Raw genomic sequence first — 230,686 nt, 5'->3', positions numbered from 1 at the left:
ATGGTACAAAGGTGCCTATGTTCCTAACCTACAAGAAAGGGATGGAGCGCAACGGCAAGAACCCTGTCTACCTCTACGGTTACGGAGGCTTCAATGTGTCCCTCACTCCTGGATTCTCAGCCAACAGGATGCTGATGCTTGAGAATGGTGTTATGTATGCCCAGACCAATCTCCGTGGTGGTTCGGAGTATGGTGAGGCATGGCATGAAGCCGGCACCAAGATGAAGAAACAGAATGTGTTTGACGACTTCATCTCAGCAGCTGAATATCTCGTGAATGAAGGCTGGACCTCTTCGGACTATCTCACCATCGAGGGTGGCAGCAACGGAGGTCTCCTTGTGGGAGCTACAGTCAATCAGCGTCCCGACCTCTTTAAAGTGGCATTCCCCCGAGTGGGAGTGATGGATATGATGCGTTATCATCTGTTCACTATCGGTTGGAACTGGGCTTCCGACTACGGTACATCAGCCGACTCTCCTGAGATGGCAAAATACCTGCTCGGCTACTCGCCTCTTCATACAGTGCGTAATGATGGCACTCCCTATCCTGCCATTATGGTTACCACTGCCGATCATGACGACCGCGTGGTGCCCGCCCACTCGTTCAAGTATGCCGCAGCTCTTCAGGCTGCCGATACCGGTGATGCTCCCAAGCTCATCCGTATAGATTCCAAGGCTGGTCATGGCGCAGGCAAGCCCATGGCTAAGGTGATAGAGGAGTACGCTGATATCTACTCCTTTATGTTCTACAATCTCGGCATAACCCCCGGGAGTGTGACTGGCGATTCTAAAAAGTGAACACAACCTTACTGAGAATATTTTCGCTGCTGATGCTCGCGCCGTTGTTGCAGGGCTGCTTCTTCACAGGTGTGGAGTCGACCCCGCGCATCACCGGTCGCGACGTCAGACGCGAAGCGGTGGTCCCTGCTCCCGAGGATTCTTATCTTGCCAAGGTGGGCGATCTTCCTTTCTCACGCTGGACTCCCGGGAAGGAGTTCATGGTGACTGACTCGCGCATATCGCGTATATTCGGAGCCTCGGCTGTAGATGCCTCACCTGTGCCCGGTGACATGCTGCGTTATCGGTCGGCAGAGGAGTCCGCATCAGTGACCGGTGGCACTGTCACCGACATATCATTTCTAACATCCGGAGGTGATGTATTGTCGTATCGCGTCAACAAGCCCCTTTCGCGGCTTATGGCTGACAGTGTGACCGAAGTCCCTTTCACCATACAGATGTCGGTGATAGAGGACGCACGCAGGCTTATGGAAGGGAAGGAGTTCTATATTCTCACATCGTCATGGCGCGATGATGCCGACACTCCGGTGTCGGGACGCAAGTTCATTCCTGTGCACATCGATTCGGTGGCACCGGGCAACCTGCTTTTCCCAATAAAGGTGGCTTTCACTGACAAGGATGGCAACTCGGCCCGCATATTCATCCATCCGGGAGGGAAATGGGAGGCTCCGCGCACATTCTCGCGTGTGTTCTCGTTTACAGATCCTTATCTGCGCTACCGGCATATCCCACCCGAGCATTGGAAGCTTATCATTGACGGACGTGTCGCTGACGGGATGACAATCGAGGAGTGCAGGCTCTCGCTCGGCTCACCCAAGGAGGTGGACCGAGGGGCAAGCAACAGCTTTGTCCGGGAGGCGTGGCTGTACGAGAACGGTGTATTCCTTCTCTTTGAGGATGGGCTTCTAAAGCGTTACCGCCATTGAACACATAACGATAACCCTCGCGGACAGATAAACCCGCGGGGGCTATCGCTTGTTAATAAATAAATCGACTATTTATCTATGGAACATATCAATGTAAAAGTCATCAACGATTCCCCTTACGGACTTCCTGCCTATGAGACACCATCGTCGGCAGGTATGGATGTGAGGGCAAATATATCTGAGCCTGTGACTCTCGGGCCACTTGAGCGTCGTCTGATACCCACCGGTCTGCGCATACAGCTCCCGCAGGGGTATGAATGCCAGATACGTCCGCGTTCGGGGCTCGCTCTCAAGCATGGGATATCTTTGGTCAACACCCCTGGCACTGTTGATGCCGACTATCGTGGTGACATCGGTATAATAGTGATCAACCTTTCCAATGAGCCTTATACCATAGCTCCCGGTGAACGCATTGCACAGATGGTGATCAAGCAGTATGTGCATGTCACATGGGAGCCTGTAAGACGCATTGACGAGACTGTTCGCGGTGACGGAGGTTTCGGTCACACAGGCACAGACTGATTCAGGCTGCGGTGTCTACTGTTGAAAAGATTAAATGTTATTCGTTCATCCCTGGCGGTTTAATCGTGTTTGCGGGATTTAAATTATTACAATGAAGCGACTTCCAGTTATATTGATCCCTTTGGTGATTCTGGCGATGGCACTTACAGCCACCGGCAGAGGGCGTAAGCCGGCGGTCCCCTCCATCGAGGATGCCGCCAAGGCTGACTATTTGTATCTCGAAGCCCTGCGTGCGAAATCGCAAGGGAACTTCGATGCAGCCTTTTCGCTCCTGTCACGGGCTAAGGAACTCAACCCCACTGATATGGAGACAGGGCTTGAGCTTTCCAACTTCCTGCTCATCATGTCGTCGGAACCGACTGACACTGCCGATATGTCAAGGGGTGTGGAGATGCTTAGGGCATATTGGGATGCCAATCCTTCCGATTATTATACCGGGGTGAAGTATGGTCTGATGTGCCAGCGACGCCTTGAGCGCGACGAGGCAATACGTGTGTGGGGCACACTCCACCGCTTGTATCCCGAGAAAGTTGAGATAGCGTTTCAGCTTGCCGAGGTTCTTGCTCAGGGTGGACCTGCCGCCGACCGTGACCGGGCAATAGCAATCTACGACTCAATCGAGGCTCTTGAGGGTCCGAATCTCACCCTTTCGGGTAATAAGATTCAGTTGTATTTCAATGAAAACGATACTGCATCCATTCTCGCTGAGGCTGACCGCTTGAGGGAATCATCACCCTCTAACGTGGAGTTCATGGTGTTTTCAGGTAAGGTCTATTCGATGTTCGGAAAAAGGGAGGAGGCTCTCAAGTTTTTCGACCGGGCGTGTGAGCTTGATCCTTCAAGCGGACTCGCATACTATTCCAAGGCGGAGTTCTATAATTCGGTAAATGACTCTGTGGGATATGACCGCGAGGTGTTCAACGCCTTAAAGCAGAACAGCCTTGACGTCAACACCAAGCTTTCCATACTGCGTGGCTATATTCAGCAGATGTATACCGACTCGCTCCAGCGTCCGCGTATCATACAGCTTTTCGATACTCTGATCGTGCAGCATCCTCTTGAACATGACATTCATGACTCGTATGCCAGATATCTTATCATAGCCAGGGATTATGCAGCTGCCGCCGAGCAGGAAGAGCAGACCCTTGGGCTTGATCCTGCCGATCCTGAGGGGTGGGAGATGCTCTCATCGCTTTATCTTCAGATCGACAGTCTGGATAAAGCCGAGGATGCAATAGTCCGTTCACTGTATTATTATCCCGACAATGCACGTCAGCATGTGGTGCTCGGGTCCATCTACACCCAGCGCAAGGAGACTGCCAAGGGTATGGAGGAGTTCAGGAAGGCTCTCAGCCTTGCTGACAAGGCTGATGCCGAGTTGCTGTCAAGCATATATACTTCGATAGGCGACAACATGTATCAGCAGCAGTTGTCTGACAGTTCGTACGTGTACTACCGCAAGGCATTGCAGTATAATCCGGGCAATATGCTTGCTCTCAACAACTGCGCCTATCATATGGCTGTTGAAGGGAAGGATCTTGATGAGGCTCTGCACATGATAGAGAAGGTAATGAATGAGGAGAAGGACAATCCTACCTCGCTCGATACATATGCCTGGGTGCTATTCAAGCGCAAGGACTATGCCAAGGCTCGTGAGATGATCGACCGCACTATCGAACTCACTGACGAGTCTGATATGAGTGCCGATGTCCTTGAGCATGCCGGTGACATTTACTTTATGGACGGGGAGCCTGACATGGCTGTCGACTTTTGGAAGCGCGCAATGAAGTATGATCCCGACAATGAGCTCTTGCAGCGCAAGGTGCGTCACAAGACATATTTCTTTAAATAGAGACTATTACATTATGTCATATTTACGGTTATTATTCATCACATCTATAATCCTGCTCCTCGGTGCGTGTGGATCTTCGCGTAAGGCGTCGCAGACCGGAGGAGCGGGTACTTATGTGCCTGCGGGCGACAATGACAGCGGCTATATGCGTTGGGACGATATCCGTATCCCTGTGAATGTCAATATCGAAAAGCCCAAGTCATTGCGTGTAAGCGGCACTATGACCATGGTCAGGGACAAGAGCATACATCTTTCGCTACGTTTCTTCGGCATGGAGGTGGCAGCGGCTTATGTCACAGGTGACTCGGTGTTTGCCTATGCCAAGATGCAGCGTGTCTACGTTGCCGAAAGTATCCGTGACGCGCTTGGCGGAGTAAATGCGACAGTCGGGGATGTGCAGTCGCTCCTTCTCGGCAGTCCGGTGTCTCTGCCCGAAGCTGTGGGTGGGGCCGGCATAGATGTGACCGCACTCGAATCAACAGGTCAGCCTCTCTCAGTAAGCGTCAGCCTTCCTTCAGGACGCACAGCCTCGGTGGAGTATACTCCTCTTGAATCCCTTCCTCTTGCCAGTGACCTTCGTGTATCAGCTTCATCGGGCAAGCATGAGCTTGCCGCCTCGATAGAATATGACTGGCGAAAGGCAGAGGTTGACAAAGGCAACATCCGAACTTTTTCAATACCACGCAACTATCAGCGCATCAAGGGCTCGTCACTTCTGCGCTCATTAACCCGACTGTAATGCCATTCGCGCTAAGACCAACATTACGCCTATTTGCCGCCATAGCCGTCACTGTAGGGATAGCTATGGGGGTGACTGCCGACATGTCGGCTGCATCCCCTAAACGAAAGCGATCCTCCCGCCAGCCGGCTCGCTCCATGGAGACCATCCAGAAAGAGCAGGACCGTACGCAGCGCAAGATATCCGAGACATCGACACGGCTCAACACTACCGGCAAGGAGCTCAAACGCCAGCTCAACTCACTCAACTCGCTGAATGCCGACATCCGTCAACAGGATGCCACAGTGCGTCAGCTCCGGTCGCGTATCGATTCCATAGGAGCGCAGATCACCACTACCTCCGATTCGATAGCTGTGCTTGAGCATGATCTCGATGGGCTTCGGGCTGCATATGCCAAGGCTCTCAGGGGGCTTCAGCCTTCTGCCGGTGACATGAATGCCCTTTCATTCATATTCTCTTCCGGAAGTTTCAGGGAAGCTTACAGCCGCATGCGCTATCTCAGCCGATTCAGCGAGTGGCGAAAGCGCAAGGTAGCCGACATCGACGAGTCCATAGGCAGGATATCCGAACGACGTCAGCATCTCACAGGGTTGCGTCACAGCCAGGATCAGGCGTTCCGCCAGGCAGAGGATGCTCGCCGTACCCTTGCCCAGAAACAGTCAGAGAGCGAAAAACTTGTGACCTCACTGCGCCGTCAGGATTCTCAGCTAAGGGCGGAACTCGCCAAGCAGAAACGTCAGGCACGTGAGCTCGACCGGGAGCTTGACCGTATCATCGCTGCCGAGCAGGCACGTATAGCGCGCGAGGAAGCTGCCGCCCGAAAACGTGAGCAGGCTGCGAACAAAGCAAAGTCCAAAGGGTCGAAGGGCTCATCAGGCAAGAATGATGAGCCATCGGCACGCGATATAGCCTCTGCGCGGGCTCGCACACAGTCTGCCGCATCCACTTCTGCATCACAGCTGTCAGGCTCATTCACATCCAATAAGGGACGGTTGCTGTTCCCTGTAGGTGGACGCTATAAGATAGTCAGGCAGTTCGGGCGTCAGCCCCATCCCACACAGCGGCATGTGACGATCGACAATTCTGGTATCGACATAGAGGTGTCGCGTGGCTCTACGGCGAGAGCAGTCTTTGAGGGGACTGTGTCAGCGATCTTCCGACAGGACGGTTTTCATACCATTGTGATGCTCCGCCATGGCAAATACCTTACGATATACGCCGGCCTTGCTTCTACATCGGTGCGCCAGGGAGAGAAAGTCAAGACAGGTCAGACTCTCGGCACCATATATTCCGATCCTGCCGATTCCGACCGTACCCTCCTTCATTTCGAGGTCCGCGACGAGAGGCGCAAGCTGAATCCATCAGCCTGGGTGAGATAGCATATGTTGCATATGTTCTGTCTCCAGTGTAAATATCGTGCATCTATAAACGTATAACCAGTATATATCCTTAAAAAATATTAAATCATTAACACTCCTTACATCGCATCCGGTCAGGATCTTGCATAAATCAAAAAATCCCTATACCTTTGCAATGCAAAATCCAAAAGGGGTATTAGCTCATCTGGCTAGAGCGCGACACTGGCAGTGTCGAGGTGAGCGGTTCGAGTCCGCTATACTCCACCGAGCAAAGTTGCAGGCTTCATAAGTCAGCAACTTTATTTTTTCTCAAAAATACATTATGCCATTGTGTGTTTTGAGAAATTGTTATATATTTGTAGAATATGATTTTAACCGATGAGTACTTAACGTAAAGTACATTGTGAATTTTTTAATATTTAACCTGTATTCTACAATATGAAATGTAAACAACTGATAGGTGCGTTAGTGGTTAGTGCCGTTTGCTGTGCATGCAACAGTAAAGGCTCTGCCGGAGAAGCTTCAATTGAAATACCTGAAGCGGGTATCGATACGTCCGAAGACAATGGCACTCCCGACCCTGAATCGGAGAGGAGGACGAGGGATCATCTGACACTCGTAAAATATCTTAAACTTGTGGATGAGCAATATGTGCTTGACATATCGGAGGAGGATGCTGTGAAATTGGGTGTGAGCAAGGAATCATATAAAGCGGCATGTGAAGATATTGTCCGTGAGAATGCCAATATACGGAAAGCCAAGGAGGAGGGCAGAAGCTATTCTCTGGAGGATCCTCAGGAACATCTGGCGGATTATGAAAAGGCTGAGGCCGAATATATGAGAAGATCACATGACAACTTATGACGTTGTGTATCAGCAATGCGATTGAGAGGGCTGAATTTTTTTATGAAAAAATTTCATTACTGATGCAAGGTTTTCATTAATGGCGGATTTAATTGGATAGAACAACATAATAAATCCATTAATCCGAAAGTAATATGAAAAAGTTCAATTTTCTTTTTGCAGCTGTCATGATGTTTGGGTCTGCTGCATTGTTTCAGTCGTGTGATGATGACGACGATGTGGATCTCAGACTCCCGACTGCTATTGTCACAGTATGCCCTGAAGAGGATGGGTCTTTCGTGATGAATCTCGACAACGAGACTGTGCTCCAGCCCACTAATATGAACAAATCTCCGTTTGGTAAAAAGGAGGTCCGCGCACTGGTTAACTATACTGAGACTGTGGCGTCAGAGGGTAAGAGTGTGTTGCGTAATGTTCAGATCAACTGGATTGACAGTATCCGCACCAAAGCTCCTGTCATGACTACTGAAAACAATGATGAGGCTTTCGGCAAAGACCCCATCGATATTATAGCCGACTGGGTGACCGTAGCCGAGGATGGTTACATCACTTTGCGTGTCCGCACTATATGGGGTAACAATCGAGTGCCTCATGTTATCAATCTTGTGACCGGTGTAAATCCCTCGGACCCCTATGAAATGGAGCTGCGTCACGATGCCAAGGGTGATGTCAATGGTTATATGGGTGATGCGCTTATAGCTTTCAATCTAAATGCACTGCCTGACTTCAAGGACACAGTGAAAATAAAACTTAAATGGCAGTCATTCTCCGGAGAACAATCGACCGAATTCGACCTTAAGATGCGAGGGAATGCTCCTTCTGAAGCGATGCTGGATAATTCCCTATGCAGAAGGTTGGTGGAATAAGCGTATTAAATACAGGATTTCATTGAACTGACACAAGAAATCCGGAATATTCTCCGTTTCAATACAATACAAAAGCTTCAATGCAATGCGCCTCGGGCGTAACGACAAGTGGGTTCCGGGTTATCCGGAATTCCACTCGTTGTTGTTCTTGGCTGGAATATGCTGGAATTGCTGTTATGGCAGTCGATATCACTGACAAAGAGGATATTTTGGTGGAAAGGGCACGGACCGGAGACAGGTCCGCACAGAAGACCCTTTACAGGTTGCACATCCGTTATCTTACGGCTGTGTGCACTCGTTATATCATTAATCCTGAGGATGTCAAGGATGTGTTGCAGGAGAGTTTTATGAGGATATTCTCGTCTCTCGGGGCTTTTGAATACCGCGGTCCGGGTTCGCTGAAAGGATGGATGAGCAGGATAGTGGTGAACCAGTCGATGAAATTCCTGGAAAGGAGCGGAAGAATGGTGTTCACCGAGCTGACATCTGACACAGAGAGCTCCGCCGGATATCACGAACCTGATCTCGATGAGGTGCCGGCATCAGTGATTCATGGTCTTATCCGTGAGCTCCCCGACGGTTACAGGACCATATTCAACCTTTATGTGATAGAGGAAAAGAGTCATAAGGAGATTGCCGGAATGCTCAACATAAAGGAAAGCACTTCTGCCTCTCAGCTGCATCGGGCAAAGTCAATGCTTGCCGCAAAGATCAAAGATTACCAGACAACAAATGAACGCGTAACGATATGAAAGACCAATGGCTAAAAGATATCCACGACAGGATGGCAGATATGGAGGCCGATGAGCCGTCCGGCCTGTGGGATGATATAGAGAATGCTTTGGAGCTACAGGGGCCGGATTCGGCTTGCAGGGAGCCCCGAGGTGACCGGAGTGCGCGTATGCTTTGGTTCAAACGTGTTTCAGGCATTGCTGCTATGGTGGCGGTGATTGTTGTTGCGTATCTGCTTTTTATTCCGGATGTGTCGATGAATGTGCCGTTGGCAGACGTTACAGATGTCATGGAGCATGATCCGGACAATGTTGAATTGCCGTCGGTTGCCTCTCAGGAGCCTTTGAGTGATAGCGGTTCGCTACTGGCTGACACCGGTAGTGGTGGTGGTCAGAAAACCATTGCTTCGGTTAAAGCTGCAAGTGAAGGAGAGGTGGGAGAAGAAGTAGTGACAGGTATGCAAGAGGAATCTGTATCTCAACTTCCGGCTGTCACTGACAATAAAGAGACTACATCCTCGGACACAGTGAGGACCGCATCCGGAGATGTCGCGGAAAAGAAACGTATTGTAAATCGGGACCGTTATATAGCTTACTCCTTGCCGTCATCCCGGGTGAAGAGCCGATTTTCGGTAAGCGCGTTCACATCGGGTGCGCTCAATTCAAATGTGAGCATTCCGGCATCCACTTCCGGCAGCAGCCATGTCAGTGCGCTCGGGCAGGATGGAAAGAAATGGGAGGACAGCCCTGTGCTTGGCATATTGTTGTTCAATCAGGGCAAGGATATGGAGCGTGAGATAAAGCACCATCTTCCGGTGCGCACCGGGCTTGCATTCTCTTACCGTGTCAACGAGCGTCTGTCGCTCGAATCGGGCATGACTTACACTAATCTTACCTCCGATATCAGATATGGAAGCGATGAGCACTATTTTTCAGGCAAACAGATGCTTCACTATGTAGGTATACCCTTGAATCTCAGATACAAATTGCTGTCATGGAAAAGGCTCGACCTCTATGCTTCTGCCGGAGTGCTTGGCGAAAAGTGTGTGTCAGGTAAGATTGAGAGAGATTATGTGCTTGACAATCACTCGGCAGAGACTGAGAAAGAGGATGTCAGGGAGAAGCCGCTCCAATGGTCGGTCAACGCTTCTGCCGGATTACAGCTCAACGTCTCTTCTGCGATAGGGCTTTATGCCGAGCCCGGAGTGAGCTATTATATCGACAATGGCTCATCGGTCGAGAACATCTACAAGGACAAGCCCTGCAATTTTAATCTGAATGTGGGTGTCCGTTTCACATTCGGTAAAAAGTGACGGTACATACCTTATATAATGCTGGCAAGTGCGGTCACTCGTTCCGGAGTGTCGGTTATGAACCTGACAGCGTACCGGATGCCGCGTGCCGAGGCGTAGTCCATTGTTGCCGATACTTCTATCTCGGATATCACCAGGTCACTAACCGAAGCGCATTTGAACACAGCCTCCTTGGCGGTCCACATTTTCAGCAGTTCCGACATTGTATGGGGTCCGCGTGCTATTTCATTAGGGGTAAGAAACCTGTTGGCAATTCGAGCAAGCTGTGTGCGGGCAGTCTCCGAATCGATTCCTATAGGAGTGTCGCTGACAGCAAGCAAGCATTGGTCTATGCTGTGGCTTATGGATATGTGCACTTCGGGTCTGCCGTTGATATAAGGTTTGCCGTCAGCGTTGTGGCATAGTTCGGCTTCCGTGCCGAATGCCTGGATTACGAGCCGGTTCACAGCCTCCCTTTCACAGGAGTGCCTGTCTGACCTTGACTGGCATTGTATGTCGGAAGTATAGATTTTCATTGCAGACCTTTTATCATTACTGTCATATCGCGCGTCACAGCATCAATTATAGGGGCTGTGGCTATAGGATCATAGGCGAGAGAATCGGGGATGTCAAGCATAAGTGCTCCGCTTATCATATGCCGTGAGTCATAGGCAAGTATCTGTACCGGAGTTGTAGGTATCCCTCGGGCTACAGCCATCTCACAGGTCCATCCTGACGGAGTGGTGAGTTCCGTGAGTTCATAGCTCACACCTCCGAGGTTCAGCCTCATACGCTCCCTGCGGTTATCTATGAAGCCTTTTGCGTCGCCAGGGTTATATTCAGTCACCGTGATGTGTACGGTCGGCGAGGCGAATCCTCCGTACGATACGTCTATCCACGTGTTTCTGCTTCCTCGGTGCGATATGCTGACACCTGTAAGTTCATTCACGAGAAGCCTCACGCCTGACGCCTCTACTGTGGTGTACACACTGTCGGGCATATCCAGCCTGGGATATGCCATGGGTTTCGGCACAGTGTCGGAGGGGCTGGTATGCAACCCGCATGAGGGAGTCATTGCGCATATAGCAGTGAGCCATGCGAGCAGTGGGGCTTTCATTGCTTCATCTGGTCGGGCTGGACCTCGCTCATCACTTTTACACGTACATTCGCTATGCGGTGCTGATGTATCGACAGCACGAGAAACCGGCATCTGCCGTATACTATCGATTCTTTCTCTTTAGGGAAGTCCCCCTTGATACTCAGTAGCATTCCGCCGAGAGTCTCGCAGTCCTCTGTGACTTTTGAGTACTCCTCTTCATCAAGCCCGGTGACGCGGAAAAAGTCGTTTAGCAGAGTCTTGCCGTCAAATATATATGTGTCGTCAGGTAGTTTGCGGTAAGTCTGCTCCACTTCGTCGTACTCGTCGTCAATATCGCCGACTATCTCTTCCAGGACATCTTCGAGAGTGACTATGCCCTGTGTGCCGCCGAATTCATCGATCACTATGGCGAGATGCACGCGCCTTGTGCGGAAATCCTCAAGAAGATCGTCGATCATGCGTGATTCGGGCACATAGTATGGCTCACGCATTAGCGACTGCCAGTTGAAGTCCGCGCTTTCGGTCTTTCCAACGTATGGCAGGAGGTCGCGCGAGTAGAGCACTCCGCGTATGTTATCCATAGTCTCCTCATATACCGGAAGTCTTGCAAAGCCGCTGTCGATCACGACTTTCATCACCTCAGCGAAAGAGAGTTCTATATCCAGTCCGGTCACATCCACGCGCGGAGTCATCACCTCCGAGGCGGTGGTGTCGCCGAATTTCAGTATCCCTTCGAGTATGTCCTTGTCCTGCGAGGAGTCCACTTCGGCTATCTCAAGGGCTTGTGAGAGGTCGTCGGCGGTCACGGCTTCACTTTTCTTGGTCACCACCTTATTGACTATCACCGAACTCTTCACGAGCACCGATGAGAGGGGATAGAATATTTTCACCATAAGCCCTAAGGGTCCCGATGCCATGCGTGCCCATCCGAGATTATTGGAATTGGCATACAGCTTGGGGAGAATCTCGCCGAACAGAAGTATGAGGAATGTAAGCAGTACGGACTGAAGTATGAAGCTCCACAGTTCGCTCATGCCGTCGAATATCGGGCCGAGGGCAAAGTTGCATAGCACTACGATGGTGACATTTACCAGATTGTTGGCAATGAGGATGGTGGCGAGTAGGCGTTCGGGGATTGTGAGAAGCGACAGCACACGTCTGCCGCCATGACCCTCTTCCTCAAGTTCGTCACACTGTGTGGGGCTCAATGAGAAAAATGCTATTTCGCTCCCGGAGACGAAACCGGAGATGAACAATGCCACAACAGCGAGCGCAAGTGCTGCTATCTGACCGGCTCCCATTGCAGGAATGGCGAGCAGCGGTAGGTCAATTATGCCGGGAATAAAGTTTAAGGCCGCCTCGATGGCAGGTAAAGGATCTGTATCCAAGTCTAAGGGTATGAGTGAAACAATGAGCCGTAAGTCGTGGGAGCCTGTATGTCAGGCATTGCACGATCACTAAGGCACCGCAAAGGTAACACTTTTTTCTTAATATTCCGAAATCCTTATGTTTTATCCCGGATTTTATGTTTTACCGTCCAGGTGTTATAGTATTTTGTTAATTTGGTGTTGGATTGCACATTTTGACACGAAATTTTAGTTAAATAATTTGTCGGATACTTTATAAACGTGTAAATTTGCGCATCTGATTAGATTGTTTTAACCACAGGCAAAAATTGTTATATAGTCAGCCTTATTATTGCTATGAGAGCGTTTGTTGTATGCATTATATTTTGTATTTCTTGCTGTCTGCCATATGCGGCACGTGGCGAGGACGCTATTGTCGATTCCGTGTCGGTGCGGCTCTCATTCCTTAGAGGCGTTTCTGAACTCGACAGTGCTTTGTGTGGCAATAACAACACTTTACGCAGACTGAATGATGTGTTTGCTGACTCTGCCTATGTTATAAATTCAGTGTCGGTGCGCGGAAGCGCGTCACCTGAGGGAGTTTTCGGCGAAAACAATACTCTTGCCTCGTTGCGTTCCGCCACATTGGCTCAGGTAGTTGGGGATATCAGTTGCGGGATTGCTGATGTCGATACGTTAAGATCAGGTATTGACTGGGATATGTTATCCGGCAAGCTTGAGTCTTGTCAGGAGAAATGGGCTCCCAAGGCTATCGAAATCATTGACAACACTCCGATATGGGTAATCCGCGAGAACCGCGTAGTCGACAGTCGTATACGTCGCCTCAAACGCCTGGAGCGCGGGAAAGCATGGGAGTATATGGACACAATCTTTTTCCCGGGGATGCGCTATGCAGATTGCTGTATCACACGCAGTAAGAAAATGCAAGATCAGATTCCACTGTCGGCAGCTGATGCTTCCGTGGTCGAGTCGGAGGAGCCGGTAGAAATTACCCCCCCATTTATGTAGCTGAATCACAGGATTATACTTCGGTAGTTCCGAGCCCTGGACCGAAAGTGAAGTTTGCTGTAAAGAGCAATCTTCTCTACGATGCGGCACTGACCCCTAATCTCGGCATAGAAGCTGAGTTCGGTGACTGCTGGTCGGTGTCAGCCGACTGGATGTGTGCATGGTGGGGTAAAAGGAACGTTCACAGGTTCTGGCGGGTATATGGCGGAGAACTTGAGCTACGCCGTTGGTGGCACTCTCAGGCAGGAGAGATGTCGTTGACCGGGCATCATGCTGGTGTGTACTGCCAGATGCTTACATATGACCTCGGCTTCGGCAGCAGGGGTTATCAGGGTGACCGTTGGAGTCACGCTGTAGGTTTGTCCTATGGTTATTCCCTCCCATTGGGCAGATATTTCAATATAGACTTTTCCATAGGTATAGGTTGCCTGTGGGGTGAATATAAGAAGTATCATATCGAGGACAACTGCTACGTGTGGCGTAGCACCAACAATCGCCGTTGGTTCGGTCCGACCAAAGCCGAAGTGTCGATAGTATATGTCATCGGTGGCAAAGCCGACAAGAAAGGAGTGGTGTTATGATGAATAAGATGATTTCCCGTCTTGCGGCTATATACGCAATTATGATTGCAGCCGTATTTATGCCAGGATGTGAGCATAACGAGCTGTGTTACGACCATACACATGTGACCGAACTTAATGTAGAGTTTGACTGGAGTCAGGCACCGGATGCCGATCCGAGCACTATGGTGGTGCACTTTTTCCGTCCTGACGGATCATTGTACAGGCGTGTTGAATTCACCCAGCGTACAGGTGGTAAGGTGCGCCTTGAGGCGGGCGAATACAGCATTCTTTTCCACAACGGCAATATGGAGACTGTCTATGAGCTCGGCAACAGTCATTCCGATTATGCTCTTTCCGGAGTGTCGCGCTCTATTCTTGAGCCTATGGGGCGTGAAGGTGATGCCCCGCGTCCTCCCGAGTCGGCCGACCAACTTATTTTTTCAGCTCCCGATCAGGTGTGGGCAGGCAGCCATTCCGCTATAGAGATATTGCCTGGTGTGGCAGGACAGACAGTAAAGCTCACTCCGGTTGAGGCTACAATGGAGTATACGGTCGAGATAACCGGCGTGGAGAACCTTCGTGACGATATAGATGTAAGTGCGGCTATTACAGGAATGTCACCTCTCTACAGGCTTGCCGAAGGTTGTCATGGAGGTGAGGCAGCCACGCTTCCGATATCAGTTGAGAGGGTAGGCGATAACACACTTGTGGCGCATTTCCGTACTTTCGGGCATTGTCCGCAGACGGAACTGGCGCATACATTCTCGGTATATACGTCCAATAAGTTTTTTGTAAACTACGACATTACCGAGAAGATGCACAATGCTCCCGACCCGCGTCATGTTGTCATCGAGATACATGGTCTCAGACTACCCGATGCCGGCATGGGCACAGAAATCTCAGGATGGGAGAATGTGGAGGAATATGAAATAGACATGAATTAATAGCAAGTATTGCAAAATAAAAAATAACAGCGAAAATACAATTATGAATAATTCCAGAGTCAAGCTATCGTATGCAGCGAAATGTGCCATGGCTTTTTCCGGACTTATCCTCTCCTCCTGCGCCGCTGACGAGGTTGAGGTTGTCAACCATGGTACAGAGATAACTTTTACCACCAGGGTGAGCCGTGCTACAGAAATCGACATAAAGAACTTCAATGGGTTCTATGTATATGCCGATGCCGCAGGTTATCCGACTATGTTCATTAACGGAGATGAAGCCAAGCCTTTATCTGATCCTGATAGCAACGGTCATAATTCATTCGGTCTTGAAAATAAATATTATTGGCCCTCGGATGTCGAGACTATACGATTCTGGGCTTACGGTCCCTCAGGCAAGCGCGATGAGGGTGGTCTGAATGTCACACCTCAGATCACTGTGAATTCTCAGGCGTTCAGTGATGTGACCCCATTGCAGAGTCTGACCGACGGCGGTAAGGACCAGCGCGACTTTGTTGTGGCATATACTGAAGTGGAGCGCGGAAGCGCAACCGGTATGGCGGTCAATCTTCAGTTCAATCATGCTTTCGCACAGGTGCTTGTCAATGCCAAACTTGGTGAGGAAGGCAACCGTGTTCATGTCAAGGGTGCATGGATAATGAATGTGGCATCCAAGGGTGGACTCACATTCAGTGAAGAAAGTCAGTATGACGATGTCAACCATATGAAATGGGGGCCTTCATACAGCAATCTTACATCCTATGGTTATGTGCTTACGCAACCTGATATACTGAATAAAATAGAATATACCCCTCTTATCGGTGGAAAAGATAATTCAAGCCTGATGCTTGTGCCCCAAAAAAGGGGAAAAGTGACTTTTACAGACAATAAGGCTGATAAAGGTGCATATATAATGGTGCTGTGCCGAGTTGAAGCAGAGCACAAAGGTGCCACCCACGTCGAAGGTGAGGATGAAACTAAAGCCACGACAGGGAATGATGCTATTTTTGTTGAAGATGACAAGCATTACCATCAGCTGTTCCCGGCTCCCGTCAACGGGAAATTTGATAAGGACAAATACGGCTATGTATGTGTGCCTGTTGACATAGAGTGGAAGCCCGGTCACAAGTATGTCTACAATCTTGTGTTCTGCGGCAAGACCAGTGGTGCTGGCATCTATCCTCCCAACCCGGGAGAAGGATTCCCGTCCGACAATGTGATACCTACCCCCGACGGAGATGAAGGCAAGGTGATCCTTAACGACCCCATTTCATTCGATGTCTCTGTTGGCAGCTGGACTGAAATAACTGATACACCGGATGTGCAGTAACACTTCTTTAAGTGATTGATATAATTATAACCCTTTAGAACACTTATTTAATGGTGAATATGCTATTCATACACCATTTTGATGCTGTCATCACCAAAGCGTGCCGCACACTTCTGTTGTGTGCGGCAGGCTTTACCCTGGCAGGCTGTACTGACGACACTTTCGACCAACTTCAGAATAAGCAGGACGGTCCTCTGGCATTCGAAGTGCTTGCCCCGGAGAGCTGGACCGACGGCTCGTCTCGCTCCCGCGGAGTGGATGATGTTGCCATAACCCGCATGGACAGTGGTGCCGACGGACCATTGTATCTTATTGCGGAAATAAGCAATAGTCCCGACACCGTGATGTCGGTGTCTGCATCTCGTGGCACATCCGTGACCACCAATACTTTTTACCCATCATTCGGATTGTCGGCAATCTGTTACGCAGGCTCATGGAGCGATGACGATGCATCGGACTTGACAACAAATTTTGCCCACAATATAAAGATGGTAGCCAAAAACAACGTGTGGCAGGCTGCCGACGAAAGCGAAATTCTCGACTGGACAGGCTCAGGGAATATACGGTTCTTTGCTTATGCTCCTTTTGACGGAGATAAGCTGAATGCCACCGGTGCGTCCATATCCCATAGTGCTCAATCTGTCCCCGGCATACCTGCTGTTGCTTTCAAGCAGACCACAGTTGTAAAGGACCATGTGGACCTTCTCTCCACCAATATTGATTGCGATGCCTCCAAAGGTGGTAAAGTAAGCCTTAAATTCCGGCACTCACTGACCGCTGTGGTCGTAAAAACCGGTGATGATATGCTGCCGGGAAAAGTCACCGAAGTTACACTGTCAGGCATATACGACAGAGGCACACATAGTATAGGTACCGATAAGTGGACCATTGATGAAAAAACAGCGGTTAAAGAGACATTCACTGTCAAGCCTGACAAGACTCTTGATGCCTCAGGATCAGGTTCGAAACCGGGTAACACCAAGCCCGGTGAGGAGATAGTGGGCGGTGATCTTACATTCTTTATGGTACCGCAGACTCTCGGCTCGGATGCGAAACTCACCATCAAGTTCACCGACAAGGCATCGGGTGCCGATCGCACACTCACGGCGTCACTCACAGGTCAGACCTGGAAAGCCGGCACACGAGTGGCATATTCCCTCAACACCACCGGAATCAAAGTGGTGCCCACAGTAAATTTCGATTTTGTGACAGTACGCCCCACCAAGTCCACAAGAGAGGGGGAGACTGAGATAGAAAAAAGTAGAGGTATACCCACAAGCGGTTATATACCTGAATTCCTCGCCACAGCATACGCCAAAGTGTATCAGCTAAATGAAAGCAAGGATGAGGTGAATGCAAAGAAGGTGATGTTGCCGTTCAAGGTGGAATACTCAAAGGATGGAGGTGCAACATGGAAGGATGCCTCCTGGACCTCCCATGCCAAGACCGATGAGAATGGCATGACCAAGGGAAGCATATTGCTGGAGCCCCGAAAGGTGTTCAGTGATATGCGAGGAGCATTATATACTAACGTGCAGATAGGTGATTCCACAAGCTATCACGACCTCTCCGGAGGTGGTGAGACAGCCAACTGCTATATGGTCAATGCCCCCGGCTACTATTCACTTCCTCTCATTTATGGCAATGCCCGCGGTGAGGGTGACGTAGATAATGAGTCTGCATATACAAGCAAGGCTGAATATGTAGGACCATTGTCTGAGAAATTTGTACTTAAGAAATTTGTAGATCATAATGATGCTGCGATCTCAGGTCCGGATATTCCGGGGATTCTCATAGGGGACGCGGTATTGTTATGGCAGGATTCACCAGAACTGGTGCGTGATGTGCACCTCGATGCAGACAGAAAGAAAATAAATTTTCAGATTGATAGAGAAGCTATCAACCAGGGTAATGCTATAATTGCAGTGAGAGCTAACGACCCCAATAAGACCATTCTATGGAGCTGGCATATATGGGTGACACATTACGACTGGAATAATAATCTGATATTGGCGACATCCAAGGGTTATGAGGTTGATAAGGAGTATTGGTTTACTCCATGCAATCTCGGATATTGTGATCCTCATGATGAGGATAAAGCTGCTCAGACGTATTCTATACGTCTTACAGCGACACTGCCGGATGGAACCACCAAGGAATATAAGGTGGATGGCTTGGCGCAGGATGCGGTTGAGGCATCGTTTGCCGGTGATAACACCTATTATCAGTGGGGTCGCAAGGATCCTATGCTTTCCGGAATCTGGAACAATGATACATATGCTATAGTTCCTGCATCGACACAATATGATATGGACAATAAACCGTATTATCCCGGAGTATGCCGTTTCAATAAACGGGAGCACGAAGAGGGTATGAGTATAGGTGAGTCTATCAGGTATGCCAATCAATTCTTTTCCCATGATAATCCTAGCGGTAGCGATAAAACACCTGATAATTTTTGGAGGCGTCATTGGCATAATGGCAGTAGATTTGGTGGACTACGTACTATAATGAATTATTGGGATTCGGAATTGACGGAGGTGTATTTTTCTGACGGTAAATCGGCAACATCTAATTATCAGTATACTCCGTTGGGTCAGCTTCCTACGAAAACGATTTATGATCCATGTCCGGTTGGTTTCTGCGTACCTAATGCAAATGCATTCAGTAATTTTGCAGAACACACACACTCAACATCTTTAAATTATGATACTCCTGGATTGTTTATAAAGCAACGTAAAGGGTATGGTGACAAAGTTATTGGCTGGGATATAAGTAAAATTGCGGAGAGTGGAAACAGTACCATATTTTTACCGGCAACAGGTCTTCGTGATATGGGTGAAGGGTCAAAGGCTCCTCTGCCTGAATATTTTAAAAGCTCGACTAATCCTGCACATTCAAAAGTTACGTTTATAGCAACAACAATATTCAATCGTAATGATACATCGTATGATGAAGAGAATTATTATGAAAAATCCAGTAGTTGTCTGTTGATATATGTTGATGATCGAAATTCTACCATACATATAAATGAACCCACAAATAACGCCTATGGCTTCTCTATACGCCCTATAAAGGATACGAAGTAATAGACACTTTTGTTGACTCTATCATATTAAATGCAGTGTATCTAAAGGTTATTAAACCTTTAGATACACTGCATTTTTATTTATTCTCAGAATCCAACAACTTGTAGGATTCTGGTCCCAAGTGTTTTTTCAATAAGCGATATTGTTTCGATAGTAAAGTTGTGTGTACCTCGCATCCATTTGCTTATTTCAGATTCTTTCTTATTAAGCATAGTGGCGAGATCTTTCTGTTTTAGACCTTGCTCTTCAAGTATGTTATGAATCCTGTCCACTATCCGAAATGACAGGTCGACACGTTGTCTGACTTCCGGCAGAACCTTTGCCCTGCGGGTTTCAATTATGCTATTTCTTTTCATCGCGGGTGAAATTTAGGTTTCCGATTATTTCTTTGTCTACAATATATAATGTCCCATTTGCCAAACGAGAAACAATAAAACGGCTTGTATCCACAAGCGTTTCTACATAGTCGGATAAAGTTTCACTCTCCTGCCATGTTGAAGTGTCTTTTATTCCACCATTTCCAAAAATCAGAATTTTGTCGGAGAGTCTGATACAATAAAGACGTAGGTTACTCGTCTCGATTGGTATTGCACTTACTCCGTCACCGAATTTGCCTTCATGCCTGAAATATCGTTCCAAAGCCCCTCTTTCTCCGATATGGTCGAGCCATGCGATTATCGTGTCAATATCCTCATCGTAAGCGCAACCTTCGGGAACTTCTCAAAAAAACACTCAAGTTCCGAGAGTTCTTTGGTATTGAGATGAATACTGTAGAAATTTACAGCCTCATGCTCTTCAATCAATTCGATGGCATATTTCCGTGTTATGCTTAACTTATAAATTAACTATGCAAAGATAATGACTCTTTTTCGATATAACAAGTCGGTTAACTTAAAAGTTAATAAAATGCATCGATTTTCCTGTTTATTCATCGGCAGGATATCACAAATTCATTGTCAGCATAATAAAAGGTGATTGGGTAGCGTTACTCTTTTAGTAATGAAACTCCGAATCACCATATGCTTATATCGACTTCTTCTCATACTTCCGGCTATTGTCGGGGTAGGGTGTGGAGATGCATCGGCACAGTCACTCAACGATTGTGTGCTCAATCGTCCGTATGCCGATATGCGCCGTTGGCATTTGGGATTCTCTGTCGGAATACACACGCAGGACATCACATTCTCCCACAACGGACTGATCACTGCGGAAGGGGAGGAATGGTATATGGAGCAGCCGGGATTCTCACCGGGTTTCTGTGTAAACGGACTTGTGGATATGAGGCTCAACAGCCTTATGAACCTGCGTTTCACGCCGGGACTGTATTTCGGCAACCGAGACATAACTATGCGAGAGTACAATACCGGGGCGGAGCTGAGGCAGAATGTGAAAACGACCTGCATTGTCCTCCCTGTCGACCTGAAGTTCTCGGGGATGCGTTACCGGCAGTCACGCCCTTACATCACAGCCGGAGTTATGCCCGCATTCAATATCACGCGTTCGCAAGGTGACTATCTGCGCACTGTCCCGGCAGAGCTTTTTCTGACAGCCGGCTTCGGATGCGACTTCTATCTGCCTTATTTCAAGCTTGTTCCCGAGGTGAAATTCTGTTTCGGTATCACGGATGCCATCGAGCATGACCGTACCGACCTTGAGGACGAGCCTGACAAACTCAAGATAACACGTTCGCTCAGGAAAGCTCTGTCACGCATGGTTGTTTTCACATTTTATTTCGAATAGATGCGTTGCCATATTCTCCTAATATCCAGGTTGCATTTGCTGATCGCAGTGATGTGGGCGGTTGCTCCGCAGCTTAAGGCGCAGGGGGATGCAATGCTCACCCACTACTGGGCGGTCCCGACCTATTATAACCCTGCTGCCGCGGGTGACACTGACCATATACGCCTGCGTGGCGGGATGAGGGCGCAATGGGTGGGTATCGACAATGCTCCCCGCACATTTGTCGGGGCTGCCGACTCTCCGTTCAGGTGGCTTGGGAAACGTTGGGGCGCAGGAGTGGTGGTGCAGCAGGAATCCTATGGGCTTTTCCGCAATCTCACAGCCGATGTGCAGTTAGGCTACAAGCACCGTGCATTGAAGGGTGAATTCACCATAGCAGTCCAGGCCGGGCTGTTCAACGAGCAGTTCAAAGGGTCGGAAGTGTATATCCCCGATGACGACGATTATCATCAGAGCACCGACGAGGCAATCCCTGACCGCGATGTGGCAGGCAATGCGCTCGATCTCGGGATAGGACTGCGCTATGTCAGCCCTCGCTTCACTGCCGGAATATCCCTGATGCACGCCAATGCTCCGGAGGTCACTTTCAGTGACGACAGCGGTTCCGACTCATCGGCGGGCAATCTCGCCGGCGAGGCTCAGAAAAAGTTCTTGTTCAAGGCATCAAGAACCCTGTATTTTGATCTCCAGGGCAATATCCCGGTGAAAAACACGTTATTTGAAGTACTACCGTCGGTGCTCCTGAGGAGCGACTTCACATTTACCGACATTGCTGCGACCGTCCGTGCCAGATACAACAGGATGTTCTCTGCCGGGATCGGTTACCGTTACAACGACGCCGTATCGCTGATGCTCGGAGCCGAACTGAAAGGGATATTCATCGGCTACAGTTATGACCATCATCTGAGCGACATTTCCAAAGCTTCGTCCGGGAGCCATGAGATATTTGCCGGATATAACCTTAAACTCGATTTTTCACAGAAAAACCGTAATAAACACAAGAGCATCCGCATAATGTGATTATGAAAAAGATTCTATATACTCTCTTCGCAGCGACCCTCCTTACCGTTACCGCTGTGGGATGCGCCACCGGGAGCCGCAATTCCATGGGTGGCGAGGTCACCGGCGTAGGGGGGTTGTCGTGGGCGGAGCCTACCCCCTACGGAATGGTGCTTGTGGACCGTGGCTCTGTAAATATGGGACCTGCCAAGGATGATTCGCTATGGAACATCAAGGCTGATCCGCGCGGGGTGTCGGTCGACGCGTTCTGGATGGACGAAACCGAAGTCACTAATTCCAAGTACAAGCAGTTTGTGTTCTGGGTGCGTGATTCCATAATCCGCGAGCGTCTTGCCGATCCTGCCTACGGAGGCAATGAGGAGTACAGGATAGAGGAGGACCGGGAGGGGAACCCTGTGACACCTCATCTCAACTGGGCTAAGGCTATTCCCTGGCGTAATGCAAATGAGGATGAACAGAGAGCCATAGAGAGCCTTTACCGCACCAATCCGATAACCGGAGTGAAAGAGCTTGACCCCGAGCAGCTCAACTATCGTTACGAGACTTACAATCACACCGAGGCTGCCAGGCGTCGCAACCGTCTCAACCCTGAGCGGAGGGAGTACAACACCGATAAGCCTGTACCGGTGGAACTGCCTGTGATATCCAAGGACACAGCTTTCATCAATGACGACGGAGAGATAGTGCGTCAGACTGTCACCCGGGCTCTCACAGGACCATACGATTTTGTGAATACTTATATCGTGAATGTTTATCCCGACACCACCGCGTGGATCAACGACTTCGACAACGCCTATAATGAGCCTTATGTGCGCATGTATTTCTCTCATGCCGGATATAATGACTATCCTGTAGTAGGGGTGAGCTGGGAACAGGCTTCGGCATATGCCAACTGGCGTACTGACTTCCTGCGCCGTTCGCTCGGCAGGGAAGGGGTGTATGTGGAGCCTTACCGTCTCCCCACCGAGGCGGAATGGGAGTATGCCGCACGCGCCGGTAAGAGCGGCAACATGTATCCGTGGGACGGCGACTTGCCGCTCACAGAGGAGCAGGGATGTTTTTATGCCAACTTCAAGCCTCAGGAGGGAAACTTCGTCCAGGACGGTCAGCTTATCACTTCGAAGGTCGGGACATATTCGCCCAACGCGTTCGGGCTATATGATATGGCTGGCAATGTGAGCGAATGGACCTCGACCGCCTACTCGGAGAGCATTGACAGGATCACAAGCGATCTCAACCCGGAGTATCGCTATGATGCCGCCCTGGAGGACCCTTACAGGATGAAGCGCAAGATAGTGAGAGGAGGCTCCTGGAAGGATGTGGCTCACAATGTGCGTTCCGATATCCGCATGTGGGAATATCAGAATGAGCAGCGCAGCTATATAGGTTTCCGCTGTGTGCGCTCAAGGATAGGTTTTGCAAAGGGAACCCGAAAATGATATAGAGTATACATTTATCGGCTGTGGCTGATACAGACATTGCACCGTTTATGGATAAAGAAAAGATAAAATCCCGTTACCGCTCCATCATGACGTGGGAGGGGGGACAGCGACTGTTCAACTTTGCTTACAGTATCGGAGCCGCCATCGTGATATTAGGGGCTCTGTTCAAGATAATCCACCTTCCCGGCGGAAACACTCTTCTGTGCATAGGCATGGGCACCGAGGTGCTGATGTTCATTATCACAGCCTTTGACCGTCCCCCTAAGGACTATCGTTGGGAGGAGGTGTTTCCTGAACTTGAAAAGGGTGATGGAGAGGTCCCTCGGGAAGCTGGGCGGTCATATGCGGCAGCTGTGCCCGTGAAAAATGAGAATGTCGCGTCTGTCATGGCTCAGCCGGATGTCACGGTCGTGAACGGGGCATATGTGGAGCAGATGACAGCTATATCGGAGCAGCTTGCACGGTTGCGAGGGATTACGCAGAATCTCAATTCTGTGTCGGAGACGTTGCTTCAGAGCTGTCAGTCGATAGCCGACAACACAGCTTCCGTCACAGCCGGGTCAAAGGAATATGCCGAACAGATGGGTGAGCTCAACCGCGACCTCAAGGATGTGAGGTATATGTATGAGAGAAGTGCGCTTCAGGGAGCCCGCTATTGCGAGGAGTCCGAGAAGATGACCCGTCAGATGCAGGAGCTTAACCGTGTGTACGAAAACATGCTTCGGGCTATGGGCTCCGGGAATTCATGATGGTGCCCTTTGTGTTTTCATCAGTCCGATCATTAACTGATAAGAGATGTCAGAATCAGTAACCAGGCTTTCGCCACGGCAGAGGATGATCAACCTCATGTACATCGTCCTGACTGCTATGCTTGCACTGAATGTGTCAAGCGATGTCCTTGATGGCTTCGTGCAGGTTGAGGATGGCCTGGCACGTACTAATGTCAATGTCATAGAGCGTAACGATGCCTTGTACTCACGGCTTGAAAGGATTGCGGCTGACAATCCCGAGAAAGGTTCCCGCTGGCTTGACAAGGCTTCGGATGTGCGTCGCCGTGCCGGTGAGCTCTACCGTCATGTCGATACTCTGAAACTTGCGATAATAAGGGAGGCCGACGGAGAGGATGGCTCTCCCGATGATATACGGCACCGCGACGACCTTGATGCGGCGTCGGTAGTGATGCTTGGAGCCGGGGTGTCGCGCGGGCAGAAGCTTAGGGCCTCAATCGACACTTACCGTGATTATGTCACATCGCTTGTCACGGATTCTTTGAAGCGTGCTTTTATAGATGAATCGCTGAGCACGCGTCCTTTCCGGCGTCAGGGAATCGCGGCGGATCAGAAGTGGGAGGAGTCTAAGTTTGAGAATCAGCCTGTGGTGGCCGCCGTGACACTTCTCACCAAGCTTCAGAATGACATATGCTATGCCGAGGGTGAGGCTCTTGCAGGACTGCTGGCTGCGGTCGATGCCGGGGATGTGCGTGTAAACGAGCTTAATGCATTTGTAGTGCCTCAGTCACGCATGGTGATGCGGGGTGGCAGGTACTCGGCGGCCATAGTGCTTGCCGCCGTGGATACTACTGCTCGTCCCGATATATTCATTGGCGGGGACAAACTCTCCGGAGGCAAGGGGACATATGAGTTCACGGCTTCCAATGTAGGCACATTCGATTATTCCGGTTATATAGAGGTAGGGCATGGCGACGGTTCGGTAAGCCGTCATCCGTTCAGTTCCTCCTACACTGTTATGGAGCCTACTGCAACGGTTTCTGCCACGATGATGAATGTCCTGTATGCCGGTATAAACAATCCTGTGAGCATCTCAGTGCCGGGTGTTCCGACTAAGGATGTGTCAGCCGTCATGACCAACGGTACACTCTCCCGCCAGGGAAACGGATGGGTGGCGCGTCCTGACAAAGTGGGGGTGGACGCCACAGTGACAGTCTCAGCCGAGATTGACGGTGTGAGGCAGAATGTCGCATCTTCCACATTCAGGGTGCGCAGGCTCCCTGATCCTGCCGCTTACATTACGCTGACAGCTCCCGATGGCACCGGCAACCGTTACCGCGGGGGAAAGCCCATATCCAAGTCCGCGCTTGCATCTGCTCCGGGTATAGGCGCGGCGATTGACGATGACATGCTCGATATTGACTTCCGTGTGCTCGGTTTTGAGACCGTATTCTTTGACCAGATGGGCAATGCCATCCCTGAAGTGTCTCAGGGGGCTGATTTCAGTCCGCGTCAGCGCGACCGGTTGAAGAGGCTTTCACGCGGTAAGCGGTTCTATATCTCACGCATCCGTGCAAAGGGTCCTGACGGTATCGAGCGAGTGTTGTCGCCTATGGAAATAATAGTGAATTGACATGTAATCTTATTAGGTAGGGCGTCATGCCGTAACCCTGTAAATCAAAATATATGAAGAAAATTCTTCTCACAGCCATTGCTCTTCTCGCAGCTATATGTGTGTTTGCGCAGGATGCATCCTCTACTGCTTCAACAGTTGTGCGCCGTAAGGTGTCTGAGAGGAATGCCCGGTCCTCAGCTCCGGGCGTGACACAGCGTATGCAGTCGCATATTGATAATTCTCTCTCCTCGTCCGATGACAGCGAATTGCAGTGGATGCGTGTGATGTACCGCAGTCTTGATCTCACCAAGGATGCCAACGGCGCGTTGTATTATCCTGATGAGGTTGTAGAGGGGCAGGACAATCTGTTTCGCATAATAATGAAGCGTATGGCCGACGGTCAGCTCTCGGCTTACGAGTATCTTGACGGACGTGAGAGGTTTACCGATGAATATAAGGTGAAGATGCGTGATATCCTCGACAGGTTCTATATCCTTCATAAGGATGCCAAAGGATCCACCGAGAAGAATCCAAAATTTTCTATCGATGAGTCAGATATCCCCGCCTCGGAGGTGCTGAGCTACTATATCATTGAGCGATGGGAATTTGACCGCAGGTCCAATCGTGTCAGCACCCGGGTTGAGGCTGTCTGTCCGGTGCTGCATCGTGCCGGAGATTTCGGAGCCGAGGCTGTGAAGTATCCGATGTTTTGGGTAAGGTATGATGACTTGCGGCCATGGATAGCATCCCAGTACATATTCACTGACGACGACAATAATCTTGCACGCCATAGCTACGATGATTATTTTCGCCTGGGGCTTTATGACGGTGACATTTATAAGACTCGCAATCTCAAGAACAAGTCGCTCATGCAGCTGCATCCCGATCCTGACGATCTGGCACGTGCTCGCGACAGTATCCAGAACCGTCTCGACAGCTATGAGAAGAAGCTGTGGGTGCCTTCGCTTGACGAGCTTGCTGCCAGGCGCGAAGCTGCTGACAAGGCAGCAGCGATTGCTGCCGGAACAGAGGATGGCAGTGAAGGGATTTCGGCTGACAGCGGTGACAGCGGGAGGAGCAGTGCAAGGGTGTCACGTTCAAAACGCGGGGTGAAGAGTGCTGCTTCAAAAAGCAAGCCTGCCAAGGTGAAGAAACCCAAGGCTGTAAAGTCACGCTCCACAGCCACACGCTCGGTGAGGAACAACCGCAAGCGTAACTGATAAAAATACTTTTTATGCCAGCTCACGTTTCCATAGTGATTCCGGTGTACAATCGGGCTCACACCCTTGGGCGTACTCTCGCGAGTATTGACGCGCAGACTATGGCTCCGGAGAGGGTGGTGATTGTCGACAATAACTCTACCGATTCGTCGCTTGGGATAGCCTGTGAGTGGGCTAAGGGAAAGAGCCATGTGTCAGTTGTCACGGAGCCGAACCCCGGAGCTTGTGCCGCGCGCAACCGTGGGCTGAAAGAAGTGGATACGGAATGGACCATGTTCTTTGACTCGGACGATGTAATGCTGCGGACGCATATCGCTGATTTCGCCGAGGCTGTTGATGCTTATCCTGAGGCTGCTATAATAGGGCGAGATATAATCACTCGCTTCCTTGACGGTTCAGCTCGCAGGCTATATTTTATGGATGGCGGGGATGTGATGTTCCATCATCTGTTTCGGGGCTCGCTTTCCACTCAGCGTTATATTGCCAGGACAGCCCTGTTCCGAAATGCAGGCGGATGGAATGAGTCTCTGCCTGGATGGAATGATTTCGAGCTCGGAGTGAGGCTCATTCTAAGTGCCGACAGTGCCTCTGTAGTGAAGTTGCACGGCGAACCTTCGGTCATCACATATCAGCAGGAGCAATCCATATCTGGGCTCCGTTTCAGTGATCATCCTGAACGGTGGGAGAGGTCTCTTGATGCCATAAGGTCTTTATTCCTGGTGTTGCCGGATGATGACTCCCGAAGGCGGCAGATGCTTGACTGGCTCGATGCGCGGGCTATGATCCTTGCGGCGCAGTATGCGCGCGAGGCTCGTGTGGCGGAGGATGCTTGCCGTGACAGGTCTCAGCGTCTCGCCTCGGGGGTGTATGATGCAGTGATGTCACGCACACGCCATCCCCGCAGGATGCGTATGATTTACCGGCATAATCTATGGTTCGGACGTCTCACATGGATGCTTGTCCGGATGATGTTTTGACACCTCGAAATCCGGGATGATTCATTTCTTATAGATCTGTTTTATTATATTCTCAATAGTGTCGAGATTTCTTGGGTCGACATTGAGATTTATGATATTACCCTCCTGGTCAATAAGTCTGTAAGTGGGGTATGAATGCACACCTAAGTAGCTTTCAATGGCTTTCTGTTGGTCGTCCGGAAGATTGTAATGCACGATATTGTCCCCTATGAGATCATTTTCCTTTATTATGTTCTTCCAGCCGTCTTCCCGGCTGTTGTTTGCAAGATACAGGTATATTATGTCATACGGTTTCAGACGCTCGAATTCCTCTTTGGAGTTTTTCAGTGCCTGTACGCATGGACCGCACCATATGCCCCATATGTCCGTGAGAATTATTTTACCACGGTAAGGTTCGATAATTTTGCTGAATATCTTCTCTCCGTCACTCATGTTTTCAAAGTCCGATGATGGCTTAATGCTTAGGGAGTTATCGATATTTCTGTTCATCAGGGCTATGCATTTGTCGTTTGCTTCCATCACACGCTTTTTTGCAATCGGGAGCGAGAGTTCATTCATTATGAATTTCAATCTTTCTTCCTGGAATGGGACATAGGTATGCTCCAGTTCGTTAAGGCATATCGATGTAAGGTAGAAATCCCTGACTGTGCGGTCGCAACCTATCGAATCGGCTATTGCCAATGGCTGACGCAGCTTAAGTAAATTAATTGATAATTACACAGTCGGCATTGACAAATAATCAATGCCGACTGTGTAATTGCGATAGCTATGTAATTGATGCTATTGTAGTATTGCAGTCACCCGCTTTAGGGCGTCGAGGAATGCATCGCATTCCTCAAATGTATTGTATACGGCGAATGATGCGCGTGCCACACCCTCCATTCCGAAATGAGTCATAAGCGGTTGTGCGCAGTGGTGTCCTGTGCGTACCGCGACTCCGAGCTTGTCAAGGAGCATTCCCATGTCGTAATGGTGTATGTTGCCTACGAGGAATGATATTATGGCGCATTTGTCGGATGCCTCGCCGAATATCCTTACATCGGGGATTTCATCAAGCATTCGCCTGGTGGTGTATTCGAGAAGCTTGTGCTCGTGTGCGGCGATGTTCTCTATGCCTGTTCTCTGTAGGAAGTCGATGGCTTTGGATAGAGCGGAGATTCCTATGAAGTCGGGGGTGCCTGCCTCGAATTTGTATGGAAGTTCGGCAAAAGTTGTCTTTTCGAACGATACAGATTCGATCATCTCTCCGCCGCCTTGATAGGGAGGCATTTTCTCAAGCCATTTTTCTTTGCCGTAGAGCACGCCCACACCTGTGGGACCGTACATTTTGTGGGCTGAAAATGCATAGAAATCCGCGTCGAGGTCCTGCACGTCAATGCGGAAATGCGGAGTGGCTTGCGCGCCGTCGATCACAACCGGCACACCGTGGCTATGCGCCTCGGCTATCATAGCCTTGACCGGATTGATTGTTCCGAGCACGTTGGATGCGTGGCACACGCTCACAAGCTTTGTGCGCTCGTTGAACATCGAACGATATGCGTCGAGGTCAAGCTCGCCTCTATGGTTGATGGTGACAACCTTGATACTGAATCCTATGCGGTCGCGGAGAAGCTGCCACGGCACGATGTTGGCATGATGCTCCATCACGGTCAGAATAAGCTCGTCGCCCTCATTCAGCATCATGCCGCCGAATGAGGATGCCACAAGGTTGAGTGACTCGGTGGTGCCTCGGGTGAATATCACTTCGCTTGTGCTTCGTGCGTTGATCCACTCTTTGATGCGGACACGCGCTGTCTCCTGAAGATCGGTCGCTTCCTGCGACAGAGTGTGCACACCGCGGTGCACATTGGCCTTTGTCGTGGTGTAGTCCCTGACTATTTCATTGACCACGATGTCGGGGGTCTGTGATGTGGCGGTGTTGTCGAGATAGACCAGCGGACGGTTGTAAAGCTTCCGGGCAAGTATCGGGAATTCCGAACGAATCTTGTCGATATCCATGATCAATTCCGCTAAATGGTACGGCATGTCTCGCAATTGCCGAGCGAGCCTGAGAAACGTCGGTCAACAAGGTGGCGCAGCCTGTCCTGTAGCCCCGGGATGCGCACAGTGTCGATGACATCGATCATGAATGCCTGCATGAGCATGCGTCGACCCTCTTCCTCGGAAATGCCGCGTGAGCGCATGTAGAAGAGTGCGTCCTCGTCGATCTGCCCTGTTGTGGCTCCATGGCTGCATTTCACCTCGTCGTTGTTGATGATGAGCTGTGGTTTGCAGTGCATACGGGCCGATCCGCTTGCCAGAATGTTGCGGTTGCTCTGGTAGGCTTCGGTGTAGGGTGCTGAGGGTGTGACTGTGATGCTACCTTCGAAGGCTCCGTCCGACTCTTCGTCGAGCACATATTTGAACAGCTGGTTGCTCTTGCATCGAGGGGCGCGGTGGAACACTGAAGTGTCATTGTCTATGTGCATGTGTCCGCTTCCGATAGCCATGCCGCTCAGGTGGCATTCGCAGTGCTCTCCGGCAAGCTCTACATCAAAATCGTTGCGTGATGTCCCACAGGTGAGAGTGGTGTTGTTGATGGTGACATTGCTTCCCTGCTCCTGCTTTACAAACATGCGTGAGTAACGTGATGTGAGTTGTGACGATTCCTCTATCATGCACATCTCCAGGCATGCGTTTCGTCCGGCGATAATCTCGATGACCTGTGATGCCAGATAGCTTTGGGTGCGGTCCTGGGTGTGGTCGCACACAAGGAGCTTTAGCTCGGAATCCTCCTCCGCTACAATCAGCACGCGACGGAATGCGGCGAGCGGGGTGGGGGAGGAGAAGATGTTGACAAGCTGTAATGCCTTGTCGGACCGCACACCGCGAGGTATGTGGATGAACACTCCGTCCTGCACCATCATAGTGTTGAGAGCCACTGATTCATCTCCAAGTGTTGCGGCAGAGCCGTAATAGCGTGACACCACATCGGGCATCTCTTTTGAAGCATGTGCGAGTGACATGAATCTGATCCCTGAAGGCAGTTTGTCGTCAAGCCCGGCTGATGGGATGAACTTGTCATTGACCACTGTGGCCTGGAGAGTGGAAAGATTGGGGACATCGCAGCGGAATGTGGCAGCGATGTCGACAGGTATGCCTATGCGGTTGACGTTCACGCCGTAATCCGGCGCAAACATATCCTCTATCGAAGTCTTTTCAAAACCCTCGGTATGTTTTGTCGGGAGTCCGGCTCCATCCATCCCGAGGATTCTGCGGCATCCATCACGCATAGAGTTGAGGGGATCACCTCCTGATGCGTGTATTGCCTGGCGGGCGGAGTCGTAGAGATCGATATATTGTGTGAGTGCGTTCATGTTAATCCTTGTTTTCCTCCTTGATCCAGTCATATCCGCGTTCCTCAAGTTCGAGTGCGAGCTCGGGGCCGCCGGTCTTTACGATGCGTCCTTTGTAGAGGATATGCACGAAGTCGGGTTTGATATAATCGAGAAGTCGCTGGTAGTGTGTGATCACGATTGTAGCGTTCTTGGAGGTCTTTAGTTTGTTGACTCCTCCTGCCACTACTCTCAGGGCGTCGATGTCAAGCCCGGAGTCGGTCTCGTCCAGAATTGCGAGGCGAGGTTCAAGGACCGCCATCTGGAATATCTCGTTACGTTTCTTCTCTCCTCCTGAGAATCCTTCGTTGACCGAGCGGGATGCGAGCTTGTTGTCAAGCTCCACGATCTCGCGTTTCTGGCGCATGAGTTTGAGGAATTCGCTTGCGCTGAGAGGTTCTTGATTGAGGTATTTGCGCTTTGCGTTCACTGCGGCACGCATGAAATTGACCATCGATACTCCGGGTATCTCCACCGGATACTGGAATGACAGGAACAGACCTTCGTGGCTGCGGGTTTCGGGTGGAAGATTCAGCAGTTCCACTCCGTGCAGGCTTGCTTCTCCAGCTGTGACGGTGTAGGCAGGATTGCCTGCGAGAACTCCCGACAGGGTGCTCTTGCCCGAACCGTTGGGGCCCATTATGGCGTGGACCTCACCTTCGCGGATGGTGAGATTGACACCTTTGAGTATCTCTTTCCCTTCCACGGACGCATGAAGGTCGCGCACTTCAAGTAATATATCGCTCATAATTATATTATTTTCCTAATTTGTTGACAAATTTACTAACATTCTTATTTATGCCCAAACATTTCCGCTGCCAGTTTGGTTCTTCAGGCGTTATCATGAGTCTGGAAGGGACAGCAAAAAAGTTTTTGTTGCCCATCATTTAACTTACTTCATAGTTGAGGATCGCCTCTACGATGTAGAGCGCGCGGATATCACGGCGGTCCACATCCATGTCGTCGTAGGCAGGATTGTCGCTATGGAGGATTACCATGTCAGGGTCGTTATGGCGGCGTATATATTTAATAAGCCTGTATTCGTCCAATTGCACTACATATATCTGTCCCCAGAATATGTTGCGCGGATCACGTATGGGACGGATCGCTACATATCCGCCGTTATTGATGCGCGGGCTCATGCTATCGCCTCTCACCTTGACCAGATGCGAGTCGGGCGGGAGTTGAGGAATGTTGACCATTCCTATGGGGTGAGTCTCGCTGAATATCTGTTCAAGATTTCTGCATCCTGCCGTGACATCTATGTCATATACCGGCACTCCTCCCGGTGAGTTGTTGACAGGTTGCATGCTTTCTGCACTCACGGCTATCTCATGGGTCAAGGCTGGTTTGTCATATGGTACGCCTGCCCCGTCGCGGAGCCATGGCTTTGATATCCCCAGGTCGACCACAATACGGTTGATCAGACCTTCGGTAAATGGCAGTTTTCCTGTCATCACTTTGGAGAGGTTGGATGGGTCAAGCCTGAGCATGTGGGCTAATTTGCGCTGAGTCAGGTGCTTTTGCTGCATTATATATCGTAGTCGCTCTGTTATGTCGGATTCGTGACCAGAGTCATGAGCCTTATGGGTATTGTCCGAGCAGTTATTGTGCATATGTTGTTGGTGGGTATGGAATATTGAAACAATAAGAATTTGTTGGTAAATTTACAACATAATTGTTGTTTTGTCAAATATTTCCATTGGAGTTGCTGATTTTTTGAAAAAATCAGCGAGGCTTGCAATCAAAAAATTGCAAGCCTCGCTGATTGTCGGGGTGACAGGATTCGAACCTGCGACCACCTGGTCCCAAACCAGGTGCGCTACCGGACTGCGCTACGCCCCGATGCAATGTGGATTCGGTATGTCCGTGCATTACCGCCGGATGTTTGATCCTGATTGCAGCGCAAAGGTACGGAGTTTTTTTTACTTCCGCAACATATTGCAGGAGATTTTTATTGCTTCAGGTCTTATATTATCTTAGATTATCCCTCTTAGCCGCAGGTAGGTCTTTATCAGCTCCACGATCTTATCAAATGGCATGAGGGATGTGTCGATAGTAAGGTCGTAGCTTGATGAGTCTCCCCATTTCTTGTCGGTGAAGAAGTTATAGTAGTCCGCTCTCCATCGGTTAGTGCGTTTTGCCATCGCCTCAGCCTTTTCGGGGGTGAGAGCGTCGGCACGCGAAGTGATGCGCTTCACACACTCCTCCATCGGCGCGTGGAGGAATATGTTGACAACTCTTGGATGATTGCGCAGGATGTAGTCGGCAGTCCTGCCAACAACCACAAATGACCTCTTTTCCGCTTCGGAAGTGATGAAGTCGCTTACAGCCTTGTATAACGAATCATCGGTGATGGAGCCTCCGCCGGTGTAGTAGCACATAGGTGTCACCCCCATTGTGAAAGAGAAAATACCATGAAGGAATGATGGGAAACGCTCGTCCTTCTGCTCAAAGAATTCAGGTTCTATTCCTGAGAGTTTTGCCGATTCGGCAAGTAGTTCTTTGTCATAGTAGGCTATATCCAGTTCATCAGCAAGGGCGCGTGCAAGTTCACGTCCTCCGCTGCCGAACTGCCTTCCTACAGTGATTACGAACGGAGGGGCCTGAGTGCCGGTCCTGTTGTTGTCACAAGCTTTTATATCAGACATATAGGTAGATGTTGTCGGGATTCGGTCAATATTTTGTCTCACCAAAAATATAAAAAATATTTTACGTTAGCAAGATTTTTCAAAAAACCGACATTTTTTTGTAACTTTGGGGCTGAATTGCAATTTAATAAACCATTTAACAAGATTTCACGTGAAAATCAAGAATATAGTATTAGCGTGTATAGCCTCTGTGATGGGCATAGCGTATGCTGTGGCAGCTATCGACAATTCAGCCGAGGAAGTGGCATGGGTTGTCGGCGACCAGCCGATATGGAAATCGGATATCGAGGAAGCCTACCAGAGTATGCTATATGAAAAGGCCCCTATCAATGGAGATCCGTATTGCGTTATCCCAGAACAGCTTGCCATAGAGAAGCTGTATCTGCATCAGGCTGACCTCGACACTATCGAGGTGTCAGAAGGGATGATAATGCAGCAGGTGGAGCAGACCATAAATAATTATGTGGCTCAGCTTGGCTCACAGGATAAGGTGGAGCAGATGTTCAACAAGCCTATGGCATCGATCCGGGATTTTCTGCGCGAAGCCATCTCCAACCGGTCGCGTGTGCAGCAGGTTCAGGCAAGCCTTGTCAAAGGGATAAAGGCGACACCTTCGGATGTGCGCCGTTATTTCGACAAGCTACCTGAGGATTCGATACCTTTCGTGCCGCGTACGGTCGAGGTTCAGATACTTACCGCCGCTCCTGCCGTCCCGCGCGAGGAGATCGAGAATGTAAAGGCGCGCTTGCGCGACTATGCCGAACGTGTCAACAAGGGTGAGAGCGAATTTTCGACACTTGCCATCCTGTATAGCGAGGACCCTGTGTCGGCGGCGCGTGGCGGAGAACTCGGATTTGCCGGACGTGCGCAGTATGTGCCTGAATTCACTGCTGTGGCATTCAATCTCAATGACCCGAAAAAAGTATCGAAAATCGTAGAGACAGAGTATGGCTACCATATAATACAGCTTATAGAGAAGCGTGGCGACCGTGTGAATGTGCGTCACATCCTTTTGCGTCCGCGTGTCGCAGAGAAGGATCTTGAGGAGGCTGTGGTACGCCTCGACTCTCTCCGTAAGGATATTATTACTAATAATATACCGTTTGAGGAGGCTGTAGCCGCTTTGTCGCATGATAAGGATACCCGCAACAACCGTGGCGTTATGGTCAACACCAACTCTATGTCGAGCAATCACAGCACATCGCGATTCGAGATGTCGGATCTGCCTCAGGAGATAGCCAAGGTGGTCAATGATATGACGCCCGGCGACATCTCGGATGCCTTCATAATGAAGGACCCTAAGACCAATCAGGATATAGTCGCGCTTGTGAAGCTCTCCAACCGCATAGAGGGGCACCGTGCCAACCTTTCGGACGACTTTCAGCTGATCAAGGGTATGTATGAGCAGGCTCAGCAGACAGAAGTACTAAAAAAATGGCTTGAAAAGAAAATTGCCGAGACCTACACCCGGATTGAAGATGGCTGGCGTGACTGCGAATTCACCCATAAAGGCTGGATAAAGGCTTCGAAGTAATTCAGTTCACTGCGCCAAGATGAAATCATCGGCAACAGCAATATTGGCTATCGCGATTGTATCGCTTCCGGCAATGTTTGCCCAGACACCCGGCGACAGGACGGAAAAGGCTCCGGCTGCTTCCGGAAAAGCTGTTTCCGGGCGAGACCGTAAGCCCATAATACGTCCTACCATACCTCAGGCTGACCGTCACGAGCCCGGTAAAGTGTTTATCGAGTATGCCGACCGGCTTGAAAAGCCTGGGGGTTCTGATGCACAGGTGCTGATCGGAAATGTGCAGTTCCGTAAGGGGGATATGTTCATGTACTGCGACTCGGCTCGGTTCTATGAGGAGACTTCCTCGCTTGAGGCATACATGAATGTGAGGATGGAGCAGGGCGACACCTTGTTTGTGTACGGTGACGAACTGTACTATGACGGAGTTGTCGAGATTGCGGAATTGCGTGCATATCCCGGAAAGGATGTGCGTCTCATCAACCGTGACGTGACTCTTACAACACCAGTGTTCTTCTACGATATTCCTCAGGATGTCGGCTACTATATGGTAGGCGGAACTCTTGACGATAAAGTGAACACTTTGCGGTCGGAGCAGGGCTTCTATTATCCTGCCACAAAGGATGCATTTTTCTATATGAATGTCGATCTTACCGGACCAAGGCAGAACGACACTCTGAAGATGTACACCGATTCACTGACTTACAACACCAATACGTCGATCGCCCAATTGATGTGTGAGACTTTGATCGTAAATAAGGATGGCGAGATTACATCGACATCAGGGTTTTACGACACGCGCACAGGTATAGCTGACCTGTATGAACGTTCGCTCATACACACGAAGCGAGGCAACACTCTTACAGGCGATACGCTCTTCTATGACCGCGAGAGCGGATTTGGCGAGGCGTTCGGCAATATGGTGCTCACCGACTCAGCCAACCAGTCGTCCATACTCGGCGATTACGGTTATTATGACGAGCTGAAGGACAGTGCGTTTGTCACAGGCAATGCTCTCGCCATGGAATATTCTGGCAAGGATACATTATATCTGCATGGAGATACCATCACTGCATATATGAATCCCGATTCAACCAAGGTCACCAATGCCTTCCATCGTGTAAGGTTCTTCCGCAATGACATACAGGGCATATGTGACTCTATGAGCATGGTGGAGCAGGACTCCATATTATATATGTATTACAATCCTATTGTGTGGAACGGCGACAAGCAGATAGTAGGCAATGTCATATGGGTGCATATGAATGATTCCACTGTCGACTGGGCTCGTTTGCCGGAAATCGGACTGGTGTCGCAACACATTGCCGAGGATTGCTACAATCAGATGACAGCCAAGGATATGACTGTGTGGATGGCTGATACCACCATACGACGTCTATATGCCGAAGGAAATGTGCAGACTATAATGTTCCCGATGGAGAATGATTCTACCTACAATAAGTTCTCCTTTACCGAAAGTTCTTTCATGGATGCATACTTCGAGAACGGTGACATCAGCCGTCTTATAATGTGGCCTGAGACAACCGGTAAAGTAACTCCATTGTATCTTGCCAGACGTAACAGTTATTTTCTTGAGAAATTCAGGTGGTACTCACCTTTGCGTCCTATGTCGCCGTCGGAGGTGTTTGACTATCCTCCTGAGATGGCAGATCTCGCCAAGCAGAATATACTCGGGCGTATGAGCCCCGAGGCTCTAACGTTGCGAGGCCGGGCTTTGGGCAAGCCTGCCCCGAAGATCGCCGGATTGATTTCCGGTGATGCTCCCGTTCAAGATACAGTGCCGCCATCGGATGTTTCATCAGAATCTTTGCCGACACAGGAGACTCCTGCCGAAGTTCCGGACGGCGATCCGTCGGAGCCTGCTGACGAGCAACCTGCATCCCCCTCTCCCGCCGAAACTCCGGTAATTCCTGAAGAAGAGGAGGAGAAAAAATGAATGACATAATACGACAGCTTCCCGACTCGGTGGCTAACCAGATAGCAGCCGGAGAGGTGATACAGCGTCCGGCATCGGTAATAAAGGAGCTTGTAGAGAACTCGATTGATGCCGGAGCCGACTCTGTTACCATCATACTTAAGGATGCCGGCCGCACGCTCATACAGGTGATCGACAATGGTTCGGGGATGAGCGATACGGATGCTCGTATGGCATTTGAGCGTCATGCTACGAGCAAGATATCCAGGGCTGACGACCTTTTCACACTCAACACCATGGGGTTTCGTGGTGAGGCTCTCGCTTCCATCGCAGCAATCGCTCAGGTAGAGCTTCGCACCATGCGCCGTGGCGAGACTCTCGGCACGCGCATTGTCATAAACGGCTCCAGGGTTGAGAGCCAGGAGCCCGAGGCGGGAGTCCCGGGGTCCAATATGATGGTCAAGAATCTGTTTTTCAACGTTCCGGCACGCCGTAAGTTCTTGAAGAAGGATGCGGTGGAGATGAGTGCGATAATGAGGGAGTTCGAGCGTCTTGCTCTTGTGAATATAGGAGTGGACTTTACCCTTGTGAGCAATGACACCACTGTTCACTCGCTCATGCACGCCCCTTTGAAGAAGAGGATCTGTGACCTGTTCGGCAAGAATCTCGACAAACAGCTGCTCCCTATTGAGACCGATACGTCAATAGTGAGTATCAGCGGATATATAGGGCTTCCTGAGAATGCCCGCAAGCGCAATCCGCTCCAGTTCTTTATGGTGAACGGACGCAATATGCAGCACCCATATTTCCGCAAGGCAGTATTGCAGTGTTATGACCGCCTGATACCGGTAGATACGCAGCCCAATTATTTCATCAATCTGCGTGTCGATCCCGAGACTATCGACGTCAATATACATCCTACCAAGAGCGAGATAAAGTTTGAGAATGAACAGGCTATATGGCAGATACTCACAGCTGCCATACGCGATTCGCTGGGACGTTTCAACGTCGGGCCTTCGCTCGATTTTGACAGGGAGGCCGATGTCCCGGAGATCCCGGTGTTCAATCCCGAGGCAGAGAGGATGCCGGAGATAGATGTCGATCCCGGTTATAATCCGTTTTTGGAGCAGATACCTTCGACTGCTGAGATCTTCGGAGCTGAAATTGCTGATGCTTTTCGTCCGCGGGAGACGGTGCATACCCGGGAGAGTGCAAGCACTCGATCGGCGGCGGGATACTCACGTGATGAGTACAGGCCTCGCCATGAGGGTGGAATGCACAGGTCGGCAGCCACTGACTGGGCAAGACTCTATGATGACTTTATGCGCAAGCGTGACGAGGGTCTCGCATCGCTACCTGATGCTGCACCCGGGGTGGGGGATGATGTTCCGGCTGAGAAGTCCGAACCGTCACTGCTGCCGGGCACTATGGCTTCAACAGGTCATGTGTTCCAGTATCGCGACACTTATATCCTCACCACTTCTCGTGACGGGCTCATGGTGATTGACCAGCACAGGGCGCATATGAGAGTGCTTTATGACGCTTACATGTCGAAGGCTGAGGAGCAGGAGTTTGTAGCTCAGGCCACTATGTTTCCCGATGTGCTTGAACTTTCAGGGGCGCAGAGTGCGGTGCTTGCCGATATTGCCCCCAGCATGGCGCGTCTGGGGTTTGTAATCACTCATCGTGGAGAGAACTCATGGAGCATCGACGGTGTGCCATCCCAGCTTATCGACACTTCTGCACGTGATATGGTGCTCGGCATGATAGAATCTGTGACCGAGACAGGGCTTGACCTTGCCTCCGCTCTTCATGAGCAGGTGGCTCTTACCATGGCTCGCAGCGGGGCGATACGTCGAGGTCAGTCTCTCACTCCTGATGAGATAGAGCGGTTGCTCAGCGATCTGTTCCGTTCTCACTCCCCGGCTCTTACTCCTGATGGGAAGAGCGTGTTTGCCATAATATCCAACGATTATATCACAAGACTGCTCGGATAAAAGATGAAAAGACTATTGTTTCTGTTGTGCTCGCTTGTATCTGTGTTTTCCTCTCATGCCAAGGCTCCCGAGGTATCGGTGCTGATATGTGGTCCGGGCAGCAATATATATGAGCTTGAGGGGCACGCCGGCCTGCTCATCGATCATCCTGAATATGGGAAATTCGTGGTCAATTGGGGGGTGTTCGATTTCAATTCGCCAAATTTTGTTTACCGTTTCGTCAAAGGAGAGACCGATTATATGGCGGCTGCATGTTCTGCCGATGGCTTCATAGATGCATACAAACGTCAGGGACGGTATGTTCTGAAGGCTGATATTGATCTTGATTCGGTTCAGGCTGAAGAGGTTACCAGGTTGGTCATTGAGAACATTAAACCAGAGAACCGTGTTTATCGTTATAACTATGTCTATGACAATTGCGCCACACGCCCTATGGATGTTATAGAACAGGTGATAGGTGACACTCTTAGCCTTGATATGGCAAAGGGTTATGGTGCGGGTCTTGCTACGTTCCGTGATGTAATGAGACTTCATCATGCCTCCTATCCATGGTATCAGTTCGGTATCGACACGGCACTCGGATCTGGGATCGACAAGCCGATCACCATAAGAGAGAAGAGGTTTGCCCCGACGATGCTCGGCGAGATGCTGCCTCTCATAGCTTTTCCTGACGGCTCACCTTTGGTGAAGAGTATCGGATATGCCTTTGGCATGCCTCAGGAAAGTCCTGTGCTCCCGCCTACGCCATGGTATCTCACGCCTCTTTTTGGGGGCTGGATGGTTGCCGGAATGGCTCTGTGGGTAAGTGTAGTGCAATTGGGACGAGAGCCTAAATTCGCAAGATGGTTCGACACAGTCTACTTCACCCTTATGGGTTTGGAGGGTCTGGTTCTGACCTTTCTGATATTCATCTCTTCTCATGAGGCGACGTCCCCCAACTGGCTCTATCTATGGCTTAACCCTCTCTGCTTCATGGGAGCGATAGCTCCGTGGCTAAAAAGGGGCAAACGCTTGGAGATATGCTATCAAAGTGTTAACTTTGCACTTCTAACTGGACTGACTGTCATATTCTTGCTTGGAATCCAGTCACCCAATCCTGCCTTCTGGCCCCTAATTTTGGCATCCGCTCTCCGCGCCTTGACCAACATATATTCATCATGTCGAAAAAACGTAAGGACAGCTCGATAAATGCACGTATAGTCTGCGCTCTTGTAGCCTCGATGGTCTCCATCGGAGTTGTCGCTGCGCCCTCACATGCCAAGGCTCCCGCTCCGCGTCCCACCCTCGTGGTGGGGATTTTTGTGGAGGGTCTTACTGCCGAGTATGTCGACCTGTTGCGTTCCAATTTTGGCGAAGATGGGTTCAACAGGCTTTTGGAGCAGGGCGTAACTGTGCGCAATGTGGACTATGGTCCGGGAATAGATGCCACGGCAGCCACAGCGATGCTTGTGAGTGGAGCGGCTCCGGCAGTCAACGGTGTGCCGTCAGCTTCCGCGTGGGACATGACTACCAAGAGGGAGTATCCTGTGCTCCTTGATCCGTCGCTTGCCGGAAGTTACACCGAACAGCAGCTCACCCCTTCGCCTCTGCTTGTTTCGACCCTCAGTGACGAGGTGCGCATAAGTGACGGCGGTCTCGGTCAGGTCCATGCCATAGCTACTGATCCGCAGCTTGCCATACTTATGGCGGGGCATGCCGGCAACAGTTGTTACTGGATAAGCGATGTGACCGGAAAGTGGACCTCATCACGTCATTTCCGCGAGACTCCTCTGCCAATCTCCCGCCGTAATGTGGGATTGACTCTCAACTCGCGTCTCGACACCATGGCATGGGAGCCTGCTGTTCAGCTTGACAGATATCCCGATCTTCCCGAATACAAGAAACTTTACCCTTTCCGCCATACATTCCCGTCGCGTGACACTAATCGCCTCAAGATGTTCAAGGCTTCCGCAATGGGCAATCGTGAGGTTGCTCAGACTGCTGCCGAGTACATATCGAGCCTTAAGTTGGGGTCAAGGGGTGTCACTGATATGATAAGCGTGGGTGCTGATGTCACTCCTTATCTTTATGGGCGTGAGGCTGACAACCGCATAGAGACAATGGATGCTTACATACGGCTTGACCGTGATATCGCATCCATCGTGAAGGCGGTGGAGAATGGGCCGGGAATGGCAAACACTCTGCTCTTCGTGGCTGGTACGCCTGCACCGTCAGGTGGGAAGCGTGACGAAGAGCGGTGGAACATTCCTACCGGGCAGTTCTCCCCGCGCAAGGCGGTGTCGCTGCTCAACATGTACCTTATGGCTCTGCATGGTAACGGTGAATGGGTGAGCGGTTATCATAACGGGTTCTTCTATCTCAATCGTGCGCTTATCAAGGAGCGCGACATGAGCGATACTGACATAAGGCGCGAAAGTGCGGAATTCCTCGCCCGGATGAGTGGGGTGAGCGATGTCTATACTATTGACGATATACTTGCACGCCGAGCTGGCGATAATCCATCGGCGTTGCAGCGAAACATATCCCCTAATCATGCCGGCGATCTTCTGGTGATGGTGAATCCCGGATGGGAGGTGACCGACGGTGAGGAGTATTCTGTCCAAGGAGAGACTCAGACACAGCTCCCTGTCGTGCGTTGGCAGGCATCCACATCTCCTGTTTACATACTGTCGCCTCAGATTGATGCGACTGAGATTGTGGAGCGCATCGATGCTCGTGCCATAGCTCCTACCGTGGCACGTATATTGCGCATCCGTTCCCCCAATGCGGCATCGCTCCCGGCTGTCAACTTGTGATCAGGGATGGTCTGAGTTGTAATGTACAGCCAAGGTTTCTCTCTTCTCGATGTCACATTTTTCACTATTCACATCTATTTTATTACAATCTAAGGATATGTCTTTTACTTCATTTATCACCAAGCTTTTCGGCAATAAGTCCACACGCGACCTTAAAGAGATCGAGCCGATAGTAAAGCAGATCGAGGCTCTTGAGCCCGAGGTGAAAAAACTCACTATAGATCAGTTGCGCGACAGGATTTCAGATATCCGCGCCGACATAAGGAATGCAGTGGCTCCTCAGAAGGAGGAGAACGATCGCCTTAAGATCGAGGTCGAGGAGCTACCGTTTGACGAGCGTCAGCCTGTCTGGGACAAGATCGACCGTAATGAGAAAATAATGCTTGACACCATTGAGGACAAGCTCAACGGTCACCTTCCAATGGTTTTTGCTGTAGTGCGTGAGACTGCCGCACGATTTGCCGCAAACGAGACCATCGTTGTCAAGGCTACCGAACTTGACCGTGAGCTTGCTGCCCAAGGCAAGGATTTTGTATCAATCGACGGCGAAAACGCCATCTGGAAGAACCATTGGATGGCAGGCGGAAACGAGATCAAATGGGATATGGTCCATTACCGCGTTCAGCTCATAGGTGGTATAGTGCTTCATCAGGGCAAGATTGCCGAGATGGCTACAGGCGAGGGAAAGACCCTTGTGGCTACACTACCTGTGTTCCTGCGCTCACTTTCCGGCCGTGGCGTTCATGTTGTCACTGTCAACGATTACCTGTCCAAACGTGACTCCGAATGGATGGGTCCGCTGTATATGTTCCATGGCTCGACTGTCGACTGCATCGACAAGCACCAGCCTAACACCCCTCAGCGTCGTGCAGCCTATGAGTGTGATATCACATTCGGTACCAATAATGAGTTCGGTTTTGACTATCTCCGCGACAATATGGCGATGACACCTGGCGACATGGTGCAGCGTAAGCATTACTATGCCATTGTCGATGAGGTTGACTCGGTGCTTATCGACGATGCACGTACACCTCTCATCATCTCCGGACCTGTGCCTAAGGGTGACGATCAGCTGTTTGACCAGTATCGTGCAAATGTGGAGAAGGTCTATGAGGCACAGCGTCGTCTCGTCACCAAGATTCTTGCAGAGGCGAAGACCAAGATCGCTTCTGAGGACAAGGAGGTAAGAAAGGAGGGCGCACTGTTGCTGTTCCGTGCATTCAAGGGGCTTCCCAAGAATGGCGCGCTCATCAAGTTCCTTTCCCAGGACGGCATGAAGAACCTGATGCTGGAGACCGAGGCTTATTATCTTCAGGACAATCAGCGTGAGATGCCGGTCGTCACCGATCCTCTCTATTTTGTTATTGATGAGAAGAACCGTAGCGTTGAGCTCACCGACAAAGGTATCGATGAGCTTACCGGCAAGAGCGATGATCCGCAGTTCTTCGTGCTCCCCGACATTGCCGCACTGCTCTCGGAGTCAGAGACTATTGCTGACCAGGTCGAGCGTGCACGCCGCAAGGATGAGCTGATGCAGGATTATGCCGTAAAGGCAGAGCGTGTCCATACTGTCACTCAGCTACTGAAGGCATACACACTCTTTGAGAAAGATGTGGAGTATGTGATCGACGAGGGCAAGATAAAGATTGTGGACGAGCAGACCGGACGTATCATGGAGGGTCGCCGCTATTCCGACGGACTGCATCAGGCTATTGAGGCTAAAGAGCATGTCAAGGTTGAGGCTGCTACCCAGACATTCGCCACAATCACCCTTCAGAACTATTTCCGTATGTATCATAAGCTCGCCGGTATGACCGGTACTGCCGAAACCGAGGCAGGTGAGCTTTGGGATATATACAAGCTCGATGTTGTCACTATTCCCACCAATCGTCCGGTGGCGCGTATCGACATGGACGACCGTGTGTATAAGACCAAGAAGGAGAAGTATGCTGCAGTGATCGACGAAATCCAGGATATGGTATCCAAAGGACGTCCTGTGCTCGTGGGAACCACTTCAGTGGAAATATCCGAACTTTTGAGCCGAATGCTCACAATGCGCCATATACCACATAATGTGCTCAATGCCAAGCTCCATCAGAAGGAGGCTGAGATTGTTGCTCATGCAGGTAAGCAGGGAATGGTCACAATCGCCACCAATATGGCGGGCCGTGGTACCGACATCAAGCTTTCGCCCGAGGTAAAGGCTGCCGGAGGTCTTGCTATTATCGGTACCGAGCGTCATGAGTCACGTCGTGTTGACCGCCAGTTGCGCGGACGTTCAGGCCGTCAGGGCGATCCGGGTTCCTCTGTGTTCTATGTATCATTCGAGGATCAGCTGATGCGCCTCTTCGCCACCGACCGTGTCATGAAGATGCTCGATACACTCGGACTTCAGGAAGGGGAGCGCATAGAGAGCCGTATGGTCACCAACGCTATAGGAAATGCTCAGAAGCGTGTTGAGGAGAATAACTTCGGTATCCGTAAGCGTCTCCTGGAGTACGATGATGTGATGAACAAGCAGCGTACCTACATCTATAACCGCCGTCATCACGCACTCCTTGGCGAGCGCATAGGTATTGATATTGCCAATATGATGTGGGATATCATCGAGAATATGGTCAACAACACCTATCCTGCCGCTTATCAGGATCTGACCATGGATCTTTTCCGCACGCTCACTATCGAAGTGCCCTTCACTCAGGAGGAGTTCAAGAATATGAGCAAGGAGGATGCTGTCGAGAAAATTCATGAAGCCGCCAACGAGGCTTTCAGCCGTAAGCGCGACCGTATCATCGAAGTGGCTATGCCTGTTGTTACCGATTGTGTGGAGAACCGCGGATTTAAGGGGCGCATTGCTGTGCCTATGACCGATGGGAAACGATTCTTCAATCTTGTGGTGGATATCGACGAGGCTTACCGCACAGGCTGCAAGTCGATCGTAAAGGAATGGCATAAGGCTGTGCTTCTCGTGACGATTGATGAGCTTTGGAAAGAGCACCTGCGCGAGCTTGACCAACTCCGCCAGAGCGTGCAGAATGCATCCTACGAGCAGAAAGACCCGCTGGTTATCTATAAGGTAGAATCTTTCCACCTTTTCGAAGCAATGCTCAATCAGCTTAATATTAAAGCGATGTCGACACTCATGCGTGGTCAGATATATGTTCAGCAGGCTCCTCCTCAGGAACCGGCAAGAGCGCAAGTGCCCTCCGGTGAGGAAGAAAATGCTGTAGAGCAGCCTGCTCAGCCACAGCCATCATCCCGCCCTGCTCCCGAGTTGAAACGTGCCGCCCCTGAGCGTCGTGAGGATTACTCGAAATATCAGGCATCGCGTGAGAATCTTCCCGGAGAGGCTGCACAGCGAGCAGCTGCCCAGGGTGCAGGTCGTTCTCAGCAGCCGACTCAGCCGGTAAAGGCCGGTCCGCGTATCAACCGTAACGACCCATGCCCATGCGGCTCTGGTAAGAAATATAAGAACTGCCACGGCAGAGGTCTCTAAGGATTGCCGTTAAGGGTATAAAAACATATTCGGCATCCCGGAGCAATCCGGGATGCCGAATATGTTTTTATATATATAAATTATGTTAAATCGGATACCGATATGGTATCTTTTATCTATTCGTATAGGGTCGTTTAAGATTGTTCCTGTGTCAGATGAAGATTCACTTACAACACGCATATGTCAGGGTGTGCGTGAAGCAAAATTAATAGAAGCAGGTAAGTTACCGGTAAAAACAGCCAAAGATTTCCTCAATGAGCTTTGAGGTTCGGACCACCCCTCATTTTGAACGTGCGACCAAATTATTGATGAAGCGTCATCGTTCATTAAAGACGGATCTTGGGGTGCTTGTTTCTTTATTAGGTGAAAATCCTTTTCAGGGTGATGAGCTAAGCCCCGGTATCCGTAAGATTCGTATGGCTATATCATCAAAAGGGCGTGGTGAGTCAGGTGGTGCACGTGTGATAACGTTTACAATACTTGCGTCCGAGGAGCAAGGGGCCGTTTACTTGATCGATATCTATGACAAGGCGGATTATTCGACAGTGGATGTCTCCGCTATACGGTCAATGGTGCCGGATATTTAAATGTGGTGGTCGGCTGCGATTGACCCGCATGCCTGGGATCGTAATTTTTTTCGTGGTTGACGGCAAAATTTTTTAATGCACCTATCATTGATTTGTAGAGCAAATTTGGCTCAGGTGTGAGGTGAAAATGAATAATAATTATTCTATATATCGTAAAATGCATATTTTTAGTAAAATTCTTTCATAAATATTTGCACAGAATGGGAATCGGTATTAACTTTGCACACGCAAAACGGAACTAACCGATGCACCTCAAAAAACCTTGGTGTGGTAGTTCAGCTGGTTAGAATACCTGCCTGTCACGCAGGGGGTCGCGGGTTCGAGTCCCGTCCATACCGCTGAGGAGAGAGGAGAATGAGTAATTGATAATCTTACGATTTCGTTACTCATTCTTTTTTGTATCCGTATGATTACAATATTCGCGCGCGCAGGCACGTTAATCATTCAGTGAAAAGTATTCTGTGCAATATTGTCTCTCGCCATCCGTCAGGTGTGGCCATCATACTGGCTGTGGCTGTTGCTATGGCAGCAGGGGGGTGTTCCACAAGGAAGAATACTGCAGCCTCACGCAACTATCAGGCTTTCATTACCCGCTATAATGTCTATTTCAACGGTGACCAGCACTACAAAGAGACTCTTAAGGAGATGGAGAGCGTTTATGAGGATGATTATTCCGGACCGTACATTCTGCATCCTGCCGAGGCTTACAATGTGCCTGCTGCTCCTCAGCCTACAGGTTCGTTTACCAGATCAATAGAAAAGGCACAGAAGGCAATTCAGCTTCACAGCATAAAGAAACGTCCGCGTCGCACGCCAGGCAGGCGTAATGACCCGGAGTATCGTAAATGGCTTAAACGAGAGGAATACAATCCATTTCTCCACAATGCATGGATGATGATGGGGCGGTCACAGTACATGAACGGTGACTTTCTCGGAGCCGCTGCGACATTTTATTATGTCAGCCGCCATTTCTCCTGGCTTGATGCTACAGTCACCGAGGCGCGGTTGTGGGAGGCGCGCTGCTATTGCGCTCTTGACTGGCTCTATGAGGCAGAGGTGATAATATCACGCATCAGTGATTCTAAGCTTGAATCAAAACTCCTGAGGGAACTGCATTCCTTTGTGTCTGCCGATTTTTATGTTCGTTCCCATATGTACGACAGAGCTATTCCGCATCTTTCCGAAGCAGCGCGAATGGCTTCTAAGCCACAAAAGACGCGCCTTTATTTCATCCTTGGTCGCGTATGTGCCGAGGCTGGGCGTAAAAAGGAGGCATATCAGGCTTATCGTAAAGCCGGGAGCGGGGTTGGGGCTTCATATAGGGCACGCTTCAATGCCCGCATAAAGCAAAGCGAGGTGTATGATGGTGCCGCCATTGCTTCTGAGGTCAACGCTTTGCGTCGCCTGACACGATATGGGAGCAACCGTGATTATCTTGATCAGATATATTATGCTATCGCTAATCTTTATCTTTCGCGTGGCGATACGGTAAACGCCATAACCAATTATGAGCTTGCCGCCGAAAGGTCAACACGCAACGGTATCGACAAGGCTATCTCCCAGGCAACACTCGGAGGGCTATATTATGATCTCGGACAATACGATAAAGCGCAGTTCTGTTATTCCGAGGCTGTGCCGCAGTTGCCTGACACTTATCCTGAATATGCGGGGATGAAACGCCGGTCGGATCTTCTTGACGAACTTGCTGTATACACCCAGAATGTAACGCTCAACGATTCTCTTCTGAGACTTGCAGAAATGCCCGAATCCGAGCGTTTGACTGTTGTGAATGGAATTATATCCCGACTTGTCAGAAAAGAGCAAGAAGAGGCTGAAAATGCACGCAGGGAAGAATATATTGCCGCCAGAGAAGCGGCAGGGGAGCAGATGGAGATTTCCGGAAGCATGGCTCCTCAGGAATTCTCTCTCAGTACCGACAGGTCATGGTACTTCTACAACGCCTCTGCCCGCAATGCCGGGCGCACCGACTTCCAGCGACGCTGGGGCTCCAGAAAGCTTGAGGACAACTGGCGGAGGCGTAACAAGGTCTCTTTTGCGTTTACAGAGGATGATGATAGTCCCTATGAACAGGAGGATGTCTCCGATGATGTCTCGCTCTCCGAAGGGACATCTCACTCTGCTTCAGGTCGTGGAGCCGATGATCCTCACTCTCCGGAATACTATCTCAGGCAGATACCTCTTTCGGATGTACAGAAAGTGACGGCAAATGATGTGATTCAGGACGGTCTATACAATTCAGGTCTGATCCTAAAGGATAAAATGGAGGATTATCCTGCCGCACATAAGATGTGGGACAGGCTTTTGACGCGATATCCCGATAATGTATACAGGCTTGATGTATACAATAACCTCTATCTCATGTATATGCGTATGGGGCAAGAGGAGATTGCAGAGCAGTTCCGGTTAAAGATCATTTCGGATTTTCCTGATTCTCGATATGCAGAGGCGATGAGCGATCCGGCCTATATTTCCCGAGTGCGTGGCATGGTGGCTGAGCAGGAGTCCATATATGAACAGGCTTATGCCGATTATCTTTCCGATCGCAATCTTTATGTTCATCGTGCATATGAGAAGATGGCTGAGGATTACCCTCTTTCACCCCTGATGCCTAAGTTCATGTTTCTTCATGCTCTTGCCTATGTTACTGAGGACAGGCCCGCAGAGTTCAATGAGGTTCTGAAAACCATTATTGAGCGTTATCCCGATGCTGATATAGCCCCTTTGGCTGCATCATGGCATAAGGGAATGAACGAGGGAAGGAGATTGCGGTCGTCCGGGACCAATGCCCGAGGCATGTTGTGGGAAATCCGGCTTTCCAACGATTCTGTAGCACTTGCCTTGGGGGAATCAGGGAAGATCGAGTTCCGTCTCGACCCTGGCGAACCTCATTATCTGGTGTTGCTCTTTTCGACTGATTCTCTGTCGCCCAATCAACTTTTGTATGATGTGGCACGTCATAACTTCTCAACCTATGTGGTGCGTGATTTCGATCTTGAAGTCATGAACTTCGGTCGTTTGGGAATGTTGATAGTCAAGGGGTTTGTCAATCAGGCAGAGCTTAATCATTATCGTGCGCTCCTGGCGCGTGATGTGGCTTTCTCTATGCCTTCGGAGGTGCGTCCGGTCGAGATTGGCAAGAGCAATTTTGAGCAGCTTCTGAAAGGAGCCGGTTCATTTGATGACTATTTCCGCTTTATAGGTGAAGAGACTGTTCGTGACACCCACGAAACGGTGCTACCTTCCGACATTTATCCATCCTCTTCCGAAATGTATCCTCCCGATACCGTGTTTTCAGATATGGAACCGGACGATGCTGAGGCGGAGCAGTAATAACATCCATAAAACTCTTAGTAAGTGAGTAAGATACTTTGGGCTGACGATGAGATAGATCTCCTCAAGCCTCACATAATGTTTCTTGAAGCAAAAGGTTATGATGTCGTCACCTGTTGCAGCGGAGCCGACGCTCTCGCGCTTGTCGACGAACAGGCGTTCGACCTCATCATACTTGACGAGAATATGCCGGGGCTCACAGGTCTGGAGACACTTCATCGCATAAAGCTTGCCTCCCCTCATATACCGGTGGTCATGATCACGAAGAATGAGGAAGAGGACATAATGGATCAGGCTGTGGGAAGCAACATTGCCGATTACCTGATAAAACCGGTCAATCCTAAGCAGATATTGTCTTCCATCAAGAAGAATCTCCATAGCGAGCGTCTTGTGAATGAAAATACCTCTACAGGTTATCAGAGGGAGTTTTCCCGCATATCTTCGATGATCGGGGATGCTTCGTCGCTACCTGACTGGATGGAGCTTTATAGGTTGCTTGTGCAATGGGAGATGCGGCTGGCTGATGCCGACAGTGCCATGGATGAGCTTCTGAGGATGCAACGCATCGAGGCAGACAGTGCTTTCTCGAAATTCATAAGCCGTAACTATGAGTCATGGGTTGCTGATATGTCAGCTCCAGGCTCCCCTCTTATGTCGCCCGGCGTGTTCAGGTCGCATGTGTTTCCGCTGCTTGATGCCGGTGAGAAAGTGTTTTTCGTTCTTATTGACAATTTTCGACTTGACCAATGGGTTGCGATCAAGCCTATGCTTGCCGAATCGTTCACGTTCAGGGAGGAGCTCTACTGTTCTATCTTGCCTACAGCCACTCAGTATGCACGTAATGCCATATTTTCGGGGCTTATGCCGGCTGACATAGCCCGACAGTTCCCTGAGCTATGGGTAGATGAGGATTCAGAGGAGGGAAAAAATATTAACGAATCCCCCTTGATAGCCACCCAGTTCGATCGACATAGGCGCAAATGCAGGTTTTCCTACACAAAGATCAATGATTCCTCGGCAGGAGAGAAGTTGCTCCGTGAATTATCCAATCTTCTATGCAACGACCTCAATGTAATAGTGTTCAACTTTATTGATATGCTATCACATGCCCGCACGGAGTCCAGGATGATACGCGAGCTTGCCTCCAGCGATGCCGCTTATCGTTCGCTCACCGAATCCTGGTTCCGTCACACCCCAGCCATAGAGATATTCCGGGCAATAGCAGCCAAGGGATACAAGATAGTACTGACCACTGATCACGGCACGGTCCGGGTTGACCGTCCTGTCAAGGTTGTAGGTGACCGTAACACCAACACCAATCTGCGCTATAAGGTAGGCAAGAAGCTCGACTATCCTGGCAGGGATGTCTATGAGATAAAGAATCCCGGGCGGTTTGGTCTGCCGGCTCCAAATGTGTCATCGACATACATATTTGCTACCGGGCGCGATTTTTTCGCCTATCCCAACAACTACAATCATTATGTGCAGTACTACGACGGCACTTTCCAGCACGGTGGCATATCCCTACAGGAAATGCTGATCCCACTTGTCACACTTTCCCCTAAGTGACTCAGTATATCCTGACCAGATTAACTCTATCGTTGGTAATGCCATCAGTCTGATCAGTGATATTTTTGAGCTTTATTGTGTCCTTTGAGATTGACACAATCATTACGAGATATAATATGTTTCTCATAATCGGCTATGAGCTCCACTTGTCATCTCTTTGTGCATCTCGCTACATCCTCCAATGACAGAGAGCCTTCGATGGTGATCACGGTTGTTTCTTCAGGCTCTTTGCATATGACCACATAACGGCTTTTTCCTTTTCCGATATTCTGACGATATATCCTGACATTCTCCTTGTCGTCATTAATCTGCACAAGCACTTCATACTCCTTGTCGGAGGTTATCATGCTGAGGTGTTTGTCGATAAATTCACGGCCTTTGGCATTATCACTGGTTACAATCTGGGTATTGTCAATTTTTTCAGTCAGGAGTGTCTTGTCTTTTAAGCCTATGCCACCAATATTACCTGCCATTTCAAGCATGGCTTTGCTGACATAGACGGTTGTAACACCCTTTACGTTCTCGCATTTCTTGAAGAACGGGCTTTGTGCACCGGCTGCCAGAGCTATAATCATAGCTGTGGCAAAAAGAAATATTTTCCGTTTCATATCTGTATAGTGTTATATATTGTTTTTTGGTGTTGATAATCTTGATAAGGACTCCAATGCTTTGGTGGCAGCATTTCCGGCAGTTGTTTCTGCTTCATACGCTTCCTTGTATCCTCGGTCAAGGGCATTGGCGAAGAGGGTCAATGCATTGTCGACCTGTGCATAGGTCTCTTCCGGAGAAAGTTCGCTGCTGTTTTCCCATGAGCTGCGGTCGGTAAGGAAGAATGTGCATACCATAGCTATAGCGACAGCTATTGAAGCAGCCATGTTCCATATAGACATGAATTTTCTGTGACGGATATTCCCTGCCGGTGAGTCGTCAAGGTGTTCGGCTCCGGCAATAGTATCGATTTTTGCAGCCAGTCTCATCTCGAATCCATCCGGAATAGCAGCAGAACCAATGTGCTCAATCATTTCACGGTCAGCAGCAAACTCCTCAGGCAGCGAACTGTTTTTGAGAAGCAATCGTCGTTCCGCTTCCTCTTCATGAGTGGCGGAGGCGGAGTAATAAAGTTCATTGAGAATCCGAAGCCGGATTATTTCTTCATTTGTCATACCTTTTGGAATTGTTATATATGGAAATGGCTCAATCATTCTTTGGCGAAACAGTCACGTATGAATCGTCGGGCTCTGCTCAGAAGTTGCCTTACATTGTCCGCCGACAGTTCGGTGGCATGTTCGATCTCCTCCTTGGTCCTCCCTTCTATGTCATGCATAGTGATCACGAGGCGTTGGTTGGAGGGTAGGGTCTCTATGATCCTCATGACTTTACTTATGCGGTCGCGGGCTTCGAGTTCGTCGGAATGGGATACCGCTCCATCGGTGTCCGCTTCATTCAGCTCTGCCGATTGCCGGTGGATGGAGCCGGCTATGGTGAGGCATCTGTTTCTAACCATCATCAGCACATATGCATGACGGTTTTTTACATTTTCAAGGTCATTGCGGCGTTCCCAAAGCTTGGTGTAGACATCCTGCACAGCATCCTCGGCATCTGCCGCATTTCCGAGAATACGTATAGCCTCCGCAAACATCTGTCGTCCCATAGGGAGAAACGTATTCTTGAAATTTTCTGCATCGGTATTCATTGGGAATCGTAATGGTCTTCATATGATAGACATCCTTAGGTGTTATTTGTGACAAAAATACAGAGAAAAATTTATGTTGGCAGGCAATTTATGAAATTATTTATCATTATGTGGATTCTTACAGGAGTTGTTTTCATCTTCCGGCAGCGGTGGATTGCTGCATATCATCTTCGGCATTTATAAGTTTTTGTGAGGCACGTTTTTGTTTACCCCAATTGAAATTATATGCAATCTGAACAACAGGCATCCGGTCGAATCCGGAACTGCGGAGCATATTGCGGTTGGTGTTATACCTGTTGAGCGATTCCGACCCCATGCTGTATCGGGTGAAGGGCATGAACAATCCTCCAATGAAGGTGAATCCTTTCCAACGGTAACCTGCCATAATGGTCGACAGCTGTTCGGACCTTGATACAGTCTCGCCCCATAGTGTGGATGGATTGGATTCATAGGATGCGGATAATATGAATCCGCGATAGGTAGCTGTCACGGATGCATCACCGCTTATGCATCGGAATGTGTGGGCATATCCGGTCCCGGTACTCTTTGCCGTGTAGAGTCTTATTGTGCCCTTGGCTGTAATCATTCCCGGGACAATATCGACCTGCGGGGACAGTGCTATCTGCCATGATGTGTGGCCGCGGCTGTTTTCGAACGATGTGACCAATCTGTCGCCCTCCCATGTCATGAATGGAGCTATGGCATGGGGTGCGCGGTTCCATCTGCCATCAAGTTGCCCTGTGATGCGTGGAAATGTGAAATTGTACTGCATTTTGATGCTGTATGTGTTGTAGGCATAAAGATCAGGGTTGCCTATCTGGTACTGGAATCCGTCTATCTGTTGGATGCCGGTATCGGTCTGTGATGGGGTAGGTGTGGATGTGCGGCTTGTTAGGCTCAGGCGGAATTGCGAGCTGTTGTTGAGGCGATAGCTTGCTGCGATCCTGGGACGCAGTGCCCATGAGGATGTTTCGGTGTCATCATTTTCTCCGATGCTTATGTGGGAATACTGCGCCCCTATCCCGGCGGTTAGGCTCACTTTGCCCACACGTTGGAAATATTCGCTGAACATGTATGCGCGTTCTTGCCTCTGACGGCTTAATGATCCGGATTCACGTTCAGCTCTTGACCGTGAGCCTGAATATTGTGCCCCAGCGGTGAGTCTCTTGTCGTTGAACCGTTTTATATAGTTTCCCTCTATGCTTATGTTCTGTTGGCGGTCTTTGATTGAGGTATGTACATCCGTAATCACATCTTCATACGGATTGCTTTCTCTGTAATCATGTACCGACCTTCCGTTGAGTACAGAGGTGTCTATATCCAGTGCGATAGTCTGGGAGTGGGGAAGATTGTGCTCCACATAGGCATTGAATTTTGGGCGTAGTCCCGATCGGGATTCTTTTTCATGCAATATGATATTCCCATCACCGGATGAGAGAGACAACAGTCCGGTATTTGATCTTACCGTAGGCCACTCTTTGTTAAGATTCACTCCTATCCATACCACTGTTTTTTCAGGGTTTATGTAGTTGTATGACATCTTTGGAGTGAGATTGGTCATGGATAGATAGCCACCCAATGGGGTTTCGGTCCTTGTGACAGCAGTATCGTCAGGGCGGGTGAAAGTTTCGGAATATTCCCGGTGGCTGTCTATATGATTGGTGTATCTTCCCACAGCTCCGATAGCCCATTGCGAACGGCCGTGATTGATTTTCAGGTCGGCATAACCGTTGCCCCAAGCTTGGTTAAGGCTCTGCATGCCCTGTGTCATCAACGAGCCTCCGAAGGATGGATTGGTTACGATGATGTTGAGCACTGCCGTGGCATCGCCATAGCGCAAACCGGCATCATCAATCCATTCCACTCGTTTTATTGTGGATGGCTGAATAGTCTGCAACTGGTCAGACGAAGCTTTGCGTCCATTGATGCGTATCTCCACATCCTGCCCTGAAGAGCGTACGGATCCTGTAAGCTCGTTGACTGTCAAGGTTGGTATCATGAGGAATTTGAGCAGTGATATGCCGTTCTGAGAAGATTTGACAGCAGTCTCCGAAGGATACAGCACATCCATGTCGGCCTTATGGAGCACTCTTGGAGCCTTTACTGTGATCTCGCCAAGCATGATGTCAGTCATTGTGGTGTCGGTTGGGATAGGTCCGGATATTTCAGTGATAGAGACCGAGTCTGTGCCGGTTTTGGCAAAAGATGTGGTTGCAAATGCCACAATGATTGACAGAGTGATAGCTTTGTTGTGCATTTTATAGGGAACGAGGTTGTTTTTATATAAAAGACAACCTCGTTCCCTATTTGTGACATTTATCTATAAAAAAAGATTTTATCTTCTTATGGAATGAAATTTGAATTGTTATTGTATAGAACACGTTATGTGGCGTTTAGCTGTTTGGTAGAGCAAGTATTATTTCACTATAATTTCATCTGTGAAAATCCATCCGCCTAAAGTTTTGTCGGCACGGGCTTGAAATCTTATGTATCTTGCAGACGTGTCACCTTCCCATCCGAAATTCCTGAATGTGAAAACTTCCGATGTCGAAGTCTCATGTTCGATGCGCTTCACTTCATTGTAGTCTGTACCGTCAGATGATACGGAAATAATTATCTCTCTCGGCAGAAATACCTCAGGACCTACCACCTGAATGAAATCCGCGCTTATGGATCGGAGCTCTGTTACAGCCTCAAGGTCAATGGTCACGTCAAGGCGGTCACGTGATATAAATCCCTGCCATGCACCGTCGGAGTAGGTCCATCCTCCTCTTTTGCCGTCGGTGAGGGTCTTGTCACCTTGTGCCTGGTAGTTCGGGTTGTATGGGGCATTGTATTTCACCGGTTTGCCGAGTGCAAGGTGGCTGACAGGCTGTGATGCATTGTGGGGGTTGCCAATTTCATCTTTTAAGGGGAATGTATGGTATCCTCTTGATCGCAGCCACTCTATTTCTTTCAGCGCGCGGCTATGGAAATGGGCATACGATTTTCGGTCAGGACGGCTCCAGCCTACTTCTGCCAACGCCATCAGGCGCGGATATAGCATGTGCTCGTAATGCTCGTCGGTCTGAATGTATTCCGCCCAGAGATTGGCTTGTACACCGTAAATGAGTCTGGACTCCTCTTCGGTCAGAGCTTCCGGTGTAGGATTGTAGGAATAGATTTTCGACAGTGGCAGATATCCGCCTATAGCTTCTGGTTGAGAATAGGGTGCGTCCTGATATTGGTCTATGTAGCAGTAGGTTCCTGGGGTCATGATGGCACGGTGTCCGTTTCTTACGGCATTGATGCCACCTTCCTCTCCACGCCATGACATGACGGCTGCATTTGGCGCAAGGCTGTCATTCATGATTTCATCCCATCCAAGCAGTTTCCGGTTGTGTCTGCTCAGAAATGCCTCAATCCGGTTGATGAGATAGCCTTGCAGCGCATCAACATCTTTAAGCTTTTCATCCTGCATACGTTTTGCGCACTTCGGGCAGGTAGCCCATGTGGCTTTGCTCGCCTCATCGCCTCCCACATGGATATATTCCGAGGGGAAGAGTTCCATCACTTCGGTCAACACATCTTCAAGGAATGAGAACGTATCCTCATTGCCCACACAAAAGTCGGCACTCTCGTATGGCTCTCCAGGGCAGGAAAGCTCGGGATATGCAGCGAGGACTTCCTCCGAATGTGCCGGCATCTCTATCTCCGGAATGATTGTGATGTGGCGTTCGGAGGCGTATTCAACCAGTTCGCGTATATCCTCCTGGGTGTAATATCCCCCTTGGGCTTTAGGGTCTGACTCATTGCAGTACTTCCTGCCATTGTCGGCAAACCACCACTTTTTCCAATTGGCTTCAGGTCGCCACGCGGCAAAGTCGGTGAGACGTGGATATTTCTTTATTTCGATTCTCCATCCGGCGGCGTCAGTGAGATGGAGGTGCAGGCGGTTGAGCTTGTAACGCGCCATGGCATCGATCTGCTTCTTCACAAACTCTTTGCTGCGGAAATGTCGGGACACATCAATCATGAGTCCCCGATAGTCAAATCGCGGAGCATCCTCTATTTTCACAGATGCTACTTCCAGGCTTGTGCCATCGGCAGGTTGCGCCAGTTGCATCAATGTCTGCAATCCGTAGAATAGTCCGGTGTCGGTTGTTGAGCGTATGAGGATATGTGCGGGAGTGACCTCCATGCTGTAACCTTCGGGTGCAGAGGCGGCATCCCTGCTCTTCTGTAGTATTATTACATTCTCGCGCGGACTTTTATTTCCTTTAAATTTTTTATCGAAAGGGGCAGGAATGGTTGACAGGTAAGCTGTAAGCCGTTCTTTCTCATGCCCTTTGAGGTTGGTGTATAATTTTGTCTCTTCGGTGATACGGAAAGTACCGGTGCCGGGTGATGAGTTCTGCGGTAGAGGGATAACGGTCTGTGCCATAGAAATGCCTCCTCCATGCCATAGGACTGCGAACAGTGACACAAGGGTTATGAGACTGGTTTTCAATATGCTCATAGTAATCGGCATTTAGTCGATTGTGATTTCGTCAACAAACAGGAATCCCGGGTGCCCTTTTCCGCCATGCCATTCGGGTATGGACTTCTCTGATGCGGCTATAACTCTCACGAAGCGTGTTTTCACAGGATTAAAAGAGTAAGCGTGCTCATACAAGCCGTTACGGTCGGTTTCCTTCATGGCCGGACTGGATTCGGAGACGATCTCAGTGTAATTCTCGCCATCCTCTGAGACTTCGACGGTCACACTGCGTGCGTCAAAAATCCAGTCACCTTTTTCCACACATGTAGTGAAAGTCAGGTTTGAGATTTCGGTCGGTTCAAGCAGGTCGATGGTCACATCCATATCGTTGCGATAAAAACCTATCCAACGCCCTGTCTTGTAATTGCCATTCCCTTTGAGTCCGTCGGTCAATGTGGTGATGCCATTGAATTCATATTGTTTGTTGACAGGCTGATTTGCCGTAATAGGCTTGGAGGTTGATTTGCTGAAGATGATTTTTTCTGTGAGGAGGCGGCTTTTGCCTGTCGGACGAATGGCAAGCGCGTTGAATGTGCAGTTCTCTCTGATAGCGACTATGCTGTCGGCTACAGGCGACTCGGTTGTCGGCACAGAGCCATCCAATGTATAGTGGATAGGTGCGCGGTCAATTGTCTTAGTGACTGCATCGACTGTCCCGGTGGCAGGATTTGGGATAAAATCCGCTTTGACATCAAACACGTGTGTGGCGTAATTATATCCTTCGGCATCATACAATTTCATCATTTGCAGCAGGCGTGAAAGGAAGTCCTCATAATTCTTCTTTTCAGGTTCGGACCATTGGATTTCGGCAAGAGCCGACCAACGTGGCAATGCCATGTATTGCAGATGAGAGAATGTGGGTATGTATTCTGACCAATGGTTGGCTTGCACGCCTACAATATGCTTTTGCTGCTCAGGGGTCAGAATGGATGGCATGGGATCGTAGCCATACACTCGTTCGAGCGGGATGTATCCGCCTATCCCCAGTGGCTCGTTCTCAATATCTTTTGTCTGGTAATAGTCGAAATACAGATAAGTGTTTGGGGTCATGATGACATCATGGTTCTGTCGGGCAGCCTCTATGCCGCCACCTTCGCCACGCCATGACATCACTGTGGCGTTGGGAGCCAGCCCTCCTTCAAGAATCTCGTCCCAACCGATGATCTGACGGCCGTGGTCGTTTAAGAATTTCTCGGCATGATTGATAACGTAGCTTTGCAGATACTCCTCTTTGCTGTGCCGATCGTTGCCCTTGATACCAAGCTCTTTGATCCGGGCCTGGCACTTGGGGCACTCCTCCCATCTGGTTTTAGGACACTCGTCGCCACCTATGTGTATGTACTCTGACGGGAACAGCCCCATCACTTCAGTGAGGATATCATCGATAAAGGTAAGCACACTGTCGTTGCCGGCACAGAGCACATTGTCCGATACGCCCCATTGGGTCCATACCTCATATGGGCCGCCTGTGCAGCCTAAATGGGGATATGCCGCCAAGGCTGCCTGCATGTGGCCCGGAAGGTCTATTTCCGGAATCACGGTGATGTATCTCTCAGCGGCGTATGCTACTACTTCTTTGATGTCTTCCTGTGTGTAGAATCCTCCGTATGGCTTGCCGTCATATTCGCCGGAATTGCGTCCTATCACTGTTTCCTTGCGTGTGGACCCTATCTGGGTAAGCAATGGATGTTTCTTTATTTCCATGCGCCAACCCTGGTCGTCGGTAAGATGCCAGTGCAGGCGGTTCATGTTATGCAGGGTCATCATGTCGATGTAGCTTTTAGCCTCTTCGACAGTGAAAAAATGACGTGAGATATCGAAATGTACGCCACGGTAACCGAATCGTGGATAATCGTTGATTTCAACGGCGGCCAGCACCGGAGTGCTTTTGTGGACCACAGGTATGGATTTGCGCAGAGTCTGGACGCCGTAGAACACACCGGCTTCGCTTGTCCCTGAAATTGTGACACCCTCCTGTGTGACATTCAGCCGGTAAGCCTCAGGATTTTCGGCAGGATGTCCGAGTTGCAGGAGTATATTCCCTTTGCCGTCCGTTCCGGTAGCTATGTCGTAGTCTGTACCGGTAGCTTTCTTGAGGTATTCCGCAAGGAACATGGCATTGCGACGCATTTTTTCATTTCCGTCGGGATAGATGATTTTTGTCCCGCTGTTAAGCACGAATTCCCCCTCTGAGGTGATTTTGATCTCCTGAGGAATAGGGATTGTGTGATAATTAGCAGTAGTTTTCTCTCCCGAACAGGCAGCCAACGCCCCTGTCACTGTAAGTATTCCGGCAAGTCTGAATAATTTTCTCATGGTGATTAGTGGATTGCAGATATTGAAATAACGCCACGAGGCATATTTAATGGCTGGGCCAGTGATGTCTTTTGACGTCCATAGAATAGCCAAGAAAATTCTGTTAAAGTAACAGAATTAAAGCGTCCGTTCAAAGATACTCAAATCCTCATGATTACGCAATAGCCTTGTATTAATTGACTGATAAATAGGATAAATATTGTGTTTATGATATTAAATGATTAGTTTTGTGGCTAATTAACTATAAACCGATTATCAAATGATAAATCCTATCACATATATTCTACGGAAATGGGCATTTGTTCGTATGGGTGTTTATGAATTCCAGTATAAGAGCGAATTTAAAATCTCAGATGGATATAATATGTTTACTTACATCATTGTGTTGGCAATGCTGTCGGTGGAAATAGGAGCAATATTTGCTTATGGTTATTTTGGAGGACGCTTGCATCTGCACCGCGGAGCGTCATTTGCATTTTCCTATGTGGCGTTATCGATTCTGGTCAATTATCTGATAGTCTCGGTGGTGCTGTTTCCATATAGAAAGCGTCATTATATAGAACGGTTATACCGCAGATATTCAACATTGCCTCTTGTCGAGCGAGAAAAACTCTTTTCGTTAAAAAACAGGGTCTCTTTAGTGCTTTATATCGGACTGTTTTTTTGGGGTGGATTGGTCCTTTTCGTCAATCTTATAATGTGGTTATATCCTAAATAACGTCTGTTATTCTAATATGAAGGTATTATGAGCAATCCTTTAAAGTCTGTATTCAGTATGATTGTTTAATATAGCAAAGTCATTAAAGTGATTATTAATCTATATCAACCCATTGCGCGGAAGTGGTCATATATGAGGATGGCTGCTGAAGAATTCTATTTTAAGAAACCATATGAGCCAAATCAGGAATATGCTATAATGAGGAATATAATCACTCTGTCGGTGATTCCAGTTGGACTTGTGTTCCTTTTTGCGTATGCCAGGCTCGTTGCACCTGTGTCACACCTAAACGCTTTGATATGCTTTAGTGCATGTTTAATGATGGGGTATATAATTGCAACATTGATAATCAGGAGTTTAAAGAAAATTGATTTTGTGCATAAATTGCATGAAAATTATATGATAATGCCAATTGCGACTCGTAAGAAGTTCTATTCATTTATAGAAGTTTTCAAGCTTATATTTCTATGTACTGTACTACCATGGGTAATGTGTTTCGTAATCATATTCGTTATATGCATATTGACTCCTAAATTATAAATATTAGTAAAATGGTAAATCCTATCACATATATTTTACGGAAATGGGCATTTGTTCGTATGGGTGTTTATGAATTCCAGTATAAGAGCGAATTTAAAATCAATGATTCGGTAAAAATTACCGAATCATTGTTATTATGGTTGTTCCCGAAATAACGTCTGTTATTCTAAATATGATGTGCATGGGATGAGGGGTGAGGTGCGTATTATTGTGCAGGATAGACCATTGATCGTGGCGATTGTGAATTGGATGGAGGAATTTTTGTAAATAAGGCGGGAGTGATGTAAATTTGTGGTCAGTAATTGACTGTAAAATGAAACAAGAGATAATTATACCTTCCCTCGATGCTTTGGATGCGGCTGCCGAGGAGTTTGTCGCTCTGATGGGCGATGAGACTGTCTATGCGTTCACCGGTGAGATGGGTGCGGGCAAGACCACTTTTATCAATGCGCTATGCCGTGCTCTCGGCGTGGAGGATGATCCTACAGGCTCCCCGACATTCGCTATAGTCAACGAGTACAGATCGGACACTACTGCCGAACTGATATATCATTTCGACCTCTATCGCATTGAGAATCTTGAACAGGCATTTGACATAGGTGTCGAGGACTATCTGGATTCAGGTGCGCTCTGCTTTATAGAATGGCCTGACCGTATTGATGATATACTTCCCGACGACACTGTGCGCGTCAATATCGAAGTGCTCCCTGACGGTGGCCGCCGCCTTACGATAGAGGGGATAAGCGAAGAGTGATGGAGATAATAAAGATCGAAAGCACCGATTCCACAAGCAGCCATCTTGCCGGTATAGCCGAGGGGTGTGCCCACGGAACTGCTGTGATGGCGAGGGTACAGACTGCCGGGCGCGGCCAGCGCGGCAACTCATGGGAGGCGGAGCCGGGAATGAATATCACCCTGTCCCTTCTTCTGCGTCCGGAGGGTCTTGAGCCTGCGCGTCAGTTCATAATCTCGCAGGCTGTGTCACTCGCCATTGTCGAGATGCTTGATAACTTTATCGGGGCTGATGCTGTCAGTATCAAATGGCCCAACGATATATATGTCAATGACTCCAAGATAGCCGGGATTCTGATTGAGAACGTGATTTCCGGTTCTGCCATAAGCAGGTCGATAGTCGGGGTAGGTCTTAACGTGAACCAGACGGAGTTTCTGTCCGACGCCCCCAACCCTGTGTCACTGAAGCAACTGTTGCCAAAGGTGGATTTCAATGTCGATGTTCTTGCCGAAGTTATGGTGTCGGATATTTTGGGCAAGGTGGATCAGGCCCTCTCGTCCGAGTGTGAAGCCGGAGAGATATCCGGAGAATATTTCGCCAGAATGTGGCGTGGCGACGGTTATTATCATCGCTATTATGATCATACGCGTGGATTGTATATGAATGCACGCATAGATTCGGTGGCTGCATCGGGTCACATAACGCTCACAGACCAAGCCGACGGTGTGGCGCGGACATATGCTTTCAAAGAAATCTCAGCAGTATTGTAAATGTCATCATCATCATCAGCCATTACTCTTGAGGAGTTCACCTCGCGCATAGCCGGAGCTGTCAACGGTGCTCCCGGGCTTGCGGGGATATGGGTGGTCGCCGAGACTTCCGATGTGCGCCGCTCCGGTCATTGTTATCTTGAGCTTGTGCAGAAGAATTCTGTGACGGGTGATCCTGTGGCGCGTTTGCGCGGCACCATATGGCGCGGCACATTCGCACAGATAGACATGAAATTCTCCGAAGCCACAGGTCAGCGGCTTGAGAGCGGTATGAAAGTGATGGTGCGTGTCACCGCATCCTTTCATCCCGCCTATGGACTTTCAGCCAATATCACCGACATAGATCCATCCTATACTCTCGGGGATCTTATGCGCAGACGGCTGGAGATCATAAATCGTCTGCGTGCCGAAGGGATCATCAACCTCAACCGAGAGGTGGAATGGGCTGATGTACCATTGCGGGTCGCAGTGGTCTCTGCTCCCGGCGCCGCGGGGTATGGCGACTTCATACATCAGCTGTACACGTCGCCGTCGCGTCTTGATTTCCGTGTCAGGCTCTTTCCGGCACTGATGCAGGGGGCAGGCGCGCCTGACGCCATAATCGCAGCCCTTGAAGCGATAGCATCCGAAGAGGATGAGTGGGATTGTGTGGTGATAATCCGTGGCGGCGGAGCAACGAGCGATCTTGCTGCATTCGACAACTACGACCTTGCATCCAATATAGCGCAATTCCCTCTTCCGGTGATAATAGGCATAGGACATGAGCGTGATGTCACAGTGCTTGACTATGTGGCAAACATGCGTGTCAAGACACCCACAGCTGCTGCCGAATGGCTTATAGCCCGCGGAGAGGAGGCTCTCGGTGAGCTTGACCGCTTGGCTCAGGAGGTGTACCGCATAGCATCCGATGTACTTGCCGGGAGCCGTGAGCAGCTTGCCAGGATTGCGGCTGTGCTTCCGCATCTTCCGGCAACGGCTTTAGGGAATGCCAGGGCGCGCATCGACCGTCTCTCGCTTGCATTGGGCGATACCGTCGCATCCAGGTTGAGGCCTGAGGCATCGCGGCTCGATGTGATTGCCGAACGTCTTGTGTCGGCTCCGTCAGTGGTGATTGAGCGTCAGCGCGCTGTGCTCGACCGTCTCGAAGGGCTTGTCAAGGTGCTGTCACCACAGGCTACTCTCGCACGAGGCTATTCCATAACCCGAGTAGGGGGGCATGCCGTGACTTCTGCCACCAGTCTTACGCCCGGCACCATAGTTGAAACCATCCTCTCCGACGGAGTGGTCCGGTCAACAGTAGGATAGCCGCATTTTAGAAATTAATAAAAGGAAGCCGGTGTCATAAATCGTACAGTATGACACCGGCTTTATCTCAATGTTTCACTTTAAATATTGGCGTGAAGTGATATTCCACGCCAATGTTGTATCATGCCTAAGAAAATTTTTGGTAAATCAGCCTTTATGGTCTATCTTTGCTGCCATATTCGTCAAAAGATAGAATAATGTCAGCATCTCGCGAGGATGAAATAAGGTTTGAACGATTGTTCCGTGACAATTATCAGCGGCTCTATCTCTATGCTCTCGACTGGGTAGAGGATGAGGAGCAGGCCAAAGATATTGTCGGGACACTCATGAGCGACCTGTGGGCGCAGCGTGACAGATGGCATCCCGACAACGAGGTGGCCTACATGTATGGCGCGCTGCGCAACAGATGCATCAGCCATCTGAAGAAAAATGTGCGCTATCGCGAGACGCTCGAAGAGTATCTCGAGGAGAAGCTCCGTCTGATTGACGAGGACATCAATGTCCACGAAGAAAACCTTGCTCGCATGGAGCAGATAATGGAGTCGTTGTCGCCGAGGACGCGTCTTATTGTGGAGAAATGCTATCTTGAAGGTCGCAAATATAAAGAAGTGGCCGAACTCCTGGACACGACTCCCGGCATGATACACAAACATATCAGTAAGGCTCTGGCGATATTCCGTAAAAAATTTCTGCATCGCGGGGGTACCGACTGAGCCGCCCGGTTGTCAACAACAATGAAATAACTATTATGAAAGAGGGCAGTGAACATGACATGGACACCCGCGATGATGACAACTTGCATCATGACGACGGACTGAATGACGATGAGCGTCTCATGCGGCATATGGTCGGGATGTCACATCGCAGAAAGACCTCACGCGTCGACCCTGACGATGCGTGGGAGTCGTTCAGACACGACGTGATCGCACCTGAACGAGAACGTAAGCACCGTTTCGGTGTGCTACATATGACTTTGGCCACACTCTGCGGAGCGGTCGCCATGCTTGTCGTCGTGTTGGCTCTCGGCCTGCTGCCAGGCAAGAGCGACGTGACAGGTCATACTGTCATGGGCGACTATATCGCGCTCAGTCATAAAGAATCGCCACGGCATGTGAGCCTGGAGACCGAAGGTCGTGAGGACGTGCTCGATGCCACCGAGCCGATCTCGTTTGTGCCCGAGCCAGAGGTCGTCGCCACAGCTTACCGCACTGACAAGTATCGTAAAATATCCACACCACGAGGCATGGGCGTGAAAATCATACTGCCCGACAGTTCGGAAGTATGGCTCAATGCTGACAGCTACATCGAATTTCCCGAACGCTTCCGTAAGGGCGTACGCATGGTAGCTGTCAGCGGAGAAGTTTTTTTCAAGATTACACCCGATGCCTCTTCGCCCTTTATTGTGAAATCTCCTCAGATAGACGTGCGCGTGCTCGGGACCGAATTCAACTTCAATAACTACAGCCCCGACAACACTCAGGTGGCACTTGTCAGCGGCAAGGTTGATATACTCTCGCCAGAAGGCTCCGGTCTCGCCACACTCTCGCCGGGGGAGGCGGCTGTGTGTGACGCTGACGGCACCGTAGAAGTGGAAAAGGTCGACACTTACGCACTCACGCAATGGGTCGAGGGTTTTTTCTATTTTGATGATATACCGCTGATAGATGTGCTGCGCGAGCTGGGCAGGTGGTACAACATGGGAGTCGTGTTTCACAACCGCGAAGTGATGAACAAAAAAGTCCACTTCTCGGCCATGCGCACCGAGCCCGTGGAGCTCGCAATCGAGAGCCTTAACCGGCTGAACATTGCCGAAATCAAAGTGGTCGGTCATGACATTATTGTTGACTGAATTGTAGAAAAATTGATATAAATTCAAATATTTTTACACAATAGGGGTACTGATTCTATGAAATGGTTGTCTTTTAAGAAAAATTATACATCAACCATTATCATTTTATCACATGCCAACCAAATCAATCAAAAATCACAGCCTGTTAGGAATGTTAAGGCTGGTGGGACTGTTGATGTGCCTGTTCATGCTAAGCCCTGCGCATGCATCGGCTCAGAAAAATGCCGGCACTCCCATAACCTACAAGTGTGAGAACGAGAAGTTGTCAAAAGCTCTGAGCGAAGTGGAACGTCTCTCGGGCTACTATCGGCTACAGTATCTCAGCGAGGATGTGTCGCCCTATCGGGTGTCGGGATCATTTGATAAGGCTACGGTTGAGACGGTAGTGACATCACTGCTTAAAGCGACACCTCTGCGCTACAGTGTCAACGGACGTTACATAGAGATTTACAATCCTAAGGTAAAGGCGGCGAAGACGTTCAGCATCAGTGGTTCAGTCACCGACGAGGAGGGCGAGCCTCTTGTCGGGGCCATCATAGCCGTCAGCGGCACCGACTATGGCGCGATAGCGGATATGGACGGTAAGTTCTCGCTCAAAGTCAATACCGTCAAACCCGTATTATCGGTAAGTTATGTAGGCATGCTCACCCGTGACATCCCCGTGAGCGAGTCGGATGCCAGCAAGCCACTCAGCGTGGTGCTGCGCCCTGCAGTCGAAATGATGAGCGAAGTCGTAGTCACAGGCTATCAGGAAATCAAGAAAGAAAAAATGACCGGCTCGGTGGCGACTGTCTCGTCGGCCAAACTCGAGGAACGCTACACCCAAAACCTCCTTGCCAATCTCGAAGGCCAGGTGGCCGGTCTCTCCACCTATGGCGGAAAGCCTGTGATACGTGGTGCCGGCACACTCTACGGCTCCACGGCCCCGTTGCTTGTAGTCGACGGTATGCCTATCGAGGGTAACATCGAGGACCTTAATCCCTATGACATCGAGAGTGTCAACGTGCTCAAAGATGCCGCTGCAGCAGCTATCTACGGAGCCCGCGCCGCCAACGGTATCATTGTGATTTCCACCAAGAACGCCAAGAAGCAGGGCAAAATCGACATCGACTTCGCCACCAATATCACCTGGTATGAGAAGCGTAATGTCGATTATGCCGACAACTACTACATGACACCGGCCCAGCAGGTAGCGGTGGAGAGCGACTATTGGGAATATGCCTATATGAGCGGAGAGAAACCCAACAGTGTCAGCAATATGGAGCGGGAATTGTCAAACGGTTATTCCATATCGCCGCTTGAATATGCGTATTATCAGCTGGCCAAGGGTGAAATTAACCGTAATCAACTCGAAGCAACAAAAGCACTGTTGTCAAACAATAATTTTGCCAAAGACCTTGCCGACAATATGCTACACCGTCAAGTAGTGCAGCAATACAACCTCTCTTTGCGACAGTCATCCGACAAAGCCCGCAATAATGTCGTGGTCAACTATAAGCATGACAATGTTGGCAAGTATAATCACCGCAACGACTGGTTTAATGTATATTACAAAGGCAGTTTTGACTTGGCCAAATGGCTCACCGCGACAGTAAGTATCAATGGAGTGTATTCCAATGTTCAGGAATACGGAGGAGATTATTCTACCGAAAACATTTATGATCCTTTCGGCAATTTGCCATATGTTTCGTATAAAAACGCTGACGGATCTACTCGTCCGTTCTATTATGGTGGCTATGGAAATGAACACACACAATACTGGTCATTGCAGGATGGCATAGCCGATATGATAGTCAATCCTCGTCAGGAAGCTCGTGATAATGTCCAGACCACACGTCGTCAGGAGATGCGCTATCATGCCGATCTTCTCTTTAAGATACTCCCCGGTCTTACAGCCAATACACAGTTTATCTATGAGGTTACAGCCAAACGCATGCGCAACTATGCCAACGAGAATAGTTATGCAGCACGTGTAATGAAAAACGGTTTTGCTGATTATCGAAATGGCAAGGTCGTATATCTGACTCCCGAGAACGGAGGCATCCTCAAGACCGAGAATGTTGACGGCAACTATTGGACTTTGCGTGGCCAGCTCAATTATACGCGTAAATTTTTTGATAAGCACGAGATTTCAGCAATAGCAGGTACGGAGTTTCGTCAGACGAGAATGTGGGGAGAGAAGCAGTTGCTCCTCGGTTATGACGACCAGCTTCAGACATCTGCCAACCACACTGTCGATTTCAACGCTCTTAAAAATCTCGGATACTCGGCTCCTTACTGGAAGATAGGCACCTATTCAGGCCGTATCAACACTTATCAGTTTCAGCGCGACCAAGGTATAGTCCCCGAAGTGCGTCACCGTTACGCCTCAGGCTATTTCAATGGCACCTATACCTATGATGACCGTTACAATCTGTTCGGTTCATACCGTAAGGATTATGCGGATGTCTATGGTCTCAATGCCAAGTTTCGAGGCAAACCGCTATGGTCGGTCGGTGCGGGATGGAATATCCATAAAGAGGATTTCATGCATGATTATACTTGGCTTGACTTCCTAAAACTTCGCTATTCATATGGTGTGACCGGTAATATATATCAGGGTGTCACATCTTATATGACAGCTACTACAGGTCTGACCAACCACGATACAAATGTTCCTTATGGCGAAATCGGTTCTCCGGCCAATCCCAATCTCCGTTGGGAGCAGAACCGGACACACAATGTCGGTATAGATTTCAGTCTCTTTGATTATCGTCTGCGAGGCAATGTGGATTACTATCGTAAGGAAGGTCGTGACATATTCGGTAACAAACTGCTTGACACGACCACCGGTTTCAGTGCTATGAATGCGAACGTTGCTTCAATTCTCAATCAGGGTATTGAGCTCTCAGTCGGCTATGACTGGTTTCGTCCATCATATAAAAATGATTTCTCATGGACAACCAATGTGACGTTATCATACAATACCAATAAGGTGACATATGTGGAGAATCCTCAGACCAGTGCGTATGGTCTTATTAACACTCCTTATAAAACAGGTTATCCTGTCAACACGCTGTGGATGTTCCGGTTTGCCGGAATTGACGACACTCCGGGCTCGGAAGGACAGTCGCTTTATTACAACGGCTATGGCGAAAAGGTGCACGAAGTGTATTATTATGGTGATGCCTCCGCGCTTGCTTTTGGCGGACAGTCTGATCCCAAAGTGATTGTTGGCCTTGACAATCAGATGAAGTGGCGTGATTTCTCCATTGGGTTCCTTCTTGCCTATTATGGCGGTCACAAAATGTTCTGTCTTCCGTTCCGAGATAGATTTGAGGGCGATTTTTATGGGCCTGTCGCGTCTTACTATCTTGATAGCTGGACTCCTGATAATCCATCGGATGTTCCTGCAATCGGTCAGTGGGCTCATTCATCGTCAACGGATTCCTCGCCCGATGTCTCCAGCCGTGCACTTCATGATGCGGATTTCATCAAGTTTCGCAATATAATATTCGGATATGATGTACCCGTCAGCGTTCTTCGTCATCTTGGAGTCAACCGCTGCTCGCTACGTTTCCAGATTAATGACCCAAAGGCTGTCTGGACCAAAGACAAGGTGGATTTCGATCCCGAGACAGGTGGACTACGTATTCCTTCAAGCTATGTATTCGGTCTCAATATCAATCTATAAACCATCACAATCATGACGATTAAAACATTTCTAAATATAGCGGCCATTTCGGTGGTTTCAACACTCTCGCTACAGTCGTGCGAAAGTTTCACCGATATTGACCAAAAAGGCACTAATCTTCTATCCAAGACCTCCGATCTCGAACTGTTGCTCAATAGACGGTATAGTCTTGAATATACTGATATGGGTACTGTAAACGGCGATATGATTGATGGCTTTGAATGTGGCTACATACCGTCAGAATTGGAGAAAGTAACCAAGTCAACGCCCATCATTCTGCTTACTCTTGATGAGCAAGCCCATGCTTCAGTGCTTCCTGTCACCAACAGTAATGACGGTTATTATAGCAGTTGTTATCAGGTGATAGGTCGTGTATGCAATCCGATACTTTCGCTTGCTGATGAGGCTGAGGGCCCCCAGGAACATAAAAATCGCTTGAAGGCTGAGGCTTACGCCATGCGGGCGTTCTTCGAGTATGCCGCTGCCCAGAAATATGCCAGGGTGTATAATCCGGCAACGGCCGATGCCGAGATGTGTGTGCCTATTGTACCGGAAAGCTGGGACATTCAGATTCCGACCACACAAAGCACTCAGAAAGAAGTGTATGCTCAGATTCTTTCCGACCTGGATAATGCTATAAGTCTTGACGCACTTCCCGAAGTGGCGATTAACCGCATGCGTTTCTGTGCGGCAATGCCCTATGCGGTCAAGGCTCATGTGCTTATGTCTATCCACGATTATGATGGGGCGGCACTCGCAGCATCCGAGGCTTTGAAGAGAGGCGATGTGATCAATGACTATGCCGATTATCTGGTCGATGATATGTCCACATATGGTTGTCCGATTACAAAGTTTGTCCCAGTTACTCCGTTGAATCTTGAAGAAAACTATTTTGCCTCATCCGCTCAGATAAATTATAACATTATCATGCCGAGCAGTGATAAGATGTTTGAGGATGGTTCTTATATGAAGGATAACCTGATAACAACCCTATTGTCCGGCAGGGGCTCTTACTTTCCGGGGGATCTTGTTAGCGACTCATTGGAGATACTCAAAAGAAATGAGACTAATTATGGAGTTCCTTACAATGTGACCAGTGACTTGGAGTCTACACATAACCAGACAGGCATAAAGACTACTCATATGTATCTGATATTGGCGGAGTGCGCCATTAATAAGGGACGTATTGACGAAGCGATGGGATATCTTGACAAGATACGAGTAAAGCGTATAGCTCCGGCTCATTACCGGCCTCTTCTCGGCAATGTGACCACAAAGACAGATGCAATAGCGGCACTCAAGAAAACTGTCCATGGCGAGTATTGCTACTCGATATGGAATTTCATTACCTGTAAACGATGGACCATACTTGACGACTACAAGGAGACTCGTACAAGAGAACTTTTAGGCAAGACATACACCCTCACGCCTGAGTCGGATATGTGGGTATTTCCATTCCCTGTCACTGTAATATCACAGAACCCAAATATCAAGAATAACTACACAACAAAATAAATATCAGAACATTTCGTGATTAAAAAGCATTATGAAACATTTATTAATTCCTGCCTTTGCTCTTTTGTTGCTCATCGGATGTTCGGCTCCAAAGAGTGACAATACATTTACCATCAACGGCACTGTCAACGGATCTACAGATGGCGAACTGGTCATCGCTTCATTTCATAACAGCATAGACAGTGTGGTCAATGACACGGTTGAAATCCGTGACGGTCACTTTATTTTCACAGGAGAAGTCGCTCCATACGGAGGATTGGCCTATATAACTTATGGCGAGGAGTCCGAGCCATATAAGGGTGACAATCAGACAGGTCTTTATTTTAGTCCGGGTGTGACGGAGATTGCCTTTGAGAAAGGTAATGTAAATCAGGCTATTGTCTCCGGCTCGCGTCAGCAGGAGATAGACGAGTGTCTCAATAAATTCTATGAGGAGTATTGGGCGCGCCAAAAAAAGCTCAGAGCCGATTATGAGCAGGGACTTATATCCAAGGAAGAGTATGATAGACAGGCCGATGCTGCCTTCCGCGAATTTCCCGCCACACAGGCGAAGTATGTAGCCGAGAATCCTGATACATATTGGGCCTACAGGATGTTACTATCATTATCATCCCGTTATGATGCCGAGAAGTGTGATTCGCTCTATACTCTTATTTCACCCGAGTTGAAGGCAGATGACAAAGAGCTTGCAGTTGCTATCGAAGCATGTCTGGCTACACAGCCCGGCAAGCCGGCTCCTGAGCTTAAAGGTCACGACCCTCTGAGAGACATTGATTTCAGCCTTGCGGATCTGAAAGGCAAATATGTAGTGATAGATTTCTGGGCTACATGGTGCAAGGGTTGTGTGATGGGACTGCCACATATCAAAGAACTTTATGACAAGTATCACGACAAAGGGCTCGAAGTACTGGCCATGTCGTCAGACTATGATGTCAATGTCTGGAAGCAGTATATGGAATCGCACGACATGAAGGACTATTATAATATCCTTGTGTTTGAGGATGCATCGACCGACCAATCGGGACGCATATTGAATGATTCCAGAGACAACCGTCAGTCTTGTCGCTATAACGTCACATTCATTCCCCGCACATTTCTCATCGGTCCCGACGGCAATATCATAGGTGATCTCGAAGGTGAGGACCTTGACAAGAAACTTGTCGAGATATTCGGTGAGTAGACCCATAATTACGGAAAGAACAGTCATAGCTTCAAAAACATATATAATTAACGTGAGTTCGATATAAGGAATCAGAACAAAGTAAATTGATTGTCCGACATGAACTCCAGTGAGACAGACGGTTTCTTTGGGAGGAAACAGTATGCGGCAATGGCACTCAAGGCATTGGTTATGAAATTTGAGAGCGACCTATGTCTTGAGTGTTCAATTTGAACTATGTTCTTAAGTCCGTCATTAACAAAGCTCTTTTGCGAAGCATAATATTGTCGGGGACCGACATCAGGGAGTTCCTCATGTTGTTTTTGACTTTGGTAATGAGCTGGATACATCTCCGCAGAGTCTGCCTTTGATATTTTCAATGAAAGATTCTGAGTAGAGAGGCTCGCGGTCATCGACATTTCCGGGAGTGAACATATAGTTCAGGATCTCGCCTTTATCATTTGATTATAAGATGTAGCTTGAAACTGAAGAACCGAACCATCACTAAGAAAATCAGCCACTTAGCTTTATGCTAAATGGCTGATTATTTATTACTGGTTTGTGAGATTCTTATATCGAACTCACGTTATTTTACGGTCTACTGCTGAAGCTGCATACCGTCGAGGCAGAACCATGATGGTGTGCGCATACGTCCCTGCTCGTCTTTGTCGGACGAATCGAGATAGAACACCACCTTATCCACTGCTCCAAGTCCGGCGAGGTCAAATCGGGTCCAGTTGTTCACGATATAATCCCATGCCGGATTGTTGGCGTTATGCCCTTTTTTGCATGAAAGATCGAATGTGAGGCTTCCTGTCTCTCTGCCTTGGTTGAATCCTTTGGCTGTAAGGGTGAAATAGTCGCCTTGTTCAAATTTTTTGACTCCGCCGGGCACATAGGTCTGCCATACTCCTTTGGGCTTGGAAGGCACGTTGGGATTCTCTTTGGGTTCTTCCTCTGTGCCTAAGGCATCGCCATACGACATGGCATTGAAAGCCCATGTCGTATTGCTCACGAGTATATATTCTATGACTCTTGGTTGGCTCATGGTGAAGAACGCATCATCGCCGTTGACGTGACACACCAGATATGTGCCGGTGGTGTTGGGTCGGGTCGAGAAAGTGCTGTAGCGCATTGAGTCTACGGCAGCCTCTGTTCCGGTCCAAGTGAGAGAGCGCATGCTGCGGTTGCTGGCACAGAATCCGCCGGTGAGCTGATTGCCGCTTGAAACGGCGTTGAAGTGTATGCCTTGCACGTCAAATCCGCCTTGGGTGATTACATGGCTGAAACGCTGTGGCGGTGCTACTTCATCGAATGTGATGTTGGTGGCGTGAGGTATCACCAGATCTATGTCATCGCTGCATGAGGTGCTGACCATCGATGTCATCGCCAAAGCTAATATGGTGTATATTCCTGTTCTTTTCATATTGTTGAGGTGTTATTCTAAGCCTGGGTTTTGATCTATCTTATTTGAATGAGCCTTGATTTCATCATCGGGAATAGGCCAGCAGTACTGGTTGGTGCTGAAATTGACATCAGGTTTGAGGGTGTATATCCAGGGGCGTCCCTCGTGTTCGATACGTACGGCAGCGAACCATGGCGACTCGTTCTCCATGATGAGCGTCACCACATACTCCTTGAAAATCTCGTCCATAAGCTGCTCATGGGTCGATACTCCTGTGATAGCAGGCAGAACGGGATCGGTGTAGGTGGCCCTCATCTTGTTGAGTTCCGCCAGTGCGCCGCTGATGTCGGAAGGATTGGTGAGCGCGAGCAGCTCGGCTTTCATGATGTACAGCTCGGCATAACGGAAGTTATAGGATGTGTATTTGTCGTTAAGACCTTCTACGCGGCCTCTGTGATACAATTTGACAGGGATATCGTCCTTGCGTTCTTCCTGCCATGTCTCGGGGGAGCGGGCTTCGCCGAAAGTAACGGCATAGCGCGGGTCCTCTTTGATCCATTCGTGGGTTATTTCGCCGAACTCTTTGTTGTAGTACAATCCGTAGGAATATGTGAACTCAGACCATGAGAAACCTGAGCCGTCGCCGAGATAACGTCCGAAAAGGAGTTCGTTCGAGTCCCAGGCGTTCTCGTAGAGGTCGGCAAGCACCGGTTCCATCTTGAACTTTGCAGGTGCATCCTTGAAGATTGTATTGACTAGGTCGAGTGATTTGGCATAGTCGCCGTCCCATCCGCGGTAGAGATAGAGCTTTGCAAGCATTGCCTGAGCAAACTGTTTTGACACATGGCGAGGATTGTCATAGTCGGCAAGATAGGAAATGGCAAACTCCAGGTCGTCAATGACTTTCTGATAGCTGTCGCCTACAGAGATTCTTTCGACCATAAGGTTGGAAAGCTCTGACGGCATGTCGCGGTACAGTAGTCCGTAGGGTGAATCGGCGGTGCTGAACCAATGGGTGAATCCCCACATCAGGTGGAGATAGGCATATCCGCGGAAGAAACGAGCCTCGGCAAGAAGAGCATTCTTGGCATCAACGCTTGGATAGAAGTTGTCGGCGAGATTGCTGACACCTGTTATGGCGACATTGGAGGCGTTGACCACATCGTACCATGACTTCCATGTCGCGGAGGTGTTATTGTTGGTCTGGGTGTATGCCATATTGAGCATTGTGGAATTGTAGTTCCACAGGCCTGCCATGTCATGCCATTTTCCGTAGATCTCTCCGCCGAGATTGCTGTTGGCTATATAGCGTCCGTAGATACCGTTGACAAGATTTTTGGCTCCGGTGTAGTCTCTTGCGGCATTGTCAATGGTGAGCTGGTGTTCCGGCTGCTCGGTGAGAAAATCCTCACAGGATGTGACGGTTACCGCCAAGCCGAGCAGTAGGGGGAGGATATATGATTTCTTCATGATTTTCTAAAGTTAGTCAATTGTGAGCTTCAGACCGAAATTGAATGTCTTTGCGGCAGGATAGGTGCTGTAGTCAGTGCCTGTGCCGTAGAGCGCGCTTCCGCTTGTGGAGAAGTTGCCCTGAGGGTCCATGCCGGGATATTTGGTGATAGTGAAAAGATTGGTTGCCTGGAATGTGGCTTCAATACCCTTGATGAGATATTTTGAGAACCATTTCTGTGGCAGACGGTAGGATAGATTGAGCGCGCTCAGACGCATATATGATGCATCGTGTAGCCAGCGGTTGGTGAACACGCTGTTCTGTCCCACACCGTAGTGGGTGATGATCGGATATGTGGCACCGGGGCCTTTCATTGTCCAGCTGTCGAGCACGAGGTTGGGAGCGTTGTAGACGTTCACGCCTCCAAACTTTGATGCCTCGCCGTCCCAGAAGCGTTTGCCTCCGAGAGAGTAGGTGAATGTCATGTTGAACATAAGGCCTTTCCATATGAGTGTCGAACCGAAGCCGCCGAACACTTTGGGATTGGCAGATCCGAGTATCTTGCGGTCGCCGTCGGCTGTGATCTTTCCGTCTCCGTCAAGATCGACGATGTATATGTCGCCCGCACCTTCGGTAAAGGAGCTCGCCCTGTAGAAATTGGCGGGACGGCCTGTGGTGGGATCGAAGGGTTTGAGGGCCCATACCTCCTCGTCATTCTCGTAGAAGCGGCCTGCATCCACATATCCGTAGAATGTGCCGAGCTCGCCACCCTCTTCAAGTTTGAATCGGTCGTTGGCTGTGCCTCCGAGGAATTTTGTCACACCGTTGAGCTTTTCAAGTTTGCCTTTGTTGTGGGCTGCGTTGAAGTTGATGTCCCATGTGAGGTCACGGTCTCGGAATATGGAGACGGTCACATCAAATTCCACACCTGTGTTGCTGATGGCTCCCACATTCTGGTTGGTGCTTGAGAATGCTGATGAGGTGGGCACAGGTCGGCTTGTGATGAGGTTGTCCACATACTTGCGGTACCATCCGAATGAACCGCGGATGCGGTCGTCGAGGAATCCGTAGTCCAGTCCTATGTCAGTCTGGTTCTGAGATTCCCATTGCAGGAGATTGTTGCCGAGCGAGGAGGGGTAGGCTCCAGGCTGTCCGTCATAGCTGTTGGATGTGATGTAGCTTGTATAGTCATAGTAGCCGAGGTTCTGTGAGCCTGTCTTGCCATACGATGCGCGTATCTTTGCATAGGACAGGACATTGCGCAGAGGTGACATGAAGTCCTCGTTGGAGATGATCCAGCCGATGGCTCCCGAGGGGAAATAGCCCCAACGCTGGTCCTTACCGAAACGGGAAGAGCCGTCGGCGCGGAATGTGGCTGTGAGTAGGTAGCGGTTAAGCAGCTTGTACTGCACGCGGCCGAAAGCCGATACCATTGATGAGTTGTACTTGTTGCTGTTGATGCTGCTGCGGGTTGCTGCACTGCCGAGGTTGGTGAGGATATCATCATCGGGATAGTTGGAGCCTGCGGCATACAGGAACTGGCTTGACTGGCGTTCGAGCGACTGTCCTATCATGGCAGTGAGGTCATGTATACCCATTGTCTTATAGAATGTGAGAAGGTTGTCCCACATTATCACAGAGTTCTGGGTGTCACGCTGGCTGCCTGAGTTGTTGCCGCCGTCATAGGAGCGGCGAGTGAACAGGTCGGAATTGATATTGGAGTATGTGGCTGTGAGTGTGGACCGGAACTTCAGGAAGGGGAATATGTCGTACTCTATGAAGGCATTTCCGTTGAAGTTCTTGGAATCACTGTCGTTTTTGTCGAGTAGCTCGATCAGCGGGTTCTTGGTGTAGAAGTCGATGGTGTTGATCTCGCCGTCCTCGTTGTACATGGGATAGTCGGGGCGCATGCCTATGATCTTGTTGATCATATTGTCCTTGTTGGTGGCTCGGCGGGTGGATGCGTCCATGTTGAGTCCGAATTTCACCTGTTCGCTTGCTTTTGCCTCAAAGTTGAAGCGTGCTCCGAAGTAGCGTGAGGATGATCCTTTCACGATACCGTCCTGATCCTTGAAATTGACAGAGGCATAATATGAGGTGGTCTTGCTGCCTCCGCGTATCGATACGTTGTAGTCCTGGGCGAGAGCATCCTGGGTCATTGCGTCCCAGTAGTTGTCATGTCCGTCATAGTAAGCGTTTGGAAGCCACATGTCGGCGATATCGCTCATATCCCATTCCGAGGTGTTGAGCAGATTGAAGCGGTCGGCGTCCATGTACTTCTTATTGAAGTATGTGAGACCTCCGTTGCGGAAGGCTTCCACAAGGTTGGCTCGTTTGGAGAATGATATGTACTCCTCGGCATTCATTGATTTGAATGCGTCGGAATCAATCTTCTGCCATCCTACTCTGCCGCTGAATTCTATGGTGGGCTTCATTCCTTCCTGGCCGCTCTTTGTGGTGACGATCACCACGCCGTTGGCAGCACGCGAGCCGTAGATTGCTGTTGCGGAGGCATCCTTGAGAATGTCCACACTTGCTACGTCGTTGAGGTTGAGGTTATAGAGGGCGTTGGATACACTTCCGTCGATGGAGCTGTTGTACTGAGGCACTCCGTCAATCACCCATAGAGGCTGTCCGTCGCCCGAAAGAGAGGACTGTCCGCGTATCACCACCGATACCGGAGATGTGGGCGACGCGCTTGATATCATTACGTTTACACCCGCAGCCTTGCCTTGCAGAAGGCTTGACACGCTTGATGTCATAGGTGCCATTTCCACGTCGCGGGTTGTGAGTCGCGACACAGAGCCTGTGAGGTCCTTTGCCTTGGCTGTGCCGTAGCCGATCACTACAACTTCGTCAAGGTTGCTTGTGTTGGAGACCATGACGATTTCCATGTCCTTTCCTGCTACAGCAGGGATTGTCTGGGTAGCCATGCCCACATAGCTTACCACAAGCTGAGGATTCTTCCTGACGTCAGTGTTATTGGGAAGAGTGAAGCATCCGTTGACATCGGTTACTGTGCCGATCTTTGCATCCTTGAATCTTACGGTGGCTCCCGGCAGAGGTTCGCCGTCAGTGTCCATTACGATGCCCGTGATGGTCTCGATTGACCTTTGGGCGGCTGGTACAGGTGCAGCACTGTTGTTGCCGGCTGAATACGCCTGGATAGCTCCAGGCATTAATCCCATTAGAATGAGGGCTATAGCAATCGCTCTCGGCGAGTTACAAATTTCCCCCCCGGGTTTGTTAAAAAGTGTAAACATTTCTTTGGGGATGAATTGTTAATAATGTGATTTGATGATTGAACGTGAAATGAAAGAAGTGTAAAAATGGATGATTGGTTGCAAATTTATAATAATTTAAGTTCTTTACAAAGGAAAATTGTAAAAAAATTAAGTGTTTTTTATACACTCTTTAATCAGAGGAGGCTAATCTGTAAAGTCACAAGACTTAATCATCTAAAGGTGCGATAATGTCGTTTAGAATTCCTATCTTTGCAACCTGTTATACAGTCTTTAAAAATAAAGAAAGATGAAACATATATTAGCATTCATAATTTTGGGCGTTGTGGCAGTAGTCATGCCAGGGTGCGGCTCGAAGAGCAGCCACAACACCGATCCGGTTGTGGCAGAGAATGTTGAGGTGCAGAACACACAGCTTGCCGAGGCTCTTAACACTGGTGATTTAAGGCATGCTTCGGAAATGGCTGACAGTATGTCGCTTTTTGTTGACGATCTGACCCCTGAGCAGACCGTGCAGGTGTTGATGGCATTTCTATCGGTGCATAACGAGGCTGTAGCCAAGGGTGACCGTCGCCTCGATCTTGAAACCCTCCGTAAATATGTGGATGTCTACGATATAGCAGTCAATGCCAATCCCAAGGATACGCGCGCTGCTTTTGCGAAAGCCAATAAGATCAATCCTGATGTCGATTTTGACGCTGTGGCAAAATCGTTCCGGGAGAAACTATCGCAGTATGATGCCATACAGGATGGCTCGCTTGTGGCTCCGGAGCCTTCCGAAAGTGAGGCTGCCGATACAGTAAAAGAAGAAATTCCACTTGATTTAAGACCGGCAGAATGAATAAGCGCAACATAATCACGTTTCTGATAAGCGTAGTCGCCATTGCGGTGATAGCTTTCGCGTTCTTCTATCCCGATGCGAGCCAGGGCAATGAGCTGAGGCAGCATGACATGCTTCAGGGTATCGCTATAAACCAAGAGGTCAAGACCCATCTTGAGTCCACCGGAGAGACTCCTCGATGGACCAACGCCCTGTTCTCTGGGATGCCGACATTCCAGATCAGCGTTGATTACCCATCCGCCCATCTTTACAGCTGGGTCAACCATGTGATGGGGCTCGGGCTTCCGTCGCCCTCATCGCTCATAGCCATGATGATGATGGGGTTCTTCATAATGCTCATTGCTATGGGGATGCGGTGGTATATAGCCCTCATAGGGGCTGTAGCCTATGGATTCTCCACCTATTTCGTCATTATAATAGGTGCCGGGCATATATGGAAATTCGTCACTCTTGCCTATGTTCCTCCTACTATCGGAGGTGTCATACTGTGCTATCGCGGCAGGTATCTTGCTGGTGCGGCAATGGCGGCATTCTTTGCCATGATGCAGATTGCCAACAATCATGTGCAGATGACCTATTATTTCCTGTTTGTGATACTCGGCGTTGTGATAGCCTTCCTTATATCAGATTATAAGTCCAAGAATCTCAGAGGATGGGGGAAGGCTACAGGATTTCTTGCCGTTGCAGCTGTTCTTGCCGTTGCGGCCAATATGCCTAACCTTTACAACACTTACGAGTACTCCAAGGAGACTATGCGCGGGCGTCACTCAGAGTTGACACAGCCCAATGCCGATGCGGCGCAGTCAACATCGGGTCTTGATAAGGATTATATCACCCAGTACAGCTATCAGCCGTCAGAGACCTTCTCTCTGCTCATCCCGAATATCAAGGGAGGAGCCTCGGCTCGTCCGGAACAGGGCAAGTTCAAGACTATGAGTCTCGGAGAGCTCGACGGAGCCAGGGAGCATGGTCAGATGGAGCAGCAGTATCTATCGTATATGAGCCAGTATTTCGGTGACCCCGAGGGGACTAACGGTCCGGTGTATGTAGGAGCTCTTATATTCGCTCTTTTCCTTTTGGGGTGTATCATAGTGAAAGGTCCGTTGAAATGGGCTCTGGTGGCTCTCACTGTGTTCTCCATCGTGCTCGCATGGGGCAGACATGCCATGACATTCACTGATATCATGCTTTCGGTGGTGCCGATGTACTCCAAGTTCCGTACAGTCGAGAGCATACTTGTTATAGCAGAATTCACCATGCCTCTGCTTGCAGTAATGGCTTTGCAGCAGCTGCTTGTCACTGAAGGAGCTTATGCCAGATACCGCAAGGCTTTCTTCTGGAGTTTCGGAATCACTCTCGGACTTTGTGTGATAGGGTGGCTGGCTCCAGGAATGTTCGGTTCCGCGATTTCCGACAACGACAGGATGATTGACGGATACATCATGTCGTCACTTGTACAGCAGGGCTATGACAATAGCACAGCACGACAGTTCTCCCTCAGCAACCCAGCGATATATTCGGCTGTTGAGTCGCTTCGCTACGGACTTGTGTCGGCTGATGCCTTGAGAAGTCTGCTGATAGCAGGCATAGGAGGGGCGTTCATCATGCTTTTCATGACAGGCAGGATGCGTGCGGTGTGGACTGTTGCGGCTGTCGGTGTGCTTGTGCTTGCCGATCTCTACAGTATCAATAAGCGTTACCTGAGCCATGACAGTTTTGCCCCTAAGCAGCTCACTGTAGGGACCCCCATAGCCAAAACCCCGGCAGACGAGATGATACTCAGGGACACTATGCAGAATTATCGTGTGATGGATATACCGCGCTTCTACAGTGCCGATCCGTCATATTATCATAAGACTATCGGTGGCTATCATGCAGCAAAGCTCACTCGTTACCAGGATCTCATAGACCGTCACCTGTCACACTTCACTCAGGACTCTCAGGCCGATGCCGACTGGAATGTGCTCAATATGCTCAATGCCCGATACATAGTCGGAATGGATGGCAGACCTTTGCTCAATCCTGAGGCTATGGGCAATGCATGGTGGGTGGAAAAGTTAAGCTATGTCGATAATGCCGATGCCGAGATGGCTGGGCTTTCGCGTATCAATCCTGCTGTTGAGGCTGTGGCTGACAGCCGTTTCCGGGCGACTCTCGGAGATGGGGCGGCTGTGGCTCCGGGTGATACCATCTATGAGACCACATATGCACCTGACCGGCTGACCTACAGGGCAAAGAGTGCCAATGGCGGTGTGGCTGTTTTCTCCGAGGTGTATTTCCCTTGGGGATGGGAGGTAACCATCGACGGCAAGCCTGCTGAGATAGGCAGGGTGAATTATGTGCTCCGCGCACTCAGAGTGCCTGCCGGTGAGCATGAGATAGTCATGACGTTCGATCCTAAATCGCTTCGTACCACAACGGCTCTTGCCACGGTATCCATTATTCTCATATATATAGCTGCGGCTGCGGCTTTCTTCTTTGCCGTGCGCCCACGCAAGAGGAAAGAGGATAAGGCTTCCGTATGACGATTCTTCTTGGCAGGCGGGTCAGGCGATGGTGGCGCGGCAAGGGGCATGGTGTGCACTCGCCGTTCGCTTTCAGGTTCATACGCTGCGTGCTGCGTGAGAACGGGGCTTATTATGCTTCCTCGGAACTTGCGCGTATGGATAACTCTGAGTGGCTCGGAGTGCTTTTCCGTCTCGTGTGTGAGTTTGAGCCGGATGAGGTGATATCCACAGGGCTTACAGCCGGTGAGCGTTGCGCTGTGGAGATGGCTGACAGCCGTACCGTGATTGTGTCTTCAGGCGAGCGTGACCGTATAGTGATGAAGTGCAGAGGCTTGTCGGTGACAGTTGTGCGTGATGTGCTGTCGTCGCGAGCCCATTGGGAGGATATGAAGAGCGGGATGAGATGTGGTATGACTTTCACTAACGGCAGGGTAGGGATAGTGGTGCCTCGCGCTGATCTCCCACGCCAGGATTTTGAAATAAACTTTTAGGTGTTTCCGCATACCGTACATCCTTAGTCCATGCGCAATATTTTCGACATAGACCGATTGCTTGACGAGTATACAACCTATCTTCTTCTCGAAAAGGGGCTGTCCGACAACACTCGCGAAGGATACAGGCGGGATGTTGCCAGGATGCTTTCGTGGCTTGCCGGCGAGGCAAAGCCGCTTCGGGAAGTGACTCTCGACACTTTGAGGCTATATCTCGGCGATTTGCATGATGTAGGTATCGCTGTGAGGTCGCAGGCGAGGATTGTCGCGTCGTTAAGATCGTTTTTCGGATTCCTTTCAATGGAGGATTATCTTCCTGCCAATCCGGCGGAGCTGCTTGAGACGCCTCGTCTCGGGCTTCATCTGCCAGAGGTGCTGACTTTAGGGGAGATCGACAGCATGATAGCTTCGATCGATTACTCCAAAGAGGAGTGTCAGCGCGACAGGGCAATGATGGAAGTGCTCTATGGGTGCGGGCTCCGTGTGAGTGAACTGATTGGTCTTGAGATATCGCGGACTTATCTTGACGACGGTTTCCTCATAGTGCGAGGAAAGGGTAACAAGGAGAGGATGGTACCCATGTCGGAGACTTCGATAGAGGAGATAAAGGGCTGGCTCGCCGACCGTGAGCGTATGAAAGTGAAGCCGGGCGACGAGAATATACTGTTTCTTAACCGGCGTGGAGGCAGGCTCACTCGGCAGCGGGCATTTCAGATAGTCAAGGGGCTTGCTGAGGCGGCAGGTGTGCGCAAAACCATCTCGCCTCATACATTGCGCCATTCATTTGCCACTCATCTGCTCGAAGGAGGGGCCAACCTGCGTGCCATACAGCAGATGCTCGGGCATGAGTCGATAGCGACCACCCAGATCTACATCCATCTTGATGCCTCCACTCTCCGTTCGGATATCCTTGCTTACCACCCCCGCAATTCAAAGGGGAATGGTGGATAAGGTTGTCACTTCTCTGCTTGCAGTGCAGGAAAATGCCTGTTTTTAGGTGATGCGGAAATAAAATTCATATGTGTCGCAACATCCGCAACACTCCGTGCTTGGCGAATGGCATCGTGAGGTGCTATATTTGCAGTTCGATCGTTAAAAAACTATATTATTATGAGATTGAATCCCACAAAAGTGATTGCGGCGTTTGCCGTATCACTGTTAGCGGTGCCTGTATGCGCCACGGCCCAGGATGTTGCAGTCAGGTCAGTTGATGCAGTTGAGACAAAAGAATTCACCCCTCATTGGTTCATGCAGATTCAGGCAGGAGGTGCATATACCATCGGCGAGACCAATACATTCAAGGACCTTGTGTCACCTGCGGCTGCTGTGTCGGTAGGGTATAAGTTCAATCCTCTGCTCGGACTAAGGGTAGGGGCAAGCGGATGGCAGGCGCGCGGTATATGGGTGGCTCCACGTGAGGACTACAAGTTCAATTATATGCAGGGCAATGTCGATCTCATGCTGTCGCTCACTAATGCATTCTGTGGCTATAATCCGTCGCGTGTGCTTGATGTGTATATGTTTGCAGGAGCAGGTGGTGCTCTCGGCTTCCGTAATAATGAGGCTGTCGATCTTGCTTCCCGCGGATATGATCTTGAGAAGCTTTGGACCGGCAAGAAATTTTTCCCTGCGGGGCGTGCCGGTATCGGCATGGATATGAACGTCAGCCGTAGGGTGGCTGTCAATCTTGAACTCAATGCCAATATGCTTCCCGATAAGTTCAACTCAAAGAAAGGAAGTGTATTTGACTGGCAGTTCAATGCTCTCGTTGGTGTGACATTTAAGTTCGGACCATCGTCTAAGAAAAAAGAAGTGGTTGTGGTGGAAGAGGTTGTGGAAGTACAGCCCGAACCGGCTCCCGCGCCTGTTGTGGTTCCGGAGCCTGTAGCCCCTGCACCACAGCAGCCTGTGGCAGAGACTAAGCCGGCAGAGATGAAGCAGGATGTGTTCTTCCGTATCAACTCCTCAAGTGTGCGTCCGGCCGAGCAGTCAAAGATAGAGGCTCTTGCCGGATATATGAAGAAGTATCCTGAGGCTAAGGTTACAGTGACAGGATATGCCGACAAGGCAACCGGCTCAGCACGTTACAACATGTCCATCTCGCTTAAGAGAGCTCAGGCTGTGGCTGATGCGTTGGTTGAGGCAGGTGTCGCTTCCGAACGTATCACAGTTGACGCGAAAGGTGACACCGAGCAGCCTTTTGACGGAATCGAGAAGAATCGTGTAGCGATTGCGGTTGCAAATTGAAACGTGTAAAAATAAGTGTGGTGCGGACGGGATCATATTTCTGTCCGCACATTTTTGATAAAAACTGATGAAAAAGGGAGTGGCAGTCGGGAATTAATTCAGTGACAGATTGAAATATTTTGGCGAAATTTTTGAAAATCAAAAGTTTTTCAATAACTTTGCACAGTTTTTTCAACCGATATTGTCGTGGGAAAGTTATCAGCATTCAGCGTCCCGCTCAAGACTATGCCTGAGGGCACGCATGAATTTGCCTATCATCTCGATAAGCAATTCTTTGTCACAATGGAAAGTGCGGACGTCCGTGACGCCAATCTTGATGTCAGACTGACGGTGGTGTATAAGCATGATCTATACAATCTTGCATTCCATATCACCGGTACGGTCACTCTCCTTTGTGACCGCTGTCTGGACGATCTGGTGTTCCCGATCGATACTACCTACGATATCGCTGTGAAGTATGGCGAGGATTATGACGAGACAGATGAGCTCCTGATCATTCCGGAGGCTGACAATACTCTCAATGTCTCATATATGATCTACGATACAGCTTCGCTTGCCATCCCCCTGAAGCATGTCCATCCTATGGGCAAGTGCAACAGGGCTATGAGTGCTCTTCTGCGCAAGCACCGTGCCGTAAAGGACGATGAGGATGCCGCGCTCGCCGAGACTCTCATTGACGAGATGGAGACGATGGATGTCGACAGTGTGGACGAGGCTCCCTCTTCATCCGGTGCTACAGATCCTCGTTGGGACGGATTGAAAAAGCTCTCGGGTATCGATTCCGATTCAGAGTAACGGACAATATAAAATTAAGTAATAGTAACAAAAAAATATAAATAAAATAAGTCATGGCACATCCTAAACGCAAGCAATCAAAGACCCGTACCGCAAAGCGTCGTACTCACGACAAGGCTGTAGTCCCCACCCTGGCACTCTGCCCCAACTGCGGCTCATGGCATCTCTATCACACCGTATGCGGTGAGTGCGGTTACTACCGCGGACGCATCGCCATCGAAAAGACCGCAGCTGTCTAAGACATGCTTAATTCGCTTCAATAGCGGACTAAAAGAAAAGAGCCTGGTGCCTCAAGCGGTATTCAGGCTTAGTTTTATTTAACCACTCTCTCATTCATATACAATTTCTCCAATGGTACACGCACGTATATCCGGCATTGCCTCTTACGCTCCTGACGACATTCTCGACAATGAGATGCTCTCGAAGATGGTTGACACCAACGATGAGTGGATCACCACACGCGTAGGAATCAAAGAACGCCGCATACTCAAAGACCCATCGAAGGGGTCGTCCTTCATGGGCATAAAATGTGTGGAACGATTGCTTGAATCCACCGGCACCAAGCCCGAGGAAGTGGATCTGCTCATCTGCGCCACCACCAATCCTGACTACCGTTTCCCCTCTACAGGCTCGATAATAGCTCACCAGTGCGGGCTTAAGAACGCATATTCATATGATCTTCAGGCAGCCTGTGCCGGCTTCCTTGTGGCTCTTCAGGACGGTTCTGCATATATCCGCTCAGGCCTCCGCAAGAAGGTGATAGTGGTTTCTGCCGAGAAGATGTCGTCAATGACCAACTATACCGACCGTGCCACCTGCCCTCTGTTCGGTGACGGAGCGGGAGCAATGCTCCTTGAGCCTACCGAAGAGAATGTGGGTATCATCGACGGTGTTTTCCACATCGACGGCGAGGGTCTTGAGCATCTGTGGATGCCTGCTGGCGGTTCGGCTCTCCCTGCGTCACACGAGACTGTCGACGCTCAGCAGCATTATGTGATCCAGGATGGCCGCAATGTTTACAAGAATGCCGTGACCGACATGCTTGAGTCATCACAGGAGGTTATGGAGCGCAATAACCTCACATGTGAGAACATCGACTGGTTCTGCTCGCATCAGGCTAACCTCCGCATCATTGAGGCTGTAGGTGCCCGCCTCGGCATTGATCCTGCCAAGGTGCTCGTGAACATCGAGAAGTATGGCAACACATCGGCTGCCTCAATACCCTTGTGTCTTGATGAGTACAAGGACAAGCTTAAGAAGGGTGACAAACTCATTCTCACAGCTTTCGGAGCAGGCTTCACATGGGGTGCGATGTACATAATCTGGGGCTGATAAGCAGCTTTGAAAGACTTGCCGACCGTATGGTCAGAAAATAATTCACGAAAATAGCATCTTTTAGGGTGCTATTTTTGTTTTACATACAGTCATTAATCCAACAATAGTATACAATATGGAACATAAAGCCGGATTTGTCAATATCGTCGGGAATCCTAATGTGGGTAAGTCGACACTGATGAACTTGCTGGTAGGTGAGCGCGTAAGCATAATCACCTCCAAGGCGCAGACTACTCGTCACCGCATCATGGGGATTGTCAACACTCCCGAGTATCAGATAGTATTCTCCGACACTCCCGGTGTGCTGGAGCCGAAATATAAGCTACAGGAGAGCATGCTCAATTTCAGTGAAGGTGCGCTCGTCGATGCTGACATTCTCATCTATGTGACCGATGTGGTGGAAGATCCGTCGAAGAATGCCGATTTCCTTGCCAAAGTCGCCAAGGAGAGTATTCCGGTGCTTGTGGTGATCAACAAGATTGATCTTGTGAAAGAGCAGTCCCAGCTCGAAGAGCTCACGCAGCGTTGGCACACCATGCTCCCCAAGGCAGAGTTGTTCCCTGTGTCGGCAAAGGAGAATTTCAATGTGTCGAATCTCATGAACAGAATTGTGGAGCTTCTTCCGGATTCTCCGCCGTTCTTTGGCAAGGATGCGCTTACTGACAAGCCTGCACGATTCTTTGTCACAGAGATAATCCGAGAGAAGATACTGCTGCTATATGATAAGGAGATCCCTTACTCAGTAGAGGTGATTGTAGAGAAGTTCGAGGAGAAGGAGAATTCCATCCATATTATGGCAGTGATCTATGTGGAGCGTGATTCGCAGAAAGGTATCATCATAGGCCATAAGGGTGCGATGATCAAAAAAGTGGGTATGGAAGCCCGTAAAGATATTGAGAAGTTCTTCGGGAAGAGTGTCTATCTTGAGCTTTTTGTGAAAGTGGAGTCGAATTGGCGAAACCGTGAGAACAAGCTCAAGTCGTTCGGCTATATCGAGTAGTATAAAGACTGGAGACCATTTTACCAAAAGAGGCATAGAGCTTATTCAGTTAGCTCTATGCCTTTTCTTGTAGCCGGATGCATGACTATTGTCTGTGGTCCCCTTTGGGCGGAATATAAAACGACCCGGCTGAGTTTGATTCTCAGTCGGGTCGTTTGTTGTTATGGCTTAAGCCGTTTGTGCGGTGTGGTTAGGCAGCAGTCTTTGATCTGCCTGTATTGCGGCGGGCATCGGTAAGGTAGGCAACAGGAGCAGCCACAAACATTGTGGCGAGTGTGCCGATCACTACACCGAATATCATCGCAAATACAAATGAGCGGATAGAGTCACCACCGAGGATGAAGATGCACAGGAGCACGAGAAGAGTGGAACCTGAGGTCATCACGGTACGTCCGAGGGTGGAGTTGATGGATGAGTTGATGGTGTCGAAGAATGACTGTTTGGGGTAGAGACCTACGTTTTCACGTACACGGTCGAACACTACCACGGTGTCATTGATCTGGTAACCTATCACAGTAAGGATTGCTGCGATAAACGACTGGTCAATCTCCATGGCGAATGGGAACACGCCCCAGAACATCGAGTAGAAACCTACGATAGTGAATGCGGTGAATGCCACAGCAGCAAGTGCGCCTACAGAGAATGCCACGTTGCGGAAACGGAGCAGGATGTAGAAGAACATTGCTATGAGTGCGAGGATCACGGCTATGTAAGCGTCGGTGCGCATGTCGTTAGCCACGGTAGGACCTACCTTCTGTGACGACATTATACCGATGTTCTCATTGGTTGTGGAGAAGTCCTCCATGCTCATGCCGTTGAGCTCGTCCTGAAGACCGTCATAAAGGATCTTGGTGATCTCCTGGTCAACGCCTTCTTCCTCTGAGTCGATCTTGTAGTTGGTGGAGATACGTACCTTGGTGTCATCGTCAATGGTGATAACGCTGAGCTGGGCTCCGCCGAATAGCGGGGTGAGCTTGGCGTCGAGCTCGTGGGTCTTGACAGGATGGTCGAACTGTACTACATAGTTGCGTCCGCCAGAGAAGTCGATACCCTGGTTAAGACCGCGTACGAAGAGGCTGATTACGATAACTGCCACAAAGATGCCTACAGCTATGAAGCTTGTCTTGCGTGCACCGAGGAAGTTGTAACGAGTGCCTGTGAACATCTTGCTGCTGAGCGGTGTGGAGAATGTGAGGTTCTCGAAAGCCTTGCTCTTGGCGCAGAGGATGTAGATGAGGCGGGTCAGATATACGGCAGTGAAGAATGAGCAGATGATACCGATGATGAGGGTGGTGGCGAAGCCCTTGATGGGACCTGTACCGAAGAGAAGGAGGATCACACCGGTGATGATCGAAGTGAGGTTGGAGTCGAAGATGGCTGAGAATGCGTTGGCATAGCCGTCGGCGATGGCGGTGCGTACATTCTTGCCTGCGCGAAGTTCTTCTTTGGCACGCTCGTATATGAGCACGTTGGCGTCAACAGCCATACCGAGTGCGAGCACGATACCGGCGATACCGGAAAGGGTGAGCACTGCCTGGAATGAGGCGAGGATACCGAAAGTGAAGAAGATGTTGAATACAAGTGCGAGGTTGGCGATAAGGCCGGGGATAAGACCGTAGAACAGGCACATGAACACCATGAGGAGCACAAGTGCGATGACAAACGACCAGAGACCGTCCTTGATGGCCTGTTCGCCGAGCGAGGGACCGATTACAGTGTCGGAGATGATGTCGACTTTGGCAGCCATTTTACCTGACTTGAGCACGTTGGAAAGGTCCTTTGCCTCATCGGTGGTGAAGTTGCCGGTGATTGACGAGCGTCCGCCCTCGATCACTGACTTGATGTTTGGTGCCGAGTATACCTGGTCGTCAAGAACTATGGCTACAGGCTTGCCGAGGTTGGCCGCTGTGATGCGTGCCCACTGGCGTGCTGCTTCGGGCTTCATGTCCATTGTGACATAGTTGCCGCCTTGCATCGCATCATAGTCGTTGGATGCTGAGGTTATCACATCGCCAGCAAGTGCCGGGCGGCCATTGGTGGTGCGGAGTGCAACGAGCTGGTAGATGGCGAGGTTGCGCTTGCCACGTATGGAATCGTTGATCTGCATTACCTCGGGCTTGAATTCCCAGGCGAGCTTGAGGTTATTGGGGAGGATGCGCTTGGCTGTGGCTGACGCGAGGATTGTGTTGATGGTGTCGCGTGCAGTCTCGGAAGCAGATCCTACACCTATAGGGTTATAGGGGCTGCCTACCTGAATGAAGTAGTCGAAAAGACCCTTGCCATTACCGGTGGAGTCGGTGCGCAGCGCATTGTCGAGCTGAGAGAGAACACCCTGGATTTCGTTGAATGTGGTGGTCTCATAGAACTCAAGGTTGGCACTTGACTTCAGGAGCTCGCGTACACGGTCGTGCTCTTTCACTCCAGGGAGCTCAAGGAGAATCTGACCGTCCTTTTCAAGTTCCTGAATGTTGGGTGCTACTACGCCGAACTGGTCGATACGTGTGCGGAGCACGTTGGTGGAGCTTGACACACGGTCCTTTACCTCCTGCTTTAGCGCGCTCTTGACTGCATCGAAGTTGTCGCCGCGCTTCACCTGGTCCTTGAACACTACAGAGAGGTCGCCTTGAGGATCGAGCTTACGGTATTCAGCGCAGAAGATGTCGATGTAGTCGGCACTCTTGTTGACGCGTGCCACTGAGTCGGCGTTGGCGATAGCGTTATTGAAGTAGGGGTTCCCTTCGGCATTTGCCATTGAGCGGAGGATGTCAGGAACGGAAACCTGGAGAGTAACGTTCATTCCACCCTTGAGGTCGAGACCGAGCCCTACGGCGAGTTTCTGTACTTCGTTAAAAGTGTAGCCGAGATAAACCTTTTCGTTAGCGATGTTCTTGATGTACTCGCTGTAGGCTTTACGTTTAGTTTCCGGAGAGTTGTTGTCCTTGGCTGCCTCGGTGGCTGCATACTCCTGAGCCTTGTCTTCCCAGTGGTTGGTTACCACGGTGAAAGAAAGGTAGAAGAGGCAGATGATCACCATGAAGATGGCTATGACACCGGCAACAATACTTCCCAAAGATCCTTTGCTTTGCATTGTGTTAAAGTGATGTATTAAAGTGAATTAAGGGGTTTGATTATGCAAATGTGAAATGGCAGGGCACACTGTACCCTACCTGATTTGAGGTGCAAATATACTAAAAATCTTGCAGTCGAGCAATATATTTGCCTATAATGTCAAATTCTATGTTGACTTTTGTTCCCGGAATGATGTTCTTGAAGTTAGTATGCTCAAGTGTGTAGGGTATTATCGCCACACGGAATGATGTAGGAGTGGAGTCGCATACGGTGAGGCTTACGCCGTTGACTGTCACAGAACCTTTTTCAACAGTCATGTATCCTTTACGAGCCATCTCGGGGGATACATCGTAGGTGAATTTGAAGTATTTGCTCCCTTCCACTTCCTCTACCTCTTCGCATACAGCGGTGGTGTCGACGTGGCCCTGGACTATGTGGCCGTCGAGGCGTCCGTTCATTAGCATGGAGCGTTCGAGGTTCACTTCGTCACCGGGGCTCAACAGTCCTAAGTTGCTGCGGTCAAGTGTCTCTCGGATGGCAGTGACAGTGTATGTGCCGTTGCCGGGAAGAGCTACTACAGTTAGGCACACTCCGTTGTGTGCGACGCTCTGGTCGATGCGGAGTTCGGATGCGAACGAGCATTCGACTGTGAGATCTATGTTGCCGTCGCGATTGACAACGTCGACTACGCGGGCGGGTTCTTCAACTATTCCTGAAAACATGGATTAAATAGGGGTTATGTGTTTGTGTGTGGGTTAACGGCAGTCGCTGGACTGTCTTTTTAACCGTTTTTAGTTATCAATTGCTGATATTAAATTTGTTATATGATTACACCGCAAAATTACTAAAAAATGCCGTATATTTGCAATTATGAAGAAAAGTATGATTTACACCCGTACAGGTGACCGCGGGACCACTTCGCTTGTCGGTGGTGAACGTGTCGCCAAGAATTCGCCACGAGTGTCGGCTTACGGCACTGTGGATGAACTTAATGCATACATCGGTCTGCTACAGTCGTATGTGAAGAACGTAAATGGGGCAGAGGTGGATTCAGCATTGCTCCTGAAGGTGAATGGGGTGATGTTCTGCATAGGTGCCTATCTTGCAACTCCTTCTCCTTCAGCCGCTCCTGACGAGCCTGCACCTGAAGGGGCAAGGAGCCCGAAAGTGAGTGACGAGGATATCGAGGAACTTGAAGCCGCTATAGACCGCCTGGATGCCTCGGTGCCCCCACAGAGGACCTTTATACTTCCTGGAGGGTCTGTTGCGGCGAGCCATGCTCATGTGGCTCGGACCGTGTGCCGCCGTGCGGAACGTAGGGTGCTTGACCTCGCTGATACCGGGAGCTATGTGCATCCGGCTGTGACCAGGTATCTCAACCGTCTGAGTGATTACCTTTTTATACTCGCCCGAAGTCTCAATCATCTTGCCGGAATTCAGGATATTCCGTGGGAGGGGCTTTAGATGACGGTATTAATAATTAAAATGAGTCAGCATGATGTGCGTTGGTGCCATGCTGACTCATTTGTTACGTATATCAGGCTGATTTGAGCGAAAGGATGAATGATGTGCCTTTGGTTACCTCGGGGTCGAGTGACAGTGAGCCTCCCATCTTTTCGGCACGCAGTGCGCATATCGGGAGCCCGAGGCGGTCTCCCTCGTTGATGTCGTGAGCTGAGTTGAATGCCTTGAATATACCGTCGCGCTCTCCGGCCGGGATGCCTGGACCGTTGTCAGTGACGACAAACTGATGGCTGTTGGCTCCGCGTTTGCGGTAGGCGAGGGTTATTCTGCCCCCTTCAGGGGTGAAGCGTGCCGCGTTGTCGAGAAGATGGCTCAGGATTCTCTTGACATCTTGGCGGTCCATCCTTATGAAGCCGCGTGTGCCGTCGAGATGCAGGGTGACACCTTTGCGTAGTTTTGGGCGTGTGTCACCGGCAAGTTCGTTGGCGAGTGATTCTATGTTGACCTCTTCAAGCCGTGAGGGATCGACGGCAGGGGAGGAGTCTACAGCCGAGAGCTCCTCTACTTTTCGGACATATCCTTTAAGCGTTTGTACGGCAGGGTCCTCGGGATTGAGCCGGTCGAGAGCTGGTTCCATTGTCGACGACATGTTCTGGAGCATAGCACTCTTGGCTGCGCTGCGCATGTCCGCTTCTTCTTTCATGAGCCGTATGTGGCGGTTTTTGACACGTATCCTTTGGTAGAGGATTGCTCCCAGTGCGAGGGCGGCGACAGCTATGACAAACAGAGTGATGAACACTATCATCAGACTTGTACGCGAATTTATGGTACTCTGTTTCTTTGCCACTTCAGCTTCGCTCTGTGCCATTTCATGTTTCACTTTGCCGAGTTCTGTGTCGGCGTTTATTGCCTCAATGGAATCGCTCCATCGGATGTAGCTTTCATAGGTATGCCCTACGAGTCGTGCATCGTTTGACGACACAGCCCGGCTGATGAGTTTCTGGTAGGCAGTGTCGGCGGCCTTGTAGTCATTGTCAGTCTCATACTGCTTTATCAGGCGGGCTATGCAGCGGTCGCCAAGCTGGGTGCGTCCTGTGGCGTAATAGAATTGCGCTTCCGTAAACAGCATGTCGTTGGTGATGGCAGGTGTGTTGCTTTCCTTTGCATATGTCGACATCTTTTTGAGCCATGCTTCCGCTTGGCTGTTGTTGCCCATACGGCGGTATAGGGAGTAGCGTGTGCGCGCGTTGTAGTAATAAGGTTGAGGGAGCGAGTCAGATGAGACCCCGCGTTCAGTCATAATTTTGTCGAGGCCCGAGATGAGTTTGAAGGCTCCGTCGTAGTTCTTCGCATCGGCACATATCCTTGCAGCCTGGGCCACCGACTTTGCAGCCGGGAGATACTGGCGTGAAGCCACTTGCTGATTGTAGGACTTTATGAATCGGCTGAAGTCGGCTTGCGAGTCAGCCATCGCCATAATCGTGGCGAGGGTCATTGTGATGACCGCGCATATTAGTCGTCTCATAATAGAAATAGGTGTTAAACGTGTATTTTACGGATTAACATCTATGTGCCCCAAAAAGTTAGCTGTAGGATGTGTTAAAATTAAGGAGTGGATTTCATAGGATTGCGTTGAGGAAAGTTAAAGCATGAACCCATTGGACCGGGATGGAGTTTTAAAAGTAAAGTTTCAAATATTTTCATTATGAGAAGGCTCCTGTATATCCTGATTGCATCTCTATTCACTTTCGCGGGGGCGAAGGCTCAGGGGATAGATGTCGACTCGGTCCTCGCCGACTCTGTCGGGGCGGAGATGGAATTGGCAGAACCGTATGCTGAGATGGTATATCCGATTTCGGTTGACTCCATGATGTCGGACAGTATTATAGCCTTGCCGATGAGCCATATCCCTGCTGTATCGGACAGCAGATCGATATACTGTCACCCATACTCTATGACTTTCAATATTCCTGACTGGAAAAGGATGTGGACCAATACCGCAGTTCTTGGCGGGGCTTATGTGGGGACATTGCTTGTGCTTCAGTGCCTGCCTGCCGACGCTACTTCGTGGAACAGGGCGGAGATAACCGAGGTGCCGATGTTCAAGCGTTGGTATCGTAATGTGTTCAAGCTCGGTCCTGACTGGGACCATGACAACCCTATATTCAACTATGTGTTGCATCCATATGCCGGAGCCGTGTACTTTATGTCGGCGAGGTCGTGCGGATTCAATTTCTGGCGATCAATGCTCTATAGCGCATGTGTCTCTACTATTGGATGGGAATTCGGAATTGAGGCGTTTATGGAGCGTCCGTCGATTCAGGATATCTTCATCACTCCGCTTATAGGAAGTGCTATAGGTGAGGTGTTCTATAAGACCAAACGCAGTATAGTTGCCAACGATTACAGTCTTTTGGGCTCACCCATTATAGGGAATGTTGCCGTATTCCTTCTTGACCCTGTAAATGAGGTGATTGATATATTCCGCGGCCGTAACACACGTTGCCCCAAGCTTACCAGGGACGGTGAACTGACCTATGAGACCAAAGAGACTGGTATTGAAAGCTATATTTCACCTATGATTACCGACTCTTATAAGGGGTTCAGCCTGACTGTGAAATTCTGAGGCGTTATTTGCGGATTATCTTGGATACCGGAACAGGTATATTGCGGTCGGACAGGTAGTTGTATGGTGCAGGGTGATAGTGAGCCGAGGCGAGCGATAATGAGTCGATTCTGTGACGAGTGTTTATTCCCGCTATGTGGAGTGTGGTGTGAAACACTGAAAGGGAGGTTATTACCTGTTTCTCGGAATGGCTGAGAAGTTCGCTGTGAATGTCGGGGTAGCGTTCGCGGTACTCGTCGGAAAGCCATATCATCATTGGCACATGCAGCTCGTAGATTGATGGGCGGGGAGAGGCGTGGAGGAACAGTCCGCGCTCGTCATCGAAGATGTTTTCGCCATGGTCGGATGCATAGATAAGTCCTGATTCTGTCCTCGACTCTTTTAGCTCAGTTATGAGAGTGTGCAGGAAACGGTCGGTGTAGAGTATGGAGTTGTCGTAGGCGTTTATGAGGCTGCAACGGTTGTCGGGAGTAGCTTCCGAAGCCTCATCGGGCAGGAATTCAGCAATGTCGTGCGGATAGCGTTCCCGGTACTTGAAGTGGGAGCCGTAGGTGTGGAGCACTATGAATTCGCGCATGTGTCCGCCATCGAGAATCTTTTTCACTAAGCCGGTCATGTCGCCGTCGGGAACGTTGGCACTCTCGGGAAGTTCTTCCTTCAGGAACTCCCAGGAGTCGGCTTCCTTACCGAAAAAGTCTATGAAGGAATGGTTGGGACGCTGATTGGATATGAAAGTGGTATGGAATCCCGCCTCCTTGAATGCTGTTATGATGCCTTTTTCGCGGTATATGCGGTTGTAGTCCTCGGCTGATGCCGCTGACAGGAGCATCGGGACACTCTTATGTGTGGTGTTGGACTGGGTGAAGGCTTTTGGATAGGTGATGAGCCCCTCGGTGGATGATAGAAGGGGGGTGGTGTCGCGACTGTAGCCGAAGAGGCCGAAGTTGTCGGCTCGGGCAGTCTCTCCGATCACGAGTATGTACACTTCGCGACAGCTGTCGGGGTGTGTGGTACGTGCATCATAGATGAATCCGGCTGATGTGTCGGCATATCGTGCAGTGCGGCATGTGCGTTCGACTGCCAGTCCGATATTGTAGCCGACATTGACAGGGTATAGATCATCGGAAGCCCGGTATTCTTCTGAGGAATAGCATCCTGCGAGAGATATAAGCCCGAGAGCCAGACCTGCCGTCCCCCATTGACGGAATCGGACGATGAATCTGTCGGCAAGGCGGTAACTCTTGTCGAATGCACCGCGAGTGGCAAAATAGAGGATAGGGAGGTAGATTACCGCGACCATGGCTACTGCCGGGATGAGGCTGCTGAGGAGTTCGGATACTTCGCCGGTGTTGGTGGTGAGCAGATTGAGGAACATGTCTACGGCGATAATTGATTCGCCGAACAGGTACAGCAACACGAGTTGGAACGCGGCAAGGAAGATGAATATGAACATCGCCCATACCATTTTGCCGGTGTTGCGCAGAAGAGTCATCAACAGGAGATATGCCGAGACAGGAAGTATGATATTGCACAATCTTGCCATCCACGACATCGGTTCGGTCACTGACAGGACTATGTTAGGAAGAGAGAGGGATATTACTGTGATGATGAGTAGGATGTGCGGAGGTATTAATCTCATTTTTAGAAAGCTTCGTTGATATTGAACATAAATCCGTTCTGCCCGCTCTTTCCGAATCCGATGTCAAATCTCACATTGACATCCTTCTTGAATTCCCACCGGAATCCGACCCCGGCGTTTGGGAGCATGCGGCGCATCTGTACCTGACTGAATTTGCTGAACACTGTGGCTGTGCCTCCCCATGCCACAATGCCGATGCGTCTCCACAGATGCTGGCGCAATTCCACCTGTGCCGCCATCATGTTCTTGTCGCGGTAACGCCCCTCATAGTATCCGCGCATGAAGTAGGAGCCTCCGACCTGTGCCATCATGTACCATGAGGGGTTGCCGATGTTGAATGTGGCACGGAGGTCGCCTGCGAGGGTTGCTCCGTTCCATAGCGGCCGGTAGCCGTCGAGCTGTAGCTCGGTGGTGGAGAATGCATACTTGTTGCCCATGAACCTGGGGCGGAATGACTGGCTGACTGATGCGTAGATGCCGCGGTGAGGATTGGTGAGCACGTCGCGCGAGTCGTAGGAAAGGGTGACTCCGATACCGGTGTTCAAGAGTGATGTGCGCATCCCCATAAGTAGGTCGGGACGTTCTATCTTGAATGCATGTATGTAGTCGAACATTACTTTAGGTCCGGCATATATGTTGGAGCCAAGATGAAATAGGAACGCACCGTTGATTTTCACTCCTGTACGCTTCATGTTCGATTCGTTGGCATCATTGTTTGCCATCTCATAGCCTATGCCCCAATAGTCGCTCGGATCTGCCAGGAATTCAGCTATGTATGTGATACGATAGGTATCCTCGGGTGCTATATGGGTGCCTCGGATACCTATGCTTGCGAATCCTTTGGTGCTGATTTTGCCGAAGAGTGATGCATTGGAAGGGGGCAAAATGGAGTCGGTGTCGGCGGTGCGGTACAAGCCCGAGGCCACGAGACCGATGCCGAGTCCCATGTCGGTGTTGTAGTACGGACCTCCGATGATGCTGAAGTCCATACCTTTGGTATCCTTGCCTTTGTTGGCGTTGCCGAAGTAATCGATAAACTTTTTGATGAAGCTTTTCCCTGATTTCCCCTCTGCCGGCGGGCACACGGTATCGGTGCTGACCGTTGCAGCACTGACCGGAACTGAGAGGAGCAGCAGGAGGGACAGGACGAGGCTGTGGTGCAGGCGTGAAATCATGATTTCAATATACGAGTCTTACGTTGTCAATCCACAGGGTGTTGCCAGGTGTGCCGATGAATGCACCGCCATGTGATGAGGAGAACTGTATCATAAGATGAGTGGGAGTCTCGCCCGGAGCTGCCCATCCGGTCTCTTTGACCGGCACGTTCTCGCCTTTACTGTTGCGGGCGTAGTCAATGGAGCGAAGGCCCATCATTGTGGCATCATATTTGGGAGAACCTGTGATGTCGCCATAAAGGATGTCGTAGGTTGCGTTGTCGACCCATGCAGGCGTGGTCTTTGAGTATTTTACCACGAGTGTGCCTACGCGCCGGGCTGTGATGTTGCCGGCAGAGTCCTCGGTGCGCTTTTGGAGTATGAGTAGAGCGACACCGTAGTCAGGACCCGGTACGGAAGTCTTGTGGCTGAATCCTGTCTGTTTGATGCGGTTTGCTGTCCCCGGGGTATAGAATTTGTAGTCGAATCGTAATGCTTTTGGCCGTTGGGTGAACGGTATCCCCCAGTTGAGGCTTCTTGGGCCGTCTTTTGTGCCTGTTATAGGCTCTTTCATGTCGCCGAGGAATATCGATCCGGCGGCGAGGACATTTATGTTGACGAGTCCGAGCACTTTGAGTGACTCGATGTGTGTGGTCATTTTTACGCAACGTCCACCCTTATGATTGTCGGGATACACGCAGCAGTTGGTTTTTACCACACCTGCTACTTTTGCCATTACGTTGGATGTGCCCCATGGTGAGCCTCCGAGATTGTGGTAGGGGTGATTGCCATTGACCACAGAGTCCATTCCTATCTCATAGAGGGTCTTTTCTTTGCCCCCTATGACGGCTGACTCCTTGATGTGACGGATGGTCCAGTGCTCCATGTTGCCGTAGCGAATGGGCACTACTTTTTCGCTTGCTGCTGTGAATGCTATCAGGCTTGCCAGTGAGGAGAGTATGTGTCTTTTTATCTTAAACATTGGTGATGTAAATCCGGAAAACAGCTGCAAAATTAAAGAAAAATATGTTTACTGTGTCTTTGTTATGGCTTGTAAATTGGTGGATTGTTCCACAATGGATACGAATGGAGACATTTTGCCTAATTTATTGGTCAAAAATGGAAAGAATGTGTATGGTAGAGTAGGTCATACACTCATTGTCGGCTGTGATTTTTGTTAACGGTTGAAAAAATGTACCTTTGTGTCAAAAAAAGTAGTGATAATGTGCACTGACGTTCAATATGTGGCTGAGTTTGTATCGCCGTCGCTATGTTTCGGACCGGTGAGGCTGGAAGGAGCCGAGGGGTTGGGTATAGCAGCTGGGCTGACAGCGGTGGTCGGTCCTAATGGAGCAGGAAAGACTACTCTTGGATATGTTATAGAATCTGGTCGGTGGGGCTTCGGCAACCGTATCAGGTTCATGCGTGAAGGCATGGCAGTGAAGGTGATCTCTTTCACGGACATACACTCATTTACAGGTGTGGATGTGCTGAGATATGACCAGCGTTTGGAGTCGAGCGAGAATGATTATGTCCCTTCGGTGGGAGAGATATTCGGCACGGCGATGGAGAGTGGATTGTGGCGGGAGATGTGCGGAAAGTTCTCTCTCAATGATGTCGAATGCAAAAAAATCAATTACCTGTCGAGCGGAGAGTTGAGGAAACTCCTTATTATCAATGCTCTGCTTACAGCTCCTGATATACTTGTGATTGACAATCCTTTTATCGGGCTGGATGCCGGGTCGCGTACGGAGCTCAGGGATGCCTTGATGTCGCTTCGTGACAGAGGCTTGCATATAGTGTTGCTGCTTAGTGATGCCGGGGAGGTGCCTGATGGGGCGGATGCTATGCTGACGTTGGAAGGGTGCCGTTTCACAGGTATGGTGACAGGGAGCACTGATGTCAGACGCCGGGTATGTGAGATCGCTGACGCGGATGAATCGGGGTGCTGTTGCCTGGCTCCGGTGATATTGCCTGATGCTCCCGGTGATGTGCCTGAACATGAGATGGCTTTCAGTATACATGGCGGTAAAGCTGCATATGGTGGTCGTGACGTGTTCTCTGGTATTGACTGGGAGGTGCGTCGCGGGGAGCGGTGGATGCTGACTGGCCCTAACGGATCAGGCAAGTCGCTGCTGCTTAGCATGGTGTGCGGAGATAATCCTCAGGCGTATGCCAATGACATAGTGATATTTGACCATAAGCGAGGGTCGGGTGAGTCGATATGGGATATAAAGAACAATATCGGGTATGTGTGCCCTGAGATGCAGTTGTATTTCCGCAGCAAGCTTGCTGTGAGGGGTATCGTGGCAGAAGGTATGCGCCCTGTGCTTGAGCGTTTCAGAAAATATTCTCCAGAGGAGCTTGCCATGGCGGATGCCTGGCTCGATTGCCTTGGGATATCCGGGTTGGCTGACAGGGATTTCTCTACCTTGTCGTCAGGAGAGCAGAAAGTGGTGCTTCTTGCCCGGGCATTTGCGCGTCAGCCCGCTCTTCTTGTGCTTGACGAGCCGTTCCAGGGACTTGATGTTGTCAATAAGGAACGTATGCGCAGGGTGATTGATGCTCTTGTTGGGAGCAGAGGTGCTTCATTGATATTTGTCACTCATTATCCGGAGGAGCTTCCCTCGTGTGTTAATATGAGCAAGAGATTGTGTTAATAAGCTGATATAAGTGACATATAAGGGTATAAAAATAAGAAGAAACTTATATATTAAGTGGTTAAGTTAGCGAAATTATACGTAACTTTGCATGCGCAAATTCCGCCTGAGCTCTTGTCGAGAAGCAGCGGGGTTGCTCGTATTTGGCGTGTCATGCGCCGGTCATGCACTGTGTGATCTGATGTATGGGCATTGACCACGAACAATTAAACTTCAATAAGCGTACATATATATTATGGCAAAGAAAGCATTGTTAATTATCCTGGATGGATGGGGTATCGGCAATCACTCCAAGAGTGATGCGATCTATTCCACTCCTACTCCCTATTGGGACTATCTGTTGAAAACTTACCCCCACAGCGAATTGCAGGCTTCGGGCGAGAACGTCGGTCTGCCTGACGGCCAGATGGGCAATTCGGAGGTGGGCCACCTCAATATCGGTGCGGGCCGAGTGGTGTATCAGGACCTCGTGAAGATCAATAAGGCTTGTGCCGACGGGTCGATACTTAAGAATCCTGAGGTAGTGAGCGCGTTCTCATATGCGCGTGACCATGATAAGGCTATCCATTTTATGGGTCTCACCAGCGACGGCGGTGTGCACTCTTCGCTCGATCATCTATATGCCCTTTGTGACATAGCCAAGGAGTATGGGCTGAAGAAGGTATATATCCATTGCTTTATGGATGGCCGTGACACTGATCCCCGCAGCGGCAAGGGCTTTATCGAGGCTTTGCAGGCTCATTGTGCAGGTAGCGCAGGTGAGGTTGCTTCGATCATAGGCCGCTATTATGCCATGGACCGCGACAAGCGTTGGGAGCGAGTGAAAGTGGCTTACGATCTTCTCGTCAATGGAGAAGGGAAGCAGGTCACCGATATGGTTCAGGCTGTTCAGGAGAGCTATGATGAGGGAGTCACCGACGAGTTCATCAAGCCTATCTGCAATTCGGCGGTCGACGGCACCATAAAGGAAGGTGACGCTGTGATATTCTTCAACTATCGCAATGACCGCGCAAAGGAACTTACAATCGCTCTGACCCAGCACGATATCCCCGAGGCAGGAATGACTGTAGTACCCGGTCTGCAATACTATTGCATGACCCCCTATGATGCCTCTTTCACAGGTGTGCATATCCTTTTCCCGAAAGAGAATGTCGGAAACACTCTCGGAGAATATATCTCAGCCAATGGGCTCAAGCAGCTTCATATTGCGGAGACAGAGAAGTATGCTCATGTGACATTCTTCTTCAATGGCGGTCGCGAGGCCCCCTATGAGGGTGAGGAGCGTATCCTGGTGGCTTCCCCCAAGGTTGCCACTTACGATCTGAAGCCTGAGATGAGTGCCTATGAGGTGAAGGATAAACTTGTGGAAGCTATCAAGGAAGAGAAGTACGACTTCATAGTAGTGAACTATGCCAACGGTGACATGGTGGGACATACCGGTGTGTACGACGCTATCTGCAAGGCTGTAAAGGCTGTGGATGAGTGTGTGCATGACACTGTTGAGGCTGCGAAGACTGCCGGATATGAGGCTATAATCATTGCTGACCATGGCAATGCCGACAACGCTGTGAATGGTGACGGCACTCCCAACACCGCACATTCCCTTAATCCCGTGCCTTGCGTTTATGTATCGGACGATAAGAATGCCAAGGTCGAGAACGGACGCCTTGCCGATGTGGCTCCGACCATTCTTGAGATCATGGGATTGCCACAGCCTGAGGAGATGACAGGTCATGCTCTTATCAAGGGCTGATGCTCTGATATTTTAGAGATCATAAATAATAAGAACATCGACAACCGTTCGTGTATGAATGGTTGTCGATATTCTTTTATGGTTGATGCTGTGGAAGTGTGGGAGAATGGTGCCTCCGTTATTGTTTTGTCGTCAGGTAACGTGCGAGAGCTTCCGTGGCAGGTAATGTATACGGAGTGCCGTCGGGGTGAGCGTAGACTACGCTTTCACCAAGGGCGGCTTTGCGGCGCAGGGTCTTTTCTACAGAAATCTCAAGAGCCTGCTGTATGTTGTCTATGAATGCTTTATGTTCTTTAGCTGTCATTGGTTCATTATCTTTTCGAGTGAGAGTAGGTCGAATGTTTCCTGATTGGTTGCTATTATACGTTGTTTGATATTACTGTTGTCAATTAATATCCATGTATCCACTATAGGCATGTATATTGAGCGGAGGTTTTCGATGCCGTTGCGGTATCTTCTCCTGATCACATCGGTGGGGATGTGATGTCCGCCCTCGCTGACGCGCTTCGCCACACGCTGTATCGCCTGTTCCGGTGATGACAGCCAGAAGAATATCAGCACTATGCTGTAGCCGAGCTGCCGGGCTTTCTTTATGAGCATAGTGTAGCTCTTTGTGGCGAGAGTGGTCTCCACGGCAAATGTCTCGTTGGCATCCAGCAAGGCTTCTATACGTTGGAGCATCAGTTTGCCTGCGAGGATTGCCATCTGTTCGGGCCGGAAAGGGGACAGTCCCCGGGCTATCTCATCGGCATTGACAAATTCCCGGCATTGGAGTATGTCAGGGAGCATGCTGTACGATGCAGTGGTCTTTCCGGCACCGTTGCATCCTGCTATTATATATAGACGCGGCTGCATGGTCTGTGTATGTTACGGTTGTTAACAACAGCCATAGCTATTTAAATTGCAAAGATAGATATTGCTTTATTATTATACAATATTTATTAGTTAAATGTTCTGTCTTTAGAGTCAACAGCAGGTTTGCAGTTTCAACCGGCAAGTAGTACAAAAATAGCGATTTGAGTAACTTTGTTATTTATTGTGGGTTAAATAAGTGATGGTTTCAATTAAGTCATGTGTAATGTGTGCTTGTATATCCCAATCTCTTGATAAGAGATTGGGATGATGTTGAATTAGTTGGAATACAATTGCTTGAGTCTTTTGTTTGTGTTTTTTTGCCAAACAATTGTGAATTTTAACGTATAATTTGAAAAGCAATTTACCTGTTAAACAAAAATTAAAAATATTTAAAAGTATTTGCTGTTAAGTGGTTTTTTCTATATCTTTGTGCGATTTTAATTCGTCGCATCTCTTATCAAGAGACTTGTAAGTATGCGAGACCACCTTAAACTCTATACCGACTCAAAAAGCTAATCCTGAAAAGGCACAGCACACTTTATATACATCTATTATATAATAATAGTTCGGTAAAATTTGCATATTCAATTGAATATCAATAAGATGCAACAACAATTCAATATCAATGCAAACTATTGTGTATCAGTGCGATACAGCTATGCCTGCTCAAAAATTACCGAACTGTTGATATAATGTAACTAATACATACTCTGTAACTGCTACACTAACTCTCTTCATACACGAGAACATTTTGCATGAAACAATTCTTATTTATCAATTAACCAATTTACATGAAAGACTTAAACTCAGGCTGTAGCCCAAGGCTACGGCAGATTTCCTTTGCTATGCACTGGAAAGCAATGCTCCTTCTGCTGGTGCTCTGCGTCGGTCTGCCCGCACGCGCACAGAACATCACGGTCAACGGCGTTGTCGAGGACAGCGCGGGAGAACCTATGATCGGCGCGACAGTGCTTGTCGACGGTTCAAAGGACGGTGTCGCCACCGACTTCGATGGCAAGTTCACAATCAAATGCTCCCCCAAGGCAAGGCTTCAGGTATCCTACATCGGTTACAAGACCCAGACCATAGATGTCAACGGCCAGACCGAAATCAAGGTGGTGCTTCTTGAGGACTCCGAGGCTCTTGAAGAGGTTGTCGTCATCGGTTACGGAGGCACCCGTGCCCGCCGCGACCTCACCGGTTCTGTGGGCTCTGTGTCAGGCGTCAAGCTTGCCGCTGTGCCGGTGACCTCGGCTGCTGTCGCCCTCCAGGGCAAGGTAGCAGGCGTGCAGGTCACCACGGTTGACGGTCAACCCGGAGCCGACATCAACATCCGTGTGCGTGGAGCTACGTCGGTTACCCAGTCCAACGACCCTCTTTATATCGTCGACGGATTCCAGACCGACAACATAAACGATATCCCTCCCTCTGATATTCAGTCGATTGACATCCTCAAGGATGCCTCCCTGACCGCTATCTACGGAGCCAAGGGCGGCAACGGCGTAGTCATAGTCACCACCAAGAGTGCTGCCGAGGGCAAGACCCAGGTTAACTTCAACGCCCAGGGGTCTATCAGCCATATCTCCAAGAAAATGGATCTGATGGGTGCCTACGATTTCGTGAATTATCAGTGGGACTATGCTACCGGACACTCCACACGTAACTCTCAGACACGCAAGTTCCGTTATAATTTCGGTAACCCTCAGGATATGGACCTCTATCGCCAGGCTCCGAGCCATGACTGGCAGGATGAGGTGATGGGTAATAATCCGTTCTCCTATTCCACCAACCTTTCGATCGGTGGCGGTAACGATAAGACACGTTACAATATCTCTATCACTCAGAGCGATGACCGCGGTGTGATCATGGGATCGGGAGTTCGCCGCACCAATATACATACCAAACTTCAGACCAAGATCCTCCCTAATCTTACTCTCCAGTACAACCCCAAGATGTCATATCGCCGTGACGAAGGTGCCGGTGGTGACAATATCGGTTCTGGAGGTATCATCGACGTGCTCCGCTACCGTCCCACAAACGGTATCCGTGAGTTCGGTGCGTTCTGGGATGAAAACACTGTTGACCCTGACCAGGAGGCTATCTTCCAGTACACCAATCCTGTTGCCGATATTCAGACCAATGTGCGCAAGAAGCATGCCTACACATTTGTCAATCAGGCTGCTTTGGAGTGGAAGCCCATCAGCGGTCTTAATCTCCGCACCGAGGGTGTGTACTCTATACAGTTCAAGGATGACAAGAGATTCTGGGGCCGTCTTACCTCGGAGGGCAAGAAGTATAATTCCAAGCCCGTAGCCCAGATAGAAAAATTGCAGACCAACTCATATACCTGGACCACAACTGCATCCTATGACTGGACCCTTAATGATAAGCACAACTTCTATGCTCTTGCCGGTTTCGAGCTTTATCACAAGCAGACCGAAAAGACCACACAGAAGAACCGTTATTTCCCTGACAATATCACTGCCGACAAGGCCCTTGACAACATGAGTCTCGGTACACCTTACCAGTCATCGTCAGAGAGAGGTACCGCTATCCGCACTACTTCTTACTTCGGACAGCTCAACTATAATTTCGATCACAAGTATCTCCTGTCAGCTACATTCCGTGCCGACGGCTCTTCGATGTTTGCTCATGGTCACCAGTGGGGCTACTTCCCCTCAGTGTCAGCTGCATGGGTGCTCTCGGAGGAGAACTTCCTGAAGGATGCTGAATGGCTCAACGAGCTTAAGTTCCGTGCCGCCATCGGTAAGGCTGGTAACAATAATATCGATGCCGACATGTGGCGTTATCTCTACACCACCAAGACCGAAGGCGGACCTGCATTCGGTGAGGTGACCCCTGACGGTGAACTTTGGTATGGTCCTGCCGATTATCTTCCTAATCCTGAGCTTAAGTGGGAGACAACCCTCACCCGCAACTTCGCGTTCGATATAGCTCTCTTCAACAACCGTCTGCGTATAACTCCCGAGTACTATTGGAACACCACTTCCGACCTTATATATAAAGCCGATATCCTTTCGACAGTAGGTTACCAGTGGCAGTACCGTAATATCGGTCAGGTGACCAACCGCGGCTTTGAGCTTTCTGTCAACGGTGACATCCTCCGTGGCAAGGACTATGTGCTCTCTGCCAACTTCAATCTTGGTGCCAACAAGATGAAGGTCGATAAGCTCAACGGCGATGCCATGTATCTTTACGACACTCACAAACGCTCGAAAGACGGCGGCTATAACTATCGTCTCGAAGTGGGTGGCGAGGTCGGACTCATCTACGGTTTCCAGTATGACGGACTTTATTCGGTAGACGAATTCAACTATAATGTGGCAAACTCGAAATATGAGCCCAAGCTTGATGAGAACGGCAAGCAGATCCCTGTTAATATGGACAATATATTCAAGGATTCACAGTCAGGCAAGGCTACACTTCCAGGCAAGCCCAAGTTCAAGGATCAGAACGGCGACGGTATTATCGACGATGATGACCGCGTAGTGATAGGCCGTACAACCCCCAAGCTACAGGGTGGCTTCGGACTTTCAGGTCAGTACAAGAATTTTGACTTTACTGCCAACTTCACTTACTTCCTTGATTTCGATGTGTACAATGCCACTTCAATGTACCTGTCGTCATCGATTGACAATGAGAACAAGTTCTACAACGTGCTTGGCAAGTACACCGACCGCTGGCGTTATGCCGACGGAGCAGAGTGCTACTACGGCAACTACTGGATACTTGGAGCACATGAGCATTACCTCGCGATGAACGAGGGTCAGACTAACTGGAATCCTATGGACTGGAATAAGGATATCACTGCAAGCTGCTTCGTAGAGGACGGCTCGTTCATGCGCTGCACCGATATCACCTTAGGCTATACCATGCCACAGAATCTGATCAATAAAGCCGGCATGAGCAAATGTCGTTTCTATGCATCGGTGACCAACCCCTTCATCATAACCAATTATTCCGGTTTTGACCCTGAGGTTGACATACAGAGCGGACTCACCCCCTCTTTCGACATGAACCGCTATCCGCGTTCACGCAGCTATGTGCTCGGTATCAATCTCTCTTTCTAACCAACCCTAAATAATACCATATTATTCCCAAACGAATAACAATGAAACTTCACAATATACTTTTAGCCGGTCTCGCGAGTATATCGCTCGCATCCTGCTCCGACTATCTGGATGTAGACGCCCCCTCCAAGCTTCCGCCCGAGTATGTCTACACCGACAAGATGGAGATGAACCGTGCCCTCAACGGTGTTTATGCTGCACTTTTGAGCGGCAATACCTATGGTTCTGCGTTCCTTGAAAAGTTCTGTTATAACACAGATGTCGAGTTTAAGATATATGAAAATGAGTTCGCACTCCCATCGGCATATCAGCGTTTCGAATGTGATGCCGATGCAAGCGATATCAAGAAGGCATGGGATGCCTTGTACCAGGGTGTGGAGCGTGCCAATATGCTCGACTATGGAATACAGCATTCCGATATATATGACGAGAACGATAAGGAACTCATGCAGATGCTTGGTGAGGTGAAGGTGCTCCGTGCCATCTTCTATCATGATCTCATCTGGTACTGGGGTGATGTGCCCTATTCACTCCTGCCATCCTATGTGGTTGACAACCCTGTTTATGATGTGGCAGAGCGTCACAAGATTCTTGATGACCTGATCGAGGATCTCAAGGGTATCGCTCCCAAAATGTCTCTTTCGTCGGACAACTCTTTCAGCGACCGTGCCGAGCGTATCAGCAAGGATATGTGCTGGGCTATGATAGCACGTCTGTCAATGACAGCCGGCGGATGGTACCTGAAGCCTGACGGTAATTCGTATGGCAAAATGGACCGTTTGTCCAACTGGAAGGATTATTACAAGACCGCCGCAGAGTATTGCGACTCGGTAGTTGAGCGCACCAACCACTCTCTATCCAAGGACTACCATCAGGTGTTTGTCGACCAGTGCCAGCTTTCGGCAAGCGCGACCAACGATGATGTGATCTTCGAGATCCCCTTCGGCAAGGAGTCGACAGGCAGCATCGGCTACATACATGGCCCCAAGATGGACAATGCCCAGGGTGCCACACCTCATGCCTGGGGCAAGGCCTCGGGTTCGGCCCAGCTCAACGCTCTCTATCGTCTTTTCTTCAAGGAAGGTGATGTGCGCCGTGACTATGTGAACCAGTGGTTCAGCTACAACCAGCTCGGTGAGGCAAAGTTCAATAACGGCAGAACTTTCTACAACGGCAAGTGGTCGAAACTATGGAATGCATCCGGTCTCGGTGCCACAACCGAGGGCAACACCGGTATCAATTTCCCTTACATGCGTTATGCCGATGTGCTCCTTATGTCAGCCGAGGCTGAGTTGGGGTATACAGGAAATGTTACCGACAAGGCAAAGCAGCGTGTGGAGATGGTGCGTGCACGTGCTTATCGCGGCTCAGATCTGAGTGCTACCGTAACAGAGACCTCTCCCGAGGATTTCCTTAAGGCTGTGCTCGACGAACGTCGTCTGGAGTTTGCCGGAGAGAATATGCGCTGGCGTGACCTTGTGCGCAACAATCTCCTCGGACAGAGCACTTACTGGACATTCCTCCGCTATTTCAATGCTGCCGAGTCCAACGGTCAGTATGCCGACTATGTCGGTACTTATGACTTCAATGATCCGGACGCATATTCCAAGAAACTTGTGTATGCGATATATTATCAGGACAATATCCCCAACCGTGCGCCTGATGCAGCTTTCCCCAACTTCCCTACCGCCAAGGCTTTCCCCAATCAGTCAGGCAATATGAATGTGGTGTATATCGTAAATCCTTATTCTCAGCCTTCAGAGTGGAATAACGGCAAGCCCCAGGACCTGAAGCCAAACAACAAGGACAAGGTGGCACGTGCTGATTTCATGAACTGGTTTGACAGTGATCTCGGATGTCCTACCGTTCACTTCTGCTATTCTCTACGCGGTTACATCTATTATGATCCCCGCACTTCCTCAATCCTCATCAACCGTGACGGAAACTATGAGACAGCTCCTGAGCCCTCATCCTTCCCATCCATCGATGAGCTTCCCCCCGTGCGTTACATTCTGCCTTTCCCGCGTTCGATCATCACCTATTCGCAGGGTAAGTATGTCAACCAGTACGGATACAAGTAAACACCCCATCTAATCAAATTCAGTCAAATCTACAATGAAAAAAATATTTCTATATTCACTGACTGCAATCCTCGCCCTCGGTACCGTTTCCTGTAAGGACGATGAGGTGATGGGTGTGGTCAATCCCGCTGAAGAGTTTGACCGCATGCCCATGACTATGTTCCGCCTTAACGAGAACACTGACAAGGGCGACAACGATCCGTTCGGAATGCGTGTCATCACAGAGGAGAAGAACACAGCCATGCTCGTGTGGTATGGCGTAAAGGGTTGCGCCGGATACGAGATCAAATATGGTCTTTCCTCCGGTCTCACCTCCGGTCTTGCAGAGGACTGGGATAATCCTGACAATCTCACCGACCGTGTTATCATAGAGGATCCCGAGCAGCTCTCGCTGAGGATACCTGACCTTGAGTACGGAGAGGCTTATCGCTTTGCTATCCGAGTGCTCAATCCCGATGGCATCGAAGAGCACCACTCCAAATGGTATGGCTACGGTAATGGACGTGAATGGGCGGAGCAGGCCGGACTGACCATGGAGCCTCGTTATGACACTCCTGAGCTTGTGTCTATCCAGGATGTTGCCGCTGACTGCTCTTATTTCACAGTCAAGGTCAACATCAATGCCGCTGATGCTATCTATGAGGCTGTAAAGGGTGAGAAACCCAGTGATCAGCCTAAGAAGTCAGATGCTTTATGGAATACATATAAAGAGTATTTCGACCGCATACAGGACGGCAATCAGGATGACCGTACAAAGGCTCTTTTCAAGGTGACAAAACTCACTGTGAAGCCAGCCAAGGATAATCCTGAAGCTACTATCGACGGTAAATGGAGCAATTACGCCATCCAGCAGTCGGACTTTACTGACGGTATTGCCACTTACAAGGTGACAGGACTTATGCCTAATGCGAAATATGTGGTAGAGGTGCTTGACGATAATCCCGATAAGGCATATGTGGACCAGCGTTACAATTCGATCCTCAAGCCTGTCTACGGCACTCCCGGTGATCCTATTGTCATCGAGCATAAGGTGATTCCTAACGACCGTATTCCAGGTGCAGTGGAATTCAATGCGTCTCCTCTTGACACCATTATCGGCAACTTCGGTTCTGACACCAATCTTGCAGAGGGACAGGTGTTCTATCTTGAAGGCGGTAAGGCTTATTATTTCTACAGTAATCCGGTTCTTGCCAAGGGCTTCACTCTTGAGACCAAGCCTGAGGATGTGGCGCAGGGCAAGCGTGCCATTGTGTATCTCGGTGGTATGGGTAACAGACTTGATGAGTATGGCAATGAGACAGCCGACCTCGGTACCTGCAACTTTATGTTCGGCCGCCAGAAGGCAGGCGGTGAGCCTGACTGTCTCATAGAGGTAGGAGATCTCATATTCAGGAATATTGACTTCGACTGCCCCAAAGCTCTCAACTATGGCCATCAGCAGGAAGGAGAAGGTTCTGCCACCGGCAACTATTTCGCCAATATGTACAGTAACGGCATGAAGGTGCGTATCAAATCGCTCCAGGTGCTCAACTGTTCGTTCCAGCGCATGGTGCGTGGATTTATCCGTGTTCAGGGAACCAAGCAGAAGGTGTTTGATAAGATGCTTATCAAGGGCAATATGTTCTACAATTGCGGCTACTACGACAATAATGGTCGCGGATATGCCTGGATTGCCGGTGACGGTGCGAGCACTATCTCAAATATCTATACCGATTTTGAGTTCAGCAACAACACTATGTATGACTGTCCTCGTACATGTCTCATCAATGATAATGACAAGAACATTGAGTACACCAATGAGGTGAAGTGGAACATACGTGTCAACAACAACACATTCATCAATTATTCAACCCGCACCAAGGACCGTACCATATTCCAGATACGTTACCTGCCAGGGGATTCTCACCTTGAGTTCTGCAATAATCTTCTTGTTGTCACCAAGGCTGACAATGACAAGCGTGCGGTATATCAGGCCGGTTCTGATATTCGAGAGATAAAGGGCTCAGGCAGCATGACATATCTTGTTAAGGACAATTATATTGCAGGCAGCAAGACCCTTTCAGACGACAAATTCTTCGAGAGCTACCGTTTCTCGTTGAATAAGAATTCGTTCGGTGCTTTCCCGCAGTTCAATCAGGGTACAAAGGATGATCTTGAGGTAAAGACCGGTACTCCTGCTCTCAAGGCAACAGAGCTCTTCAATAGCCCGAATCCTCCTTACACAGAGCATAACACATCCAAGTCTAACCATCGTGACCATGAGGCCCCTGCCGACATCTGGAATGCTCTCAAGTATAAGCAGGACCCAGCTATCCAGGGTCATGATATAGTGACAAAGCGTATCGGGGACCCACGTTGGAACACTGCTGATCCGATGCACTATTACGACAATCTCTAAGCCTTTGCATCCTGTCCGAAGCAGGACAGACATGCACCCATAAATATCGCCTCCCTGCCGAGCCTGCCACGCAGCTCCCGGGGAGGCGATTGCTTTAACTAACTTTCGAGGAATTCAATATGTTATAAAATCAGAAGCCATTAAAATATCGATTGAAAAAATTTGATAATAGAACAAAATATCATAACTTTGCAATCAGACATAAAATATCAGTATGGAAACGACAAACATAATCCACATTAAAAATCCCTCTCCTGAGTTGGTCGCTTTCATCGAAAAGGCTCAGGATCGCAAACGCGCACGTATGCAACAGCTCCGTGAAAAATATAGTAAGGATAGCGGAGCTCGCAGGCTATGAGGAACATCGAAAGACTTATACCCGATAACGAGGGCAATCACTTAGTGGTAGCCCTCGATTTCTATGATGAAGAATACAAAATTAAGACCTTATGTTTGCCGGAAGAGTTTTCTGAAAATCAGGCGCAAGGGCTTTTTATCGGAGTAAACATGCTCCAATGATTCATCTTATTGCAGCCCAGCTAAGAGATAAGTGATATGTTTAGGATGTGTCATAGTGAATATTATCGGTATAGTTGTCATTACTTGTTGGTTAACATAAAATAACTACGTATTTTGTTAAAAATGCGTACCTTTGTAGTCCAAATGCGAAATTCTGACTACAAAATGAAATATACCATGAAGAAAATCTGTATGATGCTTGCGGGGCTTTTCCTGAGTTGGGGGAGTGTGGCCGCCATCACTCCTGACGAGGCTTGGCGTGATGTGTACCCGCAGATTGAGAAGTCCATCAGTCAGCCTGAGTTCCGAGCCAAGGATTATAAGATCTTTGATTACGGAAAGAAGTCCAAGACTAAAGGTTTCCTTTACACCGAGCTTATCAATAAGGTGATTGATGTATGTTCCCGGGAAGGGGGCGGCAGGGTAGTGGTGCCCAAAGGCACATGGCTCACCGGTCCTATTACCATAAAGGACAATGTGAATCTTCATCTTGAGGAGGGTGCCACTCTTCTTTTCACCACCGATACCACTCAGTATCCTGTAGTGAGGACTCGTTGGGAGGGCATGGATTGCTATAATTATCAGCCTTTGATTTATGCGATAGGTGCCAAGAATATAGCCCTGACCGGTAAAGGCACTGTTGACGGAGCTGCCGACAATTCCAACTGGTGGGGTATGAGTTCGAAACGTGGGCATGATTATACAGGTCCCGGCACTGTCGCCACCCAGAAGATAGGCCGACCGCTGCTTCAGGAGTGGAATGAGAACGGAGTCCCTGTCGAGAAGCGTCAGATGGGCCCGGGTTATGGAATGCGTCCACAGCTTGTCAATTTCGTGGAGTGCAAGAACGTGCTTATCGAGGATGTCACGCTGTTGCGTTCTCCGTTCTGGGTGATTCATCCGCTTTTCTGTGAGAATCTCACTGTGCGCGGCGTGCATATACAGAACGAAGGTCCCAATGGCGACGGATGCGATCCTGAGAGCTGTAAGAACGTGCTTATCGAGGACTGTTTCTTCGATACAGGTGACGATTGCATTGCCATAAAGAGCGGTCGTAACCGCGACGGTATAGAGGCGGCTACACCTACCGAGAATGTGATAGTGCGTAATTGCCGTATGAAGAACGGTCACGGTGGCATAGTCGTGGGTTCGGAGATATCGGGTGGATTCTCGAATCTCTTTGCCGAGAACTGTGTGATGGATTCGCCCGATCTCGACAGGGTGGTGCGCATCAAGACCAACTCTTGTCGCGGAGGTGTGATCGAGAACATATTCTGCCGCAACATAGAGGTGGGACAGTGCAACGAAGCTGTGCTTAAGATCAATCTCATCTATGAGCGTAAAGAGGCATGTGACCACAGTTTCCCGCCGGTAGTGCAGGATGTGTATCTGGAGAATATCTCGTGCAAGGAGAGTAAATACGGTATTGTCATCGAGGGCTATGAGGACCTTTGCAACATCCGCAATATAGAGGTCAAGAACTGCAAGTGGGATGGCGTGAAGAATGGCGGAAACTCTATAAACGGTCTCACCAAGAATGTCCGCATCGCCAACACGTATATCAACGGCAAACTTGTCACCGAGAATGAGCCCCTTTCGCAGCGTATGGCTCTCTCGGAGATGAAGCGTTGTCCGGAAAGCTGGATGCTTGATTATCACAGGGGGCCGAAATGGACCTATTCGATAGGCACAGAGCTCGACGCTATACTAAATGTGGCTGACAGATATAAGGATGGCGATATGGCAGCCTATGTGCTCAGTTATGTGGACACTCTCGTTAACAGTGACGGTTCCATAAAGGGATACAAGATGGAGTCGTACAATATCGATAATATCAAGGACGGAACATTGCTGCTACAGGCTTACGACCGCACAGGTGAAGAGCGTTATCTCACAGCCGCTCACACTTTGTGGAAGCAGCTTGCATCCCATCCGCGCACAAGCGAGGGTGGATATTGGCATAAGAAGATCTATCCGCATCAGATGTGGCTCGACGGACTGTTCATGGCAGAGCCGTTCAGTGCGAAATATGTCAACCGATTCCTCTCCGGGAAGGATAAGGATGAGGCATGGGACCATATAGCAGACCAGTTTATCCTCGTTGCCAAGCGCACATATGATCCCAAGACAGGCCTTTACCGCCATGCCTGGGATGAGAGCAAGGAGCAGCGTTGGGCCGACAAGCAGACCGGGCAGGCTCCTCATGCATGGGGACGTGCCATGGGCTGGACATTCATGGCTCTTCTTGATGTTCTTGAAGAGATGCCGGCCGACCATCCCAAACGCCCTGAACTTGTGAGGATATTCAAGTCGTTTGCCGATGGTGCAGTGAAGACTCAGGACACAAGGAGCGGAGTGTGGTATCAGGTGCTTGACCAGCCGGGAAGAGATGGTAATTACCTTGAGGGCACAGCCAGCTCGATGTTTGTCTACGGACTGTTGCGCGGAGTGCGTATGGGTGTGCTCGACAAGAGCTATCTTAATGCCGCGCTCACAGGCTGGAACGGACTTCTAAAGAATCTTGTGCGTTTCGATAAGGATGGCTCGATGTCGCTGACCAACTGTTGTGCCGTAGCCGGGCTTGGAGGAGACAAGAAATATCGTGACGGCTCGTTTGAGTATTATATCTCAGAACCTATACGCGATAATGACGCCAAGGGCGTGGGCCCGTTCATAAATGCTTGCCTTGAGATGGAAAGGCTGTAAGCATTTTGTAATCCTAAAGTACTTGATTGAAATATAAAGCCAGGATAACAGTCCGGTATCTGACACTTGTCGATATGGGCGTTGTCCTGGCTTTTTTTGCTGCTAAATTTTTTTAACTCCGTAAAGGCGGATTTTGTAGAAAAAATTTATTAATTTTGGGCTGAATTTTACACTTTCGTAAGCGGGTGGTCCCGCTTTGTGCTATTTTACCTTAAACGACCAATAATGAAACTACCTTATCGACTTACGCTTTTCAGTCTCGTTGCCACATGTGTAATGTCCGCAATGGCAGATGAATATGTCTCGGAAGTCTGGAGCCCCGATCTCGGCAACGGAAAATACATTAATCCCATCATAGATGCTGACTATTCCGATCCGGATGTCGTACGTGTGGGAGATGACTATTATATGACAGCATCCAGCTTCTCCGATATCCCTGGGCTCCCCGTGCTCCATTCCAAGGATCTTGTCAACTGGACTATCATCGGCCATGCTATCGCCGAGATGCCTGATTATGCCAAGTTCAAGACCCCTAACCACGGCAATGCCGTGTGGGCACCTTCTATACGCTATCATAACGGCGAGTTCTTCATCTACTATGGTGATCCGGATCTGGGTATATTCATGACCAAGACAAAGAATCCTGCCGGACCATGGGAGCCTCTCACATTGGTGCACAAGGCTAAGGGTATTATTGACTGCTGTCCGTTCTGGGATGAGGACGGCAAGGCTTATCTGCCTCACGGTTATGCCGGCAGCCGCGCCGGAGTCAAGAGCATCATAGGCATGATAGAGATGACTCCCGACGGAAAGTCGACCATAGGTCAGGATCGCATAATATATGACGGTCATCTTGACAATGAGACCATCGAGGGTGCAAAGATGTACAAGCGTGGTGACTGGTATTATATATTCTCACCCGCAGGAGGTGTTCCTACCGGATGGCAGGAGGTGTTGCGCTCCAAGAATCCCTGGGGACCGTACGAGACCCGCAATGTGCTTGAGCAGGGCGACACCGACATAAACGGTCCTCATCAGGGAGCCTGGATCGATACCCCTGACGGAAAGGAGGACTGGTTCATACATTTTCAGGACAAGGGTCCTTACGGCCGTGTGGTGAATCTTGAGCCTATGAAGTGGCTTGAGAACGGATGGCCGGTGATAGGTGTTGACCCCGACGGTGATGAGCGCGGCGTGCCGGTGCGCACATACAAGAAACCTAATGTTGGTAAGACATATCCCAGGCAGACCCCACAGGACAGCGATGAGTTCGACTCTATAGAGCTCGGCAAGCAGTGGCAGTGGAAGGACAATCCGAGTGCGTTGTGGTACTATTGCGATGCAGCAGCATCCAAGCTACGCCTTTTCTCCAATGCACTGCCTGAAAATGCCAAGACCATCTATGACCTGCCCAATCTGCTGCTTCAGAAATTTCCTGCACGCAATTTCACAGCCACAGCCAAGGTGCAGTTCTTCCCCGAAAGAAAGATGGCAAGCTCATGGAGGGTGAACGCGCGGGCATCGTGGTGATGGGATATAATTTCGGGACCCTTTCGCTCATGAGCCGCAAGGATGGCATCTATCTTGTGCAGACAGAATGCTACAAAGCCAACAAAGGAGGTGAGGAGTCAGAGGTTGAGGCTGTAAAGGTCGACGACGGCAAAGAGATGTATCTGCGCATGCGACTTGATTACACCGGACCTAAAGTCCCCAAACAGAAGCCCGATTACACTGCCGAGGCCACATTCTACTATAGTTTCGACGGCAAGAAGTACACTAAGATTGGTAATCCTGTCAAGGTGGACGTAGGTCATTGGATAGGGGCGAAGTTCGGAATGTACTGTTCGCGTTCATGGTCCAGCAATGACAGCGGATGGCTCGATATCGACTGGTTCCGTGTTACTAAGAAATAATCTGAGAAGTATAGATTTATGATCATGAAAATAAAATTATTCTCGCTTCTTGCGGTCATACTTGCAGGGTGCTTCACCGCCAACGCGGCAGACGACAAATGGAAGCATGATATATATGTCAATCAGGATGGTACAGGTGACTACACCACCATTACCGATGCGCTCGAAGGGGTGAGGGCATATATGGAATACACTGTCACAGTGCATATAGCCAACGGTGTGTATAAAGAGAAGATTGTAATCCCTTCGTGGCTTAAGAATGTGGTGTTCGAAGGTGAGAGTGCCGACGGTGTGGTGATCACAAATGACCATCACGCTAATATCGACAAGATGGGCACATTCCGTACTTACACTGTCAAGGTGGACGGATCGGACATAACTTTCCGAAATCTTACCATAGAGAACAATGCTCCGCAGCTCGGACAGGCTGTGGCATTGCACACCGAGGGAGACCGTCTGCATTTTGAGAACTGCCGTCTGCTTGGCAATCAGGACACCCTTTTTACCGGAGGCAAAAATGCCCGGCTCTATTTCGGAAATTGCTATATAGAGGGCACAACCGACTTTATTTTCGGTCCGGCCACCGCTTTCTTCAGTAAATGTCAGATACACTCTAAGCGTAACAGCTACATCACTGCGGCATCGACACCCGAGGATGTGGAAGTGGGATATGTGTTTGACAGTTGCAAGCTCACGTCGGAACCTGATGTGACCAAGGTCTATCTCGGTCGTCCATGGCGTCCGTATGCCCACACTGTGTTCATTAATTGCGATATGGGCAAACACATACTCCCGATAGGGTGGCACAACTGGGGCAAGGAGTCAAATGAAAAGACATCACGTTACGGAGAATATGGATCGAAAGGACCCGGCGCACAGGGTGAGCGTGCGGCTTGGGCAAAGAATCCCGATTCTGCGGAGGTAAAGGCTCTGCTTGACCTGAATAAAGTGTTCTCCAATACCACAACCTGGAATCCGTTAGAAAAATAGTAACTTAATCAACAAATATCCATACCTATAAAATGAAAGCTTTAAACAAATTGACCGCCCCAAAGGCAGTCGCTCCCGAGAGAATCATTCAGTTTGGCGAAGGCAACTTCCTGCGTGCATTTGTTGACTGGATTGTGAAAAACATGAACGACAAGACTGACTTCAACTCGTCAGTAGTAATCGTTCAGGGTACTCCCGATGCTTTCGTGATGCAGCTTCTTCAGGGTCAGGACTTCCTCTACCATGTCAATCTCCAGGGTCGTCTCGATGGCGAGGCTGTCAATTCGTTGGACCGTATCGACGTCATCAGCCGTGGTATCAGCCCCTTCACTCAGACTGACGCGTTCCTGGCTCTTGCCGACCAGCCTGAGATGCGCTTTGTGATATCCAATACCACCGAGGCAGGCATCGCTTACGATGACACCTGCAAACTCTCTGACCGTCCCGCATCATCATATCCCGGCAAGCTTACCCAGCTTCTCTATCGCCGTTACAAGACATTCAATGGAGCTGCCGACAAGGGCTTTATAATCATGCCTTGCGAGCTGATATTCGAGAACGGACATCACCTCAAAGATATCATCAACAAGTATATCGAGCTTTGGACGGATGATTTCGGTGCTGACTATGAGGGATTCAAGAACTGGTTCAATACCTACAATTATGTGTGTGCCACACTTGTTGACCGTATCGTTCCCGGATTCCCCCGCAAGGAGATCAACGAGATACAGGAGAAGCTCGGCTACAAGGATAATGTGGTAGTACAGGGTGAGGCATTCCACCTTTGGGTAATAGAGCGAGCCTCCAACATCTCACTCGAACAGCTTCGTGCAGAGTTCCCTGCTGATCGTGCCGGACTCCAGGTGCTCATCACCGATTCAGAGGCTCCTTATCACGAACGTAAGGTGACCCTTCTCAACGGTCCTCACACAGTGCTGTCACCTGTCGCTTACCTTAGCGGTGTAAATATCGTACGTGATGCCTGCAACCATCCTGTGATCGGCAAATACATCCACAAGGTACAGTTTGACGAGCTGATGCAGACCCTTAATCTCCCCATGGACGAACTTCAGAAGTTCGGCAGCGATGTGCTTGAGCGTTTCAACAATCCTTATGTTGACCATCAGGTTACTTCTATCATGCTCAATGCATTCCCCAAGTTCCAGACCCGCGACCTTCCCGGACTGAAGGTTTATCTTGAGCGTAAGGGTGAGCTTCCCAAGGGCATAGTGCTCGGCCTTGCAGCTCTCATTACCTATTATAAGGGTGGCAAGCGTGAGGACGGAGCTGAAATCGCACCTAAGGACGATCAGCGTATCATGGACCTGCTCACCGAGCTTTGGGCTACCGGCGACACCCGCAAGGTTGCCGAGGGAGTGCTTGCAGCCAAGGATCTTATCTGGGGTGAGGAGCATGGCGACCTCAACACAGTGCCCGGTCTCACAGATCTCGTTACAGAGTATCTTGACAAGATTCAGGCTAACGGTATGCTTGAGACCGTCAAGGAAGTCGTTGAAGCATAATTACCTATCCTGAGAGATGAAGGATTTCCTTAAAATAAATTCAGCCGACAACGTAGCAGTGGCAATCAATCCCCTTGCAAAGGGGACGGTTGTCACCGTTGACGGTGCCGGGGATGTCACACTTGTGAGCGATATCCCTGCCGGACATAAGTTCGCCCTTAGGGATATTGCCGAGGGAGAGAACGTGATCAAGTACGGTTTCCCCATCGGTCATGCGCGCCATGCCGTATCAAAGGGGCAATTCCTTGACCATAACGATATAAAGACCAATCTTGAGGGTCAGCTCGATTACTCAGACATATCCATTAAGAATCATGACTGCCCGGCACCGGGCACAGCCCTCAATGGCAAGGAAGCCACATTCCGTGGCTATGTGCGCCCTGACGGTCAGGTGGGTATCCGCAATGAGATTTGGGTGCTTCCCACTGTGGGATGTGTCAATGGCATCATCAAGCAGATTGTTGACCGTGTGAACGCCGAGACCAAGGCTGAGGGTGTGGACGGAATTTTTGCGTTCCCCCATAACTACGGCTGCTCCCAGCTCGGAGATGACCATGAGAATACCAAGAAGATACTTCGCGATATGGTGCATCATCCCAATGCAGGAGGAATCCTTGTGGTGGGTCTCGGATGTGAGAACAACCAGCCCAAGGTATTTGAGGAATTCTGTGGGGAGTATGACCGTGAGCGTGTGAAGTTCATGGTGTGTCAGGATATCGAAGGTGATGAGGTAGAGGCAGGAGTGAAGATGCTTACTGACCTTTACGAGAAAGCCCGCAAGTATGAGCGCACCGAAGTGCCGGCATCCAAGCTGCGTATAGGATTGAAGTGCGGTGGATCTGACGGTTTCTCCGGCATCACAGCCAATCCGTTGCTCGGAGAGTTTTCCGACTGGCTTTGCGATGTAGAAGGCGGCACAACAGTGCTCACCGAGGTCCCGGAGATGTTTGGTGCAGAGACCATTCTTATGGAGCGTTGCGCAAATGATAAACTTCTTGGAGAGACAGTCTCGCTCATCAATAACTTCAAAGAGTATTTCCTGTCACATGGTGAGCCTGTAGGGGAGAACCCGTCGCCGGGCAATAAGGCTGGTGGCATCTCTACCCTTGAGGAGAAAGCCCTTGGCTGCACACAGAAGTCGGGAAAGAGCCCTGTGTTCGGTGTCATGGAGTATGGCGAGCGCATCAGTGAGCATGGTCTGAACCTGCTATCAGCCCCTGGCAATGACCTTGTGGCATCCACTGCGCTTGCAGCTGCCGGTTGTCAGATGGTGTTGTTCACCACCGGTCGAGGAACTCCTTTCGGGACATTTGTCCCAACAATGAAGGTCTCAACCAATTCCGGTCTTGCCAAGCGTAAGCCTACTTGGATTGACTTCAATGCCGGACGTCTTGTCGAGGACCAGACTATGGACCAGGTGCTCAAAGAGTTCATAGACTATGTGCTCAGTGTAGCAAATGGCGAGCTTGTCAATTCCGAAAAGGCAGGAATCCATGAGATTTCAATCTTTAAGAACGGTGTGACCCTATAACTTGGGTGAACACTTATTATTTCACCATTCTAACCTCTAAACCTCATATATTTATGAAACCATTTATGGACGAAAACTTCCTGTTGCAGACCGAGACTGCACAGAAGCTATATCATGAGCATGCAGCAAAAATGCCCATTATCGACTACCATTGCCATCTCATACCGAAGATGGTAGCCGATGACCACCGTTTCAAGTCAATAACAGAGATATGGCTCGGAGGCGACCACTATAAGTGGCGTGCAATGCGCAGCAACGGAGTGGACGAGCGTTTCTGCACAGGTGCTGATACCACTGACTGGGAGAAGTTCCAGAAGTGGGCTGAGACAGTGCCTTACACTTTCCGTAATCCGCTGTACCATTGGACTCACCTTGAACTGAAGACCGCATTCGGTATCGATAAACTTCTCAATCCCGAGACTGCACGTGAGATATTTGACGAGTGTAATGACAAGCTCCTTAACGATCCAGGCATGACAGCTCGCGGGCTTATGCGCCGTTATAATGTGGAGACAGTCTGCACCACCGATGATCCCGTTGATTCACTTGAGTATCATAAGCAGGTGCGCGAAAGCGGTTTCGAGATTAAGATGCTTCCTACCTGGCGTCCCGACAAGGCTATGGCTGTGGAGGTCCCTGCCGAGTTCCGTGCATATGTCGAGAAGCTTGCTGAGGTATCAGGCGTGAACATATCCAAGTTCCAGGATATGATCGATGCCCTTCAGAAGCGTCACGACTTCTTCGAGGAGATGGGTTGCCGTCTTTCTGACCACGGTATAGAGGAATTCTATGCTGCTGATTACACTGATGAAGAGATCAATGCGATTTTCGATAAGGTGTATGGAGGCAAACAGCTCACCGCAGAGGAGATCGACAAGTTCAAGAGCGCGATGATGATTGTGTTTGGCGAGATGGACTACAATTCAGGCTGGACCCAGCAGTTCCACTACGGAGCTATCCGCAACAACAACACCAAGATGTTCAAGCTGCTCGGTCCTGACACCGGTTTTGACTCTATAGGCGAATTCAATACCGCCAAGAGCTGTGCCAGGTATCTCGACAAGCTCAACACCCGAGGCAAGCTCACAAAGACAATTCTTTATAATCTCAATCCCTGTGCCAACGAGGTTATCGCTACTATGCTCGGCAACTTCCAGGACGGCACTGTGGCAGGAAAGATCCAGTTTGGCTCCGGATGGTGGTTCCTTGACCAGAAGGACGGCATGCAGAAGCAGATGAACGCACTATCACTCCTTGGACTGCTCAGCCGCTTTGTGGGTATGCTCACCGATTCACGCTCATTCCTTTCCTATCCCCGCCATGAGTATTTCCGCCGTACCCTCTGTAACCTTGTGGGCACTGATATCGAGAATGGAGAGATACCCTACACCGGTTATGAGGAGAAGCGCGTGAACCAGATGATCGAGGATATCTGCTACAACAACGCAAAAAATTACTTTAAATTCTAATATCTAATGAGTTCTAAAATCTCACCGGCGTCGGAGAGGGCTCAGAAAATGACCAATTTCCGTTGGGTCATATGCGGGCTGCTTTTCCTCGCTACAACGGTCAACTATATGGACCGTCAGGTGCTTTCCCTTACATGGAAGGATTTTATCGCACCTGAATTCCATTGGACCGACAATGACTACGGCACCATCACTGCTGTATTCTCCATAATCTATGCTGTGGCGAATCTCTTTGCCGGTCGTTTCATCGACTGGATGGGTACCAAGAAGGGTTACTTGTGGGCTATCGGAGTATGGTCGGCAGGAGCGTGTGCCCATGCTCTCTGTGGCTGGGCTACCGAGTGTACCTTAGGTCTGCACGGTGCTGCTGAACTGGTGGGTGCCACCGGGGCTGTAGCCTCTACCATAGCCATAACATCCGTGTACTATTTCATCGCAGCACGTATAATACTCGGCATCGGTGAGGCTGGCAATTTCCCTGCCGCTGTAAAGGTGACAGCCGAATATTTCCCCAAGCGTGACCGTGCATACTCGACATCCATATTCAATGCCGGAGCCACTATCGGAGCTCTCCTTGCTCCTGTATCCATTCCTCCTATGGCTCGCTTCTTCCAGGGCATGGGTGTCGGTAACGGATGGGAGATGGCGTTTGTCGTTATCGGCGGACTCGGATTTATATGGATGGGACTCTGGATGTTCCTGTACAAGAAACCGGCAAGCAATCCCAGGGTGAATGCTGCCGAGCTTGAGTATATCGAGCAGGACAGCCAGGATGCCGGTGAGACTCCGCGTCAGGAGGCTGAGAAGGAGGACTCCGGTAAGGATGTCATTCCTTTCGGCAAGTGCTTCAAGTATCCTCAGACATGGGCCGTGATTGCAGGCAAGGGATTGACTGACGGTGTGTGGTGGTTCTTCCTGTTCTGGATTCCCGCATACATCTCCGATGTGTATGGTTTCGCCTCAGATACCTCGACAGCCATGACTCTTATCTTTGTGCTTTATGCCATCACGATGCTGTCGATATATGGAGGCAAGCTCCCGACTATCATTATGGATAAGAATCCTCAGCTCGATCCTTACTCGGCACGTATGCGTGCGATGTTTATCTTTGCATTGTTCCCGCTTCTTGCTCTTCTCGCACAGCCTCTTGGAAACTTCTCCTACTGGTGGCCTACAATCATCATAGGTATTGCCGGAGCTGCGCATCAGTCATGGTCTGCCAACATCTATTCAGTGGTTGGTGACATGTTCCCCAAATCGACCATCGCTACCATCATCGGTATCGGCGGTATGGCAGGTGGTGTAGGCTCATTCCTCATCAACAAAGGATCGGGAATGCTCTTCACTCATGCGGCGGAGACCAACATGCAGTTCATGGGATTCGAGGGCAAGCCGGCAGGCTATTTCATCATCTTCTGTGTTTGCGGCATCGCTTATCTGCTTGCCTGGACCATCATGAAGATACTCGTTCCGAAGCAGAAGCCTGTTCTTCCCTAATTTTTTTGTAAAAAGCAAGCGAAATATCAGGGAAAAGCATTAAATTTGCATCCACATTTCATCAATAACAGAGTTTTATTATCCAATTAAATTAGTAAACAATGGCTTACGTAATCACTGACACCTGCATCTCCTGCGGAGCTTGTGCAGCTGTTTGCCCCACCGAGTCAATCTCAGAGGGTGCTGAGCACTATGAAATCAACCCCGATACCTGTATCGATTGCGGTGCATGCGAGGCTGAGTGCCCCACCGGCTCAATCCACCCCGGAGAATAATCCTTGATCATCCCTTGAAATAAAGGGTGGTTTTAAGAAAGGACAGGTCCTTACAAAAGACACATGTCGGCTTTGCCCCGGCCTGTGTCTTTCTTTATGAATCCAGAAGAGAAAATTTTGTCAATAAAACAGCCTTAAAACTTCCCCTTTTGTATGTAGGGGAAACATAAATTTCACCTGAGGCACATCAATATCGGATTAAAAAGACAATTTGATAAAAACAATAAGTGTATGGTCAGAAACTTATGTTGTTAAACACATTTTTTCTATATACTATATCCGAAAATAAGTCTTACATTTGTATCGGTTAACCAACCAAATAAAACCAAAACACATCCAATTATCTAAAAATCAAAGCTATGGATATTAACAATATTCTTAGTGGTCTTGAAGCCAAGCATCCTGGGGAAAAGGAATATCTTCAGGCTGTCAAGGAAGTGCTCATCTGTGTAGAAGACGTCTACAACCAGCACCCCGAATTCGAAAAAGCTAAAATCATCGAGCGTATGGTCGAGCCTGACCGTATCGTCACTTTCCGCGTCACCTGGATTGACGACAAGGGCGAGGTTCAGAACAATATCGGCTATCGCGTTCAGTTCAATAATGCTATCGGCCCATACAAGGGCGGTATCCGTTTCCACGCTTCAGTTAATCTCTCTATCCTCAAGTTCCTCGGATTCGAGCAGACATTCAAGAATGCTCTTACCACACTCCCGATGGGTGGTGCCAAGGGTGGTAGCGACTTCTCTCCCCGCGGCAAGAGCGAGGCTGAGATCATGCGTTTCTGCCAGGCGTTCATCCTCTGCTTGTGGAAGAACCTCGGTCCTGACCGCGATGTGCCCGCAGGTGACATCGGCGTAGGCGGACGTGAAGTAGGCTACATGTATGGCATGTACAAGAAGCTTGTCAACGAATGCACAGGCACATTCACCGGCAAGGGCATGGAGTTTGGCGGTTCACGCATCCGTCCCGAGGCTACCGGTTTCGGCGCGCTCTATTTCGTTCAGAACATGCTCGCCAAGCGCAATGACTCTATCGAGGGCAAGCGTGTGGCAGTGTCAGGTTTCGGCAATGTGGCATGGGGCGCAACCCTCAAGGCTACCCAGCTCGGAGCAAAGGTTGTCACCATCTCCGGTCCTGACGGCTATATCTATGATCCCGAAGGCATCTCAGGCGAGAAGATCGATTATATGCTCTATCTCCGCGCCACAGGCGAGGATATCGTAGCTCCTTATGCAGAGAAGTATCCTGAGGCTACTTTCTTCCCCGGTCGCAAGCCTTGGGAGCAGAAGGTTGACATTGCTCTTCCTTGCGCTACTCAGAACGAGGTGAACGGCGAGGATGCAAAATTGCTCGTTGAGAACGGCGTAGAGATCGTAGCTGAGGTTTCCAACATGGGCTGTACACCTGAGGCTATCGACACATTCATCTCCAACCGCGTAGTCTATGCTCCCGGCAAGGCTGTTAACGCAGGTGGTGTTGCTACTTCAGGTCTTGAGATGAGCCAGAACGCCGAGCATCTCCAGTGGAGCGCACAGGAGGTTGACGACCGTCTCCACGAGATCATGAGCAATATCCACACTCAGTGTGTAGAGCATGGCACAGAGCCCGACGGCTTCATCAACTATATGAAGGGTGCCAACATCGCCGGCTTCATGAAGGTTGCCAACGCTATGCTCGGTCAGGGTATCATCTAACGGATAGCCTGCCGGTTCAGAAAAAGTAAACAGTTAAATACTTACGTATGGCAGAGTTCTTGAACTCTGCCATACGTTGCTTTTTATAGCACTTGCGGGAATTATTATTCTACTCGGATGAGTGTGAGACCGTCGCGTAGAGGCAGTATCACTGATGCAAGGCGCGGATGGGATGCCACATAGGTATTGAAAGCGTCCAGTCCGAGAGTCTGAGGGTCGCGGTGAGTGGCTGTGTCGAACACTTTGCCGTCCCATAGGGTATTGTCGGCGATAATGAATGAGCCGGGGCGCATGCGGGGCAGCAGTAGATCGATATAGGCGATATAGTCGCGCTTGTTGGCATCTATGTACACGAGGTCCCATTCTTCGTTGATAGCCGGTATAAGCTGCAAGGCGTCCCCTATGTGGAGCTTTACGCGGTCTCCTCCGGGCGAGGTGGAGAAGAGCTCGGTGAGTTCATCCTCCATTTCGTCGTCGATTTCCACAGTATGTATCTCTCCGCCTTCAGGAAGAGTCTCGGCAAGGCAGAGAGCGGAATAGCCTGTGAATGTCCCCAGTTCGAGCACCCGGTGGGGCTTGATCATTGACACGATCATTGCGAGCATGCGTCCCTGTAGATGTCCGGAACACATGCGCGGATAGAGATGGTTGAGATGTGTGCGACGGTAGAGACGGTAGAGGTGATCAGGCTCCGGAGAGATATGGCTGAGTATATAGTCGTTGTCTATTGAGTCCATAGTGCCGGGATGTGAGGATTTATCGGTCAGGGTTCATGATTATAGCCTGGGCAGCCAGGAAGTAGGAGGTCAGACCGAATCCGGCGATGGACCCCAGGCACACAGGAGCTATGAGAGATGTGTGGCGTATGGGTTCTCGTGAAGCTACATTGGAGATGTGTACTTCTATCACAGGTATCTGTATAGCCTTTATGGCATCGGCTATGGCAAGCGATGTGTGGGTGTAGGCTCCGGCATTGAGCACTATGCCGTCGCAGTCGGCGCGATGGAGAGCGTCGATGATGTCGCCCTCGTGGTTGGACTGGAAATACTCAACCTCATCTCCATCAAGCATCTCGCGGAGTTCGCGTAGATATGATTCGAATGTGCGGGAGCCGTAGATGTCAGGCTCGCGTGTGCCGAGCAGATTGAGATTCGGGCCGTTGATTATAAGTATTTTCATCTGATTGCAAAGGTTATAGGTGAGAGTATGTGGTAGGTCAGGCTTCGGTGAGCATGCGTATGGTGATTGTGGTGAGGATCATTAATCCGATCAGCATCCAGCTGACATAGGATCGTCCAGGGTATGCTTTCCATGCGAGCCAGGCTGACAGGAGCATGTAAAAAGGGTAGATCCACACGAGGGTACGAGTCGCTTCAGCTTCCGGAGGGCAGCTGTCAAGCAGAGCCGGAAATGTGAATGCAGGGAGAGAAACGATGATGATGACAATTGTCATCCATAATGGTGTTCTTTGCATACTCAGTGTGCTTGTTTTGAGCCCTTATAGGCTTCGACTGTGAGGCGTATTCCCTCTTCGAGATCTACTTTCGGACTAAATCCGAAATCGGTTATCGCAGGGTTGACATCGCATGACCAGTTGCGTTGCGACATGATCTTGTACTTGTCGGTGTTGAGGGTGACGGCTTTCATCTTGGCTGCACCCCATTTCTCGCTTATCTTGCAAGCTGCCGACAGAGCCCATAGAGGCAGGCGGACCGGGATGACCAGCTTCCTGCCGAGGGCTTTGGATACTATGCGCCTGAATTCTTTCTGGGTGTATGCCCTTGGCTCGGATATGATGTATTTACGGTGGAGCGGAGCCTTTTCGAGAGCGTCGAATATGGCTCGTGCCAGATCCTCGACATATATGAACGTGAGCATCTGCTTGCGCATCCCGACACCGAAGTCGAAATGGGAATCGATGCTTTTTATCATCATCAGGTAGTCCTGTTCGTGTGGACCGTACACCCCTGTAGGGCGCAGTATTATCCAGGGAAATTCCTTTGGGAGAGATTGGAGATAAGTCTCTGCCTTGATTTTTGAGAGTCCGTAACGAGTGTTAGGGCATGGGATGCTGTCGCCGTTGAGCGGAGTGTAGTTCTTTTCGTCGCCGGGACCTATGGCTGAGAGTGACGACATGTAGACCATCCGTTCGGGGAGGGCTCCGACATCGGTGAGAGTATCTACGAAATCGCGCAGATAGCAGTAGTTGATGCGGTTGAAATCCATGAAGTTGACACACTTCGTCGCCCCAAGGTTGTAGACTATGTGGTCCCACTGGTGTCCTTTGAGCTGCTCGGCGAGACGCTCGGGGTTGTCATAGTCGAGAGTGATGAATCGCAGGGCAGGATCGGTGAGGTAACGGCGCGAGGTGGATTCGCGGACTCCGCACCATGTTTCGTATCCGCGGCGGAGAGATTCGGCGGCTATGAAACCTCCTATGAAGCCTCCGGCTCCTACTATAAGTACTTTCTTTGGCATATCTGAGTTATTAGGGTTGCATCACGCCGGCATATGGGAGGATGATATCTCACATCAACGAGTCAAAGAGGTCGATGTATTGCCGGGCTATGATGTCGGGGGAATAGCGTTCTCTGATTGTTTCGTGAAGTCCTTCGCGGGATATGTCAGCCTTCAAAGCCCACAGCACACCTTCTGCAAGATCGTTAGAGTCCTTATAGGCTGCGAGATATCCGTTTTCCCGGTGGCTTATCACTCCTTCGTCGAACTGCTGCCTGAATAGCACCGGGATCGCGCCTCCGGCCATGCTCTCCACAAGAGTGCCGGGCATGTTTCCTAATATGGTGGGCGCGAGGAACACTTTGGCGTAACTGTATAGGTATCGCAGTATCTTTTGGTCGTGGACACGTCCGAGCCATCGGTGGGACATGAGCAGGGAGTCGAGTTTGTCGAGCTTGTGCATGTCGCCGAACAGGTATACAGCCGTCTTGTTGGCTATGTCGGGATGGTCGGTGAATATCCTGTTTAGAGCCTCTATTGCGTAATCGATGCCGTTGTCAGGGTGGTCAAGGTGTGATGCGCCTATCAGAATCAGATTGGGCTTGGTGGTGCTGAGAAGAGATTCAATATATCTTGGAGGGGTGGTATAGTAGGAATCCACATTGAAAGGATTGCAGATAGTCATCACCGGCTTGTCGCGCAGGAGGGCTGACTGCCGGGCTTTGAGCTCAAGGCATTTTGTCTCTGCCACGAATGTGATAGGCACTTCGTCAAAAAGCCTTTTCTTTTTAGCCCAGCATCTTCTTGAGATATCTCCGGGATGTCCGTTCTCAAGATATATGCAGTTGCCGCATCTGTCGGTGTAGTACTCGCAGTCATATGAATGGTGGCATATTCCGGTGAATGTCCACATGTCGTGCATAGTCCATACGATCTTTTTGCCCATATTATGCAGTGAGCGTATGCCGTTGAGGTTCATCAGCCCCTGGTTTATCCAGTTGAGGCATATGATGTCAGCCTCTTTTGCCCATGGATGGTGATGGATGTTTCTGGCAAATGCCCCTGTTGATACCGCGAAGATATTGGCGTAGTTGAATCCGTTGTGCCATAGCACATTGAACCGTTCAAGGCAGAAGCGTATGCCACGCTCAAGCCTTCCGCCTACGAAGTCCACATTGTCCGAATCGGAACGCTTGGTGAAAACAAGCATCCTCACATCCAGACCGCTATGCCTCAAAGCCCTCATCAGCCGGAATGTCACTCCAGAGGCCTCACCTACGGTATCACCGTGGTTCACAAGGAGAATTCTTTTCCCTTTAAGTGAGGCAGGGAGCTCGGGCTTTACAGAAGAGTTAGCGGTGGTGCTTATCATTGGCAGGGTGTGCTTTAGGAGTATGAATCATGCTGTTGCTCACGTTGACTATGGATACTGAGGGCAGACGCAGGCGGGCTTCGAGATATTTTTCAAGTTCTCTTTGCTTTGCGGCAGGAGGCATTGTTGAGTACGACACGAGAGCCACGTTGACGGTGTCGAGTCCTGAAGTCTCTATGTTTCCGAATATGGCACGTGTGATGGCGAGATTCCTTACCTGTGGGAAAAGCACTTTTACCTCAGGAGCTATGCGCCCTGAAATGGTGTCGTTGATGCGGTTCTCATCGATTACCGCCCTCAGAGAGTCGATGGTGACCTGCCTGTCGGCTATGGATGTCTGAGCCATCTCGTAGATATCGCGTACCGAAGAGCTCTGGAGGTCAGAGATGTCGGGGGTATCGCCCTGAATGATGTTGAGCTTGGTGCCTGCCAGTCCGTAGAATTGCAGACGTGACGAGAGAGCGAGGTTCAGCGAATCGGCAGGAAGTATCTTTCCTATAAGAGTGATGGTGAGTGTGCGGGCACCCTTATCGTAGGATGCGTCGGTGCTCAGGACTCTTGTTGACGGGAACCGGCATTCCTCGGCTACAAACTTGTCTGCATTGGCTGTGAATCGGCTTTGCTTAAGCATATTGTAGGTGAGGTAGAGGGAGGGGAGCATTGTGAGGATCGCTACGGTATAGACTATGCGTCTCACTTTGCGGGCGCGCAGCGGAGTGTCGGTCTGCACAGGGTGATAGTGCATGAGCTTCACGCCGATGAATGTGGCGAGAGCTATGTAGATTGAATTGATGAGGAAAAGGTAGAACGCGCCGAAGAAGTAGTTGAGCTGCAAAGTGGCTATGCCGTAGCCTGCTGTACATAACGGCGGCATGAGGGCGGTGGCTATTGCCACGCCGGGGATGACGTTGCCTTTGGATTTTGATCCTATGGCTATGATTCCTGCACCTCCGCCGAAGAGACCTATCAGTACATCATAGATGGTGGGAGAGGTGCGTGCCAGGAGTTCGGAATGACCTTCGCTCACAGGGGATATGAGGAAGTAGAGGGTCGATGTGAGCACACTGAATCCTGTAGCCATGACCAGGTTGCGAAGCGACCGCTTTATCAGTTCGAAGTCCTGGATTCCTACTCCGAGACCTATGCCGATGATTGGGCCCATGAGTGGGGATATGAGCATTGCGCCGATGATTACGGCAGTGGAGTTGGTGTTGAGTCCGAGAGATGCGATGAATATCGCAAGTATAAGGATGAGAATGTTGGTGCCACGGAATGTCACACCTTCGCGTATGGCGTTTTCGGCCTCATCCTGCGAGATGAGGTAGTCATTCAGGCTGAAATATTCAACGAAGTATTTGCGTATGTTGTTTAGGGCTATCATTATTATCCATTATTTTGAGAGCCGGAGCAGATTTTTCACTTCATCCACAACATTTATGATGTAGTCGCCTATCTTTTCGAGTGATCCGATTACATCCATGAAGTATATGCCTGCCTGGTATTCATAATGATGTTCGTTGATGTTTTCGACATTTGCCGAGCGGAACTGGTTGCGCAGATTGTTGATTTCTCGCTCGTAGTTGTAGGAGGTGATGATGTCCTTCTGCTGGGCGTGCTCTACATCACGGAGCAGCAGTATCTGATTGGTCATCGCTGCCTCTACAGCTATGAACATGGAGTCGATGTTATGGTATATCTCTTCGGAGAACTGAGCGTTGCTCTCACGTTTGCGTATGAGTATCTTTCCTATTCCGTAGCAGCAGTCGGCTATGCTCTCTATCTCGCTCACTATGCGGAACATCGCTGCTATGCGGTGTTTTCCTTCATTGGAGAGGCGTCCTTCGGAGCAGCGGTTCAGATAGTCGGCGATCTCGATCTCCATGCGGTCGGATATCTCCTCATATTTCTCAAGGCGGGAGAATTGCTTGGTGAATTCTTCGCTGTTGTCTTTACAGTGTATGATGTTCTGAGCCATCCCTATCATGCGCTGCACGCGCTGGGAGTACACGACAATCTCTTTTTCAGCCTGGGAGATGTTGAGCTCGGAGGAGCTGACCATGCCGATCTGAATGAACTTGAGCTGGAATTCCTCTTCCTGGTTGGGGCGGGATGGCACGAGATGTTCCACGATTTTCACGTACAGACCTGTAAGCCATATCATAATGGACAGGTTGATGAGATTGAACACGGTGTGGAACACCGAAAGTCCTATCGAAACGCTCTGCTGCATCACAGCTATCTGTGCCGACACAGGATGCCCGGCAGGCAGAGTGTTGTCAAACAGATGGTTGTATGTGTCCGGGTCGGTGGCTTCGATATGGTTGACGAATGCCGAGAGGGCTCCCGGGTCGCCCTGTCCGAGCTCTTCCGTGAGCCATTGTGCGAAGTGGCAGAACGGGAAGAATATGGCGAGGGTCCAGGCTGTGCCGAGGAAGTTGAATAGCAGGTGGCCCATGGCGGTGCGCTTGGCTGCGATGTTGCCACCCATGGATGCCATGAGCGGAGTGACGGTGGTGCCTATGTTGGAGCCGAGCACCAATGCGCAGGAGAGATCAAAGTCTATCCATCCCTTGCTGCACATTATGAGGGTGATGGCGAAAGTGGCTGCACTTGACTGTATCACCATAGTGAGTATGAGGCCGACGAATGTGAATATCAGCACCGACCCGAATCCCATGGAGGTGTAACGCTCAAGGAATGCGAACATTTCGGGGTTGCTTTGCAGGTCAGGCACATAGGTGCTGATGAGGTCGAGACCCATGAAGAGGAACGAGAAGCCTATAAAGAATTCCCCTATTGACTTGTTGCGGCTGCTCTTGCTGAAAAGCAGAGGTATGGAGAGTCCTATCACCGGGAGGACAAAGGCGGATATGTTCACCTTAAAGCCGAAAAGAGCGATAATCCATGCGGTGAATGTAGTACCCACATTCGCACCCATGATTACCGCCATGGACTGTCCGAGCGACATCAGACCTGCGTTGACGAAACTTACCACCATCACGGTGGAAGCTGACGAGCTCTGTATGAGAGCTGTGATGAGAATACCGGTGAGCATACCGGTGAACCGGTTGCGCGTCATAGCCGAAAGGATATTCCTGAGGCGATCGCCTGCGGCTTTTTGCAGGCCTTCGCTCATCACTTTCATACCATAAAGAAAAAGGGCTACGGACCCGAGGAGGCAGAGCAGGTCTAAAAAACTATAGCTCATAACATTACATGATGATTACGTGAAAGGATCGGGCATGCATCCATCCGCCTGCCACTTCTCCGCTGCAAAGATATAACATTTTTTATCATTTTCAAGGGTCACTGCCATAAGAAAATCCGTAATTTTGTGAAAATATTTGAGACAATACTACCTGCAGCGGCGGGTGGGTTTTTTGAAAGACGTTAATTCGTTCTTAGTTTCTACACTTGATTCAGAACTTCGCAACTTTTGATCAACACAGGTGGGAAGCGACAGGGAATGCGTCCACTGTGAGGCTATGCCTCCACATCACTGTAGGGTGGTGTGGTCAGCTATATGCTCTCTCGTGGGGTGCTGCAGATGTTGTCGTTCCTCTGTGTTGGGTAATGCGAAGGCCTTGAATCGAGGGAGTGGCAGCTGCGAGTCCATCCCACGTTTTTCGTTAATTTACCAACACAGAGGTGGTACCTGATAACAGATTCAAGGGCTTAGGGGATGGAAGCCGTATACACCTTAATATATTAAGCATATTATGGAATCAATCGGCACTATGATCAAGGAGGAGCTGGAGCGTCAGGAGCGGACTGTGTCGTGGCTCGCCAGAAAGTTGAACTGCGACCGCTCCAATGTGTATCGCCTGTTTCAGAAACATTCTATCGACACTGTGCTGCTCCAGAGGATCTCGGTGATACTCAACCGTGATTTCTTTTCTGAGCTGAGCCGCAATCTGCCTCTCGACGGCGGCAGGGATGATGCGTGAGCATCACTGAGCATGATGGGGAAGAGGATATGTGTGAATTTTGCGACATAAGTGTGACAATCCCGCTACGCTTATATCGGGGCTGTGAAATTTCTTTGGCATAACTTTGTAGAGCGATTCCCATGGTGTGTCGTATCGTACACGGAATGGGGCTTCAAATATTACCTAAACACGTGTGTAGTAATACTATAAGTGTAAGGTGACTATGATGTTGCAAGACAAATATCTTTAACCAAAGTTATAACTTAATCAAATTCACGTATGAACAAAAAATTCATCAATGGGTTTCTGCTCGCCTCTCTTGTTGTAGGTTCGGCCGGTACCCTCTCCTCTTGCAAGGACTATGATGATGACATCAATCAGCTTCGCACTGAGGTGGCTCAGAACAAGTCGGCTATTGATGCGATCAATCAGAAGATTGCTAACGGTGCTATTCTTACCGGAGTGAGCCAGACTGCTGACGGCATCACTGTTACCGTTGAGAAGGATGGCAAGACTCAGAGCTATGACATCAAGAACGGAAAGGATGGAGCCGCAGGTGAATCCAACCTTTGGACCATTGTAGAAGAAGGTGGTGTGGCTTACTGGGCTCTTAACGGTGTTGTGAAGAAGGAATATCCCGCACAGGGACCCAACGGAGAACAGGGCGTTCAGGGCAACTATTGGGCTCCCAATGCTCAGGGTACAGCTCTTGAGTTCTACAAGTACAATGCCGAGACCAAAAAATATGAGCTTGACACCACTGTTGAGCCTGTTAAGATTGCTGTTGAGGGCGAGTCAAACGGACTTACCGCTGTCCTTGATGGTAATTATCTATATATCAACGGCGTAGAGGATGCTGAAGGCGCAGTGATCATTTCACGTAACGGTCTTCTCCAGGGCATCGGATTCGTTCCCCAGCTCTATCTCGACGGTGTTGAGGCTGTGCGTTTCGGCTATGCCAAGCAGGCTGTAAAGACTCCTGCCACCACATCTACCACCGGAGATGTAACTGTTGATGGACAAACAGCTGCATACACCATCGCAAGTGGTTGGGAGTATACAGCACTTACAAGGTTGTTCGAAGGTAGCGAAGTAGCTAATGCCAAATTCAATCTTAATCCTAATAATGCTAATCTTGAGGGTGTAAACTTCGGTTTCCTCCCTATCAGCAATGTTGAGAGCGTTTCACGTGCTGCTGTTGCATCGCTTACAGCTCGTCCTGCTGACAAGAAGGTGGTGGATGGAGTGATGACTCTTCCTTTCACTGTAGCTAATCCTTCAGCTGTTACTACAGAAAATGGCACAGAGTATCCTGTTACTGCCCTTCAGGCAGTTCTTACAGGTGCTGAGGATGTTGAGAAAGCGGTGCTGACTTCCGATTATTTCAGCCTCGTTCCTTCTCTCTATAATTTCACTGCTCTCAGCTATATCCCGAAGACCGGAACTGCCGATGAACATCTTTATGCAACCGGTAAGAATGCTGTTGAGGGTGCTGTCAATTTCAATGTTGTTTATACTCAGGGTACAAAGTTCAATCTTAAGGACCAGATCCGCGTATGCTACACCAAGTCTGACTTTGGCAAGGCAGTCGCTAATCCTGTAGAAGAGCAGATTTCGCTTGCTGATATCGCTGAAAAGTGGGGTCTTAACGTGAAGTTCAATATGATGAACTATATCGTTGGTGAGTCTAAGACAAGCGATTCAGAATTTGCTACAATCGCTGAGGACGGTGAAGTGACTCTCCGTTATCTTGCTAATGAGAATCCCAAAACTTGGGTAGATTGTTCTGATGATAATGCTTCCAGATCAGCTATCGGTCGTCATCCTATCGTATGTGTGACTCTATGCAACGGCAACGATGTGATCCTCGCAGGTTATGTCAAGCTCAATATCGCTGACAAGGATGCAGAGGAGCTTCCCATCTACAACCAGCCTATTATACTTGCTGAGAACGAGAAGCCTTTCGCTTATCTTTGCGAAAATACCGATGCTAAGGTTGTGAGCACATGGCAGTCTATGGCTTCTAAGGTTCTTGCCGAGCTTGGTATGGATGAGAAGACATTCAATGCTACTTTCACAATTGAGGATAATACTGTCTATACATCTACAACATCAGGTACTACTGCTACTTTCACTAATGTATCTGATACCTATGGCGATCTCGTTTACAATAAGGATGCAGGTGTAGGTCTTACCAACGGCTTCCTTACCTGGGCGTATGATCTTGATGCCGTTAAGGAGATCAATAAGCTTACAGGCAAGCAGGTAAGCATCTACCGCAAGTTCGTGCATAATACCAATGATAAGTTCTTCCTCTATCTTGGTGTGACAATCAAGATGGCTGATGCTCCCACTATCATGTTCGGAACGCTTGATGAAGCTTACATTCCTACAGGAAAGACCAATGAAGTAGGTATGCGTGTTCCGCAGGCTAAGAATACTCTTAACAAGGATGTTACAGATTTCGATTATCTGTTCAAGGATTACTATGTGAATAAGACTATAGTACCTGCTTATGTTGGCGTGCAGCCCGAAGGCTATCCTGCAATCGATAAGCTTGGTGTAAATCAGACATACCGTTTCGCTGATAACCAGAAGTCCGGCTTCTCTCTTGATGCTACCAAGACCAAGCTTGCGTACGGAACTCCTTATTCAGATGCAAATATCGTTGCTATGATTGACGCAACTACAGGTAACATAACTTATGGTCCTGCTCTTGCTCCCGCTACCGAGCCTACAGAAGCTGCAAAGACTCAGCTTAACAATGGTACAGCTGATTACAATGTATTTGCAAATGTACAGATCGACGCTACCTATGGTGCTTGCGGTCTTGCTCCCAAGAGCCTAAGCAGCAATGTAGTTAAGGTGGATTTCAAGAAGCCTGTTATCGTTGCCGGTGCTAACGGATATGAGATCTATCCCAACGGTATTGATCCCAGCAAGGAAATCCTTGGTAACTTCTTCTCTATGACAGACTCATATACTAATCCCCTGTTTGGTTTTACCAACGGTTCTTATACAGATGTCAAAGGTATCTTCGCATACTATCAGATCAATAGCGTAGAGATCGAACTCCCCGTTGTAAGTGGTGTTGAGTTCTCTGCAGAGGGTATGACTGAGAAGACAGTAGACGGAAAAACTGTATATGTTGTTGAAGCTGCGGATGCTACCGGATTTGCAACTCCTGCCTTCCTCAACACTTCAAAAGTTGTATGCAACTATACCAATGGTGTTCTCGAAAGGGATCAGAATGCTACTGTTAAGGTAACTGTTAACTACTATTGGGGATCACAGACTGTTAACGCCAATGTAGTTGTCAAGGCTAAGCCTAAAGCTTAATTCTTCATTAGCTTAAAATTCAAGGAGAGCACCGGTATATGCTGCCGGTGCTCTTCTTAAAATTAGAAGATGAAAAAATTATTTATAATTGTCGGAGCCTCCATGCTCATGTGGGCATGTGGAGGAAGCGACGGAAAGAAGGAGCAACCCAAGACTTTTCAGGAGGTCGAAGAGGAATTTGCCTCTACGCTTACAGCTTCTGACACCACTCAGGTGTTCCAGATTGCCACTCAGGTGATGGATAGCCTGAAAAGCGGTAATGTGGAGTGGGCTGTGGGCAACTTCTTTGAGATGTCTGACGAGGGCGTTCCGTCACCCCTTGGTGATGAGGCTCGCGAGAGGATGCTCAACCGTTTCAAGAAATTCCCTGTAGTGGATTACGAGATGGACTATTACAGTTTCTCTACCCCTGAACTGAATGACTTGAAGTATCGTACCTTTTTCCGCGAACGTGACTCATCGGGTAACGCTCCGGCTATATCGCTGATGTTTAATCCTGTAAAAAAGGATGACAAATGGTTTCTTTGTATCAAGGAGGCTTCCCAGCCAGCCAAGGATGCAAAGAATGCAATAGATCCGAGACAGATAGTGGAATAAGAATTGTATGGCAATCTTCCGGTTAATGAAAGTTGCCGAGATTGCTTTTATTTTGCATTACTACATTATGATAATCCGGAATTATTGAATATTACCGCTTCTGATTAATTTTGTGAAAATAGGTAAATCCAATAGTCACATGCCCGTATGTCGTTGTGAAACGCTGTGCGGGCAGATTTTTTTATTCGAAGATATTTTTTGTACTTTTGTGTGTTAATAAATTATGGAAGATATGAAGAGAATAATGTTTATAATTGTGCTCGCGGTGCTGACCTCTGTCGGGTCGTGGGCAAAGGGTGCTGTGGAGTTCTCCAAGCTTGAACATGATTTCGGCACTATCCGTGCGAAAGGTGGAACGGTGACAGCGACGTATGAGTTCACAAACACCGGAGATGAGCCGGTGAGCATTGTCACTGTGACCAATGGGGGATGTGGCTGCACCAAGCCCGATTTCCCTCTTGCACCCATCGCGCCCGGAAAGAAAGGTGTGATAAAGGTTAATTTCAATCCAGCCACATTCAAGGGTGAGTTCCGCCGAAACGTGAAAGTGCAGCTCAGCACCGGAAAGAAACGCACTGTGCTGAAATTCAAAGGGGTTGTGATCCCTAAATAAACATATGCGGTTATGAATGCGATAAAGAGATGCGCGCTTGCCGCGGTGGGGGCCTTAATGTTGCTCCCTGCCTGGGCGGAGAATAAGTGGCTTGGCAAGAAGCATGACTTCGGTGCGTTTGACGAGAATGTCGGTACAGTGTATTGCGAGTTCAGGCTCGTAAATACAGGAACAGAACCTATGGCTATCACAGGTGTGAGAGCCAATTGCGGCTGCACGCGTCCGGAGTATTCCACCAAGCCGGTGGCTCCGGGGGATACAGCGGTGATACGTGTGGGGTTTGATCCCAAGGGGAGGCCGGGGCGATTCTCTAAACGTATCAATGTGGATTGCAGTGCAGCTCCGCGCCGCACGTCGCTCACCATCACAGGGACGGTGATAGGGTCGTCCAACACCCTTAAGAGCCGTTATCCTATAGAAGTGGGACCTGTGAGGCTGCGCTCCAATACAATAGCATACGGCAAGGTGCTCAAAGGGGAGACCATGGGGCAGTATGTGGATGCGTACAATGCATCGGCAGATACTCTGCGCCCGCGTGTGGAGGGTGCCCCGAAGTATATCCATGCCATGTTGCAGCCCAAGGTGGTGCCGCCCGGGGAGCAGTTTATCATCTCCACTGTGCTCCACAGCAACGAGGCGAGCGGCTGGGGCATAGTGACTGACTCGCTCTTGTTCTATCCCGATGCCGGATCGGCACAGGCTAAAAAGATAGAGACAGTGGTGATACTGGAGGAGAATTTCTCCAAACTTACCCCGGAGCAGCGCGCGAAGGCTCCTTTGCTTGAGACATCTGAGACGGCTCTGGACCTGGAGAGGGTGAGCAAAGGGGACAGTCCGGTAGAGAGTTCGTTTGACATCTTCAATCGGGGCAAGAGCCCGCTTGTGATACGTGCTATATCATGTCCTGATCCTGCTGTGAGCATTCGGCTCAAAGACAAGACCATTAAGCCGGGAAAGAGTGCCAAGGTCAATGTGACCGTGACACCTTCGATGATAAAGAGCCCGGAATTGCTTAACGCACGTATAAATATTATTGCCAATGACCCTCAGCATCCGTCCACTATGGTGAGAGTTGTAGCTGAGGTAGTGAAATAATAACCTTAAATCTTCCAAATAAACCGATGGAACATATTGAGAATGATGCCAAGTATAACGGTCTGACCGTGAACCAGGGGGTGAGCCAGCCTCCGGTGGTGAACCCTTATCTGAAGAAGCGGCGTCCGCGCCCCATGCCGTCGGCAGCCGAAATGGTAGAGGGGATACTGAGGGGGGATATGACCATGCTTTCGCGTGCTGTGACCCTTGTGGAGAGCCTTTCGCCTGAGCATGAGGCTCTGGCGCAGGAGGTGATAGAGAAGTGTCTGCCTCATTCCGGGCATTCACGCAGGATCGGCATCACCGGTGTGCCCGGAGCCGGTAAGAGCACGTCGATAGATGTGTTCGGCTTACATGTCCTGAAAAAAGGGGGCAAGCTTGCTGTGCTTGCCATCGACCCTTCGAGCGAACGCACCAAGGGGAGTATACTCGGCGACAAGACGAGAATGGAGAAACTGTCGGTGCATCCGGATGCATTCATACGCCCCAGCCCTTCGGCGGGATCGCTCGGAGGAGTGGCGCGAAAGACTCGCGAGACCATCGTGTTGTGCGAGGCTGCCGGATATGACAATATATTTGTTGAAACTGTAGGTGTGGGGCAGAGCGAGACCGCTGTGCATTCGATGGTGGATTTCTTTCTGCTCATTCAGCTTGCCGGTACCGGTGACGAGTTGCAGGGCATAAAGCGCGGCATCATGGAGATGGCTGACGGCATTGTGATCAATAAGGCTGACGGCGACAATATACAGCGTGCGCAGTTGGCTCAGACACAGTTTCGCAGTGCGCTCCACCTGTTCCCTCTTCCGGCAAGCGGTTGGTCGCCCGAGGTGCTGACCTATTCGGGTTATTTTGAGCTCGGAATCGATGAGGTGTGGGATATGATTGACCGCTATTTTGATTTTGTGAAGGCTAACGGTTATTTTGACCGCAAACGAAGCGAGCAGGCAAGATACTGGATGTATGAGACTATCGATGCTCAGCTCAGGTCGAATTTCTATAATAATCCTGAGATTGAGCGTATGCTTGCGGAGAAGGAGGTGAAGGTGCTAAACAATCAGCTCAGCTCGTTTGTCGCTGCCCGCGATGTTCTCAACCATTATTTCAGACCAGAGAACTATATATAAGACAGGAGAACAGGAAAATTTTTAGACCATAGTACCATAGGGCTATATATAAGACAGGAGAACAGGAAAATTTTTAGACCATAGTACCATAGGGCTATATATAAGACAGGAGAACAGGAAAATTTTTTAGAGGACCGAAAATTATAGATTAAAAAACTATAGATCTCTGGTTCTCTGGTCTAAAAGTTCTCCTGTTCTCCTGTCTTATATATAGCCCTCTGGTCTGAAAGTTATATTCGTTCGAGGACGGTGGCTATGAGGTCGCGGACAGCAGTCTTGTAGTTGGGATTGGCATCGGAGTTCATGCGGTTGGCTATGATTGAGCACACCGTCATTGCACGGTGTCCCATTAGCTTGCCGAGCCCCTGGAGTGGTGCCGACTCCATTTCGTAGTTGGTGACTTTGCGACCGTTGAAACGGAACTCTTCGATCAAGCGGTTGAGCTGTGGATTGGCGAGCGGAAGTCTAAGTTCCCTTCCCTGCGGACCGTAGAAACCGACGGCTGATATGGTGTTTCCTCTCACCATGTCGTCACCGCCTATCTGATTGACAAGCTCTTCATCAGCATTGACCACGTAAGGTTTTGCCCATAGCGGATTCCATCCGACAGCCTCACAGAAAGCGTGCTCGAATTCAAGGTCGGCAACTTCGTTGCGTCCGGCGTAGTAGTTGAGAACACCGTCAAATCCTATGGACTTTTCGGCTATTACAGGGGTGCCGAGCTTGAGTTCGGGCTGTAGAGCTCCCGATGTGCCTATGCGCACCATAGTGAGGCGTCGCAGGTTGTCGCGAACCTCGCGAGTGTTGAAGTCGATGTTGGCGAGAGCGTCAAGCTCGTTGATTACTATGTCGATGTTGTCAGGTCCTATGCCGTGGGACAGGCACATGATGGGCTTGCCTCGGTATGTGCCGCCTATGGTGTGGAATTCGCGTGACTGTACATCATAGTCGATGGTGTCGAAGAATGAAGCCACCATATCCACGCGTGCCGGATCTCCTACAAGGATGATGCGGTCGGTGAGTTGCGATGGGGTGAGGTGGAGATGGAACACCGAGCCGTCAGGATTGATGATCAGTTCGGAGGGTGGAATGATTTTTGCCATAATAGTCTGGGTGGAATTTGTTGTATAGGTGAAACGTCGGATGATGTGGGATGGTTCTTGACCTATCTTATACGGTATCTGCCTCCCGGGATTGCGGCGATTAGAGAGCGGAATTCCATGTCGACGAGCATTCCCATGAGGCGTGGGGTAGGGATGTCGATTGAGGCAGTCAGTTCGTTGATTGTGGCATCGCCACGAGTTGTTATGATGTCGATTATAGCTTGTTCCTCAGGAGAGAGGCCAGGGGGAGTGTCACTGAAGAGCTCACCCTGTTCGCCTTCGGATACGCGTCGTCGCCAGCGCATTGAGTCAATGAGTTCGTCGTATGATGTGAGAAGGCTTGCTATGCACGATGATATGAGATGGTTGCATCCGCGGGAGTAACGGTCGGATGTGCGTCCTGGCAGGGCGAATACATCCCGGGAGTATGCCGAGGCGAGACGAGCTGTAACGAGTGAGCCTCCGTGAGTGTCGGATTCGACTACAACTACACAGTCACATAGTCCTGCTATGATGCGGTTGCGTGCAAGGAAGTTCCCTTTATGTATATTGTCGGATGAACGGTAGTCGGTGAGCAGCATCCCTCCCGAACGAATCATCCTGGCTGCGATGTCGCGATGGGATGCTGGATATATGGTGTTGAGTCCGTGGGCAAGCACGCCTACAGTCGGGAGTCCTGCGCTGATGGCTGCAAGGTGGGCGGCAACATCTATACCGTAGGCGAGTCCGCTTACTATCACTACAGGATCGGCACTCTTCTCGGCAAGCCCTTTAACGAGGTCGTCGACGAATGATGTGCCGTAGGATGTGGCATGGCGTGTGCCTACGATGGAGACTATCCTCGCATCGTTGAGATCACAGTCGCCGAGCGTGTAGATCATCAGCGGGGCGTCGTCGCACTCCAGGAGGCGTGTCGGATAGGTGGGGTCAGTGAAGTAGGATGCCTGGATGTTGCCGCGCTCGATGAATTTTACCTCGTCCTCGGCTTCTCTGAGTGCCTTGTCGCGTAGAGAGCGGTCAAACAGTCGGTTGCGGAATCCGAGTGAGGCAGATATCTGTTCGGCAGTCAGAGAGAAGAACCGTTCTTCTGTCCCTGTCCGGGCCAGTATGGCGCGTGCCAGGGCAGGAGTGAGTCCCCGCATCGAGGCGAAGGCTATCCGGTAGAGGAGGGATGGGTCGATGGTCATAAGGGTGTCCTACAGGTATTGGGCAAATGCTTCAGCAAGGATGTCGCCGCGTGACAGTCTGCCGTTTTCGAGACATACGGTTGTGACAACAGCCCGCACCACCATTGCCCCGGTCGAGGCGTTGAATATATCCTGTCGGAATATGAATCGCGCGCCTTCGCGATGCATCCTTAGCTTGGATATCATGCTGTCACCGAGTGTTAGAGAGGAGATGTATTCTATCTCGATCTTTCTTACCACAGGATCGAGCCCTTGCTCCTGCATGGCGCGGAATGATGTGCCAGCCTGTTCGCAGAAATCGTGGCGTGTTATCTCAAGATAATGCAGGTAGTTGGCATTATTGACTATGCCTTGCGAGTCGGTCTCGTAGTCGCGTACTTTTATGGGTAGCTCGAATTGATAATCCATAACAGATGGGGTGGATTTAAGGAATGGGTGTGGATCAGGCGTTGTAGAGATATCGTTTTATGGAACGTTTTGGTGTCTTCTCGAATTCGTTGGCTATGAGCTGTATCTTGTCTACACGTTCGTAGGGTGCTACCTGGAGGTTCAGGTCGGTCCGCACTTTTTCCATTATCTCCGGAAGTTTCTCGTTGGATATACGGTCGCGGTCCATGGCTTCGTAGTCTGGATAGACAAGTGCCACGAGGTGTTTTCCTCTCTCCACTATGAGGCTTTCAGCTACGTATGGGAGGTTGTTGAGTTTGGCTTCGATCTCTTCAGGATAGATGTTCTGTCCGTTTGCACTCAGGATCATGGTCTTGTACCTGCCGCGTATGAATATCGTGCTGTCGTGTGATATGGTGCCCATGTCGCCTGTATGTAGCCATCCTTCGGCATCGAGCACGGCTTCGGTGGCATCGGGGTTCTTATAATAGCCCACCATCACATTCTCGCCTCTTACGCATATCTCTCCAGGAATGTTGGCAGGGTCTTTGCTGTCGGCAATCTTTGACTCCATGATGAAAGGGAGGGTCCTTCCTGACGATCCGGTTATGAATTTCCGCCATGGGGTGTAGCTTATGAGCGGCCCGCATTCGGTCATGCCGTAACCCACCGTAAATGGGAAGCCTATGCGATGCAGGAACTCTTCGACCTCGTGGTTGAGAGGTGCACCGCCTACAATAACCTCCTCGAATTCACCGCCGAAGGCCTCTATGAGCTGATTGCGTATCTTGCGGTATATGATCTTGTTGACTCCGGGGACTTTAAGCATATTCCTGACCGACGCTTTCTCCAGTATCGGTCGCAGCTTGTTGCGGTAGATCTTTTCGAGAATGAGCGGCACGCATATGATGAGGTGAGGCTTCACCTGTGAGAAAGCCTTGAGGAGCAGTTTTGGAGTAGGCAGTTTGCCGAGAAGGGTGATGTGCGATCCTGTGGCAAGAGGTGTGAGCATGTCGAAAGCGCATCCGTAGGCGTGGGCAAGAGGCAGGAACGACACGTTTCTGGATCCTCGGTAGTGTAGCCTTGACTCGATGCCGAATCTGACGTTGCCGCCAAGGTTTCTCAGAGTGAGCATTACCCCTTTGGAGAATCCTGTGGTGCCGGAGGTGTAGTTGATCTCTGCCAGTGAGCTTTCGTCTAACTCGGGATATTCGACATCCGCGCTTGTGAATCCGTGTGGATATGCCTTGCGCATACGGTCGGGGAGCTTGACAAGGAATTTCTTTACGACATGGTTGTTGGTGGGATGTTCGGCGAGCACTTCCCGCTTGTCGAGCGAGAGCACAGCCTTTATTGCCGGAATTTTTTCAAATTCCATATTGTCGAAAATCGACTCGTTGGTAAACAGCATCACACTTTCGGAGTGATTGATGATGTGCATGGCATCCTGTACGTTGAAGTCGTGCAGCACAGGCACGATGACTGCTCCATAGGTGATGGTGGCCATGTATGTCTCGACCCATGATATGGAGTTCCTGCCCATGAGTGCGATTTTGTCGCCACGCTTCACACCGCACTCTTTAAACAGCAGATGGGTAGCGGCGATGCGTCTCGCCAGATCGGCGTATGTCATCGTGGCTCCAGAGCCGAAGTCGGTGATGGCGGGTAGTTCCCAGTTCTGCCGGAAGCTTGATGCGTATATCTTGAGAAGATTTTCGGTGATCATAGTCAATGTTTTGGAGTAGAGGATTACAGGAATTGACAAGGGCCGGGCTTAGCCCGGCCCTTGCATATTAACCTTATTGAGAGTCAGGAGGGGCGTAAGTGTGTTACGGCTCCTGTAAGTTTAACGATTGCTATAGGATTAGAGTTCGCTGAGCACTTTCTTTACAGGCGCGTAATCGGGATCGATCTCAAGCACTTTCTGGAAATATTCGCGAGCTTTGTCCTTGTCCTCAAGTCCCATATAGTATGATCCCATACGAGTGTAGGCAGTCTTGTAGGCTTCGGCATACTTGTTGATATTCTCGGGGTCCTCATCGTAAGCAGCGATCATAGCCTGATATGTCTCTATGAGCTCAGGGGTGTTGTTTGCTCCGTCGCGCACCATAAGAAGGGTAGCCTTGTTGCGGAAGAGGGGACCTTTGTTGGCGGCTGATTCAAGGGCGAGATTAATGTACTTGATACCGTTGTTGGCAGCCTCTACTCGTTCGGGAGATCCTTCAGGAAGTGTCAGGCCGAGGTTCTTGTAGCGGTTGGAGAGGATGAAATAATCCTGTAGTGTCACGTCGCCAGTGTCAACGTATCTCTGCATGTATTCTACTGACTTGGCATCGTTTTCAAGCTTGTTGTAAAGCTCGGAGATGTCGGCGAGTATCTGCTTGTTCTTTTCGGGGTTCATATTGTAAGCAGTCTCGTAAGCGGCAACGGCTTCCTCAGGCTTTCCGGTATGAATGAGTACATCGGCATATGTTATATAGTCGGTGGCGGTGAATTTTGCACCCTCATGAGAGAAGAGCTTCTTGGCAGCTTCGTCAGCACCGGTGTAATCACCGAGAGCAGTCTTGTTGAGCATTACCATGCGCTGCATGTATTCGTTGTTGGGGTCTTTGGTGAGAATCTGCTGTGCCACTTCGAGTGACTCAGGATATTTTTTGCCGAAATACAGAAGACCTGAGTAACGCTGTTCGTCACCTTGGAAGTGGTTGGGGTTCTTCATGTACTTGCCGTACTGCTCGGCTGCGCGGGTAAGCTGATTGTTGTCGTAGTATTTCTCAGCGAGCTCGCTTTGTGCCAACGCAGAGGTGGGGAGTTTTTCGTTGAGTTCGACAAGCTTTCCGATTGCGAAGTCGGAGTTCACCTTGTTATAGAGGTTGGAGTATTTTACATAGGCTTCGGGATTGACGTTGCCGCTCTCCTCCTCATATATTATGGCTTGCTCGTAGTATCCTGCTGCCAGACCTTTGTCCTCGTTCTTGGCGAGGTCGCCCTGGAGGACGTAGATCTGCGGTTCCTTGTTCTTTGACATCTTCATGCCTTTCTCGATATTCTTCTCAATCTCCTTGGCATACAATACGGGGTCGACATTCGCGTAGGCACGTGCTACAGCAGCTACAAGAGCGGCGTCCTTTTTGTTGGTATTGATGGCGGCTTTGAACTGGCCCTCAGCTTCTTTTTTGTTGCCGTTTTTGAGTGCTATTTCACCGAGTCCTACGTAGTTGTATCCGTAGTCGGAATCAGCGGCGATACCATTGTTGAAATTGGTCTGGGCTCCCTGGATGTTGCCTTCGCGAAGATCGAGTGAGCCGAGATAGAAATATGACACTGCCTTGTTGGTCGATGCGTCGTTGAGTGTCTTTTGAAGGATGGTCCTTGCTTTTTCGAAGCGGTCGGCGTTGTAGTAATCAACACCGTCCTGGTATCCTCCTTGAGCGAGCGCGGTGAGCGCGATACCTCCCAGGCAGAGGGAGAACAATGTGCGTAACTTCATCACTGTTGGTTTACTATTTTTGTTTTTATTGTTTATATATTTTATTGAGATTAATCTGTCAAACGATAATCCGGAATGTTTATTGCGTGAATAAACATTAGTTATATGTAATTAAGGTGTGTTGACAGCGGTTGTCATGTCTCTTATTCCAGTTCCACCATGCGCGGTCGCACTGTGGCAGGCAGGATTCCGGTCATCTGTATGATCTTCTGCCCTTGAAATCCTGTGACGAAACTGTAGAAACGGTGGGTCACCGTGCCGCCGGGGGCTGTGCTGACCATATATACGGAACGGTAGAGCGGATATGAGCCGTCAAAGATGTATGCCTGATAGGGTTTGTAGGCTGTGACTTCATTGTTGCCTCGTATTTTCAGTACCTTGACATCCTGGCTGAATTGGAGTGTTGTGGTGTCGCTCTTCTCTACAGCCTGGGCAAGTTCCTCTACCGACTTCTGACGGCCGGACAGATCACTTGATATCCAGCTGACTCCGATGATGCCGATGGCATTGCGGTTTTCGGCAACAGCCTTGAACACATCAGGATTTGACTTCACTGCCGACACATGCGCTCCTAAAGGTTTGCCTCCCATTATGGAGTCGCGCATATAAGCTACGGTCGATGAGCCTTGATGATCGAATATTACATCGATGTCTCCGAGCTTGCATGGCTCTACCTGATCCCATCGTGTGACATCTCCAGAGAGTATTTCAGCGATATCTTTTTTTGAGAGTATCTCTACCGGGTTTGCCGGATTGACGATAAGGGCAAGTGCATCGATGGCTATTTTTTTCTGGTGTACCAGTTTCTTGTTTGCTCTTAGGTAGTTGACTTCCTTGTCGGTTAGCGGGCGTGTGATCACGGCTCCTTTCACTGATCCCATAGCCATGATTGAGTCGATTGCCTGTTTTTCGGGCAGGTAATATGCGAGCACATCTTCCTTAGGGTAGATGTACTCGTACACATTGATTTCCTGCTCCATTATGTATTCGAATGACTCGTCGCAGGCTATCTTTGCCATAGACGGCTGTTTCTGTTCCTTTTTGCCTGTGCACCCTGCCATAATGATTGCAATGGCTATGGATGTGACGAGCAGGGGTATGTTGCGTGGTGATATACTCATGATGTATGGGCGGAGTAGGGGAGTGTTAGTGCTTTTTGAATGATGTCGGATCGGATGTGTCATCATCGTCCGGTTCGTTGCCGTAGCCGGGGTCAATTCCGGCAAACTGGCGGTATCCCCTCCATATGCCATAAACGATGAATAATGCTCCGCCTACCCAGCGTACCCAGGTCCATGTGGGGAAGAGGATGTTGAAATATCCGCAAAGGAATAGTATGCCTACTGCGAGATAAATGACGATCATGATGATGCCAAATATGTTTCGCATAGTCTTGGGTGTTCCAGAATTACGTTGTGCGCTCATTGTGACAATAGTTTAAAACGGTATTTAGCGGAAGCTTACATAAGCTTCCGGGTATTAAACTAACAACGATAGGTGGCGGAAAGTTTTTGATGCGCATAGCTGCTTTTGCCACTATCGTTTCTTTGCGGTAAAATTAATGAAAAAATCTTAACGTGGAAAGAATTTACACCTAATTAATACCCTTTAACACTGACATGCTTCCGTGTCTCTTTATTGATTTAAACTTTTAAGTTACCTTTGTGGTATGACTACGATACCATTGGCGGAGCGTATGCGTCCGCGTTCGCTTCAGGATTATATAGGTCAGACTCATCTTGTGGGGCCCGAAGGGGTGATGCGCAGGATGATTGAGTCAGGCAAGATCGCTTCGTTCATACTCTGGGGACCTCCCGGAGTAGGGAAGACTACGCTTGCACGGATTATAGCCAACACGGTTAATGTGCCGTTCTATACACTTTCGGCAGTCAATTCGGGGGTCAAGGATGTGCGTGATGTGATTGACAGATGTCGTAGGGACACTGAGAGCATGTTCACACAAGGGCGTCCGATCCTGTTTATTGATGAGATCCACCGTTTCAGCAAGAATCAGCAGGATTCTCTGCTCGGTGCGGTGGAGAGCGGAACAGTGACGCTTATCGGTGCCACTACGGAGAACCCTTCGTTTGAGGTGATCCGTCCGTTGCTGTCGCGTGCTCAGGTGTATACTTTGAGACCTCTTGAGGAGCCTGAGTTGCAGGCTCTCCTTGACAGTGCGCTTGAGAGGGATGCTGTGCTGAAGAGTCATGGTGTGGATGTAAGGGAGACCACTGCTCTGTTTCGTTTTGCCGGTGGGGATGCACGCAAGCTGCTTAATATTCTCGATCTCCTTGAGCAGTCGATACCTCAGGGCGAGAGGATGGTGATTGATGATCGCGTGGTTACTGACCGCTTGCAGGAGAACCCAGCTGTGTATGACAAGGGCGGGGAGATGCACTACGACATCATATCGGCGTTCATCAAGAGTATCCGTGGCAGTGACCCGGATGCCGCGGTGTATTGGCTTGCTCGCATGATAGCAGGAGGGGAGGAACCTGAGTTTATTGCGCGGCGTCTGCTTATTCTTGCTTCTGAGGATATCGGTCTTGCAAATCCCAATGCGCTGCTTCTTGCCAATGCCACATTTGATGCTGTGCATAAGGTGGGATTTCCGGAGGGGAGGATACCATTGGCGCAGTGTGCCATCTATCTTGCTACCTCTCCTAAGAGCAATTCTGCCTATATGGCGGTCAATAAGGCGTTGAAAAGAGTGGAAGAAACCGGGAATCTGCCTGTGCCCCTGCATCTTCGCAATGCTCCAACCTCCTTGATGAAGGATATGGGGTATGGTCGTGACTACAAGTATGCCCATGATTATCCTGGCAATTTTGTGATACAGCAGTTTATGCCTGACGAACTTGGTCACGAGGAGTTCTGGACCCCATGTGGCAATCAGGCGGAGATGCGTGCTGCGTCATTGCAGAACGAGCGGTGGTGCAATCCGTCCAACAGGGTGGCTGATGAAGGGAAAAAAGACTGAAAAAGAGGACTTTTTTTAGGCGTTTTCGGGAATGTCGGAGTATTAAAGAAAAATTTCTGTATTTAATATAGTTTTTGAAAATAATTTGTATAAATTTGCAGTCGTAAGTCTGTCGTAATTTTGCAGGCTTTCCAAAGACAATTATTTCCAACATTTCCAAGTATGAAGAAACATAACTTCTACGCCGGGCCGTCGATCTTGAGTGAGTATACCATCAAGCATACGGCCGATGCAGTGAACAATTTTGCTGAGACAGGACTCTCGCTCCTTGAGGTGTCTCACCGTTCCAAGGAATTCGTCGCAGTCATGGACGAGGCTCAGGCTCTGGTCAAGGAGCTCCTTGATGTGCCCGAAGGGTATCAGGTGCTCTATCTTGGCGGTGGTGCCAGCCTGCAATTCTGTATGGCTCCTATGAACCTTCTCCGCACCAAGGCTGGCTACCTTGACACCGGCACATGGGCAGCCAATGCTATCAAGGAGGCTCGGCTTTTCGGCGATGTAGAGGTGCTTGCTTCTTCCAAGGAGTCCAACTATAACTTCTATCCTCGCGGGTATGAGGTGCCTTCGGATCTTGACTATTTCCACATTACTACTAATAACACTATCTATGGTACAGAGCTCCGCGAGGACCCGGATGTCCCCGTGCGCCTTGTAGCCGATATGTCGAGCGATATTTTCTCTCGTCCGGTTGATGTCGCCAAATATGATCTTATCTATGCCGGAGCGCAGAAGAATCTCGGCCCGGCAGGTGCGACTCTCGTGATCGTTAAGGAGGATGTACTCGGCAAGGTTGATCGTGCTATCCCTACTATGCTTGACTATCGCACTCATATCAAGAAGGGTTCTATGTTCAATACACCTCCTGTGCTTCCCGTTTACTCTTCTCTCATGACTCTTCGTTATTATAAGGAGATGGGTGGCGTTAAGGCGATGGAGAAGATCGACCTTGAGAAAGCTGGGGTTCTCTATGATGCTATTGATAATAGCAAGATGTTTGTAGGAACAGCAGCCGAGGACTCACGTTCTATTATGAATGTGACTTTTGTGATGACACCAGAGTATAAGGAGCTTGAGAAGGACTTCGTGGACTTCTGTGCGGCCCGCGGTATTGTCGGCATCAAGGGTCACCGTTCGGTTGGCGGTTTCCGTGCATCGCTTTATAATGCCCTTCCTCTTGAGAGCGTGAAGGCACTTGTTGATGCCATGGCAGAGTTTGAGAAGCAGCACTGAATTATCAATTATTTTACCGTAGCATATAATGAAAGTACTCATAGCTACCGAAAAACCGTTTGCAGCTGTGGCTGTAGATGGTATGCGTAAGGTGATAGAAGATGCTGGTGCTGAACTGATCCTTTTGGAGAAGTACACCGCAAAGGCTGACCTCCTTGCTGCTGTCGCTGATGTCGACGCGCTCATCATCCGTTCAGATAAAGTCGATGCCGAGGTGCTGGATGCTGCCAAGAATCTTAAGATTGTGGTACGTGCTGGTGCAGGTTATGATAATATAGACCTCGCAGCTGCGACAGCCCATGGTGTAAGTGCGCAGAACACTCCTGGGCAGAATTCCAATGCTGTTGCTGAGCTTGTGTTCGGCCTTGCCGTTATGATGTGTAGAAATATGTATAATGGCACCTCCGGAACAGAGCTTAAGGGCAAGACCCTTGGTATCCAGGCTTTCGGTCAGGTGGGGCGCAATGTGGCGCGTATCGGACGTGGCTTTGACATGAGCATCTCTGCTCTTGATCCGTATTGTCCTGATGCTGCTATGGAAGAGGCGGCTGTCAAGCCTGTCCATTCCGTAGAGGAGCTTTATAGGGAGAATCGCGTAGTGTCAATACATATCCCAGCTACTCCTGAGACTCGTGGCTCGATTGGTTATGATCTCGTGACATCAATGCCAAAGGGTGGACTTCTTATCAATACTGCCCGTAAGGAGGTCATTGATGAGGAGGGTCTGATCCGTGCTCTTGAGGCTCGCCCCGATCTTAAATATGCCGCAGATGTCGCTCCCGACCGTGCAGAGGAAATGAAAGAGAAGTTTGGTGGCCGTGTTTTCTTTACACCTAAGAAAATGGGTGCTCAGACTTCCGAGGCTAATATTAATGCCGGTATTGCGGCTGCCCGCCAGGCAATCGCTTTCCTGACCACTGGAGAGGATCGTTTCCGCGTGAATAAGTAGTTGTCTTTATAAAATATTTCATAGGGCATATCATGTGAAAATATGGTGTGCCCTATGTATTTTAAAGATAATCAGCGTGATACGTGTTGTTTGAATCTGAGTTGAATAACCCTAACTGTTAAATAATTGTTAAACATGGTCTAAAAATTTGGATGGTGAGGGAAGAATGTCTACCTTTGCACTCGCTTTTGGGAATCACCCCTCGCAGCGGCGAGGCGGTCCAGAAGGAGGAACGCTTGAGAGGTCCCCGAAGTTCGGGGAGAGATGTTAAAAGAATGTTAAAAACATCGAAAAGTTTGCAGGAATGAAAATTTCGCAGTAACTTTGCAGAACATTTCGCAAGAGTTCTCCGGTCAGTTTCCGGAAGCGCGAACAGAGTACATTGAAAAGAATTACAATAGACAAGTTAGAAAGTAGTACAAGGGTCATCACGGCCCCGATCCCGGGGAGTGATGATGTTCTCAAGTCAATTCTACAACTATCCATATAAGTCAGCGTCCACAGGGCAGGCGAACCACCGTCGAGCGAAAGCAACAAACAACAAATCGGTTTCTGTTGCTTGATTTCAACTGAAAAGAAGAAAAATAAGACAATAGAAAACAGCGGAGAGTTTGATCCTGGCTCAGGATGAACGCTAGCGACAGGCTTAACACATGCAAGTCGAGGGGCAGCGGGGGAGCAGCAATGCTCCTGCCGGCGACCGGCGCACGGGTGAGTAACACGTATGGAACCTGCCCGCAGCAGGGGGATAAGCGGAAGAAATTCCGTCTAATACCGCGTAACACCGCGGAGGGGCATCCCTCGGCGGTTAAAGATTCATCGGCTGCGGATGGCCATGCGGCGCATTAGCTAGTCGGCGGGGTAACGGCCCACCGAGGCGACGATGCGTAGGGGTTCTGAGAGGAAGGTCCCCCACACTGGTACTGAGACACGGACCAGACTCCTACGGGAGGCAGCAGTGAGGAATATTGGTCAATGGCCGGGAGGCTGAACCAGCCAAGTCGCGTGAGGGAAGACGGCCCTACGGGTTGTAAACCTCTTTTGTCAGGGAGCAAGAGGCGGGTCGGGACCTGCTGTGAGAGTACCTGAAGAAAAAGCATCGGCTAACTCCGTGCCAGCAGCCGCGGTAATACGGAGGATGCGAGCGTTATCCGGATTTATTGGGTTTAAAGGGTGCGCAGGCGGAGGCACAAGTCAGCGGTAAAATCGCGGGGCTCAACCCCGCTCCGCCGTTGAAACTGTGTCCCTTGAGTGCGCGAAGGGTAGGCGGAATGCGTGGTGTAGCGGTGAAATGCATAGATATCACGCAGAACTCCGATCGCGAAGGCAGCCTACCGGCGCGCAACTGACGCTCATGCACGAAAGCGTGGGTATCGAACAGGATTAGATACCCTGGTAGTCCACGCAGTAAACGATGAATGCTATCTGTCCGGCCGGAATGACGGCTGGGTGGCACAGCGAAAGCGTTAAGCATTCCACCTGGGGAGTACGCCGGCAACGGTGAAACTCAAAGGAATTGACGGGGGCCCGCACAAGCGGAGGAACATGTGGTTTAATTCGATGATACGCGAGGAACCTTACCCGGGCTCAAACGACGCAGGGATGTATGTGAAAGCATACAGTCCTTTCAGGACCTGCGTCGAGGTGCTGCATGGTTGTCGTCAGCTCGTGCCGTGAGGTGTCGGCTTAAGTGCCATAACGAGCGCAACCCCCATCTTCAGTTGCCATCAGGTAGAGCTGGGCACTCTGGAGAGACTGCCGGCGCAAGCTGCGAGGAAGGCGGGGATGACGTCAAATCAGCACGGCCCTTACGTCCGGGGCGACACACGTGTTACAATGGCAGGTACAGCGGGAAGCCAGGCGGCGACGCCGAGCGGAACCCGAAAACCTGTCTCAGTTCGGATCGGAGTCTGCAACCCGACTCCGTGAAGCTGGATTCGCTAGTAATCGCGCATCAGCCATGGCGCGGTGAATACGTTCCCGGGCCTTGTACACACCGCCCGTCAAGCCATGGAAGCCGGGGGTGCCTGAAGTGTGCAGCCGCAAGGAGCGCCCTAAGGTAAAACCGGTGACTGGGGCTAAGTCGTAACAAGGTAGCCGTACCGGAAGGTGCGGCTGGAACACCTCCTTTCTGGAGCCGACGGCACAACGGACAGCGGCGCGGCCGCGACAGTCCGGCCATAGCCTCGGACGCCCGACAGGAAGTCTGCAGAAGAGACACAGACGAGGGCATCCTCCGGGTCATACCCGGAGCCCTGTACACTTTCGACGGTCTATTGACCTACAACCGAATCCCGGCAGGTCCACGGCCGCGCGCAATGCGCGGCGGATACGGCAGCGTGGCGGGCGGCACGAGGGGGACTCCCCGCCGCCAGGTCCGCAGCACGCTATCGGCAGCCGGCGACACGGGAGGGGGGATTAGCTCAGCTGGCTAGAGCACCTGCTTTGCAAGCAGGGGGTCAACGGTTCGAATCCGTTATTCTCCACTCAGAAGAGAGGACATTGACATACTGGAAGCGCGCATCAATTAAAAGTTGATGCGAAGCGAATCGAAGAAAACGAGTAACACAAATCAAAGAGCAAGCAACACTGCAACCCTGCTGAGTGAGAATGATGCAGGCGAGGGTGTTCTACTGGAAAAACCGATTGGATTACTTACAGGTCATAAAGAAAGGAGAGAAGGGCACATGAAGGATGCCTGGGCTCTCGGAGGCGACGAAGGACGTGACAAGCTGCGAAAAGCCGCGGGTAGGAGCAAATATCCTGTGATCCGCGGATGTCCGAATGGGGCAACCCGGCGCGGGCGACCGCGTCACCACCCTTGAAGGGTGGAGCGAACCCGGGGAACTGAAACATCTCAGTACCCGGAGGAAAAGAAAATAACCCAATGATTGCGCAAGTAGTGGCGAGCGAACGCGCAGGAGCCCAAACCGGCGGTGTCGAGGCACCGACCGGGGTTGTAGGACCGCCAAAGAATGGACAGGACAAGCGTAGCCGAACCCACTGGAAAGTGGGGCCGCAGCGGGTGACAGCCCCGTAGGCGAAACGCGCGTCGTGACAGAGGCGGCACCTGAGTAAGCCGGGACACGAGGAATCCTGGCCGAATCCGCGGGGACCATCCCGCAAGGCTAAATACTACCGAGAGACCGATAGCGAACCAGTACCGTGAGGGAAAGGTGAAAAGAACCTCGAACAGAGGAGTGAAACAGACCCTGAAATCATGTGCCTACAAGCGGTCGGAGCCCTTTCGTGGGGTGACGGCGTGCCTTTTGCATAATGAACCTACGAGTTGCCGGCGGCGGCGAGGCTAAGGGGCTCAGCCCCGGAGCCGGAGCGAAAGCGAGTCCGAAGAGGGCGTGCACAGTCACCGTCGGCAGACGCGAAACCAAGTGATCTACCCTTGGGCAGGATGAAGGTGAGGTAACACTCACTGGAGGTCCGAACCGGTAAGCGTTGAAAAGCTTTCGGATGACCTGAGGGTAGGAGTGAAAGGCCAATCAAACTTGGAGATAGCTCGTACTCCCCGAAATGCATTTAGGTGCAGCCTCGGGCTCAGTACCGTGGAGGTAGAGCGACTGATAGGATGCGAGGGCTTCACCGCCTATCAAGTCCTGACAAACTCCGAATGCCACGGCACGGTCCCCGGGAGTGAGGGCGCGGGTGCTAAGGTCCGCGTCCGAGAGAGGAACAACTCAGACCACCGTCTAAGGCCCCGAAATCCGGGCTAAGTTGAAGACAATAACGAGGTGGGACCGCAAGGACAGCTAGGATGTTGGCTTGGAAGCAGCCATTCATTTAAAGAGTGCGTAACAGCTCACTAGTCGAGTGGTCCCGCATGGATAATAATCGGGCATAAGCCCGGTGCCGAAGGCGTGGACCTGCCGGTATTCCGGCGGGTGGTAGGGGAGCATTCCGGTAGCCGCGGAAGGTTGGGCGCGAGCCTGGCTGGAGGCCCCGGAAAAGCAAATGTAGGTATAAGTAACGACAAGGGGAGCGAGAAACTCCCCCGCCGTAAGACCAAGGGTTTCTGATCAACGCTAATCGGATCAGAGTCAGTCGGGACCTAAGGCGCAGCCGCAAGGCGTAGCCGATGGAAGAAACGGTCAACATTCCGTTACTCGGTATGAGAGCGATGTGGAGACGGAGAAGTGACACTCCCGCGCGCTGACGGAATAGCGCGTTGAACCGCAAAGGTATACGCCGCCCAGGCAAATCCGGGCGGAGTGCCGAAGCGGGACAGTACGGCGAGCCCCCGGGCGAGCCGACAGCGGAGGTAACCATGCTCCCGAGAAAATCCGCTAAGCATATCCCATGCCGACCCGTACCCTAAACCGACACAGGTGGTCGGGTAGAACATACCAAGGCGCTCGAGAGATTCACGGTTAAGGAACTAGGCAAACTGACCCCGTAACTTCGGGATAAGGGGTCCCCTCCTCCGGGAGGGGCGCAGAGAATAGGTCCAGGCAACTGTTTAACAAAAACACAGGGCTGTGCGAAATTGAAAGATGAAGAATACAGCCTGACACCTGCCCGGTGCCGGAAGGTTAAGAGGAGATGTCACAGCAATGGAAGCATTGAATTGAAGCCCCGGTAAACGGCGGCCGTAACTATAACGGTCCTAAGGTAGCGAAATTCCTTGTCGGGTAAGTTCCGACCTGCACGAATGGTGTAATGATCCGGACACTGTCTCAACCGTGAGCTCGGTGAAATTGTAGTATCGGTGAAGATGCCGATTACCCGCAACGGGACGAAAAGACCCCGTGAACCTTTACTGCAGCTTAGCACTGTGACCGGGCGTGCGATGTGTAGGATAGTCAGGAGGCAGAGAACCGGCGACGCCAGTCGCCGAGGAGCCGACGTTGAAATACTGACCTTCGCACGTTTGGTCTCTAACCCGCGGTGCGGGGACACTGCTTGGTGGGTAGTTTGACTGGGGTGGTCGCCTCCAAAAGAGTAACGGAGGCTTCTAAAGGTGCGCTCAGGCCGATTGGTAACCGGCCGTGGAGTGTAATGGCACAAGCGCGCTTGACTGAGAGACATACAGGTCGAACAGGTAGGAAACTAGAGCATAGTGATCCGGTGGTTCCGCATGGAAGGGCCATCGCTCAAAGGATAAAAGGTACTCCGGGGATAACAGGCTGATCCCTCCCAAGAGCTCATATCGACGGAGTGGTTTGGCACCTCGATGTCGGCTCGTCACATCCCGGGGCTGGAGAAGGTCCCAAGGGTTAGGCTGTTCGCCTATTAAAGTGGCACGCGAGCTGGGTTCAGAACGTCGTGAGACAGTTCGGTCTCTATCTGTTGTGGGCGCGGGAGATTTGCGAGGCCCCGACACTAGTACGAGAGGACCGTGTCGGACCGACCACCGGTGAGCCGGTTGTACCGCCAGGTGCACCGCCGGGTAGCCGCGTCGGGCCAGGATAAGTGCTGAAAGCATCTAAGCACGAAGCCCCCCTCAAGATAAGATCTCCACATAAGGGCCGTCCGAGACGAGGACGTCGATAGGTCGCAGGTGCAAGCGCGGCAACGCGTTCAGCCGAGCGATACTAATCGCCCAAACCCTTTCTCAGGGAGACATCCCTCAAAACATGTAAATAATAGAAAACCGGCCGGGTGGCCCCGCGATGGCATCATCAGCGGAGGCAACAGGACCCGTTTCCGGGAGTGGTCCGACGCCAGAGAGTCCCGCGTGCGATCATCGCGGGTCCGTCAGACACACCTTCCGGTGGTGCTTGCCGGAGTGTTACCGGGGACTAATCACGGCACACGGATGCCGTCAAGAGTCACGGTTCGCAGCTTCCAGCGTGCCTTTCTTCTACCGAACTAAGGCGGCCATAGCGTGAGGGCTCCACCTCTTCCCATTCCGAACAGAGCAGTTAAACCTCACCACGTCGATGATACTGCGAAAGCGGGAAAGTAGATAACCGCCCCTTCCCGAGCCCCGAGGACCAGAGTCCCCGGGGCTCTTCTTTTATGTGCCCCCAAGGGCGGCGGGACCCCCATGACACCGCCGCCCTTCCGGAGCCCATGGGAGCCCTCACAGGCACATTGGCAGGCACAGGCCTGCCCGCATGTCCGCCGCCCGGGGGAGTGCGCCAGTGGAGCGCGGATATGTGTCAGATGGGCCCTCGGACTGTTACCTGTAACAATTTTGTTACAAAAGCATCACATATGCAACTGCCTGTCATACAGGCATGGACCTGCATTGCCGGCATCATGCGGCCGCCGTGGCGCCAAAAACCGTCATTGATATGCGCGGGCACCGGATGGAACTCCGTAACTTTGGATCACCGGAACGGCATGGCACGCCCAGCCTCCGCACAGACCGGACCTAGTTCACACATTCACTAAAGGCGACACCATAATGGCAAACAAGGAATTCGAAAGCAAGCTCATGAGCCTCCAGGGCAACCTGCTGAACTTCGCGTACATGCTCACGTCCGACCGGGACAATGCCTACGACCTCCTGCAGGACACGACCCTGAAGGCCCTCGACAACGAAAGCAAGTACGTCGACAACACCAACTTCAAGGGATGGGTGTTCACCATCATGCGCAACATCTTCATCAACAACTACCGCCGCAGCGTGCGGTCCCAGACCGTCGTAGACCAGACCGAGGACCTCTACCACCTGAACCTCTCGCAGGACTCGGGCCTTGAGAGCCCTGAAGGGTCGTACGGGGCAGGGGAGATCACCGCCGCCATCGACTCCTTCCCCGAGGAGTACAGAGTGCCCTTCTCGATGCACGTCGCCGGCTACAAGTACAACGAGATAGCCGAGCGCATGGGCCTCCCCCTGGGCACCGTCAAGAGCCGCATATTCTTCGCCCGGAAGAAGCTGCAGGCTCAGTTCAAGGACTACAGGTAGGACATCCGATGCTGTAGGTAATAGAATACCCTTGCAACCTCTTTTCTGACCTCAGGACTAAAGCCATTCCTAAATACTGTTTCTTTCCACGTGATACAATAGAGATTATAGGTAAATAAGGTTATATATATTTTTTAGTAGACATTCGTTTATTCAGATTGGTATTGATTTTTGGTTAATTGAATTATAATTCTTACTGTAGTCACGCATCAACGTTAGCTTTTATCCCCGGTCATAAGGTTGCACCTTTATGATCGGTTTTTTAATTATTTGATATTTTAATGAATATTAACATTGGGGGGGTAATTTGTTAACATTTATGTAATTTTGTGGCATGAACCTATAATGTCACATAAGTAATGAATAAGATCTTTGTCTCGATTCTTGCTGTATCTTTGTTGGCTGTTAATGCAGATGCAAAGAAAATTAAGTTTGATTATTCAGTTGTAAATGTTCCTGAGGAGGGTGGAGTCAACTTTGAAAGGATCACTGATGATTCTGATTGCGTACTTTATACCGTAAATAATCGTCAAGGGATATTCGGTAAGAAGAAAGCTTCCGGTGTGGATTGGTGGGTGAATCCTCAGATAGGTATTTCACCGGATGGTCAAAAGATAGCATATCTTAATTACAAAAATGGGACTCAGAACATTATGGTGAAGAGTGCTAAGAAAGGCGGAGCGAGCGTACAGCGAACATTCCGTACAACGGTGGAGGACTTTACCTGGAGCCCGGACGGGACTACTCTATGCTTTACCGAGGTACGTAACGGCCACCATGGCATATATCTGGTGAATGCCGACCAGGGCTCGGTGGTGAAGCAGATATCAGGTGGAACTGACAATGATTTCGGAGGAATAATCTCCGCAGATGGAAACACCATATTTTTCCACAGGGGTGAGGGGCTTTCGTCCTACAGTATATGGAGCTATGACCGTAATACTAACCTGTTTTCAAATTATTCGCGCGGCATGACTCCTGTGATGATACCTGGTAAGCCCAATGAGATCTATTGTGCACGTTTTACAGATCAGAAAGAGAGTGAGATATGGCGTATAAATTTTGAGACCGGAGTCGAGGAGATAATACTTTCACAGCCTGGACGCAGTTTCACGACACCTCAGCTTTCACCGGATGGACAGTGGTTGCTCGTAACCGGATCAAGCATATCGGAAAAGGATAAGAATATCAATACTGATATTTATGTCGTACGTACGGATGGGACCAATCTTACACAGCTCACCTATCATCCGGGAAATGACATGTCGGCAATATGGGCACCCGACGGTCGCAGCATTTTCTTCCTTTCTCAGCGAGGTTCGGCAAAGAGAGTTTTCAATGTGTGGAAGATGTCATTTGAGCTATAAGAATAATTTGTTATCCTAATTTTTTATTCATATATAAATTTTAAGCAATGAAAAAGTTATTTGTAACAGCTGTTGCTGCTGTATGTGCTTTTGGAATGTCAGCCCAGCGTGCTTCCGATTCGTCAGAATTCTCTTTTTGGGATGGAGGTCAGAGTGAACAGAAGATTATTGTCGGTCCACGTGTAGGGCTCAATGTGTCAAGCTTGAGTGTCAGCAATCTTGAGATGGACAATGACAAGTCAAAGATCGGCTTTAATGTCGGTGTAGCTGTAGAGTTCCCCATCGTGCGTTCTTTCTATATAAATTCAGGTCTCTTTTATACCACAAAGGGTATTAAATTTGAGTATTCGGATTTGGATTGGTCAGAAAAGGATACATACAATGCCGGATATCTTGAGCTTCCTTTGTATGCTTCTTACCGTCTTAACTTTGCGGAGGCTTCACAACTCCAGATCAATTTTGGTCCCTACTTCGCTTATGGTGTGAACGGTAAGATTAAATACGAAGAGAACGACGAGGGAGATGTCAGCAAGTATGAGTATGATCTTTTTGGGGTTGCAGATGAGGATTCTGATGAAGAAAAAGGTGGCATCAAGCGTTTTGACTGCGGTCTTGGTGTAGGTCTCGGCTATACATGGAACCGTATTTATCTTGGTTTTAACTATCAGTTCGGTCTTGTCAATATAGCTGATAAGAAAGAGTGGGGTAACGGCAAGATCAAAAACTCCAATTTCAGTATCTCTTTAGGATACAATTTCTAATAAGTCCTGATGCGATATCCTATGAAGGATGTATGAAGCATTTCTCTTGTTAGATGAAATTTAGGAAATCTACAATATTTATTATGCGAAATCAGACTCTATATAAGTGATAGTAGCTACGTTGATCATGTGAAATAGCGGGATGAAGGATTTACGAGCCTCATCCCGCTTGATTGTTTTGCATTGAATGTCATTGCGGTTAAAGAAAAATATCGTACATTTGCAATGAAATTGGGTAATTATACCTCATTCAGAAAAATAATTAGCGACTTTGGTTGCCTGAAAATACCTCCAACACAGATAATGGAACTAACAGCCAGTCAGCTTGCCGCCCTCGTACACGGAGATGTCGAGGGGAACGGTGAAGTGAAAATAGGCACATTTGCCAAAATAGAGGAAGGACATCCCGGTGCCCTTTCGTTTCTTGCGAATCCCAAATATACTCATTTCATATATAGCACCGAATCATCGGCAGTGTTAGTGCGCCGTGATTTTGTGGCAGAACAGCCTGTCAAGGCTACTCTTATAAGGGTTGATGATCCTTACAGCACCATAGCTCAGCTTCTTGAGATGGTGCAGGAGATGACAAAGATTGATAAGCGTGGCATAGAGCAGCCGTCATTTGTCTCCGAGGGTGTTGATATACCCGAAGATGCATATGTGGGTGCTTTTGCGTATGTAGGCAAGGGTGCCAAGATCGGTCGTGGAGCCAAAATATATCCTCAAGTGTATATTGGCGACGGATGCGAGGTGGGAGAGGATGCTATCCTTTATGCCGGCGTGAAAGTTTACGCAGGATGCGTCATCGGCAACCGTTGTATCGTACATTCAGGAGCTGTGATCGGTGCCGACGGTTTCGGATTTGCTCCCTCGGGTGACGGACATTATGAGAAGATACCTCAGACCGGCAATGTGGTGCTTGAGGATGATGTGGAAATCGGAGCCAATACTACAGTAGACCGTGCCATGATGGGCTCTACCCGCATATGCAAGGGGGTTAAGCTCGATAATCTCATTCAGGTGGCCCACAACTGTCATATAGGAGACAATACTGTCATGGCTGCCCAAGTGGGGCTTGCAGGATCGTCGAAGATAGGCAAGCAGTGCATGGTGGGCGGTCAGGTAGGTATAGTAGGTCACATAGCTATTGCCGATGGCACTCAGATCGGAGCACAGAGCGGCGTGAACCGTGCCACTAAGCCCGGAGAACGCATAATGGGTGCTCCGGCAGTGGAAATGGGAGAATATGCCAGAAGCCTGGTGTATGTGAAACGTCTCGGAAAACTTTTCGAGCAGGTAAAGAATCTTGAGAAAGAAATAAAGAAACAGTAAGATATGAATCAGAGAACACTTAACAGCGAGTTTACTCTCACAGGGAAAGGACTCCATACAGGACTCCAGATCACAGCCCGTTTTCTTCCGGCTCCTGAGAACCACGGCTACAAGTTTAAGCGTGTGGATCTTGAAGGAGGACCGGAGATTGAAGCTCTCGCTGAAAATGTGGTAGCCACTAACCGTGGCACCGTCATAGCCAAGGATGATGCCAAGGTTTCGACAATAGAGCATTCCATGTCGGCTCTCTATGCAGCCGGCATAGACAACTGTCTCATTGAGGTGAATGCCCCCGAGATGCCTATCCTTGACGGTAGCGCCCTCCCTTACTGCGAGGCTATCGCTTCAGTAGGCGTGACAGAGCAGAAAGCCGACAAGGATTTCTATTATGTAAGATCGCGTATCGAGGTTTCGGATCCGGAGACAGGATCGTCAATCATTGTGCTCCCTGATGATGATTTCTCAGTGGATGTGAAGATTGATTTCAAGTCGAAGGTGCTCAACAATCAGTTTGCAACTCTTGAGCATATCGACGATTATGCTGCCGAAGTAGCATCAAGCCGAACATTTGTGTTCGTTCGAGAAATAGAGCCCCTTGTGAAGAACAATCTCATAAAGGGAGGAGATCTTGACAACGCCATAGTAATCTATGACACCCCGATGCAGCAGAGCGAGCTTGACCATCTTGCCGACCTTATGGGTGTGGCACGAAAGAATGTGTCGGAACTCGGCTATCTCAATGAGCGACCCATCGCACATGAGAATGAGCCTGCACGCCACAAACTCCTTGACCTTATCGGAGATATCGCCCTCATAGGCCGTCCGCTCAAAGGACGTATCATCGCTACGCGTCCGGGGCACTCTATAAATACTTCCCTCGCCAAGAAGATACGCAAGGAGATCAAGCACCAGGAGGTGCAGGCTCCTATATACAATCCCAACAAGGAGCCGCTGATGGATAACAACTGCATAAGGGAGCTGCTGCCTCACCGTTATCCTTTCCAGCTTGTCGACAAGGTGATCGAAAAGGGTGTGAACTATATCGTAGGTGTGAAGAACATCACCGCCAACGAGCCGTTCTTCCCTGGTCATTTCCCGCAGGAGCCGGTGATGCCCGGTGTGCTTCAGATCGAGGCTATGGCTCAGACCGGCGGTCTTCTCGTGCTTAGCGCAGTTGATGAGCCGGAACGTTACTCGACCTATTTCATGAAGATCGACAATGTTAAGTTCCGTCAGAAGGTAGTACCAGGCGATACACTTCTTTTCCATGTATCGTTCATGACTCCCTTGCGTCGCGGATGCGCAATGATGAAGGGCTATGCTTTCGTAGGCGATAAGATCGTCACCGAATGTGAGTTCATGGCTCAGATTATTAAAAACAAGTAAAAATATTCATTCAGAGATATATGAATCAACCTTTAGCATACGTTCACCCCGAGGCCAAGATACATCCCAGTGTGGTGATAGATCCGTTTGTGACTATACATCGCAATGTGGAGATCGGTGAGGGCACGCATATCTGCTCCAATGTGACTATAATGGAGGGTGCACGCATAGGCAAGAACTGTACGATATATCCGGGAGCTGTGATCTCAGGTGCGCCTCAGGATCTTAAGTTCAAGGGTGAGGATACAGTAGCCATAATCGGAGACAACACTGTGATCCGAGAGTGTGTCACAGTTCACCGCGGGACTGCATCGAAAGGCAAGACCATAGTGGGCAGCAACTGTCTGATCATGGCATACTGCCATGTGGCTCACGACTGTGTAGTGGGCAATAACGTGATCATGTCTAATGCCGTTCAGATTGCCGGAGAGGTTGTGGTTGACGACTTTGCCGTGATAGGTGGCGGTGCGCTTATCCATCAGTTCTGCCATATAGGCTCGCATGTAATGCTTCAGGGTGGCGCGCTTGTCAACAAGGACATACCACCTTATGTGAAGGCGGGTCGCGAGCCCATTGCATATGCCGGTGTGAATTCAATCGGCCTTCGTCGTCGCGGTTATTCCAATGAGACTATCCGTGATATCCAGGAGATATACCGTTACCTGTATCTTTCGGGTCTGAATAATTCGGATGCGATAAGCCGGATAGAGGCTGAGCTTCCTGCTTCAAAGGAGCGTGACGAAATCATACTTTTCGTGCGCAACTCTAACCGCGGTATAATCCGTGGGTACGTGTAATAGCACACGGACTTATCATAAAGACACTCTTCATTCTCACATTTATAACCCTCTCCCCCACCGTGAAACGATTAGTCACGTTGGTAACAGCTTTGGCAGGAATCTTCGCCGCGGTCAGTCCCCGTGCGGAGATGCCTGCCACGGTTGTTTCCGAAGCTCATATCAATAATCTTTCAGGAAAATCAGGTAAAGGTCTTTCTGATGCCATAAGAAAGGAATTCAAGCCGCAGAAGCTAAATGGGACCGACGGTCTGACATGTGATCTACAGGACCATTTTACAGGTAGGACGGTCAGCATCATAAACGGTTGCTTTCCGGCAGGGTATGAGTCGGGAGAGATAGTCCCTCATAAATGGTGGACGTATATTGATGAGGCTGGAGGGGATGATATTAAAAAGGATTTGAATAATCTCATACCAATGACCGCGGATGACATCAGGCGAAAGAGTGATCTGCTTCCGGGGAAGGTTGATATACCTGAATTCAGTTCCGCGTATTGGAGTGTGGGCATCGGTAGCATATACGGAAAGGAGACCGACTTGTATTCTCCTCCTGAACAGCTGCGTGGACGAGTGGCAAGAGCGTTTTTCTATGCGGCAGTCATGTATCCTGCTGACATTTTTACTCCGCGCGGGTATAATATGATGGATACGGATTATCCGTATTTCAGTGTATATGGGAAAGAATTGCTTGTGAGATGGTCCAAGGAGTATCCTGTCACTCCTGAAGAGATGGAATGGGAGGCTCGTGCAGCAGCAATGCAGGGTGGAGGAAATCCGTTTGTGAAGTACGCGGAACTGTCAGAATACATATGGGGTGACAAAGCCGGAGAGGTGTATAGAGTGGGTGATGATCCTGTGCCTCTGCATTCGACTTATCATCTGGAGATTGACCGCGTGTATCTCTCATCACCGCATATACCGGCAGATGCGGTGTGGAAGATTGACGGTACGACTGTTACCTCAAAAGTGCTTGAGGCTTCAGAGATAGGGATCGGATCTCATGATCTTGAGTACAGTTCAGAGAGCACCGGAGAGACCGGACGGATGATGATTAAGATTGTTCCGTAGCTTTAACAAGATACCATTATGAGACTGATGATTATACGTGTATTTATTATTTCGGCTGTTGCAGCCGCATGTTTCTGCTACATGACAGGTTGCAGTCACGATGATCCTATTGACAGGGTATCTGCTATGCGCCCTTCTGGTGATGGGAACGGCGGATCCTCAGGTAACGGAGGTCCGGGTGCAGGACATAAGCCGGACACAGCCGATGATGCATTCCGAAAAGAATTGGATGATGATGTGTTCCGGGTTATCGGTCTGGGTGCTGATATGAGGTATGACCGTGGCGGGATATTGTTCTCCGTGACAAAAGACGGACACAGGATTGTGAGGGATCTTGACGGTGCTGGCGAGATTACAGTCGGATTAGGTCAGGAGAGCAGCGATTCTATAATGTCCGGAGCAACTGTGGTTGTGAACGGTGCAGAATTCCAAGTAAGTGAAATAAAGATGATGCACAGAGGAAATGGCCGCACATGGTATCGTGTGACCGCCAACGATGGTGAATCAGGTGTAATGGTGCTTTAATCTGCCAATCCGGCAGATTATATTTATTTCTGTAGGATTCTCGCCATGTCGCGCTTGTCCTCGCGCTCTTTTATGGACTGTCGCTTGTCATACTCTTTTTTGCCTCGTCCTATGCCGATCACGAGTTTTGCGAGACCGCGCTCGTTTATGAACAGTCTTAGAGGGACAATTGTGAATCCTGCTTCCTTGCCTGACTTTTCAAGTCGGCTTATCTCCTTGCGTGAAAGAAGGAGCTTACGGTCACGGCGTTCGGCATGATTGTTGTATGAGCCATAGAAATATTCGGCGATATACATATTCTTTACCCATACCTCGCCGTGGTCGACATAGCAGAAAGTGTCGACAAGAGATGCTTTGCCTGAGCGTATCGACTTGATTTCGGTGCCTGTAAGCACTATGCCGGCTGTATATGTGTCACCGATGGCATAATCGAATGTGGCTCGTCGGTTCTTTATGTTGATATCTTTGGTCTGCATGTCAGAATAGAATTGAGAAGATGAAGTGGAAGATGTAGGGGGGGCACAGCACTCCCAGCACGGCAAGTATCATGAATAAACCGGTGCTTTCGGTGCGTATGCGCATGTATGAAGTGCCTCTGAACTGTATGAGCACTATGTAGAGAGCAAAGAAGAAGAGCATTATCTTAGGCAACGGAAAGCAGTTGAAGATAATGGTAATGAGAGCGAGCAGTCCGAGGGTGTAAAGTGTGAATGTCTGGCATTTCTCTTCGTCATATTCTCCATCGACCATCGGCTCCATGAATATCGACAGAATGAATGTTCCGAAGAAATATGAGATGAAGTATACCACAAATGTGATAATCATATCGATGAACAGAGTGAGGAACTCCACGTGATGCAGGAACATAGCGCGGACAAATACACTGACCGCGGTAATGGCTATGAGCGGGAGAAATCCGTCGACTGCCAGACGCGACGGTGAGACATCACCTTTTTCGATATCTTCCCATCCGTTGCGTGGTGAGAGAATGAGCTGCAATAAACATTTGAGGTAATCTTTCATCTTGGTCAACAAGTTGTTTATAAGGAGTACAAAGTTACTAAGAATAAATTTCTTAAATACGTGGTAAAGACATCAATGATTGTATATGGCTTGATTGATTAACTAATTTTAACTGAGTGTTAGGGATATTTTGACTACTTTTGTAAGTAATATGCACTTGAATATTGCATATGCTCGAATAATAGAAGGAATAAGAACAATAGATATATAATATGGAAATTACAGGCAAGATCATAGTTGCTTTGCCCGAAGTGGGAGGTACCTCTGCTAAGGGAAATGTATGGAAGAAGCGCGAATATGTGCTTGAAACCCAAGAGACTTATCCCAAGAAAGTTGCATTTAATTTCTTTGGTGACCGTGTCGACCAGTTCCCCCTTCAGGTAGGTCAGGTGGTGAAAATAAGTTTTGACATCGATAGCCGAGAGTTCAACGGGCGTTGGTATGTAGATATCCGTGCCTGGAAAGCGGAGGCTCCCGACCAGCCTGCGGCTGGAGCCCAGCCCGGTATGGCACCTGCGGCTGTGCCATCTTACGGGCCTGCTACTCAGATGCCTGGAGGCTATGCTACCCCTGGAGCTCCTGTGCCTCCTCCTGCTGTGGATCTTGCTCCAAGCCCAACTGACGATCTGCCTTTCTAAGAGAGCAATAATAAAAATAATCAGGGTGACAGGAATCATTTCCTGTCACCCTGATTATTTTTATTATATGTGCTTTTGTTTAAGCCTCGTACTTTTTAATGATTACGGTGGCGTTGTGACCGCCGAATCCGAACGAGTTGGAGAGGGCTGCACGTACCGGACGGTTCTGAGCCTTGTTGAAGGTGAAGTTGAGAGTGTAGTCGATGTTCTCGTCCTCGTCTCCTTCCTCATGGTTGATGGTTGGGGGCACAACGTCGTTCTGGCATGCGAGCACTGAGAACATTGCCTCAAGTGCACCGGTAGCCCCGAGCAGGTGTCCAGTCATTGATTTTGTAGAGCTGATGTTGAGCTTGTGAGCGTGTTCGCCGAAGAGTTCAACGATAGCTTTCACCTCGGAGATGTCACCTACAGGGGTAGATGTGCCGTGAACGTTGATATAGTCGATGTCCTCAGGCTTCATTCCTGCATCCTCAAGAGCGTTGCCCATTGAGAGGATTGCGCCGAGACCTTCGGGATGAGTTGCAGTGAGGTGATATGCGTCGGCACTCATGCCTCCGCCGGCAACCTCTGCGTAGATCTTTGCGCCGCGAGCCTTGGCGTGCTCAAGCTCTTCAAGGATGAGGACTACCGAGCCTTCGCCCATCACGAAGCCGTCGCGTGACTTGCTGAACGGACGTGATGCGGTCTCGGGTGACTCGTTGCGGGTTGAGATTGCATGCATGGAGCTGAAGCCGCCTACACCTGCGGGGAAGATGGCTGCTTCGGCACCTCCGGTAACTATGGCGTCGGCTTTGCCAAGACGGATGAGGTTGAATGCGTCGATGATGGCATTGTTGGATGATGCGCATGCCGATACGACACCGAAGTTGGGACCGTGGAGCTCATACTCCATGGAGATGTGGCCGGAAGCGATGTCGGCAATCATCTTGGGGATGAAGAACGGGTTGTATTTTGGGCCCTGCTCTTCGCCGTGAACAGCATAATAGCCTGCCTCTTCCTCAAAAGTGTGCAGGCCGCCTATGCCGGCAGCGACGATTACGCCGGTACGGTTGCGGTCAAGGTTCTCGGCGTCAAGAAGTTTTGAATCCTCCACGGCCTGGCGGGCTGCTACGATGGCATACTGGGCGTAGAGGTCGAGCTGACGTAATTTTTTGCGGTCAAAGTGGTCGTTTGCGTTGAAGTTCTTGACTTCACAGGCAAACTGGGTCTTGAATTTGGAAGCATCGAAATGGGTGATGGGAGCTGCACCGCTCACTCCTGCCAGGGCATTCGCCCAAGTGGTGGCAACGTCATTGCCTATGGGGGTGATGGCTCCGAGACCTGTGATGACTACTCTTTTAAGTTCCATTATAATTAGGTGTGTTAGAGACTGGGTTAGTAGGTGAGAGATAAGTTAGTCAACCAATCCTGATGCTAACTTGAAAATTGAAATAAGGCTCCACTTTGCCAATAGGCGCAAGTGGAGCCTTTGATGGGTCACGACCGCTTATATCTTCGCGGATGCCGATGTTGGAGGCTCCGTGGTGAAAATGTGGAGCGGACGGAGGTGAGACTTATTACTTCTGGTTAGCCTCGATGTAAGAGATGGCGTCAGCAACGGTCTTGATGCCTTCAGCCTTGTCGTCGGGAATGGTGATGCCGAATTCCTTCTCAAATTCCATGATGAGTTCAACGGTGTCAAGGCTGTCTGCGCCAAGATCTTTGGTGAATTCTGCGGTTTCGGTTACTTCGTTTTCGTCAACACCGAGCTTATCTACGATGATAGCTTTTACTCGAGATGCAATTTCAGACATAGTAGTTAAAAGAGTTTTGATTAGTATTATCGAATTTACGGTGCGGATATGAAATCACATTCGCGGTGCAAAGGTAAGCAAAATTTCTACAATACATGAACTTTTAAACGTATAAAGATGTTAATTAGGCTCCGTTTTCGTGAGAATTGTTCAAAAATACCTGAATTTTGACCTTTATGATGGATTTATTTAACAATGTAGGTGTAAACAAACAGAGTCATGCCGTGTGTTACACATGTATCACCTATCAGATTGTCAATAAATTTATTTGGCAGAGGTGAATTAATTTATCAAATTTGCAGTGAAATTAGAGATAAAATGAAAAGTCTTGTTCTTTTAGCATCGGGAGCCATTCTCGTTGCCGCTGTTGCTACAGGATGTGGTGACGCGAAGAAGAAATCAGTGGGAGATGTGGAGGTTACAAGCTTCCCTGTAAGGGAGGTCATACTGTCGGCCGATAAGAATTTCCGTATTGTGCTTGACGGTGACACCTCATATCTCGACCAGTATGCGTCGATACATTGGCCGGAGGCGTTCGGGGAGTCGGATATAGCTCCGCTGCGTGATTCGTTGATGAGGTATTGTTTCGGCGATTCGGTGTTCTCCTCGCCGGAGGATGCCATCAGGCATTTCGTGAATGATACCACAGTGTTCGGGGAGTCTAACGGCACTGTGAAATTGATGCCTGTGGACTCCCTGCCTGCTCCAAGCGATGGGGTCAGGTGCTATTTTAATAATGTGACGGCGTCTGTGATAGAGTCTGACGAGTCAATGGTGACGTATCAGGTCACGACCTCGGTGTATCTTGGAGGAGCGCACCCTATGACTACTGTCCATCCGTTCACTTACGATCTTGCCGAGGGGCGTGTGCTTGATGTGGGGAATATGTTTACCGCTCAGGGGCGCGATTCTATCATGCCTGTGATAATCAATGCGCTTGCGCGTCAGCTTGATGTCCCGGTGTCAGGGCTTGATCGTGCAGGCATATTCTCGTCACAGCTTACATATCCCGGTCAGCCTTATATTAATAATAATGTGTTGTATTTCCACTACAATCCTTATGACATCGCGCCATATTCTTCAGGAATGATCGATGTGGCTGTGTATCCTTATGAGGTGGAGCGTTTTCTCGCCCCTGGGGTGATAAATCTTTTTGATGTCGGTATATGAAAAGGAAATATTGAGCAAAGAAAATAGATGAAAAAGAATTGGGTAGTAAAAACCTATTTGTTTTTATTTCCCAATTCTTTTTTATGTCTTTAATGGTTGATAGTGCTAATACACTATATATTCACCGGGGTGTGGTACAAACGGTTCCAATTCCCGACCCAGATTATTTCTACGGTAGGTCTTATAGTCTGGCGTAAAATGTAAAACTCTATTGTGGCTATCCGATAAGTATACAGGTTCAAGAGAATCTTCAAACAGGACTACACATAAGATCGAGTTTGGTCTTTTGCGTGTCAACATCTTTCCGTTCGGCATTTTAGTGACAGGGTCGAGAGGCATCAGTTCCATTTCTAAGTAGTCATTTTCGTGTTTCATGAAATGGACTGCAATGGCTTTTTTGTTGATAATAGGATGGTTGTCGGCGATGAAGAAACTGAATATTAACGGCACAAGGGTGTCAATATTTATTTTAGGAGCTATTTCATGTGCCACCTTTTTTGCTGTCTGAATAATTTGAGCCTCTTTTTCGGGCTTAAAATTCATTTTTTTTGACTCTTTATAGGCTGTGTCCTCTCCGTATGTAAAGAATGCAGAGGCCGCGATAGCAAGGATCAGAAAGATATATTTTTTCATGATGACAGGAAAATAATAGGGGTATTAATAAAATTTATATGGGGATCTTTGTCGGGGGCCAAAAACATATGTTGTTGGGAAGTCTGCTTCTGTTTCATAATCATAAGTGCCCCATACGCTGCTATAACTATAGTCAAAAACAAATCCGGGGATATCTAATTTATATGCAAGATTTTCATCCTCCTGTGATGCACCAGTGAGCCGATAGTCCGGTCCGTAATATGGGGGATGACAATGATAAAATGCACATACTTCATATGGGAATAGAGGTTTGCCTAAATTGACATATGCTTCATTCCCAAATGTGAAAGGAACTAAGGGGCCGTAAACCCATTCTCCAATAAAATAAGAATTTGAGCTATGTCTATAATAAATGAAGAAACCGATTTCACGTCGTGAAAAATGAGTCGCATAAGTCAGCATTTCTTTCCATGCATTAAGGGCTTCAAGTATTACTTTCTCAGATTTTAAAATTTCATATATATCCGGATATTCTAAAACCGACATACGTCTACTGGCATCAGTTCTTTCTGAGTTATTTGGATAGAGGTCGTCTTCGGTGCCGTGGCAAGAACTTAATGATAAGAATAGTGCGATTGGTAAGATTTTTGCGGCGTGATATTTAATTTTTTTCATAAAGGCTGGTTGTTTAAGGAGAGATTGATGATGTGTTTTCACGGATAATCAGTCTATATTATAAGATTATGGTTTGGCACTGTTGAGTATTATGAGTGATTGATGTGTTTTGATATGATATTTTTTGATTCTGTTGCAATATAATGGATTATTTTATAAAAAACAAATAAAATGCATATTGTTTAACATTAATTATCAATCTGTATTATTTTTGTGGTGTGATATTAAAATGCGCCCCGGCTCTCTTGGTTGAGGGTCGGGGCGCATGGGGAACTATTGTTCACGAGGAAAGGTTAGGGTAATTCGGGAGCGGCAAATATTACGATACGGTTCCAGTCGTTTGTTGGGTAGATCTGGGTGTCGGAACCGGCGGCTTCGAGGATGAGGCGGCTATCGGAGATTCCATAATCGCCTGTGAGGATGTCGGCGACAGCTTTGGCGCGGCGTTCGGAAAGCTTCATGTTGTAGGCTGCTGAACCGGTGTCCTTGTCGGCGTATCCGCGTACTACTATCTGAGCATTGGGATTTGCTTTCATATATTCGGCAATGTTGTATACATTGACCATCTCCTCGGAGGATACATATGCTGAATTAAGTTTGAAGCGTACAGTGGGGAACAGCGTGGTCGATTCAGCTTCTACGGTCACTGTCTCGGGCACCTCGGGGCATGGCAGCTGTGCTTCTGCTGCGGCAAGGGCTGCTGAGGTGGTGGCGAGTGCCGCACGCAGGTCGTTGACCTGGGCATTAGCCTGAGAGAGAGCGTTCACATAATCGCAAGGATTGTAACGCTGGAATTTAGAGCCGGTGAAGTGGATGATGACGCCACCCACAGCGGCTATATCAAGGTCAAGCGGACGGCCGTAGACGGTGTTGTTGAAGTTGTCGCCATAGAATGTGCTGCGGCCTTCGGCGAAGATGTCGACATAGGGGCTGACGCGGAATCGCAGCTGTATGCCTGCTGATACCGGCATGAGCCACTGGTTGCCCTTGATGTTGCCGTCATTGCTACGGTCGTTGGCAAGGGCATTGTCGCGGTAATGGAACACATATGTGCCGCCAAGGCCGACGAAAGGTACTATGGAGAATGCTCGTGAGGGGTTGTAGCCGGAAATGGAGTTGAGCATGTCCCACATGAAGTCGACATTGAGATTGGCGGTGCGGGCCGATGCCATGGCGTCGCCTCCTTTATAATGCATGGAGCCGTAGAGTGCTGAGAACCGGAATCCGAGATAGGGTGAGATCCAGCGTCCGACACCGAGATTGTAGATGGCTGTTATGTGGCGGTCCTTGGAGCCCCATTCGACTAAGGGCACGCGCATGCCTGCGCCGAGTTGTACATACCAGTTATCGCGCCATGATCCGGGAGTGTAGATGTCTTTGCAGGGAACCTGTTCTACATCGAAAGTGCTCTCTTCGACTACGACAGCTGTCTCCTGAGCGTTTGCGTTGCCGGCAGTCAGTAAGACCCCGCCTAAGGCTGCCAAAAGAAATAGTTGCTTTTTCATTACTCTCATAAAGTTAAATGAAACTTGTGTAGATGTTTTTTAGTCTTTCTAAGTATGATACTTTATGAACTTGTAACGTTAAGCAATCTTTAATTGTTCAAAGGAAAATAAAATTAGGCAGCTGTAGTGTGAGAATTAACAGTGTTGTGTTAAATGTGTTAATTATGAGCTAAAAAAGGTTGCAATAGGGCACAAAAAAAGGGGTAAGCTGACTACATCGCACCGCTACGACCCGATACCGTTGCTTCGATCAAGACCTGGCGGAGTTCTCGGGGAGCTGGTCGTGTAGGACTTACCCGAGTGCAAAGGTACGACTTTTTTCTATTACTGCAAGCATCCTGATCGTCGTTAACATTATTTTGGTTAAAAAGAGGGTTGGCTATATAAAATATGGATGACGCGGTGGGATATATGGAAAGATTTTAGTACTTTTGTGGAAATTTGGAAAAGAATGGCCAGGAACCTTCAACAACGCATTGCCAGACTCCAGTCCAAAGCCTCGTTGCTCACTGACCGCTATAAGGCGGTGAAACGTGCCAAAGAGGAGGTGGAGTCACGAGAAATGCAGCTTCGGGCGGAGGTGGCGCGGCTTCGGCGGGAGATTTCCGTCAAGGATGCCGAGATCGAATGCCTGAAAGTGACATCGGTGCTAACGCCCGATCACAAAGATGTGGAGGTGACAAGGGCATTCCTATCCGAGTTAGTGCGCGAAATCGACAAGTGCATCGCCCAGTTAAGCATCTGATGTCCGAAAAAAAACATAACATATCCATCCATATCGCCGACCTCCCACGCATTCAGCTAAATGTGCCTCTCAGTCAGGAGCCATTGGTGAGAAGAGCCGAAGAAAATATCAACGGATTGTGGAAAAAGTGGAAGGAGAAGGATGAGTTCAGCGACAAGTCATCGGCTGAGATTCTGGCTATGGTGACTTTCAGGTTTGCCCAGTTGTATTATAGCAATCTTGAGGCGGCCGAGAGTCTTGACAGAGTCCTGAACGATCTGGAGCAGGAGTTTGATTACCTGCTTCTTGAAGATGTCGCTCCATAAAGCTGCCCCATGGCTTGGCTTAAAGGCGAAACACACCGGTCCATCACGCACGATTGACTTATTTCTGAAACGAACGCATTCTCTTTGCGGAGATGTCGCTTCCAGGAGGGTCAACACGTGTGTTTTTTATATCTTTATTCATCTTTATTTTACAGTTTAACATTTTTATGATTATTCTACTTTATATCGCCATCGCATTGATCGGAGCCGCTTTGGGTATTGGAATACTCGGAGCCGTGCAGAAGGCTACAGGACGCTCACGTGCAAAGACAATAGTCGAGGACGCTCAGCGCGAGGCGGAAGTCATCATGAAGGACAAGCTTCTTGAGGCTCGCGAGCAGGAGCTGCGTATAAAATCCGATGCCGAGAAGGCTGCCAACCAGCGTCTGTCACGCGTGCAGAGCGAAGAGGCGAAGATTAAGCAGCGTCAGGCTCAGCTCAACCAGCAGCAGAGTGAAAACACCAAAGCCCGCAATGAGATTGACCAGACCCGCCGTGAGCTTGAAGCCCAGGGACAGGCACTCGAAGCAAGAGGTGAAGAGCTGGAGCGTATGCGCAAGTCGGCTCAGGAGACACTTGAACACATCTCGGGACTCTCAAGCGAGGAGGCAAAGGAGAAGCTTATAGAAAGTCTCAAGGATGAGGCAAAGACTGCTGCCGCAGCATATATCCATGACATAATGGACGAGGCGAAGATGACAGCCAACAAGGAGGCTAAGCGTATAGTCGTGCAGTCTATACAGCGTCTTGCCACGGAGACCGCAATAGAGAATTCGGTGACTGTGTTCCATATCGACAGTGATGAGATCAAGGGTCGTATAATCGGTAGAGAGGGTCGTAATATTCGCGCTCTTGAGGCTGCTACCGGCATTGAGATCATCGTGGATGACACCCCCGAGGCGATTGTCCTCTCGGGCTTTGATCCGGTGCGTCGCGAGATAGCGCGCCTCGCCCTTCACCAGCTCGTGGCTGACGGCCGTATTCACCCTGCCCGTATAGAAGAAGTGGTAGGCAAAGTGCGCCGCCAGATTGAGGAGGAGATTGTCGAGACCGGAAAGCGTACAGCCATCGATCTTGGCATCCATGGTCTGCACCCCGATCTGATACGTATGGTGGGCAAGATGAAGTATCGCTCAAGCTATGGTCAGAATCTGTTGCAGCATTCACGTGAGACTGCTAATCTGTGCGCCATCATGGCTTCGGAGCTCGGTCTTAATCCCAAGAAGGCGCGTCGTGCAGGACTTCTGCACGACATAGGCAAGGTGCCTGATGAGGAGCCCGAACTGCCCCATGCACTCCTCGGCATGAAACTCGCCGAGAAATATAAGGAGAAACCTGAAATATGCAATGCCATAGGTGCCCATCATGATGAGATAGAGCAGACATCGCTTCTTGCTCCTATCGTACAGGTGTGTGATGCTATTTCGGGAGCACGTCCCGGAGCGCGTAGAGAGATTGTCGAGGCGTATATCAAACGACTCAATGACCTTGAGCAGCTTGCCCTGTCGTATCCGGGTGTTATAAAGACTTATGCTATCCAGGCTGGTCGTGAACTGCGTGTCATAGTGGGAGCCGACAAGATCGATGATGTAGAGACCGAAAAGCTGTCGGAGGAGATAGCTCGTCGCATCCAGGACGAGATGACCTATCCCGGACAGGTGAAGATCACCGTAATCCGCGAGACTCGTTCGGTAAGTTTTGCAAAATAAGGAGGGTCGGACTGATGGAAGAGAAAGACCGCCGCTGTCCGCGCGGCAAGCTCCATTGTTTCAACTGGCTCGAAGATATCCCGGGAACCTCTACTGAATATGACATTGTCGAGGTCCAGTTCAAGAATACCAGAAAAGGCTATTACCGCAATTCGCTGAACCTTCCTCTTGAGACCGGCGATATGGTTGCGGTGGAGGCTTCTCCGGGTCATGACATAGGCAGTGTAACTCTCACCGGCAAACTTGTGGCACTTCAGATGCGCCGTGCCGGAGTGAAGAATGAGGCGGAGATCAAGAGGGTGTTCCGCAAGGCAAAACCTGCCGACATAGAGAAGTATGAAGAGGCACGCGCTCGTGAGAACGACACTATGATACGTGCCCGCAAGATAGCCGAGTCGCTTAGCCTTAACATGAAGATAGGCGATGTGGAGTATCAGGGCGACGGCAACAAAGCGATATTCTATTATATAGCTGATGAGCGGGTGGATTTCCGTCAGCTCATCAAGGTGCTTGCCGACACGTTCAAGGTGCGTATAGAGATGAAGCAGATAGGCGCGCGTCAGGAGGCGGGGCGTATCGGCGGTATAGGGTCGTGCGGCCGTCCGCTCTGCTGTGCAAGCTGGATGACTAATTTTGTTTCGGTCGGGACCAGTGCGGCACGTTACCAGGACATATCGCTAAATCCTCAGAAGCTTGCCGGGCAGTGTGCAAAGCTCAAATGTTGCCTTAATTTTGAGGTGGACACGTATGTGGAAAGCTCTAGGTTCCTTCCCGAGAAGAATGTACGCCTGGAGACTGCCGATTCCACATACTATCATTTCAAGACCGATATCTTCAAGAAGGAGATAACATATTCTACCGACAAACAGATGGCAGCAAATCTGGTGACCATCGATGCGGAAAGGGCGTTTGAGGTGATAGAGATGAACAAGCGTGGTGAGAAGCCTGTCAAGCTTGAACGTGAAGGCGCGGAGAAGTCCAAGGAGAAAGCCAAGCCGATAGATCTTGCCTCGCAGGATGACTTGACACGCTTTGACAAGAGTAAAAAGAAAAAGAAGAAAAAAAAGTCACAGGGACAGCCCCAGTCTCAGCCACAAAATAATGGCGGGGCGCAGCAGATATCCTCGCAGGGGCAGCAGCCAAAGCAGCAGCCCCAGAAACCGAAACAGCCTCAGTCTGCTCAGTCTCATAAAGATAATCCAGCAGGGCGTCAGCCTCGTCAGGACTTTGTGGATCGAAAGCCGCGTAATGACCGTCAGGGGCAGAAGCCCCAGGCTAAGGAGCGTCAGCAGCCTTCATCTGGGAAACCTAAGGAGCAACAGCCGAAGGATAACCCTGCTCCGAAGCCGAAGGAGCAGGACCAGCCTGCTCAGCGTCCTCAATTGGCAAACCGCGGACCCAAGGCTTTTCGTACACCGGAGCAGCAAGGTGAATGATGTGAACATTTCATTCAAATAATAATTGATAACAGGATCAGTTGCCTTATGAAGAGGCTTATCTATATTATTTCAGCAATCGCCGCCCTCGGAGCGGCGGTTGCTGCGTGTGGGGATGCCGAAAGAGAATATAGCCGTTGGGTTGATATCCCTGCAAAAGGGTGGGCGTATGGCGACACATTGAGGCTTGTGCCTGTTGATACGTCGCTTCACGACAATGACTCGCTTGTGCATCGTGGGCTCCGTCTTGGGCTTACTCACACTAATGATTATCCTTATTCCAATCTTTGGATTGAGGTGACATACCGAGGTGAAAAATTTTCCTATAGAGATACTCTCAACATCACATTGGCGGATGTCTACGGACGATGGATGGGGAGTGGGTTCGGGGCTAATTATCAGCATGAGATAATGCTTAATCCGAGAGCCGATATTGATCTGTCTCGACCGGTATTTGTGCGCCATATAATGCGCGTTGACACTTTGCGCGGTCTTGACCGAGTGGGAGTGTCGGTGCGATGATGTCCGCAGGAAATAGATAAACAGGCACGCCGGGTGAATTTTCACCCGGCGTGCCTATGATTTTTTAATCTCTATTAAAAAATCAGGAGATGAACATCAAATGTTTATCTCCTGATCAGTGCTTGTAGCGAGACCGAGAATTGAACTCGGGACCTCCGGGTTATGAATCCGACGCTCTAACCAACTGAGCTATCTCGCCGTTTTGCGGTGCAAAGTTAGTGATAATATTGAGATTGGCAAAATAATTTCATAAAAAGTTTTCAACATTTTATTTACATTTTGTCAACAAATGCTTTCTGATTAATTGTAGATAAGTGTTGATAACTCTATATGATTTTATTTAATATGCTTGTAAACAGTGTAATATGGTGTTGATAATATCCTAGGGTATTTTTGCAAAAATGTTGATAACTATGTAATGAGTGTTGATGTCTATTTGTGTTGAGGTGGAAATAAAAAGAGCGACATTCTCCCAGGGTTGTCGCAACTTGGGGAATATGTCGCTGTCTTTTACTCAACAATAACATTTTTTTGTCTGCTTACATGTTTGGTTCAATGGGGCAGACCACTATGAGTTTTGTATCCTATGCAAAATTACTATTTAAAATATGAATAGCATATACCTAAAATACATGATTTGTCCGTAAGGTGATGGTGATGTCTAATTGTTATTAGTGATGATCATGCGTTGTCTCTGCTTTTTTTCAATGAGATCTCACTGTATGTTCATACATTTTATATTAATATATGGAGCGACTTTTTTGTGGCAGTATACCCCTTGGAGGGGTCAAAAATAGGTGCAGGAACAGAAAAAATAAAAATATTTGAATTTTTTTGTCAAAATATTTGGAGGATTCAAAAATAGTGCCTACCTTTGCATCGCTTTAAGCAAGAAAGGGCGCTTAGCTCAGCTGGTTCAGAGCATCTGCCTTACAAGCAGAGGGTCGGGGGTTCGAATCCCTCAGCGCCCACCACTCAAAAATCTTTCTTGCTTAGCATGATAAGCCAATCAACTCGGGCGCTTAGCTCAGCTGGTTCAGAGCATCTGCCTTACAAGCAGAGGGTCGGGGGTTCGAATCCCTCAGCGCCCACACCGAGTTCAACGCCGATTCCGTTTAGGGTTTCGGCGTTGATTTTTTTATTAACCAATTCCAACAGATTCATTTATGATTACTCAGGAACAGCTAAAAGAGACTTTTGAACGCAAGCTCGCGTTGAGGAGGTATCTTTGACATCGACAGTAAGAAAATTCAGGTAGAAGAAGAGGAGTTGCGCACCCATGTCCCGGATTTTTGGGAGCATCCCAAAGAAGCTCAGGCGCAGATGAAGAAAATAAAGGACCTTCAAGGGTGGATTGCCGGGTATGAGGCTGTCGACAAGGCTGTCGGTGAGCTTGAGATTGCCTGGGAATTTATCAAGGACGGTCTTATCGAGGAGTCGGAGCTTGATGCGCTGTATGCTCATGCGGTCGCAATCATAGAGGAGCTTGAACTTAAGAACATGCTTCGCCGCGAGGAGGATAAGCTTGGCGTCGTGCTTAAGATAAATTCAGGAGCCGGTGGCACCGAGAGCCAGGATTGGGCACAGATGCTTATGCGTATGTATCTTCGCTGGTGCGAGGATCATCATTACAAGACCTCTATCGCCAATCTGCTTGAGGGGGATGAGGCGGGTATCAAGTCGTGCACCATAAATGTGGAAGGTGATTTCGCTTATGGCTATCTAAAGAGTGAGAACGGCGTGCATCGTCTTGTGCGAGTGTCGCCCTACAATGCGCAGGGCAAGCGTATGACCTCTTTTGCGTCGGTGTTTGTGACGCCTCTTGTCGATGACACCATCGAGGTAAAGGTGGAGCCTGCGCTCCTTTCGTGGGATACGTTCCGCTCTGGAGGCGCAGGAGGGCAGAATGTGAACAAGGTGGAGTCGGGCGTGCGTCTGCGATATCAGTTCACCGACCCTTATACCGGAGAGCATGAGGAGATCTTGATTGAGAATACCGAGACTCGTGACCAGCCCAAGAATAAGGAGAACGCCATGCGTCAGCTTCGGTCGATACTGTATGACAAGGAACTCAAACACAGACTTGAGGAGCAAGCTAAGATAGAAGCTGGCAAGATGAAGATCGAATGGGGCTCGCAGATACGCAGCTACGTGTTTGACGACCGCCGTGTTAAGGATCATCGCACCGGGCATCAGACCGCTGATGTAGGCGGTGTCATGGATGGTGATCTTGATCCGTTCATAAAGGCGTATCTTATGGAGTTTGCCGGCGAGGAGCAATAGCCTCTCCGGAAAGACGATGTGGTCTGATGAAAATTCTATACTTTACTACTACAGGCAATTCCCTTGCCGTGGCGCGAGCTATCGGAGGGGAATTGCTTTCTGTTGTCGGGCTTCTTGTGTCCGGCGTTGGCGGATTGCGCGATGATGATGGTGTGGGGGTGGTGTGTCCGGTGTATTTCGGAGAGCTGCCCTTGCCGGTTTCGGAGCTGCTTTCGAGGATTGTCATTGATGCGCCTTACCGCTTCCTTGTGCTTACCTGCGGCAGCACTCCGGCTATGGCGGTGCGTGCGTCGGGCGGATGGGATTATGTGAGAAGCATACTTATGGTCGACAACTATTTTCCTATGTTTGATGTAGGGGAGCAGATCGCCGGGGTGGGGCGGAAGCGCGTTGATGAACACCTGGCTGAGATCTGTGCGGATATTTCAATGCGGAGGCGTTTTGTTGAATCTCCGACGGTGTTCGGCAGGCTTGCCGGATGGTGGATGCGGTGTTTCCCTTTGCGCTCTGACGCGTATAGGCGATTTTATGTCGAGGATTCCTGTTCGGGGTGCGGCATTTGCGCACGTCTGTGTCCTGTGGGGAATATCGTGCTGCTGAATGGGCGTCCCATGATAGGGGAGGGATGTCTCATCTGTGGGGCATGCTATCATAATTGTCCGTCTGCGGCTGTGCGGTACAATGGCGAAAAGAGCCGGGTGCAGTACCGTCATCCGGGTGTCTCGCTCGTGGATATCATGTCGCAGTCCGGATCGGTCGAAAAAGAGTAAAATATTTTCGGAATTCTTTGGTAATTAGCAAAATAAGTTGTAATTTTGCAACGCCTTTGGAAGAAGTGTGCCGTCGCGACAGCGTTAACTGCTTGACAGTTAGGGGTGTCGAGGCGCAAGGCGCGTGTAAAGGGCAATTGTTAAGAAAATACAGAAATACTAATAACTATAAGTCAAAACAAAAGAAACTAAGATGCCTACTATTCAGCAATTAGTAAGAAAAGGACGTGTGGCTCTTGAGGACAAGAGCAAGTCACCCGCGCTTGATTCATGCCCCCAGCGTCGTGGCGTGTGCGTGCGTGTCTACACTACAACCCCTAAGAAACCTAACTCCGCTATGCGTAAGGTGGCTCGTGTCCGCCTCACCAACGGCAAGGAGGTCAACAGCTACATCCCGGGCGAGGGTCACAACCTCCAGGAGCACTCTATCGTGCTTGTTCGTGGCGGTCGTGTGAAGGACCTTCCCGGTGTGCGTTACCACATCGTTCGCGGCACTCTCGACACATCCGGTGTTAAGGACCGTACACAGCGTCGCTCCAAGTATGGAGCAAAGCGTCCTAAGGCCGCTAAGAAATAATAGCTGACTACTATTATTACAAAAAAAGACGCTCCTTTTCTGAAAATCAACAACATTGAATTAAAAACAGAGTCGTTAACCTCGTTTTTGATTTGATTGGAAGGCTAAATCACAGGTTGAGTAAATGACCAGCTCCCCGGATTGACGGCGGACGGTCGTTGAAGATGAAAGATGCAGCAACCAAGCAACAAAAACAACAATCCAACAACCCAAAATGCGTAAAGCTAAACCTAAGAAGCGGGTGATCCTTCCCGATCCCGTATTCAATGACGTAAGAGTCTCCAAGTTCGTCAACCATCTTATGTACGATGGTAAGAAGAACACCTCATACACCATTTTCTATTCCGCTCTCGAACTCGTGAAGGGCAAGCTCCCCAACGAGGAGAAGACCTCTCTTGAGATATGGAAGAAGGCTCTTGAGAACATCACTCCTACAGTGGAGGTTAAGTCACGCCGTGTAGGTGGCGCAACTTTCCAGGTGCCTACCGAGATCCGTGCTGACCGCAAGGAGTCAATCTCTATGAAGAACCTTATCGCTTATGCACGCAAGCGCGGTGGCAAGACCATGGCTGAGAAGCTGGCTGCCGAAATTGTCGATGCTTTCAATGAGCAGGGCGGCGCATTCAAGCGCAAGGAGGATATGCATAAGATGGCTGAGGCGAACCGTGCCTTCGCTCACTTCCGTTTCTAATACAACCAATTTGACAATTTCGCAAAATGGCTAAAGACGATCAGTTAAAATATACGCGCAATATCGGCATTATGGCTCACATCGATGCCGGCAAGACCACAACTTCCGAGCGTATTCTCTTCTACACAGGTCTTACCCACAAGATCGGTGAGGTTCATGACGGTGCAGCCACCATGGACTGGATGGAGCAGGAGCAGGAGCGCGGTATCACAATTACCTCAGCTGCTACCACTACATTCTGGAAATATGCAGGTGAGCAGTACAAGATCAACCTCATTGACACTCCGGGACACGTTGACTTCACTGTAGAGGTGGAGCGTTCACTCCGTGTGCTCGACGGTGCGGTAGCTGCATTCTGTGCAGTAGGTGGTGTTGAGCCCCAGTCCGAGACCGTATGGCGTCAGGCTGACAAATATAATGTGCCCCGTATCGGTTATGTAAACAAGATGGACCGTTCTGGCGCAAACTTCTTCGAAGTAGTGCGTCAGGTGAAGGAAGTGCTTGGCGCAAATCCTTGCCCCATCGAAATCCCTATCGGTGCAGAAGAGACATTCAAGGGCGTGGTAGACCTTATCAAGATGAAGGCCGTGCTGTGGCACGACGAGACCATGGGTGCTGACTACACTTTTGAGGAGATCCCCGCAGGTCTCGTTGACGAGGCAAACGCATGGCGTGACAAGATGCTTGAGAAGATCGCCGAGTTTGACGATGCCCTTATGGAGAAGTACTTCGACGATCCTTCCACTATCACAGAGGATGAGATTCGCCGTGCTATCCGTAATGCTACTCTCAAGATGGAGATTGTGCCTATGATATGCGGATCTTCATTCAAGAACAAGGGCGTGCAGTATCTTCTTGATTCTGTGTGTGCTTACCTTCCCAGCCCTGTTGATTCAGGTGCGGTTGAGGGCAGCAGCCCCGATGATCCCGACCAGAAGGAGTCCCGTGAGCCTTCAAGCGATGCGCCCATGTGTGCTCTCGCGTTCAAGATCGCTACCGACCCCTATGTAGGTCGTCTCACATTCTTCCGTGTTTACTCCGGCGACGTTGTAGCCGGATCATATGTCCTCAATGCCCGTTCCGGAAAGAAGGAACGTGTGAGCCGTCTGTTCCAGATGCACTCCAACAAGCAGAACGCCAAGGAGCTTATCGGTTGCGGCGATATAGGTGCAGGTGTAGGTTTCAAGGATATCCGTACAGGTGATACCCTTTGCGACGAGAACCATCCCATCGTGCTTGAGGCTATGGAATTCCCCGATCCCGTTATCGGTATCGCTGTAGAGCCTAAGACTCAGAAGGACCTCGACAAACTCGGAGTAGGTCTTCAGAAGCTTGCTGAGGAGGACCCCACCTTCCGCGTAGAGACTAACGAGGAGACCGGTCAGACCGTGATCTCCGGTATGGGTGAGCTTCACCTCGATATCATTATCGACCGTCTCCGTCGCGAGTTCAAGGTAGAGTGCAACCAGGGTCGTCCCCAGGTTACCTATAAGGAATCAATCACCAAGTCAGTTGAGCTTCGTGAGGTATTCAAGAAACAGACCGGTGGTCGCGGTAAGTTTGCCGACATCATCGTGCGTGTTGAGCCTGTTGACGAAGGATTCCAGGGTGGTCTCCAGTTCGTTGACGAGGTAAAGGGTGGTAACATTCCTAAGGAATTCATCCCCTCGATACAGAAGGGCTTCACTGCTGCTATGAAGAACGGTGTTCTTGCCGGATTCCCGGTAGAGCAGCTCAAGGTCACTGTGATCGACGGTTCTTTCCATCCGGTCGACTCCGATCAGCTCTCATTCGAGCTTTGCGCCATCCAGGCATTCAAGAAGGCCTCAGAGAAGGCTGCTCCGGTGCTCCTCGAACCTATCATGAAGATCGAGGTTGTTACCCCCGAGGAATCAATGGGTGACGTTATCTCCGACCTCAACAAGCGTCGTGGCCAGGTAGAAGGCATGGAGAACAGCCGTTCAGGTGCCCGCGTGGTTAAGGCTAAGGCACCTCTCGCCGAGATGTTCGGTTATGTGACAGCCCTCCGTACCATCACTTCAGGTCGTGCTACCTCCACAATGACATTCAGCCACTACGCAGAGGTAAGCAGCTCCATCGCCAAGGCTGTCCTCACCGAATGCCAGGGTCGTGTGGATCTCATAAAGTAACACTTTCATTCAACTAACAATATGGATCAAACAATCAGAATCAAACTTAAGTCCTACGACTACAACCTGGTTGACAAGTCGGCCGAGAAGATTGTGAAGACCGTTAAGGCAACCGGCGCAGTGATCAGCGGGCCTATACCCCTGCCCACACATCGTCGTGTGTTCACCGTCAATCGTTCCACATTCGTCAACAAGAAGTCGCGCGAGCAGTTCCAGCTTTCGAGCTACAAGCGCTTGATTGACATCCACAATTCCACCGGCAAGACAGTCGACGCTCTCATGAAGCTCGAACTTCCCTCAGGTGTGGAAGTGGAAATCAAGGTCTAATATATGAGTAGACCACGGATTTAAGTAAAAACAACAATCACAGTTCACATTTTCTAAATCAAAGAGAAATGCCAGGATTATTAGGAAAGAAAATCGGAATGACATCCGTTTTCAGTGCCGACGGCAAGAACGTGCCGTGCACTGTTATCGAAGTAGGCCCCTGCGTAGTTACTCAAGTGAAAACGGTTGACAAGGACGGCTATGCCGCCGTGCAGCTCGGCTTCGAGGAGAAGAAAGAGAAGCACACAACCAACCCCATGGCCGGTCACTTCAAGAAGGCCGGAGTAGCTCCCCAGCGCCACTTGGCCGAGTTCAAAGGATTTGGCGAAGAAGTAAAGCTCGGTGACACTATCACCGTTGACTTCTTCAGCGAAAACGACTTCGTAGACATCCAGGGAACCTCCAAGGGTAAGGGCTTCCAGGGCGTAGTTAAGCGTCATGGTTTCGGTGGTGTAGGTCAGTCGACCCACGGTCAGCACAACCGCCTCCGTGCCCCCGGTTCTGTAGGTGCCTGCTCATACCCCGCAAAAGTGTTCAAAGGCATGCGCATGGCAGGCCAGATGGGCAATGAGAAGGTTACCGTTCAAAACCTCCGTGTAGTTAAGGTGCTTCCCGAGCACAATGTGCTCCTTATAAAGGGATCTATCCCCGGAAGCAAAGGTTCAATCGTCTTAATTGAGAAATAATGGAAGTCGCAATCTACAATATCAAGGGTGAGGACACCGGTCGCAAGGCTCAGCTCGCCGATGAGGTGTTCGCAATCGATGCCAACGAGCATGCCGTTTATCTCGACGTGAAGCAGTACCTCGCTAACCAGCGTCAGGGTACCCACAAGTCCAAGGAGCGTAGCGAAGTCTCCGGCTCTACCCGTAAGCTCCATAAGCAGAAGGGTGGCGGCGGCAGCCGTATCGGTGACATCAATTCACCCGTACTCGTGGGTGGTGGCCGTGTGTTCGGTCCCCGTCCCCGTGACTATCGTTTCAAGTTGAATAAGAAAGTTAAGTCGCTCGCCCGCAAGAGCGCGCTGACCTACAAAGTACAGGACAACCAGCTTATCGTCATCGAGGACCTCAATTTCGAGGCTCCCAAGACTAAAGATTTTATAAATATTGCTAAAAATCTTAAAGTTGACGGCAAAAAGGTGCTCCTCGTTTTACCTTCTGACAATAAAAACGTAACTTTGTCAGCAAGAAACGTTCCCGACGCCAAGACCATGGTTGCATCGAATCTTAACACCTATGCGATCATGAACTCCAATGCTGTGATCATCACTGAGAGCAGCCTTGATTGTGTGAATAAACTTTAAACCCTCACCAAGAAACTACAGTAAGCAATGGAAATTTCAATCAAACCCATCGTTACCGAGAAGGCGAGCAAGCTCACTGAGAAGCTCAACCGTTATACCTTCATGGTTTCTCCCGAGGCTAACAAGTATCAGATCAAGTCACTCGTCGAGAGCCTTTATGGCGTGAAAGTAACTCGCGTCAACACTATCAATGTCCGTTCCAAGAACAAGTCACGCTGGACCAAGAGCGGTCTCCTTCGCGGTAAGACCGCTGCATGGAAGAAAGCCATCGTAGACCTCGCCGACGGTCAGAACATTGACTTCTACAGCAACATCTAAGAATAACATGGCAGTAAGAAAATTTAAGCCCACTACCCCTGGGCAGCGTCACAAGGTTATCGGTGTTTTCAAAGGTACCATCACTGCTACAACACCGGAAAAATCTCTTACAGTCGGCAAGAAGGCCTCCGGAGGTCGTAACTCCGAAGGTCACCTCACCACCCGCTACCTTGGTGGTGGCCACAAGCGCAAATACCGCTTCATTGACTTTAAGAGAAACAAGGACGGCGTTCCTGCAGTCGTGAAGTCCATCGAGTACGATCCTAACCGTTCGGCTCGTATCGCACTTCTCTACTACAAGGACGGCGCAAAGGCTTATATCATTGCACCCAACGGCTTGAATGTTGGCGACGTGCTCCTGTCAGGTCCCGAGGCCCAGCCCGAGGTAGGCAACTGCCTCCCCTTGGCCAACATCCCTGTAGGCACACTCGTCCACAACATTGAGTTGCGTCCCGGTCAGGGTGCCTTCATGGCACGTTCAGCAGGCACATTCGCTCAGCTGATCTCTCGCGAAGGCACTTATGTAATCGTCAAATTACCTTCAGGCGAGACTCGTAAGATTCTTGCCGAGTGTCGCGCCACCATCGGTGTGGTAGGCAACTCCGAGCATTCGCTCGAACGTTCCGGCAAGGCTGGTCGTTCACGCTGGCTCGGTCGTCGTCCCCGCAACCGCGGCGTAGTCATGAACCCTGTCGATCACCCCATGGGTGGTGGCGAGGGCCGTGCTTCCGGTGGTCATCCCCGCTCACGCAAGGGCCTCTACTCTAAGGGTCTCAAGACTCGTGCACCGAAGAAGCATTCTTCGAAGTACATTATCGAAAGAAGAAAGAAGTAATCTGATTTAAACCAAGCAACATCTCTATGAGTCGTTCATTGAAAAAAGGCCCGTTTATCAGCGTTAAGCTTGAGAAGAAGGTTGCCGCTATGGATGAGACCGGCAAGAAGTCAGTTATCAAGACTTGGAGCCGCGCTTCCATGATCGCCCCCGAATTCGTGGGACACACCTTCGCCGTTCACAACGGAAACAAGTTTATCCCTGTCTACGTTACCGAGAACATGGTTGGCCATAAGCTCGGCGAGTTCGCTCCCACGCGTACTTTCCGTGGTCACTCCGGTAATCGCAAGAAATAATCAAGGGCCCTGATATAAATAATTCATTTGTAAAAAAGAAAAGAATTAAAATAAAATGGGTGTAAGAAAAAGAAATTCAGCCGACCTCAGGAAAGCCGAGCAGAAGAACATCGCGTTCGCAAAGCTGCTCAACATCCCCACTTCTCCCCGCAAGATGCGCCTCGTGGCAGATATGATACGCGGTGTCGAAGTGAACCGCGCTCTCGGCATCCTGAAGTTCTCCAACAAGGAGGCTGCTGCCCGTCTTGAAAAGCTCCTCCGCTCAGCCATCGCAAACTGGGAAGCTAAGAACGAACGTAAAGCCGACGCCGGCGAGCTCTACATCTCTACTATCATGGTAGGATGCGCTCCTATGCTCAAGCGTCTTCGTCCCGCCCCCCAGGGCCGTGGCTACCGCATTCGCAAACGCGCTAATCATGTCACATTGATTGTTGACACAATTGAAAATAAAAACGCTTAACAAATGGGACAGAAAGTAAATCCAATTAGCAATCGCTTGGGAGTTATCCGTGGATGGGACTCTAACTGGTATGGCGGTAAGAAATACGGCGATACTCTGCTCGAGGACTCCAAACTCCGCAAGTATCTTAATGTCCGCCTCGCCAAGTCAAGCGTTTCGCGCATCGTAATCGAGCGCACCATGAAGCTCATCACCATCACAGTATGCACCTCACGTCCGGGTCTTATCATCGGTAAGGGCGGACAGGAAGTCGACAAGCTGAAGGAAGAGCTCAAGAAGATCACTGACAAGGATGTACAGATCAACATCTACGAGGTAAAGCGTCCTGAGCTCGATGCTCAGATCGTCGCTGCCAACATCGCTCGCCAGATCGAGGGCAAGATCGCCTATCGCCGTGCTGTCAAGATGGCTGTCGCCGCTACAATGCGAGCAGGAGCCGAAGGCATCAAGGTTCAGGTGTCAGGCCGTCTCAACGGCGCGGAAATGGCTCGCTCCGAGATGTTCAAGGAAGGTCGTACACCTCTCCACACTCTCCGTGCCGACATTGACTATGCCCTCGTAGAGGCTCATACCAAGGTAGGTGTAGTAGGTGTGAAGGTGTGGATCTGCCGTGGCGAAGTTTACGGCAAGCGTGACCTCGCTCCCCAGTACACCAATCCTCAGAAAGAGTCTCGTGGTGCTCAGGGCTCCGATCGCGCTCCCCGTCGCGGTGGTTTCCGTAAACCCAAAAACAACCGTTAAACCCACCAATTGATTCAACACTACAATGTTACAACCCAAGAAAACCAAATTTCGCCGCGCGCAAAAGGGCCGCATGAAAGGCAATGCGCAGCGTGGCAACCAGTTGGCCTTCGGTTCGTTCGGCATAAAGACCCTCGAATCTAAGTGGATCACCGGTCGTCAGATCGAGGCCGCCCGTATCGCTGTGACACGTTACATGCAGCGTCAAGGTCAGATCTGGATTCGCATATTCCCCGACAAGCCCATCACTAAGAAACCTGCTGAGGTCCGAATGGGTAAGGGTAAAGGTAATCCCGAAGGTTATGTAGCTCCAGTCACCCCCGGACGTGTGATCATCGAAGTCGAGGGTGTATCCTTCGATATCGCCAAGGAAGCTCTCCGCCTTGCAGCACAGAAGCTCCCCGTCACAACCAAGTTCGTCGTTCGTCGCGACTATGACCCAACCCAAAATGTGTAAGCCATCATGAAGACAGAGAAATATACCGAAGTGTCCACCCAGGACCTCCGCGACCGCTTGGCTGAGATGAAGAAGGACTATGCCCAGCTTAAGATCAACCATGCTATCTCGCCCCTCGACAGCCCGGCAAAGATTACACATGCTCGTAAGGCTATCGCCCGCGTTATGACCGAACTGCGCATGCGCGAACTCAATAACAAGTAACTCATCCCTCACCAATGGAAAAGAGAAATTTAAGAAAAGAACGCATTGGGGTTGTTTCCAGCAACAAGGGCGACAAGACCATCACCGTCATGGTGAAATGGAAGGAGAAGCATCCCATCTACGGTAAGTTCGTCAACAAGACTAAGAAATATCATGCCCACGACGAGAAGAACGAATGTTCTATAGGCGATACCGTTCGCCTTATGGAGACTCGCCCCCTCTCCAAGACAAAACGCTGGCGTCTGGTAGAAATCATCGAAAAAGTTAAGTAAGCTATGATACAGTCCGAAAGCCGTTTAACTGTGGCCGACAACAGTGGTGCAAAAGAAGCACTCTGCATCCATGTACTGGGTGGTACCGGCCGTCGCTACGCTTCTGTAGGCGACATCATCGTGGTGTCAGTCAAGAGTGTCATCCCCTCATCAGATGTTAAGAAGGGCACTGTATCAAAGGCAGTCGTTGTACGCACAAAGAAGGAGATCCGTCGTCCCGACGGCTCATACATCCGCTTCGACGATAACGCTTGCGTGCTCCTTAACAATGCCGGTGAGCTCCGTGGAACCCGTATCTTCGGTCCGGTTGCCCGCGAACTTCGCGCCGCCAACCAGATGAAGATCGTGTCACTCGCACCCGAAGTCCTCTAATCATCAATCCCGTCAAATACTTTTAAAGTAATGCATAAGTTACACATCAAAAAAGGCGACGTTGTCTATGTGCTCGCAGGTGAAGACCGCGGCAAAGAGGGCCGTGTGCTTAAGGTCCTCGTGCAGAAGCAGAAGGCAATCGTGGAAGGTGTAAACATGGTTACCAAAGCCACCAAGCCCAACGCTCAGCACCCCCAGGGCGGCCTCGTAAAGAAGGAGGCTCCCATCGCCATCTCCAATATAGCCTTGATCGACCCCAAGTCAGGCAAGCCTACCCGCATAAGCATCCGCCGCGAGAATGGCAAAGTCATCCGCATTTCTAAAAAATCAGGAGAGGAAATTAAGTAATGAGCAACCAGACTGTCAAGAAGGACTATCAGGAACGTATCGTTCCCGCCCTCACAGAGAAGTTTAGCTACACCACACCTATGCAGGTGCCCAGGTTGAAGAAGATCGTCATCAACCAGGGTCTCGGTGCAGCTACCCAGGATAAGAAACTCATCGAGACCGCCATCAACGAGATCACTGCCATCACTGGTCAGAAGGCTGTTGCAACCCTTTCCCGCAAGGACATCTCGAACTTCAAGGTTCGTAAGAAGATGCCGATCGGTGTCATGGTGACTCTCCGTCGCGACAAGATGTACGAGTTCCTTGAAAGACTCGTGCGCGTGGCTCTGCCTCGTATCCGCGACTTCAAGGGTATCGAGAGCAAGCTCGACGGCCGTGGTAACTACACCCTCGGTATCACTGAGCAGATTATCTTCCCCGAGATCAATATCGACAACATCAACAAGCTCATGGGTATGAACATCACTTTCGTGACATCGGCCAACACCGACGAAGAGGGTTATGCTCTGCTCAAAGAATTTGGTCTCCCTTTCAAGAACGCTAAAAACTAAGCATCCCTTATGGCTAAAGAATCAATGAAGGCCCGCGAAGTGAAGCGCGCCCGTCTTGCCGCAAAGTACGCTGCAAAGCGTGCCGAGCTCAAGAAGATTGTTAATTCCGGTGTCGACGAGGAGAACCGTGCTGAAGCCTACGAGGCAGCACAGAAACTTCAGTCGCTCCCCAAGAACAGCAATCCTATCCGCCTCCACAACCGCTGCTCCATCACAGGCCGTCCCAAAGGATATATCCGTCAGTTCGGCATCTCTCGTATTCAGTTCCGTGAGATGGCTTCTGCAGGACTCATCCCTGGCGTCAAGAAAGCATCCTGGTAAAAAGATCCTTCCCTATGAGGCGGCGGCGTGACACTCACTTTCACAGGTGCATGTCCCACCTCCGCTCTTAGGTCCATCAAGCCCGAGAGTCGACGGCCCGAGAGTCGTTACCTCTAAGCAGCAACAGCAGTGAGCATATCGGTCGCCCTGAAAATGGCAGGCCTCCTCACCACTCACAGCAGCTGCGGCCGCTCGACACCCACAGGCTTTAGTGCAAAACAATAATCCGGCAAAGACAGCGTTCTATATCCGGACTCTTCTCCTCCCGCTCTGACAATTCACAGTGAGTATTAAATATTGTTGGGACACTCCCAATCAATTTAAACATTTTTACAAATGACTGATCCTATCGCAGATTATCTGACAAGATTGAGGAACGCAATCAAGGCTAACCACCGTGTGGTCGAGATCCCTGCCTCAAACTTGAAGAAGGAGATCACTAAGATCCTCTTCGACCAAGGCTACATCCTCAACTACAAGTTCGAGGAAGGCGAAAATCCCGCAGGCATCATTAAGATTGCCCTCAAGTACGACCCCATCGACAAGGTCAACGCTATCAAAGACCTCCAGCGCGTGTCGCGTCCGGGTCTCCGCCGTTACACCGGCTATAAGGATATGCCCCGTGTGCTGAACGGACTTGGCATCGCCATCCTTTCAACATCCAAGGGAGTTATGACTAACAAGAAGGCCCGCGACCTTAAGATTGGTGGCGAGGTCCTTTGCTACGTTTACTAATCAAAATAGGAGGAATATAATATGTCACGTATAGGTAAAGCTCCCATTGAGATTCCCGCCGGTGTAACAGTCACCGTCGACAAGGACAACGTAGTAACAGTTAAGGGCCCCAAGGGCACCCTCTCACAGAAGGTGAACCCCGACCTCAAGGTCAGCGTAGAGGATGGTCACGTAGCAGTGACACGCCCCTCTGACGACCGCGAGCACCGCGCCCAGCACGGTCTCTTCCGCGCTCTCATCCACAACATGGTTGTAGGTGTATCCACCGGCTATCGCAAAGAAATGGAACTCGTAGGCGTAGGTTACCGCGCAGCTTCCAACGGCCAGGTGCTTGAGCTCTCGCTCGGCTTCTCCCACGCCATCTATATAAAGCTTCCCCCAGAAATCAAGGTTGAAGCAAAGACCGAGCGCAACAAGAACCCGCTTATCATCCTTGAGAGCGATGACAAGCAGCTCCTCGGTCAAGTGTGCGCCAAGATTCGTTCACTCCGCAAGCCTGAGCCTTACAAGGGCAAAGGTATCAAGTTCGTGGGCGAAGTTATCCGTCGCAAGTCTGGTAAGTCAGCAAGCGCTAAATAATTATAACGTCTACAACTATGGTTACAAAGATACAGCGTAGAAACAAAATCAAGGTCCGCATCCGCGGCAAGATTTCCGGCACCGCAGCACGTCCTCGTATGTCGGTGTTCCGCAGCAACAAGCAGATTTACGTTCAGCTCATCGATGACCTCGCAGGCAAGACCATTTGCGCTACCTCGTCCAAGGGCATTGAAGAGGGCACTAAGTGCGAAATCGCGGCTAAGGTAGGTGAGGATATCGCCAAGAAAGCTGTTGCCGCAGGCATCTCTGAAGTCGTTTTTGACCGCAACGGATACCTCTTCCACGGTCGTGTTAAATCTCTGGCTGACGCCGCTCGCAATGGCGGTCTCAAATTCTAAATCACTATGGCATTAAAGAATAATAAAGTTAAGTCCACAGGCGATCTTGAGCTCCACGACCGTCTCGTTGCCATCAACCGCGTCACCAAGGTTACCAAGGGTGGTCGCACCTTCACTTTCGCAGCCATCGTAGTTGTTGGTAACGAAAATGGCATCGTAGGCTGGGGTCTCGGCAAAGCCAATGAAGTTCAGGCAGCTATCGCCAAGGGCGTAGAGGCAGCCAAGAAGAATCTCATCAAGGTGCCCGTTCACCGCGGCACTATACCTCACGAGCAGGAAGCCAAGTTTGGCGGATCTCTCGTGATCCTCAAGCCCGCAAGCCACGGTACCGGTGTTAAGGCCGGTGGTGCTATGCGTGCCGTTCTTGAGAGCGTGGGTATCACCGACGTGCTTTGCAAGTCAAAGGGTTCTTCCAACCCCCACAATCTCGTGAAGGCAACCATCGCAGCTCTCGGTGAGCTCCGCTCTCCCGCTCAGGTTGCCCAGAATCGCGGCATCTCAGTTGACAAAGTGTTTAACGGCTAATCTTCACCAATCGCAATGGCAAAAATCAAAATCACCCAGATTAAGAGCCGCATCAACGCTCCTGCCGTGCAGAAGCGCACTCTTGATGCCCTCGGTTTGAAGAAAATGCATCACTCGGTGGTCCTTGAGGACACTCCTTCAGTGATGGGTATGGTTAAAGCAGTGCATCACTTGGTTGAAGTGACCAATGCCTAATCTCTAAAACTTTTACACTACTATGGATTTAAGCAATCTGAAACCAGCTGTAGGTTCCGTACATACTAAGACACGCATTGGTCGTGGTCCCGGTTCCGGTAAGGGTGGAACATCTACCCGCGGTCACAAGGGCGCAAAGTCGCGTTCAGGCTACAGCCGCAAGATCGGTTTTGAAGGTGGTCAGATGCCCCTTCAGCGTCGTCTCCCCAAATTCGGCTTCAAGCCCCTTCAGCGCACTGAATACAAGGCTATCAATCTCTCGGATCTTGAGACACTCGCCGCTTCAGCTAATCTTGACAAGATCACTCCCGCAGAGCTCATCGCCGCAGGTATGGTCAACGGCAAGCAGCCGGTCAAGATCCTTGCAAACGGCACACTCACAAAGAAACTTGAGGTTGTTGCCAACGCTTTCTCAGCAACAGCAGAGAAAGCTATCACCGAGCTCGGTGGCACCGTAACTAAAATCTAATAACCTTTCCCCTCGCAATGAGATTTATTCAGACAATCCGTAACATTTGGACCATTGAGGAGCTCAGGAAGCGCATTCTTGTGACCCTTATGCTGGTGCTCGTTTACCGACTCGGCTGTTACGTGGTTCTCCCAGGCATCTCGCCTGAGGACCTCGATGCCCTGTCCAACTTCACCAACAAGAGCGGTCTCATGCAGTTGCTCGACATGTTCTCGGGCGGTGCGTTCTCCCAGGCATCCATCTTTGCCCTCGGTATCATGCCTTACATCACTGCATCCATCGTGATACAGCTTCTTGGCATGGTGCTCCCTTCTTTCCAGAAGATGCAGCGCGAGGGTGAGAGCGGACGTCAGAAGCTCAGCCAGTACACACGTTATTTGACTGTGCTTATTCTGCTTCTCCAGGGTCCCGCATATCTCGTAAATCTCCAGGTCCAGGTGAGTGCCGCCACAGGCGGTGCCCACATGGGCTTTTGGACGATTGCGTTCCTTACGGTCATCCTTGCTGCCGGCTCCATGTTCATCATGTGGCTTGGTGAGAGGATTACCGACCGAGGCATAGGCAATGGTATCTCCTTTATCATCCTGGTAGGTATCATCGCTCGTCTCCCGGGAGCGTTGTTCTACGAGTTTACAAGCCGTCTGCCGGGAGCCACCGGCAGTCAGGGCGGTCTCATCATGTTTGTGGTTGAGATCATCCTCCTTTTCGCAGTTACGGTAGGTGCAGTGCTTCTCGTGCAGGGTACCCGCAAGGTGCCCGTGCAGTATGCCAAGCGCATCGTCGGTAACCGCCAGTACGGAGGTGCCCGCCAGTACATCCCATTGAAGGTCAACGCAGCCGGCGTGATGCCCATCATCTTCGCCCAGGCCATTATGTTCATTCCCATCACTCTTGCCGGATTCGGCGGTTCTGAGGGTACGAGCGGCTTCTATGCAGCGTTCTCCGATATAAACGGATTCTGGTACAACCTTGTTTACTTCATCCTCATTGTTGCGTTCACTTACTTCTATACCGCCATCACAGTGCGTCCCACTCAGATGGCTGAGGACATGAAGCGCAACAACGGATTCATCCCCGGTGTGAAGCCCGGAAAGAAAACCGCAGAGTATCTTGACTCCATCATGTCCCGCATCACTCTTCCCGGTTCACTCTTCCTCGGCATCGTAGCCATCCTCCCCGCCTTTGCGCGTTTCTTCGGCATCAGCCAGAACTTCGCACAGTTCTTCGGAGGAACATCGCTGCTCATTCTTGTCGGCGTAGTGCTCGACACCCTTCAGCAGATCGAGAGCCACCTCATGATGCATCATTACGACGGTCTCATGAAGGACGGCAAGATCAAGGGTCGCACCACCGGTTCAGCTTATTGATCCCTTCTCAATCGGAATCGCAGATATTGATTAATGATTTATCTTAAGACACCCGAAGAAATCGAGAAAATGCAAGCGGCATGCACGCTCGTGAGCCGCACACTTGGCGAGGTAGCCAAGTGTGTGGCTCCCGGCGTGACTACCCGTCATCTTGACAACATTGCGCGTGAATTCATGCGCGACAATGGCGGTAAGCCAGCCTGTCTCGGTTACGGAGGTTTCCCCGGCACACTGTGTATCGAAGTCAATGACACTGTGGTCCACGGATTCCCCTCAGGCTACGAGTTGCGTGAGGGCGATATCATCGGCATAGACACCGTGGTAGAGCTCGACGGCTACAATGGCGATATGTGTTACACATTCCCGGTGGGGGAGGTTGCCCCTGAAGTGATGTCGCTGATGCGCACCACCAAGGAATCTCTCTACAAAGGCATCGAGGCAGCACAGGAAGGACGTCGCATAGGTGATATCGCCAATGCTGTCCAGACTTACTGTGAGAAACGTGGCTATTCCGTGGTCCGCGAGATGTGCGGTCACGGCATAGGACGCAAGATGCATGAGGACCCAGAAGTGCCCAACTATGGACGCCGCGGATGCGGACCAGTCCTGAAGAAAGGCATGTGCATTTGCATTGAGCCCATGATCAATCTCGGGAGCCGTAACATTGTTATATCGCAGGACGGTTGGCAGTGCCGCACCAAGGACCGGAAACCGTCTGCGCATTACGAGCACACGCTCGTGATAGAGCCTGAGGGTCCACGTATCCTTACCACCTTCGATTATGTGCAGGAAGCACTCGGGGAACGATTTATCTGATCATCAATATCTAAATTATTACCATACAAATGGCAAAACAAGCTGCAATCGAATTAGACGGAACCATCGTCGAGGCATTGTCAAACGCAATGTTCCGCGTCGAACTGGAAAACGGGCACGAAATCACTGCCCACATTTCAGGCAAGATGCGCATGCATTACATCAAGATTCTTCCCGGCGACAAGGTCAAGGTGGAGATGTCACCTTACGACCTCTCCAAAGGCCGCATAGCCTTCCGCTACAAATAAGCAATAAACAAAATCAATCACACTCTCAAAGTATATTTCGAAATGAAAGTTAGAGCTTCAGTGAAGAAGCGCACTCCCGAGGATAAGATCGTGCGCCGCAAAGGACGTCTTTACGTTATCAACAAGAAAAATCCTAAAAACAAGCAGCGTCAAGGCTAATTTTGCAATCAACTATTAACGGGTATAAAACGCAGGCTCAAATTAGTTAAATTGTTCTAACGATTTCTAATTTGTGTTGCGTTTGGCTCGTTTAGTCTGAATCTATGCGAAAATAGTTGTAACTTTGCACAAAAAATTTAAGTCAACTTAATTATATGGCAGTTAGAATCGTGGGAGTTGACCTCCCCCAGAACAAAAGAGGTGAAATCGCCCTGACCTATATCTTTGGTATCGGTCGCAGTGCTGCTAAGAACATCCTCGACAAGGCCGGCATTGATGTCAACATCAAGGTCAAGGATTGGAGCGATGATCAGGCAGCCAAGGTGCGTGAAGTAATCGGAGCCGATTACAAGGTAGAGGGTGACCTCCGCAGCGAAATCCAGCTCAACATCAAGCGTCTTATGGACATCGGTTGCTACCGTGGCATCCGTCACCGTAACGGTCTCCCCGTTCGCGGTCAGAGCACCAAGAACAATGCACGTACCCGCAAGGGCCGTAAAAAGACAGTCGCTAACAAGAAGAAAGCTACTAAATAATAACAGAATATGGCAAAGAAGACAGTCGCCGCTAAGAAGAGAAACGTCAAGGTTGACGCTGCTGGTCAGCTGCACGTTCACTCATCTTTCAACAACATCATCGTGTGCTTAGCCAATTCAGAGGGTCAGGTAATCTCCTGGTCATCTGCCGGCAAGATGGGCTTCCGTGGCTCTAAGAAGAACACTCCTTACGCTGCTCAGATGGCAGCTCAGGACTGCGCCAAAGTTGCTTACGACCTGGGTCTCCGCAAGGTGAAGGCTTATGTTAAGGGTCCCGGCAACGGACGTGAATCAGCAATCCGCACCATTCACGGTGCTGGCATCGAAGTTACCGAAATCGTTGACGTAACCCCGCTGCCCCACAACGGTTGCCGTCCTCCCAAGCGTCGTCGCGTATAATCTCTTCAGGGAGTCAATTCATCAGTTAACACTACCACTTCCGCGCCGACCGCACCACCGCCTGCTGGCGGTCAACGGTACACCACTCTCCTCAGCGGCTGCATCCAAGACCATGCCCCGTGAAATAGACCACATCATATCACCTCTCTGTGGTCGCGGCTGTCACTTAGAGGCATAGGTTGGAGCTCCGGGATACACTATCCAGACATCAGCGGTCAGCGCAACACCAAAATTAAACATTCAACAAAAATGGCAAGATACACAGGTCCCCGCACCAAGATCGCCCGTAAGTTCGGCGAACCCATCTTCGGCGAAGACAAGGTACTCGCAAAGAAGAACTATGCCCCGGGACAGCATGGCCTTAACAAGCGTCGCAAGACATCTGAGTATGGTGTCCAGCTCCGCGAGAAGCAGAAGGCTAAGTACACCTATGGCGTGCTTGAGAAGCAGTTCCACAATCTTTTCGTGGCAGCATCACGCGCTAAAGGTATCACCGGTGAGATCCTTCTCCAGCTCCTTGAAGGCCGTCTCGACAATGTAGTGTACCGTCTCGGTATCGCTCCCACACGCGCAGCTGCCCGCCAGCTCGTGCTCCATCGCCACATCGTGGTAAACGGCAAGGTAGTCAACATTGCTTCCTACGCTGTTAAGCCCGGCGACGTTATCGGTGTGCGTGAAAAATCCAAGTCACTTGAAGTAATTTCCGACGCACTCGCCGGATTCAACCACAGCAAATACCCCTGGCTCGAATGGGATGAGAACGTTAAGGCTGGCAAGTTCCTCCACGTTCCTGCCCGCGAGGACATCCCCGAGAACATCAAAGAGCAGCTTATCGTCGAGTTGTATTCTAAATAATCATTAAATTAAGATCCATGGCTATATTAGCATTCCAAAAACCTGACAAAGTCCTAATGTTGGAAGCCGATAACCACTTCGGTAAATTTGAGTTTAAGCCATTGGAGCCGGGTTATGGTATCACCATAGGTAACGCCCTTCGTCGTATCCTCCTCTCCTCTCTCGAAGGCTTCGCTATATCGTCGATCCGCATCGACGGCGTGCGCCACGAGTTTGACACTATCCCCGGTGTCAAGGAAGATGTGACCAACATCATCCTTAACCTCAAAAAAGTCAATCTCAAGCAGACAGTTGAAGAGACCGAGTTTGAGAAAGCATCCATCACTGTGTCAGGTAAGGAAGAGTTCACAGCCGGTGACATCGGCAAAGTCCTCTCAGGATTCGAAATCCTGAACCCCGACCTTGTCATCTGCCATTTGGATCCGAGCGCAAGCTTCACCATCGACCTCACTATCAATAAGGGCCGCGGATGGGTTCCCGCTGAGGAGAACCAGACTCCCAATGATGCCATCGATGTAATCGCCATCGACTCCATCTATACCCCTATCAAGAATGTGAAGTACACCGTGGAGAACTTCCGCGTTGATCAAAAGACTGACTACGACAAGCTCACTCTCGAAATTACAACCGACGGATCCATCCTTCCCAAAGATGCTCTGAAGGAGGCCGCAAAGATCCTTATTTACCATTTCATGCTCTTCTCTGACGAGAAAATCACTCTTGAGACCGATGAGCAGGACGGTGAAGAGGAATTTGATGAAGAAGTGCTCCACATGCGACAGCTTCTCAAATCGAAGCTGGTCGACATGGACCTCTCAGTTCGTGCGCTTAACTGCTTGAAGAGTGCTGAGGTCGAGACCCTTGGCGAACTTGTTGTCTTCAACAAGGTTGACCTCCTCAAGTTCCGCAACTTCGGTAAGAAGTCGCTCACTGAGCTTGACGAACTCCTTGCCAACCTCAACCTCTCCTTCGGGATGGATATCTCCAAATATAAACTTGATAAAGAGTAACTACTACGATGAGACATAATAAGAAATTCAACCATCTCAGCCGCAAGAAGGCTCATCGCGACTCGCTGCTCGCCAATATGACGATCTCGCTGATCATGCACAAGCGCATTTTCACGACTCTCGCCAAGGCTAAAGCCCTGCGCATGTATGCTGAGCCCCTCATCAACCGTGCTAAGCAGGACAGCACTGCCAACCGTCGTGTTGTCTTTGCCGAACTTCAGAACAAGGAGGCAGTGACCGAGCTCTTCCGCGAAATCGCTCAGAAGATCGCTAACCGCCCCGGCGGCTACACACGTATCCTCAAGACTGGCAACCGTCTTGGTGACAACGCCAAGACCTGCTTCATCGAGCTCGTTGACTACAACGAAAACATGCTCAATGACAAGCCTGCCAAAAAGACTGCTCGCACCCGTCGTTCACGTAAGGGTTCAAAGGCAGCTGAGGCTCCCGCAGCGGAAAACACCGCAGCAGAAGCTCCCGCAGCTGAGTAATTCACAGGCTGTAATATCTTACATAAGATATATAACGAAAAGTCCATTCCGGCTCGATGTCCGTAGCCGAAATGGACTTTCTTCGTATATCTGTCTTGGCGGGATTATTAACCATTCAGTATATCATCCGTCCGTATGTCTAATATACCAATCACATCTGGAGAGAAACGTGGTCTCATCGTGCTTATAGCAGTCCTCCTCATCGTCACACTTATTCTTACCTGGCGCAGTTGCATGGTAAGTGGTGACGCTTTCTGCAATACGGATTGTAAAGATAGAGTGAAGCATCACACTTCTGAGGTGTACGACTCTGCAGTGACGGTAAGTCCAGAACTTGTCGATGACCGTTCCAGAGGATCGGGCGGTAACAAGCGCAAGAGGAAAGTGTCTTCATCCGCTTCATCCGCACCTCCTGTGACACGCAGCCCACGTGATGAGCGTGTTAACTGACCATTGAACACACACAGCCCCTGCCGGTTTTATCTCTCCGGCAGGGGCTGTCCTGTATTGTGGAAGTGCTGATTATTTGTTATCAGAGGTCGCGCAGGTCAGGTTCGTTCTCAATAGACACTGGTATGTCTGTATTGACATTCTTTGAGCCTATTACCGCGTAATATAATATGTAGACGAGCATTGCAAGGACAAGCCAGTAGCTGTTCACATATCCTACGTTGCGTCCTATCCAGTCCTGGATAAACGGCATGATGCCGCCGCCTACCACCATCATCATGAATAGACCGGAAGCCTTGGCTGTGTATTTGCCCAGGCCCTCAGTGGCAAGATTGAAGATGCCTCCCCACATTACCGATGTGCAGAGTCCGCAGAGGAATAGGAACAGACACTTCATCGGAACCTCGCCGCTGTAGATGTTGAGCATTTCGATTTCAGGGGATTTGAAGGTGATGCTCTCAGGCAGGAAGATTGCAATAAGCACAAGCACTATGGCTACAGCTGAAACTGTTATAAGCTGGGTGCGGGTGGATATTTTGCCGCTGATTATAGAGCTGAGGAAACGTCCGACGAGCATCATGAGCCAATAGAGAGCAGCGAGCGAGCCAGCTACTGCTGCGGCACCCTCGAAGTTTTCACGGCTTATCCATGCGTTCATCTCACCGGGTATGCCGATCTCGATACCTACATAGAAGAAGATTGCGATAATGCCGAGCATGCAGTGACGGAAGGCGAGGGGGCTGTGCTCATATTTCACATTGCTCAAGTTGGCCTGTGGCTCTTGCAGCTTGACAAATGAAATGACTATGAATGCTGCCACGAATATCACGATGCCTGTCACAACAAGAGGAGCGACTGATGCCATGGTGGTCTCTTTGGTCAGGGTTCCGACAAGCACGCCCACCATCATGGGGGTAAGAGTGCCTGCAAGAGAGTTGAGTGCGCCTCCGGTCTGGATAAGCTGGTTGCCTTTGTTGCCACCACCTCCGAGAAGGTTGAGCATGGGATTTACAACGGTGTTGAGCATACATACACACACACCGCACACGAGCGCGCCCAACAGATAGATAAATAGGTTGAGAGTGGTCGGAGCCTCGCCGCCTATCACGATGATGTTGTCGCCTACAACGCTTGACAGGAGCTGGATGCCGAGACCGATCGCACCGACTGCAAGGGCAATCAGGGTTGTCTTCTTATAGCCGTAACGGATGAGCATGTTTCCTGCCGGAATGCCCATGAATAGATAGGCAGTAAAGTTCATGAGGTTACCTGCCATGCCTGCCCACGCATATCTGAATCCCCAGATATTGCCGAATGGGGCCGCCATGTTGGTAACAAACGAAATCATCGCGAACACGAAAAACATCGTCACGATTGCCACGGTGTTACCGTTCTTTTTAACGGAAGTTTCCATTGCTTGTTGTTTAAGATAAGAATTAGATATTGTATTAGAAATTTGTAACCTGTCTGTGCCGTCGGTTTGGGATATGGATCGTAGGGTTGGTGTGTGCGTGGTGACACGCGACGGTTTGGAAATTTGCTATGTTATATTTCAAGGCAAAGATAGTAAAATTTTTTATCTTGGATGTATCATTCATAGATTAAATGCGCTCAAACTGTGTAAAATGATTAATAAATGTGGGCAAATTAAATTTTTTATTCGTATATTTGCCGTTACCTACTAATCATCATTCTAAGATACCTTGACTATCACATGAGCAGCTTATTGTAGGAAATACACTATTTAAACTCATCATATAATTATTACATGAATCTCACAGCTGTAAATCATGCGGCGGACAATATCCGAGTCCTTGCCGCGTCAATGGTTGAGAAAGCCAAGTCCGGACATCCCGGAGGTGCCATGGGTGGTGCCGACTTTGTCAACGTGCTTTATTCACAGTTCCTCATCACCGATCCGGACGACGGCAAGTGGCTTGGACGTGACCGATTCTTCCTTGATCCCGGTCATATGTCACCTATGCTCTACAGTGTCCTCGCTCTGTTCGGACATTATACTATCGACGAACTTCAGCAGTTCCGTCAGTGGGGCTCTCCGACGCCAGGCCATCCCGAGCTTCACCCCGAGCGTGGAGTGGAGAACACTTCCGGGCCTCTTGGCCAGGGTCATACTATGGCTGTAGGCTGCGCTATCGCTGAGCGTTTCCTTGCAGCCCGTTTCGGCGAGTGGCTGAGCCACAAGACATATGCTTTCATTTCCGATGGCGGTATTCAGGAGGAGATATCCCAGGGCGCAGGCCGTCTGGCCGGACATCTCGGTCTCAGCAACCTTATAATGTTCTATGACAGCAATAAGGTGCAGCTCTCCACTATGGTCAATGAGGTCGACGACGAGGATGTAGCTGCGAAGTATCGTGCATGGGGATGGAATGTGCTTGAGTGTAACGGCAATGATCCGGAAGAGATCGCAAAGGCGATTGCCGAGGCTCAGGGCGAGAAGGAACGTCCCACCATCATCATAGGTCACACTGTGATGGGCAGAGGGTGTGTGAAGGCCGACGGATCTTGCTTCGAGGGACAGTGCTCTACTCACGGCCAGCCCCTCAGCGCATCGGGTGCCGACTATGCTGCCACTATGAGAAATCTTGGTGCCGATCCCGAGAATCCATGGGTTATATTCGAGGATGTGAAGGCTCTTTATGAGGCTCGTCGTGAACAGCTCCGTGAGATTGTAAAGACTCGCCGTGCCGAACAGGCCGCATGGGAAGCTGCCAATCCCGAACTTGCCAAGGAACTTAATGCGTTCCTCAACAATAAGCTTCCCGAAATTGACTGGGCAGCCATTCCGCACAAGCCTAATGTCGCAAGTCGTCAGGCATCGGCCGATGTGCTCGGAGTGCTTGCCGAGAAAGTCAATAATATGATCGTGTCGTCAGCCGACCTTGCCAACTCTGACAAGACCGATGCATTCCTTAAGAAGACCCATCCTTTCGTCAAGGGTGATTTCTCAGGTGCTTTCCTCCATGCAGGTGTCACCGAGCTCACCATGGCATCAGTAATGAACGGTATCGCTCTGCACGGAGGTGTCATCGGAGCATGCGGCACATTCTTTGTGTTCTCCGATTATATGAAGCCCGCTGTACGTATGGCTGCTCTCATGGAGCTCCCTGTGAAATACATCTGGACACATGATGCGTTCCGTGTAGGTGAGGATGGTCCCACTCATGAGCCGGTTGAGCAGGAAGCTCAGATCCGTCTTATGGAGGAGCTCCGCAATCTCAGCGGCAAGCCTTCGATGCTCGTGCTCCGTCCCGCCGATGCGGCCGAGACTTCGGTGGCCTGGGAGATGGCAATGGAGAATTTCGAGACACCATCAGCTCTCGTACTCTCACGTCAGAATCTTCCCGATCTTCCTGCTGCGTCAGGCAACCGTTTTGCCGAGGCTGAGACCGGATGCCGTCGTGGCGGATATGTTGTGGTCGATGAGCAGCAGCCCGATGTGATCCTTGTTGCAAACGGATCGGAGGTTTCACTCCTGTGTGACGTTGCAGCTGGTATTGCAGAGCAGGGTTTGAAGGCACGTGTGGTATCAGTTCCTTCGATCGGTCTGTTCAACAATCAGCCTGTTGAATACCGTCAGGCGGTCCTTACCCCCGGTGTGCCTGCTTTCGGTCTCACTGCCGGCCTTCCATCCACGCTCCGTGGAGTGGTTGGTTCCGATGGAGAGGTGTTCGGTCTCGATCATTTCGGTGCGTCTGCCCCCTACAAGGTGCTTGATGAGAAATTCGGGTTTACAGTAGATGCTGTAAAAGGACGCGTACTTGCATTCCTCGGCAAGTAGTAACGTAAGATATCGCATGATGTGCTGAGCATTGTAGGTTCAGGCATATCATAAAACAGTGGCTCCGAAGGTCGTTTTTGCTTCGGGGTCACTAATTTTTGTCCTCAAATTCGTCCAAAAGGCATATTTTTAGTGCATATTAAAGCTTTTTTTGCTAAATTTTAGATTATTCGGAAAATTTGTTATAACTTTGACCCGAAATTCTGCTTGACAATGTGCAGTCATATCAAATGTCTCAATCTGACTGCTTGAAGATGGTTCAATATTCATAGTTATCAAAATAACATAGACAATAAATTTCAACTATTTTCCAATAATTAATTATTTATGAAAAAGAGTATCCTTCTTGGCTTCGTAGCCGCTCTCTTTATGGGCCAAAGCGCAATGGCTCAGAGTGCACAGGAGATCACTTACGTTGAGGATCCTGCTCAGGGCTATCTTTTCAACAGCTTCTCCAGCAACTGGTTCGTATCTGCTGAAGGTGGTATCAACTACTATTTTAACAGCAACAACACCAAGCGTGATTTCTTTGACCGTTTCTCACCCAACGCCGGACTTTGGGTAGGTAAGTGGTTCTCACCCATCGTAGGTCTTCGTGCCGGTTTCAATTTCACTCAGGTAAAGGGCCTCAGCAATGACGGTGGCGTAGGTTACTATGGCGATTTCCGTGACGGAAATGTTGATTATGCTAAGTACAAGCGTAACGAATTCGGAGCTCACCTTCAGGCAATGTTGAACCTCACCAACTGGTGGTGTGGCTATCGTGCTGACCGTGTATACAACGGCATCATCTATGCAGGTGCAGGCTACAACTGGCAGACTGTTCCCAGCTGGACAGCTAACGGACGTCGTGACGGATGGCACCACGGCAGCGATGACAACCTCACCGCAAGCGCAGGTCTTATCAACAACTTCCGTGTAAGCGACCATGTAGGTCTTTACCTCGACCTCCGTGCCATGCTCCTTACCGATGAGTACAGGTATTCTGCTCCCCGCAAGAGCAACATAGATCTTCAGGCTTATGTAGGTGTTACTTACAACTTCAACAAGTCAACCTGGAGCGCACCTATCGTTCCCGTTATCCCCGAAATTCCCAACTGCGACGAGGTTGAGGCTCGCCTCCAGGCTGCCAACGGCCGCATCGCCGACCTTGAGCGTCAGCTCCGTGACTGCCTCAACCGTCCTGTTCAGCAGGTTGTTGAAGCTGAGGAAGGTCCTCTCTGCACTATCTACTACACTATCGGTAGCTCACGCATCTCTCGTGTAGACAACAAGGTGCTCAACGCAGTTGCCAACGTTATGAAGGCTGACACCAGCAAGAAGTACACCGTATGCGGTTATGCTGACAACTACACCGGCTCTGCCGCTGTCAACGACCGTCTCCGCAAGGCTCGTGCCAACGGTGTAGAGCGTGTTCTCCTCCGCAACGGCGTGAAGGCTGACCAGCTCGACGTTACTACCAACGATGCCAACCTCTTTGGCGAAGGCAAGGAGTACGTTTCTCTTGACCGTGCTGTTACCATCAAGGCTAACAAGTAATCAGGCATCCTGATAAAAGTATTAAACATAGTGGCCCGCGCCCTGAGGTGCGGGTCATTTTTTTGTGTATATCGGTCAATAATAAACAATATGTTATAAAGCATTGGTGAAAAGTTTGCATTTTTCACATCTATTCCCTATCTTCGCTACCGTAATACACACCACCATCATCCGGGCATATGAATAAGATTGAACAATTCCTCAGTCATATCAGCCTTGAGCTGGGATATTCGGCACTGACGGTCGATGCTTACCGCCGTGACCTGCATCAATGGGCGGACTATGCCACAGGAGGCAGTCTGGAAACACTTGTGCCCGAAGATGTAACCTTTTCTGACCTGAGACTATGGGTGGCTCATCTTGCCGGGAGCGGTTCCTCTCCACGCACCATTAAGCGTAAAGTATCGGCTCTCAGGGCATTCTACAGGTATCTGTTGCGTCAGGGTGATATTTCGGTTAATCCTGCATCGCGTCTCGTGCTCCCTAAGCCCTCCAAGACACTTCCGGTGAATGTACGTCCCGAGGAGACCTCGGCTATACTCGACGCTAATATACCGCATGATGATTTTGCAGCAGTGCGCGACCGTCTGATTCTTGATATACTTTACTCCACAGGCATGCGTTGCAGTGAACTGATAGGGCTGAGAGATGCCGATGTCGACACTGTAAAGGGTGAACTAAAGGTGCTGGGTAAGCGTAATAAGGAAAGAGTGATCCCATTTGGTCCGGAGCTTGCAGAGGCAATTGACGCTTACCGCGCCATGCGTGATTCATCCCCTCTCACATCGGTGTGCCGTGCCGACACTTCCGCTCCGCTTATGGTGAGGGACAACGGAGAGCAGCTTTACCGCAAAATGGTCTACAATGTCGTTCACCGGATGCTAAGTAAGGGTGGGGCACATGCCGAGCGTCTGAGCCCCCACGTGATGCGCCATTCAATGGCGACCGACATGCTCAACGGCGGAGCTCCCATTGCTACCGTGCAGCAGCTCTTGGGACATGCATCGCTCACATCAACCCAGGTATATACTCATGTGACATACCGAGACCTCAAACATAATTATCAACTTGCACATCCTCGTGCACAAATTAACAAAGGAGGACACTATGGACATTAACATTAAAGCTATCCATTTTGACATCACCGAGAAGCTTACAGCCTTTATCAACAAAAAGGTCGATCGCATTGTGCGCCGCTTCCCGGCAGTGAGTGCTGTAGACGTATCACTCAAGGTTGTGAAGCCCGAGACAGCTCTCAACAAGCAGGCTATCGTACGCCTGACAGTGCCTCAGCTCGATGAGTTTGTTGCCGACAAGACAGCCGATACCTTCGAGGAGGCTATCGACGTGGCTCTCGACGCTCTCGAAAAACAGCTTGAGAAGGCTAAGAATAAGAAGTAACCCACATGTCAGCATACCGGGTATGTCGGACTTAGGCGTTTGAGCCTATGTCTTTGACCCGGATGAAATATAGAATCCGCAGATTGTGTCCCTGCCTGAGAGACAATCTGCGGATTTTTTACCTGCCCATGGATGATTTAAAGCGCAATGTCCGTGGGCAGACGTTTGAGTATGGTATCAGAGTATATTGGCTGTGGATCAGTCCTTCAACTGTGAAGCGATGAACTCTATCAGCTGTTCTCCTCGCAGGCCTTCCGAGATGATCTTGTTGTTCTCGTCGAGAATGAACATTCGCGGAATGCTGAAGATGTTGTAGACTGATTTGGCAGTGTTGCCTTTATCGAGTTCCGACACATGTTTCCATGTCATCTGATCGGCTTCGATTGCCTTTATCCAGGCATCCTTGTCGGTGTCGAGCGAGAGGCTTATGATCTCAAGCCCTTTGGGGGCATATTCGGCATAGATCTTGCGCAGGGTGGGATTCTCGGCTCGACAGGGACCGCACCATGATGCCCAGAAATCAAGAATCTTGATCTTTGCCTTTACTCCGTGGAGTGAAAGTGTCTCTCCCGACGGCGTTGGCATAGTGAAGTCGGGGGCTGTGCCTCCTACTACGATCTGCGCCATTCTTTCCGCCTCGACTTTCAGTATATTGCCAGGAACAGTGTTGCGAGCGTTGTTACCAAGAAGACGATACTTCTGGTGTACAGTCTTATTGTTTATGAGCTTGCGAACGTCCGATGCCAGCACTGCCGCGCTCACGAGATTATCGTTTGCCATGGCGAAGGAGTCGCGTTTCGCATCAAACGCTTCCCCCTCACGCTGTAGCGCGCCCTTGAGCTGCACTACCCAGAAATAGTCGTTAAGGTCGTAGGTGGAGCGGTAATAATGCTGTATGGAGTCACAGCGGTGGGTGTGTTCCAGCTCGATTTCATGGAAACGGTTGCGTACATTCTGTAGGTCGCCGCCTCCGTCGATGGTCCATTTGTTGGGAGTCGAGGCGTCACCTGTCACCTTGTAGGACTTACCGTCCTCAAGCATGACAGGGACATGCAGATAGGAGCCTGCCGAACGGATCTCGGCTGCCATGGGTGCCGAGATGTTTCCGGTGAATGTGAAGCTGCCGTCGGGTGTGAGCGATGTGGCAATGGTGTCCATTGTGTTCTTGCCGGTCTGTGTGACCAGGAAGATGCGTGAACCTCCGTTGTTGTCAAGTTTGCCGGTCACATTATAGGCGGCGGAGAGAGCCATGCAGCCCGAGAGGGCTGCTATGGCTAATGAAAGAGTCTTTTTGGGGTACATTGTTATTTTTTCAGACGTTCTTTGTATACGATGTCGATGATCTTGCCGAATTCATTATGCTCTTTGTGCAATGAAAGGGGCTGCATTAGGTCGGGTACATTGTAGAAACGGACGTTTCCGCATTCCTCCTGCGGTAGGGCAGTGGCATTTGAGCCGACCACGAGGCGGTAGTTGCGTGAATACTGCCAGTATGAAGCATTGGAGTATTCGGGGAATGGTCCGCGGAATGAATTGAATTTCAGTACGCTGATTTCCTCTCCGCTGAGATTTATGACCTCAGTGGCAGGGGTGTCGGGCATTAGCCAGTTAAATCGGTAGATGGAGCCTCCGACAGCATAGAATATATAGTTGTGCAGCGGATGGAAGGCAAAGAGAGTGGCGTTCTCCACACCGGGTCCGTTGATCTTGCCGTGGCACACCTGTACGTTCCATCCCTCAGAATCGGCATTGCTCTTTCCGTTGCCATGCATCATGAAGCCGTAGAAATAAGTCTCCTTTGTGGATGGATCGCGCAGCACTGCGTAGATAGGACCGTGGCGGCTTGGTGCCATGAACACCATGTCGCGTCCGGTGGGATTCTGAAACAGTTGCTTGTCTCCGCTAAAATCCATCACTGAAGGATAGTACGATCCATGCTTTATCTCCACAAACTGACGGTTGGTTGCGTCATACATTACTGACGGATTGCTGCCCTGGCCCTCCTTGCCTGGGGAGAATGCCTGCTGGTTGATATTGGCTGCAATGAAAGGAGCGGGAGTGAAAGGCTCTGTGCCCTGTAGCTTTGTGATCGGGAATTCAAACATTGAGCCTTGTGTGGTGTTGTTGAGAGTGTATATCTCGTCGTTGTCATCGATGATCACCCACAGGTTGTTGTTGGAGCCGGCATTGGCTGAATTCATGGACGCCTTTATGCGCACCGGGTGGTTAGAGTCGCCGAAATGCCATCTCAGACTGTTCTGTTCGCCGACCTTGAACACATCTCCGTCAAAGCAGTATGTGTCCTTGTCGGTTACCAGCATAGCTCTGGAGTAGCTCTGCTGGTAACGGTCGAACAGAAGTTTCACCGGTCTGCCTATATCCTCGATATCGGTGATGGCATCGTTGTCATATGTGTTGAGGATATCGTGAGAGGCGAATTCCTCCTCCTCATTGCGGTTACATATGAGGTCCAGGCGGGTCTTGCCCTCGTTGTCGCAGAGCACGAGCCATCCCTCTTCGGTCATTGATTTGATCTGTAGTCTGAACTGTGTGGTCCATGTTATTCCGGTCTCTTTGTCCTTCACATTGAAGAAAGCGGAGTATGTTCCGGGCGACAGTGACACAACATCAGTGAGCTTGCGGGTGGTGGCGATCACAATCTTTGACTCGTCGACGCTTTCCCAGATGGCTCCCACAGGGATCACCTTCCACTCATATTCGTAGGCATTCTCGTCGGTTTTGCCGAATGTCGAATTGAGTTGCGGGTCAAAATTGAAGTGATCGAGGTATGCGAATAATTCATAGGTCTTTCCTTCCTCGACGGAGCCTGGGGCATTCGGGTCGACTGACACCTCATTGATGTCCTTGTAGTCATAGTTGCCTATGTCGTCGGAGCAGGAAGAGAGCCATAGTCCGGCGATAACGGCCGGCAGGTATAATAGCTTTTTCATTGTTTTCTAAAAAAGGTGGATTGGTTTAGTTGATAGATACCGGACCCATCACCATAGGTTCGCCGTCCTCATCGAGGATTTTGGGGTCCTGTTCCTGGAGATATCGGTGCATGTACTTTCCGCAGTATTTCAGATAGCCTTCGGTGAGGACATTGACTTCGACCCATTCCTTACGGTTGATGTTCATCACGTCGCATATCAGGGCGGCCTTTGTTGCACTCCAGTCTCCGAAATAAAGCTCACCGTATATCACCCACCACACAGGTATGGGGAAGGTCTCTTCCATGAGTATAACACGCTGGAAGTCGGCGGGACGTACCTGGGTCTCTTCGTTCTCGTCTATGTAAGGGAGTCCGCGGGTGTAGAGGAATTTGAGCTCGTCATTTTCCACGAGGTTGATTCTCACACGGCGGGGTGAGTCCTTGAGATTGGGGCGGCGCAGCACTTCAAATTCTATAGGCACTTCCGCCTTGCCTGCCGGTAGCACATATTCTGTAACCGGCATCACATAGTCCACGCCTTCGGCTGCCGCCAGGTCATCGCCTTCATCGGTCTCTACAGTGATACTGAACTTGCGGTCGACAGGCGCGGTGTTGCCGAAGAGCTTCACTTTGAGGGTGACTTTCTGGCTTGTCACATTCGAGTTCTCAAGTCCCCAGTGCACTTTTATGGTGTCGGACATCATTTCGGCACCGTTGTAGGTTGTGTCGAAGTATATCCCGTTCTCTCCCTCGTAAGTGTCGAGTGTATCCTCATTGCATCCGGTGGTTGAGACCCCGAGCAGCAAGGGGAGTACTATTGCGGGAATAATAGTCTTTATGTTCATTGCAAGATGATTTTTAGGTGGGATTCAAGTTAATTGTACTTCTCTTCACCCTCGGGTATCGGAGGGGTATACCTGCTGGCTGACAACATTCTGAACGGCAGATCGTTGGTCGCGCTGGTGGCTGATCGCATTGACAGGCATTGGTTGCGCTTGTACCAGAAGAAGAGCTGGCCTTCGCCGTAGAACTCTCTGATCCATTCCTTTCCGAGTTCGGTGTATTGAGAGTTGTCGATGTCGTCGAACAGTGTGTTCAGTTCTTCGATATTCTCCACGCCCTGAAGACCGCGGGCGTTGTTGAACTCTGTGAAGCGGCTGAGGCGTTCCTCGTCATCGGGACCTGTCTCGGCAAGGATAAGGAATGATTCGCTTACGCGTATCATAGGTATCATCTGATTGTAGAGGGAGTCGGTGCCTTGGTATTTGTTGAACAGGACATATTTTTTGCCACCCTGTTCCACTGTTCCGCTGAGCGATGATCTCACACGATAATCGGAGCTCGCCATGGTGCCGCCAAATATTTCGGTTGTCACATCTTCGAGAGGGGCAAGCAGAGAGGATGTCTTGAGCGAATTGCCATTGAACAGAGATGTGAAGAGATTGTCACGCTGGAGGTTCTGTAGGGCAAACATTATCTCGGTAGAGAACATATGGTCGATATTCGATCCTGTAAGGCTAAGCAGTTTCACCCAGGGGAAATGACGTTCCTGGATATCGACCACTTTCTTGGCATATGCGTATGCGTTCTCATTGTCGTGGGCATAGTAATAGTAACGTGCGAGAAGTCCGTATACGGCATACAGGTTAAGACGCAGGTTGCGGAACTGTAGGAATATATCCTTTGGGTTGCCGTTGACACCGAATGTTACTATAGGATCGTCCTGTAGCTCTTCCTCTGCTGTCTTAAGGTCTTTAAGGACCAGATCCATGAACTCCTGAGCACTGGGTGTCGGAGCCACATCAAGCTGTAGCTGGGTGTAGTAGGGGATAGCTAAAGTGGAGACTTCAGGATCGTAGACCGATCCGAACAGACGGAAGAGGTCTAAGTGAAGATATGCGCGCAGCGCGTAAGCCTCACCCTTTATGAGATGGTAGTACTCGTCGGGAAGCACTTCGCGGTGCTGCTCGCAGTTCTTGATGATGAGGTTGCAGTTGGCTATGAGGTTGTAGCCTTTTGACCAGATGTTCTGTAGGCGCGACTGTGGGGTGGATGATGAGTAGTTGAGCTGCATTGTCTCCCAGTCGCTTTTGTTGTTCTGCTGGTCTATGGCATAACGCTGAGCCATAATCTCTATGAACTCGCATGTGAGGGCTCGTCCGTAGAGGTCGGAGGAATTGAGTTCGACATATATGCCGTTGATCGCCTGTTTGAATCCGGCGATGTTTGTGAAGTTTGTCTCCTCCGATATTCGGTCGCTCGGCTGCACGTTGAGGAAATCCGAGCAGGATGTGCACAGGATTCCGAGCGCGATTAGTATATATGATATTTTGGTTTTCATATTTGTATGGCAAATGGTTTTAGAAGTTGATGCCTACTGCAAGGCTGACGCTTCGTGCGAACGGGTAGGATGTTCCGCGTTCGTCCTTGATGGTCGACCATCGTGCTATTTCGTTCATGTATGCGCTGAGCGATATGCCCTGGAATCCGATTGTGTCCATCCATCTGGTGGGGAGTTCCCATCCCAGGCGTACGGATTCGATGGTGAAGTAGTCGTTTTTCTGCACGAATCGTGACGACATAGGGGTAACGTCGGTCTCGCGTATACCTCTGAACTGGGCTATGTCGCCCGGCTTCTGCCAGCGGTCATATAGGGCGCGTTTGTCCTGATTGGACTGGAGCGCAGTGGTCGAGATATTCTCCACCTTGTTGTAGAGAGTGGAGTTGAACATATGGCCGCCGAGGCTGTAGCGGCAATAGATGCTTGCCGAGAAGCCTTTCCAGTAGAGCGTGTTTCCGATCACTCCTTCAAGGTCGGGGCGGGTGTCGCCTACCACTACTTCCTGGTCATAGCTGTGCTGGAATGTGTAGGTGTTGTCCTTGGTTATGAACACTTCCTTGCCTGTAGCGGGGTCGATGCCTGCCGAGCGCACAGCCCATATCGCGGTGGGCGATCCGCCGTCGTAGTAGCGTGTGAGGCTCTTGGAGATGTTCTCGTTGTTGAACTGATTGAGTCTGTTGCCTATCTTGCGGTACTCGGAGGTGTTGTGAGCGAATGACAGGCTTATAGTCCAGTTGAGGCTCTTCTTGGGATTGTAGAGAATGGCATATCGCACGGTGCCGCTGTAGCCTTCGTTGATCTGCTGGCCGATGTTGGCGAGTCGCTGGGCTGTGCCTACCGACAGGGGTATGCCTATCTGTGCGAGCAGCGGATCGGTGTTCTTGCGGTAGATGTCGAAGTTGAGGTGGAAACGGTTCCACATGCTCACGTCGATACCTGCGTTGAGGTCGATGGTCTTCTGCCATTCGAGGTTGGGGTCGCCGAAGGCATCGATGAGCACACCGGTGCCGAAGTTGTTGAGCATCCAGTTGTTGTACTTGTAGGTGGTGATGGCGTTGAAAGCGCCGAACGACTGGTTGCCGGGATTACCGATGGAGCCGCGTATCTTGAGCATATTGAATATGCCGGTGTGGTTCCTGATGAAATCCTCATAGGCGAGGTTCCAGCCTACACCGAATGCCCAAGTGGTGGTGAAATGCTTGTTGGAGCCGAACACCGAGGTTCCGTCCATACGTATGTTGGCATCGAGCAGGTATTTGTTCATGAATGCGTAACCTCCGTTGAAATAGAAGTTTGCGCTGCGGCTTGTGTAGTCGCTGTAGCTCGGCTTGCCACCCTCGGGATAACGGTTGGCAAAGCCGGGAGTGGTGAAGTTGCCCTCGGGGAATCCCTGTGCGGTGAATCCTTTGTCTTTGCCTTTGCTTTCGCGGATTGATGCACCGACAACGGCATTCACCTGATGCTTGCGGGCGAAAAGTTTACCGAATGTCACTGACAGGTCTCCGTCGTAATCGAAGCCGTCGGAACGTTGGTTGGAGTATGAGCCTTTCTTCAGCAGTTCTTCTTGATTGAAGCGGGTGTCGGACGGGGATAGGAACTCCTCGGTCTCATTGGTTGATTTCGACACGCTGACACGGCCTCGGATCATGACTTCTTCAATGGGGCGGTATTCAAGGTTGAGACTGTTGCGCACGCTCCATGAGTTACCCTTGTTGTAGCTGTTCTGGGCAGCATTCCAGAGCGGATTGGATACATAGGGCGATGCACTTGTCACGTTTACACCGGTCTTTGGAGCTTCAAGCCACTGGTCGATACTTCCGTCATCATTGCGTTTGGGATAGTAGGGGTTCGCTCCTGCGTAATCGCTGAAGCTCACTACAGGGTTGGTGAGGTCGGTGAAGTCCACAGTCATCTTGTTGGTGAAGCGTAGCTTGCCGGTACGGTATGTGATGTCGAGGTAACCTCCGCCCACATCGCGCTTGGAGTCCTTCATCACACCGTCGATGCGGTTGTAGTTGACACCGATACCGAATCGCAGTTCGTCCGATCCGCCCTGCACATACAGGTTGTGACGCTGGTTGAGACCTTTTTGGAGAGGTTCGGATAGCCAGTAGGTGTCGACTCCGCGCTGCACGTTGCCGAGCAGCATATTGTAGCGGATGCGTGCACGCTCCTCGCCGTCGGCGGTGTAGGACTCGAAGTTGCCTGCGAGACGTTCAAACTCAAGCTTCTCCGAAGCGTTCATGAGGTTGTAGTCGGTGAGGTCAGCCCACGAGTAGTTGAAGGAGCCGTTGTAGGTGAGTTTGAGTTTTCCCATCTCGGGTGCCTTGGTCTCCACAACGATGACACCGTTGGCTGCCTTCGATCCGTAGATCGCTGTAGAAGCGGCGTCCTTGAGGATATTGACCGATGCGATACGGTCCATGCTGAGGTCCATGATGGTCTGTAGAGTGGTCTCGAAGCCGTCGAGGATGAAGAGCGGCTGGTTGGGGTCCTGTCCGAACTGCTCCTTGAGCCCTACTATGGAGCTTTTGCCACGGATCTCAAGGTCGGGGAGGCGGTTGGGGTCGGAACCGAACTGGTTGTTCTCCAGTACGGTGAAAGCCGGGTCGAGAGTCTTGAGGCTCTGGATGAGGTTGGTGTTGCCTGCCATTTTCAGCTCCTCTGCCGAGAATGAGGATGCCGATCCGGTGAAGCTTTCCTTGTTTCGGGAGTATATACCTGTCACCACTACTTCGCTGATGCTCTCAGCATCGTCCTCCATGGTGATTTTCATGCGCCTGCCTGTAGAGGCTTTCACTTGCATAGGCTTCTTTCCTATGTATGATATGGCGAGAGTCTCCCCTTTGGCTCCCGGGATTGAGAACTCTCCGTTGACATTTGTCAGTGCAGTCCTCTTGTTCTTGATGTTTCTGATAGTGACGCCAGGAAGCGGCTCTCCTTCAGCATCACTGATGACTCCTGTGATTATTACTGCCTGGTCCGCCTTTTTGTCATTTCCTGTGTCGGTCTGAGCCATAGCCCATTGTGACGGGAAAAGCAAAAGGAAGAGGAGCAGTAGAATCAAATGCAGTTCTTTCCTTTTCATAAATGATTGGTTTTCTTATCTGATGTGTAATAACTAATGGATTGCGATTTTGGTGGCTTTGGAGCCCTGACGCCGGATGTATATCCCTTTTTCAGTGGGCTTTTCTATGCGTATGCCCTGGAGGTTATAGTATTCGATGGGGGCGTTTTCGTCAGCGTCGTCGGCTGTGAGGCTGTCTATTCCTGATGTGGGACCGTCGGCGGTCATATTGTCGAGATTAACATCTATATGAGTGGGATACACTCGCTCCTTGTCGTAGAAGAGTGCGGTGCTGTTGACCATGTCGGCGAGATTGGGCTGTAGCTTGCCGTTGAACACCTTCTTGCCGTTCACAGTGAGTGTCACAGGCTTGCTAAGGTCAACGAGGTCATTGTTGAGGTACACTTTGAACTCGCCGCTTGTCGCTGTTGCGTAATGACGGTTGAAGTTAAGCACAAGGTCGTCACCGTAAGGATTGTTATGGTCGTTGGTGGTTTCGTAGTATAGTCCGCGCACCTGCATATTGATGTTGTTGCCATCGATATCCATCTGATAGTATGTGCGGTTGCAGTTGATAGGAAAGCTGCGGCGGGTCACTTCTATATTATAGAATCCTTTTCGCCAGTTGCCGTCCATAGTATAGTCCTCCCAGTTGATGTGCTTTGGGTTGGTGGTACGGGTCTGTTGCACGAGCCAGGGGAACGCCTCTCCGTATTTTGGCAGTGTGTGGTCGGCTCCGGCTACAGTTTTTACATCATGCACGTATCCGTCGGGATATTGTTGTTGCAGGAGGTCGAGGGAATCTCCGCAAGCCTGAGTGAGTGTGGAGCGGTAGAATCCATTGTCGTTGGAGCCCGTGCGGAAGTGGACAGCCACATGGCGTAGGTTTTCGCATGGAGCATTGTTGAGGGGCTCGCCTCCCGCCATGGGTGCTATGCCTGCAAGGTAGTCGGCATAGTATGTGCCGAGACGCTGGCTTCCGTAAGCACCTTCGGAGATCCCTATGAAATATACTTTATTGATGTCGATCTCGTCACGGAGATTGACCTGACGGATTATCTTTTCCCATACCCATTGCTTCCCTTTCTGCCACCATCTGCGGTAGTTGACCCCATTGAGTTCTTCGTTGGGGAACTGAGGTATGAAGTATATGGCGGGCTTTGAGTCGAACGACGGAGCAAGTTTCTTTGCCAATTCCCATTCAGTCTCTTTTGCTCCGGAGCCATGGAGGAATATAATGAGGGGGCATGCATCGGAAGAGGAATCGAGACGTCCCCATGCATACTTGAGTGATGCCTGAGGTTCTAAGTCAGCTGGGATTTCCCAGACGGCAGGTATTCTGAGCTGTCCGTCATATCTTGTTTGGAGTGGGGGCAGTTTGATTTCGCTATATCCGTCGTTGGCGTCTTTCCATTGGTCCCATACAGAACTTCTGTAGGTTGCTATATCGGAATAAGGGATCTTGATATCCGACACATATTTCTCATTCTTTCCTTCAAGAACTGATGAGAAATGGTTTTTTATGGCAGTGGCTGTGCTGCTGTCAAGCCCTTGAGCCGATGCTGAAAGCACTGCGCTTCCCAATGCTATGAATGTTAATAAAGTATTTTTCATTTTTGGCATTATTATGACCACAGCAATGAAACTGTAGGATTCAATGCTGTGGCCATTGTGTTGGTCATTTTATTAAGTTGAGGGGAGGTAATTCCTTGGATGGAATTTACTTAATGGCCACTTTTGTCACTTTGTTGCCTTGACGACGGATGTATAGACCGTTGGTGGGGTTGTCTACCTTAATTCCTTGGAGGTTGAAATATTCTACAGGAGCGTTTTCCGATTCGATGTCGATATCTTCAATACCGGTTGTGACACCTGGCTTAAAGCCGTTTTTGTCAAATGAGAAATTTAGATAAAAAGGCAATGCTGATGACAGATTGCTCCAGTCGTCTGCTCCATCCATCTTATTCATGTGGTGGGCAGAGTTACCTTCGATTTGGCAGTTGTAAGTGTTGCCTGACAGTGTGGCATATGTGCGTGTTCTGGCTATTGCAGCAGTTTTACCAGACCAAAAATCCGGAGCGAGAAGTATATTTGACTCATCTGGTCCTACAAATGGACTGGATTGCAATACTTTTGCATATGAGTCGGGAGCACCTGTGTTTTCATCTATCCCTTCTGCCAATGGAAGTGATACTTTTGAGAATGCGTCAAAAGGCCAATTGAAATAAAACAGGTCGGCATTGTAGTATGCGGCATCGTTGTATCCCTCATCTCCATATACTCGTGCCTGATTATCCTTATACCAGTTGTTGTTTGTTCCGTCCGATTTGAATTCGGTTCGTGGATCGATAAACATTAGTCCGAGGTTGCCATTGTCGGCAGTCACTTCTCCTATTGTGAACATCATAGTGACAGGTTGGCCGTCTCTGTCGACAAAGCCGAGAAAATTGGGCAGAGTGTATGTCTTTGAGCCGTCGTAGGTTATTTTTCCGGTCATTGTGCCTAATTCACTCTTGTCATCCTTATAGAGAAGTTTGATTGTTATGTCCTGTTCTCCGGATGTGTCTGCGAGGAGGGAGGGTGCGATGTAGAGTGTCATCGCGATAAGGAGTAGAAGTTTCTTCATAAAGTCAGTGATTAAATGATTGATGTAAATGGATTGGTATTAGTTTGTATTTATTAAGGGAGAGTGCACTATATTTCCTTTTTTCGCAAATGTACGACCAAAATTACCCCCCCCAAATTTTTAACACACATTAACTCAATTGAGGCAAATAATTCTCTATAACTCTTAAAAAGCCAATGGATTTTAAGTTAAAATCGTGATTTGCTTCAAAAATCAGATATTTTTTCTTGAATAACCTTAAGTTGTAAAGCATATTAAAAAGCGAAAAAGTGTAAAAACCACACTAATTCTGCCGTAGGTTTTTGCAGAGGCAGGATTAGTATCTAAATGTTAAATGTAAATAGTGTTTAAATACAATATTTTGCATAAATTTACATATTGGACGTATTGTAAAATTGGGTTTTGATTTTTTAGGTTATTTTTGCATCTATGTTTAATTGTCGATAGATTAGTGTGTTATGTCTGCGCGTTTTATTGATGTTTATAAAGCATGGGATATTATGCCGAATATGATTTGTGTAATATGCTCAAAATGACTAAATTTGAAATCGTAAGAAATTAAAATCTAAACGAACGTTAAACCATCATAATTCAACGATGCAACAGACTCTGATCATCTTCAAGCCCTCTGCAGTGGAACGCGGATTGGTAGGCACTGTGCTTGCCCGCTTTGAAGCCAAAGGGCTTGCCATCACAGGCATGAAGATGATGCAACTCTCTCCCGAGATTCTGCGCGAGCATTACGCTCATCTCGTTGACCGTCCGTTCTTCCCTTCGATAGTCGCATCCATGACAGCCTCTCCGGTGATAGTGATGTGTCTTAAAGGAGTGGATGCTATCAGGGTGGTCCGCTCAATGACCGGAGACACCAACGGCAGGACAGCGGCTCCGGGCTCGATACGCGGCGATTTCTCTATGTCAAATCAGGAGAACATCATCCATGCATCATCCTCAGTCGAGGATGCCGAGGTGGAGATAAAAAGATTCTTCAGCCCCGACGAGCTGTTTGACTATACCCCCGACGCTATCAGATTCATCAACGCCGACTCCGAACTCAAGGACTGACACCGCAGAAATAATAGACTATAAGGAATACCCGATAAAACAGAAAACAAGATATTAACTCAATCCTCATCATTAATCTCATCCTCTTTAAGCAGTATGACCTTCAATCTAAAGATATTACTTTCCACAGCACTTATAGCGATGACCGGAATGGTGGCACAGGCGCAGCGCAGGCTCCCTGAATCACATGCCACCCAGCACAATGCCCTGATAGCGCGTCAGAATCCTACAGTCAATCCCTTCAAGATCGAGAACAATGACATTCTTCTCAATCATGTGAAGGAGCGTGAGGAGATGGATATGGAGAGCGAAATATTCGGCGAATTCTGGAACTCCGATAACGTGAATGCCTATGGCAATGCCATGGTGCCCGACCATAAGATTATCGATGTGTCGGAGTATTGTGCTCCTATCATGGGGCGTGTGACATCCAATTATGGCTATCGGCGTCGTTTCCGCCGTATGCACAAGGGTATTGACCTCGGGCTGCATGTGGGCGACACTGTGCGCGCCGCTTTCTCCGGAAAGGTTCGCATGACCAAATATGAGAGAAAAGGTTACGGATATTATGTGGTGATGCGTCACCCTAATGGTCTGGAGACAGTGTATGGTCACCTGAGCCGTTTCCTTGTGAAGCCCGACCAGGTGGTGAAAGCCGGCGATCCTATAGCTCTCGGAGGCAATACCGGACGCAGCACAGGTCCACATCTTCATTTCGAGACCCGCTTCATGGGTATAGCCATCAATCCTGCTGCGATAATCGACTTTGAAAACGGTGTGCCTCACAAGGATGAGTTCGCCTTTGACAAAAAGACTTACAACAAGTCGCAGACATATGCTCCGGCAAAGAAGAAAACTACCACAAAGAAACGTTACGCATCCACAAAGAAGCGTAAAAAATAATATTGCATAGTCCTTGCTGGGATTATGCAGATAAGGGTCCGCGCCATCAGGAGCGGACCCTTATCTGTTTTTTTGTGTCTCACCGGTTCGTGCCATCGGCGGGGATACGTCCCGCCCTACAAAAAAATCCACTAACATCCTTCGGGAAGGGGTTAGTGGATTATGTGTTATTGGCGGGATGGATTTAATGATTTAAATCCATGCATGCTGTGGTGTTATTCCACAGTCCATGTCTCGCCGGCGAGTACCATGTCGCGGAGTGTGGCGAAGCCTTTATTTGCGCGTACTGTCTCGACCTGCTTGTCGATCTCATCGTTGTAGGTGAGGCCTTCGACGTCGCGGATGATGCCGATAGCGAGAGGGAGCTCGTGACCGTCCATCATTGCGAGCTGCTGATGGAGGAAGTTGCTCTTGGTGTGGGCATCGTGAACGAGCACGTCATCAATGGTGTATCCGTCCTTGCCGATCTCGACAGCTTTGAGCAGGAATCCGTCGCGCACCAGACCTTTGTTCTTCTCCTTGCCGAAGAGCATCTTCTCGTCATGCACGAGGTGGATGGTGCGTTCGGCACGGTTTTCACGGTCGGTGATGAAGTCGTGTATGCCGTGGTTCCATATCACGCAGTTGCAGAGCATCTCGACTACCGATGTGCCCTTGTGCTGCTGGGCTGCTGTGAGGACTTCCTGGTTGACCTGAAGCTCCACATCGATTGAGCGGGCAAAGAAGTTGCCGCGTGCTCCGAACACGAGTTCTGCCGGGATGAACGGATCCTCGGTAGTGCCGTAGGGTGATGACTTCGACACGAAGCCACGGTCGCTTGTCGGGGAGTACTGCCCCTTGGTCAGACCATAGATCTTGTTGTTGAAAAGAAGGATATTGATGTCGATGTTGCGTCGTACGGCATGGATGAAATGGTTGCCGCCGATGGCGAGACCGTCACCGTCGCCCGAGATCTGCCATACGGTCATCTCGGGATTAGCCACCTTGAAGCCTGTGGCGATGGCTGCCGCACGTCCGTGGATGGTGTGGAAGCCATAGGTGTTCATATAGTAGGGGAGTCGTGACGAGCATCCGATACCGGATATTACAGCCATCTTGTGGGGCGGCACTCCTATGCTTGCCATAGCTTTATGAAGCGTGTTGAGGATGGCGTGGTCGCCACATCCGGGACACCAGCGTACAGCCTGGTCACTCTTATAGTTTGCGGGGGTGAATTTGATGTCTTCCATGATTGTTAGCCCTCCATGATTTTGTTTACACCGTCAACGATTTCCTGAGCGAGGAAAGGCTGACCCTGTATCTTGTTGATGCGTCGGATATCGAGGTTGGGGAATTTGGATTGGAGATAGTCGGCGAACATGCCTGTGTTGAGTTCTGCCACGATGATTGTCTTGTAGCGGCTCAGGATTTCGGCAGTGTTCTTGGGAAGCGGATTGATGTAGCGGAACTGGGTGAATGCCACATGCTTGCCTGTCGCGTTGAGCTCTTCGGCTGCCGAGTAGATGTGTCCGTAGGTGCCGCCCCATCCGATGAGGAGTGTGTCGGCATCAACGTCGCACAGCACTTCCTGCTCGGGGATATCGTTGGCTATGCGTGCTATCTTCTCTTGGCGCAGCTCCACCATCTTCTCGTGGTTGACGGGATCGGTGGATATTGCTCCTGTCTCGGAATCCTTTTCGAGACCTCCGAGGCGGTGTTGCAGCCCTTCGGTGCCGGGGATTGCCCAGTAGCGGCTGAGTGTCTCGGGATCGCGGTGGTAGGGACGCCATGCGGCCTTCTTGTCCTCAGGCACGTAGGGGACACGGATTTCTGGATAGTCCTCGGTCTCGGGGATTCGCCATGCAGAAGAGCCGTTACCGATGAAAGCGTCGGTGAGCAGAATCACAGGGGTCATATGCTCGATGGCTATGCGTGATGACTCGAATGCCATTGTGAAGCAGTCGGTGGGCGATACCGGAGCTACCACTACGAGCGGCGATTCGCCGTTGCGTCCGTAGAGTGCCTGCATGAGATCGGTCTGCTCTGTCTTGGTGGGGAGTCCGGTGGAGGGTCCGCCGCGCTGAACGTCGACGATTACCAAGGGGAGTTCTGCCATTACGGCAAGTCCGATACCCTCGCTCTTGAGTGCGAGTCCGGGACCGGATGTGGAGGTCACTGCAAGATTGCCTGCGAAGGATGCGCCTATGGCTGAGCATACGCCTGCGATTTCATCTTCCATCTGGCATGCTTTGACTCCGAGGTCTTTGCGCTTTGCCAGTTCGTGGAGGATGTCGGTGGCAGGTGTGATGGGGTAGGAGCCGAGGAAGAGTGGGCGTCCTGCCTTCTCGGAAGCCAGGATGAAGCCCCATGCTGTGGCGGTGTTGCCGTTGATGTCGGTGTAGACACCCGGACGGATGTCCTCGGTCTCGATACGGAATGTCGATACCGAAGCGTGTATGTTGTGACCGTAGTCGTATCCGGCCTGTATCACCTTGGAGTTGGCCTCGTATACAGCCGGTTTCTTGGCAAACTTATTCTTAAGCAGTTTGAGCGCGCCTTCGAGGGGACGGTCGAAGAGCCAGCATACGAGTCCGAGGGCGAAGATGTTGCGGCATTTGAGTACCGATTTCACATCCATTTCGCTGTCGGCGAGTGCGGCTTTTGTCATTGATGTGACAGGAGCCTCGATCACCTGTGCGTTTATGCCGAGCTCTTTGAAGGGGTCCTCAGTATCGAACTGCGCTTTCTTAAGTCCTGATTCGTTGAAGGAGTCGATGTCAACGATGATCACGCCTCCGGGCTTAAGGATTTTGTATCCGCGTTTGAGGGCGGCGGGGTTCATTGCGACAAGCACATCGCACTGGTCGCCGGGGGTGTGCACACCTTTGCCTACGCTTGCCTGGAATGCGGACACGCCGCTGAGCGATCCCTGGGGCGGACGCATGTCGGCAGGATAGTCGGGGAAGGTGGAAACAGAGTTGCCCAGACCGGCTGAAACATTGGTGAAGATATTGCCAGCAAGCTGCATACCGTCACCCGAGTCACCCGAGAAACGCACTACGACCTTGTCGAGGGTCTTTACGTTTGTTTTTTCTAACATAACCGGAGTATTACTTGATTGGATTGTGATTACGATATTAGATTCTTTGTAAGCTAAATGATGAATTGGATAAATTCTTGTTGTTTAGAAGGTTGTTTGATAGTTAATGTTGTTTCAGATATTTAGTTGGTTGAATTGGCATTGAATGAGAGCGGGGCAGCTCCGGTGTCGCCGTTGACTACCGTGCGCTTTACCGCCCAGGTGAGAGTGTGTCCGTCAAGCGGAGTCCATCCGCAGCGGCTTACGACATCAGCGTCCGTCACACGTCGGCCCGGCAATGGGATGCGGGCTACAATTGCGAGGTCGGCATAATAGCCTTCGCGCAGGTAGCCTCGCCGGTCTATGCCGAGTATGTCAGCCGGATTGTGGCACATCAGTCTGACCACCTGACCGATATCCAGACCTTCAGCTTCGGGATCGGATGATATGAGGTCGAGCATGGCGGGAAGAGAGAATTGCACCATAGGCATGCCGGAGGCTGCTGTGAGGGCGTTCCCCTCTTTTTGTGCAAGCAGGTGGGGAGCATGGTCGGTGGCTATGGTGTCGATCACGCCTCCAGGGCGCAGTTCGCGTAGCAGGGCTATCCTGTCGGAAGGCTCCTTGATTGCAGGGTTGCACTTTATGCGTGCTCCGAGTGCCGGAAAGTCGTTGCGGTCAAAAAGCAGGTATTGCGGGCATGTCTCGGCTGTCACCTTCACCCCGCGTGCTTTGGCATCAGCTATTAGCCGGAGTTCATCGGCAGTGGATATATGGCATATGTGCACACGTGAGCCGTGACGCTCGGCGAGAGCTATGGCATGGCGTGTGGCGGCGATGCATGCTTCACGCGGACGCACATCGGGATGCATCTCTACAGGTATCCCATCGGGATATTCCTCTTCAAGGCGTGTGCGCGCTGCGCGTATCATGGCTTCGTCCTCGGCATGCACGGCTATGAGCGCGCGCGGCCGGGAGAAGATTGCATCAAGGGTGGTGTCGTCGTCGACGAGCATGTTGCCGGTCGACGAGCCGAGGAAGAGTTTTATTCCCGCTGTGCCGGTATAGTCGGCGTTGAGAAGTTCGGGGAGATTGCTGTTGGTGGCTCCGAGGAAAAATCCGTAGTTGGCTACTGACACCTGCGAGGCGCGGACGATTTTGCCGCGCAGGGCGTCGGCAGTGACCGTAGCCGGATTGGTGTTGGGCATATCGATAAACGATGTGACCCCGCCTGCGACTGCGGCACGGCTCTCGGTGGCGATATCGGCTTTCTCTGTAAGCCCCGGGTCACGGAAATGCACATGGGTGTCGATGACTCCGGGGATGATGTAGGCACCCTCACAGTCAGTGATGGTGTCGGCTTTGCCCTGGAGGTCGGCGGGAGTGTCGCCGTGACCTATTCGGGCTATCTTGTCTCCTTCTACAAGAATCCATCCGCGGACAGATTCTCCTTCGTTGACCAGAATGGCGTTGTGAAACAGAGTGGTGCTCATTGCCTGCTGTAATCAGGGTATTTGGTGAAGATGCTGCTGAGTTTCAGTCGCATTACTCCGAAGAATCCCTCGCTGAATATGCCGGAACTCATCTTGGATGTGCCGAGTACACGATTGACGAACACTATGGGGACCTCGGCTATCCTGAAGCCGTACTTGTATGCCAGATATTTCATCTCGATCTGGAATGCGTAACCTTTGAAACGTATCTTGTCGAGAGGGAGCGCGCGGAGCACTCTGCTGCGGTAACACACGAATCCTGCCGTGGAGTCATGCACCGGCATTCCGGTGACTATGCGTACGTAGACCGATGCATAGTAGGACATGAGCACTCTGCCCATGGGCCAGTTGACAACGTTGACTCCGGTGAGGTAGCGTGAGCCTATGGCGACATCGGCTCCGTCGACACATGCCTGACGCAACTTCGGAAGGTCGGTCGGGGCGTGTGAGAAGTCGGCGTCCATCTCGCAGATGTATTCGTAGCCATGCTCGATAGCCCACTTGAAACCTGTTATGTAAGCCGTGCCGAGACCAAGCTTGCCTTTGCGTTCGATCATGTGGAGCCGTCCCTGATATTTAGTCATCATGTCCCTGACAATCCCGGCTGTACCGTCGGGAGAATTGTCGTCAATGATGAGTATATCAAAGATTTGAGGCAAATCGAATACGGCTGCAATTATCGCCTCGATATTCTCCTTCTCATTGTAAGTGGGGATGATAACGAGGCTGTCGGCTGAATGCCCGATGATTGCTGGACTCGTGTCCGTCATAACGTGTGGTGATTTATGAGTGTATGTTACAATCGCAAAATTAGCAAATAAACGGGAAAAACAATAATTAAAACAGAAAAATCGCCTCAATTTCTAAAAATGAGGCGATTTTAAGAAAAAATTTTTCTATTTCGTGAAGTTATAGCAATTCTTGTCCGAGAGCGGCTCTTGTAGAGTAGGAAACAGGAACAAGCGGCAATCGGAGCACCTCGTTGTAGTGTGGGAACATATGGTGGAGCAGTGATTTTATGCCCGCAGGATTTCCGTCCTTGAACAGAAGGGAGTAGAACGCTGAAAAACTCTGATGAAGAGGGGTTGCCTCGTCGTGACGTTCGGGGTCAAGGCTCAGATGTATCATGGAGGTGAACTGGCGCGGATAAGCGTTGCCGAGCACCGAAATCACTCCGTCGCCACCTTTGCCGATCATGGTGTGGGCGAGAGAATCGTCGCCGGATAGCACGAGGAATCCTTCAGGGCGGCGTGTGATGATGAGCGATGCCTGTTCCATATTGCCTGATGCCTCCTTGATGCCGATTATCTTGCCTGGATTCTCGCGGGCGAGACGTATGATGGTGTCGACATCCATATTCACCCCGGAGCGTCCGGGTATATTATATAGTATAATAGGTATCGGGCTTGCCTTTGCTATCGCAGAGAAATGGCGGTACATCCCTTCCTGGGTGGGCTTGTTGTAGTAGGGCACCACTGAGAGGATGGCGGCGAATTCGTTCAGGCGTTCGGTGTGGGAGAGCTCGTCGACGATGGCTCGGGTGTTGTTGCCTCCGATGCCTACCACTACAGGTACGCGTCCTGCCACACGATCGAGAATGCGTTTCTCAAGCTCGGTTTTTTCTTCGCGGCTCAGAGTCGGAGTCTCGGCTGTAGTGCCGAGAGCCACTATGTAGTCGGCTCCCTCGTTTATGAGGTAGTCGATGTGGAAATCAAGAGTGTCATAGTCGATTGATTCGTCAGTATTGAATGGTGTGGTCATAGCCACGCCCATTCCGCGTAATCGGTCGTAGTCCATAAAAAGAGTGGTTTCGGGATGGCAAAATTACACAAATTTTGCCGTTTTGCAAACAAAATCACTAAAGATGCTCCGGTATAGGGTGTAATTTGGCAAATTTTGTTTATCCGGCATTTTTACCTACCTTTACCGGACATACCAAACATTAATTTGAGATGATAAATCACAGGCATTCAATTAGCATTGTCCTATTCTTCATAGGTCTATATGCATCGGCATTCAAGTATACTGTGTCAGGAGACGTGCACACTACCGAGCTTGACGGACAAAAGGCTTATCTGATGCTGAATGACACCAACCAGCTGATTGATTCCGCAGAAATAACTGACGGACGGTTCACAATGAGCGGGAATGCTCCAAGTGAAGGGTGGGCCAGGATAGATGCCGGCAGGGAATCTGCTTTGATGATATTGTCACCCTCGGTAATAGAGATTGATTTCACCAATCATGCCCCTCTCAGTGGCGACAGTGTGAATATGGCGTATCGCAGACACAGGATGAATCAGAATGCCCTTGAAAATGTAGGCCGGGAACTTCGGAGATATTATCTCGTCGAGGAGGGTGAAAGTAAAGTTCGGGAGAAGATGGAGCCTATCTTGAGCTCATATCGTGATTATATGAAGATGACTATCCAAGCCAATCCTGATAATGCGATCGCAGAGTCGGCTTTGAGGGCGTACGCCATGGCATCATCTCCTGAGCAATGGAAGGAGCTTTATTCCGAATTGCCACCAAAGCTCCTCGGATTGCAGTTTACGCGCAAATGGGATGAGAAGATGTCCACCGCGCTAAGGATGCGTCCGGGATGCATTTTTGCCGACGTTGAAGGAAAGAGTGTCGACGGTGCCGTGTCGCGGCTATCCGACTATGTGGGGCGCGGCCGCTATGTCCTTGTGGATTTCTGGGCAAGCTGGTGTATGCCGTGCCGTGCTGAGGGGAGGGAGACTCTTGTCCCTTTATATGAGAAATACGGAGGGGATGAACGCTTTGAAATCCTTGGAGTGGCTACGTGTGATGATCCTGCCCGCACACTGAAAGCCATTGCTTCTGAAGGGTACAAATGGCCTCAGATTATTGATGCCGGTATGACTCCCATGGATGCATATGGATTCGATGGTATACCTATGATAATGCTTTTCGCTCCCGACGGCACTATGGTGGCTCGTGAAATAAGGGGCGAGGGAATATGGGAAGCCGTAGAGAATGCTCTTAAGTAAGTTGTGGTGCCGAGATATTGCGGTTAGCTCTTTATTGATGTGCACTTAAGCATGATCGCTACATTCTTATAACATCCTCGTGTGTTGACGGCATGGAATTTTAGCATTTTTTAGGGGATGAGTTATGGGAATAATGTGTAACTTTGAGTCGGTATTTTGCCTTAACCATTTTGAGACATCTATTCCCATGACTCCATTCGTACATCTGCATGTTCACAGCCAGTATTCATTGCTTGACGGTCAGGCTTCCGTGACGGGGCTTGTCGATAAGGCGATGGAACTTGGCATGCCGGGCTTTGCGTTGACTGATCATGGCAATATGTTCGGAATCAAGGAGCTTGCCAATTATGTAAACAAGCTCAAGAAGAAATATAAAGGCAAGATCGAGGAGGCACGCAAGCGGCTTGAGGATGCAGCCACCGACGAGGAGCGCGAGGCTATGCGCCCTGAGGTGGAGGCTGAGATAGCAAAGCTTGAGAAGAAAGTGAAGTTCAAGCCGATATTCGGATGCGAGATGTATGTCGCAAAGGGTGATCTTACCGACCGTAGCGACAAGACCGACAAGGGACGGCATCTTATAGTGCTCGCCAAGAATATCACCGGCTACAAGAATCTTATAAAGATAGTGTCGCAGGCTCACACCGAAGGATTCTATCACCATCCCCGCACTGACAAGAAGGCTCTTGCCGCTCATAAGGAGGGGCTGATTGTGTGCTCTGCCTGTCTCGGCGGTGAGATACCGAAATATATAATGTCCGGAAATATCGCAGAGGCCGACCGCCAGGTGAAATGGTTCAAGGATACTTTCGGAGAAGATTACTATATAGAGCTCCAGCGTCACAAGACAGATATCCCAGGGGCAAACCGTGACACATATATAGAACAGGAGCGTGTGAACCCTGTTCTAATAGAGCTTGCACGCAAGCATGATATCAAGATAATAGCTACAAACGACTCTCATTTCATCAATGCGGAGGATGCCGAGTCGCACGACCGTCTGATATGCATCTCTACAAATAACTACCTGACTGAACCCAACCGAATGCGCTACACCAAGCAGGAGTGGTTCAAGAGTCAGGAAGAGATGGCTGCTATATTCCCCGACCTGCCCGAAGCGTTGAGCAACACTATGGAGATTCTCGACAAGGTGGAGACCTATTCCATAGATCATTCTCCCATCATGCCATTCTTCGAGATACCGAAGGAGTTTGGCACGGAGGAGGAGTACAGGGCGAGAATCACAGAGAAAGAGCTTTTTGATGAGTTCACTCAGGATGAGAACGGCAATGTGGTGCTCAGCCCTGAAAAGGCTCAGGCAAAGATCGACAAGCTCGGCGGATATGACAAGCTTTACAGGATAAAGTTTGAGGCAGACTATCTTTCGAAACTTGCTTACGAGGGTGCCGACCGACGTTACGGCTCGCCCCTGACCGCCGAACTTGAGGAACGCATAAAGTTCGAGCTGTACATAATGAAGACCATGGGCTTTCCAGGTTACTTCCTTATTGTGCAGGACTTCATAAATGTAGCACGCAGCAAACTCGGAGTGTCGGTAGGTCCCGGACGAGGATCGGCAGCCGGAAGTGTCGTGGCATACTGTCTTGGCATCACGCAGGTCGATCCTATCAAGTATGACCTGCTGTTCGAACGATTCCTCAATCCTGACCGTATATCGCTCCCTGATATTGATGTGGACTTTGATGATGACGGTCGCGGAGAGGTGCTTCATTATGTGACAGAGAAGTATGGGGCGGAGAAGGTGGCGCATATCATCACGTTCGGCACCATGGCTGCGAAGTCTGCCATAAAGGATGTGGCAAGAGTAGAGCAGCTCCCTCTCCCGGAGAGCAACCGTCTTGCCAATCTTGTGCCAAAGCGTATGCCTGACGGTCCTGACGGAAAGACACTAAAGACAAATCTTAACAACTGCTATAAGTTTGTGCCGGATTTCGGTCCGGAATTGTCGTCACGCAACCCTCTGATCACCGAGACGCTTGAGTATGCCCGCCGCCTGGAAGGGAATGTGCGTAACACCGGTGTTCATGCCTGCGGTGTGATCATATGCCGTGACCCCATCACCGACTGGGTGCCTGTGGCGACTGCTGTCGACAAGAATCCTGGATCGTCGGGCAATGACAAGATGATCGTGACCCAGTACGAGGGTTCGATCATCGAGGATACAGGACTCATAAAAATGGACTTCCTCGGGCTAAAGACCCTTTCGATCATAAAGGAAGCCGTTCACAATATAAAGGAGACCCGAGGTATAGACATCGATATCGACAGCATTGATATCAATGACCCCAAGACCTACGAACTGTACTGCCAGGGTAACACCACCGGCACATTCCAGTTTGAGTCGGCAGGTATGCAGAAGTATCTGCGGGAGCTTCAGCCGTCGACATTCGAGGACCTTATAGCCATGAATGCCCTGTATCGACCGGGGCCTATGGACTATATTCCGGATTTTATTGCGCGTAAACACGGTCGCAGTCCCATCACATATGATATACCTATCATGGAGAAGTATCTAAAGGATACTTATGGTGTGACTGTGTATCAGGAGCAGGTCATGCTCCTGTCGCGACTGCTTGCCAACTTCACCAGAGGACAGAGCGACTCTCTGCGCAAGGCAATGGGAAAGAAGCTCATAGATAAGATGAACGAGCTTGAGGCATTGTTTATGGAGGGAGGGCAGTCCAACGGTCATGACCCGAAGGTGTTGACAAAGATATGGAACGACTGGAAGAAGTTCGCATCCTATGCCTTCAACAAGAGTCACGCCACATGCTACTCCTGGGTAGCATTCCAGACTGCCTGGCTTAAGGCCAACTATCCGTCGGAATACATGGCGGCAATCTTGACACGCAACCGTTCTGATATCAATAAGCTCACAGGCTTTATGGACGAATGTAAGCGTATGCACATCAAGGTGCTCGGTCCGGATGTCAATGAGAGCTTCATGGAGTTCGGTGTGAACTCTCAGGGTGATGTCCGTTTCGGTCTCGCAGCCATAAAGGGTGTTGGAGAGGGTGTAGTCAAGGCTATTATTGAAGAACGTGATGCCAACGGTCCATATGAGTCGCCCTACGATTTTGTGGAGCGCGTGCCTTCGGGAGCTATCAACCGTCGAATTTTCGAAAATCTTGTCAATGCCGGAGCCTTTGACAGCTTCACAGAGATGAAGCGGGAGGATTATTTCGGAGAGAATGCCAAGGGTGAAGCTTTCAGTGAAGTGCTTGTGCGTTACGGACAGGCTTTCCATAATGATAAACTATCATCGGCAATGTCGCTGTTCGGTGATGATGCCGATATGGCTACTGCCGGACGTCCGCCATTTGTGCCGGCTCCTGAAATGCCTATGGCGACAAAGCTTGAGAAGGAGCGTGAGCTTGTGGGCATGTATCTCTCCGCACATCCACTTGATCCGTATTATATGGAACTTAATCATGGCACAGGCTGCACTATCAAGGAATTCTCTGACAGGACTCCGGTGGAAGGTGCTGATGTAAAGCTCGGC

General features: G+C 49.9%; 194 protein-coding genes, 7 tRNA genes, 3 rRNA genes, 1 other RNA gene and 2 pseudogenes (2 of these 207 running past the window's edge). 142 read left to right on the top strand and 65 right to left on the bottom strand.

The features are described from left to right. The 11 genes from EZ315_RS04440 to EZ315_RS04390 form a co-directional block, all read left to right on the top strand. A protein-coding gene (locus EZ315_RS04440; protein ID WP_135470959.1) for a prolyl oligopeptidase family serine peptidase crosses the window boundary here: on the top strand, positions 1–797 show its end. The gene continues 1,345 nt to the left of window position 1, outside the view; only the last 797 of its 2,142 coding nucleotides appear in the window; the start codon falls outside the window, past its left edge; it ends in the stop codon at positions 795–797. Beyond that, positions 794–1,723: a hypothetical protein gene (locus EZ315_RS04435; RefSeq protein ID WP_135470957.1), complete on the top strand. Its 930-nt coding sequence runs from the start codon at positions 794–796 to the stop codon at positions 1,721–1,723. The genes EZ315_RS04440 and EZ315_RS04435 overlap by 4 nt, the downstream gene beginning before the upstream one ends. Positions 1,724–1,810: 87 nt before the next feature. Then, complete coding sequence (dut, locus tag EZ315_RS04430; RefSeq protein WP_135471907.1) at positions 1,811–2,245, top strand: dUTP diphosphatase; 435 nt, start codon at positions 1,811–1,813, stop codon at positions 2,243–2,245. Between the two features lie 91 nt (positions 2,246–2,336). Next, positions 2,337–4,097, top strand: a complete 1,761-nt coding sequence (locus EZ315_RS04425) for a tetratricopeptide repeat protein (RefSeq protein ID WP_135470956.1) — start codon at positions 2,337–2,339, stop codon at positions 4,095–4,097. A 13-nt stretch (positions 4,098–4,110) separates the two neighbouring features. Beyond that, complete coding sequence (locus EZ315_RS04420) at positions 4,111–4,836, top strand: DUF4292 domain-containing protein (protein ID WP_170957458.1); 726 nt, start codon at positions 4,111–4,113, stop codon at positions 4,834–4,836. After that, entirely contained in the window at positions 4,836–6,215 is a 1,380-nt protein-coding gene (locus tag EZ315_RS04415; protein WP_135470952.1) for a murein hydrolase activator EnvC family protein, read from the top strand. The genes EZ315_RS04420 and EZ315_RS04415 overlap by 1 nt, the downstream gene beginning before the upstream one ends. Before the next feature lie 169 nt (positions 6,216–6,384). Next, positions 6,385–6,458 (top strand) — tRNA-Ala (locus EZ315_RS04410). Positions 6,459–6,632: 174 nt separating this feature from the next. Continuing rightward, positions 6,633–7,058 (top strand): hypothetical protein, encoded by a 426-nt coding sequence (locus EZ315_RS04405; RefSeq protein WP_135470950.1) that lies wholly within the window; start codon positions 6,633–6,635, stop codon positions 7,056–7,058. Between the two features lie 134 nt (positions 7,059–7,192). Further along, entirely contained in the window at positions 7,193–7,924 is a 732-nt protein-coding gene (locus EZ315_RS04400) for a NigD1/NigD2 family lipoprotein (RefSeq protein WP_135470948.1), read from the top strand. Between the two features lie 176 nt (positions 7,925–8,100). Beyond that, positions 8,101–8,676 (top strand): RNA polymerase sigma factor, encoded by a 576-nt coding sequence (locus EZ315_RS04395; protein ID WP_135470946.1) that lies wholly within the window; start codon positions 8,101–8,103, stop codon positions 8,674–8,676. Next, the gene (locus EZ315_RS04390) at positions 8,673–9,968 is read left to right on the top strand and encodes an outer membrane beta-barrel protein (RefSeq protein ID WP_135470944.1); all 1,296 of its coding nucleotides are present in this window, start codon (positions 8,673–8,675) and stop codon (positions 9,966–9,968) included. Before EZ315_RS04395 ends, EZ315_RS04390 begins: the two co-directional genes overlap by 4 nt. 11 nt (positions 9,969–9,979) lie before the next feature. Here EZ315_RS04390 and EZ315_RS04385 read toward each other — a convergent pair whose 3' ends face one another. Genes EZ315_RS04385 through gldE form a run of 3 tightly spaced genes read right to left on the bottom strand, consistent with a single transcriptional unit; the run spans position 9,980 to position 12,434 of the window. Further along, a complete protein-coding gene (locus tag EZ315_RS04385; RefSeq protein ID WP_135470942.1) occupies positions 9,980–10,483 on the bottom strand; it encodes a 4'-phosphopantetheinyl transferase family protein in 504 nt (167 codons plus the stop codon). Then, a complete protein-coding gene (locus EZ315_RS04380) occupies positions 10,480–11,064 on the bottom strand; it encodes a hypothetical protein (protein WP_135470941.1) in 585 nt (194 codons plus the stop codon). Before EZ315_RS04380 ends, EZ315_RS04385 begins: the two co-directional genes overlap by 4 nt. Further along, positions 11,061–12,434, bottom strand: a complete 1,374-nt coding sequence (gene gldE, locus EZ315_RS04375) for a gliding motility-associated protein GldE (RefSeq protein WP_242452497.1) — start codon at positions 12,432–12,434, stop codon at positions 11,061–11,063. The genes EZ315_RS04380 and gldE overlap by 4 nt, the downstream gene beginning before the upstream one ends. Positions 12,435–12,749: 315 nt before the next feature. Here gldE and EZ315_RS04370 point away from each other — a divergent pair, with 315 nt between their 5' ends. The 5 genes from EZ315_RS04370 to EZ315_RS04350 are packed head-to-tail and all read left to right on the top strand — an operon-like array spanning position 12,750 to position 19,344. Then, positions 12,750–13,421, top strand: coding sequence for a hypothetical protein (locus EZ315_RS04370; RefSeq protein WP_135470939.1), 672 nt, complete (start codon positions 12,750–12,752; stop codon positions 13,419–13,421). Positions 13,422–13,468: 47 nt separating this feature from the next. Further along, positions 13,469–14,002, top strand: coding sequence for a DUF3575 domain-containing protein (locus EZ315_RS04365; RefSeq protein WP_170957457.1), 534 nt, complete (start codon positions 13,469–13,471; stop codon positions 14,000–14,002). 41 nt (positions 14,003–14,043) lie between these two features. After that, positions 14,044–14,928, top strand: a complete 885-nt coding sequence (locus tag EZ315_RS04360) for a DUF5119 domain-containing protein (RefSeq protein ID WP_135470935.1) — start codon at positions 14,044–14,046, stop codon at positions 14,926–14,928. Between the two features lie 43 nt (positions 14,929–14,971). After that, a complete protein-coding gene (locus tag EZ315_RS04355) occupies positions 14,972–16,255 on the top strand; it encodes a fimbrillin family protein (RefSeq protein ID WP_135470933.1) in 1,284 nt (427 codons plus the stop codon). 59 nt (positions 16,256–16,314) lie between these two features. Continuing rightward, positions 16,315–19,344: a fimbrillin family protein gene (locus tag EZ315_RS04350; RefSeq protein WP_170957456.1), complete on the top strand. Its 3,030-nt coding sequence runs from the start codon at positions 16,315–16,317 to the stop codon at positions 19,342–19,344. Between the two features lie 86 nt (positions 19,345–19,430). Here the strand turns inward: EZ315_RS04350 and EZ315_RS04345 are convergent, their stop codons facing one another. Then, positions 19,431–19,700, bottom strand: coding sequence for a helix-turn-helix domain-containing protein (locus EZ315_RS04345; RefSeq protein ID WP_135470930.1), 270 nt, complete (start codon positions 19,698–19,700; stop codon positions 19,431–19,433). 643 nt (positions 19,701–20,343) lie between these two features. On the opposite strand from EZ315_RS04345, the gene porT reads away from it, so the two are divergent. From porT to EZ315_RS04310, 7 genes are read left to right on the top strand one after another with little or no spacing between them, the layout of a single operon-like run. After that, a complete protein-coding gene (porT, locus tag EZ315_RS04340) occupies positions 20,344–21,084 on the top strand; it encodes a type IX secretion/gliding motility protein PorT/SprT (protein ID WP_135470928.1) in 741 nt (246 codons plus the stop codon). After that, positions 21,085–22,104, top strand: a complete 1,020-nt coding sequence (locus EZ315_RS04335; protein ID WP_135470926.1) for a PorP/SprF family type IX secretion system membrane protein — start codon at positions 21,085–21,087, stop codon at positions 22,102–22,104. A gap of 2 nt (positions 22,105–22,106) precedes the next feature. After that, positions 22,107–23,543 (top strand): T9SS ring complex lipoprotein PorK/GldK, encoded by a 1,437-nt coding sequence (gene porK / locus EZ315_RS04330; RefSeq protein ID WP_135470924.1) that lies wholly within the window; start codon positions 22,107–22,109, stop codon positions 23,541–23,543. Between the two features lie 23 nt (positions 23,544–23,566). Then, entirely contained in the window at positions 23,567–24,295 is a 729-nt protein-coding gene (gene porL / locus EZ315_RS04325) for a type IX secretion system motor protein PorL/GldL (protein WP_135470922.1), read from the top strand. Positions 24,296–24,341: 46 nt separating this feature from the next. Beyond that, a complete protein-coding gene (gene porM / locus EZ315_RS04320; protein WP_135470920.1) occupies positions 24,342–25,907 on the top strand; it encodes a type IX secretion system motor protein PorM/GldM in 1,566 nt (521 codons plus the stop codon). 53 nt (positions 25,908–25,960) lie between these two features. Next, entirely contained in the window at positions 25,961–27,109 is a 1,149-nt protein-coding gene (porN, locus tag EZ315_RS04315) for a type IX secretion system ring subunit PorN/GldN (protein ID WP_135470919.1), read from the top strand. A 14-nt stretch (positions 27,110–27,123) separates the two neighbouring features. Beyond that, entirely contained in the window at positions 27,124–28,086 is a 963-nt protein-coding gene (locus EZ315_RS04310) for a glycosyltransferase family A protein (RefSeq protein WP_135470917.1), read from the top strand. 21 nt (positions 28,087–28,107) lie between these two features. Here EZ315_RS04310 and EZ315_RS04305 read toward each other — a convergent pair whose 3' ends face one another. The 7 genes from EZ315_RS04305 to EZ315_RS04275 all read right to left on the bottom strand — a co-directional run bounded on the left by EZ315_RS04305 (position 28,108) and on the right by EZ315_RS04275 (position 34,111). Further along, a complete protein-coding gene (locus EZ315_RS04305) occupies positions 28,108–28,767 on the bottom strand; it encodes a TlpA family protein disulfide reductase (protein WP_135470915.1) in 660 nt (219 codons plus the stop codon). A gap of 99 nt (positions 28,768–28,866) precedes the next feature. Continuing rightward, positions 28,867–30,084 carry an aminotransferase class V-fold PLP-dependent enzyme gene (locus EZ315_RS04300; RefSeq protein ID WP_135470913.1) on the bottom strand — a complete coding sequence of 406 codons (1,218 nt, stop codon included), beginning with the start codon at positions 30,082–30,084 and terminating at the stop codon, positions 28,867–28,869. A gap of 11 nt (positions 30,085–30,095) precedes the next feature. Next, positions 30,096–31,442: a Fe-S cluster assembly protein SufD gene (sufD, locus tag EZ315_RS04295; RefSeq protein ID WP_170957454.1), complete on the bottom strand. Its 1,347-nt coding sequence runs from the start codon at positions 31,440–31,442 to the stop codon at positions 30,096–30,098. A gap of 1 nt (position 31,443) precedes the next feature. Then, positions 31,444–32,208: a Fe-S cluster assembly ATPase SufC gene (gene sufC / locus EZ315_RS04290; RefSeq protein ID WP_135470910.1), complete on the bottom strand. Its 765-nt coding sequence runs from the start codon at positions 32,206–32,208 to the stop codon at positions 31,444–31,446. A 139-nt stretch (positions 32,209–32,347) separates the two neighbouring features. Continuing rightward, entirely contained in the window at positions 32,348–33,076 is a 729-nt protein-coding gene (locus EZ315_RS04285; RefSeq protein ID WP_135470908.1) for an XRE family transcriptional regulator, read from the bottom strand. A 155-nt stretch (positions 33,077–33,231) separates the two neighbouring features. Then, a tRNA-Pro gene (locus tag EZ315_RS04280) sits at positions 33,232–33,305 on the bottom strand. Positions 33,306–33,439: 134 nt separating this feature from the next. After that, positions 33,440–34,111, bottom strand: a complete 672-nt coding sequence (locus tag EZ315_RS04275) for a cytidylate kinase-like family protein (RefSeq protein WP_135470906.1) — start codon at positions 34,109–34,111, stop codon at positions 33,440–33,442. Positions 34,112–34,304: 193 nt separating this feature from the next. Between EZ315_RS04275 and EZ315_RS04270 the strand changes: the two genes are divergently transcribed. The 10 genes from EZ315_RS04270 (at position 34,305) to porX (ending at position 51,370) form a co-directional block, all read left to right on the top strand. After that, positions 34,305–35,645, top strand: coding sequence for a peptidylprolyl isomerase (locus tag EZ315_RS04270; protein ID WP_135471905.1), 1,341 nt, complete (start codon positions 34,305–34,307; stop codon positions 35,643–35,645). A 19-nt stretch (positions 35,646–35,664) separates the two neighbouring features. Then, positions 35,665–37,596, top strand: a complete 1,932-nt coding sequence (locus tag EZ315_RS04265) for an OstA-like protein (RefSeq protein WP_135470904.1) — start codon at positions 35,665–35,667, stop codon at positions 37,594–37,596. Continuing rightward, positions 37,593–39,572 carry a DNA mismatch repair endonuclease MutL gene (gene mutL, locus EZ315_RS04260; RefSeq protein WP_135470902.1) on the top strand — a complete coding sequence of 660 codons (1,980 nt, stop codon included), beginning with the start codon at positions 37,593–37,595 and terminating at the stop codon, positions 39,570–39,572. Before EZ315_RS04265 ends, mutL begins: the two co-directional genes overlap by 4 nt. A gap of 3 nt (positions 39,573–39,575) precedes the next feature. Continuing rightward, a complete protein-coding gene (locus EZ315_RS04255) occupies positions 39,576–40,760 on the top strand; it encodes a lipoprotein N-acyltransferase Lnb domain-containing protein (RefSeq protein ID WP_135470900.1) in 1,185 nt (394 codons plus the stop codon). Beyond that, the gene (locus EZ315_RS04250) at positions 40,730–42,367 is read left to right on the top strand and encodes an alkaline phosphatase family protein (RefSeq protein WP_135470898.1); all 1,638 of its coding nucleotides are present in this window, start codon (positions 40,730–40,732) and stop codon (positions 42,365–42,367) included. Before EZ315_RS04255 ends, EZ315_RS04250 begins: the two co-directional genes overlap by 31 nt. A gap of 97 nt (positions 42,368–42,464) precedes the next feature. After that, positions 42,465–45,863, top strand: a complete 3,399-nt coding sequence (gene secA, locus EZ315_RS04245) for a preprotein translocase subunit SecA (RefSeq protein ID WP_135470896.1) — start codon at positions 42,465–42,467, stop codon at positions 45,861–45,863. Positions 45,864–46,171: 308 nt separating this feature from the next. Further along, the gene (locus EZ315_RS04240) at positions 46,172–46,450 is read left to right on the top strand and encodes an addiction module toxin RelE (protein ID WP_242452495.1); all 279 of its coding nucleotides are present in this window, start codon (positions 46,172–46,174) and stop codon (positions 46,448–46,450) included. Positions 46,451–46,714: 264 nt separating this feature from the next. After that, positions 46,715–46,788 (top strand) — tRNA-Asp (locus tag EZ315_RS04235). A gap of 109 nt (positions 46,789–46,897) precedes the next feature. Then, positions 46,898–49,801 carry a type IX secretion system periplasmic lipoprotein PorW/SprE gene (gene porW / locus EZ315_RS04230; protein ID WP_242452493.1) on the top strand — a complete coding sequence of 968 codons (2,904 nt, stop codon included), beginning with the start codon at positions 46,898–46,900 and terminating at the stop codon, positions 49,799–49,801. A 24-nt stretch (positions 49,802–49,825) separates the two neighbouring features. After that, the gene (gene porX, locus EZ315_RS04225; protein ID WP_262709751.1) at positions 49,826–51,370 is read left to right on the top strand and encodes a T9SS response regulator signal transducer PorX; all 1,545 of its coding nucleotides are present in this window, start codon (positions 49,826–49,828) and stop codon (positions 51,368–51,370) included. A 149-nt stretch (positions 51,371–51,519) separates the two neighbouring features. On the opposite strand, the gene EZ315_RS04220 is transcribed toward porX, so the two are convergent. From EZ315_RS04220 to EZ315_RS04195, 6 genes are all read right to left on the bottom strand, one after another. Further along, the gene (locus tag EZ315_RS04220) at positions 51,520–51,978 is read right to left on the bottom strand and encodes a DUF4252 domain-containing protein (protein WP_135470892.1); all 459 of its coding nucleotides are present in this window, start codon (positions 51,976–51,978) and stop codon (positions 51,520–51,522) included. 12 nt (positions 51,979–51,990) lie between these two features. Continuing rightward, entirely contained in the window at positions 51,991–52,533 is a 543-nt protein-coding gene (locus tag EZ315_RS04215; protein ID WP_135470890.1) for a GrpB family protein, read from the bottom strand. Between the two features lie 35 nt (positions 52,534–52,568). After that, on the bottom strand, positions 52,569–53,063 hold the full coding sequence (locus EZ315_RS04210; protein WP_135470888.1) for an RNA polymerase sigma factor: 495 nt from the start codon (positions 53,061–53,063) through the stop codon (positions 52,569–52,571). A 133-nt stretch (positions 53,064–53,196) separates the two neighbouring features. Continuing rightward, a complete protein-coding gene (locus EZ315_RS04205; protein ID WP_135470886.1) occupies positions 53,197–55,320 on the bottom strand; it encodes a TonB-dependent receptor in 2,124 nt (707 codons plus the stop codon). Between the two features lie 159 nt (positions 55,321–55,479). Further along, positions 55,480–57,486, bottom strand: a complete 2,007-nt coding sequence (locus EZ315_RS04200; RefSeq protein ID WP_242452565.1) for a glycoside hydrolase family 20 protein — start codon at positions 57,484–57,486, stop codon at positions 55,480–55,482. An 87-nt stretch (positions 57,487–57,573) separates the two neighbouring features. Continuing rightward, positions 57,574–59,898, bottom strand: a complete 2,325-nt coding sequence (locus EZ315_RS04195) for a glycoside hydrolase family 20 protein (protein WP_135470883.1) — start codon at positions 59,896–59,898, stop codon at positions 57,574–57,576. A gap of 259 nt (positions 59,899–60,157) precedes the next feature. On the opposite strand from EZ315_RS04195, the gene EZ315_RS04190 reads away from it, so the two are divergent. From EZ315_RS04190 to EZ315_RS04150, 9 genes are all read left to right on the top strand, one after another. Continuing rightward, entirely contained in the window at positions 60,158–60,616 is a 459-nt protein-coding gene (locus EZ315_RS04190; RefSeq protein WP_135470881.1) for a hypothetical protein, read from the top strand. A gap of 853 nt (positions 60,617–61,469) precedes the next feature. Next, positions 61,470–61,910 (top strand): tRNA (adenosine(37)-N6)-threonylcarbamoyltransferase complex ATPase subunit type 1 TsaE, encoded by a 441-nt coding sequence (gene tsaE / locus EZ315_RS04185; RefSeq protein WP_135470879.1) that lies wholly within the window; start codon positions 61,470–61,472, stop codon positions 61,908–61,910. Then, the gene (locus EZ315_RS04180) at positions 61,910–62,659 is read left to right on the top strand and encodes a biotin--[acetyl-CoA-carboxylase] ligase (protein ID WP_135470877.1); all 750 of its coding nucleotides are present in this window, start codon (positions 61,910–61,912) and stop codon (positions 62,657–62,659) included. The genes tsaE and EZ315_RS04180 overlap by 1 nt, the downstream gene beginning before the upstream one ends. Further along, positions 62,660–63,964, top strand: coding sequence for an exodeoxyribonuclease VII large subunit (gene xseA, locus EZ315_RS04175; protein ID WP_135470875.1), 1,305 nt, complete (start codon positions 62,660–62,662; stop codon positions 63,962–63,964). It abuts the gene before it with no gap. 197 nt (positions 63,965–64,161) lie between these two features. Next, positions 64,162–64,677 carry a sigma-70 family RNA polymerase sigma factor gene (locus tag EZ315_RS04170; RefSeq protein WP_135470873.1) on the top strand — a complete coding sequence of 172 codons (516 nt, stop codon included), beginning with the start codon at positions 64,162–64,164 and terminating at the stop codon, positions 64,675–64,677. Between the two features lie 35 nt (positions 64,678–64,712). Continuing rightward, positions 64,713–65,813: a FecR family protein gene (locus EZ315_RS04165; protein WP_135470871.1), complete on the top strand. Its 1,101-nt coding sequence runs from the start codon at positions 64,713–64,715 to the stop codon at positions 65,811–65,813. Positions 65,814–65,925: 112 nt separating this feature from the next. Then, on the top strand, positions 65,926–69,486 hold the full coding sequence (locus tag EZ315_RS04160) for a SusC/RagA family TonB-linked outer membrane protein (protein ID WP_135470869.1): 3,561 nt from the start codon (positions 65,926–65,928) through the stop codon (positions 69,484–69,486). 12 nt (positions 69,487–69,498) lie between these two features. Next, positions 69,499–71,001 (top strand): RagB/SusD family nutrient uptake outer membrane protein, encoded by a 1,503-nt coding sequence (locus tag EZ315_RS04155; protein ID WP_135470867.1) that lies wholly within the window; start codon positions 69,499–69,501, stop codon positions 70,999–71,001. A gap of 31 nt (positions 71,002–71,032) precedes the next feature. Next, complete coding sequence (locus tag EZ315_RS04150; RefSeq protein WP_135470865.1) at positions 71,033–72,181, top strand: TlpA disulfide reductase family protein; 1,149 nt, start codon at positions 71,033–71,035, stop codon at positions 72,179–72,181. Positions 72,182–72,395: 214 nt separating this feature from the next. Here the strand turns inward: EZ315_RS04150 and EZ315_RS16970 are convergent. The 4 genes and pseudogenes from EZ315_RS16970 to EZ315_RS04130 all read right to left on the bottom strand — a co-directional run bounded on the left by EZ315_RS16970 (position 72,396) and on the right by EZ315_RS04130 (position 78,194). Further along, positions 72,396–72,595, bottom strand: a pseudogene (locus EZ315_RS16970) (transposase). A 163-nt stretch (positions 72,596–72,758) separates the two neighbouring features. Then, positions 72,759–73,586 (bottom strand): DUF4465 domain-containing protein, encoded by an 828-nt coding sequence (locus tag EZ315_RS04140; protein ID WP_135470863.1) that lies wholly within the window; start codon positions 73,584–73,586, stop codon positions 72,759–72,761. A 12-nt stretch (positions 73,587–73,598) separates the two neighbouring features. Then, on the bottom strand, positions 73,599–75,035 hold the full coding sequence (locus EZ315_RS04135) for a RagB/SusD family nutrient uptake outer membrane protein (protein WP_135470862.1): 1,437 nt from the start codon (positions 75,033–75,035) through the stop codon (positions 73,599–73,601). A 12-nt stretch (positions 75,036–75,047) separates the two neighbouring features. Beyond that, positions 75,048–78,194 (bottom strand): SusC/RagA family TonB-linked outer membrane protein, encoded by a 3,147-nt coding sequence (locus EZ315_RS04130; protein WP_242452491.1) that lies wholly within the window; start codon positions 78,192–78,194, stop codon positions 75,048–75,050. Between the two features lie 352 nt (positions 78,195–78,546). Here EZ315_RS04130 and EZ315_RS04125 point away from each other — a divergent pair, with 352 nt between their 5' ends. From EZ315_RS04125 to era, 9 genes are all read left to right on the top strand, one after another. Next, positions 78,547–79,098: a hypothetical protein gene (locus tag EZ315_RS04125; protein WP_135470858.1), complete on the top strand. Its 552-nt coding sequence runs from the start codon at positions 78,547–78,549 to the stop codon at positions 79,096–79,098. Further along, entirely contained in the window at positions 79,095–81,623 is a 2,529-nt protein-coding gene (locus EZ315_RS04120) for a glycosyltransferase family protein (protein WP_135470856.1), read from the top strand. Before EZ315_RS04125 ends, EZ315_RS04120 begins: the two co-directional genes overlap by 4 nt. Then, a complete protein-coding gene (locus EZ315_RS04115; protein ID WP_135470854.1) occupies positions 81,620–82,096 on the top strand; it encodes a hypothetical protein in 477 nt (158 codons plus the stop codon). Before EZ315_RS04120 ends, EZ315_RS04115 begins: the two co-directional genes overlap by 4 nt. 30 nt (positions 82,097–82,126) lie before the next feature. Then, positions 82,127–83,047 (top strand): site-specific tyrosine recombinase, encoded by a 921-nt coding sequence (locus EZ315_RS04110; RefSeq protein ID WP_135470852.1) that lies wholly within the window; start codon positions 82,127–82,129, stop codon positions 83,045–83,047. A gap of 159 nt (positions 83,048–83,206) precedes the next feature. Then, positions 83,207–84,343 carry an OmpA family protein gene (locus tag EZ315_RS04105; protein ID WP_135470850.1) on the top strand — a complete coding sequence of 379 codons (1,137 nt, stop codon included), beginning with the start codon at positions 83,207–83,209 and terminating at the stop codon, positions 84,341–84,343. A gap of 186 nt (positions 84,344–84,529) precedes the next feature. Next, on the top strand, positions 84,530–85,138 hold the full coding sequence (locus EZ315_RS04100; RefSeq protein WP_135470848.1) for a YceD family protein: 609 nt from the start codon (positions 84,530–84,532) through the stop codon (positions 85,136–85,138). Positions 85,139–85,191: 53 nt separating this feature from the next. After that, complete coding sequence (gene rpmF, locus EZ315_RS04095) at positions 85,192–85,377, top strand: 50S ribosomal protein L32 (RefSeq protein WP_107032267.1); 186 nt, start codon at positions 85,192–85,194, stop codon at positions 85,375–85,377. A 112-nt stretch (positions 85,378–85,489) separates the two neighbouring features. Then, positions 85,490–86,470: a beta-ketoacyl-ACP synthase III gene (locus EZ315_RS04090; protein WP_135470847.1), complete on the top strand. Its 981-nt coding sequence runs from the start codon at positions 85,490–85,492 to the stop codon at positions 86,468–86,470. 118 nt (positions 86,471–86,588) lie between these two features. Then, entirely contained in the window at positions 86,589–87,473 is an 885-nt protein-coding gene (gene era / locus EZ315_RS04085; RefSeq protein WP_135470845.1) for a GTPase Era, read from the top strand. 190 nt (positions 87,474–87,663) lie between these two features. Here the strand turns inward: era and secD are convergent, their stop codons facing one another. Next, positions 87,664–90,561 carry a protein translocase subunit SecD gene (secD, locus tag EZ315_RS04080; protein WP_135470844.1) on the bottom strand — a complete coding sequence of 966 codons (2,898 nt, stop codon included), beginning with the start codon at positions 90,559–90,561 and terminating at the stop codon, positions 87,664–87,666. A gap of 100 nt (positions 90,562–90,661) precedes the next feature. Beyond that, complete coding sequence (locus EZ315_RS04075; RefSeq protein WP_135470842.1) at positions 90,662–91,264, bottom strand: riboflavin synthase; 603 nt, start codon at positions 91,262–91,264, stop codon at positions 90,662–90,664. Positions 91,265–91,412: 148 nt separating this feature from the next. On the opposite strand from EZ315_RS04075, the gene EZ315_RS04070 reads away from it, so the two are divergent. After that, complete coding sequence (locus EZ315_RS04070) at positions 91,413–92,006, top strand: cob(I)yrinic acid a,c-diamide adenosyltransferase (RefSeq protein WP_135470840.1); 594 nt, start codon at positions 91,413–91,415, stop codon at positions 92,004–92,006. A 73-nt stretch (positions 92,007–92,079) separates the two neighbouring features. Here EZ315_RS04070 and EZ315_RS04065 read toward each other — a convergent pair whose 3' ends face one another. Next, entirely contained in the window at positions 92,080–93,531 is a 1,452-nt protein-coding gene (locus tag EZ315_RS04065; RefSeq protein WP_135470838.1) for a sensor histidine kinase, read from the bottom strand. Positions 93,532–93,711: 180 nt separating this feature from the next. Here EZ315_RS04065 and EZ315_RS04060 point away from each other — a divergent pair, with 180 nt between their 5' ends. After that, a complete protein-coding gene (locus EZ315_RS04060) occupies positions 93,712–94,632 on the top strand; it encodes a DUF3943 domain-containing protein (RefSeq protein WP_135470836.1) in 921 nt (306 codons plus the stop codon). A 4-nt stretch (positions 94,633–94,636) separates the two neighbouring features. Here the strand turns inward: EZ315_RS04060 and EZ315_RS04055 are convergent, their stop codons facing one another. Genes EZ315_RS04055 through EZ315_RS04045 form a run of 3 tightly spaced genes read right to left on the bottom strand, consistent with a single transcriptional unit; the run spans position 94,637 to position 98,407 of the window. Continuing rightward, positions 94,637–96,271: a phosphoethanolamine transferase gene (locus tag EZ315_RS04055; protein WP_135470834.1), complete on the bottom strand. Its 1,635-nt coding sequence runs from the start codon at positions 96,269–96,271 to the stop codon at positions 94,637–94,639. Positions 96,272–96,273: 2 nt separating this feature from the next. Next, positions 96,274–97,446, bottom strand: coding sequence for a BamA/TamA family outer membrane protein (locus EZ315_RS04050; protein ID WP_135470832.1), 1,173 nt, complete (start codon positions 97,444–97,446; stop codon positions 96,274–96,276). Between the two features lie 4 nt (positions 97,447–97,450). Beyond that, complete coding sequence (locus EZ315_RS04045) at positions 97,451–98,407, bottom strand: PCMD domain-containing protein (protein ID WP_170957453.1); 957 nt, start codon at positions 98,405–98,407, stop codon at positions 97,451–97,453. Positions 98,408–98,627: 220 nt separating this feature from the next. On the opposite strand from EZ315_RS04045, the gene EZ315_RS04040 reads away from it, so the two are divergent. Both EZ315_RS04040 and gpmI read left to right on the top strand, forming a co-directional pair. Further along, positions 98,628–100,085: an ATP-binding cassette domain-containing protein gene (locus EZ315_RS04040; protein ID WP_135470830.1), complete on the top strand. Its 1,458-nt coding sequence runs from the start codon at positions 98,628–98,630 to the stop codon at positions 100,083–100,085. 235 nt (positions 100,086–100,320) lie between these two features. After that, on the top strand, positions 100,321–101,838 hold the full coding sequence (gene gpmI / locus EZ315_RS04035) for a 2,3-bisphosphoglycerate-independent phosphoglycerate mutase (RefSeq protein ID WP_135470828.1): 1,518 nt from the start codon (positions 100,321–100,323) through the stop codon (positions 101,836–101,838). 118 nt (positions 101,839–101,956) lie between these two features. Here gpmI and EZ315_RS04030 read toward each other — a convergent pair whose 3' ends face one another. Further along, complete coding sequence (locus EZ315_RS04030) at positions 101,957–102,142, bottom strand: hypothetical protein (RefSeq protein WP_135470826.1); 186 nt, start codon at positions 102,140–102,142, stop codon at positions 101,957–101,959. Next, complete coding sequence (locus EZ315_RS04025) at positions 102,139–102,693, bottom strand: zeta toxin family protein (RefSeq protein WP_135470824.1); 555 nt, start codon at positions 102,691–102,693, stop codon at positions 102,139–102,141. Before EZ315_RS04025 ends, EZ315_RS04030 begins: the two co-directional genes overlap by 4 nt. 845 nt (positions 102,694–103,538) lie before the next feature. On the opposite strand from EZ315_RS04025, the gene EZ315_RS04020 reads away from it, so the two are divergent. From EZ315_RS04020 to gdhA, 13 genes and pseudogenes are all read left to right on the top strand, one after another. Next, positions 103,539–106,784, top strand: a complete 3,246-nt coding sequence (locus EZ315_RS04020) for a SusC/RagA family TonB-linked outer membrane protein (RefSeq protein WP_135471901.1) — start codon at positions 103,539–103,541, stop codon at positions 106,782–106,784. A 41-nt stretch (positions 106,785–106,825) separates the two neighbouring features. Further along, on the top strand, positions 106,826–108,865 hold the full coding sequence (locus EZ315_RS04015; protein WP_135470822.1) for a RagB/SusD family nutrient uptake outer membrane protein: 2,040 nt from the start codon (positions 106,826–106,828) through the stop codon (positions 108,863–108,865). A gap of 34 nt (positions 108,866–108,899) precedes the next feature. Continuing rightward, positions 108,900–111,263 (top strand): hypothetical protein, encoded by a 2,364-nt coding sequence (locus EZ315_RS04010; RefSeq protein WP_135470820.1) that lies wholly within the window; start codon positions 108,900–108,902, stop codon positions 111,261–111,263. Positions 111,264–111,477: 214 nt separating this feature from the next. Beyond that, positions 111,478–111,621 (top strand): hypothetical protein, encoded by a 144-nt coding sequence (locus EZ315_RS16310; protein WP_170957452.1) that lies wholly within the window; start codon positions 111,478–111,480, stop codon positions 111,619–111,621. Between the two features lie 338 nt (positions 111,622–111,959). After that, positions 111,960–114,488: a glycoside hydrolase family 88 protein gene (locus EZ315_RS04005; protein WP_135470819.1), complete on the top strand. Its 2,529-nt coding sequence runs from the start codon at positions 111,960–111,962 to the stop codon at positions 114,486–114,488. Between the two features lie 225 nt (positions 114,489–114,713). Continuing rightward, a pseudogene (locus EZ315_RS04000) lies at positions 114,714–116,401 on the top strand (glycoside hydrolase family 43 protein). A gap of 18 nt (positions 116,402–116,419) precedes the next feature. Further along, positions 116,420–117,391, top strand: coding sequence for a pectinesterase family protein (locus EZ315_RS03995; protein WP_135470817.1), 972 nt, complete (start codon positions 116,420–116,422; stop codon positions 117,389–117,391). A gap of 32 nt (positions 117,392–117,423) precedes the next feature. Then, positions 117,424–118,914, top strand: a complete 1,491-nt coding sequence (locus tag EZ315_RS03990; protein ID WP_135470815.1) for a tagaturonate reductase — start codon at positions 117,424–117,426, stop codon at positions 118,912–118,914. A 16-nt stretch (positions 118,915–118,930) separates the two neighbouring features. Further along, positions 118,931–120,445, top strand: a complete 1,515-nt coding sequence (locus tag EZ315_RS03985) for a UxaA family hydrolase (RefSeq protein ID WP_135470813.1) — start codon at positions 118,931–118,933, stop codon at positions 120,443–120,445. Between the two features lie 53 nt (positions 120,446–120,498). Then, positions 120,499–121,914, top strand: a complete 1,416-nt coding sequence (gene uxaC / locus EZ315_RS03980) for a glucuronate isomerase (protein ID WP_135470811.1) — start codon at positions 120,499–120,501, stop codon at positions 121,912–121,914. A gap of 6 nt (positions 121,915–121,920) precedes the next feature. Beyond that, complete coding sequence (locus tag EZ315_RS03975; RefSeq protein ID WP_135470809.1) at positions 121,921–123,411, top strand: MFS transporter; 1,491 nt, start codon at positions 121,921–121,923, stop codon at positions 123,409–123,411. 101 nt (positions 123,412–123,512) lie between these two features. After that, the gene (locus EZ315_RS03970) at positions 123,513–123,686 is read left to right on the top strand and encodes a DUF362 domain-containing protein (protein WP_123617701.1); all 174 of its coding nucleotides are present in this window, start codon (positions 123,513–123,515) and stop codon (positions 123,684–123,686) included. A 359-nt stretch (positions 123,687–124,045) separates the two neighbouring features. Further along, positions 124,046–125,383 carry an NADP-specific glutamate dehydrogenase gene (gdhA, locus tag EZ315_RS03965; protein WP_135470807.1) on the top strand — a complete coding sequence of 446 codons (1,338 nt, stop codon included), beginning with the start codon at positions 124,046–124,048 and terminating at the stop codon, positions 125,381–125,383. Positions 125,384–125,487: 104 nt separating this feature from the next. On the opposite strand, the gene EZ315_RS03960 is transcribed toward gdhA, so the two are convergent. Genes EZ315_RS03960 through EZ315_RS16845 form a run of 7 tightly spaced genes read right to left on the bottom strand, consistent with a single transcriptional unit; the run spans position 125,488 to position 132,420 of the window. Continuing rightward, positions 125,488–126,120, bottom strand: a complete 633-nt coding sequence (locus EZ315_RS03960; protein WP_135470805.1) for an O-methyltransferase — start codon at positions 126,118–126,120, stop codon at positions 125,488–125,490. Between the two features lie 19 nt (positions 126,121–126,139). Then, positions 126,140–126,562 carry a type II 3-dehydroquinate dehydratase gene (aroQ, locus tag EZ315_RS03955; RefSeq protein ID WP_135470803.1) on the bottom strand — a complete coding sequence of 141 codons (423 nt, stop codon included), beginning with the start codon at positions 126,560–126,562 and terminating at the stop codon, positions 126,140–126,142. Positions 126,563–126,599: 37 nt separating this feature from the next. Beyond that, positions 126,600–126,857 carry a hypothetical protein gene (locus EZ315_RS03950; RefSeq protein WP_135470801.1) on the bottom strand — a complete coding sequence of 86 codons (258 nt, stop codon included), beginning with the start codon at positions 126,855–126,857 and terminating at the stop codon, positions 126,600–126,602. 2 nt (positions 126,858–126,859) lie between these two features. Then, positions 126,860–127,861 (bottom strand): NAD-dependent epimerase/dehydratase family protein, encoded by a 1,002-nt coding sequence (locus EZ315_RS03945; RefSeq protein WP_135470799.1) that lies wholly within the window; start codon positions 127,859–127,861, stop codon positions 126,860–126,862. Between the two features lie 49 nt (positions 127,862–127,910). Continuing rightward, complete coding sequence (locus tag EZ315_RS03940; protein ID WP_135470797.1) at positions 127,911–129,212, bottom strand: glycosyltransferase; 1,302 nt, start codon at positions 129,210–129,212, stop codon at positions 127,911–127,913. After that, the gene (locus tag EZ315_RS03935) at positions 129,193–130,593 is read right to left on the bottom strand and encodes a TIGR00341 family protein (protein ID WP_135470796.1); all 1,401 of its coding nucleotides are present in this window, start codon (positions 130,591–130,593) and stop codon (positions 129,193–129,195) included. The genes EZ315_RS03940 and EZ315_RS03935 overlap by 20 nt, the downstream gene beginning before the upstream one ends. A gap of 9 nt (positions 130,594–130,602) precedes the next feature. After that, positions 130,603–132,420, bottom strand: coding sequence for a Na/Pi cotransporter family protein (locus EZ315_RS16845; RefSeq protein ID WP_135470794.1), 1,818 nt, complete (start codon positions 132,418–132,420; stop codon positions 130,603–130,605). 511 nt (positions 132,421–132,931) lie between these two features. Here EZ315_RS16845 and EZ315_RS03925 point away from each other — a divergent pair. From EZ315_RS03925 to meaB, 6 genes are all read left to right on the top strand, one after another. Continuing rightward, positions 132,932–133,159, top strand: a complete 228-nt coding sequence (locus EZ315_RS03925; RefSeq protein WP_135470792.1) for an XRE family transcriptional regulator — start codon at positions 132,932–132,934, stop codon at positions 133,157–133,159. A 261-nt stretch (positions 133,160–133,420) separates the two neighbouring features. Beyond that, a complete protein-coding gene (locus tag EZ315_RS03920) occupies positions 133,421–136,480 on the top strand; it encodes a PL29 family lyase N-terminal domain-containing protein (protein WP_135470790.1) in 3,060 nt (1,019 codons plus the stop codon). 69 nt (positions 136,481–136,549) lie between these two features. Further along, a complete protein-coding gene (locus EZ315_RS03915; RefSeq protein ID WP_135470788.1) occupies positions 136,550–137,077 on the top strand; it encodes a hypothetical protein in 528 nt (175 codons plus the stop codon). Positions 137,078–137,300: 223 nt separating this feature from the next. Next, a complete protein-coding gene (locus tag EZ315_RS03910; protein ID WP_135470786.1) occupies positions 137,301–137,690 on the top strand; it encodes a DUF1573 domain-containing protein in 390 nt (129 codons plus the stop codon). Between the two features lie 12 nt (positions 137,691–137,702). Continuing rightward, complete coding sequence (locus EZ315_RS03905; protein WP_135470785.1) at positions 137,703–138,785, top strand: DUF1573 domain-containing protein; 1,083 nt, start codon at positions 137,703–137,705, stop codon at positions 138,783–138,785. A gap of 26 nt (positions 138,786–138,811) precedes the next feature. Next, positions 138,812–139,909, top strand: a complete 1,098-nt coding sequence (gene meaB, locus EZ315_RS03900; RefSeq protein ID WP_135470783.1) for a methylmalonyl Co-A mutase-associated GTPase MeaB — start codon at positions 138,812–138,814, stop codon at positions 139,907–139,909. A gap of 230 nt (positions 139,910–140,139) precedes the next feature. On the opposite strand, the gene EZ315_RS03895 is transcribed toward meaB, so the two are convergent. The 7 genes from EZ315_RS03895 to EZ315_RS03865 all read right to left on the bottom strand — a co-directional run bounded on the left by EZ315_RS03895 (position 140,140) and on the right by EZ315_RS03865 (position 147,465). Further along, positions 140,140–141,012: a nucleoside phosphorylase gene (locus tag EZ315_RS03895; protein ID WP_135470781.1), complete on the bottom strand. Its 873-nt coding sequence runs from the start codon at positions 141,010–141,012 to the stop codon at positions 140,140–140,142. 62 nt (positions 141,013–141,074) lie between these two features. After that, complete coding sequence (gene dprA, locus EZ315_RS03890) at positions 141,075–142,199, bottom strand: DNA-processing protein DprA (protein WP_135470779.1); 1,125 nt, start codon at positions 142,197–142,199, stop codon at positions 141,075–141,077. Between the two features lie 9 nt (positions 142,200–142,208). Next, the gene (locus EZ315_RS03885; protein WP_135470777.1) at positions 142,209–142,607 is read right to left on the bottom strand and encodes an acyl-CoA thioesterase; all 399 of its coding nucleotides are present in this window, start codon (positions 142,605–142,607) and stop codon (positions 142,209–142,211) included. 34 nt (positions 142,608–142,641) lie between these two features. After that, entirely contained in the window at positions 142,642–144,312 is a 1,671-nt protein-coding gene (locus EZ315_RS03880; RefSeq protein ID WP_135470775.1) for an AMP-binding protein, read from the bottom strand. A gap of 138 nt (positions 144,313–144,450) precedes the next feature. Continuing rightward, positions 144,451–146,076 (bottom strand): tetratricopeptide repeat protein, encoded by a 1,626-nt coding sequence (locus tag EZ315_RS03875; RefSeq protein ID WP_135470773.1) that lies wholly within the window; start codon positions 146,074–146,076, stop codon positions 144,451–144,453. Between the two features lie 143 nt (positions 146,077–146,219). Then, positions 146,220–147,197 (bottom strand): PstS family phosphate ABC transporter substrate-binding protein, encoded by a 978-nt coding sequence (locus tag EZ315_RS03870; RefSeq protein WP_170957451.1) that lies wholly within the window; start codon positions 147,195–147,197, stop codon positions 146,220–146,222. Between the two features lie 25 nt (positions 147,198–147,222). After that, entirely contained in the window at positions 147,223–147,465 is a 243-nt protein-coding gene (locus tag EZ315_RS03865) for a hypothetical protein (protein WP_135470769.1), read from the bottom strand. 280 nt (positions 147,466–147,745) lie between these two features. Here EZ315_RS03865 and EZ315_RS03860 point away from each other — a divergent pair, with 280 nt between their 5' ends. The 15 genes from EZ315_RS03860 (at position 147,746) to EZ315_RS03790 (ending at position 165,341) form a co-directional block, all read left to right on the top strand. Beyond that, positions 147,746–149,056 carry a replication-associated recombination protein A gene (locus EZ315_RS03860; RefSeq protein ID WP_135470768.1) on the top strand — a complete coding sequence of 437 codons (1,311 nt, stop codon included), beginning with the start codon at positions 147,746–147,748 and terminating at the stop codon, positions 149,054–149,056. 162 nt (positions 149,057–149,218) lie between these two features. Next, positions 149,219–150,286 (top strand): 3-phosphoserine/phosphohydroxythreonine transaminase, encoded by a 1,068-nt coding sequence (gene serC / locus EZ315_RS03855; protein WP_135470766.1) that lies wholly within the window; start codon positions 149,219–149,221, stop codon positions 150,284–150,286. A 28-nt stretch (positions 150,287–150,314) separates the two neighbouring features. Further along, a complete protein-coding gene (locus tag EZ315_RS03850) occupies positions 150,315–151,235 on the top strand; it encodes an NAD(P)-dependent oxidoreductase (RefSeq protein ID WP_135470764.1) in 921 nt (306 codons plus the stop codon). 599 nt (positions 151,236–151,834) lie between these two features. Further along, positions 151,835–153,366 (top strand): 16S ribosomal RNA (locus tag EZ315_RS03845). Positions 153,367–153,647: 281 nt separating this feature from the next. Next, positions 153,648–153,721 (top strand) — tRNA-Ala (locus EZ315_RS03840). Between the two features lie 181 nt (positions 153,722–153,902). Further along, positions 153,903–156,805: ribosomal RNA gene (locus EZ315_RS03835) — 23S ribosomal RNA — on the top strand. Between the two features lie 254 nt (positions 156,806–157,059). Next, positions 157,060–157,168: ribosomal RNA gene (gene rrf / locus EZ315_RS03830) — 5S ribosomal RNA — on the top strand. Together the 16S, 23S and 5S rRNA genes with 1 tRNA gene alongside form the textbook arrangement of a ribosomal RNA operon. Positions 157,169–157,599: 431 nt before the next feature. Then, the gene (locus EZ315_RS03825; protein WP_135470762.1) at positions 157,600–158,103 is read left to right on the top strand and encodes an RNA polymerase sigma factor; all 504 of its coding nucleotides are present in this window, start codon (positions 157,600–157,602) and stop codon (positions 158,101–158,103) included. Positions 158,104–158,462: 359 nt separating this feature from the next. After that, complete coding sequence (locus EZ315_RS03820) at positions 158,463–159,470, top strand: PD40 domain-containing protein (protein ID WP_135470760.1); 1,008 nt, start codon at positions 158,463–158,465, stop codon at positions 159,468–159,470. Positions 159,471–159,517: 47 nt separating this feature from the next. Then, on the top strand, positions 159,518–160,231 hold the full coding sequence (locus EZ315_RS03815; protein WP_135470759.1) for a porin family protein: 714 nt from the start codon (positions 159,518–159,520) through the stop codon (positions 160,229–160,231). 303 nt (positions 160,232–160,534) lie between these two features. Beyond that, complete coding sequence (gene lpxD / locus EZ315_RS03810) at positions 160,535–161,563, top strand: UDP-3-O-(3-hydroxymyristoyl)glucosamine N-acyltransferase (RefSeq protein WP_135470757.1); 1,029 nt, start codon at positions 160,535–160,537, stop codon at positions 161,561–161,563. Between the two features lie 3 nt (positions 161,564–161,566). Further along, entirely contained in the window at positions 161,567–162,949 is a 1,383-nt protein-coding gene (locus EZ315_RS03805; protein WP_135470755.1) for a bifunctional UDP-3-O-[3-hydroxymyristoyl] N-acetylglucosamine deacetylase/3-hydroxyacyl-ACP dehydratase, read from the top strand. A gap of 20 nt (positions 162,950–162,969) precedes the next feature. Then, complete coding sequence (lpxA, locus tag EZ315_RS03800) at positions 162,970–163,746, top strand: acyl-ACP--UDP-N-acetylglucosamine O-acyltransferase (RefSeq protein WP_135470753.1); 777 nt, start codon at positions 162,970–162,972, stop codon at positions 163,744–163,746. A gap of 62 nt (positions 163,747–163,808) precedes the next feature. Further along, positions 163,809–164,816, top strand: a complete 1,008-nt coding sequence (locus tag EZ315_RS03795) for an endonuclease (protein ID WP_135470752.1) — start codon at positions 163,809–163,811, stop codon at positions 164,814–164,816. Positions 164,817–164,834: 18 nt separating this feature from the next. After that, on the top strand, positions 164,835–165,341 hold the full coding sequence (locus tag EZ315_RS03790; protein WP_135470750.1) for a hypothetical protein: 507 nt from the start codon (positions 164,835–164,837) through the stop codon (positions 165,339–165,341). A gap of 23 nt (positions 165,342–165,364) precedes the next feature. Here the strand turns inward: EZ315_RS03790 and smpB are convergent, their stop codons facing one another. Together smpB and EZ315_RS03780 are read right to left on the bottom strand one after the other, a co-directional pair. Then, on the bottom strand, positions 165,365–165,817 hold the full coding sequence (smpB, locus tag EZ315_RS03785) for an SsrA-binding protein SmpB (protein ID WP_135470748.1): 453 nt from the start codon (positions 165,815–165,817) through the stop codon (positions 165,365–165,367). 1 nt (position 165,818) lies between these two features. Continuing rightward, positions 165,819–166,364 (bottom strand): DUF1282 domain-containing protein, encoded by a 546-nt coding sequence (locus EZ315_RS03780; RefSeq protein ID WP_135470746.1) that lies wholly within the window; start codon positions 166,362–166,364, stop codon positions 165,819–165,821. A gap of 212 nt (positions 166,365–166,576) precedes the next feature. Between EZ315_RS03780 and EZ315_RS03775 the strand changes: the two genes are divergently transcribed. Then, entirely contained in the window at positions 166,577–167,002 is a 426-nt protein-coding gene (locus EZ315_RS03775; protein WP_135470745.1) for a DUF3127 domain-containing protein, read from the top strand. Positions 167,003–167,081: 79 nt separating this feature from the next. On the opposite strand, the gene fabF is transcribed toward EZ315_RS03775, so the two are convergent. Together fabF and EZ315_RS03765 are read right to left on the bottom strand one after the other, a co-directional pair. Beyond that, positions 167,082–168,350, bottom strand: a complete 1,269-nt coding sequence (gene fabF, locus EZ315_RS03770; RefSeq protein ID WP_135470743.1) for a beta-ketoacyl-ACP synthase II — start codon at positions 168,348–168,350, stop codon at positions 167,082–167,084. Positions 168,351–168,558: 208 nt separating this feature from the next. Continuing rightward, entirely contained in the window at positions 168,559–168,795 is a 237-nt protein-coding gene (locus tag EZ315_RS03765) for an acyl carrier protein (protein ID WP_135470741.1), read from the bottom strand. A gap of 318 nt (positions 168,796–169,113) precedes the next feature. On the opposite strand from EZ315_RS03765, the gene EZ315_RS03760 reads away from it, so the two are divergent. After that, positions 169,114–169,965 (top strand): DUF3298 and DUF4163 domain-containing protein, encoded by an 852-nt coding sequence (locus EZ315_RS03760; RefSeq protein WP_170957450.1) that lies wholly within the window; start codon positions 169,114–169,116, stop codon positions 169,963–169,965. A gap of 105 nt (positions 169,966–170,070) precedes the next feature. On the opposite strand, the gene EZ315_RS03755 is transcribed toward EZ315_RS03760, so the two are convergent. The 4 genes from EZ315_RS03755 to ffs form a co-directional block, all read right to left on the bottom strand. Continuing rightward, positions 170,071–170,598: a hypothetical protein gene (locus EZ315_RS03755; RefSeq protein ID WP_135470738.1), complete on the bottom strand. Its 528-nt coding sequence runs from the start codon at positions 170,596–170,598 to the stop codon at positions 170,071–170,073. 24 nt (positions 170,599–170,622) lie between these two features. Then, complete coding sequence (locus EZ315_RS03750; RefSeq protein ID WP_135470736.1) at positions 170,623–171,234, bottom strand: hypothetical protein; 612 nt, start codon at positions 171,232–171,234, stop codon at positions 170,623–170,625. Between the two features lie 293 nt (positions 171,235–171,527). Continuing rightward, the gene (locus tag EZ315_RS03745; protein ID WP_170957449.1) at positions 171,528–172,739 is read right to left on the bottom strand and encodes an OmpA family protein; all 1,212 of its coding nucleotides are present in this window, start codon (positions 172,737–172,739) and stop codon (positions 171,528–171,530) included. A gap of 199 nt (positions 172,740–172,938) precedes the next feature. After that, positions 172,939–173,037: signal recognition particle sRNA small type (gene ffs / locus EZ315_RS03740), an RNA gene on the bottom strand. Positions 173,038–173,190: 153 nt separating this feature from the next. Between ffs and EZ315_RS16305 the strand changes: the two genes are divergently transcribed. The 5 genes from EZ315_RS16305 to EZ315_RS03720 all read left to right on the top strand — a co-directional run bounded on the left by EZ315_RS16305 (position 173,191) and on the right by EZ315_RS03720 (position 177,456). Further along, positions 173,191–173,484: a hypothetical protein gene (locus EZ315_RS16305; protein WP_170957448.1), complete on the top strand. Its 294-nt coding sequence runs from the start codon at positions 173,191–173,193 to the stop codon at positions 173,482–173,484. Then, entirely contained in the window at positions 173,484–173,789 is a 306-nt protein-coding gene (locus EZ315_RS03735) for a cell division protein ZapA (RefSeq protein WP_160651365.1), read from the top strand. The genes EZ315_RS16305 and EZ315_RS03735 overlap by 1 nt, the downstream gene beginning before the upstream one ends. A gap of 92 nt (positions 173,790–173,881) precedes the next feature. Further along, complete coding sequence (gene rny, locus EZ315_RS03730) at positions 173,882–175,498, top strand: ribonuclease Y (RefSeq protein ID WP_369699091.1); 1,617 nt, start codon at positions 173,882–173,884, stop codon at positions 175,496–175,498. 14 nt (positions 175,499–175,512) lie between these two features. After that, the gene (locus tag EZ315_RS03725; RefSeq protein WP_135470728.1) at positions 175,513–176,934 is read left to right on the top strand and encodes a regulatory iron-sulfur-containing complex subunit RicT; all 1,422 of its coding nucleotides are present in this window, start codon (positions 175,513–175,515) and stop codon (positions 176,932–176,934) included. A gap of 48 nt (positions 176,935–176,982) precedes the next feature. Beyond that, a complete protein-coding gene (locus EZ315_RS03720) occupies positions 176,983–177,456 on the top strand; it encodes a gliding motility lipoprotein GldH (RefSeq protein WP_135470726.1) in 474 nt (157 codons plus the stop codon). A 125-nt stretch (positions 177,457–177,581) separates the two neighbouring features. On the opposite strand, the gene EZ315_RS03715 is transcribed toward EZ315_RS03720, so the two are convergent. After that, positions 177,582–177,655 (bottom strand) — tRNA-Met (locus EZ315_RS03715). A 697-nt stretch (positions 177,656–178,352) separates the two neighbouring features. Here EZ315_RS03715 and EZ315_RS03710 point away from each other — a divergent pair. From EZ315_RS03710 to EZ315_RS03525, 38 genes are all read left to right on the top strand, one after another. After that, positions 178,353–178,430, top strand: a tRNA-Val gene (locus tag EZ315_RS03710). Positions 178,431–178,472: 42 nt separating this feature from the next. Next, positions 178,473–178,547 (top strand) — tRNA-Val (locus tag EZ315_RS03705). 75 nt (positions 178,548–178,622) lie between these two features. After that, a protein-coding gene (gene prfB / locus EZ315_RS03700) for a peptide chain release factor 2 (RefSeq protein ID WP_135470725.1) occupies positions 178,623–179,739 on the top strand; the annotation gives its coding sequence in 2 pieces (ribosomal slippage) (positions 178,623–178,685 and positions 178,687–179,739; 1,116 coding nt in all). A 26-nt stretch (positions 179,740–179,765) separates the two neighbouring features. Continuing rightward, entirely contained in the window at positions 179,766–180,509 is a 744-nt protein-coding gene (locus tag EZ315_RS03695) for an EFR1 family ferrodoxin (RefSeq protein ID WP_135470723.1), read from the top strand. 193 nt (positions 180,510–180,702) lie between these two features. Next, positions 180,703–181,086 carry a 30S ribosomal protein S12 gene (gene rpsL, locus EZ315_RS03690; RefSeq protein ID WP_016562585.1) on the top strand — a complete coding sequence of 128 codons (384 nt, stop codon included), beginning with the start codon at positions 180,703–180,705 and terminating at the stop codon, positions 181,084–181,086. A 214-nt stretch (positions 181,087–181,300) separates the two neighbouring features. Beyond that, positions 181,301–181,777 carry a 30S ribosomal protein S7 gene (gene rpsG / locus EZ315_RS03685; RefSeq protein WP_135470721.1) on the top strand — a complete coding sequence of 159 codons (477 nt, stop codon included), beginning with the start codon at positions 181,301–181,303 and terminating at the stop codon, positions 181,775–181,777. A 26-nt stretch (positions 181,778–181,803) separates the two neighbouring features. Beyond that, positions 181,804–183,927 (top strand): elongation factor G, encoded by a 2,124-nt coding sequence (gene fusA, locus EZ315_RS03680; RefSeq protein WP_135470719.1) that lies wholly within the window; start codon positions 181,804–181,806, stop codon positions 183,925–183,927. A 21-nt stretch (positions 183,928–183,948) separates the two neighbouring features. Beyond that, positions 183,949–184,254 (top strand): 30S ribosomal protein S10, encoded by a 306-nt coding sequence (gene rpsJ, locus EZ315_RS03675; RefSeq protein ID WP_107031209.1) that lies wholly within the window; start codon positions 183,949–183,951, stop codon positions 184,252–184,254. Between the two features lie 68 nt (positions 184,255–184,322). Next, positions 184,323–184,940 (top strand): 50S ribosomal protein L3, encoded by a 618-nt coding sequence (gene rplC, locus EZ315_RS03670; RefSeq protein WP_135470718.1) that lies wholly within the window; start codon positions 184,323–184,325, stop codon positions 184,938–184,940. Next, positions 184,940–185,560, top strand: coding sequence for a 50S ribosomal protein L4 (rplD, locus tag EZ315_RS03665; protein WP_135470716.1), 621 nt, complete (start codon positions 184,940–184,942; stop codon positions 185,558–185,560). The genes rplC and rplD overlap by 1 nt, the downstream gene beginning before the upstream one ends. Positions 185,561–185,587: 27 nt before the next feature. Then, complete coding sequence (gene rplW, locus EZ315_RS03660) at positions 185,588–185,878, top strand: 50S ribosomal protein L23 (protein ID WP_135470714.1); 291 nt, start codon at positions 185,588–185,590, stop codon at positions 185,876–185,878. A 7-nt stretch (positions 185,879–185,885) separates the two neighbouring features. Further along, positions 185,886–186,713 (top strand): 50S ribosomal protein L2, encoded by an 828-nt coding sequence (gene rplB / locus EZ315_RS03655; RefSeq protein ID WP_135470712.1) that lies wholly within the window; start codon positions 185,886–185,888, stop codon positions 186,711–186,713. 26 nt (positions 186,714–186,739) lie between these two features. Further along, positions 186,740–187,009, top strand: a complete 270-nt coding sequence (gene rpsS / locus EZ315_RS03650) for a 30S ribosomal protein S19 (protein WP_135470710.1) — start codon at positions 186,740–186,742, stop codon at positions 187,007–187,009. Positions 187,010–187,064: 55 nt separating this feature from the next. Next, positions 187,065–187,469: a 50S ribosomal protein L22 gene (gene rplV / locus EZ315_RS03645; RefSeq protein ID WP_135470709.1), complete on the top strand. Its 405-nt coding sequence runs from the start codon at positions 187,065–187,067 to the stop codon at positions 187,467–187,469. A gap of 3 nt (positions 187,470–187,472) precedes the next feature. After that, positions 187,473–188,210, top strand: coding sequence for a 30S ribosomal protein S3 (gene rpsC / locus EZ315_RS03640; RefSeq protein WP_135470707.1), 738 nt, complete (start codon positions 187,473–187,475; stop codon positions 188,208–188,210). A gap of 25 nt (positions 188,211–188,235) precedes the next feature. After that, on the top strand, positions 188,236–188,667 hold the full coding sequence (gene rplP, locus EZ315_RS03635; protein WP_135470705.1) for a 50S ribosomal protein L16: 432 nt from the start codon (positions 188,236–188,238) through the stop codon (positions 188,665–188,667). A gap of 6 nt (positions 188,668–188,673) precedes the next feature. Continuing rightward, positions 188,674–188,871 carry a 50S ribosomal protein L29 gene (gene rpmC / locus EZ315_RS03630; protein ID WP_135470704.1) on the top strand — a complete coding sequence of 66 codons (198 nt, stop codon included), beginning with the start codon at positions 188,674–188,676 and terminating at the stop codon, positions 188,869–188,871. 14 nt (positions 188,872–188,885) lie between these two features. After that, positions 188,886–189,143, top strand: a complete 258-nt coding sequence (gene rpsQ / locus EZ315_RS03625) for a 30S ribosomal protein S17 (RefSeq protein ID WP_107031219.1) — start codon at positions 188,886–188,888, stop codon at positions 189,141–189,143. Between the two features lie 3 nt (positions 189,144–189,146). Beyond that, a complete protein-coding gene (gene rplN, locus EZ315_RS03620; RefSeq protein WP_135470702.1) occupies positions 189,147–189,515 on the top strand; it encodes a 50S ribosomal protein L14 in 369 nt (122 codons plus the stop codon). A 30-nt stretch (positions 189,516–189,545) separates the two neighbouring features. Further along, a complete protein-coding gene (gene rplX, locus EZ315_RS03615; RefSeq protein WP_135470700.1) occupies positions 189,546–189,863 on the top strand; it encodes a 50S ribosomal protein L24 in 318 nt (105 codons plus the stop codon). Beyond that, on the top strand, positions 189,863–190,414 hold the full coding sequence (gene rplE, locus EZ315_RS03610) for a 50S ribosomal protein L5 (RefSeq protein WP_135470698.1): 552 nt from the start codon (positions 189,863–189,865) through the stop codon (positions 190,412–190,414). Before rplX ends, rplE begins: the two co-directional genes overlap by 1 nt. Positions 190,415–190,423: 9 nt before the next feature. After that, on the top strand, positions 190,424–190,735 hold the full coding sequence (gene rpsN, locus EZ315_RS03605) for a 30S ribosomal protein S14 (protein WP_135470697.1): 312 nt from the start codon (positions 190,424–190,426) through the stop codon (positions 190,733–190,735). 336 nt (positions 190,736–191,071) lie between these two features. After that, positions 191,072–191,470 carry a 30S ribosomal protein S8 gene (gene rpsH, locus EZ315_RS03600; protein ID WP_135470695.1) on the top strand — a complete coding sequence of 133 codons (399 nt, stop codon included), beginning with the start codon at positions 191,072–191,074 and terminating at the stop codon, positions 191,468–191,470. Between the two features lie 21 nt (positions 191,471–191,491). Next, positions 191,492–192,049, top strand: a complete 558-nt coding sequence (rplF, locus tag EZ315_RS03595; RefSeq protein WP_135470693.1) for a 50S ribosomal protein L6 — start codon at positions 191,492–191,494, stop codon at positions 192,047–192,049. 17 nt (positions 192,050–192,066) lie between these two features. Then, positions 192,067–192,408 (top strand): 50S ribosomal protein L18, encoded by a 342-nt coding sequence (gene rplR / locus EZ315_RS03590; protein ID WP_135470691.1) that lies wholly within the window; start codon positions 192,067–192,069, stop codon positions 192,406–192,408. Positions 192,409–192,414: 6 nt separating this feature from the next. Continuing rightward, a complete protein-coding gene (rpsE, locus tag EZ315_RS03585; protein WP_135470689.1) occupies positions 192,415–192,933 on the top strand; it encodes a 30S ribosomal protein S5 in 519 nt (172 codons plus the stop codon). Between the two features lie 15 nt (positions 192,934–192,948). Next, positions 192,949–193,128, top strand: a complete 180-nt coding sequence (gene rpmD / locus EZ315_RS03580) for a 50S ribosomal protein L30 (RefSeq protein ID WP_123617292.1) — start codon at positions 192,949–192,951, stop codon at positions 193,126–193,128. A gap of 22 nt (positions 193,129–193,150) precedes the next feature. Beyond that, on the top strand, positions 193,151–193,597 hold the full coding sequence (gene rplO, locus EZ315_RS03575) for a 50S ribosomal protein L15 (protein ID WP_135470687.1): 447 nt from the start codon (positions 193,151–193,153) through the stop codon (positions 193,595–193,597). Between the two features lie 17 nt (positions 193,598–193,614). Further along, positions 193,615–194,964 carry a preprotein translocase subunit SecY gene (secY, locus tag EZ315_RS03570; RefSeq protein ID WP_135470685.1) on the top strand — a complete coding sequence of 450 codons (1,350 nt, stop codon included), beginning with the start codon at positions 193,615–193,617 and terminating at the stop codon, positions 194,962–194,964. Positions 194,965–194,997: 33 nt separating this feature from the next. Continuing rightward, positions 194,998–195,780, top strand: a complete 783-nt coding sequence (gene map, locus EZ315_RS03565) for a type I methionyl aminopeptidase (RefSeq protein ID WP_135470683.1) — start codon at positions 194,998–195,000, stop codon at positions 195,778–195,780. Between the two features lie 29 nt (positions 195,781–195,809). Beyond that, positions 195,810–196,028: a translation initiation factor IF-1 gene (gene infA, locus EZ315_RS03560; RefSeq protein ID WP_107031232.1), complete on the top strand. Its 219-nt coding sequence runs from the start codon at positions 195,810–195,812 to the stop codon at positions 196,026–196,028. A gap of 42 nt (positions 196,029–196,070) precedes the next feature. Further along, positions 196,071–196,187, top strand: coding sequence for a 50S ribosomal protein L36 (gene rpmJ, locus EZ315_RS03555; protein WP_135470681.1), 117 nt, complete (start codon positions 196,071–196,073; stop codon positions 196,185–196,187). A gap of 155 nt (positions 196,188–196,342) precedes the next feature. Next, complete coding sequence (gene rpsM, locus EZ315_RS03550; RefSeq protein ID WP_135470679.1) at positions 196,343–196,723, top strand: 30S ribosomal protein S13; 381 nt, start codon at positions 196,343–196,345, stop codon at positions 196,721–196,723. A gap of 9 nt (positions 196,724–196,732) precedes the next feature. Further along, the gene (gene rpsK, locus EZ315_RS03545; protein WP_135470677.1) at positions 196,733–197,122 is read left to right on the top strand and encodes a 30S ribosomal protein S11; all 390 of its coding nucleotides are present in this window, start codon (positions 196,733–196,735) and stop codon (positions 197,120–197,122) included. Between the two features lie 249 nt (positions 197,123–197,371). After that, positions 197,372–197,977 carry a 30S ribosomal protein S4 gene (gene rpsD / locus EZ315_RS03540; protein WP_135470675.1) on the top strand — a complete coding sequence of 202 codons (606 nt, stop codon included), beginning with the start codon at positions 197,372–197,374 and terminating at the stop codon, positions 197,975–197,977. 17 nt (positions 197,978–197,994) lie between these two features. Further along, positions 197,995–198,987, top strand: a complete 993-nt coding sequence (locus EZ315_RS03535; protein ID WP_135470674.1) for a DNA-directed RNA polymerase subunit alpha — start codon at positions 197,995–197,997, stop codon at positions 198,985–198,987. Positions 198,988–198,995: 8 nt separating this feature from the next. Beyond that, entirely contained in the window at positions 198,996–199,478 is a 483-nt protein-coding gene (rplQ, locus tag EZ315_RS03530) for a 50S ribosomal protein L17 (protein WP_135470672.1), read from the top strand. 135 nt (positions 199,479–199,613) lie between these two features. Continuing rightward, a complete protein-coding gene (locus tag EZ315_RS03525; protein ID WP_135470671.1) occupies positions 199,614–199,928 on the top strand; it encodes a hypothetical protein in 315 nt (104 codons plus the stop codon). An 82-nt stretch (positions 199,929–200,010) separates the two neighbouring features. Here EZ315_RS03525 and EZ315_RS03520 read toward each other — a convergent pair whose 3' ends face one another. Then, positions 200,011–201,342, bottom strand: coding sequence for an MFS transporter (locus EZ315_RS03520; protein WP_135470669.1), 1,332 nt, complete (start codon positions 201,340–201,342; stop codon positions 200,011–200,013). Positions 201,343–201,696: 354 nt separating this feature from the next. Between EZ315_RS03520 and EZ315_RS03515 the strand changes: the two genes are divergently transcribed. The 4 genes from EZ315_RS03515 (at position 201,697) to hpf (ending at position 206,670) form a co-directional block, all read left to right on the top strand. Continuing rightward, positions 201,697–203,730, top strand: a complete 2,034-nt coding sequence (locus tag EZ315_RS03515; RefSeq protein WP_135470667.1) for a transketolase family protein — start codon at positions 201,697–201,699, stop codon at positions 203,728–203,730. A gap of 327 nt (positions 203,731–204,057) precedes the next feature. Next, positions 204,058–205,269, top strand: coding sequence for an OmpA family protein (locus tag EZ315_RS03510; RefSeq protein WP_135470665.1), 1,212 nt, complete (start codon positions 204,058–204,060; stop codon positions 205,267–205,269). Positions 205,270–205,448: 179 nt separating this feature from the next. Further along, positions 205,449–206,387, top strand: a complete 939-nt coding sequence (locus EZ315_RS03505; protein ID WP_135470663.1) for a tyrosine-type recombinase/integrase — start codon at positions 205,449–205,451, stop codon at positions 206,385–206,387. Next, positions 206,377–206,670 carry a ribosome hibernation-promoting factor, HPF/YfiA family gene (gene hpf, locus EZ315_RS03500; RefSeq protein ID WP_135470662.1) on the top strand — a complete coding sequence of 98 codons (294 nt, stop codon included), beginning with the start codon at positions 206,377–206,379 and terminating at the stop codon, positions 206,668–206,670. Before EZ315_RS03505 ends, hpf begins: the two co-directional genes overlap by 11 nt. A gap of 198 nt (positions 206,671–206,868) precedes the next feature. Here hpf and EZ315_RS03495 read toward each other — a convergent pair whose 3' ends face one another. The 7 genes from EZ315_RS03495 to EZ315_RS03465 all read right to left on the bottom strand — a co-directional run bounded on the left by EZ315_RS03495 (position 206,869) and on the right by EZ315_RS03465 (position 217,636). Further along, positions 206,869–207,972 (bottom strand): TlpA disulfide reductase family protein, encoded by a 1,104-nt coding sequence (locus EZ315_RS03495; RefSeq protein WP_135470660.1) that lies wholly within the window; start codon positions 207,970–207,972, stop codon positions 206,869–206,871. Positions 207,973–207,974: 2 nt separating this feature from the next. Continuing rightward, a complete protein-coding gene (locus EZ315_RS03490) occupies positions 207,975–209,621 on the bottom strand; it encodes a PKD-like family lipoprotein (protein ID WP_135470658.1) in 1,647 nt (548 codons plus the stop codon). A 25-nt stretch (positions 209,622–209,646) separates the two neighbouring features. Further along, a complete protein-coding gene (locus EZ315_RS03485) occupies positions 209,647–210,447 on the bottom strand; it encodes a DUF4843 domain-containing protein (protein ID WP_135470656.1) in 801 nt (266 codons plus the stop codon). A 29-nt stretch (positions 210,448–210,476) separates the two neighbouring features. Continuing rightward, positions 210,477–211,943 (bottom strand): RagB/SusD family nutrient uptake outer membrane protein, encoded by a 1,467-nt coding sequence (locus EZ315_RS03480; protein ID WP_135470654.1) that lies wholly within the window; start codon positions 211,941–211,943, stop codon positions 210,477–210,479. 19 nt (positions 211,944–211,962) lie between these two features. After that, positions 211,963–215,031, bottom strand: coding sequence for a SusC/RagA family TonB-linked outer membrane protein (locus EZ315_RS03475; protein WP_135470652.1), 3,069 nt, complete (start codon positions 215,029–215,031; stop codon positions 211,963–211,965). Between the two features lie 33 nt (positions 215,032–215,064). Continuing rightward, positions 215,065–216,624: a hypothetical protein gene (locus EZ315_RS03470; protein WP_135470650.1), complete on the bottom strand. Its 1,560-nt coding sequence runs from the start codon at positions 216,622–216,624 to the stop codon at positions 215,065–215,067. A 106-nt stretch (positions 216,625–216,730) separates the two neighbouring features. Next, on the bottom strand, positions 216,731–217,636 hold the full coding sequence (locus EZ315_RS03465) for a hypothetical protein (protein ID WP_135470648.1): 906 nt from the start codon (positions 217,634–217,636) through the stop codon (positions 216,731–216,733). 597 nt (positions 217,637–218,233) lie between these two features. Here EZ315_RS03465 and ndk point away from each other — a divergent pair. Together ndk and EZ315_RS03455 are read left to right on the top strand one after the other, a co-directional pair. Then, complete coding sequence (ndk, locus tag EZ315_RS03460; protein ID WP_135470646.1) at positions 218,234–218,701, top strand: nucleoside-diphosphate kinase; 468 nt, start codon at positions 218,234–218,236, stop codon at positions 218,699–218,701. Between the two features lie 96 nt (positions 218,702–218,797). After that, positions 218,798–219,604 (top strand): M23 family metallopeptidase, encoded by an 807-nt coding sequence (locus EZ315_RS03455; RefSeq protein WP_135470644.1) that lies wholly within the window; start codon positions 218,798–218,800, stop codon positions 219,602–219,604. A gap of 215 nt (positions 219,605–219,819) precedes the next feature. Here the strand turns inward: EZ315_RS03455 and EZ315_RS03450 are convergent, their stop codons facing one another. The 5 genes from EZ315_RS03450 to dapA all read right to left on the bottom strand — a co-directional run bounded on the left by EZ315_RS03450 (position 219,820) and on the right by dapA (position 225,949). Continuing rightward, the gene (locus tag EZ315_RS03450; RefSeq protein ID WP_135470642.1) at positions 219,820–220,833 is read right to left on the bottom strand and encodes a 2-oxoacid:ferredoxin oxidoreductase subunit beta; all 1,014 of its coding nucleotides are present in this window, start codon (positions 220,831–220,833) and stop codon (positions 219,820–219,822) included. 5 nt (positions 220,834–220,838) lie between these two features. Continuing rightward, positions 220,839–222,683, bottom strand: a complete 1,845-nt coding sequence (locus EZ315_RS03445; protein WP_135470641.1) for a 2-oxoacid:acceptor oxidoreductase subunit alpha — start codon at positions 222,681–222,683, stop codon at positions 220,839–220,841. A 122-nt stretch (positions 222,684–222,805) separates the two neighbouring features. After that, positions 222,806–224,152: an amidohydrolase family protein gene (locus EZ315_RS03440; protein ID WP_135470639.1), complete on the bottom strand. Its 1,347-nt coding sequence runs from the start codon at positions 224,150–224,152 to the stop codon at positions 222,806–222,808. Further along, complete coding sequence (locus EZ315_RS03435) at positions 224,149–224,922, bottom strand: polyprenol monophosphomannose synthase (protein ID WP_135470637.1); 774 nt, start codon at positions 224,920–224,922, stop codon at positions 224,149–224,151. Before EZ315_RS03435 ends, EZ315_RS03440 begins: the two co-directional genes overlap by 4 nt. A 139-nt stretch (positions 224,923–225,061) precedes the next feature. Further along, the gene (gene dapA / locus EZ315_RS03430) at positions 225,062–225,949 is read right to left on the bottom strand and encodes a 4-hydroxy-tetrahydrodipicolinate synthase (protein WP_135470636.1); all 888 of its coding nucleotides are present in this window, start codon (positions 225,947–225,949) and stop codon (positions 225,062–225,064) included. A 155-nt stretch (positions 225,950–226,104) separates the two neighbouring features. Between dapA and EZ315_RS03425 the strand changes: the two genes are divergently transcribed. Then, entirely contained in the window at positions 226,105–227,166 is a 1,062-nt protein-coding gene (locus tag EZ315_RS03425; protein ID WP_135470634.1) for a TlpA disulfide reductase family protein, read from the top strand. A 187-nt stretch (positions 227,167–227,353) separates the two neighbouring features. After that, positions 227,354–230,686 carry the 5' portion of a DNA polymerase III subunit alpha gene (gene dnaE / locus EZ315_RS03420; RefSeq protein ID WP_135470632.1) on the top strand. Its footprint extends 480 nt past the window's final position, so 3,333 of the gene's 3,813 nt are visible here — the first part of the coding sequence; the start codon lies at positions 227,354–227,356; the stop codon falls past the right edge of the window.

This window comes from Duncaniella freteri (assembly GCF_004766125.1).
GTDB classification, from domain to species: Bacteria; Bacteroidota; Bacteroidia; order Bacteroidales; family Muribaculaceae; genus Duncaniella; species Duncaniella freteri.
The sequence above is the reverse complement of the archived record's forward strand: the minus strand, read 5'-3'. Positions and strand labels throughout refer to the sequence as shown.

What these genes read in the sequence shown, in the direction of transcription:
- EZ315_RS03735 (WP_160651365.1), top strand. Translation starts at nt 173,484, where the DNA reads ATGTCCGAAAAAAAACATAACATATCCATCCATATCGCCGACCTCCCA.
- EZ315_RS03905 (WP_135470785.1), top strand. Translation starts at nt 137,703, where the DNA reads ATGAATGCGATAAAGAGATGCGCGCTTGCCGCGGTGGGGGCCTTAATG.
- rplR (WP_135470691.1), top strand. Translation starts at nt 192,067, where the DNA reads ATGGTTACAAAGATACAGCGTAGAAACAAAATCAAGGTCCGCATCCGC.
- EZ315_RS04070 (WP_135470840.1), top strand. Translation starts at nt 91,413, where the DNA reads ATGAAGAAAAGTATGATTTACACCCGTACAGGTGACCGCGGGACCACT.
- porK (WP_135470924.1), top strand. Translation starts at nt 22,107, where the DNA reads ATGAAAAAGATTCTATATACTCTCTTCGCAGCGACCCTCCTTACCGTT.
- EZ315_RS03885 (WP_135470777.1), bottom strand. Translation starts at nt 142,607, where the DNA reads ATGGATTATCAATTCGAGCTACCCATAAAAGTACGCGACTACGAGACC.
- gpmI (WP_135470828.1), top strand. Translation starts at nt 100,321, where the DNA reads ATGGCAAAGAAAGCATTGTTAATTATCCTGGATGGATGGGGTATCGGC.
- EZ315_RS16305 (WP_170957448.1), top strand. Translation starts at nt 173,191, where the DNA reads ATGGCCAGGAACCTTCAACAACGCATTGCCAGACTCCAGTCCAAAGCC.
- EZ315_RS03480 (WP_135470654.1), bottom strand. Translation starts at nt 211,943, where the DNA reads ATGAAAACCAAAATATCATATATACTAATCGCGCTCGGAATCCTGTGC.
- sufC (WP_135470910.1), bottom strand. Translation starts at nt 32,208, where the DNA reads ATGAGCGATATATTACTTGAAGTGCGCGACCTTCATGCGTCCGTGGAA.
- EZ315_RS04065 (WP_135470838.1), bottom strand. Translation starts at nt 93,531, where the DNA reads ATGAGACGACTAATATGCGCGGTCATCACAATGACCCTCGCCACGATT.
- EZ315_RS03865 (WP_135470769.1), bottom strand. Translation starts at nt 147,465, where the DNA reads ATGCGAAACATATTTGGCATCATCATGATCGTCATTTATCTCGCAGTA.
- EZ315_RS03820 (WP_135470760.1), top strand. Translation starts at nt 158,463, where the DNA reads ATGAATAAGATCTTTGTCTCGATTCTTGCTGTATCTTTGTTGGCTGTT.
- rny (WP_369699091.1), top strand. Translation starts at nt 173,882, where the DNA reads ATGTCGCTTCCAGGAGGGTCAACACGTGTGTTTTTTATATCTTTATTC.
- fusA (WP_135470719.1), top strand. Translation starts at nt 181,804, where the DNA reads ATGGCTAAAGACGATCAGTTAAAATATACGCGCAATATCGGCATTATG.
- EZ315_RS04420 (WP_170957458.1), top strand. Translation starts at nt 4,111, where the DNA reads ATGTCATATTTACGGTTATTATTCATCACATCTATAATCCTGCTCCTC.
- EZ315_RS04200 (WP_242452565.1), bottom strand. Translation starts at nt 57,486, where the DNA reads ATGGCACAGACCGTTATCCCTCTACCGCAGAACTCATCACCCGGCACC.
- EZ315_RS04045 (WP_170957453.1), bottom strand. Translation starts at nt 98,407, where the DNA reads ATGTTTAAGATAAAAAGACACATACTCTCCTCACTGGCAAGCCTGATA.
- EZ315_RS04140 (WP_135470863.1), bottom strand. Translation starts at nt 73,586, where the DNA reads ATGAAAAGAACAGGAATATACACCATATTAGCTTTGGCGATGACATCG.
- EZ315_RS03825 (WP_135470762.1), top strand. Translation starts at nt 157,600, where the DNA reads ATGGCAAACAAGGAATTCGAAAGCAAGCTCATGAGCCTCCAGGGCAAC.
- EZ315_RS04020 (WP_135471901.1), top strand. Translation starts at nt 103,539, where the DNA reads ATGCACTGGAAAGCAATGCTCCTTCTGCTGGTGCTCTGCGTCGGTCTG.
- EZ315_RS03465 (WP_135470648.1), bottom strand. Translation starts at nt 217,636, where the DNA reads ATGAAGAAACTTCTACTCCTTATCGCGATGACACTCTACATCGCACCC.
- EZ315_RS04250 (WP_135470898.1), top strand. Translation starts at nt 40,730, where the DNA reads ATGTCGAAAAAACGTAAGGACAGCTCGATAAATGCACGTATAGTCTGC.
- xseA (WP_135470875.1), top strand. Translation starts at nt 62,660, where the DNA reads ATGTCATCATCATCATCAGCCATTACTCTTGAGGAGTTCACCTCGCGC.
- rplD (WP_135470716.1), top strand. Translation starts at nt 184,940, where the DNA reads ATGGAAGTCGCAATCTACAATATCAAGGGTGAGGACACCGGTCGCAAG.
- EZ315_RS03875 (WP_135470773.1), bottom strand. Translation starts at nt 146,076, where the DNA reads ATGAAGTTACGCACATTGTTCTCCCTCTGCCTGGGAGGTATCGCGCTC.
- EZ315_RS04115 (WP_135470854.1), top strand. Translation starts at nt 81,620, where the DNA reads ATGACGATTCTTCTTGGCAGGCGGGTCAGGCGATGGTGGCGCGGCAAG.
- EZ315_RS03950 (WP_135470801.1), bottom strand. Translation starts at nt 126,857, where the DNA reads ATGCAAAGAACACCATTATGGATGACAATTGTCATCATCATCGTTTCT.
- EZ315_RS04270 (WP_135471905.1), top strand. Translation starts at nt 34,305, where the DNA reads ATGGGCATAGCGTATGCTGTGGCAGCTATCGACAATTCAGCCGAGGAA.
- EZ315_RS04160 (WP_135470869.1), top strand. Translation starts at nt 65,926, where the DNA reads ATGCCAACCAAATCAATCAAAAATCACAGCCTGTTAGGAATGTTAAGG.
- EZ315_RS03960 (WP_135470805.1), bottom strand. Translation starts at nt 126,120, where the DNA reads ATGGACTCAATAGACAACGACTATATACTCAGCCATATCTCTCCGGAG.
- EZ315_RS04010 (WP_135470820.1), top strand. Translation starts at nt 108,900, where the DNA reads ATGAAAAAAATATTTCTATATTCACTGACTGCAATCCTCGCCCTCGGT.
- rplP (WP_135470705.1), top strand. Translation starts at nt 188,236, where the DNA reads ATGTTACAACCCAAGAAAACCAAATTTCGCCGCGCGCAAAAGGGCCGC.
- EZ315_RS03780 (WP_135470746.1), bottom strand. Translation starts at nt 166,364, where the DNA reads ATGAAAGATTACCTCAAATGTTTATTGCAGCTCATTCTCTCACCACGC.
- rpmJ (WP_135470681.1), top strand. Translation starts at nt 196,071, where the DNA reads ATGAAAGTTAGAGCTTCAGTGAAGAAGCGCACTCCCGAGGATAAGATC.
- uxaC (WP_135470811.1), top strand. Translation starts at nt 120,499, where the DNA reads ATGAAACCATTTATGGACGAAAACTTCCTGTTGCAGACCGAGACTGCA.
- rplE (WP_135470698.1), top strand. Translation starts at nt 189,863, where the DNA reads ATGAGCAACCAGACTGTCAAGAAGGACTATCAGGAACGTATCGTTCCC.
- rplX (WP_135470700.1), top strand. Translation starts at nt 189,546, where the DNA reads ATGCATAAGTTACACATCAAAAAAGGCGACGTTGTCTATGTGCTCGCA.
- EZ315_RS03915 (WP_135470788.1), top strand. Translation starts at nt 136,550, where the DNA reads ATGAAAAAATTATTTATAATTGTCGGAGCCTCCATGCTCATGTGGGCA.
- EZ315_RS03995 (WP_135470817.1), top strand. Translation starts at nt 116,420, where the DNA reads ATGATCATGAAAATAAAATTATTCTCGCTTCTTGCGGTCATACTTGCA.
- era (WP_135470845.1), top strand. Translation starts at nt 86,589, where the DNA reads ATGGAACATAAAGCCGGATTTGTCAATATCGTCGGGAATCCTAATGTG.
- EZ315_RS04385 (WP_135470942.1), bottom strand. Translation starts at nt 10,483, where the DNA reads ATGAAAATCTATACTTCCGACATACAATGCCAGTCAAGGTCAGACAGG.
- rplW (WP_135470714.1), top strand. Translation starts at nt 185,588, where the DNA reads ATGGAAATTTCAATCAAACCCATCGTTACCGAGAAGGCGAGCAAGCTC.
- rplF (WP_135470693.1), top strand. Translation starts at nt 191,492, where the DNA reads ATGTCACGTATAGGTAAAGCTCCCATTGAGATTCCCGCCGGTGTAACA.
- rplB (WP_135470712.1), top strand. Translation starts at nt 185,886, where the DNA reads ATGGCAGTAAGAAAATTTAAGCCCACTACCCCTGGGCAGCGTCACAAG.
- rpsG (WP_135470721.1), top strand. Translation starts at nt 181,301, where the DNA reads ATGCGTAAAGCTAAACCTAAGAAGCGGGTGATCCTTCCCGATCCCGTA.
- EZ315_RS04125 (WP_135470858.1), top strand. Translation starts at nt 78,547, where the DNA reads ATGAAACATATATTAGCATTCATAATTTTGGGCGTTGTGGCAGTAGTC.
- EZ315_RS04220 (WP_135470892.1), bottom strand. Translation starts at nt 51,978, where the DNA reads ATGAAACGGAAAATATTTCTTTTTGCCACAGCTATGATTATAGCTCTG.
- EZ315_RS04405 (WP_135470950.1), top strand. Translation starts at nt 6,633, where the DNA reads ATGAAATGTAAACAACTGATAGGTGCGTTAGTGGTTAGTGCCGTTTGC.
- EZ315_RS03725 (WP_135470728.1), top strand. Translation starts at nt 175,513, where the DNA reads ATGGAAGAGAAAGACCGCCGCTGTCCGCGCGGCAAGCTCCATTGTTTC.
- EZ315_RS03510 (WP_135470665.1), top strand. Translation starts at nt 204,058, where the DNA reads ATGAAAAAGAGTATCCTTCTTGGCTTCGTAGCCGCTCTCTTTATGGGC.
- rplN (WP_135470702.1), top strand. Translation starts at nt 189,147, where the DNA reads ATGATACAGTCCGAAAGCCGTTTAACTGTGGCCGACAACAGTGGTGCA.
- EZ315_RS04300 (WP_135470913.1), bottom strand. Translation starts at nt 30,084, where the DNA reads ATGGATATCGACAAGATTCGTTCGGAATTCCCGATACTTGCCCGGAAG.
- EZ315_RS04370 (WP_135470939.1), top strand. Translation starts at nt 12,750, where the DNA reads ATGAGAGCGTTTGTTGTATGCATTATATTTTGTATTTCTTGCTGTCTG.
- EZ315_RS03755 (WP_135470738.1), bottom strand. Translation starts at nt 170,598, where the DNA reads ATGAAAAAATATATCTTTCTGATCCTTGCTATCGCGGCCTCTGCATTC.
- EZ315_RS04350 (WP_170957456.1), top strand. Translation starts at nt 16,315, where the DNA reads ATGCTATTCATACACCATTTTGATGCTGTCATCACCAAAGCGTGCCGC.
- EZ315_RS03695 (WP_135470723.1), top strand. Translation starts at nt 179,766, where the DNA reads ATGAAAATTCTATACTTTACTACTACAGGCAATTCCCTTGCCGTGGCG.
- rpsH (WP_135470695.1), top strand. Translation starts at nt 191,072, where the DNA reads ATGACTGATCCTATCGCAGATTATCTGACAAGATTGAGGAACGCAATC.
- porM (WP_135470920.1), top strand. Translation starts at nt 24,342, where the DNA reads ATGTCAGAATCAGTAACCAGGCTTTCGCCACGGCAGAGGATGATCAAC.
- EZ315_RS03870 (WP_170957451.1), bottom strand. Translation starts at nt 147,197, where the DNA reads ATGAGTATATCACCACGCAACATACCCCTGCTCGTCACATCCATAGCC.
- EZ315_RS03920 (WP_135470790.1), top strand. Translation starts at nt 133,421, where the DNA reads ATGAACAAAAAATTCATCAATGGGTTTCTGCTCGCCTCTCTTGTTGTA.
- map (WP_135470683.1), top strand. Translation starts at nt 194,998, where the DNA reads ATGATTTATCTTAAGACACCCGAAGAAATCGAGAAAATGCAAGCGGCA.
- rpsS (WP_135470710.1), top strand. Translation starts at nt 186,740, where the DNA reads ATGAGTCGTTCATTGAAAAAAGGCCCGTTTATCAGCGTTAAGCTTGAG.
- EZ315_RS04390 (WP_135470944.1), top strand. Translation starts at nt 8,673, where the DNA reads ATGAAAGACCAATGGCTAAAAGATATCCACGACAGGATGGCAGATATG.
- mutL (WP_135470902.1), top strand. Translation starts at nt 37,593, where the DNA reads ATGAATGACATAATACGACAGCTTCCCGACTCGGTGGCTAACCAGATA.
- EZ315_RS03425 (WP_135470634.1), top strand. Translation starts at nt 226,105, where the DNA reads ATGATAAATCACAGGCATTCAATTAGCATTGTCCTATTCTTCATAGGT.
- EZ315_RS03505 (WP_135470663.1), top strand. Translation starts at nt 205,449, where the DNA reads ATGAATAAGATTGAACAATTCCTCAGTCATATCAGCCTTGAGCTGGGA.
- EZ315_RS04170 (WP_135470873.1), top strand. Translation starts at nt 64,162, where the DNA reads ATGTCAGCATCTCGCGAGGATGAAATAAGGTTTGAACGATTGTTCCGT.
- porN (WP_135470919.1), top strand. Translation starts at nt 25,961, where the DNA reads ATGAAGAAAATTCTTCTCACAGCCATTGCTCTTCTCGCAGCTATATGT.
- EZ315_RS04425 (WP_135470956.1), top strand. Translation starts at nt 2,337, where the DNA reads ATGAAGCGACTTCCAGTTATATTGATCCCTTTGGTGATTCTGGCGATG.
- EZ315_RS03435 (WP_135470637.1), bottom strand. Translation starts at nt 224,922, where the DNA reads ATGACGGACACGAGTCCAGCAATCATCGGGCATTCAGCCGACAGCCTC.
- dapA (WP_135470636.1), bottom strand. Translation starts at nt 225,949, where the DNA reads ATGGACTACGACCGATTACGCGGAATGGGCGTGGCTATGACCACACCA.
- EZ315_RS04360 (WP_135470935.1), top strand. Translation starts at nt 14,044, where the DNA reads ATGATTGCAGCCGTATTTATGCCAGGATGTGAGCATAACGAGCTGTGT.
- EZ315_RS04015 (WP_135470822.1), top strand. Translation starts at nt 106,826, where the DNA reads ATGAAACTTCACAATATACTTTTAGCCGGTCTCGCGAGTATATCGCTC.
- EZ315_RS04090 (WP_135470847.1), top strand. Translation starts at nt 85,490, where the DNA reads ATGGTACACGCACGTATATCCGGCATTGCCTCTTACGCTCCTGACGAC.
- EZ315_RS04130 (WP_242452491.1), bottom strand. Translation starts at nt 78,194, where the DNA reads ATGCCTGGAGCTATCCAGGCGTATTCAGCCGGCAACAACAGTGCTGCA.
- EZ315_RS03790 (WP_135470750.1), top strand. Translation starts at nt 164,835, where the DNA reads ATGAGACTGATGATTATACGTGTATTTATTATTTCGGCTGTTGCAGCC.
- EZ315_RS03760 (WP_170957450.1), top strand. Translation starts at nt 169,114, where the DNA reads ATGAAAAGTCTTGTTCTTTTAGCATCGGGAGCCATTCTCGTTGCCGCT.
- EZ315_RS04210 (WP_135470888.1), bottom strand. Translation starts at nt 53,063, where the DNA reads ATGAATACCGATGCAGAAAATTTCAAGAATACGTTTCTCCCTATGGGA.
- EZ315_RS16310 (WP_170957452.1), top strand. Translation starts at nt 111,478, where the DNA reads ATGGAAACGACAAACATAATCCACATTAAAAATCCCTCTCCTGAGTTG.
- EZ315_RS04395 (WP_135470946.1), top strand. Translation starts at nt 8,101, where the DNA reads ATGGCAGTCGATATCACTGACAAAGAGGATATTTTGGTGGAAAGGGCA.
- EZ315_RS03925 (WP_135470792.1), top strand. Translation starts at nt 132,932, where the DNA reads ATGGAATCAATCGGCACTATGATCAAGGAGGAGCTGGAGCGTCAGGAG.
- infA (WP_107031232.1), top strand. Translation starts at nt 195,810, where the DNA reads ATGGCAAAACAAGCTGCAATCGAATTAGACGGAACCATCGTCGAGGCA.
- EZ315_RS04255 (WP_135470900.1), top strand. Translation starts at nt 39,576, where the DNA reads ATGAAAAGACTATTGTTTCTGTTGTGCTCGCTTGTATCTGTGTTTTCC.
- lpxD (WP_135470757.1), top strand. Translation starts at nt 160,535, where the DNA reads ATGGAACTAACAGCCAGTCAGCTTGCCGCCCTCGTACACGGAGATGTC.
- dprA (WP_135470779.1), bottom strand. Translation starts at nt 142,199, where the DNA reads ATGACCATCGACCCATCCCTCCTCTACCGGATAGCCTTCGCCTCGATG.
- hpf (WP_135470662.1), top strand. Translation starts at nt 206,377, where the DNA reads ATGGACATTAACATTAAAGCTATCCATTTTGACATCACCGAGAAGCTT.
- EZ315_RS04195 (WP_135470883.1), bottom strand. Translation starts at nt 59,898, where the DNA reads ATGAGAAAATTATTCAGACTTGCCGGAATACTTACAGTGACAGGGGCG.
- EZ315_RS03475 (WP_135470652.1), bottom strand. Translation starts at nt 215,031, where the DNA reads ATGAAAAGGAAAGAACTGCATTTGATTCTACTGCTCCTCTTCCTTTTG.
- EZ315_RS03470 (WP_135470650.1), bottom strand. Translation starts at nt 216,624, where the DNA reads ATGAAAAATACTTTATTAACATTCATAGCATTGGGAAGCGCAGTGCTT.
- rpsE (WP_135470689.1), top strand. Translation starts at nt 192,415, where the DNA reads ATGGCATTAAAGAATAATAAAGTTAAGTCCACAGGCGATCTTGAGCTC.
- EZ315_RS03805 (WP_135470755.1), top strand. Translation starts at nt 161,567, where the DNA reads ATGAATCAGAGAACACTTAACAGCGAGTTTACTCTCACAGGGAAAGGA.
- EZ315_RS03975 (WP_135470809.1), top strand. Translation starts at nt 121,921, where the DNA reads ATGAGTTCTAAAATCTCACCGGCGTCGGAGAGGGCTCAGAAAATGACC.
- EZ315_RS04415 (WP_135470952.1), top strand. Translation starts at nt 4,836, where the DNA reads ATGCCATTCGCGCTAAGACCAACATTACGCCTATTTGCCGCCATAGCC.
- rpsD (WP_135470675.1), top strand. Translation starts at nt 197,372, where the DNA reads ATGGCAAGATACACAGGTCCCCGCACCAAGATCGCCCGTAAGTTCGGC.
- EZ315_RS03940 (WP_135470797.1), bottom strand. Translation starts at nt 129,212, where the DNA reads ATGATAAGCACCACCGCTAACTCTTCTGTAAAGCCCGAGCTCCCTGCC.
- EZ315_RS04030 (WP_135470826.1), bottom strand. Translation starts at nt 102,142, where the DNA reads ATGACAGCTAAAGAACATAAAGCATTCATAGACAACATACAGCAGGCT.
- EZ315_RS04285 (WP_135470908.1), bottom strand. Translation starts at nt 33,076, where the DNA reads ATGCACAATAACTGCTCGGACAATACCCATAAGGCTCATGACTCTGGT.
- fabF (WP_135470743.1), bottom strand. Translation starts at nt 168,350, where the DNA reads ATGGAACTTAAAAGAGTAGTCATCACAGGTCTCGGAGCCATCACCCCC.
- EZ315_RS04150 (WP_135470865.1), top strand. Translation starts at nt 71,033, where the DNA reads ATGAAACATTTATTAATTCCTGCCTTTGCTCTTTTGTTGCTCATCGGA.
- EZ315_RS03895 (WP_135470781.1), bottom strand. Translation starts at nt 141,012, where the DNA reads ATGGCAAAAATCATTCCACCCTCCGAACTGATCATCAATCCTGACGGC.
- EZ315_RS03815 (WP_135470759.1), top strand. Translation starts at nt 159,518, where the DNA reads ATGAAAAAGTTATTTGTAACAGCTGTTGCTGCTGTATGTGCTTTTGGA.
- EZ315_RS03850 (WP_135470764.1), top strand. Translation starts at nt 150,315, where the DNA reads ATGAAAGTACTCATAGCTACCGAAAAACCGTTTGCAGCTGTGGCTGTA.
- EZ315_RS04120 (WP_135470856.1), top strand. Translation starts at nt 79,095, where the DNA reads ATGAATAAGCGCAACATAATCACGTTTCTGATAAGCGTAGTCGCCATT.
- gdhA (WP_135470807.1), top strand. Translation starts at nt 124,046, where the DNA reads ATGGATATTAACAATATTCTTAGTGGTCTTGAAGCCAAGCATCCTGGG.
- EZ315_RS04265 (WP_135470904.1), top strand. Translation starts at nt 35,665, where the DNA reads ATGAAATCATCGGCAACAGCAATATTGGCTATCGCGATTGTATCGCTT.
- EZ315_RS04155 (WP_135470867.1), top strand. Translation starts at nt 69,499, where the DNA reads ATGACGATTAAAACATTTCTAAATATAGCGGCCATTTCGGTGGTTTCA.
- EZ315_RS04105 (WP_135470850.1), top strand. Translation starts at nt 83,207, where the DNA reads ATGAGATTGAATCCCACAAAAGTGATTGCGGCGTTTGCCGTATCACTG.
- EZ315_RS04135 (WP_135470862.1), bottom strand. Translation starts at nt 75,035, where the DNA reads ATGAAGAAATCATATATCCTCCCCCTACTGCTCGGCTTGGCGGTAACC.
- EZ315_RS04165 (WP_135470871.1), top strand. Translation starts at nt 64,713, where the DNA reads ATGAAAGAGGGCAGTGAACATGACATGGACACCCGCGATGATGACAAC.
- EZ315_RS04345 (WP_135470930.1), bottom strand. Translation starts at nt 19,700, where the DNA reads ATGAAAAGAAATAGCATAATTGAAACCCGCAGGGCAAAGGTTCTGCCG.
- EZ315_RS03535 (WP_135470674.1), top strand. Translation starts at nt 197,995, where the DNA reads ATGGCTATATTAGCATTCCAAAAACCTGACAAAGTCCTAATGTTGGAA.
- EZ315_RS16845 (WP_135470794.1), bottom strand. Translation starts at nt 132,420, where the DNA reads ATGAGCTATAGTTTTTTAGACCTGCTCTGCCTCCTCGGGTCCGTAGCC.
- EZ315_RS03990 (WP_135470815.1), top strand. Translation starts at nt 117,424, where the DNA reads ATGAAAGCTTTAAACAAATTGACCGCCCCAAAGGCAGTCGCTCCCGAG.
- porT (WP_135470928.1), top strand. Translation starts at nt 20,344, where the DNA reads ATGAAACTCCGAATCACCATATGCTTATATCGACTTCTTCTCATACTT.
- EZ315_RS03765 (WP_135470741.1), bottom strand. Translation starts at nt 168,795, where the DNA reads ATGTCTGAAATTGCATCTCGAGTAAAAGCTATCATCGTAGATAAGCTC.
- tsaE (WP_135470879.1), top strand. Translation starts at nt 61,470, where the DNA reads ATGAAACAAGAGATAATTATACCTTCCCTCGATGCTTTGGATGCGGCT.
- EZ315_RS03515 (WP_135470667.1), top strand. Translation starts at nt 201,697, where the DNA reads ATGAATCTCACAGCTGTAAATCATGCGGCGGACAATATCCGAGTCCTT.
- smpB (WP_135470748.1), bottom strand. Translation starts at nt 165,817, where the DNA reads ATGCAGACCAAAGATATCAACATAAAGAACCGACGAGCCACATTCGAT.
- rplC (WP_135470718.1), top strand. Translation starts at nt 184,323, where the DNA reads ATGCCAGGATTATTAGGAAAGAAAATCGGAATGACATCCGTTTTCAGT.
- EZ315_RS04275 (WP_135470906.1), bottom strand. Translation starts at nt 34,111, where the DNA reads ATGTCTGATATAAAAGCTTGTGACAACAACAGGACCGGCACTCAGGCC.
- rpsK (WP_135470677.1), top strand. Translation starts at nt 196,733, where the DNA reads ATGGCAAAGAAGACAGTCGCCGCTAAGAAGAGAAACGTCAAGGTTGAC.
- EZ315_RS03445 (WP_135470641.1), bottom strand. Translation starts at nt 222,683, where the DNA reads ATGTTAGAAAAAACAAACGTAAAGACCCTCGACAAGGTCGTAGTGCGT.
- rpmC (WP_135470704.1), top strand. Translation starts at nt 188,674, where the DNA reads ATGAAGACAGAGAAATATACCGAAGTGTCCACCCAGGACCTCCGCGAC.
- secA (WP_135470896.1), top strand. Translation starts at nt 42,465, where the DNA reads ATGTCTTTTACTTCATTTATCACCAAGCTTTTCGGCAATAAGTCCACA.
- lpxA (WP_135470753.1), top strand. Translation starts at nt 162,970, where the DNA reads ATGAATCAACCTTTAGCATACGTTCACCCCGAGGCCAAGATACATCCC.
- EZ315_RS04355 (WP_135470933.1), top strand. Translation starts at nt 14,972, where the DNA reads ATGAATAATTCCAGAGTCAAGCTATCGTATGCAGCGAAATGTGCCATG.
- rpsL (WP_016562585.1), top strand. Translation starts at nt 180,703, where the DNA reads ATGCCTACTATTCAGCAATTAGTAAGAAAAGGACGTGTGGCTCTTGAG.
- EZ315_RS03520 (WP_135470669.1), bottom strand. Translation starts at nt 201,342, where the DNA reads ATGGAAACTTCCGTTAAAAAGAACGGTAACACCGTGGCAATCGTGACG.
- EZ315_RS03525 (WP_135470671.1), top strand. Translation starts at nt 199,614, where the DNA reads ATGTCTAATATACCAATCACATCTGGAGAGAAACGTGGTCTCATCGTG.
- EZ315_RS04240 (WP_242452495.1), top strand. Translation starts at nt 46,172, where the DNA reads ATGAAGCGTCATCGTTCATTAAAGACGGATCTTGGGGTGCTTGTTTCT.
- EZ315_RS04190 (WP_135470881.1), top strand. Translation starts at nt 60,158, where the DNA reads ATGATAAATCCTATCACATATATTCTACGGAAATGGGCATTTGTTCGT.
- EZ315_RS03490 (WP_135470658.1), bottom strand. Translation starts at nt 209,621, where the DNA reads ATGAAAAAGCTATTATACCTGCCGGCCGTTATCGCCGGACTATGGCTC.
- EZ315_RS04400 (WP_135470948.1), top strand. Translation starts at nt 7,193, where the DNA reads ATGAAAAAGTTCAATTTTCTTTTTGCAGCTGTCATGATGTTTGGGTCT.
- rpmF (WP_107032267.1), top strand. Translation starts at nt 85,192, where the DNA reads ATGGCACATCCTAAACGCAAGCAATCAAAGACCCGTACCGCAAAGCGT.
- rpsC (WP_135470707.1), top strand. Translation starts at nt 187,473, where the DNA reads ATGGGACAGAAAGTAAATCCAATTAGCAATCGCTTGGGAGTTATCCGT.
- EZ315_RS03495 (WP_135470660.1), bottom strand. Translation starts at nt 207,972, where the DNA reads ATGTACCCCAAAAAGACTCTTTCATTAGCCATAGCAGCCCTCTCGGGC.
- EZ315_RS03775 (WP_135470745.1), top strand. Translation starts at nt 166,577, where the DNA reads ATGGAAATTACAGGCAAGATCATAGTTGCTTTGCCCGAAGTGGGAGGT.
- EZ315_RS04075 (WP_135470842.1), bottom strand. Translation starts at nt 91,264, where the DNA reads ATGTTTTCAGGAATAGTTGAAGAACCCGCCCGCGTAGTCGACGTTGTC.
- EZ315_RS04060 (WP_135470836.1), top strand. Translation starts at nt 93,712, where the DNA reads ATGAGAAGGCTCCTGTATATCCTGATTGCATCTCTATTCACTTTCGCG.
- aroQ (WP_135470803.1), bottom strand. Translation starts at nt 126,562, where the DNA reads ATGAAAATACTTATAATCAACGGCCCGAATCTCAATCTGCTCGGCACA.
- secD (WP_135470844.1), bottom strand. Translation starts at nt 90,561, where the DNA reads ATGCAAAGCAAAGGATCTTTGGGAAGTATTGTTGCCGGTGTCATAGCC.
- EZ315_RS04380 (WP_135470941.1), bottom strand. Translation starts at nt 11,064, where the DNA reads ATGAAAGCCCCACTGCTCGCATGGCTCACTGCTATATGCGCAATGACT.
- EZ315_RS03910 (WP_135470786.1), top strand. Translation starts at nt 137,301, where the DNA reads ATGGAAGATATGAAGAGAATAATGTTTATAATTGTGCTCGCGGTGCTG.
- EZ315_RS03880 (WP_135470775.1), bottom strand. Translation starts at nt 144,312, where the DNA reads ATGATCACCGAAAATCTTCTCAAGATATACGCATCAAGCTTCCGGCAG.
- rpmD (WP_123617292.1), top strand. Translation starts at nt 192,949, where the DNA reads ATGGCAAAAATCAAAATCACCCAGATTAAGAGCCGCATCAACGCTCCT.
- EZ315_RS03450 (WP_135470642.1), bottom strand. Translation starts at nt 220,833, where the DNA reads ATGGAAGACATCAAATTCACCCCCGCAAACTATAAGAGTGACCAGGCT.
- EZ315_RS04180 (WP_135470877.1), top strand. Translation starts at nt 61,910, where the DNA reads ATGGAGATAATAAAGATCGAAAGCACCGATTCCACAAGCAGCCATCTT.
- sufD (WP_170957454.1), bottom strand. Translation starts at nt 31,442, where the DNA reads ATGAACGCACTCACACAATATATCGATCTCTACGACTCCGCCCGCCAG.
- EZ315_RS04005 (WP_135470819.1), top strand. Translation starts at nt 111,960, where the DNA reads ATGAAGAAAATCTGTATGATGCTTGCGGGGCTTTTCCTGAGTTGGGGG.
- EZ315_RS03935 (WP_135470796.1), bottom strand. Translation starts at nt 130,593, where the DNA reads ATGATAGCCCTAAACAACATACGCAAATACTTCGTTGAATATTTCAGC.
- EZ315_RS04310 (WP_135470917.1), top strand. Translation starts at nt 27,124, where the DNA reads ATGCCAGCTCACGTTTCCATAGTGATTCCGGTGTACAATCGGGCTCAC.
- rplQ (WP_135470672.1), top strand. Translation starts at nt 198,996, where the DNA reads ATGAGACATAATAAGAAATTCAACCATCTCAGCCGCAAGAAGGCTCAT.
- EZ315_RS03985 (WP_135470813.1), top strand. Translation starts at nt 118,931, where the DNA reads ATGAAGGATTTCCTTAAAATAAATTCAGCCGACAACGTAGCAGTGGCA.
- EZ315_RS03455 (WP_135470644.1), top strand. Translation starts at nt 218,798, where the DNA reads ATGACCTTCAATCTAAAGATATTACTTTCCACAGCACTTATAGCGATG.
- EZ315_RS03970 (WP_123617701.1), top strand. Translation starts at nt 123,513, where the DNA reads ATGGCTTACGTAATCACTGACACCTGCATCTCCTGCGGAGCTTGTGCA.
- EZ315_RS03440 (WP_135470639.1), bottom strand. Translation starts at nt 224,152, where the DNA reads ATGAGCACCACTCTGTTTCACAACGCCATTCTGGTCAACGAAGGAGAA.
- rplO (WP_135470687.1), top strand. Translation starts at nt 193,151, where the DNA reads ATGGATTTAAGCAATCTGAAACCAGCTGTAGGTTCCGTACATACTAAG.
- EZ315_RS04055 (WP_135470834.1), bottom strand. Translation starts at nt 96,271, where the DNA reads ATGAGATTAATACCTCCGCACATCCTACTCATCATCACAGTAATATCC.
- rpsQ (WP_107031219.1), top strand. Translation starts at nt 188,886, where the DNA reads ATGGAAAAGAGAAATTTAAGAAAAGAACGCATTGGGGTTGTTTCCAGC.
- EZ315_RS04110 (WP_135470852.1), top strand. Translation starts at nt 82,127, where the DNA reads ATGCGCAATATTTTCGACATAGACCGATTGCTTGACGAGTATACAACC.
- EZ315_RS03945 (WP_135470799.1), bottom strand. Translation starts at nt 127,861, where the DNA reads ATGCCAAAGAAAGTACTTATAGTAGGAGCCGGAGGCTTCATAGGAGGT.
- EZ315_RS03750 (WP_135470736.1), bottom strand. Translation starts at nt 171,234, where the DNA reads ATGAAAAAAATTAAATATCACGCCGCAAAAATCTTACCAATCGCACTA.
- secY (WP_135470685.1), top strand. Translation starts at nt 193,615, where the DNA reads ATGAGATTTATTCAGACAATCCGTAACATTTGGACCATTGAGGAGCTC.
- meaB (WP_135470783.1), top strand. Translation starts at nt 138,812, where the DNA reads ATGGAACATATTGAGAATGATGCCAAGTATAACGGTCTGACCGTGAAC.
- EZ315_RS04205 (WP_135470886.1), bottom strand. Translation starts at nt 55,320, where the DNA reads ATGCACAACAAAGCTATCACTCTGTCAATCATTGTGGCATTTGCAACC.
- EZ315_RS03720 (WP_135470726.1), top strand. Translation starts at nt 176,983, where the DNA reads ATGAAGAGGCTTATCTATATTATTTCAGCAATCGCCGCCCTCGGAGCG.
- ndk (WP_135470646.1), top strand. Translation starts at nt 218,234, where the DNA reads ATGCAACAGACTCTGATCATCTTCAAGCCCTCTGCAGTGGAACGCGGA.
- EZ315_RS03860 (WP_135470768.1), top strand. Translation starts at nt 147,746, where the DNA reads ATGACTACGATACCATTGGCGGAGCGTATGCGTCCGCGTTCGCTTCAG.
- rpsJ (WP_107031209.1), top strand. Translation starts at nt 183,949, where the DNA reads ATGGATCAAACAATCAGAATCAAACTTAAGTCCTACGACTACAACCTG.
- serC (WP_135470766.1), top strand. Translation starts at nt 149,219, where the DNA reads ATGAAGAAACATAACTTCTACGCCGGGCCGTCGATCTTGAGTGAGTAT.
- EZ315_RS03745 (WP_170957449.1), bottom strand. Translation starts at nt 172,739, where the DNA reads ATGAAAAAGCAACTATTTCTTTTGGCAGCCTTAGGCGGGGTCTTACTG.
- EZ315_RS04025 (WP_135470824.1), bottom strand. Translation starts at nt 102,693, where the DNA reads ATGCAGCCGCGTCTATATATAATAGCAGGATGCAACGGTGCCGGAAAG.
- EZ315_RS04050 (WP_135470832.1), bottom strand. Translation starts at nt 97,446, where the DNA reads ATGATTTCACGCCTGCACCACAGCCTCGTCCTGTCCCTCCTGCTGCTC.
- EZ315_RS04215 (WP_135470890.1), bottom strand. Translation starts at nt 52,533, where the DNA reads ATGACAAATGAAGAAATAATCCGGCTTCGGATTCTCAATGAACTTTAT.
- rpsM (WP_135470679.1), top strand. Translation starts at nt 196,343, where the DNA reads ATGGCAGTTAGAATCGTGGGAGTTGACCTCCCCCAGAACAAAAGAGGT.
- EZ315_RS04335 (WP_135470926.1), top strand. Translation starts at nt 21,085, where the DNA reads ATGCGTTGCCATATTCTCCTAATATCCAGGTTGCATTTGCTGATCGCA.
- EZ315_RS03485 (WP_135470656.1), bottom strand. Translation starts at nt 210,447, where the DNA reads ATGAACATAAAGACTATTATTCCCGCAATAGTACTCCCCTTGCTGCTC.
- rplV (WP_135470709.1), top strand. Translation starts at nt 187,065, where the DNA reads ATGGGTGTAAGAAAAAGAAATTCAGCCGACCTCAGGAAAGCCGAGCAG.
- rpsN (WP_135470697.1), top strand. Translation starts at nt 190,424, where the DNA reads ATGGCTAAAGAATCAATGAAGGCCCGCGAAGTGAAGCGCGCCCGTCTT.